At 66.0% G+C, this 177,423-nt stretch carries 184 protein-coding genes and 2 pseudogenes (1 of these 186 only partly in view); 83 read left to right on the forward strand and 103 right to left on the reverse strand.

The genetic code is table 11. The features are described from left to right. A protein-coding gene (locus tag J7I79_RS07095; RefSeq protein WP_214951748.1) for a CdaR family transcriptional regulator crosses the window boundary here: on the forward strand, positions 1–949 show its 3' portion. 254 nt of this gene lie to the left of the window's left edge; only the last 949 of its 1,203 coding nucleotides appear in the window; its start codon lies beyond the left edge, outside the window; the stop codon is at positions 947–949. Positions 950–957: 8 nt separating this feature from the next. Here J7I79_RS07095 and J7I79_RS07100 read toward each other — a convergent pair whose 3' ends face one another. From J7I79_RS07100 to J7I79_RS24575, 3 genes are all read right to left on the reverse strand, one after another. Beyond that, a complete protein-coding gene (locus J7I79_RS07100; RefSeq protein WP_251042484.1) occupies positions 958–2,379 on the reverse strand; it encodes a GAF domain-containing serine/threonine-protein kinase in 1,422 nt (473 codons plus the stop codon). A gap of 98 nt (positions 2,380–2,477) precedes the next feature. Beyond that, on the reverse strand, positions 2,478–4,091 hold the full coding sequence (locus tag J7I79_RS07105) for a peptide chain release factor 3 (RefSeq protein WP_214951750.1): 1,614 nt from the start codon (positions 4,089–4,091) through the stop codon (positions 2,478–2,480). Positions 4,092–4,577: 486 nt separating this feature from the next. Then, complete coding sequence (locus J7I79_RS24575; protein WP_214951752.1) at positions 4,578–5,141, reverse strand: response regulator transcription factor; 564 nt, start codon at positions 5,139–5,141, stop codon at positions 4,578–4,580. Positions 5,142–5,155: 14 nt separating this feature from the next. Between J7I79_RS24575 and J7I79_RS07115 the strand changes: the two genes are divergently transcribed. The 4 genes from J7I79_RS07115 to disA all read left to right on the forward strand — a co-directional run bounded on the left by J7I79_RS07115 (position 5,156) and on the right by disA (position 8,810). Beyond that, positions 5,156–5,791 (forward strand): hypothetical protein, encoded by a 636-nt coding sequence (locus J7I79_RS07115; RefSeq protein ID WP_214951754.1) that lies wholly within the window; start codon positions 5,156–5,158, stop codon positions 5,789–5,791. Next, positions 5,706–6,689 carry an ABC transporter ATP-binding protein gene (locus J7I79_RS07120; protein WP_251042487.1) on the forward strand — a complete coding sequence of 328 codons (984 nt, stop codon included), beginning with the start codon at positions 5,706–5,708 and terminating at the stop codon, positions 6,687–6,689. Before J7I79_RS07115 ends, J7I79_RS07120 begins: the two co-directional genes overlap by 86 nt. 137 nt (positions 6,690–6,826) lie before the next feature. Next, positions 6,827–7,513, forward strand: coding sequence for a hypothetical protein (locus J7I79_RS07125; RefSeq protein WP_214951758.1), 687 nt, complete (start codon positions 6,827–6,829; stop codon positions 7,511–7,513). A gap of 220 nt (positions 7,514–7,733) precedes the next feature. Continuing rightward, on the forward strand, positions 7,734–8,810 hold the full coding sequence (disA, locus tag J7I79_RS07130) for a DNA integrity scanning diadenylate cyclase DisA (protein ID WP_214951760.1): 1,077 nt from the start codon (positions 7,734–7,736) through the stop codon (positions 8,808–8,810). Between the two features lie 80 nt (positions 8,811–8,890). Here disA and J7I79_RS07135 read toward each other — a convergent pair whose 3' ends face one another. After that, positions 8,891–9,559 (reverse strand): hypothetical protein, encoded by a 669-nt coding sequence (locus J7I79_RS07135; RefSeq protein ID WP_214951762.1) that lies wholly within the window; start codon positions 9,557–9,559, stop codon positions 8,891–8,893. Between the two features lie 113 nt (positions 9,560–9,672). Between J7I79_RS07135 and J7I79_RS07140 the strand changes: the two genes are divergently transcribed. Then, positions 9,673–10,632 (forward strand): A/G-specific adenine glycosylase, encoded by a 960-nt coding sequence (locus J7I79_RS07140; RefSeq protein WP_214951764.1) that lies wholly within the window; start codon positions 9,673–9,675, stop codon positions 10,630–10,632. Between the two features lie 77 nt (positions 10,633–10,709). After that, the gene (locus J7I79_RS07145; protein WP_214951766.1) at positions 10,710–11,207 is read left to right on the forward strand and encodes a hypothetical protein; all 498 of its coding nucleotides are present in this window, start codon (positions 10,710–10,712) and stop codon (positions 11,205–11,207) included. A 5-nt stretch (positions 11,208–11,212) separates the two neighbouring features. On the opposite strand, the gene dhaM is transcribed toward J7I79_RS07145, so the two are convergent. From dhaM to lysS, 9 genes are all read right to left on the reverse strand, one after another. Beyond that, positions 11,213–11,896, reverse strand: coding sequence for a dihydroxyacetone kinase phosphoryl donor subunit DhaM (gene dhaM, locus J7I79_RS07150; RefSeq protein ID WP_214951768.1), 684 nt, complete (start codon positions 11,894–11,896; stop codon positions 11,213–11,215). After that, entirely contained in the window at positions 11,893–12,525 is a 633-nt protein-coding gene (gene dhaL / locus J7I79_RS07155) for a dihydroxyacetone kinase subunit DhaL (protein WP_214951770.1), read from the reverse strand. Before dhaL ends, dhaM begins: the two co-directional genes overlap by 4 nt. Positions 12,526–12,527: 2 nt before the next feature. Continuing rightward, entirely contained in the window at positions 12,528–13,529 is a 1,002-nt protein-coding gene (gene dhaK / locus J7I79_RS07160) for a dihydroxyacetone kinase subunit DhaK (protein WP_214951772.1), read from the reverse strand. Between the two features lie 464 nt (positions 13,530–13,993). Next, positions 13,994–14,503 (reverse strand): amino-acid N-acetyltransferase, encoded by a 510-nt coding sequence (locus J7I79_RS07165; RefSeq protein ID WP_104176141.1) that lies wholly within the window; start codon positions 14,501–14,503, stop codon positions 13,994–13,996. A gap of 28 nt (positions 14,504–14,531) precedes the next feature. Further along, positions 14,532–16,661: a prolyl oligopeptidase family serine peptidase gene (locus tag J7I79_RS07170; RefSeq protein WP_214951774.1), complete on the reverse strand. Its 2,130-nt coding sequence runs from the start codon at positions 16,659–16,661 to the stop codon at positions 14,532–14,534. Positions 16,662–16,824: 163 nt separating this feature from the next. After that, complete coding sequence (locus J7I79_RS07175; RefSeq protein ID WP_214951776.1) at positions 16,825–19,317, reverse strand: ATP-dependent Clp protease ATP-binding subunit; 2,493 nt, start codon at positions 19,315–19,317, stop codon at positions 16,825–16,827. A gap of 427 nt (positions 19,318–19,744) precedes the next feature. Further along, positions 19,745–20,071, reverse strand: coding sequence for an Lsr2 family protein (locus J7I79_RS07180; protein ID WP_104175619.1), 327 nt, complete (start codon positions 20,069–20,071; stop codon positions 19,745–19,747). A 135-nt stretch (positions 20,072–20,206) separates the two neighbouring features. Beyond that, on the reverse strand, positions 20,207–20,425 hold the full coding sequence (locus tag J7I79_RS07185; protein ID WP_214951778.1) for a hypothetical protein: 219 nt from the start codon (positions 20,423–20,425) through the stop codon (positions 20,207–20,209). A gap of 2 nt (positions 20,426–20,427) precedes the next feature. After that, positions 20,428–21,957, reverse strand: a complete 1,530-nt coding sequence (gene lysS / locus J7I79_RS07190) for a lysine--tRNA ligase (protein ID WP_214951780.1) — start codon at positions 21,955–21,957, stop codon at positions 20,428–20,430. 180 nt (positions 21,958–22,137) lie between these two features. Between lysS and J7I79_RS07195 the strand changes: the two genes are divergently transcribed. The 3 genes from J7I79_RS07195 to J7I79_RS07205 are packed head-to-tail and all read left to right on the forward strand — an operon-like array spanning position 22,138 to position 24,881. After that, on the forward strand, positions 22,138–23,103 hold the full coding sequence (locus J7I79_RS07195; RefSeq protein ID WP_214951782.1) for an alpha/beta fold hydrolase: 966 nt from the start codon (positions 22,138–22,140) through the stop codon (positions 23,101–23,103). 26 nt (positions 23,104–23,129) lie between these two features. Beyond that, on the forward strand, positions 23,130–23,984 hold the full coding sequence (locus J7I79_RS07200) for an alpha/beta fold hydrolase (RefSeq protein ID WP_214952067.1): 855 nt from the start codon (positions 23,130–23,132) through the stop codon (positions 23,982–23,984). A gap of 60 nt (positions 23,985–24,044) precedes the next feature. Continuing rightward, positions 24,045–24,881: an alpha/beta fold hydrolase gene (locus J7I79_RS07205; protein WP_214951784.1), complete on the forward strand. Its 837-nt coding sequence runs from the start codon at positions 24,045–24,047 to the stop codon at positions 24,879–24,881. A gap of 127 nt (positions 24,882–25,008) precedes the next feature. Here the strand turns inward: J7I79_RS07205 and J7I79_RS07210 are convergent, their stop codons facing one another. The 14 genes from J7I79_RS07210 to J7I79_RS07275 form a co-directional block, all read right to left on the reverse strand. Beyond that, positions 25,009–26,493 (reverse strand): DHA2 family efflux MFS transporter permease subunit, encoded by a 1,485-nt coding sequence (locus tag J7I79_RS07210; protein WP_214951786.1) that lies wholly within the window; start codon positions 26,491–26,493, stop codon positions 25,009–25,011. A 128-nt stretch (positions 26,494–26,621) separates the two neighbouring features. After that, a complete protein-coding gene (locus J7I79_RS07215) occupies positions 26,622–27,551 on the reverse strand; it encodes a pantoate--beta-alanine ligase (protein ID WP_214951788.1) in 930 nt (309 codons plus the stop codon). 1 nt (position 27,552) lies between these two features. Then, positions 27,553–28,473 carry a Rossmann-like and DUF2520 domain-containing protein gene (locus J7I79_RS07220; protein ID WP_214951790.1) on the reverse strand — a complete coding sequence of 307 codons (921 nt, stop codon included), beginning with the start codon at positions 28,471–28,473 and terminating at the stop codon, positions 27,553–27,555. After that, the gene (locus J7I79_RS07225) at positions 28,466–30,043 is read right to left on the reverse strand and encodes a PH domain-containing protein (RefSeq protein WP_214951792.1); all 1,578 of its coding nucleotides are present in this window, start codon (positions 30,041–30,043) and stop codon (positions 28,466–28,468) included. Before J7I79_RS07225 ends, J7I79_RS07220 begins: the two co-directional genes overlap by 8 nt. 50 nt (positions 30,044–30,093) lie before the next feature. Beyond that, entirely contained in the window at positions 30,094–30,606 is a 513-nt protein-coding gene (locus tag J7I79_RS07230) for a PH domain-containing protein (RefSeq protein WP_214951794.1), read from the reverse strand. Further along, positions 30,587–31,114 (reverse strand): DUF3180 domain-containing protein, encoded by a 528-nt coding sequence (locus tag J7I79_RS07235; RefSeq protein WP_214951795.1) that lies wholly within the window; start codon positions 31,112–31,114, stop codon positions 30,587–30,589. The genes J7I79_RS07230 and J7I79_RS07235 overlap by 20 nt, the downstream gene beginning before the upstream one ends. A 3-nt stretch (positions 31,115–31,117) precedes the next feature. Beyond that, the gene (folK, locus tag J7I79_RS07240) at positions 31,118–31,672 is read right to left on the reverse strand and encodes a 2-amino-4-hydroxy-6-hydroxymethyldihydropteridine diphosphokinase (RefSeq protein ID WP_214951797.1); all 555 of its coding nucleotides are present in this window, start codon (positions 31,670–31,672) and stop codon (positions 31,118–31,120) included. Then, positions 31,669–32,028 (reverse strand): dihydroneopterin aldolase, encoded by a 360-nt coding sequence (gene folB / locus J7I79_RS07245; RefSeq protein WP_214951799.1) that lies wholly within the window; start codon positions 32,026–32,028, stop codon positions 31,669–31,671. Before folB ends, folK begins: the two co-directional genes overlap by 4 nt. Before the next feature lie 13 nt (positions 32,029–32,041). Further along, a complete protein-coding gene (gene folP / locus J7I79_RS07250; protein WP_214951801.1) occupies positions 32,042–32,977 on the reverse strand; it encodes a dihydropteroate synthase in 936 nt (311 codons plus the stop codon). Positions 32,978–32,988: 11 nt separating this feature from the next. Further along, positions 32,989–33,642 (reverse strand): GTP cyclohydrolase I FolE, encoded by a 654-nt coding sequence (folE, locus tag J7I79_RS07255; protein ID WP_214951803.1) that lies wholly within the window; start codon positions 33,640–33,642, stop codon positions 32,989–32,991. Positions 33,643–33,651: 9 nt separating this feature from the next. Then, positions 33,652–35,721 carry an ATP-dependent zinc metalloprotease FtsH gene (ftsH, locus tag J7I79_RS07260; protein WP_214951805.1) on the reverse strand — a complete coding sequence of 690 codons (2,070 nt, stop codon included), beginning with the start codon at positions 35,719–35,721 and terminating at the stop codon, positions 33,652–33,654. Between the two features lie 206 nt (positions 35,722–35,927). Next, on the reverse strand, positions 35,928–36,479 hold the full coding sequence (gene hpt / locus J7I79_RS07265) for a hypoxanthine phosphoribosyltransferase (RefSeq protein ID WP_011690021.1): 552 nt from the start codon (positions 36,477–36,479) through the stop codon (positions 35,928–35,930). Positions 36,480–36,508: 29 nt separating this feature from the next. Next, positions 36,509–37,570, reverse strand: coding sequence for a tRNA lysidine(34) synthetase TilS (gene tilS, locus J7I79_RS07270; RefSeq protein WP_214951807.1), 1,062 nt, complete (start codon positions 37,568–37,570; stop codon positions 36,509–36,511). A gap of 69 nt (positions 37,571–37,639) precedes the next feature. Beyond that, complete coding sequence (locus J7I79_RS07275) at positions 37,640–38,755, reverse strand: zinc-dependent metalloprotease (protein WP_214952069.1); 1,116 nt, start codon at positions 38,753–38,755, stop codon at positions 37,640–37,642. A 117-nt stretch (positions 38,756–38,872) separates the two neighbouring features. Between J7I79_RS07275 and J7I79_RS07280 the strand changes: the two genes are divergently transcribed. Then, positions 38,873–39,154, forward strand: coding sequence for a hypothetical protein (locus J7I79_RS07280; RefSeq protein ID WP_214951809.1), 282 nt, complete (start codon positions 38,873–38,875; stop codon positions 39,152–39,154). On the opposite strand, the gene dacB is transcribed toward J7I79_RS07280, so the two are convergent. Beyond that, positions 39,151–40,728: a D-alanyl-D-alanine carboxypeptidase/D-alanyl-D-alanine-endopeptidase gene (gene dacB, locus J7I79_RS07285; RefSeq protein ID WP_214951812.1), complete on the reverse strand. Its 1,578-nt coding sequence runs from the start codon at positions 40,726–40,728 to the stop codon at positions 39,151–39,153. The two genes, J7I79_RS07280 and dacB, sit on opposite strands and share 4 nt — an antisense overlap. 150 nt (positions 40,729–40,878) lie before the next feature. Here dacB and J7I79_RS07290 point away from each other — a divergent pair, with 150 nt between their 5' ends. The 3 genes from J7I79_RS07290 (at position 40,879) to J7I79_RS07300 (ending at position 43,681) form a co-directional block, all read left to right on the forward strand. After that, on the forward strand, positions 40,879–41,367 hold the full coding sequence (locus J7I79_RS07290; RefSeq protein WP_104175602.1) for an inorganic diphosphatase: 489 nt from the start codon (positions 40,879–40,881) through the stop codon (positions 41,365–41,367). Between the two features lie 122 nt (positions 41,368–41,489). After that, positions 41,490–42,815, forward strand: coding sequence for a carboxylesterase family protein (locus J7I79_RS07295; RefSeq protein WP_214951813.1), 1,326 nt, complete (start codon positions 41,490–41,492; stop codon positions 42,813–42,815). A gap of 77 nt (positions 42,816–42,892) precedes the next feature. Beyond that, entirely contained in the window at positions 42,893–43,681 is a 789-nt protein-coding gene (locus tag J7I79_RS07300; RefSeq protein ID WP_214951815.1) for a DUF429 domain-containing protein, read from the forward strand. On the opposite strand, the gene J7I79_RS07305 is transcribed toward J7I79_RS07300, so the two are convergent. Next, entirely contained in the window at positions 43,678–46,113 is a 2,436-nt protein-coding gene (locus J7I79_RS07305) for a phosphoketolase (RefSeq protein ID WP_214951817.1), read from the reverse strand. The two genes, J7I79_RS07300 and J7I79_RS07305, sit on opposite strands and share 4 nt — an antisense overlap. A gap of 216 nt (positions 46,114–46,329) precedes the next feature. Here J7I79_RS07305 and J7I79_RS07310 point away from each other — a divergent pair, with 216 nt between their 5' ends. After that, entirely contained in the window at positions 46,330–46,890 is a 561-nt protein-coding gene (locus tag J7I79_RS07310; protein WP_396020177.1) for a hypothetical protein, read from the forward strand. Between the two features lie 138 nt (positions 46,891–47,028). Beyond that, positions 47,029–47,628 carry a hypothetical protein gene (locus J7I79_RS07315; protein ID WP_214951821.1) on the forward strand — a complete coding sequence of 200 codons (600 nt, stop codon included), beginning with the start codon at positions 47,029–47,031 and terminating at the stop codon, positions 47,626–47,628. Positions 47,629–47,674: 46 nt separating this feature from the next. Here J7I79_RS07315 and J7I79_RS07320 read toward each other — a convergent pair whose 3' ends face one another. From J7I79_RS07320 to serS, 3 genes are all read right to left on the reverse strand, one after another. Then, entirely contained in the window at positions 47,675–48,535 is an 861-nt protein-coding gene (locus tag J7I79_RS07320; protein ID WP_214951823.1) for an HAD family hydrolase, read from the reverse strand. A gap of 211 nt (positions 48,536–48,746) precedes the next feature. Next, complete coding sequence (locus J7I79_RS07325) at positions 48,747–49,760, reverse strand: hypothetical protein (RefSeq protein WP_214951825.1); 1,014 nt, start codon at positions 49,758–49,760, stop codon at positions 48,747–48,749. A gap of 171 nt (positions 49,761–49,931) precedes the next feature. Then, complete coding sequence (gene serS, locus J7I79_RS07330) at positions 49,932–51,212, reverse strand: serine--tRNA ligase (protein WP_214951827.1); 1,281 nt, start codon at positions 51,210–51,212, stop codon at positions 49,932–49,934. Between the two features lie 77 nt (positions 51,213–51,289). On the opposite strand from serS, the gene J7I79_RS07335 reads away from it, so the two are divergent. Further along, on the forward strand, positions 51,290–52,381 hold the full coding sequence (locus J7I79_RS07335; protein WP_214951829.1) for a diacylglycerol kinase family protein: 1,092 nt from the start codon (positions 51,290–51,292) through the stop codon (positions 52,379–52,381). A 36-nt stretch (positions 52,382–52,417) separates the two neighbouring features. Here J7I79_RS07335 and J7I79_RS07340 read toward each other — a convergent pair whose 3' ends face one another. From J7I79_RS07340 to J7I79_RS07350, 3 genes are all read right to left on the reverse strand, one after another. Next, the gene (locus tag J7I79_RS07340) at positions 52,418–52,627 is read right to left on the reverse strand and encodes a hypothetical protein (protein WP_214951831.1); all 210 of its coding nucleotides are present in this window, start codon (positions 52,625–52,627) and stop codon (positions 52,418–52,420) included. A gap of 92 nt (positions 52,628–52,719) precedes the next feature. Then, entirely contained in the window at positions 52,720–53,703 is a 984-nt protein-coding gene (pheA, locus tag J7I79_RS07345; protein ID WP_214951833.1) for a prephenate dehydratase, read from the reverse strand. 90 nt (positions 53,704–53,793) lie between these two features. Continuing rightward, positions 53,794–54,120 (reverse strand): rhodanese-like domain-containing protein, encoded by a 327-nt coding sequence (locus J7I79_RS07350; RefSeq protein WP_214951835.1) that lies wholly within the window; start codon positions 54,118–54,120, stop codon positions 53,794–53,796. 115 nt (positions 54,121–54,235) lie between these two features. On the opposite strand from J7I79_RS07350, the gene J7I79_RS07355 reads away from it, so the two are divergent. The 4 genes from J7I79_RS07355 to J7I79_RS24185 all read left to right on the forward strand — a co-directional run bounded on the left by J7I79_RS07355 (position 54,236) and on the right by J7I79_RS24185 (position 58,942). Next, the gene (locus J7I79_RS07355) at positions 54,236–54,970 is read left to right on the forward strand and encodes a peptidase E (protein ID WP_214951837.1); all 735 of its coding nucleotides are present in this window, start codon (positions 54,236–54,238) and stop codon (positions 54,968–54,970) included. Further along, entirely contained in the window at positions 54,963–56,468 is a 1,506-nt protein-coding gene (locus tag J7I79_RS07360) for an amidase (protein WP_214951838.1), read from the forward strand. Before J7I79_RS07355 ends, J7I79_RS07360 begins: the two co-directional genes overlap by 8 nt. 127 nt (positions 56,469–56,595) lie before the next feature. Then, positions 56,596–58,065 carry a peptide MFS transporter gene (locus tag J7I79_RS07365; protein WP_214951840.1) on the forward strand — a complete coding sequence of 490 codons (1,470 nt, stop codon included), beginning with the start codon at positions 56,596–56,598 and terminating at the stop codon, positions 58,063–58,065. A 4-nt stretch (positions 58,066–58,069) separates the two neighbouring features. Continuing rightward, positions 58,070–58,942: a phosphotransferase gene (locus tag J7I79_RS24185; RefSeq protein WP_311380534.1), complete on the forward strand. Its 873-nt coding sequence runs from the start codon at positions 58,070–58,072 to the stop codon at positions 58,940–58,942. 7 nt (positions 58,943–58,949) lie between these two features. Here the strand turns inward: J7I79_RS24185 and J7I79_RS07375 are convergent, their stop codons facing one another. After that, positions 58,950–59,372: a DUF4190 domain-containing protein gene (locus tag J7I79_RS07375; RefSeq protein WP_214951844.1), complete on the reverse strand. Its 423-nt coding sequence runs from the start codon at positions 59,370–59,372 to the stop codon at positions 58,950–58,952. A gap of 122 nt (positions 59,373–59,494) precedes the next feature. Further along, complete coding sequence (locus J7I79_RS07380) at positions 59,495–60,388, reverse strand: nuclease-related domain-containing protein (protein WP_214951846.1); 894 nt, start codon at positions 60,386–60,388, stop codon at positions 59,495–59,497. Positions 60,389–60,648: 260 nt separating this feature from the next. Here J7I79_RS07380 and pgm point away from each other — a divergent pair, with 260 nt between their 5' ends. Beyond that, on the forward strand, positions 60,649–62,298 hold the full coding sequence (gene pgm / locus J7I79_RS07385; RefSeq protein WP_214951848.1) for a phosphoglucomutase (alpha-D-glucose-1,6-bisphosphate-dependent): 1,650 nt from the start codon (positions 60,649–60,651) through the stop codon (positions 62,296–62,298). On the opposite strand, the gene J7I79_RS07390 is transcribed toward pgm, so the two are convergent. Both J7I79_RS07390 and J7I79_RS07395 read right to left on the reverse strand, forming a co-directional pair. Continuing rightward, positions 62,288–62,812: a 2'-5' RNA ligase family protein gene (locus J7I79_RS07390; RefSeq protein ID WP_214951851.1), complete on the reverse strand. Its 525-nt coding sequence runs from the start codon at positions 62,810–62,812 to the stop codon at positions 62,288–62,290. The two genes, pgm and J7I79_RS07390, sit on opposite strands and share 11 nt — an antisense overlap. Before the next feature lie 191 nt (positions 62,813–63,003). Continuing rightward, a complete protein-coding gene (locus J7I79_RS07395) occupies positions 63,004–63,609 on the reverse strand; it encodes a malonic semialdehyde reductase (RefSeq protein ID WP_214951853.1) in 606 nt (201 codons plus the stop codon). Between the two features lie 202 nt (positions 63,610–63,811). On the opposite strand from J7I79_RS07395, the gene J7I79_RS07400 reads away from it, so the two are divergent. Beyond that, complete coding sequence (locus J7I79_RS07400) at positions 63,812–65,167, forward strand: uracil-xanthine permease family protein (RefSeq protein ID WP_214951855.1); 1,356 nt, start codon at positions 63,812–63,814, stop codon at positions 65,165–65,167. Positions 65,168–65,351: 184 nt separating this feature from the next. Here J7I79_RS07400 and J7I79_RS07405 read toward each other — a convergent pair whose 3' ends face one another. Then, positions 65,352–65,867: a hypothetical protein gene (locus J7I79_RS07405; RefSeq protein ID WP_214951857.1), complete on the reverse strand. Its 516-nt coding sequence runs from the start codon at positions 65,865–65,867 to the stop codon at positions 65,352–65,354. Positions 65,868–65,946: 79 nt separating this feature from the next. After that, positions 65,947–66,846, reverse strand: a complete 900-nt coding sequence (locus J7I79_RS07410) for an SDR family oxidoreductase (RefSeq protein WP_214951859.1) — start codon at positions 66,844–66,846, stop codon at positions 65,947–65,949. Positions 66,847–67,046: 200 nt separating this feature from the next. Between J7I79_RS07410 and J7I79_RS07415 the strand changes: the two genes are divergently transcribed. Together J7I79_RS07415 and J7I79_RS07420 are read left to right on the forward strand one after the other, a co-directional pair. After that, positions 67,047–67,538, forward strand: a complete 492-nt coding sequence (locus tag J7I79_RS07415) for a DUF6328 family protein (RefSeq protein ID WP_214951861.1) — start codon at positions 67,047–67,049, stop codon at positions 67,536–67,538. Between the two features lie 55 nt (positions 67,539–67,593). Then, positions 67,594–68,256 carry a DUF6766 family protein gene (locus tag J7I79_RS07420; protein WP_214951863.1) on the forward strand — a complete coding sequence of 221 codons (663 nt, stop codon included), beginning with the start codon at positions 67,594–67,596 and terminating at the stop codon, positions 68,254–68,256. 13 nt (positions 68,257–68,269) lie between these two features. On the opposite strand, the gene J7I79_RS07425 is transcribed toward J7I79_RS07420, so the two are convergent. From J7I79_RS07425 to J7I79_RS07435, 3 genes are all read right to left on the reverse strand, one after another. Beyond that, positions 68,270–69,394 (reverse strand): glycerate kinase, encoded by a 1,125-nt coding sequence (locus tag J7I79_RS07425; RefSeq protein ID WP_214951865.1) that lies wholly within the window; start codon positions 69,392–69,394, stop codon positions 68,270–68,272. An 80-nt stretch (positions 69,395–69,474) separates the two neighbouring features. After that, complete coding sequence (locus J7I79_RS07430) at positions 69,475–70,287, reverse strand: alpha/beta fold hydrolase (RefSeq protein WP_214951867.1); 813 nt, start codon at positions 70,285–70,287, stop codon at positions 69,475–69,477. Positions 70,288–70,321: 34 nt separating this feature from the next. After that, complete coding sequence (locus J7I79_RS07435) at positions 70,322–70,543, reverse strand: DUF6480 family protein (protein WP_214951869.1); 222 nt, start codon at positions 70,541–70,543, stop codon at positions 70,322–70,324. Between the two features lie 183 nt (positions 70,544–70,726). Here J7I79_RS07435 and J7I79_RS07440 point away from each other — a divergent pair, with 183 nt between their 5' ends. The 3 genes from J7I79_RS07440 (at position 70,727) to J7I79_RS07450 (ending at position 73,049) form a co-directional block, all read left to right on the forward strand. Further along, the gene (locus J7I79_RS07440) at positions 70,727–71,500 is read left to right on the forward strand and encodes a histidine phosphatase family protein (RefSeq protein ID WP_214951871.1); all 774 of its coding nucleotides are present in this window, start codon (positions 70,727–70,729) and stop codon (positions 71,498–71,500) included. Continuing rightward, on the forward strand, positions 71,484–72,479 hold the full coding sequence (locus J7I79_RS07445; RefSeq protein ID WP_214951873.1) for an NAD(P)H-hydrate dehydratase: 996 nt from the start codon (positions 71,484–71,486) through the stop codon (positions 72,477–72,479). The genes J7I79_RS07440 and J7I79_RS07445 overlap by 17 nt, the downstream gene beginning before the upstream one ends. Positions 72,480–72,617: 138 nt before the next feature. After that, positions 72,618–73,049 carry a hypothetical protein gene (locus J7I79_RS07450; RefSeq protein ID WP_214951875.1) on the forward strand — a complete coding sequence of 144 codons (432 nt, stop codon included), beginning with the start codon at positions 72,618–72,620 and terminating at the stop codon, positions 73,047–73,049. Between the two features lie 31 nt (positions 73,050–73,080). On the opposite strand, the gene J7I79_RS07455 is transcribed toward J7I79_RS07450, so the two are convergent. Together J7I79_RS07455 and J7I79_RS07460 are read right to left on the reverse strand one after the other, a co-directional pair. Continuing rightward, positions 73,081–73,890 (reverse strand): class I SAM-dependent methyltransferase, encoded by an 810-nt coding sequence (locus tag J7I79_RS07455; protein ID WP_214951877.1) that lies wholly within the window; start codon positions 73,888–73,890, stop codon positions 73,081–73,083. A gap of 71 nt (positions 73,891–73,961) precedes the next feature. Then, a complete protein-coding gene (locus J7I79_RS07460) occupies positions 73,962–74,333 on the reverse strand; it encodes an STAS/SEC14 domain-containing protein (protein WP_214951879.1) in 372 nt (123 codons plus the stop codon). Between the two features lie 93 nt (positions 74,334–74,426). On the opposite strand from J7I79_RS07460, the gene J7I79_RS07465 reads away from it, so the two are divergent. Beyond that, on the forward strand, positions 74,427–76,070 hold the full coding sequence (locus tag J7I79_RS07465; protein WP_311380535.1) for an ATP-binding protein: 1,644 nt from the start codon (positions 74,427–74,429) through the stop codon (positions 76,068–76,070). 48 nt (positions 76,071–76,118) lie between these two features. Here the strand turns inward: J7I79_RS07465 and J7I79_RS07470 are convergent, their stop codons facing one another. After that, positions 76,119–76,274, reverse strand: coding sequence for a hypothetical protein (locus tag J7I79_RS07470; RefSeq protein WP_181038961.1), 156 nt, complete (start codon positions 76,272–76,274; stop codon positions 76,119–76,121). A gap of 146 nt (positions 76,275–76,420) precedes the next feature. On the opposite strand from J7I79_RS07470, the gene J7I79_RS07475 reads away from it, so the two are divergent. The 3 genes from J7I79_RS07475 (at position 76,421) to J7I79_RS07485 (ending at position 79,451) form a co-directional block, all read left to right on the forward strand. After that, on the forward strand, positions 76,421–77,449 hold the full coding sequence (locus tag J7I79_RS07475; RefSeq protein WP_214951883.1) for a hypothetical protein: 1,029 nt from the start codon (positions 76,421–76,423) through the stop codon (positions 77,447–77,449). A gap of 126 nt (positions 77,450–77,575) precedes the next feature. Then, positions 77,576–77,914, forward strand: a complete 339-nt coding sequence (locus J7I79_RS07480) for an STAS/SEC14 domain-containing protein (protein WP_214951884.1) — start codon at positions 77,576–77,578, stop codon at positions 77,912–77,914. Next, positions 77,904–79,451 (forward strand): bifunctional diguanylate cyclase/phosphodiesterase, encoded by a 1,548-nt coding sequence (locus J7I79_RS07485; RefSeq protein WP_214952071.1) that lies wholly within the window; start codon positions 77,904–77,906, stop codon positions 79,449–79,451. Before J7I79_RS07480 ends, J7I79_RS07485 begins: the two co-directional genes overlap by 11 nt. Here the strand turns inward: J7I79_RS07485 and J7I79_RS07490 are convergent. From J7I79_RS07490 to J7I79_RS07520, 7 genes are all read right to left on the reverse strand, one after another. Next, positions 79,448–80,176, reverse strand: a complete 729-nt coding sequence (locus J7I79_RS07490) for a glycerophosphodiester phosphodiesterase (RefSeq protein WP_214952073.1) — start codon at positions 80,174–80,176, stop codon at positions 79,448–79,450. The two genes, J7I79_RS07485 and J7I79_RS07490, sit on opposite strands and share 4 nt — an antisense overlap. Positions 80,177–80,244: 68 nt before the next feature. Then, on the reverse strand, positions 80,245–81,063 hold the full coding sequence (locus J7I79_RS07495; RefSeq protein WP_214951886.1) for an HAD family hydrolase: 819 nt from the start codon (positions 81,061–81,063) through the stop codon (positions 80,245–80,247). A 73-nt stretch (positions 81,064–81,136) separates the two neighbouring features. Continuing rightward, complete coding sequence (locus J7I79_RS07500) at positions 81,137–81,646, reverse strand: YbhB/YbcL family Raf kinase inhibitor-like protein (RefSeq protein ID WP_214951888.1); 510 nt, start codon at positions 81,644–81,646, stop codon at positions 81,137–81,139. Between the two features lie 10 nt (positions 81,647–81,656). Next, a complete protein-coding gene (locus J7I79_RS07505; RefSeq protein ID WP_251042491.1) occupies positions 81,657–82,676 on the reverse strand; it encodes a carbohydrate kinase in 1,020 nt (339 codons plus the stop codon). Between the two features lie 2 nt (positions 82,677–82,678). Continuing rightward, positions 82,679–84,103 carry a rhodanese-like domain-containing protein gene (locus tag J7I79_RS07510; protein WP_214951893.1) on the reverse strand — a complete coding sequence of 475 codons (1,425 nt, stop codon included), beginning with the start codon at positions 84,101–84,103 and terminating at the stop codon, positions 82,679–82,681. Positions 84,104–84,192: 89 nt separating this feature from the next. After that, positions 84,193–85,548: a Na+/H+ antiporter NhaA gene (gene nhaA / locus J7I79_RS07515; RefSeq protein WP_214951895.1), complete on the reverse strand. Its 1,356-nt coding sequence runs from the start codon at positions 85,546–85,548 to the stop codon at positions 84,193–84,195. Positions 85,549–85,630: 82 nt separating this feature from the next. Continuing rightward, the gene (locus J7I79_RS07520) at positions 85,631–86,428 is read right to left on the reverse strand and encodes an alpha/beta hydrolase (RefSeq protein ID WP_214951897.1); all 798 of its coding nucleotides are present in this window, start codon (positions 86,426–86,428) and stop codon (positions 85,631–85,633) included. A gap of 258 nt (positions 86,429–86,686) precedes the next feature. Here J7I79_RS07520 and J7I79_RS07525 point away from each other — a divergent pair, with 258 nt between their 5' ends. From J7I79_RS07525 to J7I79_RS07540, 4 genes are all read left to right on the forward strand, one after another. Further along, entirely contained in the window at positions 86,687–87,793 is a 1,107-nt protein-coding gene (locus J7I79_RS07525; protein ID WP_214951899.1) for a GTP pyrophosphokinase family protein, read from the forward strand. 6 nt (positions 87,794–87,799) lie between these two features. Then, complete coding sequence (locus J7I79_RS07530) at positions 87,800–89,302, forward strand: SulP family inorganic anion transporter (protein ID WP_214951901.1); 1,503 nt, start codon at positions 87,800–87,802, stop codon at positions 89,300–89,302. A 147-nt stretch (positions 89,303–89,449) separates the two neighbouring features. After that, positions 89,450–89,644: a YegP family protein gene (locus tag J7I79_RS07535; protein WP_214951903.1), complete on the forward strand. Its 195-nt coding sequence runs from the start codon at positions 89,450–89,452 to the stop codon at positions 89,642–89,644. Positions 89,645–89,747: 103 nt separating this feature from the next. After that, positions 89,748–90,788 carry a bile acid:sodium symporter family protein gene (locus J7I79_RS07540; protein WP_214951905.1) on the forward strand — a complete coding sequence of 347 codons (1,041 nt, stop codon included), beginning with the start codon at positions 89,748–89,750 and terminating at the stop codon, positions 90,786–90,788. A 77-nt stretch (positions 90,789–90,865) separates the two neighbouring features. On the opposite strand, the gene J7I79_RS07545 is transcribed toward J7I79_RS07540, so the two are convergent. The 3 genes from J7I79_RS07545 to J7I79_RS24755 form a co-directional block, all read right to left on the reverse strand. Then, positions 90,866–91,480: a TetR/AcrR family transcriptional regulator gene (locus J7I79_RS07545; protein ID WP_396020173.1), complete on the reverse strand. Its 615-nt coding sequence runs from the start codon at positions 91,478–91,480 to the stop codon at positions 90,866–90,868. 91 nt (positions 91,481–91,571) lie between these two features. Beyond that, a complete protein-coding gene (locus J7I79_RS07550) occupies positions 91,572–92,291 on the reverse strand; it encodes a PAS and ANTAR domain-containing protein (RefSeq protein WP_311380536.1) in 720 nt (239 codons plus the stop codon). Then, positions 92,285–92,731 carry a DUF1508 domain-containing protein gene (locus J7I79_RS24755; RefSeq protein ID WP_311380537.1) on the reverse strand — a complete coding sequence of 149 codons (447 nt, stop codon included), beginning with the start codon at positions 92,729–92,731 and terminating at the stop codon, positions 92,285–92,287. The genes J7I79_RS07550 and J7I79_RS24755 overlap by 7 nt, the downstream gene beginning before the upstream one ends. Before the next feature lie 329 nt (positions 92,732–93,060). On the opposite strand from J7I79_RS24755, the gene J7I79_RS07560 reads away from it, so the two are divergent. Together J7I79_RS07560 and J7I79_RS07565 are read left to right on the forward strand one after the other, a co-directional pair. Next, on the forward strand, positions 93,061–93,426 hold the full coding sequence (locus tag J7I79_RS07560) for a helix-turn-helix transcriptional regulator (protein ID WP_214951907.1): 366 nt from the start codon (positions 93,061–93,063) through the stop codon (positions 93,424–93,426). 135 nt (positions 93,427–93,561) lie between these two features. Further along, positions 93,562–94,596: a LacI family DNA-binding transcriptional regulator gene (locus J7I79_RS07565; RefSeq protein ID WP_214951910.1), complete on the forward strand. Its 1,035-nt coding sequence runs from the start codon at positions 93,562–93,564 to the stop codon at positions 94,594–94,596. Between the two features lie 91 nt (positions 94,597–94,687). Here the strand turns inward: J7I79_RS07565 and J7I79_RS07570 are convergent, their stop codons facing one another. The 6 genes from J7I79_RS07570 to J7I79_RS07595 form a co-directional block, all read right to left on the reverse strand. Further along, positions 94,688–96,202 carry an alpha-N-arabinofuranosidase gene (locus J7I79_RS07570; RefSeq protein ID WP_214952078.1) on the reverse strand — a complete coding sequence of 505 codons (1,515 nt, stop codon included), beginning with the start codon at positions 96,200–96,202 and terminating at the stop codon, positions 94,688–94,690. An 87-nt stretch (positions 96,203–96,289) separates the two neighbouring features. Continuing rightward, positions 96,290–96,928, reverse strand: coding sequence for a YesL family protein (locus J7I79_RS07575; RefSeq protein WP_251042531.1), 639 nt, complete (start codon positions 96,926–96,928; stop codon positions 96,290–96,292). Positions 96,929–96,930: 2 nt separating this feature from the next. Next, positions 96,931–98,289, reverse strand: coding sequence for an arabinan endo-1,5-alpha-L-arabinosidase (locus J7I79_RS07580; protein ID WP_311380538.1), 1,359 nt, complete (start codon positions 98,287–98,289; stop codon positions 96,931–96,933). 3 nt (positions 98,290–98,292) lie between these two features. After that, positions 98,293–99,240 carry a carbohydrate ABC transporter permease gene (locus tag J7I79_RS07585; RefSeq protein ID WP_214951914.1) on the reverse strand — a complete coding sequence of 316 codons (948 nt, stop codon included), beginning with the start codon at positions 99,238–99,240 and terminating at the stop codon, positions 98,293–98,295. Between the two features lie 11 nt (positions 99,241–99,251). After that, complete coding sequence (locus J7I79_RS07590; protein WP_214951916.1) at positions 99,252–100,151, reverse strand: carbohydrate ABC transporter permease; 900 nt, start codon at positions 100,149–100,151, stop codon at positions 99,252–99,254. Positions 100,152–100,296: 145 nt separating this feature from the next. Next, a complete protein-coding gene (locus tag J7I79_RS07595) occupies positions 100,297–101,631 on the reverse strand; it encodes a sugar ABC transporter substrate-binding protein (RefSeq protein ID WP_214951918.1) in 1,335 nt (444 codons plus the stop codon). 335 nt (positions 101,632–101,966) lie between these two features. Here J7I79_RS07595 and J7I79_RS07600 point away from each other — a divergent pair, with 335 nt between their 5' ends. Further along, positions 101,967–103,412, forward strand: coding sequence for a glycoside hydrolase family 43 protein (locus J7I79_RS07600; RefSeq protein WP_251042493.1), 1,446 nt, complete (start codon positions 101,967–101,969; stop codon positions 103,410–103,412). A 127-nt stretch (positions 103,413–103,539) separates the two neighbouring features. On the opposite strand, the gene J7I79_RS07605 is transcribed toward J7I79_RS07600, so the two are convergent. Next, complete coding sequence (locus J7I79_RS07605) at positions 103,540–105,588, reverse strand: beta-galactosidase (protein WP_214951920.1); 2,049 nt, start codon at positions 105,586–105,588, stop codon at positions 103,540–103,542. Positions 105,589–105,782: 194 nt separating this feature from the next. Between J7I79_RS07605 and J7I79_RS07610 the strand changes: the two genes are divergently transcribed. The 5 genes from J7I79_RS07610 (at position 105,783) to J7I79_RS07630 (ending at position 110,625) form a co-directional block, all read left to right on the forward strand. Continuing rightward, a complete protein-coding gene (locus tag J7I79_RS07610; protein WP_214951922.1) occupies positions 105,783–107,111 on the forward strand; it encodes an ABC transporter substrate-binding protein in 1,329 nt (442 codons plus the stop codon). Positions 107,112–107,221: 110 nt separating this feature from the next. Continuing rightward, a complete protein-coding gene (locus J7I79_RS07615) occupies positions 107,222–108,196 on the forward strand; it encodes a carbohydrate ABC transporter permease (protein WP_214952086.1) in 975 nt (324 codons plus the stop codon). Then, positions 108,193–109,086 (forward strand): carbohydrate ABC transporter permease, encoded by an 894-nt coding sequence (locus J7I79_RS07620; protein WP_214951924.1) that lies wholly within the window; start codon positions 108,193–108,195, stop codon positions 109,084–109,086. The genes J7I79_RS07615 and J7I79_RS07620 overlap by 4 nt, the downstream gene beginning before the upstream one ends. 19 nt (positions 109,087–109,105) lie before the next feature. Further along, a complete protein-coding gene (locus tag J7I79_RS07625; protein WP_104175551.1) occupies positions 109,106–110,122 on the forward strand; it encodes a LacI family DNA-binding transcriptional regulator in 1,017 nt (338 codons plus the stop codon). Further along, complete coding sequence (locus tag J7I79_RS07630) at positions 110,122–110,625, forward strand: hypothetical protein (RefSeq protein ID WP_214951926.1); 504 nt, start codon at positions 110,122–110,124, stop codon at positions 110,623–110,625. The genes J7I79_RS07625 and J7I79_RS07630 overlap by 1 nt, the downstream gene beginning before the upstream one ends. 59 nt (positions 110,626–110,684) lie before the next feature. Here the strand turns inward: J7I79_RS07630 and J7I79_RS07635 are convergent, their stop codons facing one another. From J7I79_RS07635 to J7I79_RS07655, 5 genes are all read right to left on the reverse strand, one after another. Further along, entirely contained in the window at positions 110,685–111,065 is a 381-nt protein-coding gene (locus J7I79_RS07635; RefSeq protein ID WP_311380539.1) for a nuclear transport factor 2 family protein, read from the reverse strand. A 101-nt stretch (positions 111,066–111,166) separates the two neighbouring features. After that, positions 111,167–112,930 (reverse strand): biotin carboxylase N-terminal domain-containing protein, encoded by a 1,764-nt coding sequence (locus J7I79_RS07640; RefSeq protein WP_214951929.1) that lies wholly within the window; start codon positions 112,928–112,930, stop codon positions 111,167–111,169. Between the two features lie 7 nt (positions 112,931–112,937). Then, positions 112,938–114,623 carry a 5-oxoprolinase/urea amidolyase family protein gene (locus tag J7I79_RS07645; RefSeq protein ID WP_214951931.1) on the reverse strand — a complete coding sequence of 562 codons (1,686 nt, stop codon included), beginning with the start codon at positions 114,621–114,623 and terminating at the stop codon, positions 112,938–112,940. A gap of 49 nt (positions 114,624–114,672) precedes the next feature. After that, on the reverse strand, positions 114,673–116,004 hold the full coding sequence (locus J7I79_RS07650) for an MFS transporter (RefSeq protein ID WP_214951933.1): 1,332 nt from the start codon (positions 116,002–116,004) through the stop codon (positions 114,673–114,675). 135 nt (positions 116,005–116,139) lie between these two features. Continuing rightward, positions 116,140–116,898, reverse strand: a complete 759-nt coding sequence (locus tag J7I79_RS07655) for a LamB/YcsF family protein (protein WP_214951935.1) — start codon at positions 116,896–116,898, stop codon at positions 116,140–116,142. 106 nt (positions 116,899–117,004) lie between these two features. Between J7I79_RS07655 and J7I79_RS07660 the strand changes: the two genes are divergently transcribed. The 5 genes from J7I79_RS07660 (at position 117,005) to J7I79_RS07680 (ending at position 121,816) form a co-directional block, all read left to right on the forward strand. Next, the gene (locus J7I79_RS07660; protein WP_214951937.1) at positions 117,005–117,694 is read left to right on the forward strand and encodes a GntR family transcriptional regulator; all 690 of its coding nucleotides are present in this window, start codon (positions 117,005–117,007) and stop codon (positions 117,692–117,694) included. Between the two features lie 145 nt (positions 117,695–117,839). Then, on the forward strand, positions 117,840–118,865 hold the full coding sequence (locus tag J7I79_RS07665) for a LacI family DNA-binding transcriptional regulator (RefSeq protein WP_214951939.1): 1,026 nt from the start codon (positions 117,840–117,842) through the stop codon (positions 118,863–118,865). Positions 118,866–118,941: 76 nt separating this feature from the next. Continuing rightward, the gene (locus tag J7I79_RS07670) at positions 118,942–119,886 is read left to right on the forward strand and encodes a ribokinase (protein ID WP_214951941.1); all 945 of its coding nucleotides are present in this window, start codon (positions 118,942–118,944) and stop codon (positions 119,884–119,886) included. Between the two features lie 8 nt (positions 119,887–119,894). Further along, positions 119,895–120,365 carry an RpiB/LacA/LacB family sugar-phosphate isomerase gene (locus tag J7I79_RS07675; protein ID WP_214951943.1) on the forward strand — a complete coding sequence of 157 codons (471 nt, stop codon included), beginning with the start codon at positions 119,895–119,897 and terminating at the stop codon, positions 120,363–120,365. 83 nt (positions 120,366–120,448) lie between these two features. After that, a complete protein-coding gene (locus J7I79_RS07680; protein ID WP_214951946.1) occupies positions 120,449–121,816 on the forward strand; it encodes an MFS transporter in 1,368 nt (455 codons plus the stop codon). Positions 121,817–121,893: 77 nt separating this feature from the next. Here the strand turns inward: J7I79_RS07680 and J7I79_RS07685 are convergent, their stop codons facing one another. The 4 genes from J7I79_RS07685 to J7I79_RS07700 all read right to left on the reverse strand — a co-directional run bounded on the left by J7I79_RS07685 (position 121,894) and on the right by J7I79_RS07700 (position 124,927). Then, the gene (locus J7I79_RS07685) at positions 121,894–122,547 is read right to left on the reverse strand and encodes a DedA family protein (protein WP_214951948.1); all 654 of its coding nucleotides are present in this window, start codon (positions 122,545–122,547) and stop codon (positions 121,894–121,896) included. Beyond that, on the reverse strand, positions 122,544–122,966 hold the full coding sequence (locus J7I79_RS07690; RefSeq protein ID WP_214951950.1) for a hypothetical protein: 423 nt from the start codon (positions 122,964–122,966) through the stop codon (positions 122,544–122,546). Before J7I79_RS07690 ends, J7I79_RS07685 begins: the two co-directional genes overlap by 4 nt. Positions 122,967–123,160: 194 nt before the next feature. Beyond that, positions 123,161–124,264, reverse strand: coding sequence for an FAD-dependent oxidoreductase (locus J7I79_RS07695; protein WP_214951952.1), 1,104 nt, complete (start codon positions 124,262–124,264; stop codon positions 123,161–123,163). Between the two features lie 108 nt (positions 124,265–124,372). Next, positions 124,373–124,927 (reverse strand): cysteine hydrolase family protein, encoded by a 555-nt coding sequence (locus J7I79_RS07700; protein ID WP_214951954.1) that lies wholly within the window; start codon positions 124,925–124,927, stop codon positions 124,373–124,375. 241 nt (positions 124,928–125,168) lie between these two features. Here J7I79_RS07700 and J7I79_RS07705 point away from each other — a divergent pair, with 241 nt between their 5' ends. The 4 genes from J7I79_RS07705 (at position 125,169) to J7I79_RS07720 (ending at position 127,019) form a co-directional block, all read left to right on the forward strand. Next, the gene (locus J7I79_RS07705) at positions 125,169–125,516 is read left to right on the forward strand and encodes a DUF1508 domain-containing protein (protein WP_214951956.1); all 348 of its coding nucleotides are present in this window, start codon (positions 125,169–125,171) and stop codon (positions 125,514–125,516) included. 67 nt (positions 125,517–125,583) lie between these two features. Beyond that, positions 125,584–126,219, forward strand: a complete 636-nt coding sequence (locus tag J7I79_RS07710; protein WP_214951958.1) for a hypothetical protein — start codon at positions 125,584–125,586, stop codon at positions 126,217–126,219. Positions 126,220–126,267: 48 nt separating this feature from the next. Further along, entirely contained in the window at positions 126,268–126,669 is a 402-nt protein-coding gene (locus tag J7I79_RS07715) for a YidH family protein (RefSeq protein ID WP_214951960.1), read from the forward strand. A 2-nt stretch (positions 126,670–126,671) separates the two neighbouring features. Beyond that, positions 126,672–127,019 carry a DUF202 domain-containing protein gene (locus J7I79_RS07720; protein ID WP_214951962.1) on the forward strand — a complete coding sequence of 116 codons (348 nt, stop codon included), beginning with the start codon at positions 126,672–126,674 and terminating at the stop codon, positions 127,017–127,019. A gap of 50 nt (positions 127,020–127,069) precedes the next feature. Here the strand turns inward: J7I79_RS07720 and J7I79_RS07725 are convergent, their stop codons facing one another. Continuing rightward, positions 127,070–127,246, reverse strand: a complete 177-nt coding sequence (locus tag J7I79_RS07725) for a hypothetical protein (protein ID WP_214951964.1) — start codon at positions 127,244–127,246, stop codon at positions 127,070–127,072. A gap of 218 nt (positions 127,247–127,464) precedes the next feature. On the opposite strand from J7I79_RS07725, the gene J7I79_RS07730 reads away from it, so the two are divergent. Then, positions 127,465–127,932, forward strand: a complete 468-nt coding sequence (locus J7I79_RS07730) for an ATP-binding protein (protein WP_311380540.1) — start codon at positions 127,465–127,467, stop codon at positions 127,930–127,932. A gap of 81 nt (positions 127,933–128,013) precedes the next feature. Here J7I79_RS07730 and J7I79_RS07735 read toward each other — a convergent pair whose 3' ends face one another. Further along, positions 128,014–129,492, reverse strand: a complete 1,479-nt coding sequence (locus J7I79_RS07735) for an MFS transporter (RefSeq protein WP_214951968.1) — start codon at positions 129,490–129,492, stop codon at positions 128,014–128,016. A gap of 84 nt (positions 129,493–129,576) precedes the next feature. Between J7I79_RS07735 and J7I79_RS07740 the strand changes: the two genes are divergently transcribed. Continuing rightward, positions 129,577–129,954: a MarR family winged helix-turn-helix transcriptional regulator gene (locus tag J7I79_RS07740; protein WP_214951970.1), complete on the forward strand. Its 378-nt coding sequence runs from the start codon at positions 129,577–129,579 to the stop codon at positions 129,952–129,954. A 50-nt stretch (positions 129,955–130,004) separates the two neighbouring features. On the opposite strand, the gene J7I79_RS07745 is transcribed toward J7I79_RS07740, so the two are convergent. Together J7I79_RS07745 and J7I79_RS07750 are read right to left on the reverse strand one after the other, a co-directional pair. Then, positions 130,005–131,261: an FAD-dependent oxidoreductase gene (locus J7I79_RS07745; protein ID WP_214951972.1), complete on the reverse strand. Its 1,257-nt coding sequence runs from the start codon at positions 131,259–131,261 to the stop codon at positions 130,005–130,007. Then, positions 131,254–132,573 (reverse strand): aromatic acid/H+ symport family MFS transporter, encoded by a 1,320-nt coding sequence (locus J7I79_RS07750; RefSeq protein ID WP_214951974.1) that lies wholly within the window; start codon positions 132,571–132,573, stop codon positions 131,254–131,256. Before J7I79_RS07750 ends, J7I79_RS07745 begins: the two co-directional genes overlap by 8 nt. A 48-nt stretch (positions 132,574–132,621) precedes the next feature. Between J7I79_RS07750 and J7I79_RS24760 the strand changes: the two genes are divergently transcribed. From J7I79_RS24760 to J7I79_RS07770, 4 genes are all read left to right on the forward strand, one after another. Further along, complete coding sequence (locus tag J7I79_RS24760) at positions 132,622–133,443, forward strand: IclR family transcriptional regulator (protein ID WP_214951976.1); 822 nt, start codon at positions 132,622–132,624, stop codon at positions 133,441–133,443. Between the two features lie 132 nt (positions 133,444–133,575). Next, positions 133,576–134,706 (forward strand): cupin domain-containing protein, encoded by a 1,131-nt coding sequence (locus J7I79_RS07760; protein WP_214951978.1) that lies wholly within the window; start codon positions 133,576–133,578, stop codon positions 134,704–134,706. Continuing rightward, positions 134,706–135,527, forward strand: coding sequence for a fumarylacetoacetate hydrolase family protein (locus tag J7I79_RS07765; protein ID WP_214951980.1), 822 nt, complete (start codon positions 134,706–134,708; stop codon positions 135,525–135,527). The genes J7I79_RS07760 and J7I79_RS07765 overlap by 1 nt, the downstream gene beginning before the upstream one ends. Next, on the forward strand, positions 135,527–136,285 hold the full coding sequence (locus tag J7I79_RS07770; protein WP_214951982.1) for a maleylpyruvate isomerase family mycothiol-dependent enzyme: 759 nt from the start codon (positions 135,527–135,529) through the stop codon (positions 136,283–136,285). The genes J7I79_RS07765 and J7I79_RS07770 overlap by 1 nt, the downstream gene beginning before the upstream one ends. A gap of 94 nt (positions 136,286–136,379) precedes the next feature. Here J7I79_RS07770 and J7I79_RS07775 read toward each other — a convergent pair whose 3' ends face one another. After that, positions 136,380–136,748 carry a VOC family protein gene (locus J7I79_RS07775; RefSeq protein ID WP_214951984.1) on the reverse strand — a complete coding sequence of 123 codons (369 nt, stop codon included), beginning with the start codon at positions 136,746–136,748 and terminating at the stop codon, positions 136,380–136,382. A gap of 61 nt (positions 136,749–136,809) precedes the next feature. Here J7I79_RS07775 and J7I79_RS07780 point away from each other — a divergent pair, with 61 nt between their 5' ends. Then, entirely contained in the window at positions 136,810–137,256 is a 447-nt protein-coding gene (locus J7I79_RS07780) for a MarR family winged helix-turn-helix transcriptional regulator (RefSeq protein ID WP_214951986.1), read from the forward strand. Between the two features lie 169 nt (positions 137,257–137,425). On the opposite strand, the gene J7I79_RS07785 is transcribed toward J7I79_RS07780, so the two are convergent. Together J7I79_RS07785 and J7I79_RS07790 are read right to left on the reverse strand one after the other, a co-directional pair. Further along, complete coding sequence (locus J7I79_RS07785) at positions 137,426–137,746, reverse strand: GYD domain-containing protein (RefSeq protein WP_214951989.1); 321 nt, start codon at positions 137,744–137,746, stop codon at positions 137,426–137,428. A 260-nt stretch (positions 137,747–138,006) separates the two neighbouring features. Continuing rightward, positions 138,007–139,035 (reverse strand): NRAMP family divalent metal transporter, encoded by a 1,029-nt coding sequence (locus tag J7I79_RS07790; RefSeq protein WP_396020174.1) that lies wholly within the window; start codon positions 139,033–139,035, stop codon positions 138,007–138,009. On the opposite strand from J7I79_RS07790, the pseudogene J7I79_RS07795 reads away from it, so the two are divergent. Further along, positions 138,980–139,720 (forward strand): annotated as a pseudogene (locus J7I79_RS07795) (substrate-binding domain-containing protein); the annotation flags it as partial. The gene J7I79_RS07790 and the pseudogene J7I79_RS07795 overlap by 56 nt on opposite strands. A gap of 88 nt (positions 139,721–139,808) precedes the next feature. Here the strand turns inward: J7I79_RS07795 and J7I79_RS07800 are convergent. Next, the gene (locus tag J7I79_RS07800; protein WP_311380542.1) at positions 139,809–140,594 is read right to left on the reverse strand and encodes a TM2 domain-containing protein; all 786 of its coding nucleotides are present in this window, start codon (positions 140,592–140,594) and stop codon (positions 139,809–139,811) included. 1,083 nt (positions 140,595–141,677) lie between these two features. Here J7I79_RS07800 and J7I79_RS07805 point away from each other — a divergent pair. After that, complete coding sequence (locus J7I79_RS07805; protein ID WP_214951993.1) at positions 141,678–142,382, forward strand: GAF and ANTAR domain-containing protein; 705 nt, start codon at positions 141,678–141,680, stop codon at positions 142,380–142,382. A 9-nt stretch (positions 142,383–142,391) separates the two neighbouring features. Further along, positions 142,392–143,105: a GAF and ANTAR domain-containing protein gene (locus tag J7I79_RS07810; RefSeq protein ID WP_214951995.1), complete on the forward strand. Its 714-nt coding sequence runs from the start codon at positions 142,392–142,394 to the stop codon at positions 143,103–143,105. Positions 143,106–143,221: 116 nt separating this feature from the next. Here the strand turns inward: J7I79_RS07810 and J7I79_RS07815 are convergent, their stop codons facing one another. From J7I79_RS07815 to J7I79_RS07835, 5 genes are all read right to left on the reverse strand, one after another. After that, entirely contained in the window at positions 143,222–143,446 is a 225-nt protein-coding gene (locus J7I79_RS07815; protein ID WP_251042494.1) for a hypothetical protein, read from the reverse strand. After that, on the reverse strand, positions 143,443–143,961 hold the full coding sequence (locus tag J7I79_RS07820; protein WP_214951997.1) for a hypothetical protein: 519 nt from the start codon (positions 143,959–143,961) through the stop codon (positions 143,443–143,445). The genes J7I79_RS07815 and J7I79_RS07820 overlap by 4 nt, the downstream gene beginning before the upstream one ends. A 356-nt stretch (positions 143,962–144,317) precedes the next feature. Continuing rightward, a complete protein-coding gene (locus J7I79_RS07825; protein ID WP_214951999.1) occupies positions 144,318–144,728 on the reverse strand; it encodes a nuclear transport factor 2 family protein in 411 nt (136 codons plus the stop codon). A gap of 112 nt (positions 144,729–144,840) precedes the next feature. Further along, positions 144,841–145,254, reverse strand: coding sequence for a DUF3592 domain-containing protein (locus J7I79_RS07830; RefSeq protein WP_214952001.1), 414 nt, complete (start codon positions 145,252–145,254; stop codon positions 144,841–144,843). A gap of 12 nt (positions 145,255–145,266) precedes the next feature. After that, entirely contained in the window at positions 145,267–145,698 is a 432-nt protein-coding gene (locus J7I79_RS07835; RefSeq protein ID WP_214952003.1) for a DUF3592 domain-containing protein, read from the reverse strand. Between the two features lie 194 nt (positions 145,699–145,892). On the opposite strand from J7I79_RS07835, the gene J7I79_RS07840 reads away from it, so the two are divergent. Both J7I79_RS07840 and ykgO read left to right on the forward strand, forming a co-directional pair. After that, a complete protein-coding gene (locus tag J7I79_RS07840; RefSeq protein WP_214952005.1) occupies positions 145,893–147,005 on the forward strand; it encodes a GTP-binding protein in 1,113 nt (370 codons plus the stop codon). A 53-nt stretch (positions 147,006–147,058) separates the two neighbouring features. Continuing rightward, positions 147,059–147,181 carry a type B 50S ribosomal protein L36 gene (gene ykgO / locus J7I79_RS07845; RefSeq protein ID WP_011693081.1) on the forward strand — a complete coding sequence of 41 codons (123 nt, stop codon included), beginning with the start codon at positions 147,059–147,061 and terminating at the stop codon, positions 147,179–147,181. Positions 147,182–147,188: 7 nt separating this feature from the next. Here the strand turns inward: ykgO and J7I79_RS07850 are convergent, their stop codons facing one another. Then, entirely contained in the window at positions 147,189–147,884 is a 696-nt protein-coding gene (locus J7I79_RS07850; protein WP_214952006.1) for a GntR family transcriptional regulator, read from the reverse strand. A 170-nt stretch (positions 147,885–148,054) separates the two neighbouring features. Here J7I79_RS07850 and J7I79_RS07855 point away from each other — a divergent pair, with 170 nt between their 5' ends. Beyond that, a complete protein-coding gene (locus J7I79_RS07855) occupies positions 148,055–149,275 on the forward strand; it encodes a glycerate kinase (protein ID WP_214952008.1) in 1,221 nt (406 codons plus the stop codon). A 4-nt stretch (positions 149,276–149,279) separates the two neighbouring features. On the opposite strand, the pseudogene J7I79_RS07860 reads toward J7I79_RS07855, so the two are convergent. Further along, positions 149,280–149,902: pseudogene (locus J7I79_RS07860) on the reverse strand (sugar phosphate isomerase/epimerase family protein); the annotation flags it as partial. Here J7I79_RS07860 and J7I79_RS07865 point away from each other — a divergent pair. Together J7I79_RS07865 and J7I79_RS07870 are read left to right on the forward strand one after the other, a co-directional pair. Continuing rightward, positions 149,901–150,359, forward strand: coding sequence for a substrate-binding domain-containing protein (locus J7I79_RS07865; protein ID WP_251042540.1), 459 nt, complete (start codon positions 149,901–149,903; stop codon positions 150,357–150,359). The pseudogene J7I79_RS07860 and the gene J7I79_RS07865 overlap by 2 nt on opposite strands. A 90-nt stretch (positions 150,360–150,449) precedes the next feature. After that, a complete protein-coding gene (locus tag J7I79_RS07870) occupies positions 150,450–150,785 on the forward strand; it encodes a hypothetical protein (RefSeq protein ID WP_214952010.1) in 336 nt (111 codons plus the stop codon). A 41-nt stretch (positions 150,786–150,826) separates the two neighbouring features. On the opposite strand, the gene J7I79_RS07875 is transcribed toward J7I79_RS07870, so the two are convergent. Further along, entirely contained in the window at positions 150,827–151,576 is a 750-nt protein-coding gene (locus tag J7I79_RS07875) for a LysR substrate-binding domain-containing protein (RefSeq protein WP_214952012.1), read from the reverse strand. A gap of 154 nt (positions 151,577–151,730) precedes the next feature. Between J7I79_RS07875 and J7I79_RS07880 the strand changes: the two genes are divergently transcribed. Then, on the forward strand, positions 151,731–152,135 hold the full coding sequence (locus J7I79_RS07880) for a DUF5997 family protein (RefSeq protein WP_104174676.1): 405 nt from the start codon (positions 151,731–151,733) through the stop codon (positions 152,133–152,135). Positions 152,136–152,183: 48 nt separating this feature from the next. Here J7I79_RS07880 and J7I79_RS24190 read toward each other — a convergent pair whose 3' ends face one another. Continuing rightward, entirely contained in the window at positions 152,184–152,660 is a 477-nt protein-coding gene (locus tag J7I79_RS24190) for a hypothetical protein (RefSeq protein ID WP_251042496.1), read from the reverse strand. Positions 152,661–152,975: 315 nt separating this feature from the next. Here J7I79_RS24190 and J7I79_RS07890 point away from each other — a divergent pair, with 315 nt between their 5' ends. Next, positions 152,976–153,590, forward strand: a complete 615-nt coding sequence (locus tag J7I79_RS07890; protein WP_214952089.1) for a thymidylate kinase — start codon at positions 152,976–152,978, stop codon at positions 153,588–153,590. Here the strand turns inward: J7I79_RS07890 and J7I79_RS07895 are convergent. Next, positions 153,559–154,362 (reverse strand): hypothetical protein, encoded by an 804-nt coding sequence (locus J7I79_RS07895; RefSeq protein ID WP_214952014.1) that lies wholly within the window; start codon positions 154,360–154,362, stop codon positions 153,559–153,561. The two genes, J7I79_RS07890 and J7I79_RS07895, sit on opposite strands and share 32 nt — an antisense overlap. Before the next feature lie 379 nt (positions 154,363–154,741). Between J7I79_RS07895 and J7I79_RS07900 the strand changes: the two genes are divergently transcribed. The 6 genes from J7I79_RS07900 to J7I79_RS07925 all read left to right on the forward strand — a co-directional run bounded on the left by J7I79_RS07900 (position 154,742) and on the right by J7I79_RS07925 (position 162,203). Continuing rightward, positions 154,742–156,019, forward strand: coding sequence for an ABC transporter substrate-binding protein (locus J7I79_RS07900; protein WP_214952016.1), 1,278 nt, complete (start codon positions 154,742–154,744; stop codon positions 156,017–156,019). Positions 156,020–156,085: 66 nt separating this feature from the next. Continuing rightward, on the forward strand, positions 156,086–156,973 hold the full coding sequence (locus J7I79_RS07905; RefSeq protein ID WP_214952018.1) for a carbohydrate ABC transporter permease: 888 nt from the start codon (positions 156,086–156,088) through the stop codon (positions 156,971–156,973). Next, entirely contained in the window at positions 156,973–157,980 is a 1,008-nt protein-coding gene (locus J7I79_RS07910) for a carbohydrate ABC transporter permease (protein ID WP_251042497.1), read from the forward strand. Before J7I79_RS07905 ends, J7I79_RS07910 begins: the two co-directional genes overlap by 1 nt. 27 nt (positions 157,981–158,007) lie before the next feature. Further along, the gene (locus tag J7I79_RS07915; protein ID WP_214952020.1) at positions 158,008–159,378 is read left to right on the forward strand and encodes a right-handed parallel beta-helix repeat-containing protein; all 1,371 of its coding nucleotides are present in this window, start codon (positions 158,008–158,010) and stop codon (positions 159,376–159,378) included. A gap of 33 nt (positions 159,379–159,411) precedes the next feature. Continuing rightward, the gene (locus J7I79_RS07920; RefSeq protein ID WP_214952022.1) at positions 159,412–160,452 is read left to right on the forward strand and encodes a LacI family DNA-binding transcriptional regulator; all 1,041 of its coding nucleotides are present in this window, start codon (positions 159,412–159,414) and stop codon (positions 160,450–160,452) included. Positions 160,453–160,544: 92 nt separating this feature from the next. Then, positions 160,545–162,203, forward strand: a complete 1,659-nt coding sequence (locus J7I79_RS07925) for a glycoside hydrolase family 32 protein (protein WP_214952024.1) — start codon at positions 160,545–160,547, stop codon at positions 162,201–162,203. Between the two features lie 75 nt (positions 162,204–162,278). On the opposite strand, the gene J7I79_RS24195 is transcribed toward J7I79_RS07925, so the two are convergent. From J7I79_RS24195 to J7I79_RS07940, 4 genes are all read right to left on the reverse strand, one after another. After that, a complete protein-coding gene (locus tag J7I79_RS24195; RefSeq protein ID WP_251042543.1) occupies positions 162,279–162,515 on the reverse strand; it encodes an aldo/keto reductase in 237 nt (78 codons plus the stop codon). Then, entirely contained in the window at positions 162,512–162,892 is a 381-nt protein-coding gene (locus J7I79_RS24200; protein WP_251042498.1) for an aldo/keto reductase, read from the reverse strand. The genes J7I79_RS24195 and J7I79_RS24200 overlap by 4 nt, the downstream gene beginning before the upstream one ends. 64 nt (positions 162,893–162,956) lie before the next feature. After that, positions 162,957–163,136 (reverse strand): PspC domain-containing protein, encoded by a 180-nt coding sequence (locus J7I79_RS07935; RefSeq protein ID WP_214952027.1) that lies wholly within the window; start codon positions 163,134–163,136, stop codon positions 162,957–162,959. A gap of 60 nt (positions 163,137–163,196) precedes the next feature. Next, positions 163,197–163,586, reverse strand: a complete 390-nt coding sequence (locus tag J7I79_RS07940; RefSeq protein WP_214952029.1) for a VOC family protein — start codon at positions 163,584–163,586, stop codon at positions 163,197–163,199. 195 nt (positions 163,587–163,781) lie between these two features. Between J7I79_RS07940 and J7I79_RS07945 the strand changes: the two genes are divergently transcribed. After that, a complete protein-coding gene (locus J7I79_RS07945) occupies positions 163,782–164,336 on the forward strand; it encodes a hypothetical protein (RefSeq protein ID WP_214952031.1) in 555 nt (184 codons plus the stop codon). A 103-nt stretch (positions 164,337–164,439) separates the two neighbouring features. Further along, positions 164,440–165,045: a DUF6919 domain-containing protein gene (locus J7I79_RS07950; protein ID WP_214952033.1), complete on the forward strand. Its 606-nt coding sequence runs from the start codon at positions 164,440–164,442 to the stop codon at positions 165,043–165,045. 3 nt (positions 165,046–165,048) lie between these two features. Here J7I79_RS07950 and J7I79_RS07955 read toward each other — a convergent pair whose 3' ends face one another. Continuing rightward, complete coding sequence (locus tag J7I79_RS07955; protein WP_214952035.1) at positions 165,049–165,531, reverse strand: pyridoxamine 5'-phosphate oxidase family protein; 483 nt, start codon at positions 165,529–165,531, stop codon at positions 165,049–165,051. Positions 165,532–165,656: 125 nt separating this feature from the next. Between J7I79_RS07955 and J7I79_RS07960 the strand changes: the two genes are divergently transcribed. After that, complete coding sequence (locus J7I79_RS07960; protein WP_214952038.1) at positions 165,657–165,863, forward strand: hypothetical protein; 207 nt, start codon at positions 165,657–165,659, stop codon at positions 165,861–165,863. Positions 165,864–165,883: 20 nt separating this feature from the next. On the opposite strand, the gene J7I79_RS07965 is transcribed toward J7I79_RS07960, so the two are convergent. Beyond that, positions 165,884–167,398: an APC family permease gene (locus J7I79_RS07965; protein ID WP_214952040.1), complete on the reverse strand. Its 1,515-nt coding sequence runs from the start codon at positions 167,396–167,398 to the stop codon at positions 165,884–165,886. An 84-nt stretch (positions 167,399–167,482) separates the two neighbouring features. Beyond that, positions 167,483–168,868 (reverse strand): NAD(P)/FAD-dependent oxidoreductase, encoded by a 1,386-nt coding sequence (locus tag J7I79_RS07970; protein WP_214952042.1) that lies wholly within the window; start codon positions 168,866–168,868, stop codon positions 167,483–167,485. Positions 168,869–169,009: 141 nt separating this feature from the next. Between J7I79_RS07970 and J7I79_RS07975 the strand changes: the two genes are divergently transcribed. Next, complete coding sequence (locus J7I79_RS07975) at positions 169,010–169,699, forward strand: TetR/AcrR family transcriptional regulator (protein WP_251042499.1); 690 nt, start codon at positions 169,010–169,012, stop codon at positions 169,697–169,699. 74 nt (positions 169,700–169,773) lie between these two features. Here J7I79_RS07975 and J7I79_RS07980 read toward each other — a convergent pair whose 3' ends face one another. The 5 genes from J7I79_RS07980 to J7I79_RS08000 form a co-directional block, all read right to left on the reverse strand. Continuing rightward, on the reverse strand, positions 169,774–170,079 hold the full coding sequence (locus J7I79_RS07980) for a hypothetical protein (RefSeq protein WP_214952044.1): 306 nt from the start codon (positions 170,077–170,079) through the stop codon (positions 169,774–169,776). Positions 170,080–170,234: 155 nt separating this feature from the next. After that, on the reverse strand, positions 170,235–170,639 hold the full coding sequence (locus tag J7I79_RS07985; RefSeq protein ID WP_104174654.1) for a universal stress protein: 405 nt from the start codon (positions 170,637–170,639) through the stop codon (positions 170,235–170,237). Beyond that, positions 170,636–172,168 (reverse strand): tripartite tricarboxylate transporter permease, encoded by a 1,533-nt coding sequence (locus J7I79_RS07990; protein ID WP_214952046.1) that lies wholly within the window; start codon positions 172,166–172,168, stop codon positions 170,636–170,638. The genes J7I79_RS07985 and J7I79_RS07990 overlap by 4 nt, the downstream gene beginning before the upstream one ends. A gap of 9 nt (positions 172,169–172,177) precedes the next feature. After that, a complete protein-coding gene (locus J7I79_RS07995; protein ID WP_396020175.1) occupies positions 172,178–172,768 on the reverse strand; it encodes a tripartite tricarboxylate transporter TctB family protein in 591 nt (196 codons plus the stop codon). A 5-nt stretch (positions 172,769–172,773) separates the two neighbouring features. Further along, entirely contained in the window at positions 172,774–173,775 is a 1,002-nt protein-coding gene (locus J7I79_RS08000) for a tripartite tricarboxylate transporter substrate binding protein (protein WP_214952050.1), read from the reverse strand. A gap of 143 nt (positions 173,776–173,918) precedes the next feature. Here J7I79_RS08000 and J7I79_RS08005 point away from each other — a divergent pair, with 143 nt between their 5' ends. From J7I79_RS08005 to J7I79_RS08015, 3 genes are all read left to right on the forward strand, one after another. Next, positions 173,919–174,803: a LysR family transcriptional regulator gene (locus tag J7I79_RS08005; RefSeq protein ID WP_214952052.1), complete on the forward strand. Its 885-nt coding sequence runs from the start codon at positions 173,919–173,921 to the stop codon at positions 174,801–174,803. 133 nt (positions 174,804–174,936) lie between these two features. Continuing rightward, the gene (gene kdgD / locus J7I79_RS08010) at positions 174,937–175,851 is read left to right on the forward strand and encodes a 5-dehydro-4-deoxyglucarate dehydratase (protein ID WP_104174650.1); all 915 of its coding nucleotides are present in this window, start codon (positions 174,937–174,939) and stop codon (positions 175,849–175,851) included. Between the two features lie 26 nt (positions 175,852–175,877). Next, positions 175,878–177,423 (forward strand): aldehyde dehydrogenase (NADP(+)) (locus J7I79_RS08015; protein ID WP_214952054.1); only part of this gene is annotated, 1,546 nt, incomplete at its 3' end.

The following is a 177,423-nucleotide window of genomic DNA, read 5'->3' on the forward strand; positions in this document are numbered from 1 at the left end:
GTCTGAGGAGAGCAGGGAGCTCGTGGCCGGCTTGGGCAGCGGCGAATTCCGCCAGGGGCGCAGCATGGATGCGCTGCTGAGCGCCTATCGCATGGGTGCACGGGTGACGTTCCGGGAAATGTCGCGGATCTCCATGGACAAGGACCTGGGCCAGGGCGTGGTAGTGGATCTGGGCGAATCGATCCTGGCCTACATCGACGAGCTCTCCGCTGTGAGCGCAGAAGCTTACGCTTTTGAACAGTCCGAGCGCGCGGGGGCGGTTGACCGGCGGCGGACCGAACTCCTGGAGCTGCTGCTGATGGGCCAGGCGGACGAGGCCGCCCTGCGGCAGGCGGCGTCCATGGCCGACTGGTCCCTCCCGGCAAGGATGGTTGTGGTGACACTCCCGCTGGACCGGGCCGCGGGGCTCCGGCTGCAGCTGGGGCCGGGAACGCTGGTGGTTGAACGCGAAACCGATGCCGTGGCCCTCGTGCCGGCACGGGAGTCCGAGGCCGGCCGGGCGGCCCTGGAGAAAGCATTGAAGGGCAGGTCCGCCGCAGTGGGCCCGGCCGGCAGCTGGGAAAAGGTGCCCGATTCCCTGCGGCTCGCGGTAGTGGCGGCGTCCGTCCTGCCGCCGCGGGAAGACCCCCGAGACCCGCCTATTTGGGCCGATGACCACCTGGCGCAGATTATCCTCGGCTCCGAACCGTCGGCCATCGCGGAGCTGGCGGAACAGAGGCTTGCACCTTTGGAAGGGCTGCGTCCGGCGCAGCGCGAAAGGCTGGCGGAGACCCTCCTCTCGTGGCTGCGGCACTGGGGCCAGCGGGCCCCGGTGGCCGCCGAGCTCGGCATCCATCCGCAGACCGTGGGATACCGGGCGGCGCAGCTGCGCGAGCTCTTCGGCGATGCGCTGGAAGACCCCCGGGCCCGGTTCGAACTCGAACTCGCACTGCACGCCGGGCGGCGCTAGGAGACCGGTCATCTGCCCGCTGCCATCACGCTCCGGCTTTGCAGCCGCAGCTCAAGGTCGTTCATCACGATGGCGGCCAGATCTTCCAGCGCGCGGGTGTCTTCCGCGGTGAACTCCCGCGACTCCCGGTCCAGGATGCAGAATGTCCCCAGGTTGTAGCCGTCGGGCGTGCGCAGCGGCACACCGGCGTAGAACTGCAGTCCGAACTCACCCGCAACCAGCGGGTTCGCCAGGGTACGCGGGTCCGTGACAGCGTCCCGGACCACCCAGGCGTCATCCTGCAGGATGGCGGATGCACACAGCCCGGGGTCCCGTCCGATCTCGCCTACCTCGGTCCCGTGATGGGCTTTGAACCAGATCCGGTCATGGTCCACCACGCTGACGATGGCCACGGGCACGGAAAACATGCGGGCGGCCAGGCCCACGATCCGGTCGAACGTACCATCCGGGGGCGTGTCCAGGATCCGGTAGCGCTCGACGGCGCGCATCCGCGCCTCTTCGTTCGCGGCAGAAACGTCCGACGGCGGCGCTTCCGCGGGAGCCCTGATGCTCCGGCGGCGCCCGGCCGCGCTGATGACCTCCTGCCGGAGGGCAAGGGAAACTTCCCTGGCACCGGGCCGGGCCGCCGGATCACGGGACAGCATGGAAGAGAGCAGGTCCGCCCATTTGGGGGCCATACCCTCGGGAATGTGCGGATCCCGCAGGAGCCGCGCCATAGCCGAGGCGATCGGCGCACCTGGGTACGCGGGCTTCCCGGTCAGTCCCTCAAGCAGGACCAGGCCTAGGGAGTACACATCACTCGGCGGCCCAACTGGCTCGCTGGCGGCCTGTTCGGGGCTGAGGTACTGCGGGGTGCCGGAGCTTTCCGCGGGACCGCTCCGCTGGCCGTCGCCGAGGATCATGGCCACGCCGAAGTCGCTGAGCTTGGCGCGTGGCCGGCGGTCATCGTTGTTGTAGTCCACCAGGAGGATATTGGCGGGCTTGACGTCTCGGTGGACGATGCCGTGGTGGTGGATGTAGGCGAGTCCATCCGCAAGGTCGTGGCCGATCAGGGCCAGATGCGCCTCGGAAAGGGGGCCCTGGGCCCCGCGTTCGCGCAGGTCCGGGCCGCGGACCAGTTCCATGACCAGATACGTGCGCCGGCGCTGGGGATCACTGAGGTCCGCGCCCGCGTCCAGCAGGGTGACCAGCGCGTGATGGCTCATTCCGGCCAGGATGCGCACTTCCTCCCCCTGGCGGCGCGTGTGGTGCAGGTTCCCGGGGTCGTCGCGGAATAGCTTCACCGCGACCTCGCGCTGCAGGAGTTCATCGAAGGCCCGGTAGACGCCGGACTGGCTCCCCCGGCCAATGAGGGCCTCAATCCGGTACCGGCCGCTAAGGAGGTAACCGGGTTCCATGCTCGCAGCCACGATCGCCCTCTCAGCAGTCAACTTAATAAGCATGCTTATGATATCCCGCCGGTCACTGTGACGGCTACAAGGTGCCAGTGACGAAAATCAAGTGACCGGGGGCGAGTGGCGAAGGGCCGCTACTTCGCGGGGTTGTGCGTTCCGATCGGCACCAAGGTCAGGTCCGGGTGGTTCTTCTCGATCCGGCGCAGCGCCCAGACGTCGTTGAAGAGGGCCAGGTATTCGCCGTCGGAGCGGAGCAGCACCTCAGCGCCCTGTACATTGGCCAGCGCAGGCATGGCATCCGCCGTCGAAATTCGTGCAATGGAATAGGGGAGCCGCTCCAGGCGCATGGGCGCGCTGAAGTCATGCGCCATGCGGTCCTCCACCACTTCGAACTGCATGGGGCCGACGGCGGCGAGCACCGGCGCCTGGTCTCCGCGGATGTCGGAGCGGAGCACCTGGATGACGCCCTCGTGCTCGAGCTGCTCGATGCCGCGGCGGAACTGCTTGAAGCGGCTGGGGTCCTTGGCGCGGGCCACCTGGAAGTGTTCCGGCGCGAACAGCGGGATCGCGGGGAATTCCACCGGATCCTCCAGGAACAGGCTGTCGCCCACGCGGAGCGAAGAGGCATTGACCAGGCCGACGACGTCGCCCGGGAACGCTTCGTCAATGACCTCGCGCTCACGGCCGAACACCTGCTGGGCGTACTTGGTGGCGAACGACTTGCCGGTGCGGGTCTGAGTAACCACCATGCCGCGCTCGAACATGCCGGAGCAGACCCGGATGAAGGCAACGTGGTCACGGTGGGCCTTGTTCATGCCGGCCTGGACCTTGAAGACGAAGCCGGCGAACGGGGCGTCCACCGGGCGGGGCTCACCCTCGACATCGGGCCGGGGAGCAGCGGGCGGGGCGAAGTCCACCAGGGCGTCCAGGATTTCCTTGACGCCGAAGTTGAGGGCGGCGGAACTGAAGAGGATGGGGGTTGCTTTGCCTGCGTGGAAGGCGTCGACGTCGAACTCAAGGTTGGATTCGATCACGAGTCCGGCTTCGTCCACGGCGTTGGACCAGTCGTCGCCCTGGTTGGCGGCGGCTTCCTCCGGGGTGAAGTACTCGGTGAGGGCGATGTTGGCGCCGGCGTTATTGCGCTGGAACCGGGCAAAGCGGTCGTTGCGGAGGTCCCACACGCCGCGGAAGTCGCCCGAAATGCCCACGGCCCAGGTCAGCGGCATGGGCTGGAGGCCGGTGCGCTCGGTGATCTCGTCCATGAGCGCCAGGGCATCCAGGCCCGGCCGGTCCCACTTGTTGATCACGGTGATGATGGGCAGATTGCGCTGCTTGCAGACCTCGAAGAGCTTCATGGTCTGCGTTTCCAGGCCCTTCGCGGCGTCCACGAGCATCACGGCGCAGTCGACGGCGGCGAGGACGCGGTAGGTGTCCTCGGAGAAGTCCGCGTGGCCCGGTGTGTCCAGCAGGTTGATCACGGTGTCCCGGTACGCGAACTGCAGCGCGGCGGAGCTGATGGAGATGCCGCGGTCCTTCTCCATCTGCATCCAGTCCGAGACCGTTTCCTTGCGGTTGGCCTTGCCGCTGGAGGCGCCGGCGGTGCCGATCACCTTCGCGTGCAGGGCCAGGGCCTCAGTGAGCGTGGACTTGCCGGCGTCAGGGTGGGAAATGACCGCGAAAGTCCGACGCCGGGCCGCCTGTTTGTGAATCTCATGGACCCGGGCGGGGCTAAGGACATCTTGGGACACGGTGCTACTTTCGCTGCGGTTTGGGCTGCCCGGGCGCTGACGGCGCCGTTCCGGGCACTGCGCACCGGGACATTGAAGCCCTGGTGCCGGGAAACAGGCTGGCGGACAGCCAGATTCCCAGTTTATCGCAAGGCCGCAACCTCGCGGCCGCCCGCCTAACGCCCGCGAATGACCCGACTCAAGGCCGCGCCCCGGGTACCCGCTGCCATCACCGCCCGGCAATCCGTGCCGTGATGACGTGCGAGAGGGCAGCGGCGGCGATTCCAGAGCCGACGGCTATCACCCCCCGCAGCACTGCCCCCATGTCCGTAGCGGCTGCCAGGACGATGCTGACGGCAAGACTAGGAGAACGATGTTGGATACAACCTTGGGAAGTTTGCTTTTCTGTTCCGCAGACACTCTATTCACCTTACGTACGTTGAACGAACCAATAATCTGATGGGCGGGGTAAGCCGCGCACCGCCGCCGGATGCAGCCGTCACCCCGCTAATGTGCGTGGACGACAGCCATGCCGGACTCCAGTGCCCTGATGACAACCTGGGTCCTGTCCCTGGCGCCCCATTTGGTCATCACACTGCTCAGGTGCGCTTTCACGGTTGCCTCCGACACGAAGAGCGCCCGGGACATCTCTGCGTTGGACATGCCCTGCGTCAGCATTTTGACCACGGATTCCTCACGGGGAGACAACGCGGCACCTCCGGTTTCACAAAACACCGAGTAGATAGTCGGAATGCTGCGCACGAAGTTGATGACGTCACGCGAGGCCAGGGGCGACAACACATACTGGCCGCTGTGCACTTTTCGGATTGCCCTCGTGAAGTCCTGCGGATTATCGCTCTTGAACAAGAGCCCGCTGGCACCTGCGCGGACCGCAGCCACGGCCGCTCCACGGGAGGACGACCTGGCGACAGCCAGCAACATGGCAGCTGGGTCAAAGTCCAGGATTGCAGCTATTGCCTGCGAACCGTCCGTGCACAGCAGCCGGATGTCCATCATCTTGGCTTCGTGCTCACGTTCCTGCGCTATGCCGGATTCGAAGCCCGGACGCACCTCCAGCGGGAGTTGTGCTGCAGAGGAATCTCGCGGAAATGCTTTTGGGGCGGATCCGACTATCGCTCCTGACTGCTGATTCGACGGCCCAGCTCGGTTCCAATCTCGTGTTGCCGTCATTGCCGCTGAGGGTGGTGGCACATATTTCTTCCGCAGCATTCGGCGACCGCACCCCCTCAGCTGCGGAAGCCGGCTCCCGGTTTCCAGTCGTCCTGTCAAGCATTCTTTGGATAGCGGCAACCTTTGGCATGCCGGCGATAGTGATGCTGGCAGTGGCCGGGACAGCTGATTATCCGGCATATGTAGTGCTCGCGTGCGGTGCACTCATGCTGGCGGCGGTTTACGGGTTGGGCCGCACTCTCATGTCCCGTCTCGCGGTGCATGACCGGCCCGAACTGGTCACTGTCGCAGCCACCCATATCTCGGAGCGTCGGACCAGTATCAGCATGCCTGCAATCCACCTGGTTACCACGTTAAGCATCCCGGGCATTGCCAGGATGGTCAGGGTCTATTTCTATGCGGGCATGTCGCGCCGGCTGACCTGCGTATTTTTCACCACTGAAGATGTGCTCAAGATACAGCGGCGACTGGTGGAGTTGTCTCCGTCAGTCGCCCTCACGAACCGTGAAAGGACCAGACGACGTGATTGAAGCCTCCAACCTGTGTAAGGAATATGGCGGCAAGAGGGTGGTATCGGATGTTTCCCTCGTCGCCAACGCCGGAGAAGTTACCGGCTTTGTCGGTCCCAACGGGGCGGGAAAATCAACTGTGTTGCGAATCATCGCAGGCATAACGGCGCCGTCTTCCGGCTCTGTGAGGGTGGGCGGGGCGACCCATCAGTTGGCAACCCATCCAGCTGCAAACCTGGGAGTATTCCTGTCGGCCGAGTGGATTCCCGGCTCCATGACAGCGGCATCGTTCCTGTCCTATGTATGTGAAACGCAGGGACTTCGGCGGCAGCGGGTGCCTGAGCTGCTGGACCTCGTCGGCCTGTCCGATGTTGCACACCGTAAAGTCAAGAACTTTTCCCTGGGTACGAGGCAGCGGTTGGGGATCGCCGCAGCGTTCGCGGGGAACCCCCGGAACGTAGTGCTGGATGAACCAATCAACGGCCTGGATCCGGACGCCATCCAGTGGATCAGGCGGCTCCTCCGGCAAGCGGCTGACGACGGGAAGGCTGTGCTTCTTTCATCCCATCACATGGGTGAACCGGCAAAAGTTGCGGACCACATAGTCCTGATTGATCACGGGGTCGTGGCGCGGCAGGGTCCGCTTGCGTCCTTTGTGGCACCAACCGAATCCAACGTCTACATCGAGTCCGGCACGCTGGCTGACGTTGCCGCTCTGCTGAGAAGCGCGGGCTACGCAGTGGAGCCCCACAGGAATGGCTTGCTGGTTCAGAACGCGGAACCGGCTGAGACAGGGCGTGCCGTGTACGGGGCAGGTTACGGGCTTACGCATCTGAGCCTTGTGACGCGCTCCCTTGAGGAAACCTATTTCGACACCGTCTCGCCCAGGGACATCTTCTCCGAAGGGAACACCCGATGATCTCAGCAATCCGTCCAACCCGGACACTGCCCCAGTCTTTCCGCGTTGTTCTCATGGCAGAACTTCGGCGGGGGTTCCGAGCTGGCGGGTTCCGGCCGGGGGTTGCGGTTGCACTGTGCTGCAGCATAGTCGCGGGTGTGGGCTCGGGGCTCCTGATCCGATACCTCGAAGAGGGCGCGACCACCGGCGTTTCGGCTGACAGCGCCCTCCCAGTGACGCTCCCGGTGGAAACGTCTGCCGGCGTAGTTGGCATCCTGCTGGCCATACTCGTTGCCAGCTACGTGGCAAGGGACGCCCCCTCCGGCCTTGTATCCACCGCCCTCACGTTGGTGCCCCGAAGGTCGCGTCTGCTGGCCGCGCGGGGAGCAGCGGTGGCGTTGATGGGGCTATGCGCCGCACTGCTGAGCACAGTGTTGACTGCGGTAGCTGGCATCGCCGGCAACCAGTCAACCGGCGTTCTGGCTTCCGCTTCAGTGGGTATTGCGGCCTCGGCTCTCGCGGTGGGACTCCTCATGTCCATTTCGTTCTTCGTAGCCGCCCTCGCAAACCGCCCTGTTCCTACAGTGCTCATAGTGCTTGGACTGCTAGTGGTGGCACCGCTGGCCCTTTCGGCTGCCCAGCTGAGCCTTCCCCCGAGCGTGGGCCACGTGGTTGGGACCGCAGTCGATTGTTCACCGGCCCCACTGTTCTTTCGCGCCATTGGCGTCACGGCTACTGCTCAACTGGGATTCCAACCTATGATCACCGCTCAACTTGGCCTCCTGGCCTGGGCAATGGTGCTGGGCACGCTGTCACTGGCTGTCTTCAAGCGCCGCGACGGCTAGACCTCCTAAATACCCCTCCCGACACCAGCCGCTGAGGGGCTTTGCCTGCCGTCGCGCGGCGCCCCCTAGCGGGGCACTTTAGGGCTTGTCCGTGCGGTTAATGCCCATCTTTGCCTCTAGGATGGAGCCAGCGGGAAATTGAGTACTTTTGATCCTGCCGGCGGAATCGTAAAACCGGCATACCTGCGGGCTGCAGCCTGCACCTTTGAAGGGAAAACCTATGGCTCGGAGCCCTGAAGATTCGCTTAAGGCGACTCTGGGCAGAGTGGCACCAGGCACCGCTCTGCGCGATGGCCTGGAACGCATCCTCCGCGGGCGCACCGGCGCATTGATCGTTCTGGGCTCGGACCGCACCATCGAGTCCATCTGCTCCGGCGGATTCGATATCGGGATCGACTTCTCCCCCACACGGCTCCGCGAACTCGCCAAGATGGACGGCGCCATCATTTGCGACAAGGACGCCGGCAACATCCTCCGGGCCGCCGTGCAGCTGGTTCCGGACTCGAGCATCGAAACCCAGGAATCCGGCACCAGGCACCGCACCGCCGAACGCGTCGCCATCCAGACCGGCGTCCCGGTGATCTCGGTCAGCCAGTCCATGCAGATCATCGCCCTCTACGTGAACGGCCTGCGGCACGTCCTGGAGGGCTCCGAAAAGGTCCTGGCCCGGGCCAACCAGGCGCTGGCCACCCTCGAACGCTACCGTTCCCGCCTGGACCAGGTCACCAGCTCGCTCTCCGCCCTGGAGATCGAAGCCATGGTCACGGTCCGCGACGTCGCCGTCACGCTGCAGCGCCAGGAAATGGTGCGCCGGATCTCCGAGGAAATCTCCCAGTACGTCCTTGAACTCGGCGAGGACGGGCGCCTTCTTTCGCTGCAGCTGGACGAGCTCACGGTGGGCCGCGGTCCCGGCAGTGATGTGATCATCCGCGATTACGCCGGCCCCAACGCGTCCCCGGAAGATATCGACGGCGCCGTCAGCGCCCTGCTCAACCTGGGCCCCACCGAGCTGATCGACCTCAGCAGGATCGCCGGCATCATCGGCTTCGCAGGTGGCGTGGACACGCTCGACGCCGTGGTGCAGCCGCGCGGGTACCGCCTCCTGTCCGGCCTGAAGGCAGTGCCCAAGGCAGTGGCGGACAGGCTCGTTGACCACTTCGGCGGCCTCCAGTACCTGATGGCGGCCACCATCGATGACCTCATGACCGTGGACGGCATCGGCGACCAGCGAGCACGCACAGTCCGGGAGGGCCTGAGCCGGATGGCCGAGGCGAGTCTCCTGGACCGGTTCCTCTAAAGCACCCGTCGATTGCTCCGTAAGTGCCGGTCCGAGCACCCATTAGGGCTGTTGCGGAGCAATCGATTCAGAAGAGAGGCTCAGTTGAGCTGGAAGACGGCCTTCGAGCTGGACTTGGTGCCCAGCCGGGCGACGAACATGTAGTAGGCCCCGCCGGCACCGGGTTTGGCGGACACCGCCCCACAGCCGGGCACGGTCCGGTTGCGCTGCCACGGGAAATTCGCGGTTTCGCTCTGGCCCGGCTCGAGCGTCTTCACGAGGTCGCCGCTCTCGGCCTGGCAGTCAACGGAGGAGAAAATCCGGTCGGAACCGCTGGTCACCGTGTACTCCATTTGGGACGTGCCAAGGTTAACCTCGCACGCCACTTTGCCCCCGTTGGTGACCTTCAGGGTGAGCAACGGATTCTCGCCGGCGGCGTAGGCTCCCTTGTCGGTCGATGCGGAGACGGTCACCAGGCCCTGGTCGCAGGTGGGTGTCGCCGGAATGCTGGGGGTTACCGACGGCGTGGCCTGGGCGGCCTGCCCGTCCGGTCCGTTCCGGTCCGTGGAGGAGGCCTGTTCGGAGGCGCGCATGGCGCCGGACACGGCAGCAAAACCGCCCAGTGCCACTGAGACGATGAGAAGCAGCACCAGGCCAACGAACAGCCTGCGACGGCGGTACACGGCTTTCAGCGGCGGCCGCCCCGCCTGCCGGCCGGCGGTGCCCTTCGGTTTCGAACCGCTCTTTCCTGAAGTGCCTTGCCTGACCATCCTTCTAGGCTAGAGAACCCCGGGCACATTGACGCACCACCACGCCGGGAAGGCGGACCCAGGCCAGTATCCACTACAGTATTTGCATCGAAGCCTTAGCCCTGCCCACTGCTATGCCCCCGGCGAGTCGCCCCGCGCCGCCGCCGCTGGCCACCCTGCACGAAGTAATTGACGACTGGTTCGCGACCACTGCCAGGGAGCTGCCATGGCGGGAACCCCAGTGCACTGCCTGGGGTGTCCTGGTCAGCGAGATTATGCTGCAGCAGACACCTGTGGTCCGGGTCCTGCCCGTCTGGGAAGACTGGCTCCGCCGCTGGCCCACGCCTGCACATTTGGCCGCCGAAGCCTCCGGCGAGGCTGTCCGGCACTGGGGCAGGCTCGGCTACCCGCGCCGGGCACTGCGCCTCCACGCCGCCGCCGTCGCCATTGTGGAACGGCACGGCGGCGAGGTCCCCGGAAACCATGCCGAACTGCTGGAACTTCCCGGCGTGGGCAGCTACACGGCGGCAGCGGTCGCGGCGTTCGCCTTCGGCCGCCGCGAGACAGTGGTGGACACCAACATCCGCCGCGTCCATGCGCGGCTCTTTTCGGGCACGGCGTTGCCGTCGCAGTCGCTGACCGCCGCGGAAATGCGGCTCGCCGCTGAACTGCTGCCGGCCGACGTCGGACTCTCCGTCCGCTGGAACGCGGCAGTCATGGAGCTTGGCGCGCTGGTGTGCACGGCGAGGGCGCCGAAGTGCGCTGATTGCCCGGTCCGCGGGGCGTGCGCGTGGCTGGCGGCGGGCGAGCCGCCGCCGTCGTACACCCCGAAGGGGCAGTCCTGGCACGGCACTGACCGGCAGGTCCGGGGCGCCGTGATGGCCGTCCTCCGTCTGGCGGACTCCCCGGTGGCGCCGGAAATGTTCCACCAGCCCCCTGCGGACCTTGGCTTCGAAGCGCACGGCATCGGCATTCCGCTTGCAGCCCTGCACCGCCTGAATTCCGCGCCCGAGCAGCTCGAGCGCGCCCTGGCCGGGCTGGTCAGCGACGGCCTGGCGGAGCTGCACCTGGGCGGCCTCCGGCTCCCCGCCTAAGGCCCGTTACCCATTCGTTCCGGGACTGAAACCACCCTGTGCTGGCGCCGCCACACCTGGCGGATCTACTCTGAAGCATGCGCAGCTTCGGCATACTTCTGGCAGTGGTCACGACGTCGCTGCTCCCGTCTGCGTGCCTGCCCGAGGCAGTGCCGTGCCCGGCTATCGCGCAGGCTCCGGTGGTGTCCCTGACGGTGGCGGCCAGCTATGCACCCGCTGTCAAAGCCATCCACCTTAAAGCCTGCCAGGACGGCACGTGCCAGGAAGCAGACCTGGAGCTGAGGCCAGGCAGCACCGCAGTCGACATGGGCTGCGAACCCTCGGCCGGCCCTGACGGCACATGCTCCGCGACGTCCTCGCCTGACGGCACCCTTACGGGCATGCTGATGATGGATGTCCTGACCGAATCGCGCATTGACGCGACCGCCACGGGCACCTCCACGGCGCGGGCACCGTTGCCCGTGCGGAAACTGAGCTTCACGCCAAAGGCGGACTACCCGTACGGCGAGCAGTGCGGAAAGTTCATCACAGCCAGCCTGGTGTTGGACGCCGACAGCCTCAGGCAGGCCGGCTGAGCCCGTCAGGGCTCCCCGAACCCTGCTTCCACCAGGCCTCCGACATACTTGACCGCCCTGGCTGCGTCCGGCCCCCAGGCCTCGACGTGGAGGACCGATCCCTGGCCCGCCCCCAGCGTCATCAGGCCGGTCATGGAGGCCCCGTCCACGCCATTGACTGTCACGTCCGCGTCCAGGCCGGCAAGTCCCCCGGCGACCTTCGCGGCGGGCCGGGCGTGCATGCCGGCCTGGTTGACCAGCTCAAAGTCACCCGTGGCTTCCGGCGGCCCAAGCGTCGGCTCCTCGGCAGGAGCCTCCGGCGCCTGGGGTGCCGGAGCACGGCGGACCGCCTCCGCCGCCTGCTTTACGCCCGCTGCATCCGCCCCCGCCTGCGCCGCTACTGCCGCCGCCACGAGCCCCTCCACCAGCGGCGCATCAGCCAACAGGACCGAGTCGGGATCCGGGAGGAATTCCACAGCAGCCTCGGCCGTCATCACGGCAGAGCCGAGGTCCGTGAGCACCACGGTGCCGTCTTCGCCGGCGGCCTGTTCCAGCGCGGCCATGACCTTTTCCAGGCTGGTGCCGATCCGGCCGTCGTCGGTGCCGCCGGCAGGGAGGATCACGACGTCGGGCGCCATCTGGGCGGCCAGCTCCACCGCGCCGTCGGCGATCTTTTCGCTATGGGACACCACCACCAGTCGGACGGTCATTCGGCCGCCTCGGCCGCGGCGCGCAGGATGAGGGCGGTGGAGACCGCCCCGGGGTCGCGATGGCCGGCGCTGCGCTCCCCCAAGTAGCTGGCGCGCCCCTTGCGGGCGATGAGCGGATCGGTGGCAACGGCACCGGCCTCCGCAGCCTCAGCCGCCGCGAGGAGGACCTTGAGGACATCGCCGTCCCCTGCAGCGGCGGCCGCGGCGGCCGCCTCGACGGCGGGGGTCCACGCGTCAACCATGGTTTTGTCGCCGGGCTCGGCCTTGCCGCGGGCCACCACGCCGTCCCGGGCAGCCTGGATGGCAGCAGCCAGGGCCGCCGGATCGATGTCCGGCGCGTCGCCCAGGGACGTGGAGGCGCGCAGGAAGGCCGTGCCGTAGAGGGGGCCGGCCGCTCCGCCCACCTTGGACATCAATGCCATGGCCGTGAGCTTCAGGGCCGCTCCCGGCGTGGCCGGCGGCGACTCAGCGAGCTTGTCCATCACGGCTTTGAAGCCGCGGTCCATGTTTTCGCCATGATCGGAATCCCCGATGGCGCGGTCAAGGTCAATCAGCTCCACCCGGTGGTCCGCCATGGCCTCCGCAGACAGGGTAAGCCAGCGTACGGCCCAGTCAACGTCAAGCCCCACGGTCAGATGCCCCATCGCAGCGCGGCGGTGTGGACCGGGGCGTCCCAGAGGCCGGTGAGTTCGTCGTCGAGGCGCAAAACGGTGACGGAGCATCCCTGCATCTCGAGTGACGTGATGTAGTTGCCCACCAGGGAACGTTCCACCGTGACGCCCTTGTCCGCGAGCACCTGCGCTGCACGGCGGTACACGATGTACAGCTCGCTCTGCGGCGTCCCGCCCATGCCGTTGACGAACAACAGCACTTTGTCACCGGAGGCGATGCCGAGGTCGCTCAGGATGGGCTCAAGGAGGCGGTCGGTAATGGCGTCGGCATTTTCCATCGGGATCCGGTGCCGCCCGGGCTCACCGTGGATCCCGATGCCGATCTCGATTTCGTTCTCTTCCAGGTCAAAGCTGGGCACGCCCGCATGCGGGACCGTGCAGGCCGACAAGGCCACGCCCATGCTGCGGACGTTCTGGTTCACGCGGTCTCCGATGGCAGCGACAGCGTCCAGGTCATCACCACGCTCCGCCGCGGCACCGGCGATCTTCTCCACGAGGACAGTGCCGCCCACACCCCTCCGGCCGGCCGTGTAGAGGGAGTCTTCCACGGCGACGTCGTCGTTGACCAGGACGGTCCGGACCTGGACGCCTTCGGCCTCCGCCATTTCCGCGGCCGTTTCGAAGTTGAGGACGTCCCCTGTGTAGTTCTTCACGATGTGCACGACGCCGGCGCCGGAGTTCACGGCGAGCGTCGCCGGAATGATCTGGTCAGGCGTGGGCGAGGTGAAGACGGCACCGGGCACCGCGGCGTCGAGCATTCCCAGTCCCACGAAGCCGCCGTGAAGCGGCTCGTGTCCGCTGCCGCCGCCGCTGACCAGGCCGACTTTCCCGGCCACCGGGGCGTCCTTGCGGGTGATGAATTTCGGCTCGGAACTGACGGTCACGAGGTCCGCATGGGCAAGGCCGAAGCCTTCCACGGACTCGTCCACTACAGCGCGGGGATCATTGATCAGCTTCTTCATTGGAGTACTCCCTGGAGTGTCCTGGCGGCTTTGTCTTGACCCTACTACCGCCGCCCCGGCAACGGTAGCGCCCTGTCGAATCCGCCGGTAACCGTCCGGCTAGCGAGGGCAAAGAAAAAGGGACAGCCCCCAATTGACTGTCCCTTTCCCTTCCCAGCTTGTATCTCCCCGCCGGCCTCAGCGTTTCCCCCAAGAGTCCGGGAGGAAATCCGGCCACGCCGCGGCGCCTATGTGGAACGCCGACGCCTCGCGAGGCCGGCTCAGTGGATCACTTCGGCTCATCACCGAAGGCAGATCCATTTGAAACGCCGAAAAATCCGGAAAAATTGCGTGCTCGCGCATTTCTGTCCTTTGATGTGGTTCGGGATTCGGGTGCCATAAGCAAGCTCTAGTAATTTTATACATCGATTCGATATATGGGAAGAGGTAGAAGTCAGACATTATCCGGACGCGCCGGAAGGCGTCTAGAGGAACTTGATCATGCGGGTATTTCCCAGGGTGTTCGGCTTGACCCGGGCGAGGTCCAGGAACTCCGCCACGCCTTCGTCATGGGAACGCAGCAGCTCGGAATAGACCACAGGGTCCACTGCGGTCTGGTCGGCCATAACGTCGAAGCCGTGCTTCTTGAAAAAGTCCACCTCGAAGGTCAGGCAGAACACGCGCGAGACGCCCAGCGCCCGGGCCTCCTCGAGGAGGCTTTCCACCAGTACGTGGCCCACGCCCTTGCCGCGCCACGCGTCCGAGGCAGCCAGGGTCCGCACCTCGGCCAGGTCCTCCCACATCACATGCAGGGCGCCGCAGCCGATCACCTCGCCGTCGGCCGCCTCAGCGATCCTGAATTCCTGCAGGCTTTCGTAGTAGGCCACCGTCTCCTTGGCCATCAGGATCCTCTTGTCCGCCAGCGGAGCCACAAGCCCCTTGATGGCAGCTACGTCGCTGGTGCGGGCAGGGCGGATGCGGAAGGTCTCAGTCACAGCCCCAATCTTACGGCCGCCCTGCCGCCTAGAGCCCCAGGTCAGCGGGCAGTGGCACGTCCTGGTCCAGCACGTTCTTCGCCAGGAAGTGCTCCACGACGCCGTACCAGACCTTGGCGTGCTGCGGCTGCAGGATCCAGTGATTCTCGTCCGGGTAATAGAGGAAGCGGTGTGGAGTCTGGCCATTGCCATCGGCTGCCAGTTGGGATTTGGACAGCAGTTCGTACCAGAGCCGCAGGCCTTCGCCGATGGGCACGCGGTAGTCCTTGTCGCCGTGGATCACCAGCATGGGCGTGCTGATTTTCTCGACGTGCAGGTGGGGCGAGTTCGCCAGGGCCATCTCAGCCGTCATTTCCTTCAGCCAGTACTGTGACGCGTCGGTGGTGGGGCCGAACTGGTCAAGGGCCCACAGGCTGGCGTGCGTGACGATCGCGTCAAAGCGGTCCGTCTGGCCGGCCACCCAGTTGGCCATGTAGCCGCCGAAGGAGCCGCCCATGGCAGCAGTCCGGGACGGATCGATGTCCGGGCGTTCCATCACGGCATCCGTGATCTCCATGAGGTCCGTGTACGGCGCGCTGCCCCAGCCGCCCCAGCCGCGCTGGATGTAGGACTGGCCGTAACCGGTGGACAGCGCCGGATCCGGCAGGAGCACGGCGTAGCCCTTGGCCGCCAGCAGCCACGGGTTCCAGCGCCACGTCCAGGCGTTCCACGAGCCGAGGGGCCCGCCGTGGATCCACAACAGCAGTGGCGCCGGATGCTGCGCGGAGGCTCCATCCGGCAGGGCCAGGTATGCGGGAACCCGGGAGCCGTCGGCAGCGGCGGTCCCGATGCGCTCCAGTGATCCCTGGATTCGGGGGCGTTCGGCCGGAGCAGGAAGCCTGGTCACTTCTCCGCTCGCCAGGTCGACCCGGACCGCTTCGGGCGGAAATTCGTAGGAGCTCCGCAGCGCGTAGGCGCTCAGCCCGTCCGGTGAAACCACGACGTCGGTGTAGGCCGCCGCGTCGCGCGTCACCCGGGTGACGTCCCCGCTGCCGGCCCCAAACCCAATCCCCGCGGGACTGATCCGGAAAACCGGGGAGGCGCCGTCGTCGTCGGCGGTCACCAGGAGGGCGGAACCGTCCGGCAACCACGCCGCTTTGATGGCCCAGCGGTCCCAGCCGTGGGCCAGCGGCCGGAGCCCGGATTCCGGCACCATCTGGGAACTGACGTCGAGCAGGTGCAGCTTGACCTGCGGAGCCTGCTGGGGAGTGGAGTCGGATTCGCTCAACACCACAAGCGTGCGGTTGTCAGGGCTCACCGGGCCCGCGAAGTAGCTCATGCCTTCATGGTCCAGCAGGACCTTGTGCGTTGCTGTGGCGACGTCGATTGCCACCAGGACGGACCGCGAGTCCGCCTTGGCGAGGGGCTTGTTGAAGCTTGTGTAGATGGTCTTGCCGTCGGGGCTGACCACGGAATCGGAGTCGCGCAAAAGACCTGCCGCGTCCGGCGTCAGGTTGCGGAGCTTGAGCGGGGCGGCGGCGTCAACCGTTGCCGGCTTGCCGGGTTCCTTCTCCTCCCCCGGCTCCACAGCGAAAATTCGCGGCTGATCCGGGCCCAGGTTCGCATCCCAGTAACGCACGGGGTAGCCACTGTGGAGGATGGCGGATACCTTGTGGTCCTTCCGGCTCTTGCGCCGCTCGTCGTCCGCTTCCTCATCGGGTGAACCGGCCAGGATGGACGCCGTGACGAAGGTGGCGCCGGTATCCCTGGCCGACATCACGTGGCTGATCCCGCCGGCACGCGAAAGGACCACACGGGCTTCGCCGCCGTCGGCGGGCAACTGCCAGAGCGCGTTGACGGGGTCGCCCTCCGGGCTTTCGGGATCAGGGCGGGCCGACGTGAAGTAGAGGTCCCCGTTGGAGGAAAATGCCGCACCGGCCTCGCCCTTGGCACTGCGCGTGATCCGGCGTGCATGCTTCTCCCCCGCAGGGTCCAGCTCCCACAGGGCCGTCACGTATTCGGTCCCCTTGGCGTTGAGCGTGGAGACGGTGGTCACCAGGCGCTTTCCGTCAGGGCTCAGCGCAAGGCCGCTCACCCGCGGGATGGCGAGGTAGTGCTCCACGTCGTGGAAAGGGGTCGTAGGTTGTTCGCTCAGGATCGCTGAGTCTTCAATTGCCATGAAGAGATTCAACACCGGCTGTGCGCTGGATCACAGTAAGTTCACTACGGGTGAAAGGGCGCTTTCACACTATGGCAAGTGTCGCTGGTGCCGGGCTGGAGGCGGGAGGCAACGCAACGGCCCCGCCTTCCCTTGCGGGATGGCGGGGCCGTTGACGTGGTGCTTAGACGCTCGGGGCGATCTCCGGGATGCGCGGCTTGGCGTTGCCGGCGAAGGTGAACTTGGCGTCGTCGCCTTCGCCGTCCACATCCACCACCACGATGTCGCCCGCGTGGATCTCTCCGAAGAGGATCTTCTCGGACAGCTGGTCCTCGATCTCGCGCTGGATGGTGCGGCGCAGCGGCCGTGCACCCATTGCGGGATCGTAACCACGCGTCGCCAGGAGCACCTTGGCCGCGGTGGTGAGCTCGATGCCCATGTCCTTGTCCTTGAGGCGCTTCTCCAGGCGGGCCACGAACATGTCCACGATCTCGATGATCTCGTCCTGGGTCAGCTGCGGGAACACCACAACGTCATCAACACGGTTCAGGAACTCGGGGCGGAAGTGCTGCTTGAGCTCCTCTGTGACCCGGGCGCGCATCCGGTTGTAGCCGGTCTGCGTGTCCGTGCCGGACTGGAAGCCCGTGGCAACGCTCTTGGAGATGTCCCGTGTTCCAAGGTTGGTGGTCATGATGATCACGGTGTTCTTGAAGTCCACCACCCGGCCCTGGGAGTCGGTCAGGCGGCCGTCTTCCAGGATCTGCAGCAGCGAGTTGAAGAGGTCCGCGTGGGCCTTCTCCACTTCGTCGAACAGGACCACGGAGAACGGACGGCGGCGGACCTTTTCAGTCAGCTGGCCGCCTTCCTCGTAACCGACGTAGCCCGGAGGGGCACCGAAGAGGCGCGAAACCGTGTGCTTCTCGGAGTACTCGGACATGTCCAGCGTGATGAGGGCGTCCTCTTCACCGAACAGGAATTCCGCGAGGGCCTTGGCGAGCTCGGTCTTGCCGACGCCGGTGGGGCCGGCGAAGATGAACGAGCCACCCGGACGCTTGGGGTCCTTCAGGCCTGCACGGGTGCGGCGGATGGCCTGGGACAGGGACCTGATGGCCTCGTTCTGGCCGACGACGCGCTTGTGCAGTTCGTCTTCCATCTTCAGCAGGCGCGAGGACTCTTCCTCGGTCAGCTTGAAGACCGGAATGCCGGTGGAGTTCGCCAGCACCTCGGCGATGAGATCCTCATCCACCTCGGAGATGTCGTCCATGCCGCCGGTCTTCCAGTGGCGTTCCTTCTCTGCCCGCTCGGCAATGAGCTTCTGCTCCTTGTCGCGCAGCGAGGCGGCGCCTTCGAAGTCCTGCGCATCAATCGCGGACTCCTTCTCCATCTTGAGTTCGGCGATGCGCTCGTCCATGGCCTTCAGCTCCGGCGGAGCGGTCATGCGGCGGATGCGCAGGCGTGCGCCGGCTTCGTCGATGAGGTCGATGGCCTTGTCCGGCAGGAAGCGGTCCGAGATGTAGCGTTCGGACAGGTTGGCTGCCGAGGCGAGGGCGCCGTCGGTGATGGTGACGCGGTGGTGCGCCTCGTAGCGGTCACGCAGGCCCTTGAGGATCTCGATCGCGTGCGCAACCGAAGGCTCCTTCACCTGGATAGGCTGGAAGCGGCGCTCCAGCGCGGCATCCTTCTCGATGTGCTTGCGGTATTCGTCCAGCGTGGTGGCACCGATGGTCTGGAGCTCACCGCGGGCCAGCATGGGCTTCAGGATGGAAGCTGCATCGATGGCGCCTTCGGCTGCACCGGCACCGACGAGGGTGTGGATTTCGTCGATGAACAGGATGATGTCGCCGCGGGTGCGGATTTCCTTGAGGACCTTCTTCAGGCGCTCTTCGAAGTCACCGCGGTAGCGGGAGCCTGCCACCAGGGAACCAAGGTCCAGCGTGTAGAGCTGCTTGTCCTTGATGGTTTCCGGGACGTCCCCGCGGACGATCGCCTGGGCGAGGCCTTCGACGACGGCGGTCTTGCCGACGCCGGGTTCGCCGATGAGGACGGGGTTGTTCTTGGTGCGCCGGGAAAGGACCTGCATAACGCGTTCCATTTCCTGTTCGCGCCCGATGACCGGGTCCAGCTTGTTCTCGCGCGCAGCCTGGGTGAGGTTGCGGCCGAACTGGTCCAGGACCACGGAGCCGGCAGGGGTTCCCTCCGGCTGGCCGGGTCCGACGCCTGCGCCGGTGGTCTCCTTGCCCTGGTAGCCAGAGAGGAGCTGGATCACCTGCTGGCGGACGCGGTTGAGGTCAGCTCCGAGCTTCACCAGCACCTGGGCAGCCACGCCTTCACCCTCACGGATGAGTCCCAGCAGGATGTGCTCCGTGCCGATGTAATTGTGGCCCAGCTGCAGCGCTTCGCGAAGCGACAGCTCCAGCACCTTCTTGGCGCGGGGAGTAAAGGGGATGTGGCCGGACGGCGCCTGCTGGCCCTGCCCGATGATCTCCTGTACCTGCTCGCGTACGCCGTCGAGCGAAATGCTCAAGGACTCCAGAGCTTTGGCGGCAACGCCCTCACCCTCATGGATCAGACCCAAGAGGATGTGTTCGGTACCGATGTAATTGTGGTTCAGCATGCGTGCCTCTTCTTGGGCAAGCACAACTACGCGACGGGCACGGTCCGTAAATCGCTCAAACATTTCGCCACACTCCTAGCTACGACGTACTTTGATGCTACGTGGCAGACCCGGACTTGTGGAGCGTGTTCGCCACAGGGGAAACCCGGGATCCGATTCCCGGGTTGACACCACCGGCTGATGACGCCTTCCGGAACTGCCGCCGCGTGCCCGATGACCGGCAATACGGCCCCAATACCGCAGTCCGGCGAAGGCGCAACGGCGCACCGGAAACCCGACAAACAATGGCTTTGTTGTCCACGCGGAATCCGTTCACTGGAGGGACCCCATTTGCGCTGCACTCGTCCGGAACCTGCTCCGGGCCGCAATAACCCTGGAATAACCAGGGCGCTTTACCACGACGGCCTCCGGCGGCCTGCCGGGTATTCAAATGGCAATGCCCCCGCCGTTTGGCAGGGGCATTGCTTTTCCACGCAAACCTGCGGCAGTGCTAGGAATTTGCCTTCTGGTAGGCTTCCTGAATTTCAGCCTGGATACGGCCGCGGCTGTTAACCGCATAGCCATTCTCCCTGGCCCACTGACGAATCTGTGCAGAGTCCTGGTTCCGACCGCTTGAGACCTTTGTGCGGGTGGCGCGGCCGGTGGACGTCTTGCGGGCGCTTGAAACAAACCGCTCCACGGAGGAGCGTAGTTCTGCAGCATTGGCAGCAGACAGATCAATTTCGTAACTGACGCCGTCAAGGCCAAATCGGACAGTTTCGTCCGCGGTTCCCCCATCCAGATCATCGACAAGGATGATTTTTACTTTCTGTGCCATAAAAATTCTCTCTTTTGGAAAGGACGGGTATGCAGAAAAGCAGGATGTATCAGATAAAGTATCTCTCGCTTTATGGCAACGCGTCAAAGCGGCAAAAGGTTCCTGTGAATGGTGGGCAGGAATAAGCCGGGAGTATTAGTTTGTGCTGTTGCCGATGCCGTCGCCGGGATTGGTTCCCGTATTCGGGGCACCATTCGTCTCCGGCTTTGATTCAGCGTCGCGGGCTTTTGCCTCAGCCTGGGCCTGTGCTTCAGCCTGGCGCTCCGATTTGTCCGCGTTGAAGATCGACTTCATGGCAAACCAGAACAGCAACCCGACCACAAGGGAGGGCAGAAGGACGGCAACGTACTCCACGGTCAGTGCCCTTCAGGCTTCAGGAGCGGGAAGAGGATGGTTTCGCGGATGCCGGCGCCAGTGAACAGCATCACCAGGCGGTCAATGCCCAGCCCGATGCCGCCCATGGGCGGCGCGCCGTACTCGAGCGCGCGGAGGAAGTCCTCGTCCAGCTGCATGGCCTCCACGTCACCGGCAGCAGCGTGCCTTGACTGCTCGGTGAGGCGTTCACGCTGGATCACGGGGTCGATGAGCTCGGAGAAGGCCGTGCCGCGTTCCATGCCACCGATGATCAGGTCCCAGGCCTCGATCAGGCGGTCGTCGTCACGGTGCTGGCGCGCAAGGGGCTGCGCGGACGGCGGGTAGTTGTAGACGAACGTGGGGTTCAGCAGCGTTGGTTCCACGATTTCACCGAACAGTTCAACTGCCACCTTCTCGGCATCCCATTTGGGATCGACCTTGACGTCGTGCTTGGCCGCCACGGCCCGCAGTTCCTCCACGGTGGTGTCCGGCGTGATTTCCTGGCCCACAGCGTCGGACAGTCCGGGGTATACAGCCAGCCAGGCCCATTCGCCGTCGAGGTTGATCTCCCCGGCTTCGGTCTGGATGGTGCGCCCCACACCAGCGGCGTCGGCGGCGTCAAGGATGATCTCCTTGATGCGGTCCGCCATGACGAACTGGTCTGCCCAGGCCTCGTAGCATTCCAGCGTGGTGAATTCCGGGCTGTGCGTGGAGTCCACGCCCTCGTTGCGGAACACCCGTCCCATGTCGTAGACACGGTCGATGCCGCCCACCACTGCGCGCTTGAGGTACAGCTCGGTAGCGATGCGCAGGGTCATCTTCTGGTCGAAGGCGTTCATGTGGGTTTCGAACGGCCGGGCCAGGGCACCGCCGTGGACCAGCTGGAGCATCGGGGTTTCCACCTCGACGTAGTTGCGGCGGTGCAGGCTTTCCCGGATTGAGCGGGTGATCGCGGCGCGGGTGTAAACCATCTCGCGGGCCTCGTCACGGACCATCAGGTCAACGTAACGCTGGCGGACGCGGGTTTCCTCGTTCAGGCCGGCGTGCAGCACAGGCAGCGGGCGGAGCGCCTTCGACGCCATGGACCAGGAATCGGCCATTACGGACAGCTCACCGCGGCGGGAGGAAATGACCTCACCCTTGATGAAGACGTGGTCGCCCAGGTCCACCAGGGCCTTCCATTCGGCCAGGGATTCCTCACCCACGTTGGCCAGGCTCAGCATGGCCTGGAGGCGGGTGCCCTTGCCGTCCGTGCCGCCTTCCTGGAGGGTGGCGAAGCAGAGCTTGCCGGTGTTGCGGATGAACACGATGCGGCCGCTGACGCCAACAGTGTCGCCGGTGGTCTCGTCGGCCTCGAGGTGGGCGTACTTTTCGCGGATCTCGCTCAGGGAATGCGTGCGCTCAACACCCACCGGGTACGCCTCGCCGCGTTCAATCAGCTTGGCGCGCTTCTCCATGCGGATGCGCATCTGCTCGCTGGCGTCCGCCGGTTCGGCAGCATTGGTCGGGGTGGGGGTGTTTTGGGAAGTCACAATCCCTAAGTTTACCGGGAGTTCCGCGGCATGTTTTTTCCTGCCGGCCATGATTCCCCTCACCGGGGGTTTTTTGCGCGCTAATGCCCCGACGGCAGTTCCTGAGGGACGCTGTCCGAACAAACCGTCCTGAAGTAAATGGGCGGAGGCTGCTGCGGTGAGGGGAATAGACTCGGGGCTGTGGAGACTCGGACGATCAGGACGGACGACGGCGACGGTCACCTTGAGGTGCACTCGTTCCGGCCCGTGGCGTCCCCCGCCTTGCCGGCAACCGGCGGCCCGGACGGCAGCCTCGACGGTCACCCGGACGACGCGGGGCAACCCGGCGTCGTCGTAATTCACGGAACCCTGGTGACCGACGCGCTCTACCGCCCTTTCGCCATGAAGATTGCCCGCCTCCTGGGGCGGCCCGTCCATACCTACAACCGCCGCGGCCGCGGCGGTTCCGCCGGCCAGCGCGAGGACTACTCAGCGGCGACGGAGATCAGCGACCTCGCGGCCGTCATGCGGGCCACCGGTTCCGCGGATGTGGTGGCCCACAGCTACGGCGGTTTTGTGGCCCTGCAGGCAGCCCGGACCGAGCCCATCCGGCGGCTCGTGACCTACGACGCCGCGGTGTCCCTCTCCGGCAGCCTCGAACGCCGGTGGCGTCCGGAACTGGAGCATTCCATGGCCGCCGGCCAGCTCGATCATGCCTGGGCTCATCTGGTCCAGGGGCTGGAAACAGCAGGCCCGGTCTCCAAGCTCCCGCTCGGCGCCCTGCGCATGCTGAGCATCCTGTCCGCCCGGACGCGGCTCGGGGCGGAGATGCGGCAGCTGCTGCCCACCGCCGTCGCCGAGATGCGGGCCGTGCTGAAAGCCGACGCAGAGCTCGCCGACTTCGCCGGCGTCACCACACCCACCCTGATGCTCAGCGGCGGCTGGAGCCCGGCGTACTTCGCCGAAACGGGCCGCCAGCTCGCCGCGGCGGTGCCGGCCATCGACTTCGCACTGGTCCCCGGGCAGCTCCACGAGGGACCGCTCCGGCCGGGGCACCGCCTGGCCCTCACCACCGCACGGTTCCTGGCCAACGACGTCGGCCTGCGGCTCCAGCGGATCCGCGCCGCCAGGCACCCGCTGGGCAGCCGCTTTAGGATTGGTCAGTGAAGGAAGCCTTCAAAGACAAGGGATCAGTGGAGCAGCAGTTCATCACCACGCACGACGGCGGCCGGCTGGCTTTGTACAGCTACGGCACCGCGGGTGCCCCTGGCGAGCGCCGGGTCGTGGTGATCGGCGGAGCGTTCCTGACGGCACTGATCTATCGGCCATTTTCCGAGGCACTGTCCAAGGGCCTCGGCGAGGGCTGGGCCGTGGACGTCTATGACCGGCGCGGCCGCGGCGACTCCACACCGCAGCCGGCAGACTATTCGATGGCCACCGAAACTGCCGATGTCCGGGCCGTCATGGACGCCACCGGCGCGCGCAACCTCTTCGGTCACAGCCTGGGCGGTTCCGTGGCGCTGAATGCGGTCCAGGAATTCGCCGGGACCGGGCACCAACCGGACAAGCTCGCTGTCTATGACGCCGCGGTGAATATCGACGGCAAGATGGACATGTCCTGGCTGGACAGTTTCGAACGCTCAGTCAACGCCGGAAACGTCCCGCACGCCCTGGCCAAGCTCAAGAAGGGCATGCAGCCCGGCTCGCCCCTGGCCAGGATTCCGGAACCGCTCCTGGCCGGCCTGATGGCGCTCGTGTCCCGGACCAAGGTGAACCGGGTGTTCAAGGAGCTCATGCCCAGCGGCGTGGGCGAGCTCAAAGCGGTGTTCGATGAAAACGACCACGTCCGGGACTTTTCCGTCCTGCCGCCGAACACCAGGTTCATGGTGGGCGCCAAAAGCCCCGGTTACTACAAGGCGACGGCCGAACAGCTGCACCGGGCCGTGCCCGGCAGCGAGCTCCAGGTCTCGCCCAAGTGCGTCCACGCCTCCATCCCCGCGGCCGTCAAAGAGCTGGTGGAGGACATCTCCGCGTACTTCAAGGGCTGACATGGTGATGCCGGTCCCAAGCTGCTGTGCGGTTCCTGCCGCCCCGGGTAGGCTCGGAACATGACGCGCGAGAACATCAAGACACCCGACGGCGGAACGCTGGAGCTCTACACCACGGGAGCCGAGCTGGCCTCGGCAGGCTCGGGCGTCGTCGTCGTGCAGGCCTCCATGGTTACCGCCGCCGACTACACGCGCTTTGCCCAGAAGCTGAGTGCGTCGCTCGGCCGGCCGGTGCACACATTCAACCGGCGCGGACGCGGCGAATCCTCGGCGCAGCCGGACGACTACACGCTGGATGTGGACATCCGCGACCTGGATACCGTGATGAAGCACACGGCCAGCACGGACGTGTTCGGCCACAGCTTCGGCGGCGCCGTGGCGCTCCACGCGGCCCGCACCCTGCCGGTGGAACGGCTGGCGGTCTACGATCCCGCCGTGTCCGTGAACCACAGCGTCAAGGCGGACTGGATCTCCGAATACGAACGCGCGACGGCGGCCGGCGACGACGACCGTGCCCTCGCCGTCCTGGTCAGGGGGCTCGAGACGGGCGGGGCCTTATCCTCGCGGATGCCGCTTTCGATGCTCACCCTCGCCAACAAGCTCATCGCCGGGACACCCATCGGCAAGCAGCATCGCGACCTGATGAAGACCGGTGTCCGGGAGATCAAGGCGATCATCGCCGCGGACATGCCGGCCGAGCCGTTCCTGGCACTGCCCCTCGAGACCCTCATCATCGTCGGCGAAAAGAGCCCCTCCTACTTCGGCATCGCGTGCGGCCAGATCCACGACGTGCTGTCCGGTTCCAGCTACACCATCCTGCCCGGCTCGGGCCACGACGGCGTCAACCGGGCGCCGGACAAGCTGATCACCGAACTCAGCGATTTCTTCGCCGGCTGACCCCGATTGGGCACGTCCACGCCGCCCACCCAAGCGCGAACGTGCAGATAATGCCCTCAGAATGTGGATTTGAGGGCATTACCTGCTCGTTCGCGCTTCGTAGTTGGGCTTAAGTGTCCGTTCGCGCTTAGTGGGCTGCCGGCGCCGGGTGCTCCGCGCCGGCCGTCTTGCGCATCATGGCGGAAAGCACGACGGCGGCGACAGCTATGACGGCTGCCGTCAGGAAAGCCGCGTGCATGCCGGCGACGATGCCCGATCCTGCGGCCACCACCGCGTAGATCGACACCAGCAGCGCCGTCCCGGCGGCACCTGCCACCTGCTGCAGCGTGCTCATGATCGCCGACCCGTGCGAGTACAGGTGCGGCGGAAGCGGGTTGAGCCCTGTGGTGAAGGCCGGGGTGAACAGGAGCGCCAGGCCGAGGCTCAGCACCACGTGCAGGGACACGATCCACCAGACGGCTGTTCCGGCATCCAGCATGGAGAACTGCCAGAGGGAGAGCACCATCATGACGGAACCGGTGACGGTCAGCGGCAGCGGGCCCACCTTGTCGAACCAGCGGCCGATGACCGGTCCCAGCAGACCCATCGCCAGGCCGCCCGGGAGGAGCGCCAGGCCGGTTTCGAGGGACTTCAGGCCGCGGATTTCCTGCAGGTAAAGCGGCAGCAGGATGACGGCGCCGAACAGGGCGATCATCGCCACCACCATCAGCAGCACGGACACCGTGAACATGCGGAAGTTGAACGCCCGCAGGTCCAGCAGCGGCGCGTCCTTTTTCTGCAGTTTCAGCTGGCGCAACACGAAGGCAAGCATGGCCACCACGCCCACGGCCAGTGCCGCGATCGCGGTGGCGCCGGGTCCGCTCTGGCCGCCATGGCCGCCGCCGATCTGGCTGAGGCCATAGACAACTCCGCCAAATGCCGGAACGGTCAGCAGCACTGACAGGAAGTCCAGCCTGGTTTTCTCGGACTCGCCGACATTGGTGAGGAAGCGGGCGCCGATGGCGAAGGCCGCGAGGGCAACCGGCAGGACGAAGACGAACATGAACCGCCAGGTGAAGTGCTCAAGGATCAGCCCGGAGACAGTGGGCCCCATCGCCGGCGCCACCGAGATGGCGATGCTCACGTTGCCCATGACGGCGCCACGGCGTTCGATCGGCACCAGGGTGAGGATCGTGGTCATCAGGAGCGGAAGCATGATGGCTGTACCGCCGGCCTGGACAATGCGGGCCAGCAGCAACACTTCGAATCCTGGAGCCAGCGCGGCCAGGAGCGTGCCGCCGGAGAACAGGCCCATGGCCAGCATGAACACGGCCCGGGTGGACAGGGTCTGCAGGATGAACCCCGTGGTGGGGATGACTACGGCCATGGTGAGCATAAAGCCCGTGGAGAGCCACTGCACCGTGGGTGCGTCAACCCCGAGATCCACCATGAGCCTTTGGAGGGCGACGTTCATGATGGTTTCGTTGAGGATGACCACGAAGGTGGCAACCAGCAGGGTGACGATGATGGTGACGGACTCACGGGACATCTTCACCGGGCCCGCGGCCTGCGCTGCCGCAGTGGCAGGGGCCACGGGATCGCCGTGGGCGTTGGACGAGACGTCTGTGGACATGGGGATTCCCTCAGGGAGATGCGAAGTGGTTTCCGGCGAGCGTCGTCGCTGCAGATTCCAACAGTGTAGCCCCCGGGGTAATTCCCGTCATTAGAAAAAATCGGATCAGGACCGGGAAATGCGGCGGGTCATGAGTTCAGCGGCACGTTGTCGATCAGCCGGACCGGCCCCACCTTCGCCGCAATGATTGCCAGGCCTTCGCCACGGAACGGCGTCTCCTTGCAGTTCTCGGCCAAGGGATCCAAGGTGTCCGGGTCCACCACGTCGAAGTAGTCCAGTCCCACCAGCGGCTGGGATTCCACCAGCGCCTCGGCGGACTCAAGGTCGAGCGGTTCGTGGGCGTTGGCCCGCTCTTCGAGGAGCCGCAGGGCTCGGGACAGCACCAGGGCGGCCTCGCGCTCCTCCCCGGAAAGGAACCTGTTCCGGCTGCTCAGGGCCAGGCCGTCCGCGGACCGCACCGTGGGAACCGCAACGATCTCCACGGGGAAATTTAGGTCAGCCACCATCCGGCGCACCAGCGTTAGCTGCTGGGCGTCCTTCTGGCCGAAGTAGGCGCGGTACGCGGGCAGGCCCGCGCCGGCGCCGGTCACGAAGGCGCCGCCGCCTGACAGTCCGGCACCCGGAAACCCGTAATGCAGAAGCTTGGCCACGACAGTCAGGGCTCCGTCGAAGTGGCCGGGGCGGGAGGCGCCTTCCCATTTCTCGGCCAGGCGGCCCGCAGTGACACGGACCAGGGGCTCGCCGCCCGGATAGACCTCCTCCACCGACGGCGCGAACACCAGGTCCACCCCCTCCGCGTCAAGGAGCTCCATGTCCGCTTCGAGGGTCCGGGGGTACCGGTCCAGGTCCACGGCCTCGCCGAACTGCAGCGGATTGACGAAGATACTGGCCACCACAACGTCGTTTTCTTCGACGGCTGTGCGCGCCAGGCTGGCGTGGCCTTCGTGCAGGGCGCCCATGGTGGGAACGAGGCCTTGCGACGAACCCTGTTTTTCCGTCAGCAGCCGTGCGCTTTCGGCCCGCAGCTGCGCCGCGGTGGTCACGAGTTTGATCGTCAAGTCAGTTTCCTCCAGGGGCCAGCGGCCCGTCGTTGTCCGTGCCGTCCAAGGCCGCGCGGATCGCATCCAGCTGCTCCGGCTTCAACAGCCCCCGGTTCACGGCGCGGCGCGCGGTGGCCCGCGCCATGGCCAGGTAAGCCTCCAGAATATCGCCGCCGGCACCGGCGTCGTGTTCCCGCAGCGCTTCGGCGTGCGCGGCAACCGTGCCAACATCGCCGCGGGCCACGGGCCCGGTCAGGGCTGTCTCGCCGGAGGCAAGCGCGTTCTCCAGCGTGGCCCGGAGGAGCGGCCCCAGCATGCGCTCAGGGGCTTCGACGCCTACTTCGCGGAGCAGCTGCGAGGCCTGGGCGACGAGGGTGACCAAATGGTTCGAGCTGTGGGCCAGGGCCGCGTGGTACTGGGTGCGGTCGCCTTCGGCGATGGCCACCGGCTCGGCGCCCATCTCCACCACCAGGGCCTGGGCGATCGGCAGCATGGCGGCATCTGCCGTGACGCCGAACGTGCAGTCCAGCAGGCGCGTGAGGTCCAGGCTCATGCCGGTGAAGGTCATCGCCGGGTGCAGGGCGAGCGGGACCGCGCCTGCGGCCCGCACCGGGTGCAGGATCCCCACGCCGAAGCGGCCCGACGTGTGGGCCACGAGCTGCCCCGGCTGCCAGGCCCCCAGCTTTGCGAGGCCTTGCACGAGTCCGCCGAGGGCGTCGTCCGGCACCGCCAGCAGCACCAGCTCGGACCGTTCCACGATGTCCTGCACGTCGAGCACCGGAACGCCGGGCAACAGGGTTTCGGCGCGTTCCCGGCTTGCGTCCGAGACCGCAGAAACCCCGACGACGGCGTGCTCGGCAGCGCGGAGCGCCGCACCGAGGACTGCGCCCACCTTGCCGGCACCGATGATTCCGACGCCGAGGCGTCCCGGCTTAGCCATGCTGCGGGCCCTCCTGGTGGTTCTGTGGGTGATCGGGTTCGGCCGCCGGGGCGACCTGCGCCAGCCATTGCTCGCTGGTCTGCCGTTTGCGGGCTTCCCTGGCGCGGGCGGCCTGCGCGTCGAACAGCGCACGGGCTTCGTCCAGTCCGGCCTGGATGACCCGGGGCGACACCGGGCCGGCTGTGGTGTGCAGGACCAGGTCCGCGACGCGGAAGCGGCGAGCCAGCGGACCCTGGTGCAGGGCCATCGACTGCGTGCGCTGATGGGGAACCACTACCAGCTCGCGCCACAGGCGGCCGGAGCGGATCAGCAGCGCCGTGTCAGTGGCCGTGAAGCCGTTGCGGCGCCAGCCCAGCGGAGCCAGCAGCCGCACACGGCGCGGACTGGTGACGAACCCGCTGTCCGGTTCCCCTGCTTCGGCTGCCTCCGCGGCGGCCGGCTGGCCTGCGGGACCGGACCGGTCGGCCGGAACAATGCCGGTCAGGCCGGCCGCAAAGACGCGTGCCGGATCCTGCGTCCCCGGGTCCGGGAGCACCAGCGACAGCATCCGCATGACGTCGGCCAGGACGCCCACCGGGAGAAGCGTGGTGCGTGAGGCGCCCTCGCCATTGCTACCGGGACCCCCGTAACCGGCCACGTTCACCTGCATCCGGTACCAGCCGAAGATCCGCCACAGCGGCGGCTGCGTGACCTTCAGGGCCTGGATCCGGCCGGGCGGGAGGGTCTGCGCCTGCGTATCCAGCAGCCCGTAGCGGAGCCGGATGCCGTCCGGCGAAATGGCGGCAGTGAAGTTGTAGCCCTTGTTGAACGATCCCCAGTAAGCGGCGGCCAGGCCGAGGGCGGCCGGGATCAGGTAGAAGTAGAACCCGCGGTTGTCCGTGACGGTTGACAGCACCACGGACGCCACCGCGCCGACCACCACGAAGAAACTCTGCTCACTCAGCAGCAACGATCCGATGAGGCGCGACGGCGGGACGGACAGGACGGGAAATTCCGGAGCCTCAGGCAGGGCTTCGTCGGGGCGCTCCGGATCGGGTTCCAGCCCGGCCGCCCGGGCCAGGATGGTGGCCCGCAGCTGGCGGGCGTCGTCGATCCGGAGGTAGGCGAGGCGCACGGCTGATTCGCCGGCGTCGGCCACCTCGAACTTGAGTTCGGCAAGGCCGAAGATCCTGGCCAGCAGCGGCTGCACGATGTCGATGGCCTGAACGCGGTCAAGCCGCGCCTGGCGCTGCTGCTTGAACAGGCAGCCGGTGTTCACCCGGACGTAGCCCTCGGCAACCTGGTAGCGGGTGAAGTACCACGTCAGGATGAACCCCAGCACGGACAGGACGAGGACCAGCCCGCCGCCGGCGATCAGGAACGGCACCCGCCCGGAATACATCTCGTCCATGAGGGGCCGGCCCTGCAGCATCCGTTCGAAGGTGTCGCGGCCGAAGAAGAAGCCGATGGCGGCCAGCGCCACCCAGCCTCGGATGAACGGTGACGCGGGATGCACGCGCAGCCACTCGCCCTCGGGCTTAGTGGAAGCCTGCCCGGCGGGTCCATCGCCGGCGGGAGCACTTCCTCCCATGGGCCTGCCGGCCGTTCCGGCTCCGTCAGAGGTCACAGCGCGGTCAGAGGTCACAGCCCGGCCAGCCGTGCCGCGCCCCGGGCGGAAAGCTGCTCGCGGAGCCGTGCCCCCTCGTCAGACGGCAGGCCGGGGATCTCCGCGTTGGTGCCGGCCGAGGCGGTGTGCAGCTTCAACGTGCACAGGCCGAGGCCGCGTTCCACCGGCCCGACGCCGATGTCCACGTACTGCATCCGGCCGTAGGGAACCACCAGCGTGCGCTGGAAGAAGATGCCGCTGCGGATCAGGAGGTCGTCGTCGCGCTCGGCATAACCGATGGCCCGCACCTGCCGCGGAATAAGCAGCAGCCGCCAGACAGCCAAAAGCAGCATGAACGCCGGGACGGTGATGGCCAGCCAGCGCGGAACCCAGTCCCACCAGCCCACCAGCGTGAACACCAGCGGCAGCGAGAGCAGCGCCACGGCGATCAGGTTCCCGATCGCCCACTCGACCAGCCGGACCGTCACGTATTTGGGCGACACCCGGAGCCAGGAAATTCCGGGCGGATCAATCGCCTCTGTAGGCATATTCGCCTTCCCCCTTGGGTTTGCGGGCGCCCCTGCCGGGCATTCCCGGTGCACCGTCGGCGTCGCCGTCTTCCGGCGGAATCCGGCAGAAGCGTTCCACGACAAGCCCCACGATGATCATGGCCAGTCCCCCGCCGGCCATGGACAGGGCCAGCCAAGTGATTCCCTGGTCGCTGCGCAGGTTCCAGAGCCGCAGCAGGTCCAGGAAAATCCCTGCATGCCAGCCCAGCAGCACACTTCCGGTGTAGGCGCAGGCCTGGGCGAGGACGAGGGTCCATGCGGCCAGGATGGGGTTCAGCATTTTCTTTTTCTTGCCGTTCCGCCAGCGCAGGACGCGGATCCCCAGGATCAGCGTGAGCGCCGCGATCACTCCCATGGTCACCAGGCCGGTCTGGGGCAGCACCGGGGTGGCCAGGCCGTAGCGGGTGGTCATGACCGCCGCGAACCAGCCGGCAATGGCCAGGATCAGCCCCACAACGATCAGCAGGAAGGGATTGACTGGTTTCACGGGCTACTCCACCGCTCCGGCAGTGGGCAGTCCGTCGAAGTCCCCGAAGCCGTCAAACGGCGCCAGGTCCGGGAAATCAGCGGCCTTGGCCGCCAGCTCGGCCACCCGCACGCCGTTGAGTTCGGCGGCGGGGTCGATGAGCGACCAGGGGTACAGCACAAAGGCCCGCTCGGCCGCGCGCGGATGCGGCAGGGTCAGGGTGGGATCGGAGCTCTCCACATCGGCGTAGGTGATGATGTCCACGTCCAGGGTCCGCGGTCCCCAGCGGACCTCGCGCACCCTGTGGTGCTTGTTTTCGACGGCCTGGCAATGGCGCAGCAGTTCCATTGGCGGCAGCGACGTCTCCACCGTGATCACCATGTTCAGGAAGTCGGGCTGGCCCTCGGGGCCGCCCACGGCCTTGGTCTGGACCACCGGGGACACCGCGGTCAGCCGCACTTCCGGCCGGTCCACGAGGTCGGCGACGGCGGTGGACAGCGTGTCGTTCCGCTCCCCCAGATTGCTGCCGAGCGCCAGGACGGCACGGACATACGGGTTGTTCGAATACGGGGGGTTCATGACCGCCGCCGATGCACGCTGACGGACACGTCGCCGAACTCAACCTCGATGGGCGCCTTGGGTTTGTGCACAGTGATGTCCACAGCGGCCAGCGGGAACTCCTTCAGGAGGTCGTCGGCGATGCGCACGGCAAGGGCCTCGATCAGGTTCAGTGGCTCGCCGGTGATCCAGTGCTTGATGCGTTCGGCCACCTCGCCATAATGCGCGGTGTCCAGTACGTCATCCGACGCGGCGGCCTTGGTGAAATCCAGGTGCAGCACGGCATCAACGATGAACGGCTGGCCGTTGCGGCGTTCGAAATCGAACACCCCGTGATGGCCGACGGCGGTAACACCGCTCAGCGTGATTGTGTCCATCGTGGCTGCCTGCCTAGTTGGTGGGGCTGGTGTCGCCGAGCGGTCCGGGAGACATCCGTGCGGCAACCTTGACGGCGTCAAGGCTGGGTCCGACGTCGTGCACCCGGACGGCCCATGCGCCGCGTGCGGCGCTGATGGACGTGATGGCGGCAGTCGCGTGGTCCCGTTCCTCCGGGGCCGCAGCTTTGCCTGCAACGGACAGGAGCGTGCCGAGGAAGCGCTTGCGGGAAGCCCCCACCAAAATCCTGTGGCCGAGGGCCTCCAGCGGTCCCATATTCCGCAGGAGTTCCCAGTTCTGCCCGTCGTTCTTGGAGAAGCCCAGGCCGGGGTCCACGATGATCTGCTCCGGTGCCACCCCGGCCGCGTACAGCTTGTCCCGCACGCCCACCAGTTCGGCGGCGACTTCTTCCGCCACGTTGCCGTAGTCAGTGAGCGAGTTCATGGTCTTGGCGTCGCCGCGGCGGTGGGTCAGGACGTACGGCGCGCCGGTGCGCGCCACCAGTTCGGCCATCTCGGGCTCAACCGTCAGCCCGGAGACGTCGTTGATGATGGTTGCGCCGGCCTTGAGGGCAGCAGCCGCGGTTGCAGCGTGGGTGGTGTCGATGCTGACCAGGGCGCCGGCTTTGACCATGGCCTCGACGACCGGCAGCACGCGCCGCAGTTCCTCTTCGGGGCTGACTTCCTCCGCACCGGGCCGCGTGGATTCACCGCCGACGTCGATGATGTCGGCGCCGGCGTAGAACATCCGGAGGCCGGCCGCGATGGCGGTGTCCGGCGTCGGGTGCTTGCCGCCATCGCTGAAGGAATCGGGGGTGACGTTCAGGATGCCCATCACCAGCGTGCGGTCCTTGGGGAGATCTTCAAACTTGGCTGCCGGCCGCGGTTTACGCAGGACTGGCAAGGGGTTTGTTGCGGGTCCGGTTCCAGGAGCTGCAGCGAGGGAGTCCATAGTCTGTTTTATTACCTTCCGAGAATGAGGCTCATGGCTTCGGCGCGGGTGGCCGGGTCATGCAGTTGACCGCGCACGGCACTCGTGACGGTCTTGGCGCCGGGCTTGCGGATACCGCGCATGGACATGCACAGGTGTTCGCATTCGATGACCACGATCGCACCGCGCGGCTTGAGGTGCGTTACGAGTGCTTCGACGATCTGGGTGGTGAGACGCTCCTGCACCTGCGGCCGCTTGGCGAACATGTCCACCAGCCTGGCCAGTTTGCTCAGCCCGGTGACCTTGCCGTCATGCGACGGGATGTAGCCAACGTGCGCCACTCCGTGGAACGGCACCAGGTGATGCTCGCAGGTGGAGTAGAACGGAATGTCCTTGACCAGGACCAGCTCTTCGTGGTCCAGGTCAAAGGTGGTGGACAGGATTTCCGCGGGGTCGTGGTGCAGGCCCGCGAAGACCTCCGCGTAGGCCTTGGCCACCCTTTTGGGGGTGTCCAAGAGCCCGCCGCGGTCCGGGTCCTCACCAATGGCCAGCAGGATTTCCCGCACGGCCGCCTCGATCCGCCGGCGGTCAACCTTGTTATCCGAACGCCGCGAGGAGCTGCGGGATGAACTGCCAGTTGAGGGATCGGCGGTGGCGGAAACGTCGTCGTCGTCGAAATGATTCACAGCAGAAGCTTATCCGTGATGCGGTCCGTCGGCGCCGACGTCCGTAACACCGCCCCCGAAGGTCTCATGACTTGCAACGCCCTGCGGGTGCGGCGGCTGCGCGTCCAGCGGTTCCTCCAGCCGGGCTTCCTTGGCCTCTTCCTGGGCTTCACGTTCGGCCTTTTCGAGGCGGGACTCCACGGGACCTGCGCTCTGCACCGGACGGGTTTCCTTGGACAGCCACACTTCGCGGAAGTCGCGCTTGCGGATGTCCCGGAAGACGTGCGCAATCTCAGCCTGGTTCAGGGTTTCACGCTCAAGGAGCTCGAGGGCCAGCGAATCCAGGATGTCGCGGTTTTCGGTGAGGATCGCGTACGCCTCGTCATGGGCCTGGTCGATCAGGCGGCGCACTTCCTCGTCCACGATGTAGGCGATCTGGTCCGAGTAGTTGCGCTCGTGGCCGGCGTCGCGGCCCAGGAACGGCTCGCCGCCGCCCTGGCCGAGGCGGACGGCACCGACGCGTTCGCTCATGCCGAATTCCGTGACCATCTTGCGGGCGGTCGAGGTGGCCTTCTCGATGTCGTTGGAGGCGCCGGTGGACGGATCGTGGAAGACGATCTCCTCCGCCACCCGGCCGCCCATGGCGTACGCCATCTGGTCCAGCAGTTCGTTGCGGGTAATGGAATACTTGTCGTTCTCCGGAACCACCATGGTGTAGCCCAGGGCACGGCCGCGGGGCAGGATGGTGATCTTGGTGACCGGGGCGGAATTCCGCAGGGCGGCCGCCACCAGGGCGTGTCCGCCTTCGTGGTAAGCCGTGATCTTGCGCTCGTGTTCCTTCATGACCCGGCTGCGCTTCTGCGGACCCGCCATCACGCGGTCGATGGCTTCATCGAGGGCGCGGTCGTCAATCAGGTTGGCGTTGGACCGGGCCGTCAGCAGCGCGGCTTCGTTGAGGACGTTCGCCAGGTCCGCGCCGGTGTAGCCGGGAGTCTTCTTGGCAACGGCCTTCAGGTCTACGCCGGGAGCCATCGGCTTGCCCTTGGCGTGGACCTGCAGGATCTGGTCGCGGCCCACGAGGTCCGGGGCTTCAACTGTGATCTGGCGGTCGAAGCGGCCCGGACGCAGGAGTGCCGGGTCCAGGACGTCGGGACGGTTGGTGGCGGCGATCAGGATGACGTTGGTCTTGACGTCGAAGCCGTCCATCTCAACCAGCAGCTGGTTGAGGGTCTGCTCGCGTTCGTCGTTGCCGCCGCCGATGCCGGCACCGCGGTGACGGCCGACGGCGTCGATCTCGTCCACGAAGATGATGGCCGGAGAGCTGGCCTTGGCCTGCTCGAAGAGGTCGCGGACACGGGATGCACCCACGCCGACGAACATTTCGACGAAGTCGGAACCCGAGATGGAGAAGAAAGGCACTCCCGCTTCACCGGCGACAGCGCGGGCCAGCAGGGTCTTGCCGGTGCCGGGAGGGCCGTAGAGCAGCACGCCCTTGGGAATCTTGGCGCCCACGGCCTGGAACTTGGCCGGTTCCTGGAGGAATTCCTTGATTTCCTGGAGTTCCTCCACGGCCTCGTCCGCGCCGGCGACATCGTTGAACGTCACCTGGGGCATGTCCTTGTTGACCAGCTTGGCCTTGGACTTGCCGAACTGCATGATCTTGGATCCGCCGCCCTGCATGCGTGAGAGCAGGAACCAGAAGAGGACGCCCAGCAGGAGCACGGGGACCAGCAGGGAGAACAGCCCGGAGAACCAGTTGTTTTCGATTGGCTGGTCGGTGAAGCCGCTGGAGGGGTTGGCGTCCGTGACTGCCTTGACCACGTCCGCGGCGCGGGCATTGACGAAGAAGAACTGGACGTTCTTGCCCTTGTCCTGCCCGTCGATGACCAGGTTGTCCTTGAGGACCAGGTCAACGCGGTTCTCCGCGTCGAAGATCTTGGCCTGTTCCACCTTGCCGCTGTCCGCGAGGAGCTCGAGGCCCGGTTTCGTGTCAATCCGGGTTGACCCGCCGGGAGCGAGCGTGGCAAAGGCCAGCAGGAGCATTCCGACCACAACTACGATCCAGATGCCCGGGCCCTTGAAGAAACTCTTAGCTTTCATCTGATCGGGGGCTGGCCCCGTCCCTCCTGGTAGTGCTGCACGGCGACTGGTCTGCGCGCGTGTGGTGCTGCGTCAGCTTCTAGCTATACACCGTTCGGAGTGATTCACGCACGATGCAGTGCAAAAGTTCCCTCTAGGCGTAGCGGGGCGGGGCCGCGGCCCGTTGCGGGGCCCGGCCGGGCCGGGAGGGAGCCCGGTAAATGCGCCTATTCGTAGACGTGGGGCGCCAGCGTGCCCACGAAGTCCAGGTTGCGGTATTTCTCGGCGTAGTCCAGGCCGTAGCCGACGACGAATTCGTTCGGGATGTCGTAGCCGACGTACTTGACGTCGATCTGGACCTTGGCGGCCGTGGGCTTGCGGAAGGCGGTGCAGATTTCCACCGAGGCGGTGCCGCGGGATTCTAGGTTGGTCTTGAGCCAGGACAGCGTCAGGCCGGAATCGATGATGTCCTCGACGATCAGCACGTCCTTGCCCATGAGGTCCGTGTCGAGGTCCTTGAGGATGCGCACAACGCCGGAGGACTGGGTCCCGGAACCGTAGGAGGACACTGCCATCCAGTCCATGGAAACGTGGCTGTGAAGTGCCCGTGCCAGGTCTGCCATGACCATGACTGCGCCCTTCAAAACGCCGACGATGAGGAGCTCCCGGCCCTCGTAGTCCTTGTCAATCTGTGCAGCGAGCTCGGTAATCCGCTGCTGGATCTGATCCTTGGTGTAGAGAACGTGCTTGAGGTCTGCCTGGACGTCGTTTGAATCCACCAATGGCTCCTGTGTAGATGCGGGTGGGACTATTTTTGGGGCGGCTGTTGAGGCCGGAATACTAGCTTCCCACAGCGTGCGGCTCCGCGGGGACCGCCGGTGGCAGCATCCCGCGCAGGGTCCGGCTGATTCTGCCCTTCGCCGGCGAGGATCTGCGCCAGCGAAAGCCGGTAGGCGTTCACTCCGCCGGGAAGTTCAACGGGGCCGGCGGAACCCTGCCGGCGCAGGAGCGCCTCCGCGGCGAGCAGCCGCTGATAGCTGGGTTGCTGGCCTCCGACGGCGGCGGCTGCCTTGGCGATGACCCGGAACCGGATGGCGGGGGCCAGTTCGCCCAGCGCTGTTTCGGGCAGGCTGATTTCGGTGTCCGACTGCTCCGCCAGCTGCTCGTACGTGCTGTTCGCCACGTCGTCGAGGTAGTCGGCGTCCAGCTGCAGGATGGCGGCCGTCCTGGCGAGGGATTCAGCGACGCCGGGACCGAGCTTTTCCTCCAGCATGGGCAGGACCTCCACGCGCGTGCGGGAGCGGGCGAAGGACGGGTCGGAGTTGCTGGGGTCGTGCCACGGATCCAGTCCCTCGACGTCGCAGATCTCGAGGGTGTCGGCACGGCGGAGGCCCAGGAACGGCCGCAGCAGGAGCCCGCGGACCGGCCGCATTCCTGCCAGCGAGCGTGTTCCGGAGCCGCGGGCGAGGCCGAGCAGCACTTGTTCCGCCTGGTCGTCCAGGGTGTGGCCGAGGAGGATCACGCCGGCACCGGCGTGGGCGGCAGCCTCCTCCAGGGCAGCGTGCCGCGCATCCCGTGCCGCGGCTTCGGGGCCAATCCCGGTGGACGCGACATCAACCCGCCGCACTTCCACCGGGGAGAGCCCCAGGTCCCGGAGGACGGCGGCGGTCTGGGCGGCGACGCCGGCGGAGCCGGGCTGCAGCTGGTGGTCGACGACGACGGCCCCCACCGAGACGGGGTGGCCGTCCACGTGGCCGCGGCGGCCGAAGTAGGACGCGATGGCCGCGAGGGCAAGGGAATCCGGGCCGCCGCTGCAGGCGACCAGCACCCGTTCGGGATAGCCGGCGTCGGCCAGGGCGTTCTGCAGCATTTTGCGCGCCTTGCCGACGACGGGCGACAGCCGGCCGGGCCGCCGTCGTCCGGTTGCAGGCTGGGACAACTAGAGCCCCATCCGCTCGAGCCAGAGCTTGGCGTCATGGATTTCCGGTTCCGTGGGGAGGTTCCCGGCGGATTCCCAGACCCGGTTGAAGCCTTCCATGCCGGCCACGTCCACCACGGCCCGGACAAACTTGGCGCCGTCCGTGTACTGGCGCATCTTGGCGTCGAGGCCCAGCAGGCTGCGGATGAATTTCTCCACGACGCCGCGGTCCTTGCCGCGGGCGTTGAAGCGCTGCCGGATGGTCTTGACGGACGGAACAATGCTGGCGTCCACCGCGTCCATGACCACGTTGGCGTGGCCTTCGAGCAGGCTCATCACGGCCGTCAGGTGCGAAAGCGAGGCCTTTTCCTCCGGGTCCTGGAGCAGGTCCAGGATGGCGCCGCGCCCCGGAGCTGTTCCGGCGGCCGTGCGGTCCTTGAGCGACCGTGCGGCGGCCGATGCCCGCGCGAGGAGGGTGTCGACGTTGCCCAGCAGGTGTTCGCTGAGGTTGTCGATTTCGTTCAGCATGTGGTGGCGCAGCCAGGGTGCGGCGGCGAACTGCACCCGGTGGGTCTGTTCGTGCAGGCAGACCCACAGCCGGAAGTCCTCGGGGGCAACGTTGAGTTCGCGCTCCACATGGACGATGTTCGGTGCCACCAGCAGGAGGCGTCCCGCAGCGGGGGCGGTGGAGTCTTCGGCGAGCGCCGAGAAGGGATCGTACTGGCCTAGGACCTTGCTGGACAGGAAGGCGAGCACGGCGCCCAGCTGGCTTCCGGTGATGGCTCCGCTCACGGCCAGCGCGCCGGGACTCATGGCCCCGCGCCGGCTTTCCAGCATCTTTTCCATGGCCGGTTTCAGCATGACGGCGAAGCTTTGGGTGTTGGCCCTGGCCCAGGAGGCGCGGTCCACCACCAGCACCGAGGAATCGCGGAGGTCGCGCGCCGCCTCAAGCCCGGTGATGTCGTGGACGTGCGGCACGGAAATGTCCGCCATGAGGCGCAGGTTCTCCACGGCCGCCCCGATTTCGGAGGACCCCAGCGAGGGGCCCGCCGGAGCCAGGCGGGCGGCTGTTGACGCTGCGAGCTCCCAGTTGATCAGTGCCTGGGCCTGTGCTGATGAATCGCCAGTTGACTCCATAGCGTCCATCAGATCACAGCACCCTGCGGTTGCGCCTTAAGTTCGCTGTCCGGCGAACCAGCGGCAGCCCGGACGCAACGCACAGGCACTGCACAGGATCGGAACAGAAGAACGCAAATGTCCCGGGCCAGAGTTGGTGCAGAAGTCCACACCACCGAGAAGAGTCCGATGATTGCGTACCGCCCGATCCCGCCGCTGAACCTGGGTAAGAGCAACAGCTGGAGGTCCGTCCTGTCCGCCGTCTTTATGGCGGCGCTGCTGGGTACCGCCGCGTTTGGCACTGCCGCGGAGGCAGCACCGGGGGCCGGGGTGCAGCTGAGTTCCGCTGCCGGTTCCGGTTCGGGTGATGCCGGCCTGGGTGATGCCGCGAGCGCCGGCGACGCAACGGCTCGCAGCTAGCGGCAGCCGCAGGAAGCCAGGACCGTCGCCGTGCGGTCCAGCGCCGGCTTGTTCCCCGCGGCGCCCGGCGCCAGTCCGTTCCCTATAAAGGAGAACACCAGAAGGCGGCCGTCGGCGTCCACAACATAGCCGCTCAGGGCAATCACGGAGTTCAGCGTCCCGGTCTTGGCCCGCACCAGTCCCGCGCCCCCCTCTGTGGACGCGTCCGTGTACCTGCTGCCGAGCGTGCCGGTGAGCCCTGCCACCGGAAAGCCGCCGATTGCGGCCCGCAGGCTGGGCTCGGAGCCGGAGGTAATGTCCCGGACAATTTCGGACAGCTGCCCAGCCGAGACCTGGTTGCCAAGGGACAGGCCCGAGACGTCCGCCACGCGGAGGCCGGCGGTGGGGATTCCCAGGTCCTTGACCTGCTGGTACACGGTGGCGGTGGCGCCGTCGTTACTGCCGGGCTGTCCCCCGGCGACGGCGGCCATCCGGCCCAGTACTTCGGCCAGATAGTTGTCCGAGGTCTGCAGCATAAGGTCCACCTGCTGGCGCAGTGTGGCGGACTGGACTTCGGCCAGCACCTGGCCCGGGCTGGTTACCGCAGCACCGCCGCCTCCAGCTGCCGCGCCGCCGTCGGCAGCATCACCGTCAGCAGCACCGCCGTCGGCCGCTTCTGCGGCGTCCGGTTCCGCGGCATCCGGCGCCTTGCCGCGCACGACGCCGGGAGTGACCGTCAGTCCGGCGGCGGCGCCCGCCGCTGTGAGGTGCGCGGAGAACGCCTCGGCGGCACTCATCGCGGCGTCCTGCGGGCGCGGCCCGGTGGTGACAGCGGGATCGTACCTGGCCGAGTTGAGGGCCAGCGGGAACAGCGGGGCCGTCTCGCCGGCAGCCACGTCTTCCGGGCTCCAGGTCGGGTTCAGGGCCGGACCGGTGAACAGGGAGTCGTCCAGCCGCATCTGCACCGGACCCTTGATGCCTTTTTCCTGCAGGGACTTAACCGTGAGCCGGGCAAGGGTTGCGAGCCCGGCGTGGCCCATCACATCGTCCTGGGATGACTCCCCTGCGCCGAGCAGCACGTCGCCGCCGCCGGCCAAGACCACCGATCCGGTTTCGGCGCCGGCCACCACCTTGGTATTGAAGCGATGGTCGGGTCCGAGGGCGCGGACAGCGGCGGCGGCGGTCAGGAGCTTCATGTTGGAGGCAGGGACCCTGCTCTCGGCCCCGCCACGGTCAAAGAGCACCTGGCCGGTGGCGGCGTCCTGCACCACACCGGTGAACGTTCCGCCGCCGTCGGTTTTCAGCGTGGCGTTGAGCTGGGCGGCGAGGGTGTCCGGCCAGGGAACTGGCGCCGAGTCTTTGAGGGGCGAGATGCCCTGGGGAAGGGAGAGGTCGCGCGGGACCTGCTGCCAGGCGGGAACAGCGGACTCCGTGGTTTCCGGTTCCGTGCCCCGGCCGGTGAAGGCGGGCACAACGAGTATGGCTGCCGGGACGGCGAGCGCGACGATCAGGACGGTCAGAAGTGCCAGAGGCAGGTGCCGCCTGATGATGGCGAACCAGGGATGGCTGGCCGCGCGGTTCATCATGCGTTTCATGCTGCTGTTGGTCCTTTAGTCCTGAAATGTCCCCGCTAGTTCATGAAACCTGGGCCTATCGCTATATCCTCAATAGTAGTCGGCGGCACCGACACTCCTTCAGTTGATGGTCCTGTGTGCCGCGAACACCCTGAAGTCGAGGAGCATTCCATGAAGCATGACGTGACAATCGAGATCCCCAAGGGATCACGCGTCAAGTACGAAGTCGACCACGAGACCGGCCGCGTCCGCCTGGACCGCGTCCTGTTCACCTCCATGCAGTACCCCACTCACTACGGTTTCTTCGAGAACACCCTCGGCGAAGACGGCGACCCGCTGGACGCACTGGTGCTCCTGCAGGACTTCGATCTGCACCCGGGCGTCATCGTTGAAGCGCGCCCCATCGGCGTATTCAACATGACGGACGACGGCGGCGGGGACGCCAAGGTCCTCTGCGTGCCCACCGACGCCCGCTTCGACCACATCAAAGAGGTCAGCGACGTCAGCGAATTCCTGATCAAGGAAATCGAGCACTTCTTCACGCGCTACAAGGACCTGGAGCCGGGCAAGTGGGTCAAGGCCGAAGGTTGGGGCGACCGCGCCGCTGCCGAAGCCGAGCTGGAGGCATCCATCAAGCGCTACGTTCCGACAGCGCACTAGTCCCCACCGCGCCAAGCGCGAACGGACACTTGAGGCCTCGAATCCGCCAGGATTTCGGGGCCTCAAGTGTCCGTTGGGCCGTTTCCAGGGGTGTGTCAGGAATTTGTGAAATTGTTGGGCTTGTGACTTCCAAGCCTTCCTTCAATCCTCCGTGCGGTCCCGTCTCCGGCTGGCGCGACGGCGACGTGCTGCGCGCCACCGGAGTCCCCTACGCCACGGCGGGCCGCTTCCAGCCGCCGGCCAGCGCACCCGACCGTACCGCGGCTTTTGACGCGACGTCGCCCGCCCCTGCCTGCCCACAGGGTCCGGTGCCGTTCCTGGACGACATCCTGGGCACCCGTTACGGCGAGCTCCCCGGCAGCGAGGACTGCCAGCGTCTCTCGATCACTATTCCGGCCGACCTCGCCGACGGTGAGCAGGTGCCCGTTATGGTCTGGCTCCACGGCGGGTCCTACACCTCCGGCTCCGGGGACCTGGCGATCTTCGACCCCAAGGCCCTGGTAGCCGAGAACCGGCTCATCGTCGTCTCCGTAACGTACCGGTTGGGACTGTTCGGGTATTTGGCAGCCGGAACAGGCCGGCCCGCGAATTTAGGCCTGTTGGACCAGCTTGAGGCGTTCCGGTGGGTGCAGCGCAATATCGGCGCCTTCGGCGGCGATCCGGAACGCGTCACCGCCTTCGGCCAGTCAGCGGGGGGCGACGCCGTCGCCCACCTCATGGCGACGCCGGAGGCGCCGTCACTGTTCCAGCGCGCCATCATCCAAAGCGCGCCCCTGGGAATCGCCAGGGGCCGGGCGAAAATGAACGCCGCCATGGGCGTCGCAGCGGAAGCCGTCACCGAGGACACCCCGGCCATGGATGTCGTCGCCATCGAGGACCATGTCTCCCAAGTGGCCCGGAAGTACGGGCTGATGGCCGCCATGCCGTTCGGCACCCAGTACGGGCACGCCCCGCTGCCGCCGGAACACGGCATCGAGGCAGCGTGGAACACCACCGCGCCGCACATCGAGGTGCTGATCGGCCACACCTCGGACGAGGCGCGCCTGTTCCTGCCGAGCAGTCCCCTGGCCAGCCGGCTGGCGAAGATCCCGGTCCTGGGCAAGGCGGTGGTTAACGGCATCAGCTGCGCCGTAACCGAAGCGGTCTATGGCCGGCCGGCCCGGAGGTTCGCCCGCCGACATGCCCGGGCGGGCGGCAAGGCGTACAGCTACGTGTTGTCCTGGGCGGCCCCGGGGAACTTCTACGGCGCCGCCCACACCGTTGATCTGCCCCTGCTGTTCGGAAACCAGCGGACCTGGGAGGGTGCCGGGTTGCTCGACGGCGCAACCTGGGACGAAATCAATGCCCAGGGCCGGGCCCTCCGCGCCACCTGGGCCCGGTTCGCCTACGGCAAAGGCCTCGAAAGCCGGGGAGAGCTTCCCTGCGCGCTCCGGTTCCGCGCCGTCTGAGCAGGTGTACCAATGCCCGGCGTCCAATAGATTGTTCGCATGCAACTGAGCCAGCGGACCTCCGCCCCGGCACGCCCATGAGGACGCTGGGTGTGGACCTTGCCGCCGCCACGAGGAAAACGGCGGCGGCGGTGATCGACTGGACCGGCGGCGGTGCACAGCTGGTTCACCTCTCCCTGGATGTCACCGACGAGGAGATCGTGGACCTGTTCGGCAGCGCAGCCATGACCGGCATCGACTGCCCGGTGGGCTGGCCGGACGCCTTCCTTCCCTTCCTGGCCGGGCACCTGAAATTCGACGCGCATCCGGTGCTGGACTACGACGGGATCGAAGGCCGCCGGCTCCTGGCCTACCGGGACACCGACCGGTTCGTTACCGGCAAAACCGGGCTGATTCCGCTCAGCGTCTCCGCGGACCGGCTGGCACACCCCGCGATGCGCTGCGCCGTGATCCAAGCGAAGATCGCCCGGGACCACGGGCAGCAGCCCAGGGACGGCTCGGGCCGGCTGGCAGAGGTCTACCCCGCAGCCTCCCTGAAGCTCTGGGGGATCCACGCCCGCGGGTACAAAGGGCGGGGCGCCCCGGAGTCGGAACGGCTGCGCCTTATCCTGGACAACCTGGAGACTGCGGCGCCCTGGCTGGACCTTGCCGGGCACCGGGATGACCTGGAGGCATCGGACGACATGTTCGACGCCGTCATCGCCTCCCTCACGGCCCGGGCCGTCAGCCTCGGCCAAACGCTGCAGCCCGCAGAGGATCACGCCGCGGCAGCCCTCAGCGAAGGGTGGATCCACGTCCCTTCCGGCAGGCTCGCCAACCTCACAGAGTCGCCGGGGCAGCCGGAGTCGCCGGATGAGCCGGATTAGCCGCCAAGCGTCCAGTCGCGGATCTCCTCCATGTCTTCGCCGTGGCTGCGCGTGTGGTTGTGCGCCCGGATACGGCTGTCCTGGAGCGCCTGCCGCAGCAGGGAGTGCCGCTCCGCCAGTCCCGGAACCCGGTCGATGGCGTCGATGGCCAGCTGGAAACGGTCGATGCCGTTGAGCATGGCCATGTCGAACGGCGTGGTGGTGGTCCCCTCTTCCTTGTAGCCGCGGACGTGCAGGCCTTTCTGGTTGGTGCGACGGTAGGCCAGCCGGTGAATCAGGGACGGGTACCCGTGGTAGGCGAAAATGATCGGCTTGTCCGCCGTGAATATGCCGTCGAAGTCCCGTGATGTCAGCCCGTGGGGGTGCTCGCTGGCGTCCTGGAGCCGCATCAGATCCACCACGTTGACCACGCGGATCTTCAGCCCTGGCGCGCCTTCCTTGAGCAGTTCAGCGGCAGCAATCGTCTCCACGGTGGGAACGTCGCCGGCGCAGGCCAGCACCACATCCGGTTCCTCACCGGGCACCTCGGATCCCGCGAATTCCCAGATCCCCAGCCCGCGCTGGCAGTGGTGGGCGGCATCGGCCGGCCCCAGCCATGTGGGTGAGGGCTGCTTGCCGCTGACCACGATATTGACGTAATCCCGGGAATCCAGGCAGTGCTCCATCACGGCCAGCAGCGTGTTGGCATCCGGCGGCAGGTACACGCGGATGACCTCCGCCTTCTTGTTCACCGCGTGGTCGACGAAACCCGGATCCTGGTGCGAGAAACCGTTGTGGTCCTGCTGCCAGACATGCGAGGACAGCACGTAGTTCAGCGACGCCACGGGCTGGCGCCAGGCGAGCCCGCGGTGGACCTTGAGCCACTTGGCATGCTGGTTGAACATGGAGTCGACAATGTGGATGAAGGCCTCGTAGCAGCTGAACACGCCGTGCCGACCGGTCAGGAGGTAGCCTTCCAGCCAGCCCTGGCACAGGTGCTCGCTGAGCACCTCCATCACCCGGCCGGCCCGCGCGAGGTGCTCGTCGACGTCGTCGATCCGGTATTGCCAGACCTTGTCGGTGACGTCATAGACGTCCTGCAGGCGGTTGGAGGCAGTCTCATCGGGGCCGAAAAGCCGGAAAGTCTCGGAATTTTGGGAAATAACGTCCCGCATCCAGCCGCCGAGGGTGATCATGGCGCTGACCCGGTCCACACCGGGCCTGGGCACCTCGACGGCGTGCTTGCGGTAGTCCGGCAGTTTCAGGTCGCGCAGCAGGGTGCCGCCGTTGGCATGGGGCGTGGCGCTCATCCTCAGCTCCCCTGCCGGAGCGTTTTCCGCGACGTCGGGCCGGAGGCGGCCGTGGTCGTCGAAGAGGTCGCCCGGCCGGTAGGATTCCAGCCATTGTTCCAGCTGGGCTAGGTGCTCCGGATTCGTGCGGACCTCCGACAGCGGCACCTGATGGCTCCGCCACGTCCCCTCCACCTGCTTGCCATCAACCCGCTTGGGGCCGGTCCAGCCCTTGGGCGAACGCAGCACAATCATGGGCCACTGGGCGGCACCGGCGTCATCAGCCGACGGGGTGCCGGCGCCGCGGCGCACCGCCTGGATGGCACGGATCTCGGCAAGGCAGGCCTCCAGGACCGCGGCGAAATCGCGGTGCGCGGCCGCCGTATCATCAGGATCGGCCACGGTGACGAAATGGGGTTTGTGGCCGTACCCGCGGAGCAACTGTTCCAGCTGGGCTTCCGGCATCCGGGCGAGGACCGTGGGGTTGGCGATCTTGTAGCCGTTCAGGTGCAGGATGGGCAGCACCGCGCCGTCGGCCACCGGGTCCAGGAAGTTGTGGGAATGCCAGCTGGCCGCCAACGGCCCGGTTTCCGCCTCGCCGTCACCGATCACGACGGCGGTGATCAGCTTCGGATTGTCGAAGACGGATCCGTAGGCGTGGGCCAGCGAGTACCCGAGTTCGCCACCCTCGCTGATGGAGCCGGGAGTCTCGGGGGCTGCGTGGCTGGGGATGCCGCCGGGATAGGAGAACTGGCGGAAGAGTTCTGCCAGCCCGGGCTCGTCGTCGCCCACGTTGCTGTAGATCTCCGAGTAGGTGCCCTCGAGCCAGGCGTTCGCCACCACTGCGGGGCCGCCGTGGCCGGGACCCGCGATGAACAGCATCTGCTGCCGGTCCCTGCGGATGACCCGGTTGAGGTGGGCGTAGACGAAGTTCAGCCCTGGCGTGGTGCCCCAATGGCCCAGGAGCCGGGCCTTGGTGTCTTCAGCGCGGAGAGGTTCACGCAGCAACGGGTTAGAGCGCAGGTAAATCTGGCCCACGGAGAGGTAGTTGGCAGCCCGCCACCAGCGGTCCACGAGTTCCAGTTCGGCCCCATCCGCGGTCCCCGTCCCGGAATTGCCGGCCCCCGGCTTATTGGCAGTGTCCCTACCCGGCGTGTTCGCCATGGATTTTCTCCGCTTCCGTCAATGCCACCGTCGGCAGCGTCCTTCCCCATGGCAACACCTTCAGGCCATGGGCACAACCTCCGGGCAGCGTGTCGACCGTGGTCCGGTTCATCAGTGGGGGCGTGGGTTGTACTGCCCATCGCCGTGCACCACGCAACAAGGTAAATTCATGCTGTTTGATTCGGCACTGGGATAAGGGGAACCACCGTGGCACGGATGGATGGAGCGGACATCGCAGGACTGATCGACCCCGTCAACCGACGCCGCGTCCGCCGGCATACTGCCTCGGGTGCCTGTTACGTGGAAGTTGCGGGCTGGCCGCACTTTTGGGGTCGTAGCCTCGATGCGCTGGTGATAATCCTGGTTGCCGTCTCCCTAATGGCCGTGCTGAACTCCCTGGTCCGGAACCTGGCCTTGGGCCCGCTCTCCCTGGCCCTGTTTTCCAACGACGGGCTGTTCGTCGCCACCCTGACCGCAATCTGGTTCCTGGTCCTTTTTGCCTACGGCATGATTATGGGCACCGCAGGCAGCCTGGGCGACGTCGCCGCCGGGATGCGTTCCGTCAGAATCGCGGACGGCACGACGTCGGGAGCCTGGCTCGGCGGCTGGCGCGCCGTTTGCTGGTCCTTCGCTCCCTTGTACCTCCTGTTGGCGTTCGCCTCCGCTCTCGGTGGGGGCAGCGGCGACACGTTTGACGCGAAATTCACCGCGGTAGACCTCCGCTCCGGTGTCGCCCACGGGGCTGCCCCCATGCACGATCCCCGCGTATCTGATTAAGGGCAGGCTGACGAAGACCGGCGCGATCAGGTGCCCGGGCTCTACGACAACGGCACCCGAGGTTGAACGCGCGATGACCTGAAAGGCTCATCGCTTTCCCTCAACGGCGCCCTGCCACCGGGTAGTCTGTCATGCAGAATGTTCACGCTGACCATCAACCAAACGGACAGCCGGCGCGACGGTGACCGGGTACCGCAGTTGCTCAAGGACCTGCGGCACATACCCGCGCGCCTCGATTTCGACCGGTCCGTGGAGGACGAAGTCCAGGGCATCGTGGACTGTCCGCACCAGGCCGTGGACGCCGCCCTGGTGGCGCTGCGCTCAGGGAGCTGGTTTGTCGGGATCGGTGTGGGGCCGATAAATGAGCCGCTACCCAACCAGATCAAGGACGCCACCGGACACGGCCTGATCTACGCGCGCCGGGCTGTGGACCGCCTGCGCAACGGCAAGGAACGCATTCCCGTCGCGGTTGACGGCCCGTTCGCCGACCTCGCCGCGGAATCAGAGTCAGTGCTGAAGCTGCTCGGCCACATTGTGCACGGGCGAAGCGCGGCCGAGTGGCGTGTCCTGGATCTGCTGACACCCGGCGTCCGCGGCCAGCAAAAGGCAGTTGCCCATGAGCTCGGCATCACCACCCAGGCAGTCAGCAAGGCCGTGGCCAGGGCGCAATGGAACGAGGAGCACGCGGCCCGTCCGGCTGCGGCCCGGCTGCTCCAGCTGATCCTCGAGGTCCGCTAGGCAGTTGACCCGCCCCCTGCGAATGCGGACCCGAAGCAGCCCCGCCCTAGAGCAGGCTGCGGAGAACGTGCGCCGCGCCGTCGTCGTGAACGGACAAGGTGACTTCATTCGCGGCGGCGACCACTTCGTCAGGAGCCTGGCCCATGGCAACCCCCCGGCGGGCCCAGGTGAGCATCTCGATGTCGTTGCGGCCGTCACCGATGGCCACCGTGAGGTGCGACTCGATGCTCAGGTGGCCGCGGAGGTGTTCCAGGGCGCTGGCCTTGGTGACCCCTTCGGCGGCGATGTCCAGCCAGGCAGTCCAGCCCACTGAATACGTGACACCGGCGAGGCCGATGTGCTTGATGGCCTCGTTGAACTCCTCCGACGTATTTTCGGAGCTGAACACCACCACCCGCACGGCTGTGGCGTCAAGCATGGTCTGGAAGTCGACGCCGATTGCTTCCACGCCGAAACTGGCATCCTGAAAACGTTCGGTGGACAGGAAATTGCCGTCCTCGTCCTCCAGCGCGTACTTGGCGAGCGGGAGCCGCTTGCGGAGGGCACGGAGCGCGGGCCCCGGATCGAACGTGGCCTTGCGGATGACTTCGTAGCCGTCGGGGTGCGCCGGGTCGAGGCGGAGCGTCACGCCGCCGTTGCAGCAGACTGCGTAGCCGGTTTCGATCCCGATCTGCTCAATGATGGGCAGGGTGGCATTCAGGGAACGTCCGGTGGCGATCATGACCTCGTGGCCCGCTGCGACCACCGCCTGGGCGGCCTCACGGACGGGGGCCGACATGTGGCCGTCATGGTTGACCAGGGTGCCGTCGACATCCAGGGCAACCATGAGCTTCTGTGTTGAGTTGTTCTTACCGTTGTTTCGCTGGTCGTCGTTGCCAGCGACTGAGGTTTCAGTCAATGTTGTCATTCACCTAGTACAGCAGACACCCCCGACAGCCGCTAGGACGCACGCCACAGCGCCTTGTGAACTTCCGGTAAACACCCACAGGGCTGTCCACACTGTGAGTGTTTACCGCCGCTTCACGTTGCCGATTGGGCGCCGGCCGGTGGCAGCGGCCGACCCCTCGAAATCCGAGGCTTGTTCGCGGTTCCTGCCCTTGAGGGTTCGGACGCGCGGGCTAGTGCGGGTTCCGTGGGCGCAGGCCCGCGGCCAGGAGCTTCCGCCTCAGTCGGTCGGGGTTATCCACATCCGCCCAGTTCCAGCGAACGAAGCCATACCCGAGGCAACGGATTCGGTCTTCGCGAAGTTTCTCCCGGTACACGGCTTCCTCCGCCGTGATGGCGCCACGGAGCGCCGCGTCCACGTACTTCGCCTTGCCGTCGAACTCCCCCACAACTCCTTGCTCTGGCCACCAGCAGTCGCTCCTGCCGATGAAGCCGTCATGGTCGCTGAAGACGTGCTGAAGCACTGGTTGCTCGAAGCCAAGATACTCAAAGGCCGAACGGCTGTAGGACTCACCCACGGATTCAGCCAAGGGGCTGGCGAGGGTGGCCGCCAGTTCAGCGCGGCGCCGGGCGGCTGCAAACGGGTGGGCCGCGATGCGGTCGGCAATTCCGGGCACGCCGAGGAGGCCGGAGTCCGCGGCCGGCGCGCCGTCACGTACTAGTCTTCGGGCCACGCCATCAGCAACCACCAATGCATTGCTCACCCTGCCGGACACCATTACGTCTACCGCGGTCTGCATCAGCCCGGTGCACCGAAACTCCCCGTGCTGCACGGGCTCAACCGCTGCCTTGAGGCAATACCGGAGAGGGTAGGATCGCTTGTCCCGAACCTGTTGGGCTGTGCTGTCCTCCCCCAGCACCAGAAGCGCCGATCGCCTTGTCCCACTGCGTCCGGGCAGGGTTGTTGCCAGCTCAACACAGCCAGGCGTCTTCAGCGTAGGGAGGCCGCTAGCGAGGGCTGCCGTCTCCCCGCACAGCACGGCACCTTTAACCGACCTCGCAACAGCCGCCGTCGTCCACGCGAAGCGGTCCGACGGACGGGCTCGGATCCACTCTGTGGTGCGCACATAGAAACCGCGACGGATCCGCACCAGCTTTCCCGCCCGGAACTCGCGATGGATGAAATCGGTGCCGGCCCGGCTGCGAAGAATGGCGGCGGAGTCGATCAGTCCGGGCGGGATTTCCATGCCAACAGGATGAACCTCCGGACCCCATGAGTCGGCGGGCCGGGTGCGCTATGTGGACAAGGCACCGTGTGGAGGAACGGTCACGCTGCCGCGAACCGGCCATTCCTAGGCTTGTCCGCGCATCAGGCGGGTGAAGGGCAGGAACCGCGGACAAGCCTGGGAAACCCCAAACTAGAGGACCGGGAAGACCTCCAGGCCGCCGAGGTACTTCTGGAGCGCCCGGGGGACGTTCACCGAGCCGTCCTCGTTCTGGTGGTGCTCAAGGATGGCCACGATCCAGCGGGTGGTGGCCAGCGTTCCGTTCAGGGTGGCGACGGCGCGGGTCCCCTTGGGTGCGCCGTCCTCGTTCAGCACGCGCTCACGGATGTTCAGGCGGCGCGCCTGGAACGTGGTGCAGTTCGAGGTGGACGTCAGTTCGCGGTACGCACCCTGCGTGGGCACCCAGGCCTCGCAGTCGAACTTGCGGGCGGCGGAGTTGCCGAGGTCGCCGGCGGCGGTATCAATCACCCGGTAGGGAAGCTCGCACTTGGCCAGCATCTCCTCTTCCCAGGCCAGCAGCCTCTCGTGCTCGGCTGCTGCCTCCTCCACCGTGGTGTAGATGAACATTTCCACCTTGTTGAACTGGTGGACGCGGATGATCCCGCGGGTGTCCTTGCCGTGCGAGCCTGCCTCGCGTCGGTAGCAGGAACTCTGGCCCGCATAGCGGATGGGGCCGGCAGAAAGGTCCAGGATCTCGTCCGCGTGGTACCCGGCCAGGGCCACCTCCGAGGTGCCCACCAAGTAAAGGTCGTCTTCGGCGAGACGGTAGATTTCGGCGTCGTGCTTGACGTCGAAGCCGGTGCCCTGCATCGTTTCGGGGCGGACCAGCGTGGGGGTGATCATGGGAACGAAGCCGGCGTCGATGGCCTGCTCCATGGCCATCTGCAGGAGCGCCATTTCCAGCCGGGCGCCCACGCCGCGGAGGAAGTAGAAGCGTGAACCGGACACCTTGGCGCCGCGCTCCATGTCGATGGCACCGATCAGCTCACCGATTTCCAGGTGGTCTTTCGGCTCAAAATCAGGGAACTCGCGGGGTTCGCCGACGGTCTTGACCACGATGAAGTCGTCCTCGCCGCCTTCCGGAACCCCGTCCACGATCAGGTTGGGGATGGCGCGCAGCAGATCTTCCTGCTGCGCCTGCGCGACGTCCGCTTCGGCGGAGGCCGCCTTGACCGACGCGGCCAGGACCTTGACCTCGGCCAGCAGCGCCTGCTTTTCCTCGCCCTTGGCCTGCGCCACCTTCTTGCCGAAGACATTCTGTTCGGCGCGCAGGTTTTCGAAGCGGATGAGTGCGGCACGCCTCGCCGCATCTGCCGAGATGATCGCATCCACTACGGACTCGTCGGCGCCGCGGGCGCGCTGGCTGGCACGGAACTTGTCCGGATTTTCGCTGAGGTCTTTTACGTCGATCACCAGACAAGAGTATCGAATCCGCCCGCCATGACGCGGTGGGCCGTGCGGGCTCCTGCGCGGGATAGTGTTGGAGCACCATGAACGATTGGCTGCTTTACCTCATCATCACTGCGGCCCTGGCTTTCGCGGTCTCCAGCTGGTGGGGTGTGCGGAGCCTCAAGGCACTCCATACGCGCAGCGCTGTCCAAGAGGACACGTACCACCCGGGCCTGTCCCGTCAGACAGTGGCCGTGGTGATGAACCCGGTCAAGGCGAAGTCCGCGGAAGCCACCGCCCTGATCCAGCGCGCTTGCCTCTCCGCAGGGTGGGACGCCCCGGTCTTTTTCGAAACAACCGCCGAGGACCCCGGATATTCGCAGGCCGAAGCAGCACTCGCGACCGGGGCCGACGTCGTCCTCGTGGGCGGCGGGGACGGAACGGTACGCGTTGTGGCTGAGAAGCTGGCGCGTACGAACGTGCCCATGGGCCTGATTCCGCTGGGCACGGGAAACCTGCTGGCAAGGAACATCGACCTCGACGTCTACGATCTCCACGGCAACGTCCAGACAGCATTGTTCGGACACCAGCGGCACATTGACATGGCCCGCATGGCCATCCGGAACTCGCGGACGGGTACCTCGTCGGAGCATGCGTTCCTGGTAATTGCCGGCATGGGCATGGACGCCGAGGTAGTGGGCGACACCAATGACGGGCTGAAGAAGGCAGTGGGCTGGCTCGCCTATACCGAGGCTGGGGTCAGGCACCTGCCCGGACGGCGCAAGAAGGTGTCCATCGCCCTGGACGACCAGCCCGAACAGTCACGGAAGATCCGCAGCGTGCTGTTCGCCAATTGCGGCCTGATCCCGGGCGGCATCGACTTCATCCCGCAGGCAATGATCGACGACGGCATGCTGGACGTCGTGGTGATGAGCCCGCGCAGTGCCATCGGGTGGATCGCGATGTACGCAAAGATCATGTTCAAGCACAAAAGGAACCTGCCGGTCATGAGCTACTACCGTTCCGGCAAGATCGTCATCAAGTGCGCAGAGCCGGTAGCCACCCAGGTCGACGGCGACCCCTCAGGAATGGCCACCGACGTGACCGTCCGGGTGGAGCCGAGATCGCTGTTGGTTCGGGTTACGGAAAGCAAGGGCGGCGAAACGGCCGCAGGGGAATCCACCCCGCAGTAGGCCTCCGGGAAGGCAGCCTGCCCGGAGACCCCGGAGTCAGGCGCTGGCCTTCTTCTGCTCCGCCTCAGCTGCGGCCTTCGCCGCCGCGCGGGCTTCGGACTGTTCCCGGATCATGGCCTGTTCCTCTTCGAAGCGCAGGCGATCCGCACGGTCCGCATCGTCGCCGTCCCAGTCCTGGTTATCGGCAGTCGGCTTGGGATTGACGATCATTCCCTGGCCGTCGTTGTCGGTACTGGATCCTGACATGACCCGCTCCTTCCGGTAGAGGTCGTCCCCAATGGATCAGGCAAGCATACGCACTGCGGTGCACGCGGGGAAGTACCCGGAAGGGCATCTGTCTAAGCTGTTGGCGAACCGTGCGGAGCTTGGACCGGCTCGATGGATGCCGCTTTGAGTATCCCTGCGACCCATTCATGTGCGGCCTGGAATGCTTCGTCGGACGTGTGCGCTTCCACTTCGGGGCTCTGCGCGTCAGCCCTTGGGTAGGAACCAAGAAAGCGCGTGGCGGGGCTGATCCGGTGCAACCCGGCCAGGGCGTCCGCCACACGGGCGTCCTCCACGTGGCCGTCGGCGTCGATGCTGAAGAAGTAGTGGCCCAGGTACTGCCCGGTGGGCCGCGATTCGATCCGGCTGAGGTTCACTCCGCGGGTGGCGAACTGGTCCAGGATCTCCATCAGCGCACCCGGACGGTCCTCCGGCAGCGGGACCACCACCGTGGTCTTGTCCGCTCCGGTACGGTGCGGCAGCGCTCCGGGCCGGCTGACCAGGACAAAACGCGTCACCGCACCCGGGTTGTCCCCGATGTTCTCCGCGAGCACATGCAGCCCAGGCTGCTCAGTGGCCACGATCGGGGCGCAGATGGCGGCGTCATAGTGCACGCCGTCCTCGCTCAGCAGCCTCATGGCTCCCGCCGCGGTGGAGGAGGCCGGAATGTATTCCACATCAGGCATGTTCGCTTCGACCCAGAGCCGGCACTGCGCCCAGGCGTGGCCATGGGTGGAGATTTTTCGGATATCCGCGATTTCCACCCCGGGGCGGGCAACCAGGACGAAGCTGATGGGTACGAGCGCCTCGCGGATGATCCTCAGCTCCTGGCCGGATGCGATGGCATCCAGGGTCGCCGTCACGCCGCCCTCGACCGAGTTCTCGATGGGCACCATGGCGGCATCGGCGGATCCGTCACGGACCTTGTCCAGCGCGGTGTTCACATTGGAGGAGGGGATGCGGACAGCCCCCACGGCGCCGGGCACCTGCATCAGCGCAGCCTCGGTAAACGTGCCTTCCGGGCCGAGGAACGTGTAGGTGACGGGCGAAGCAGGCATGGACGGTCCTTGTCGTTTTATGTCAGGGCCGCCCGGCGGGCGGCAGCGCCGGCGGCAACCCGGCACTGAGGGGCGGCAGCTGCCGCGTTGCTAGAGGATGACCGGCTTGAGGCCGTTGTCCGAGACGAGCGGCAGTCCCGACTCGAGCCATTGGTCCATTCCGCCGGCCACATTGAAAGCGGAATAGCCCTGACCCTCAAGCCACTTGGCTGCACGGAAGGACCGTCCGCCCGTCCGGCAGATAACGTACACGTCCTCGTCCGGGTCCAGTTCGCTGAGCCGGGCCGGCACCTGGTCCAGCGGAATGTGCAGGGCACCTTCGGCATGCCCGGCCGCCCATTCGTAGTCCTCGCGCACGTCAAGGATCTTGGCGTCGGCGGGAACGTCGGTCACGGTCACGGTTTCGAAGTCACTCATGGAAGTCCTCTCCGGGGGAATGAAGGTCTGTCTCCAGCGTATCCCCCGCCGGAGGCGGCGGCTCCGAATCCGGAGGCACGTTACGCTTCAAGTGGACCGCAAAGGAGAATCTTCGATGGCAGCCCAACAGCCCACCATTCTGGCCACGTCCGGCGGACTTAAGGCCGGCCGGCGTTCACGGCTGGAGTTTGACGCACTGCTGCATCACGCCGTCGAGCTTTCCGGCGTTACCGGGCGCGCCCCGCGCGTCACCCATATCGGCACCGCCGCGGGCGACCAGCGCTGGTTCAACGCGGAAATGGACCAGGCCGCGAGGATCGCCGGCTTCGATTTTAGCCACCTGAACCTGTTCACCATGCCCAGCATCGACGATCCGGAAGCCCACCTCATAGAGCAGGACGTGGTGTGGGTCAACGGCGGTTCGGTGGTGAACCTGCTGGCCGTCTGGCGGGCGCACGGCCTCGACGGAATCCTGCGGCGAGTGTGGGAAGGCGGCGTGGTCCTGGCCGGCGTCTCGGCAGGGTCCATCTGCTGGTATCAGGGTGGCACCACGGATTCGTTCGGCCCGCAGCTGCGTCCGGTGACGAACGCCCTGGGATTCCTGCCCTATGCCAACAGCGTGCACTACGACTCGGAGGACCAGCGCCGACCGTTGGTGCACCGGCTGGTGGCTGAGGGCACGCTCAGCGAAACCCACTGCACGGACGACGGCGTGGGACTGGTTTACTTCGGCACGGACCTCGTTGATATGGTCAGCGAGGTGCGCGGCAAGGCGGCGTACCGCGTCACGCGGCAGCCCGGCGCAGCAGCTGCCGCGGAAGAGCGGCTGGAGCCGCGTTTCCTTGGGTGAAATCCACGAATTGTCCGCGGTTGGGCTACGTGACGCCCTGAGCTCGGGAAAGCTCTCCGCCAAGGAGGCGACGGAGCATTTCCTGGCCCGGATCGAGGCGCAGAATCCGGGCCTCGGGGCCTTCATCACGGTGACGGCGGAGCAAGCCCTGGCCGACGCCGGACGCGCGGATGCACTGTACGCCCGATCCCAGCATTCCCGTTCACCGGGGGAGCTTCCGCTGCTGCACGGCATGCCGGTGGCGTTCAAGGACCTGACCGACGTTGCCGGTGTGGTGACGACCCACGGCAGTGCGGCCCTGGACCATAAGCCTGCACCCGTGGACGGTGCGCTGGCGGCGGTGTTGAAGCGGGCAGGCGTCGTTTCCCTGGGCAAGACCCAGGTTCCGGAATTCGGCCTAACTGCCTACAGCGAGAACCTCATCGCCCCGCCGTCGCGCAATCCCCATGCGCTGAGCCGAAGCTCGGGGGGATCCTCGGGCGGCAGCGCCGCCGCCGTTGCCGCAGGCCTTGTACCGTTCGCACCCGGGTCCGACGGGGGCGGCTCCATCCGGATTCCTGCGGCGGCCTGCGGGCTGGTGGGCCTGAAGCCGGGGCGCGGACTCGTCCCGGCCGGTGAAAGCACCGGGGACCCGGCCAGGCTGGTGGTGGCCGGCCCGTTGGCCCGGTCCGCCGAGGATGCGGCCCTGATGCTCGACGCCCTGGTGTCCGCACCGGAATCAGCGGAACCGGCGCAAGAGGCAGCATCAGCGGCAACGGACCCGGGAACGTCCGGGCACAAAGCTGTTCCAGGCGGCGGGGGACGGTACCTCGCGGCCCTGTCCCGGCCGCCGCGCCAACTCCGGATCGGTGTGAGCCTGGACAGCCCCTGGCAGGCCATTTTCCCGTTTACTCCGGACGCGGAAGCCATGGACGCCCTCGACGCGGGTATCCGGCTGCTCGAGACGGCAGGCCACTTCACGGCGGAAGCCGCCGTCCGGTATGACAACCGGTACCCGGACGCCTTCACCACGGCGTGGACTGCCGGCGTGGGAAATGCCAGGATTGCCCCGCAGCGCGAGGCGCTCCTGACCCCGCTCACCCGCACTTTCCGGCGGCGGGCGCAGCAGCGGAGTGTGTCCAAGCTGAACGAGGCGCTCGGTTTCCTGCGGCAGTTCGAGCGCGACACCATTGCGCAGTACGCCCACTGGGACCTCGTCCTGATGCCGGCACTGGCCCAGACGCCGCGGCCCGTGGGCTGGTTTACGGGTTCCTCGCACGGGGACGGCTACTGGCCTGCGTCGGAATGGGCCGGCGACGCCGACGGCGATTACCGGAAGCAGTGCGAATATGCGCCCTGGTCCTCAATGGTCAACGTGTGCGGCCTGCCCGCCATCAGCATTCCCGTGCACTGGACCGGAGGGGCGCCGGGCGCCGGCCTGCCGATGGGGATCCAGCTGGTGGGACCCATGGGATCCGAGGCCCTGCTGCTTCAAGTGGCTGCCCAGATCGGCTACTAGGGCTGGCGGCGCACCCGGCAACAAGACGCGGCAACGCCGCCCCAATGGCCCGTGGCGCCGCGTGTCTGCCTTGCTTCCTGCCCGCTGGAATGTGACAATCGCGCGATCCGGTGCCACCCTTAAGTAAATGAGCACAACTCATTTATCCGATCGCCCCGCTACAACGCCGGGCGATACTTCCTTTTTTGGCCACCCAAAGATGCTGGCCAGCCTCTTCTCCGTGGAAATGTGGGAGCGCTTCTCCTTCTACGGCATGCAGGGCATCCTCCTCTACTACATGTACTTCACCACTGCGCAGGGCGGCCTCGAAATCGAGCAGGGCCTGGCCGCAGGGCTGGTGGGCGCCTACGGCGGCGGAGTCTACCTCTCCACCATTCTTGGCGCCTGGCTGGCTGACCGGCTCTTCGGTTCGGAACGGGTCCTGTTCGGCTCGGCCGTCCTGATCATGGCCGGCCACATTGCGTTGGCGCTCCTGCCGGGCATTCCCGGCCTCATCGCCGGCCTGGTGCTGGTGGGCGTCGGCTCCGGCGGGCTCAAGGCCAACGCCACCGCGCTGGTGGGCAGCCTGTACGGAGAGAAGGACGAACGCCGCGACGCCGGCTTCTCCATCTTCTATATGGGCATCAACGCGGGTGGGCTGATAGGCCCGCTGGTCACCGGCTGGCTGCAGGAAAGCCAGGGGTTCCACTGGGGCTTCGGCGCGGCCGCCGTCGGCATGGCCCTGGGCCTGGGCATCTACGCAATGGGACGCAAGAATCTCCCCGAAGCGGCACACCACGTGCCCAATCCGTTGCCCGCCGCGGAGCGGACCCGGTACGGGCTGATCTTCGTTGGTATTGCCGCCGCAGTGGCCGTGCTCCTGGCCACCGGTGCCGTAAACGCCGAAAACCTGGCCATGTCCATGGCTTACGCGGCCATCGGCGCGTCCGTGCTGTACTTCGGCCTGATCTTCCGCAGCAAAAAGGTGACAGGGACGGAGCGCAAGCGCGTGGTCGCGTTCATCCCGCTGTACATCGCCTCTGCAGCGTTCTGGGCGCTCTTCCAGCAGCAATTCACGTTCATTGCCGTCTACTCGGAGGAGAAACTGGACCGGAACCTGTTTGGATGGGAAATGCCGGCGGCCTGGGTGCAGTCCATCAACCCGGTGTTCATCATCATCTTCGCCGGCGTTATGGCGGCCCTGTGGACCCGCCTCGGCCACAAGCAACCAGGATCGGCCCTGAAGTTCTCCATCGGCCTGTTCGTGATGGGCCTGGCCTTCCTGGCCTTCATCCCGTTGTCCGGCGGCGGCAAGACACCGCTCCTGGCCCTCGTGGGCATCCTGCTCCTGTTCACGCTCGCGGAGCTCTTCCTCTCCCCCATCGGGCTCTCCGTCACCACCAAACTGGCGCCGCAGGCGTTCCACACGCAGATGGTGGCTTTGTTCTTCCTGTCCGTTTCGCTCGGCACCACCCTGGCCGGCATCCTCGCCGGCCTGTACAACCCCGCCGATGAGCTGCCGTACTTCACGGGCATCGGCGGCACGGCCATGGTCCTCGCCGTCGGCCTGGCTGTGGCTTCGCCGGGGATCAAGAAGCTCATGGGCGGCGTACGCTGACCCGGTGAGCAACCACCGCCCGTCGGCTGCGCAGGGGCCGGTCGAGTCCCGCTTCTACCGGCCCGCCGCCGGCGAGGCGTCCGACGTCGAACCCATGCCCGCGGGCGACGTCACCGAAGGCGTGGTGCGGGTCGGCGGAACGATCCGCCGCCCGCACCAGCCGCAGAGTTTCGCGGTGGCCGACTATCTCGACTGGCTGGAGAACGCCGGTTTCGAGGGCTCGCCGCGGTTCCTGGGACGCGACCCGCAAGGCCGGGATGCCCTCACATTCATGCCCGGGGACTGTGCCGGAGCGGTGCCGGAACCGTGGGTGCAGTCGGAGGACCTCCTCGCGTCCGTGGGCAGCCTGGTCCGCCGGCTGCACCACGCTTCGGAGGGGTTCGTGCCGGTGGCACATCCGTTCCCGCTCCGGCCCGTCCGGCAGGACACCGTGAAAGGCGATCCCGCAGCGCTGGTCTGCCACCTGGATGTGACCCCGCAGAATGTGGTGGTCCGGGGCGGGCTGGCCGCCGGCCTGGTGGACTTCGACCTCGCGGGGCCAAGCACCGCCCTCAAGGACTCCCTTAACACGGCAATGCACTGGGTGCCGCTCAGGGACCCGGCCGATGCCTGGCCCGGCTGGGAGCAGCTCGATCCGTTCCGGCGGCTCCGGATCTTCGCGGACGCCTATGGCTGGACCGGAGACGAACGACGGCGGCTGCCGGGCTTCGGCGTGGACGCCGTCCGCTTGTCGTACGAACGGATGGAACACAATGCCCGGACGGTGGGCGGCGGCTGGGCGCGGATGTGGTCAGAAGGCGTGGGCGGAGTCATTGAGCGACGGGCCGCCTGGCTGGAGGCGAATGCCACCCGCCTGGTGCGGGCGCTGACGGACTGACAGGGCGTTAGAAGCCGTATCCGGCGTTGGCTGCGGCGAAGATTGCCACCACGATGAACGTCAGCACGATGGCCGTGAGCGCAAGCCCGAGGTAGCCAAGGACCAACCCGGCAGTGGCCAGTCCCCTGCCTGCGGGTTCCCGCAGGTATGCCAGGTGGCCCAGGACGACGGCCGCAATCTGCGGCAGGATGAAAATTCCCAGCCCCAGGAACACCGCGATCCCGCAGCACAGACTGGCAATACTCAGGCTCTTGGGCTCCGGCGGCATCCCGTAGTAGGACGGCTGGCCATACACAATGCCGTATGGCCCGGACGGCTGGCCATAGGGATTGCTGGGCGGCGTGGGCTGCGCCCCCTGCGGCGGAATGTACGACGGCGGCTGGTAGCCCTGTGGCGTCCCCTCGTCGCCGGGGGCAGGCTGGTTGGTCATGGGAAAATCCCCTTTTGAGTGGTTTTAACCAGCCTACCAACGCGCCGCCCGGACGTGCCGTCCCCGTACGCACCCGTAATGCACCTGTGATGCAGCCGTGATGCGGCCGCCTGAAAATATGGCTACCGGACCCAGAGCGGCGCCGAGAGTGCCAAGGCCACGATCCCCAGGATCAGCAGGCTCCACACGGCGCCGGCTGCCCGGCTTTTGCGGAATCGGCGTTCACCGTACAGGCTTTTGAGGTACTGCGGGGGCAGCGGGGAGTCCGCCGGGGACAACCGGCCAGCGGCGTTGCCGGCCACGGGTCCGTGATAGCGGCTGGGCAGGGGCGACGGATACCTGGTCCCCTGGTGCACGCCCTGGCCCGGGTTCTGCCCCGGCCACCGCGCCGGGCCCTGAATGGGCATGCCCCGGTAGTTAAGGGCTGCGGACGACTGGGGCCGCGTCAGCTGTTGTCCCAGGCTGGAGTAGACGCCGACTACCGTCTGCTGATCCAGCACGGCCGGGAGCGCAGCTATCCGGGCAACAACACGGTTGATGCCCAACACCTCGACGCCGGAATCCGTCACCTCGCCGAGGTCGGGCTGGCCGGTCAGGCAGATGATGGAACGGACCAGGTGCCGGTGGGGAGCACTGAGCAGTGCAGCCACTGCGGCCGCCTGCCCCAGGGCGCCGTCCACGGCGGGATTCCTCGTGTAGCCGTTCTGCCTGAGCACCCCGTCCCGGACCTCGACGTTCCCGGACCAGTTCTTGGTATCCACCACTACAACGCCGCCCGGCCCCACCAGGACGTGGTCCAGGTTGGCCAGCGGGCGGCCGGGCCAATGGACGTCGTGCAGCAGGAACCAGCCGTGCGGAGCCAGCTCGCTGAGCTTGTTGGCGGTGCGGCGCTCCCCGTCGGCACCGGCGCCCCACGTATCGGCCGCGCGTTCGGCGTGGTCCAGCTGGCGCTTCAGCCGGGCAATCCGCTCGGCTGCGAGCCGTGACTGTTCTGCCGCTCCGTCCCCTGCCGCCATTGAGTGTCCTCTTGGATTCGCCGCAACGCTCACGGCGGAGGAGGATCCGCCGTCGTAATTTCTTTAGAAATTAGCAGCCCTGCGACGGCGGGTATATAGGTACTTTTGGCGCCACCACTCGCTTTTTCGCGTCCAAATACTGCCCGAATTAAATGGGAATAGGAATGAATTGGTAAATGCCCGGTGAAATTCGACGTCATAGGGGCCGGATTCCGGTTCAAACCGTGCTGTGTCCCGCCGACGTCTGGCATGCTGGTGCCATGGCTAGCCGCGCGGGCACAGTTGCCCAACCCCAAGACCTTGTTGACCTCACTGCGCTCCTGGACGCGTACTACGATGTTTCTCCCGACCTGAGCGATCCGGGCCAGCGCGTTGCGTTCGGCACGTCCGGGCACCGGGGGTCCAGCCTGAAGGCTTCGTTCAATGAGCCCCACATCGTGGCCATCACCCAGGCCATCGTGGAATACCGTGCCGGCCAGGGCATCACCGGCCCGCTGTACATGGCCAAGGACACGCACGCCCTCAGCGAACCGGCGCAGAACTCCGCACTGGAGGTGCTGGCAGCCAACGGCGTGAACGTCCTCATCGACGCCCGCCACGGTTACACGCCCACCCCGGCCCTGAGCCACGCCATCCTCACGCACAACAACAATGCCCCGGCCGGCGCCCCGCAGGCTGACGGCATTGTGGTCACGCCCAGCCACAATCCGCCCGGCGACGGCGGCTTCAAGTACAACCCTCCGCACGGCGGACCCGCAGACACCGACGCCACCGGATGGATCGCCAACCGCGCCAACGAGCTCCTCGAGAACGGGCTCCGCGGCGTCAAGCGCATCCCGGTGGCGGACGCCCTGGCGGCGGACACCACCGGCAAATTCGACTTCCTCAGCAGCTACGTGGACGACCTCCCGTCCGTTCTGGACCTGAACGCCATCCGTGAAGCCGGCGTCCGGATCGGCGCCGACCCCATGGGCGGCGCGTCCGTCGACTACTGGGGCGAGATCGGCGAACGGCACCACCTGAACCTCACCGTGGTCAACCCCACCGTGGACCCGCAGTGGGCCTTCATGACGCTGGACTGGGACGAGAAGATCCGGATGGACTGCTCCTCGCCGTCCGCCATGGCCTCGCTGATCAACAGGATGTCCAGCGGTGCCAGCTATGACGTCGCCACGGGCAACGACGCTGACGCCGACCGCCACGGCATCGTCACCCCGGACGGCGGGCTGATGAACCCGAACCACTACCTCGCCGTGGCCATCGACTACCTCTACCGCCACCGCACCGGCTGGAACCCGGAGTCCGTGATCGGCAAGACGCTCGTCTCCTCCTCGATCATCGACCGGGTGGCCGGAAGCCTGGGCCGCAAGCTGGTGGAGGTCCCCGTGGGCTTCAAATGGTTTGTCCCCGGACTGCTGTCCGGCGAAGGCGCATTCGGCGGCGAGGAATCCGCAGGCGCTTCGTTCAACAAGATGGACGGCAGCGTTTGGACCACCGACAAGGACGGCATCCTGCTGGCGCTGCTGGCCTCGGAAATCACGGCCGTCACGGGCAAGTCGCCGTCGCAGCTGTACAAGGGCCTCACGGACCAGTTCGGCGATCCCGTCTACGCCCGCATCGACGCCGCAGCCACCCGGGACCAGAAAGCCGCCCTCGGCAAGCTTTCGTCGTCCGACGTCACGGCCACTGAGCTCGCCGGGGAAACCATCACGGCCAAGCTCACCGAGGCTCCGGGCAACGGCGCCTCGATCGGCGGCCTGAAGGTGGTCACCGAGAACGCCTGGTTCGCTGCCCGCCCGTCGGGCACCGAGGACGTCTACAAGATCTACGCCGAGTCGTTCAAGGGCGCCGATCACCTCAAGCAGGTCCAGGCAGAAGCCAAGGCCCTGGTTGACGGGGTTATTTCGTAAGTTCCCACAGACGGAGGATGCGCCGGACGGAATGGTTTCCGTCCGGCGCCATATCCACCAGGGCCACGCGGTCCAGCACGACGACGTCGCCCGGCAGGGTGCGCTTGTCGCGATGGTGCGACACATGGGGACGGTAGTTGTCCAGGGTGTAATGCGGCGTGGGCACGCGTCCCGGCAGCCCCGCAACGGTTCCCATCAGTGACTCGTGAAGGTCCTGCAGGGGCTGGCTCGGCTCGACCAGGCTGACCGGAACGGATCCCAGCCGGCCGAAGCCGGCGTCGTCACCGATGGTGAGAGCGGTGCCGAGAGCCGCCCGCACGGGCAGGTCGATGAGTCCCGCAATGCGCTCGGTGAGTCCGGACGCCTGGCCGCCGTCGTCGGTCTTAACCCCGTCGCCGGACTTCGCGTCCACATCGAATCTCACGAGGGTGATGTGCAGGGGCCAGCCGTCGCGGGGGAACACGAGCCCGTCGGTGACGGGCTCGATAAAGGCCACCAGAATCAGGTTCCGCATAGGGCCAGTGTGCCACTGTGCCCGTCCGCGCGGGCGGCCGGCCGGGCACAGTAGCCAGAGTGGCAATTTCGACTAAAATGGGAAGTGGCCCCGGACACATGCCGTGCGGATACCTGCAGAAATGTTGCCCAGAGTGCCTCCGGCGTGTCCCCCATCGTGCCGGGGGCCTCTCTGTGTAACCGCGCGGGCTACTAGACGGTGCGGACCACGTCATCGTAGGCGAACTTCGGCTTTGCTTCGCCCCAGGCGTCAGGGCCGGGCTGGCCGATGTTCACTACCAGGAAGCTCTTCTGGTCCCCCGCGGGGAAGAACGCCGCATCGATTGCGGAGAAGTCCGCACCGGTCATGGGACCGGCTGCGAAGCCGAGCGAGCGGACTGCCAGGATGAAGTACCCGGCCTGCAGGTGGGCGTTGTTGTTACCCGTGGTTGCCGCGAGCTCGGGCGCGGAATCGTACATGGCCTTGGGTGCGTTGTAGCCGGGCAGGAAGTTGTCCCATTGCTCCTGCCAGGCGGTGTCGTAGCTGAGCACGGCAACCAGCGGGGCTGATGCCGTCTTTGCCCGGTTGCCCGCCGAGAGGGTCTCCACGAGCTGGCCGCGCGCCTGTTCGGAGCGGACGTAGGTCACGCGCAGCGGCTGGGAGTTGAACGCTGTGGGGCCGAACTTGGTGAGTTCGTAAATGGCGCGGGCCTGCTCATCCGTGACCTCGCCGGTAAAGGCGTTGGCCGTACGGGCTTCGGCGAAAATCGCGTCCACTGCGGCCGCGTCGATCACTGCTTCTTCATGTGCAATTGTCATCTGCATACCTTTCGCTGGACCCGCCCACCCGGGGTGGCGGCGGTTCTGCTATCCATAGTTGCAACTTCAAGCGAAGCTTTCCTCTTCCCGTGACTGCGCGTGACCTTCGGCACAGCGGTGTCCGGCGCGTCCTGCGCGGTAATGTTGCTCCGGAAGATTCCTTCCCCCTCCCGCGATACCTTCTCTTGAAAGGCTCCCGGCCATGAGCATGCTCGGCACCAAATGGAAGCTCCACGGCAATGGAAAGTCGGTTCGCCCCGGCGAGGTGGTGGCCCCCGGCGAACGGCTCACCTGGCCGCTCACCATCGGAGTGGGAATGCAGCACGTGGTGGCCATGTTCGGTGCCACGTTCCTGGTGCCCATCATCACCGGCATGCCCCCGGCCACCACGCTGTTCTTCTCCGGCATCGGAACCCTGCTGTTCCTGGTCATTACGCAGGGCAGGGTGCCCAGCTACCTCGGCTCAAGTTTTGCGTTCATAGCCCCGATCATGGCGTCCCAACAGCAGTTCGGGGTTCCCGGCGCCTTGGGCGGAGTGGTGCTCGCCGGCGTCGGGCTGGCCATCATCGGCGCCGTGGTGCAGAAGTTCGGAGCCGGCTGGATCAACCGGCTCATGCCACCCATCGTCACCGGCGCCATCGTGGCCCTGATCGGGCTGAACCTGGCGCCGGCCGCAAAGAACAACTTCGACGCAGCTCCCGTTACTGCGGTGATCACCCTGGCCACCATCATCCTGGTCAGTGTGCTGTTCAAGGGCATCCTGGGCCGTTTGAGCATTCTGGTGGGCGTGGTGGTGGGCTACCTCGTTGCCATGGTCCGCAGTGAGGTGGATTACGCAAAGATGGACGCGGCCGCGTGGGTGGGCCTGCCGCACTTCCAGAACCCGGAGTTCCACCTCGGCGTGGTTGGCCTCTTTGTTCCCGTGGTGCTGGTGCTGGTTGCCGAGAACATCGGCCACGTGAAATCCGTGTCCGCGATGACCGGCCAGAACCTCGACGGCGTGTCCGGCCGGGCCCTGATGGCCGACGGCGCCGCAACCGTGCTGGCCGGCTTCGGCGGCGGTTCGGGAACCACCACCTATGCCGAAAACATTGGCGTCATGGCGGCCACCAAGGTGTACTCCACGGCGGCCTACTGGGTGGCCGGCGTCTTCGCGATCATCCTAAGCTTCTCCCCGAAGTTCGGCGAACTGATAGCCACGGTTCCCGCAGGGGTGCTGGGCGGTGCCGCCACCATGCTGTACGGCATGATCGGCATCCTGGGCGTGAAGATCTGGGTCCAGAACAAGGTGAACTTCTCCAACCCGGTCAACCTGACCACGGCCGCGGTTGCCCTGATCATCGGCATCGCCGACTACACCTGGACCATCGGCGAACTGACCTTCACCGGCATCGCCCTGGGATCCGCCGCCGCACTGGTGATCTACCACGGCATGAAAGCGATCGCCAAGGCCCGCGGCAGCGTTGCTGAACCGGAGACCGAGCAGGCCGGACTGCCGCCCGCCGTCAAGGCCGCGATCAACGCTGCCGCCAAGCGGACCCCGAAGAAGCGTCCGTAGTAATAATCACCGGAACAGTGACTGTTCGCGGCCAAGCCGGGGCACTTCGACGCGGACACGCCGCCGGGTGAACCCGTTTCCGCGGCACACCCCGGTCATAGTGCCCCACGACGGCGGCGCTGCAGCGTCGGCTGCAGCTGCGTCGCGGGGCACGCCCATTGGACGGGCGGACGACGGCGGCCGTTTAGCCGGCGTCGAACGTGTCCTCGTCGCGGTCCCTGGGGGCCTTGCTGTCCGGCAAATCAGTGCCACTGCCGTCGGGGATTCCTGCCGCGTCCTGGTTGGGTTCTGAGGAGAACGGACGCCCCGCCTCCGGATCCTCGGTGTTGGACTCATCCATTTCTGCCTCCGCGGAGGGCACTGCCGCGTCTCCCGCATCTGCTGCCGCACTGTCCTCGAAGCCGGGGTCGGTGCTTTCGTTCTCTGCCTTCAACTGATCCTCCGTACCTCCGAAGCGTCCTGCTCCGGGTTCGCCTGCACTGTCCTGGTCCTCCGCGCCGAACTGGCTGAGGTCCGGCGCTCCTGCCGGATAGGTTTCGCCGTCGGGGCTGTCCTGGCTCAGGCCGGCCGCGTCGAAGGCCTCTTCCTCGCGGGGCTGGGCGAACTTCCTGGTGTCCGCGCCGCCCGTTTCCTGCTCAACTGTTGGCGTGCCGTAACCGCCTTCCTCCTCGATGGGGGTTCCCTGGCTATCGTTCGTCATCTCATTCCTCCTGGCTGGTCGGGTCTGAATGGAAAAGTCAGCAGCGCGTGGCGCGGGTGCCCCGACGCGCCGCAAAGGGTCAGAGGCCTTTGCCGCCCGTCACCGGAAGGACCGCCCCGGAAATGTAGGAGCCGCGGTCCGAGGCGAGAAGAACGTAGGCAGCCGCGAGCTCGGCGGGCTGTCCCGCCCGGCCCAAAGGAGTGTCCTGACCGAACTTCGGCAGCTTCTCCGGCCATTCCGTGGCGGGAATCAGCGGCGTCCAGATGGGGCCGGGGGCAACGGCGTTGACCCGGATGCCCTTGGGCCCCAGTTCCTGGGCCAAGGCCTTGGTGAAGGCAACCTGGGCGCCCTTGGTCATGGCGTAGTCGATGAGTCCGGGTGACGGGTTGAAAGCCTGGATGGAGGCGGTGGTGATGATCGACGCGCCCGCCTTCAGGTGCGGCACCGCAGCCCTGGCTGTCCACAGCAAGGAGTACAGGTTGGTCTTGAAAACCCGGTCGAATTCCTCGGTGGGAAGCGTCTCGAAGCTGTCACGGTTCTTCTGGTAGGCCGCATTGAGCACCACAACGTCCAGCCGGCCAAACTCCCGCAGCGTGTCCTCCACAATTTTGGTGCTGAACTCCTCGGAGCGGCCGTCACCCGCGAGCAGCAACGCCCGCTGTCCGGCTTTGCGGATCCACGCGGCAGTGTCCTGGGCGTCGTCTTCCTCTTCGGGGAGGTAGGAGATTGCGACGTCGGCGCCTTCACGCGCGAAGGCGATGGCCACGGCCTTTCCGATGCCGGAGTCTCCGCCGGTTATCAGCGCCGCCTTGCCTTCGAGGGCCTTGCTCCCCTCATAGCTTTCTTCGCCATGGTCCGGCTGGGGTTCCATGGGCGCCGTGAGCCCCGGCTGCTCCTGCACTTGCTCGGGGAACGGGCCGGAGTGGTATCCGCCCCGGGGGTCCGTGGGCTGGTCTTGCTTCTTACCGGGATCAGTCATAGTCCACCTCGCTTGCGTGTCGGTTTTCCATCGGCTCCGGTGCGCAACCGGCCCTTCGAAACTATCCCAGCGAAATGGGCAAGTCCACCGTTTTGGACAAATTAGTCAGCAAACTTAGCATTGCTTGTAATTGTCAGGCTTCAAGCCTAGGTTGAGAGTTAGTTTGCGCGCTGTGGCGTGCGAGGCCCGGAGGTGAGCCCATGTCGGACGGTGACGCAGTAGCTGGGGACGGCAGGAACGAGTCCGTCAACCAGCAGATGGACCGCAACTGGGGGGACCTGCTGCAGGAACTGCGCGTACTGCAGACGGGCGTGCAGATCCTTGCGGGTTTCCTCCTGACGATTCCTTTCCAGGAGCGGTTCGAGACACTGGACGACTACCAGGTGGGGCTGTACCTGAGCAACGTGCTGCTCGCCGCGCTCGTCACCGCCGTCATCCTCCTCCCGGTCAGCGTGCACCGCAGGCTCTTCCGGAAACAGCTGAAATCAACGCTCGTTGCGAGCGCGGACCGGATTGCGAAGGTGGCACTGGCCGGTGTCGCGCTCCTCAGCGCGGGGACGGCGTCGCTCGTCTTCGATGTAACCGCCGGACGGAATGCCGGGCTCCTCGCAGGCGGTGGACTCCTCGCGGTCATGATCCTGCTGCTCGTTTTCGTTCCGATCTGGCTCCACAAACGGGCAACGAAGAAGTAGCCGGTATGCCGAAGCCCGAACTCCACCCAAGTTATTCATCCCAACGGGAGGCATCATGAAGAAGTGGGTTAAGGAACATGGGCTGCTGCTGGCCAACATCGGCCTTTTCGCCGTGTTTTTCGGCGGCATGATTATCAGCGGTGCCAGCGACTACAGCGAAGACCAGATGGCCCACGGCCAGCCTGCGGTGGGAATCGCGGGCTACCTGGCCACCGGAGCCTTCCTCGAAGCCACGTTCGAGAACTGGGAATCGGAATTCCTGCAGATGGGCATGTATGTCGTTTTGACTGTGTTCCTGTTTCAAAAGGGCTCCTCCGAATCCAAACCGATGGGCCGCACGGCGCCGCAGGACCAGGATCCGCGGGACGCCACGGTGAAAGCCGCCACTCCCTGGCCCGTGCGCCGCGGGGGCATGGTGCTCAAGCTCTACGAGCACTCGCTATCCATCCTGTTCCTGCTGCTGTTCCTCGCTTCCTTCGCCCTCCACGCCGTTGGCGGCAGTGAGGAGTACAGCGAGGAACAGCAAAGCCACGGCCAGCCCGGGGTCACGCTGCTCGGATACCTCGCGACCAGCCGCTTCTGGTTCGAGTCGTTCCAGAACTGGCAGAGCGAATTCCTGGCCGTTGCCGTCCTGGTTGGCGCGTCCGTCTATCTGCGCGAACGAGGTTCGCCCGAGTCCAAGCCCGTGGCTGAACCGCACTACGAAACCGGGGCTTAGCGGCCTCGCACCGTCAGGCGCCTTCGAGGACCTGGCTGGTAGCCCGGGCGAGGTATTTGGCGGCATTGGCGATGGCGTCCTCGGGGCTGGCTGCGACGTCCAGCAGCTGCGCAGCGGCCACCACTCCGTGCCTGGCGAGGTCCTCCGGGGTGACCAGGATCCGCCCCGCCACCACAATCACCGGGATACCCCGTTCGCGTGCCGCATCCGCAAGGGCAATCGGAGCCTTCCCCGTCAGCGACTGCGAATCCATGGAACCCTCGCCCGTGATCACCAGATCAGCCTGGGCCAACTGACCGGCCAGACCCGTCAGGTCCGCCACCAGGGCAAAGCCGCCTTCCAGCATGGCGCCGCTGAAAGCAAGGAACGACGCCGGGAACCCGCCGGCCGCGCCGGCTCCGGGAACGTTGACGTCGCGTCCCGTGGCCTGTCGGAGCACGGAGGCCCAGTTGCGGAGACCCGCGTCCAGAAGTTCCGCGGCGTCCCCATCAGCCCCTTTCTGGGGGCCAAAGACGTGCGCTGCGCCGTCGTTGCCGAACAGCGGGTTCTGAACGTCCACGGCGATCCGGATCTTTACCCCGGCGAGCCGGGGATCAACTCCCGAAACGTCAATGCGCACAACGTCCGCCAGGGAGCCGCCGCCCAGGGGAACCACGTTTCCGGCGGCGTCCAACGGTTTCAGGCCCAGTGCACGCAAGGCGCCGCTGCCGCCGTCGGTCATTGCCGATCCGCCGACGCCCAGCACGATCTCCGTAGCCCCGGCGTCCAAGGCGGCGGCGATCAGCTGGCCGCAGCCGTAACTGTGGGCACGCAGCGCGTTAGCGGGGGTCGGCTCCATGTGCGCCAGACCGGAGGCCTGGGCAGTTTCAATGATGGCGGTTGCACCGCCGAAGGCATCCTTGCGGATGGCCCAGGCTGCACCGATTGGGGCCAGGATGGGACCGACGACGGCGTTCAGCCGCTCCTCGTATCCGGCGGCAACGGCGGCTTCGAGGGTGCCTTTCCCGCCGTCGGCCACGGGAAACTGGGTGGCGACGGCGTCCGGATAGACGCGCAGCGCCCCCTCTGCGATGGCGCTTGCGGCCTGGGCCGCGGTCAGTGACCCTTTGAACTTGTCCGGAGCGATAAGAATGCGCATGGGTCCATCCTGCCAGCATCCACCGGAAAGCGCTTGCCTGCATGACGGCCTGGTGACGAAGCGGCCCGGACAGGCCACGACTAGTGACGGTTCAGGGCCTGCTGCGCGGTACCGGAACCGGGCAGCCCCGTGAAAGCGCTGATTGCGTCGGCCACCTGCGATGTTCCGGTGTACTGGACCACGTGCCCGCAGCCTGGGACCTCCACCAGCTTGCCTGCCGGTGCCCGGCGGGCAAGGATCCGGCACCACTCACCTGATGCGATGGGGTCCGAAGCGCCGCGGAGGATCATCACGGGAGTGTTCAGACTGCGGATCCGGTCCTCGGTCCGGTAATTCATCATGACCCGTAACTGCTTGAGGTACCAGCGCGGGCCGCAGCGCAGGTAATCGCTGAACACCACCGCGTTGGACCGTGGCGTTTCGTGCAGCAGTGCATCCCTGGTCAGCGCAAGCATCTGGCGGAGCAGGGTCCGGCGTCGGACGTCCACGACGGGTCCCATCAGCACCACGTGCGGCACCTGGTGCGGCCGCTGCAGAGCTGCCTCGAGGACAAATTGCGCCCCCATGGAATGCCCAACCAGGACACGCAGCCCCACCCCGGCCCGGTCCAGTACGTCATGGATAAACGCCGCATGGTCGGCCACAGTGAGCTGGTGCTCGGGATGCGGGGTGGCTCCAAAGCCGGGCAGATCGAGCGAAATCGTATCCGCGGTCCCGGCCAGGACCTGGTGCAGCCGGACAAGGTACCGGTGGGAGACGCCAATCCCGTGGATGAGGACAATCGTAGGTGTCTCTGCCAGGCCCTCCGGTTGGACAGCTGCGCCGCCACGCGAGGCATACATTCGTCCACGGAGGCCTCCGGCCTCGACGTCTGTTGCTGCGGCACCCTTCATCCGTCGAGGATAGCCCTCCCCGACGGCGATTCAGCTATTCCTCGTGGCCCTGGTCCCCGCTCATCGAATCTTCAGCCGGAGGCGTTTCGCCAGGCGGAACACCGCCGCCGGGCTCCAACCCGGTGACGTTGCCTTCCAACGGGTCAGGATTCGCGGTGGCTGCAGGATCCTTGGAGGTTCGGTCTTTTTCGTCCGTTTCGTCCTCGCCGGGCTTGTCCGGATTTGAGGGGTCGCTCTCCGGGTGGTAGCTGCTCATGGTTTAGTCCGTTTCATCGGGGGTACAGGGAGACGTAGAAGCCGGTGGGTGGCCAGCCTAGCCTTCCGCGATTGCCGCGACAAGGACGCACGGGCAGTAGTAACGTGGCCTTCCCGAGCTATCGGCAGCCGATGAGTGCGCGACGAAGGCACGGGGGTACGGACCCGGACCAAGGGGGTAGCAATGCCGCAATCCAATGACCGAAGTCCTGTAAGTACGGGATGGACCGAGCTTCTGCTGGTGCGCCATGGCGAGAGCCAGGGCAACGTGGCCGCCACACAGGCCAGAGAGGCCGGAGCACACATCATCGAGGTCCCGGCCCGGGATGCCGATGTGGAGCTTTCCGCCACCGGACGCGAACAGGCCCTGGCCCTCGGCCGGCTGTTCGCTGACTTCCCCGAGGAGCGGCGGCCCTCGGCAGTTTGGTCGTCGCCGTACGTCCGCGCCCGCCAGACGGCCGAGCTCGCCGTGAAAACCGGAGGCTGGCCCACAGGTATCCTCATCGACGAACGGCTCCGGGACAGGGAACTGGGCATCCTGGACATGCTGACCTCCGCGGGCGTGGAAGCCCGGCTTCCGGAGGAAGCGGCGCGGCGGCGCTGGCTCGGGAAGTTCTACTACCGGCCGCCGGGCGGCGAGTCCTGGGCCGACGTCGTGCTTCGGCTTCGCTCTTTGCTGGCCGACCTCGAACGGCAACCGAGCGGCGGCCGGATCATGCTGGTGTGCCACGACGCCCTGATCCTGCTGTTCCGCTACATCCTGGAAGGCCTCACTGAACCGGAAATCCTCGATATCGCCGCGACGTCCACCATTCTCAACGCCTCACTTACCCAGTTCGTGCGGCCGGACGGAGCCGGGCCGTGGATCCTAGAGAGCTTCAACATGGCCGACCACCTGGTCAGCGAAGGCGTTCCGGTGACTGAACACGCGGGAGACGCCAATGTCCACCCGAGGTAGGCCGGATGCAGCCATACCCGTCACTCCCACGCTACTGCGGGACTGGCCCCTTCCGGGCGGCGGGTCCGGCAAGGACGACCGCGGATCGGTGCTGGTGATCGGGGGCGCCCGGAAGACGCCGGGAGCCGCGCTCCTGGCCGGCACGGCGGCGCTGCGTGCGGGGGCGGGCCGCCTGACGCTGGCAGTGGCGGGCTCGACGGCGGTACAGGTTGCGGTAGCGCTGCCGGAAGCGGGCGTGGTGGGCCTCGCTGAAACGGAAGGCGGCGCCGTCCGGGGCTCCGGGGTGTCCGCCCTGGCTGAAGAGCTGGAGAACGCAGCGGCAGTGCTGGTGGGGCCGGGCCTGGACGACATGGACGAAGCTGAGTCCCTCCTCAGGGAGTTGCTAAAACTGGACTCCGGGAGCGGCATCGGCGGCGGAAAAGGAGGCGGCGAAAAAGGAAAAGACGGCGGCGGCGGCGGCTCCGGCGACAGGCCGGCTGTTGTGCTCGATGCCTACGCTTTAGGCTGCCTCCCAGAGCTCCTCGGAGAGCTCGGCGCGTGGGCCGGACGGCTCATCCTGACCCCGAACGTCACCGAGTCCGGAATCCTGCTGGGGCGGGACGTCAACGACCTGCACCAGGACGTCACGGAAATAGCCGAAAGTTACGGCGCAGTGGTGAGTTGCCAGGGTGTCATCGCCGTCCCCGCCGGGCACACCACCGTCAACCGGGGGGATGAGGGCGGCCAGGCGAACGGCGGCCTGTGGGAAATTACCACCGGGTACGGCGGCCTGGGCACGTCCGGCAGCGGGGACATCCTGGCCGGTGCCATCGCAGGACTGCGCGCCAGGGGCACCTCGGATGCGCAGGCCACCTGCTGGGGCACCCACCTCCATGCGGCCGCCGGTGACCGGCTGGCGAGCCGCCTGGGGAGCCTGGGGTACCTGGCCCGGGAACTCGCCGACGAGCTCCCCGGCCTGATGATGGAACTGGGGACCTGAGGGGTGCCCGCGGCCAGGCGCGCAATGCCGCCCCGACTCGCCGTCGGACTCTGGACTAATCGTAAGCATACTGATAAATCTGGATGCACAACTGGCGCCCTTAGGCGTGCGCCGGAGGCGAAAGGGAGGTGTACGTCGATGGGAATCGGAGACAGCATCGAAGAAGCTGCCAAGAATGCCATGGAGGACTTGGCGGGCACGGCCGACAGGACCGACGACGGCCACGCGCCGGATCCCGGCGATCCGAATGAGGACATCCGGGTTCATTCCTCCATCAGCGAGGGTTCCAACGCCGCGGACTCAGTCGATCCGACGGAAAACCCACCGGGCGCGCCACCGGAGCAGCCACCGGCCCGGCCGGACGACGTTCCGCCGCTCGATGACCCGCACGGGACCCCATCGCCGGGCGCAAACCCGGAACCCGGTGAAAATCCGGGCCTGGGCACAACCGCCGCCGCCCAGCAGGACGTACCGGGTCCCGGAGGCCTTCCCACCGCGGACCCCGGCGAGCTGCGGGCCGATCCCTCCGAGGCGGACAGCGACCCTTCGACGAGCATGGGCCGCGGCTAGCCCTCACGGGCGGGCCTGGGCCCCGTGCTCCTTAGCCTCTGGCCTTCAGGACCGCAAAGTAGCCGGGGATGAGGTCTGCCCGTGTGGGGCTGGACAAGGGCACGGTCTCGATCGTCGTGGGACCGTCCTCAATCAGTTCCCAGCGGTCGGCCGGGAAGGCCAGGCTCCGCTCCTTCGGGCCAAAGTGCCCGGGCATCGGCAGCCCGCGGATGGCGCCTTCGAGCGGCGCGGGGATGGACCGGAGCGTGGCGCCAAGATGCGACACGTAGTCGACGGCGTTTCCCCGGAAGTCTGTTTCGGCAAGGAACACCCGGCCGGCGGCTCCGGTGATGGCACGAACGTTTTCGGCCAAGGCGTACCGGTCCCGTCCGCGCAGGACGTGGAGGACGCCGCGGATGAAGACATTAGCCCCGCCATCCGCACTAAGAACGCGCAACTCCCCGCCGAGTCCGCTTCCGGCGCCGGGAGCCGTCATGTCACGGACGGCGTAGGAGACGTTCGGCAGTCCGGCAGACTCCGCACGGGCACGCCGGACGGCATGGGCGGAAACGTCCACGCCCACGGCGTGCGGGAAGTGCCCGGCCAGCCGGCGGGTGAAGCTTCCGTTGCCGCAGCCGATGTCCACCACAGGCAAGTTTGTGTCCAGGTGGAGGCGCAGCATGTCCACGTAGCCCAGCATCTCGTGGTCGGTGCCGGCGTCCCAAAGCACATCGCCCGCCGCGCCGGTGGCCTTCACGTTGGACCAAAACTGATCCCAAGCCACGTGATGATCCCGGGGCGCACCCGCGGACAACCGCACGAGCTTGGGAATCATCAAATATCTTTTTAGGGCGGACAGCATGGCACCAATATAGGTGCACCGGCGTTGGCGCCAGGAAAATCAGGCTCCGGCGACGTAATCAATCCGGGGAATTAGGTCAAAGCGAGCCAGGCGAGGGCGTCCTGCTCGGATGTGAAGAACTTGGTGGGGCACGGCACAGCGTTGATGCCCAGGAAAAAATTGGCCAGCACCCGGTCAACCGGCGAGGACCCCAGTAAAGCGATCCGGGATGCCCGGCACGGGCGGCCGAACACCGCGCGGGCGCCGCGGCTCACCTCCGCTGTTGTGGCCATGTCCACCAGCATGGGATGCCTGTTGTCGCCGCACAGCCGGTTCACCCGGAGCATGGCGCGCTCCGCATCCGTCGTCGTTATCACCGCGCCCCTGGGCCACTTCAGCCGGAGCATTCCATCGGCTCCCAGCGTCAAACCCGCCTCTGCGCCTTCCTCGCGATATCCGGACATATTCACCCTTCCTCCCGCCAGGGTTCGCCCGCATGGGATGCGTGCGACTGATGTCACCCTACAATGTACTCAACCGGGACCGAAGGGGGCAGTGTGGTAATACTGGCGGCGGAGAAATCACTCGTACCACGCACGGCAATCGTGGCGGACCCGGACAGCGGGCGCTTGTCCGCGACGGCGGCCGTCCTGTCCGCCGCGGGCTTCGAGGTCGCCAAGGCCTCCAGCCAGGAAAGTCTTGCCGGGCTGCTGGAACGGAACAACCCCAGCATCATCGTCGCGGATCATTCCTTTGCGGGCCTGCCAGTGACTGCCCCGCTGCTTCTTTTGATCGACCTGGACGACGAAACCGAGGCTGAAAGCGTCCGGACGCTGGGGATGGCGGACTACATTGCGAAGCCTGCTGCACCGGCCGAACTGGTCCACCGGGCGGATGTCCTGATCAGCCGTGCCGCGCTGCGCTCCGAGGCGCGGGAGAGTGCCGAACGACTGCGCGAGAAACTCCGGAAAGTGTCCTCCGCCGTGCGGGCGACGCAGGATCCGCACGTGATTTCGGACCTCCTGGTGAAGGGATTCGGGCAGACGTTCGGCGCCGACCGCGTTCTGTTTACGACGTTCGACGACGACCGTGTGCCCCGCATAGCTGCGCAGTGGCACCGTCCCGGCCTGGCCCCGATCGTGGACGGACTGGGAATCCACGAATCCTCCGCACACCGCGTTGCGGACCGGCTCTGGTCGGAGGCCGAGGTGCTCGCTGTGGCCGACCACCACATCCATGAGTGGTCCCCCGAGGACCAGGGCCTGGAGGCCTGGACTGAACACATGCGCCCGTGGGCCTCCGCATTCGTTCCCGTGGGCGAAGGAAAATCGTCGCTAGGCGCCATCTGGATTGCGCAGCTCGACGAACCCCGTGTTTGGACGCGCACCGAGATCTCCCTGATCCAGCACGTCGCCGGCAACGTGGCCTACGGGCTCATCCAGAGCCACCTTATGAGCGCCCAACAGCAGGTGGTCAGGCAGTTGCGCCAGCTTGACCAGGCGAAGACCGATTTCCTGGCCACCGTCAACCATGAACTGCGGACGCCGCTGACCTCCATCTCGGCCTACCTGGACATGATCCAGGACGGCGTGGGAGGGCCGGTGCCCCCTGAAGTGGACCGGATGCTGGACATCATTGTCAGGAACTCCGAGCGGCTCCGCCGGCTGATCGAGGACATGCTCACTGTTTCCCGGCAGGATTACGAGGGCGCCAACCTTCATCTGGCACCTGTCCAGCTGGGGCACACCCTCCAGATCGTGACGGTGGCGCTGCGTCCGCTGGCGGAACTGGGGGACGTCTCCATCTCGCTGGAGCTCGACGACGGCGACCCCGCGATCATCGCCGATGAAGTTCAACTGGAGCAGGTCTTCACGAACCTGGTTTCAAATGCCATCAAATTCACCCCGAGCGGGGGCCGGATTGTTGTCAGCTGCCGCGTTGAGCCAATGACGGACGGAGAACCCGGCGTAAATGTCCATGTACGCGACACGGGTGTGGGAATCCCGAACGAAGAAATCCCGCATCTCTTTACGCGCTTTTTCCGAGCATCCAACGCTACGTCCACTGCCGTCCCCGGCAGCGGACTGGGACTCGCCATTGCTTACGACATCGTAAAGGCGCATCGGGGGTATTTGGCGGTCAGTTCGGAACTCGGCACTGGCACCACGATCACCGTTCAGCTGCCTATTTCCGGCCCTTAAAAGGAACTGCCCCCGGATATGAAATCCAGGGGCAGCGTGCTCGCCGAACTAGTTAGGCCACCAACCGATGGAGGACTGGGTAGTCACGGTCTTGCTGGAGGTGCTGACAGTTGTGTCCGACTTCGGAGCGGCGTTGGCGGGTGCAGCGAATCCTGCAACAGCCAGAACACCGGTGAGCAAGAATGTTGCGGCAATCTTCTTCATCCGTTGGTCCTTTCAATCAATTGGGCTTGAACTTGGATTACGTGCGTCATTATACGGTCAAATCATCAATATTAAAGCGAAGTAATACGAAGAGAATAGTAGGCTTCCGGGCTGCCCGAGACGCGACCCGGGTGGATAATTGGAAAATGCCGACTCCCCGGAAATTGACTCCCTACGTATTGGCCGAGCTGCAGGCACGCGAAAGCGCAAGAAATCGCGATTACGCCGGCGCAAAAGCCCAGGCCGCCGCAGCCGCGGCGCTGGCCCTCGAAACCGGAGACCATTCCGGCTGGTGGAATATGATCTACCTCAAAGCCGAATGCCTCCGCGACGAGGGATCGATCGCCGAGTGCCTGGAAGTCGCCAAGTCCCTTGCCGAGTCTCCCCTTTCCTCGGACCATCCCTTGTTGGCCGCCCGCGCCTACACGCTGCTGGCGGTCGCGCAGCAGGGACTCGGGAGGCTCCCGGATGCTGTTTCGGCAGCGGCCACCGCCGCGAACCTCGTGGCCGGCAACGCCGAATACGTCTACCTCCACGTGGAAGCGCAAAGGGCCCTCATTGCCGCCCTCGCCGAAAGCCGCAGGCTCGATGAAGCGTGGGACCAGTGCCTGTTGCTTGAGGGCCTGCTGACGGAGCTCGTTGACGAGGACACCGCCGGCAAAGCCTACTGGGTGATCGGCAACGTCGCGTTCCTCAGCGGCCGGCTCGCGGACGGCGGCCGCTACCACGATATGGCCGCCGAGAGCCTCTCGCCGTCGAAGGACGTGGACCTCTGGGCGAGGTTCAACCGCGCCTCAGCGGTGATGCGGCTGGAGGCGGAGCTCACCGAACCTGCCACGCTCCGGTGCATCGAGCGGGCCGAACTGGCCACCGAGGTGGTGGGCGGCAGCGACCGCGACCTACTGGAAATGTCCTTCGCCCGGGCGCACTGGCACTTCCTTACCGGCGACATGGCCACGGCAATCAACATGCTCAGGCCGCTCTGCACCGAATCCGGTATTTTGGCCACCCAAACGGCCGGCGAGGCCTCATTCCTCCTGGGAAAGGCCCTCCTTGCCAACGGTGAAAACGGCGAGGGCCTGCAGCGGCTGGAGGACGCGGCGGCGCTCTTTGACGATGCGGCGGCCTCGGAACGGAGCGCCCAGGTTCGGGCATTTGCGGCCGGCGTCGGCTAGGGGACTCCGGACGCGGGTTGACAGTGTATTTTTAGTCACACGGCATCATCGAAGTCCTGGTGGTGCTAGAGAGGCCAAAAGCCTCCTCACATAGTCGGGGGAAGAATGTCTCAGCCGCTTGGATTGATGCACGATCACATCATCAAGATCGTGCTCCCCCGGCACGAACACCTGGATGAGCCGTCAGCCCGCTTGCTGGCCGCGAAACTCCAAGTCCCGTCGGCCGGTTCCCGGGTGGCTGTACTGATGGACGTGACGGATGTGGCGTCCGTCAGCAGGGCGGCCAGGGCTGTTTTCGGCAGCCTGACCACCGTGGCGGCCTGGGCTTTGCTCGGCCAGACACCGGTGGACCGGATCCTGGCCCATTTCATCCTCGGTGGCGGCTTCACGTCGCGGCCTGCCGGCTATTTCACGTCCGAAGCCGAGGCGATCTATTGGTTGAAGGAACATGCCTATGTTCACTGACGGCGATCCGCGCCTGGGCAAGCTGCTGGACGGAATAGTCCGCCTCGCCGCAGGCGAACTCCACTCCAGAATCGAAGTATCCCCCGCCAGGGACGAACTGGATGCCGTCATCATGGGCACCAACCTCCTCGCCGAGGATCTGCAGATCATGTACCAGGAGCTTGAACAGCGAGTGGAACTGCGCACCCGGCTCCTCAATGAAGCCCATCTGGAAATGCGGAAGATGGCCCTCACCGACTCCCTGACGGGCCTCTCGAACCGAGCGGCCCTCGTCGGCGCCCTCAACGAGGCGCTGACCGAGACTGAGGAGGGCGGCCTGCCGCCCGCCGTCCTCCTGCTGGACCTTGACGCCTTCAAGGGCATCAACGACACCCTCGGCCACGCGGCAGGGGACCAGGTGCTGGCCGCAGTCGGCGAGCGCATCAAAGAATCCGTCCGCGACACAGACACGGTGGCCCGTCTGGGCGGTGATGAATTTGCCGTGCTGATGCCGGCCACCACACTGGCGCGGGCAGCGAGCGTGGGCAACCGCATCCTCGCGGCCCTGGAGGACCCGGTGGAGCTCGAGAACGACGCCGTCCATTGCGGCGCCAGCATGGGGCTATGCATCGGCGGGGCCGGCCAGAGCGCGGAACAGCTGCTGATGGAAGCCGACGTGGCGATGTACGCGTCCAAAGCCGGCGGCCGGAACCGGCTCAAGGTCTTCGCACCGGCCATGCTGCACGCCCGCCAGTTGCGAAGCCAGCTGATTGAGGACCTGCGAACGGCAATTACGGAATCCCAGCTGGTGCTTTACTACCAGCCCGTGGTTGAGCTCGCCACGGGCAGGATCGAGGGCGCGGAGGCCCTGGTCCGCTGGAACCACCCGTCCCGTGGAATGGTGATGCCGGATGAATTCATTCCGCTTGCGGAGGACGCCGGACTCATTTCCGAGCTAGGCGGCTGGGTGCTCCGCGCCGCCGTCGGACAGCTCCGGGACTGGCGCGCAGCGTCCTACGCGGGTGACGACTTCTCCATGCGCATCAACATCTCGCCCACGGACCTTCAGCGCCTCGAGTTCATCGAAGAGGTCCGCGATGCCCTCATCGGGGCGGAACTCAGCCCGGAACTGCTTGTGCTCGAGCTGACGGAGGGCGCCATTGTCAGCGGCAACGAACTGGACCGGTACTCCCTGAACAGCCTGCGGAAGCTCGGCGTGGGGCTGGAAATCGATGACTTCGGCACGGGCTATTCCTCCATCAGCTACCTGCGCAGGCTGCCCGTGGACAAGGTCAAGGTGGACCGCTCCCTGCTGAAGGACCTCGGCACTGACCCGGCCCAGCCGGCCCTGATTGCCGCGATCCTCCAGCTGATCCGGGCCTGCGGCCTGGAGGCCGTCTGGGAAGGGGTGGAGACCGCGGAACAGGCACAGCACCTGGCCGGCATCGGCTGCGTCAGCGCCCAAGGTTATTACTTCGGGCGGCCGGTCCCTGCGGACGAGTTCGCACGGGTGCTGGATGCACAGCGGGCATCACACCACGGCGGCCAGTCCCGCTAGTCCCACTGCCCCCGGCCCTGGAGCACCTGCTTGAGGAGATCCGCGCGGTCCGTGACGATTCCGTCCACGCCAAGGTCCAGGAGCCGGCGCATTTCCGCCGGATCGTTGATGGTCCATACGTGGACCTGCAGTCCGTACCGGTGGGCCCGGCGGACGAAGCCCGGTGTCACCACCCGGACTGCACCGTATCTGACCGGCACCTGAAGCGCGTGCACGCCCCGCAGTGCCCGCCGTATGACCCGGGCCGGGAGCACCGGCCCCAGCACCGTGAAGAGCGCGTTGGATACGATCCCCGCCGACCCGGCGACCGGCCGGCTCAGGAGCCTGATAACGGCCCGCCGCCGGCGGTCGGAGAAGCTGGCGATCAGCACCTGGTCGTGGACGCCGTACTGTTCAATGGCCGCGGCGAGGCTGGCAACGGAGCTCCAGTCCTTGACGTCGAGGTTCAGCCGCACGCCGGGGAAAGCTGACACCAGCTCCTTGAAGAGCGGGATGGGCTCCACTCCCCCGATCCTTGCCTGGGCAATCGTCCCGGCCGGGAGCCGGGAGATGCGTCCCGCCCCGTCCGTGACCCGGTCCAGCGACGGGTCATGGAACACCAGCAGCACCCCGTCGGCGGTGGTGTGGACATCCGTTTCCAGATAGCGGTAGCCAAGTTCGACGGCGGAGCGGAACGCTGCCATCGAGTTTTCCAGTCCGTCCGGCGAGTATCCGCGGTGTGCCATGGCAATCCGTGCCGAAGGGCTTCCGGCCGCAAAGAAGGGTTGGGACTCAGCCACTGCCGGACGCCCGCCTAGAGGGGCCTGACACCAAGTTCGGCGAGTTTGGCTTCGAGGATCTGGGCCACGCCGTCGTCGTCGAAATGGGGTGCCTGCTGCCCCGCGGCGCGGATGGCCTCCGGGTGGCCGCTGGCCATCGCGTAGCCGTCGCCTGCCCAGCGCAGCATCTCGATATCGTTGGGCATGTCCCCGAATGCCACCACGTCAGCGGCGGCAATCCCCAGGGTGGCGGCGTATTCGGCCAGGGTCACGGCCTTGTTGACGCCCGGCACGGCCAGCTCCAGCATTGCTACGGTGGGCGCCGAGTGGGTGGCCGACGCGAGGTGGGCGACAGCAGGTGAGACCTCGGCGAGGAATTCGTCGGCGGTGCCTTCGCGGACAATTGCCAGGAACTTGACCACGGCGTCGTCCGCTGTAAGCGTGCTGGCCAGGGGAGCCGGGGTGAACTCGGACAGCAGTTCGCTGGAGTCATTTTCGATGAAACCCGGTTCGAGGTGGAATCCGGTGAGCGTTTCCGCGGCAAACAGCGCGGAGGGCCGCAGCTGCTTGATGATGCGGCGCGTTTCGAAGACCGCATCCAAGGCAAGGGCGCGGGCCGAGACCAGGCGGCCTTCCTCAAGGTCCCACACCACGGCGCCGTTGGAGCAGATCACCGTTCCGGTGTGCCCCAGCTGGTCCTCCAGGGGGTGCAGCCAGCGGGGCGGCCGTCCGGTCACGAATACCAGTTCGACGCCGGCATCACGGCAGGCGTGGAAGGCGCGGATGGTACGGTCGCTAATCTTGCCGTCATGCCCGAGGATCGTTCCGTCAATGTCACTTGCTACCAGCCGCATAGTGCCAGTCTACGTGGGGCCGGCGGCGGGTCCGCCCTGGATCCAAGTCCGGCCCTGACGCGCGAGATCGGGCTCAGCGTTCGAAGATGCCCGTGATCGTCCCGCGGCCCAGCACGTGCGGCGCCAGCTTCGGCTCGAGCTTGGCCGGGCTGACACCTGCGTCCAGCCCGAGGTGCTCCACGTCCAAAGCGTAGACCGTGACGACGTAGCGGTGCGGCCCGTGGCCCGGCGGCGCCGCGGCCCCCAGGTAGCCATGGAAACCGCCGTCGTTCTTCAGCTGCAGTGCACCGGCTGGGAGCAGCCGGCCGCCCTCCGCCCCGGCTCCGGCGGGAAGCGAGGTTACGCCGGCGGGGACGTCCAGCACGGCCCAGTGCCAGAATCCGCCGCGGCCCGGGGCATCGGGGTCGAACATGGTGACCGCGTAGCCCTTGGTGCCCTCCGGAGCGCCGCTCCAGCTCAGTTGCGGTGATTCGTCCTTGCCGCCGGCGCGCATCTTGCCGCTGCGCTGGGCGGGCGGCAGCGTTTGGCCGTCGTGAAAGGACTCGCTGCTGACGCGCAGGGAAGGGGAATCGTGGGGATACATCTGCTGCCTTTCAGTTGCTGGTGGAGTCGGCATTCCTCAGGTCGTCTCCGGCGAGCTCCGCGGCATCGCGTTCCAAGCCGTCGCGTTCCAGGTTCTCGAGCTCGAAGTGGTTGAGCTCGGCCCTGGTGGGCGGGTTGGCCCCGGGCCGGGACACCGTTACGGCCGCTGCCCAGGCGGCATGGGCCAGGAGTTCGCGGAGCGATTCGGCGGGGAATTCACGCAGCTCCTTCCGGTTCTGGGCACCGTCCAGGCCCCGGTCCACCAGCCCGGAAATCAACGCGGCCATGAAGGAGTCTCCCGCACCGACGGTGTCTGCCACATCAACCTTGGGGGCAGGGAACTCGGCTTCACCGGCTGCGGTGATGCCCCATGGGCCGGCCGCGCCGCGTGTGACCACCACCAGCGCAGGCCCTTCGGAACCGCCCAGGGAGAGCCACCGGCGGGCCGAATCAAGGACGTCCACGCCGGGGTACAGCCATTCGAGGTCCTCGTCGGAGGCCTTCACCACGTCGGCCAGCGACACGAACTTTTCCGCCTGTCGGCGGGCATAGTCCACGTCGGTGATGATGCTGGGGCGGCAGTTGGGGTCGAAGCTGACGGTGGCGGACGGGTGGGCGTGCTCGACGGCGGCAAGCACCTCGGCGGCGCCCGGCGCCAGCATGGTTGCTATGGAACCGGTGTGCACCAGGGTTGTGCCCTGCAGCATGAACGGCAGCCGGCCGCTGAGCCCGGGGAGTTCCCAGGCGAGGTCGAACGTATAGGTGGCGGCGCCGTCGTCGTCGATCAGGGCGGTGGCCACGCTGGTTGGCAGGGCATCCGGGCCCTGCGGCACCATGACCGAACTGGATTTCAGGTGGGCGGCCACGGACTCGCCGTAGGCGTCGCGTCCGAACCTGCCAATGAACTGCACGGGATGGTCCAGCCGGGCCAGTCCCACCGCCACGTTGAGCGGGCTGCCGCCGACGTGGGCTTCGATTCCCGAGGAGCGTTGGACAACGTCGACCAGGCCTTCGCCAATAACTGTGAGCATGCTCATACTCTGCCAGAGAACGGGGCCGCGCGCGCTCCCGTTTGGGCCTTCTCCGGCTTGGCCTTCTCCCGCTGGACACCGGCCAGCTGGACTCCGGCTGCGTCTGCGTCGCCGAACCTCGCGTCCAGGTGCACTACGTCCCTGCCCGCACGCTGCAGCAGGCTGGCCGCGACTCCGGCCCGGTAACCGGAACCGCAGTGCACCCACAGCCTTCCGGCAGGCACTTCGTCCATCCGGGCCAGGAGCTGGTGCACGGGGACGTTGACTGCTCCGGCCACGTGCGACGCCGTAAACTCGTCCGCGCGCCGAACATCCAGGACCGTGTCGCTCTCGCCGCGGCCCGCCAGCAGGCCGTCCCAGCCCACGCGCGGATAGGAGGCGACGGCGGCATCCGACGCCAACGCCTGCGGTTCGGTTCCGACGGCGGCATCCGGCGAATCGATGCCGATCCGGGAAAGGTCGCGGATGGCTTTTTCGACGTCGTCATGCGATCCCACCAGGGTGAGCTTCCTTTCCCAGGGCAGGACCCAGCCCACGTACGTGGTGAAGTTGGAGCCGCGCCCGTATTCGAAGCTGACGCTGCCTTTGAGGTGGTTGCTGGCGAAGGCCACGCGGCGGCGGAGGTCAACCACCCATTCGCCGTCGTGAAGGCGGCGGGTGAGCTCGGCAGGGTCCACGGACTCCGGGACGGTGAGGTCGGCGGGCCCGGGTCCCTTGGCGTTGCGGGCGCCCATGTGGGCGTAGTAGGACGGATACGCGGAGAGGTTGGCGATGAGTTCCTGGACGAAGTGGTCCTCGTCCGGGTCGGTCAGGGCATGGTTGGCCGTAACTTGCTCGCCCACCGTGGAGGAGGCGGCGCCGGTGGCCGGGCCTGATGAACAGAAGGACCCGAAACCGTGCGTCGGGAAGAGCGCCGCGTCCTGCCGGGCCTCGGCCACGAGCCTGCGCACGGAAGCGTACTGGTCATGGGTCAGGCCCACCGTGTCCGCCTCGGCTACGAGGTCCGTCCGGCCCACCGAGCCGTAGAGCAGGCTGCCGCCCGAGAAGACCGCCTGCTGTTCGCCGTCGTCCACAATGAACGAGAGGTGCGTGTGGGTGTGCCCGGGCGTGGCAACGGCCTTTACCGTCAGGGATCCCACCCGGACAGCCTGGCCGTCGGTGATGGCCTCGCGCTCGAACTGCACCGCATCGGCGGCGTTCACCAGGTACTTCGCAGCATGGGCCTTGGCGAGCTCCGGCCCGCCGGTGATGTAGTCGTTGTGCAGGTGGGTTTCAGCGACATGGGTGATGGTCACGCCCGCTTCCCGGGCGGCAGCCTCCACGCGGTCCGTGTCCCGCTGCGGATCGATGACAAGGCCCACGGTGCCGTCGTGCACCAGGTAGCTCCGGTCCCCCAGCTGCGGGGTATCGATGACAATGACGTCCATGGCATCCTCCTCGGCGGGGCGCGGCGGCTTTCCGGCCACACCCAACAGCATACCCCTAGGGGTATGTTGTTTCAAGGGATCCGGGATGGTCAGCCGCGGGTTTCCTGCTGATAGACGTCCGGGATGCCGTCCTGGTCCGAGTCGATTTTTTCCAGTTCCTCGGCCCGGCGGTACTGGCGGTTCCGGGTCCGCAGCACCACGGTAGCCAGAACAGCGGCGACAAGTGACGCCGCCAGGATGCCCACCTTCGCGTGGTCGTCATGCAGGCTGCCGTGGCCGAAGCTGAGTTCGGCGACCAGCAGGGACACGGTGAAGCCGATTCCGGCCAGGAGCGAGACTCCAAAGACATCGATCCACTTGAAGGATCCGTCCAGCCGGGCCCTGGTGGCTTTGGTCAGGATCCACGTGGTGCCCATAATGCCGACGGGCTTGCCCAAAACGAGGGCCATGATGATGCCGATGGCCACGGGGTCGGCCAAGGCGGAGCCAAGCCCTTCCCAGCCTCCGACGGCCACGCCGGCGGAGAAGAAGGCAAAGATGGGAACGGCGACTCCGGCGGAGATGGGCCGGAAGCGGTGCTCGAAGATTTCGGCAAGGCCCGGCCCGGCCTCGGTGCCGCCGCTGGCCTTGGACCGAATCACCGGCACGGCGAATCCCAGCAGCACGCCGGCCACGGTGGCATGGATGCCGGATGCGTGCACCAGTGCCCAGGTGGCAATGCCGAGCGGCAGGAGGATGGCCCAGGCAGCCATGAAGTGGGTGCCGAAAAAGCGGCGGTACTTCTGCGCCAGGAAGGTGTAGAGCGCCAGCGGGATGAGGGCGAGCAGCAACGGGGCGGGCTGGATGTCGGTGGAGTAGAAGAACGCGATGATGCTGATGGCAATCAGATCGTCCACCACGGCCAGGGTGAGCAGGAAGATGCGCAGGGCACTGGGCAGGTGCGAGCCGATGATTGCCAGCACAGCCACGGCAAACGCGATGTCCGTGGCCGTGGGGATGGCCCAGCCGCGCAGGGTTTCGGGGCTGTATATGTTCACTGCGGCATAGATCAGGGCCGGGACCAGCACACCGCCGGCGGCGGCCGCCACGGGCACCACCGATTTGCTGAGCTGCCGCAGGTCGCCCGCCACGAATTCGCGCTTGAGTTCCAGGCCCACCAGGAAGAAGAAGATGGCCAGCAGGCCGTCGGCGGCCCAGGCACCCAGGCTGAGGTCGAGGTGCCAGGGTTCGTAGCCGATCCGGAAGTCCCGCAAGGCGAAGTAGCTGCCGGAGAGAGGTGAATTCGCCCAGACCAGGGCGATCACGGCAGCCGCAACCAGTAACGCGCCGCCCACCGTTTCCTTGCGCAGGATCTCGCCGATGCGCAGCGATTCCGCGTAGCTGCCGTAGCCGAGGACGGTGAACCGGGGTTTTGCGGCGGGCGTGGGCGGTGGCGTGTGGCTCATGAGTGTCCTAAACGTTGAGTCGACAAAGTCATGCCGACCAGACTTCCCGGCGCACCTTCGTCCAGTCTAAGGGAACGCCGGCTCAGCCCAGGAGTTCCTGGACCAAATCCCGGCACTTCCGGTAGGCCGGCGCCTTGGGGTCGATCAGGGAGAAGTGGTCGCCCGGCACCTTCAGCAGCTGGACGGGTCCGCCCGCGGCCCTGGCCGCCCGGGCGTAGGATTCGGACTGGCTCGGGGGCACATCTTCGTCGTCGCTGCCGTGGACGGCGTAGACGGGGACCCGCAGCGGGATGGCGCTCATGGGGTCGGAAAATTTGTGGCGCTTCGGGTACTTTCCCGACGACCCGCCCAGCAGGTTGCTGACGGCACCGTTGCTGAGGTTGAGTTTTTCGGCGGCGGCCAGGTTCAGCAGGCCGGCCTGGCTGACCACACCGGTGAGCTGCACAGCGCCGTCATCGTCGTTCTTCCGCTGCAGCTGGCGGTCCGCGTCGGGCGCGCCGAGCTGGCCGAGCCTGGTCCGGCCGGCCGCCCAGACGGCGAGATGCCCGCCGGCCGAGTGGCCCAGGGCCACCACTTTGTCCAGACCGAGCCCGTGGGTCCCGGCGACGTCCCTGAGCTTGTCGATCCCCGCCAGTACGTCCTCGAAGGTGTGCGGCCAGCCGCCGCCGTTGCCGGCGCGCCGGTACTCCAGGTTCCAGGCCGGCATTCCGTGCATGGCAAGGTCCCGGGCCAGCGGCTCGCCCAGCTCGGCGCCGTACTGCGAGCGCCAGTACCCGCCGTGGATCACCACCACCACGCCCCGGGTTCCCAGGGCCTCCGGCAGGAAGAGCTCACCCCACTGGCTGGGGTCACCGCCGTACTGGTACTTGTGCCGCTTCACTGCGTCCTCCTTCGGGCCCGACGGACAGGAAGCGGACAGTGCCCCCGGTGTCACCGCTGCTGCGGCGGGCAACCCCCGTAAAAGCACGGTCCGACGCCGCAGATCAGCCATGTGCCGAGCCTACCTTGGGCGGCTGTCAGCTTGCGCCCGCCACCGTCGCGACGGCGCCTTGCAATCGTTCAAGGGCGCGCCGTTCGACGGCGGTCCGCAGGAGTGTCACCTCGCATGGCTGTCACACGCCACCCGTAAGCTGGAAACATGGCTACCAACTGGGACCGCCTGGACGCAGGCCTGCGCGAGTCCGTGCAGCAAAACGTGGAGCTCTACGAGCGGGTCCGGCCTGCCCTCAAGCTGGTCACGCGCGAAGTACTGCTCACGCTGCGGAGCATGCTCAAGGACACCGAGGTGACACCCCTGTTCGTCACCGGCCGCACCAAATCCGTGGAGTCGTTCAAGGAAAAGATCTCCCGGACGGAAGAGCCGCTGGAACCGGGCGGACCGCCCGTCCTGAAGTTCCCGGACCCGTTCCGGACCCTCAATGACATGGTGGGCGTCCGCGTCATCACCAAGCTTCCGGCGGAGAACGCGGTGGTGGCCAACCTGATCAAGCGCCAGCGCCAGCTGTTTGACTGCCGCGGCGACCGCGAAAAGGACATCGGCTCCATCGAGTCCGGTACCTACGGCTACTCCAGCCGCCACCTGATCCTGCGGACCATCCAGAACGAGGCGGTCAAGGAGTACCAGCAGGTGTTCAACCCGGAGATCCAGCCCAACGGCAGCTACTTTTTTGAGTGCCAGATCCGTACCGTTTTTGCCCACGCCTGGAGCGAGATCGAGCACGATATCCGTTTCAAGGCCGAGGACCCCCGCGCCTGGACTCCCCATTTCGACCGGCAGTTCACCGCCACCGCCGCCATGCTGGAAACCGTGGAGGGCGCGTTCGCGGACCTGCACGAGCGCTACGAGGAAGTCCGCGGCTACTGGGACATGGACGGAGAGGGCGCCGCGCAGCTGACGCCGAACCGGATCCGCGACGTCTGGCGCACGCTCCTGCCGCACGTGGACCGTAAAGTGGATGATGACTGGGGCTGGGCAGCCGAGCTGATGGCGGCCCACGGCCTCAACCAGACCGTACAGCTTGCCGGGCTGCTCAGTGCCAACCGGATCACCGAAGTCCGCAAGGCGCTGGACCACAGGTACTCCCCCGGCCCGGACCGGCTATTGGATGACCTGCTGCTGTGGCAGTACGGCACCAAACACATTGACCTCACCGCGGAGGCGCCCGACGTCGTTCCGCACCCCCGGCGCGACAGCCTCCTCCGGCGGCTGAAGCAGCTCGAGCGCTACCGCCAGACCAAGCCATAGGAACAGATGAAGCCCGAACAACTCCAATCCGTCCGGGCTACGCTCCGTTCCCCGCGCCGCCTGAAGACTGAGGCCCTGGCCGGGCTGGTGGTGGCGCTGGCCCTGATCCCCGAGGCCATTGCGTTCTCCGTCATTGCCGGCGTGGATCCCCGGATTGGGCTGTTCGCGTCCTTCACCATGGCCGTCACCATCTCCTTCGTGGGCGGCCGGCCCGCCATGATCTCCGCCGCCACCGGCGCGGTTGCCCTGGTGATCGCGCCGCTGATGCGGAGCCACGGCCTGGACTACCTAATCGCCGCGGTGATCCTGGCGGGGGTCTTCCAGATCCTGCTGGCGCTCCTGGGCGTCACCAGGCTGATGCGCTTCATTCCGCGCTCGGTGATGGTGGGGTTCGTGAACGCGCTGGCCCTCCTGGTGTTCATGGCGCAGCTGCCGGAGCTGATCAACGTTCCGTGGCTGGTGTATCCGCTCGTGGCGGTCGGCCTGGTGATCGTCGTTGCGCTCCCGCGGCTGACGTCGGCCGTGCCGTCCCCGCTCGTCGCGATCGTCGCTCTCACGCTGTTCGCGGTGCTGGCCAACATCGACGTTCCGGCCGTCCAGGACAAGGGCGAACTCCCCGAAAGCCTGCCCACCTTCTTCATTCCCAATGTGCCCCTGACGTTGGAAACGCTGCAGACCATCGCCCCGTTCGCACTGTCCATGGCACTGGTGGGCCTGCTTGAATCGCTCATGACGGCCAAGCTCGTTGACGACATCACGGACACCCGCTCCAACAAGACCCGCGAATCCTTGGGTCAGGGCGTGGCGAACATCGTCACCGGCTTCCTGGGCGGCATGGGCGGCTGCGCAGTGATCGGCCAGACCATGATCAACGTCAAGGGATCCGGCGCCCGCAGCCGGGTCTCCACGTTCCTCGCCGGCGTCTTCCTGCTGGTCCTGGTGGTGACGCTGGGTGACATTGTGGGCCTGATCCCTATGGCAGCGCTGGTTGCCGTGATGATTTTCGTCTCCGCCATCACCTTCGACTGGCACTCCGTCGCCCCGAAGACGCTCAAGCGGATGCCCAAGTCGGAGACCGCCGTCATGGTCATCACCGTGGGCACCGTGGTGGCCACCCACAACCTGGCGATCGGGGTGGGAGTCGGCGTGCTGGCGGCCATGGCCATGTTCGCCCGGCGGGTTGCCCATTTCGCAACTGTGGAGCGTACGGAGATTGAGCTCAGCGGCGAGACAGTCGCGACCTACACGGTGGACGGGGAGCTGTTCTTCGCCTCCTCCAACGACCTCTACACCCAGTTCGAATATGCCCGCGATTCCGCGCCCACAGTGGACCGCGTCATCGTCGATCTCCACGCCTCGCACCTGTGGGACGCCTCCACCATCGCCGTCCTGGACGCCGTCACCGAGAAATACCGCAGGCACGGCCGCGAAGTGGAGCTGATCGGCCTGAACTCCGCCAGTGTCCAGATGCGCGAAAAACTGGCAGGGAAGCTCAACGCCGGCCACTAGCTGCAGCATTGGCGGCATGCTCCATCCCCCTCCCAAACGACACAATGCGTCTGGTAACTCATGTGACAGGTTTTGTCATCTAGAATTGTTGCGGGAGCAGTTCTGCGGCCTTCTAGCAGGCGCACCACCCTGGGGGAGTGAAACAGCATGGCAGGAAAATTCGAACTTGTCGCCGCTGAAAAAGGCGGCGTACGCATCCGGCTACTCAACGGCGCAGGCAACATCCTGGCCGAATCCGGCGTCTACCGTGACAGCGCAGCAGCCGCGTCCGGCGTCACCGAGATTCGCGAGCACGCGGCCACGGCACATATAGCCGATCACAGCAAAGCTCCGCGGGAATAGCCCAAGGAGTAGTGACTGGGATCCGACAGCAAGGTCCGACATAAATGTCAGACGTCTGTTCATGAATTGGCCGGACTAGCCGCCCGGGTGTGAGCATTATTGGATGCTCGAGGCAACAAAAACCCATGAAAACACGGCGGCCGGCACCGATGCTGATGCCGCGCCGCTCAATCCTGCGCTGGCTGCGGAGGCGAAGATCGCCCGCATTGCGGTGACCGTCTTCCCGATCCTGGTGGTGGTGGCGGGCGTTGCCGGCTTCCTAATGCCCGGCGCCTTCCAACCCATGGGCCCCAGCGTCCCCTACCTGCTCGGCATCATCATGTTCTGCATGGGCCTGACGCTCACCCCTCCGGATTTCGCGTCCGTGGTCAAACGGCCCTGGGCAGTGGTGCTGGGCATCGTGGCCCACTACGTAATCATGCCGGGCGCGGGTTGGCTGATCGCCGTGGCGCTCAACCTGCCGCCGGAACTGGCCGTCGGCCTCATCCTCGTGGGCTGCGCACCGTCCGGAACGGCCTCCAATGTGATGGCGTTCCTGGCCAAGGGGGACGTAGCGCTCTCCGTGGCGGTGGCGTCCGTCTCCACGCTGATCGCTCCCATCGTCACGCCCCTGCTGGTCCTTTTCCTGGCAGGGTCCTTCCTCCAGATCGACGCCGGCGCCATGGTCCTGGATATCGTCAAGACCGTGCTCCTGCCGGTGGTTGCCGGCCTTTTTGCCCGGCTCTTCCTCAAGAAGCTGGTCGCGAAGGTCCTTCCGGCGCTCCCCTGGGCGTCCGCCGTCGTCATCTCCCTGATCGTGGCGATCGTGGTGGCCGGCAGCGCCGGCAAGATTGTGGCTGCCGGCGGCATCGTCTTCCTCGCCGTTGTGCTGCACAACGGCTTTGGCCTCGGCCTCGGCTACCTGGCCGGGAAGGTGGGCCGCCTGGACGACAAAGCGCGCCGGGCGCTGGCCTTCGAAGTGGGCATGCAAAACTCCGGACTGGCCGCCACGTTGGCAACCGCGCACTTCAGCCCGCTGGCCGCGCTGCCCTCGGCGGTATTCTCGCTGTGGCACAACATCTCAGGCGCAATCGTTGCCGCCTGGCTGGCCCGGCGGCCGCTGCGCGACAGTGAAGTTCGCAGCGCCGCAGTCCAGGACTCCTAGCCGCGCAGGACAACGACACCGCCAACGGGCGCCGGGACCTCCCGGCGCTCGTTGGTGTTCCTCAGTAGCGGTATTCGTCAGCCGCGGTGGTGCTCGATGAGCCAGCCGGCCATCTGCTGCGCCCGCTTTGACGCGAGGAAATCCCCCTCGGTGGCCGAGATGATGGAACCCTTCATCAGGATGTGCCAGGAGCGCGCGAATTCCTCGGTGCGGTTCAGCCCGGCCTCCTCCGCAAGCGCCTCGATGTGGCCGCGGATCCTGCTCAGGTAGCCGATGCTCGCCTTTCCCAGCGGATGTTCGGGACCCATTTCGAGCAGGACGTTGATGAACGTGCAGGCCTCGAAGTCGTCACGGTGGAACCAGTCGCCAAACACATCGAAGACAGCCAGCAACCGTTCTTCGGGGGTGTTACCGCGCCGGCGGGCTTCCGAGACGATGAGGTCCACGGTCCATACCTGGTCGCGGAGCGCCAGGAAGGCCAGGACAAGGGCATCTTTGGACGGGAAGTGCCGGTAGAACGTTGCTTTGGCCACGCCGGAACGACTGATGAGTTCATTGGTCCCAACATCGCGGATGCCGCGTCGGGAGAACAGCTCATAAGCGGTCGCGAGAATGCGGTCCACTGGGTCGTCACGGCCCGCCATTGCCTGGGCGGGCAACAACGTCGAGCGGTTGGCATCTTCGGCAGTCATCGTAGAAGGAATTTTACATGCGGCGGGAGGGACGCATGATGTTCCTGCACCCTAAACGAAACCCCTGTTCGCCGTGCGGCTTTCCGCAGGGCTACATGGAGCGCTGCGGGCGCCGCCCGTGATGGCGGTTCGTGCCGATAACCCTGGACCGGTGCCGGACAGGGCCGCGGTGGAGGGCCTGAATGAAACCGTCCAGCACGGCGGGGTCCTTGGAGTTGTTGGCCAGGTCCACCAGGTCGGCAGCCGTCCGCGCCAGCTTGACATTGCAGTGCTGGCTGTTGCTGACGAGCAGTTTGAAGGCCTCGTCCGAACCGATGTGCAGGGCGCCCATTAGGATGCCTTTGGCCTGCTCTATAGTGCTGCGGCTGGCGTTGGCCGCCGCAACGGCCGCCCGGGCAAACAGTTCCGACTCGCGCTGCAGGGTCCTCGTGAGGTCAATGACGAAGGCATCAATGTGGCTGGGCCTTCCGCAGTCGTCCAGCACGCCCTCCCCTGTGGTCAGGATCCTGTGCTCCCGCAGGCGGGCGTCGATGAGCCTGTCGTACGTGAAGAAACTGCCTCCGGTGCTGCTCACTTGGGTGAAAGTCTCACGGCTGCGTGTCCGGTCATCCGGATGCTTGTGTGAGAGGAACAGATCGAGGGTTGGCACAATCTCCCCGCGGCTGTAGCCGTGGATCAGGTAGAGCTCCTCGGACCAGTCCAGCTTTCCGCTGGCCACGTCGAAACGGAGCTTCCCGACGATGCAGTCAGACGCAGCAAGGGCACTGGGGTACGCCTGCGGGGCTCTCGGCGCGTCCACGGAAGTCAACACGCACGGAGATCGGCGACGGCGGCTCCCGACCGTATCGTTTGCCGCCACCGAACGAGAATCTGCTGTTTCCGGCTGGCTGCCCGCCCGCCGAGGGCGCGCGCCGCAGAGGAGACGCGGGCCCGCGGGAGCCTGGCGGGATTGAACGATCCGGCCGGAATGGCTTTCCGCTTTTCCGCGAAGTCGCCTCCCGCCGGCGGGTCAGCTGCTAATTCGGCGGACGTTGCGTCCGCGATGCCTTCAGACGTGTCTTCCGTGTCCGGTGCCGGGATTTCGGTGACAAAGCCCATCCCCGCGTACTCGCGAACCTCAGCAATCCCTGCAACGGCGGCGCGCTTGTCCGGGAAGGGCTTGGAGAGCGCCATGACCGTTCCGTCCGGAGCTGTCAGTTGAAATCTGAAGGAAGAATCCGAGTCGGCGAATAGTTCGAACATGCCTGCCATTGAGCCCTCCTGAAACTTGGGATCATGCCACCCCCGGTGACGCCGTTGTCAGCGGAAGCAGCCTGAATCCATCCAAGTGTTGCCGGCCGCCTGTGGACGGCCGGTGCGATTTGATGAATTCATGAAAGTCTGAACTACTACACTCGTCCGCGCAAGGGGTGGCCACTGATTGAAAACACCCCGCTGTCCGGAGACGTCCGGGGGCTACGATGTACATGGACATCGAGCTAAAAGGCGAGAATGCAAGACAGACCTTTCTGTCTGTCCTAGTCTTAAATCGTTGAAACGCCGGCCTGGTGCCGCGCATTGGAGGTAAGGAGGGAGGCCCGATGAAGGACGATCTGCCCGTAGGTCTGGTCCTGAGTGATGTGAAGGCCGAACTTTTTAAGTCCATAGGTCACCCTGCCCGGATCCAGCTCCTGGAGATGCTCGCCGACGGCCCCGTGGCTGTCAGCCGCTTGCGCGACGGCACCGGCCTGGAACCGTCAAATCTGTCCCAGCACCTTGGTGTTCTCCGCCGCCAGCGTCTGGTCATCCCCTCGCGCCAGGACGGCAGGCTGTTCTATGAACTGTCCTGCCCCGAGGTGAGCGGCCTGCTGCTGGCGGCCCGGTCATTGCTGGGCACTGTCCAGCAATCGACACGCCTGACGATGATGCCGCTGGATGAGCCCGCCGCGGAAGCCGCAGTCCGCTAAACCGGACGGATCGCGCTGCGTTATGATGCGAGCAGGCTACTTCCCGGATTGTCGCAGGAACAAGGGGATGCAACGTTGTAAAATTGGAGCAGGCACAACCGTCGCCTCAGGAATTCAGTAAACGGGGGATGCGGCATGGCAGCCACGCTTCACGACGTCGCGCGCGTTGCGGGAGTGTCGTTCAAGACCGTCTCAAACGTCATCAACAACCATCCCCACGTCCGGGACACCACGCGCGCCCGGGTGGAGGAAGCCATCGCCGCGCTGGGCTACCGCCCCAACCTCACGGCGCGCAGCCTGCGCTCCGGACACACCGGGGCGATCACCCTGGCACTCCCCCAGCTGAGCCTGCCGTACTTCGCCGAACTGGCTGATTCGGTCATTGAGGCCGCGGCCAAGCACGGCCTGGTGGTGCTCATCGAACAGACCGGAGCGGACCGTGGCCGCGAGCTTGAAGTGATGGCCAGCCCGCGCCTCAAAATGTCCGACGGACTCATCTTCAGTCCGCTGGAACTGGGCCAGGAGGATGTCGACCTCATCAAGGCCGAGGTCCCCATTGTCCTGCTCGGCGAGCGTGTCTTCAACAGCAAATCGGACCACGTCACCATGCAGAACGTTGCCGCCGCCCGGGCGGCCACGGAGCACCTGCTCAGCCTTGGCCGGACGCGCATCGCGGTGGTGGGCGCGCACCAGGGAGAGGTGATCGGTTCCGCCGGCCTGCGCCTGAGCGGTTACCGCGAGGCGCTGGCGGCCCGGAACATCCCCTACGACGACGGCATTGTGGCCTATGTCCGCGACTGGCACCGTTCCAACGGTGCGGCCGCCATGCATGACCTCCTGGACCGCGGGGCCACGTTCGACGCCGTGTTCGGCCTCAACGACACGCTGGCGCAGGGCGCGGTGCGCGTTCTGCAGGAAGCAGGCTACCGCGTTCCCGACGACGTCGCGGTGATCGGTTTCGATGACCTCGACGAGACCCGGTACTCCCTGCCGACGCTCAGCACCGTGGACCCGGGGCGTGCTGAAATTGCCGAGACGGCCATCAAGCTGCTGATGGAACGTATCAAGAACCCCGACGCCGGGCCGCCCCGGGAAGTCGAATCGGCGTTCCGCATTGTGCCGCGCGAGTCCACGGTGGGCGGCCAGGCACCGCCACGCGTTAGGGATTAGTCCCGGATTAGGGCTTAGTCGCGGAAAGCGCGCAACCGGCCACCCCACGGGGCGGCCGGCCGCGGATGATTCCTGCCAGGGCGGCCAGCCTTTATCCGAGGGCGACGGCGGACCAGGACACGGGCGGAAGCGTCACCGTAAGGACACCCTCCTCCAGGACGGCGCCGGTCAACGCCTTGAGGCCAACCCGGTTCTGGTCGTGGAGCGTGTTCTTCGCGTAGACGTCCTCATCGTGCAGGGTCACAGCCTCGCTGACCGCCGTGGCGTGGAGGTCGGCCACGTTGATGGAGACATCGATCGGGTCGGTCTGGCTGCGGTTCACCAGGAACACCGCCGACAGGCCGGTCTCAGCGTCCGCTGTGGCGACAGCATCCACCAGCGGCGCCTCGCCGTACACCGCGGTCGTATAGGTGCCGGCCTCGATGCGGGGGCGCAGCACTTCGCCGCGGGCCAGACGCGACGTGACGGAGAACGGGAAGAACGTGGTCTGGCGCCAGGCGTCGCCACCGGGTTCGGTCATGATCGGCGCGATCACGTTGACCAGCTGGGCCAGCGAAGCAGACGCCACGCGGTCGTGGTTCTTCAGCAGCGTGATGAGCAGGTTGCCGAACACCACGGCGTCGGCCACGGAGTAGACGTCCTCCAGCTGGCGCGGCGCGTGCACCCATTCCTCATTGACCTCATCGGAGGCCTGGTGCTCGTCCAGGTACCAGATGTTCCATTCATCGAAGGAGAGCTGAATGGTCTTCTTGCTCTTGAGCTTGTGCTTGACGTGGTCGGCAGTGGCCACCACGGTTTCGATGAAGTACTGCATGTCCAGCGAGGAGGCGAGGAAGGAGCCCAGGTCCCCGTTGCGCTCCTGGTAGTAGGCGTGGCAGGAGATGTAGTCCACGTGCTCGTAGCTGTGCTCCAGGACCACACGTTCCCATTCGCCGAAGGTCGGCATGGCGGAGCTGGACGAGCCGCACACCACCAGTTCCAGGTTCTTGTCCGCCGTCTTCATGGCCGACGCCGTGCGGGCGGCGAGCTTGCCGTAGCTGTCCGCGGACATGTGGCCGATCTGCCAGGGCCCGTCCATTTCGTTGCCGAGGCACCACATGCGGATGTTGTAGGGATCCTTGGCGCCGTTGGCGATCCGCAGGTCGCTGAGGGTGGTTCCGGACGGATGATTGGCGTACTCGAGCAGGTCCAGGGCGGCGTCGATTCCCCGGGTGCCGAGGTTCACGGCCATCATCAGTTCGGAGTCCGTGAGCGTGCACCAGCGCGCGAATTCATCGACGCCCACCTGGTTCGTTTCGAGGGAGTGCCAGGCGAGGTCGCGGCGGACCGGCCGCTGGGCGCGGGGGCCCACGCCGTCTTCCCAGCGGTAGCCGGAGACGAAGTTTCCGCCGGGGTAGCGGATGGTGCTGGAGCCCAGCTCCTTGACGAGGTCCACGACGTCCAGCCGGAATCCGTCCTCGTTGGCAGTGGGGTGGCCCGGTTCGTAGATGCCGTCGTACACGCAGCGGCCAAGGTGTTCCACGAAGGAGCCGAAAATGCGGCGGCTGACCGGTGCGACCACGGCCGAGCGGTCGATAGTGATGACGGTGGGCGCCTCGACGGCCATCTCGTCGTTGGAAGAGGTTGCGGTGGGGGTAGTCAAGGGATTCTTTCCTGTTCTGTCTGACGTTTTGTGGGAGTGGAAGTGTGTGGCTTAAGCAGCGGTTTCGAGGGTTCCCAGCCGCCTTCCCACGAGCCAGCCGGAGAGCAGCAGCGGGACGGAGGCGCCAAAGAGCGGCACCAGCACGTTCATCCCGGAGAAGACCACCGTGAGCGCAACGAGGCTGGCCAGCAGGGAGATGCTCATGAGGGGTGAGACGAGCGGCAGCAGAAAGGCCAGCCGCCACGTCCGGTAAACCGTGTCCCGGTACCGGCTGCAGATGGCCACGGCAGTCGCGGCGGCGGCCAGGGTCCCTGCACCCGCAACGGCGGACAGGACAAGCAGCACAGCCTCCACCGCGGGCACGGAACCGCCTGCGGGCCGGCCAAGAACGGAATGCGCATTGACGAAAAGGACGACGCCGGCGAGCCAGAAGACGCTGCCCACGCGGTTGACGTGCAAGAACTGGGCGCGGTAGGCAGTGATGAAATCCCGCACCAGATGGTCACCGGCCGCTCCCGCCCGGAGCCGGGCCAGGACCGTCGTGGCGGCCACGGCGGCCGGAAACAGCCCGAACAGGACGAGCCCGGCAAGCGCTCCGGCCACAAAAAGGATGTTGACCAGCACCAGGCGCGTGCCGAACTGCAGCCACTCCATAAGCCGGCCGGCCCAGCCAATGGGGTTGTCGTTCATGGTCACGCCCTCTTGGTGCCGCACCAGGCGACGCCATGCCGGTCGATCCCGCTAAATGACAGGGCTGCTGCACCGCGGGACCAGTCCCACGAACCGAAAACTACTGCATCCAGGTCCAGATCGTCCGCCAGGAGGCGGACGGCGGCCGGGCCGCCGTCGAACGGTTCATTGCTGTCACTTTCCAGGTCCAGCGGCACTGACTCCACGAGGTCCGTGGAGTCCGGGGCGAACCGGACGACCTGCCACCGGCCGGAAAGCGGCTGCGGTGCGCCCAGGACCTCCCACTCCCGCCCGGCGTACGGCTGGGGCGATACCACCGGCCAGCCCGCGGCGTTGAAGAACAGCCGCCTGAGCTGGAAGATGTGCTGCGAGGGATCCGCCGCGAAGCGGGCGTGGTGGACCAGGAAGTGCTCGTCGCCACCGTCCGGACCGTCCTGGCTAAGGACTGAACTGTGCCCCGGCGCCAGCCAGCCGGCAGCGCCGTCGAACCCGTGGCTTCCCAGGATTTTCGTGCCGATCGAGGCCGGCGGCGCCTCGAGGTCCGTCATGGAGAGTCGGCGGATATCCCGGTAGGGCCCGGTGATGTGATCCGCCACAGCAACGCGCACGTTGTAGCTGCTGAACAGGGAATCGTAAGAGGCGAAGAGCACATACCGGCCCTCCTGTGGCCGGTACATGATGAATGCCCCTTCGAGGGCGCCCTCCACGGACGGGTGCCGGCGGGCGGTGAGCGATCCGAGGTCGCCTTCCAGCAGCGGACGACCCGAGGCCGGGTCCAGCGGCAGAGTGTAGATGCCGGAGAAGAAGGAGCCGTAGGTCAGCCAGGGCGCGCCGTCGGCGTCGAAGGTGACGGCGGCGTCGATCGCGTTCTGCGTGTCCACGCCGGCGCGCGTTGCCACCACGAGCCCGCGGTCCTGCCAGGGGCCGGACGGATGCGGCGCCGTGGCCAGGCCGATGGCCGAGGTGTTGGAACCGAAGGTGGATGCCGAGTAGTACATATGCCATGCGCCGGTTGCCCAGCGGACCACTTCCGGGGCCCACAGGCCACTCGCTCCCGACCAGTCACGGGCGGGGCGGGGAACGCCGTCGAACGCGGTGCCGGCAAAGTGCCAGGTGACCAGGTCCCGGGAGGTGCGGATATGTACGCCGGCTGGAATATCTTCCGAGTTGGCCACGGCGTCGGTGGAAAACATGTAGTAGGTGGCGTCGTCGGCACGCACCACGGTGGGGTCGTGGGCGTGCCGGGCGCCCCAAGTGGACGGCTCGCCGGTGGGGGCCGGTGCCGGCTCTGCAGGCGACGGCGCGACGTACGGCTGTGCGTCCGTCGGCGCTTCCGTCAGGCGGGGGTAGTGGACTGACACGGGTTAACCCTTCGACCCCGAGAGCGCGATGGATTCGATGATCTGGCGCTGAAAGACGATGAAGACGATCAGGACCGGCAGGAGCGCCACGAACGACGCCGCCATGATGAGGGGGTAGTCCGTCTGGATGGCGTACTGGGCGTTGAAATTGGCAATCACCAGCTGGAGCGTCTGCTTCCCCGGCGAGTTCAGGTAGATTATCGGCGCGAGGTAGTCGTTCCACATGGCCATGAACCAGAGGATGAACTGTGCCGCCAGTGCGGGCCGGATGGCTGGCAGGATGAGCGTCCAGAAGATCTGCAGATATGAGGCGCCGTCAATCCTGGCCGCTTCCACGATGGAGTCCGGCACGTTGTTCAGGAACTGGCGCAGGAAGAAGATCATGATGATGTTGCCGAACAGCCCGGGCACGATCAGCGGCAGCAGGGTGTCCACCCAGCCGATGCTGGCGAAGATGGTGAACTGCGGAATCATCAGAGTAGGGAACGGAATCATCAGGCCGGAGAGCAGCCCCAGGAACAGCACGTTCTTGAAGGGCATCCGGAGCTTGGCGAAGGCAAACGCCGCCAGCGCGGAGGTGAGGGAGCCGATGACGGTGACGGAGCACGCGACGACCAGGCTGTTCTGGATGCCACTCAGCAGCGGGCCGGCCGTCCAGATGCGGGCGTAGTTTTCCCACACGAAGGGATCCGGGATCCACTGCGGCGGCAGTTCGAAAACGCCGTCGCGGGTTTTCAGCGATGTGGAGAAGGTCCAGGCGAGCGGGGCGACCATCAGGATTGCCCCGGCCATCAGGATCAGGGTGACCAGGACGTTGCCCAGCTGGAGGCGCCCCTTGACGGAGCGTTGCTTCCCGCCGGGGGCGGCCGCCGTCGGACTGTTTCCGGGACCCGCGGTAATGGCGGCTGAGGGTTCCAGCGGCGGAGTGGTGATGACGTGCTGTGCGGACATGGCTGCCTGCCTCAATCGATCGAAAACTGGTTGCGGCGGTTGAGCCGGAACTGGATGAAGGTGATGATGAATACCAGCAGTCCCAGGACCACGGACATGGCGGAGGCGTAGCCCATCTGGAGGTTGTCGAAGGCCTTTTGCCAGATGTACCAAACGATGGATGCCGACTCGAACTCGGGACCGCCGGTGGGGGTCATGATGTTGATTTCCACAAAGATCTGCGATCCGCCGATGATGCTGGTGACGATGAGGAAGAACGTGACGGGCCGGACCATGGGAATGGTGATGTGCCGGAACTGCTGCCAGGCTGTGGCACCGTCCAGCGCCGCGGCTTCATAGAGGTAGCGCGGCACGGACTGCAGGGCAGCCAGGTAGAGCAGCATGGAATAGCCCAGGCCCTTCCAGACGGCCATGATGATCAGCGCGGGTTTCACCGTTGCCGTGTCCTGGAGCCAGTTGGGGCCGTCGATGCCGATCAGCGACAGGCCCTGGTTGATCAGGCCGAAGTCACCGTTGAAGGCCCACTGCCAGAGGATGGCCACCGCGGCGATGGAGGAAATGACCGGCAGGTAGTACACCGTGCGGAAGAACGTGGTGCCGCGCATCTTGCGGTTCATGGCCAGTGCGAGCGCCAGGGAGATCACCAGGCCCACCGGGATCCCGATCATCATGTAGAGGGTGTTCCACAGTGACTTCAGGAAATAGCGGTCCCCGAACATTTTGGTGTAGTTGTCCAGGCCCTTGAAGACCGGGGCGGAGATGCCGTTCCAGTTGGTGAAGGACGCGTAGACGGAAAAGATCAGCGGGAAGAGCGTGAAGAGGAGGAACCCGATCACCGGTATGGCAACGAAGACAAGCGCGGCCTGGTGTTCCTTCCGGTGGAGCCGCGAACGGCGCATGGTGGTGGTCATCGGGGGATCCTCTGTGATTCGAAATGGGTGGAGAAGTGCCGCGGCGGCACTCCGGCGCAGCCGCGGCACCAGTCTTGGGAACAGGTCCTGGCGACGTGCCCGGGGACGCGCCCTGGGGGCGTGTCCCGCGGACGGCAGGGCGCGGTTAGTTGCCGGCCTGCTGGTTGGCGGAGTCCAGGAATTCCTGCATCCGGGGCTGCGCTTCCTTCAGGTAGTCCTTGGCGGACTGCTTGCCGTCCAGGACAGGCTGGATGTTGGTGAACAGCTCGTCGTACCACTCGGCATTGAACGTGTTGCCGGCCGGCAGTTCCCGGCCGTAGTCCTTGACGATCTCCAGGAACTCCGCCTTGTTGGCCGGCTTGGTGCTGGTGTCCGCGGCCCACGCCTCGGCCATGTCCTTCAGGTTGGGGATCTGGATTCCGGCGTCCACCAGGCTCTGCTGCGCTTCCTTGTTCGCCGTCAGGTACTCCACGAGCTTGGCCGCGTCCTCCGGGAACTTGGAGCTTTCCGCTACCGCGATGCCCAGGGTGCCGGTCCACGTTGCCGACTTGCCGGTCTCACCGGCCGGGTAGGGAATGACGTCCCAGTCGAAGCCGAGCTTCTGGTAGGTGGAGAGGTCCCAGGGGGCAATGGGGAAGAAGCCGATTTCGCCCTTCATCCAGCGCTGGTAGGTGTCCAGGGTCTGGGCCTCCGCCACCGACGGTGTCACGCCGTGGACGTTCTGGAGGTCGGCGAACCATTGCAGGGATTCGGCAAACTCGGGGGTGTCCACGGTGACTTTGGTGCGGTCCTCATTGAGCCAGTCGCCACCGTTGGACCAGACGAACGGCTGCAGGTTCCACTGGACATTGAGGCCGGTCCCCCACTGGTCCAGGGCGCCGTCGCCGTTGGTGTCCGCGGTGAGCTTCTTGGCTGCCGCCACGAACTCGTCAAAGGTGTAGGGCTTGTCCTTGTCCGGCAGCGGGATGCCCGCCTTCTCCAGCATGGTCTTGTTGTAGCCGAACGAGAACGGCCCCACGTCCTTGGGCAGGGCGTAGATGGCACCTTCGCCGACACGCTTGCCGTCATAGCGGTAGCTGTCGACGCCGTACTCCCAGATGTTGTCCAGGTCGATGGTGTCCGAGTTCTCCACGTATTCCGTGATGTCCTTGACGATCCCGTTCTGGACGTACGCCTGCACGTCGCCGGGGCTGATGTAGAACACATCGGGGACCTGCTTGCCGGCAATGGCAGCCTTCAGCTTGGTGGCGTACTGGTCCGCGGTGGTGACGATGATGTCGACGTCGACGCCGTTGTCCTTTTCGAACTGTTCCACCGCCTTCTCGTAGGCCTTCTTTTCATCTTCACCGCCGCGGAACATGAACGTGAGTTTCTTCTCGCCGCCGGCCTCTGGCCCGGCTGGGGCGGAGCATCCGCTGAGCAGGAGGCCGGCCGCGGCGACAAGCGCCAAGGTCGCGGCAATGGGACGTGACTTCATCATCACGTAGTCCTTCCGGGTTGGTGTAACAGGTGGGGCCACGGGAACCCGCTGTAGCGGATCGGCATCCAGGCCGGTTTGATTTGCAACGTTGTAAGAAATATCACACAGCCCGATCGGAAGCGTCAAGGCAGGAGTGAAAATACTTTCGTCCGGACTTTCGTCAGCCATCCGCGCCGGAGGGACCGCTCCGATAGTGATCCCTTGACGCCGTTCCCGGGCCATGCCATATTCATCTTTACAACGTTGCAATTACTGCTGTGCCGGGTGCATCCCCCGCTGCTGCGAAGCACCACGCCAAATATTTCCCTGCAATCGCACTTCGGAAGGAACACGTGATGATGAAGTCACGTCCATGGATAGCACGGGCAGCGGGACTGGTCGCCGCCGTCGGCCTCGCCCTGACAGCCGCCGCCCTGCCGCCCGCCGCCACGGACCACCCGGGCAAGGACTCCGTCCGGCCTGCTGCCGCGGTGGCCGCCACCCAGAAACTGCCGGAAGACCTGCCCGGCGGCAAGACCGTGGTGGGCGAAACCTCGCCGGTCCACGATCCGGCGCTCATCATTGATGACGACGGCACCTGGTACGTCTACTCCACTGGCCTGGTAAACCGCGAAAACGGCGGAACAATCCAAATCTGGTCATCGCACGATGCCGGCACCATGTGGAACTACAGCGGCACGGTCTGGGACAGGATTCCCGCCTGGATCGATGAACACTTTTCGGATGGCGAGCTGCCCGGCAACCTCTGGGCACCTGAGATCCACGAAAATGACGGCACCTACTATCTCTACTACTCGGCATCGCGCTTCGGTGGAAACAATTCGCTGACCGCCCTGGCAACCAACACCACCCTTGACCCGAACGACCCCGATTACGAATGGGTGGATCAGGGGCTCGTGGTGTCCTCGCCGGCCAGCGGCCTGGACCCGAACAATCCCGGCAAGACCTTCAACGCGATCGACGCCGGCATCATCGAGGACGCCGACGGCACCCCGTACATGGCGATCGGATCATTCTGGTACGGAATCTTCCTGGTCCCCATCGAATGGCCCAGCGGCAAGCCGGCGGCGGACTGGCAGTCCAAAACCGTGAACATCGCGGACCGGTTCATGCCCGGCAATCCCGTTGAGGCGCCGTACATCACCAAACACGATGACTACTACTACCTCTTCGTATCCTTTGACTCCTGCTGCCGCGGCGGTGATTCAACGTACAAAGTGGCCGTGGGCCGGTCCAAGTCCGTCAAGGGCCCGTACCTGGACAAGGACGGCCGCGACATGTTCGGCGGCGGCGGATCGGTGGTGCTCGATGCCCACGGTGCGATCACCGGACCGGGCGGCCAGTCGGTCTTTGGCGATTACCTGGCATTCCATTACTACGACGGCTCCAATGAGGCCGTTCCGTACTTCCCCACCCTGGGTGTGCAGAAAATTGACTGGACGGGCGGCTGGCCGGCGTTCAACCAGGGCGTGGAACTGCCCAAAGCAACCAAGCAGCCCAAGGACACGGCGGCCGGAACCGGCAGGAAGGCCAGCTTCAGCGCCACGGCCACCGGCACTCCCGGCCCCGTTGCCGTCTGGGAATCCTCAGCAGACGGCGGAGCCACGTGGCAGCGCGTCGCCCACCAGCCGGTCACCAAGCGGACCGACGATGGCGCCTACAAGTCCACGTTGGAATTCGGCGCGGTGGCATCGGGGCAGGACGGGCAGCTGGTCCGGACCGTCTTCCAAAACGCCCACGGAAAGGTAACGACCGAAACGGCGAGGCTCAGCGTCAGGTAGGCCCACACAACGGGCGGAGGGCGGGCTGCCGTCCCTCCGCCCGTTGATGTGACCCCTTCCGGCTAGCGGCTCTGTTCGCGGGCCACTCCGAACGGCACGGAGTCAAGCACGTCAGCGGTGGTGGTGTTCACGCGGCGGGCCCTCCTTCCTGCGAGTGGATGACGCGCACGGTGCCGCCGGGAATGACGGATACGGGCACGGACGGTTCTCCGGCGAGCAGGTCGTGTCCCCTTGCCGGGTATGCGGCGTCTGCCTCGGAGTGGTTGATGAGGAACGTGAACTTGTCCGTGGAATTACGCCGGGTGATCACTTCCAGTCCCTCGGGCAGCTTGGAGGCAGCTTCCAGCCCCGCGGTCCGGACAGCGTCGAGGACGACGGCGGTGAGGTCGCCGCCGTCGAGCTTCGTGGAGACGTACCAGGCGGTGCCGCCGCCAAAGGCGTTGCGGGTGATGGCCGGGCCCGAGGCGGCCGGGCCGTCAAGGTAGCTGGCCACCACGGTTGCCGTGCCGGGGTGGATGTCTTCCGCCCAGACGGCGCCCGCATTCCCGTTGCTGAGGTTCGTTGTTTCCCCGGCGCGGAGGGGCAGGAATTCGTGAATTTCGAGGCCAAGGACTTCCCGGAGCCCGCCGGGCGAGGCGCCGGCGGGAACGGTGTCGTTGGAGTCGACGATGCCGGAGAAGTAGGAGACCAGCAGGTACCCGCCGCCGTCGACGTATCCCCGCAGGTTCGCCGCCGCTGCGTCTCCGACCAGATAGAGGGCCGGGGCGAGAACCAGGTCATAGCCGGAGAGGTCGGCTTCGGGGTGGGCGAAATCGGTGGTGATTCCGTGCTCCCACAGCACCGAGTAGTAGGCCTCAATGCGTTCGCGGTGGTTCAGGTCGCTGCTGGGGCGCCACTCCAGGTCCTGCGCCCAGAACGACTCCACGTCCCAGAGGATCGCGACGCGAGCCTGGACGGTGGACCCTTTCACGGCCGAAAGCTTCTTCAGGTCATCGCCGAGATCCAGGACTTCGCGCCAGATCCGGGTGCCGGTTCCTGCATGGGGAAGCATGGCGGAATGGAACTTCTCGGCTCCGAACCGGGAGGCCCGGAACTGGAAGAACATCACGGCGTCCGCGCCGCGGGCCAGGTGGGAAATACTGTTGCGGGCAAGTTCGCCGGGGCGCTTGGCAATGTTGCGGCCCTGCCAGTTCACGGCTCCGGTGGAGTGTTCCATAAGCATCCAGGGCCGGTTGCCGGCCAGCGAGCGCGTGAGGTCGGCGTCCATGGACAGCAGGATGTGGTTGTCGGTACGTTCGGCCACCAGGTAGTGGTCGTTGGAGACGATGTCCACCTCGCGGCTCCACTTCCAGTAGTCCGCGGCGAGGCAGTTGGTGGCCATGAAGTTGGTGGTCACCGGCAGCTCCGGCGTGTATTTGCGGATCACGTCCCGTTCGGCGACGAAGCACTTCAGCAGCGCGTCCGAGGTGAACCGGCGGAAATCCAGCCGCTGGGCCTGGTTGCTGACACTGGCGGCGAGCCGGGGTGCGTCGATTTCGTCCCATTCGCCGTATTTCTGGCCCCAGAAAAGGGTTCCCCAGGCCTGGTTGAGGGCGTCCAGGCTGCCGTAGCGTACCTGCAGCCATTCACGGAAGGCCGCCACGGAGTAGTCGTCGTAGGAGTCGCTGACCGGGGCGCCGTATTCGTTGTGCACGTGCCACAGGACCAAGGCAGGGTGGGATCCGTACCGCCGGGCGAGCTGCTCGGTGATGTTGGTGGCCGCGCGCAGGTATTCGGGCGAGCTGGGGCTGGCCATGCCGCGGGATCCACTGCCCAGCGGGACACCCTCGCGGGTGACGGGGCGTGCCTGCGGGTATTTCTTCCAGAACCAGGCCGGCGGTGCCGCTGTGGGCGTGCCCAGGTCCACGCTGATTCCGGCGTCGGCGAGCAGGTCCATCAGATGATCGAGCCATTCGAAGTCATACTCGCCCTCGCGGGGCTCGAGCAGGACCCACGAGAAGATGCCGACGCTGACCAGGTTGATCCCGGCCTCCTTCATCAGCGCGATGTCTTCGGCCCAGACCTCCCGCGGCCACTGTTCGGGGTTGTAGTCCCCGCCGTAGCAGAGCCCGGCCGGGCGCTGCAGCCACGGGGCCGGCGCGCTCCGGGGAGCGGTGCGCTGAAGGACGTCTGTCATTTCCTGGTCTCCTTAGAACTGTGTGCGGTCCCAGTTGTATCACAGCCGAAAGTTTCGATGCTAGAGCTGATTCGGCATTGACACACGTCACAGTTGTATGGATTACTGGAACCGCTCACAGTCATGCGGCCTCGGTTCGGATGAGCGGTGATAATTCAGACAGACCCATCAAGCTTTTCGACAAGGAGGACGGAATGCGCAAGTCATTTCGTGCAGGCGCCGTGGCCATGCTCGCCGCGGCCGCCATGCTCACCGCAGGATGTTCGGGCGGAGCGGGAACAGGTTCCGCGGCAGAGTCAGCAGCAAGCGATCCCAACCAGAAAGTGGAACTCACTTACTGGGCCTGGGCGCCGAACCTGGACAAGGTGGTGGACCTTTGGAACCAGAAGAACCCGAACATCCATGTCACTGTCAACAAGCAGGACGGTGGCGACCCCGCTGTCACCAAGCTGCTCACCGCAGTGAAGGCCGGCAGCGGCGCCCCCGACCTGATCCAGGCCGAATACCAGAAGATCCCCACCCTGGTGGCGGCAGATGCCCTGGCGGACCTGTCCAAGACCTCTGCGAACGACACAAAGAGCCACTTCCCCGAGGGCGTGTGGAACTCCGTAACCCTGGGCGGCGAGGCGCTGTACTCCGTACCGCAGGACACCGGCCCCATGGTGTTCTACTACCGCGCTGACGTGTTCGAAAAGCTCGGCCTCTCCGTTCCTAAGACCTGGGACGAATATGCGGAAGCAGCCAAGGCTGTCCACGCCGCCGACCCCGGAGCGTACCTGGGGACGTTCTCCTCCAACGACGCTGGCTGGTTCACCGGCATGGCCCAGCAGGCCGGAGCCTCCTGGTGGGGCATCGACGGTGACGCTTGGAGCGTCAAGGTGGACGAAGATCCCACCCAAAAGGTCGCCGGGTACTGGGGCGGCCTGGTCCAGGACGGCGTCATCGACAACAAGCCGATGTACACGCCCGAGTGGAACACCGCACTGAACACCGGCAAGCAGGTGGGCTGGCTCAGCGCCGCCTGGGGTCCGGGCGTACAAGCCGGCAACGCCGGGGCCACGGCTGGCCAGTGGAAGGCCGCACCCATGCCGCAGTGGGATGCCGCCAACCCCGCCACGGGCAACTGGGGCGGTTCCTCAACCGCCGTGACCTCGCAGTCCAAGAACGTGGACGCCGCAGCGAAGTTCGCGACCTGGCTGAACACGGACGCGGAGGCCGTCAAGGCCCTCGTGACCGAGACAGGGATCTACCCGGCAGACTCCGCAGGCGCGGAATCCGCCCTGACCACGGCCCCGGAGTTCTTCAGTAACCAGCCTGACTTCTACAAGTTAATCGGCGAGGCAGCACAGAACGTTGGCTCCTTCACCTACGGCCCCAACGTAAACGTCACCTTCAACGCGTATAACGACCAGTTCGCCAAGGCAGCCCAGTCGAAGCAGAAGAGCGCCTTCCTGGATGCCGTGAAGAGCATGCAGCAGGTGACGGTCGATGACCTGAAGAAGACCGGCTTCACGGTCAAGTAGTCAGTCAGGCAGTGACTCTTTTGGGAGGGCGCCCCCGGCGCCCTCCCAAAATCCTCCCAGAGCTCCAACCAGCCCCACCGAAAACTACGCAAGGAAGTGCACCCGTGGCAATGACCGTGACCAGGACCGGCCCGGCGGCGAAGACCGCAGCGCCCGGATCCCCCCGGCGGGCGAAAAACTTCAAGTCCCGGGTGCTCGTCCCCTACGCGATGCTTGCCCCGGGCATCATCCTTTTCCTCGTCTTCATGGCGGCACCGATCGTCTACACGCTGTTCCTGAGCTTCCAGAAGAAGAAGGTCAGCGGGCTGGGCCTGGGCAAAAACTCGCAGAGCCAGGTCTTCGCCGGCCTGGACAACTACCTCAGCGCCCTCACCGACCCCGAATTCACCGCCAGCGTCCTGCGCGTGCTGCTGTACGGCGTCATCCTCATCCCCCTCATGCTCGGCTTCGCCCTGCTGTTCGCCTTGCTGCTGGACTCCCGGCGCACCCGGGCCGGGAACTTCTCCCGGACCGCCATCTTCCTGCCCTACGCAGTGCCCGCTGTGATCAGCTCACTGCTCTGGGGCTTCCTGTACCTGCCAGGCGTCAGCCCGTTCCACTTCGTGGCACGCCAGCTGGGCGTGGAGCTCCCGTCCCTGCTGGACCCCAACCTGGTGACCTTCGCCATCGGCAACATCGCGCTCTGGGGCGGCGTCGGCTTCAACATGATCGTGATGTACACGTCGCTCAAGGCCGTTCCCACCGAGATCTATGAGGCGGCCAAGCTGGACGGCTGCTCCGAGGTGCAGACGGCCCTGCGGATCAAGATCCCGATCATCGCCCCGGCCCTCGTGATGACCGCCCTGTTCTCGATGATCGCCACCCTCCAGGTCTTCGCCGAACCCACCACGCTGCGCCCGCTGGCGAACAGCCTCTCCACGAGCTGGTCACCGCTCATGCTCGTGTACCGTGACGCGTTCACCCGCAACGACGTCTTCTCGGCAGCCGCCACCAGCATCGTGATCGCCGCCGCCACCTTCATCATTTCCTTCCTGTTCCTGCGCGTGGTGCAGAAGCGGGCCTTCGGACAGGAGAACAGACCGTGACCACCACCGCCATTCGCACCGAGCCCACCCCCACGACGGCCGCCCGCGCCACCGAGCTCCGTGAAAAGCCCAGCTTCCTCTCCACCGGCATCCTTATTCTCGGCGCCCTGTACTGCCTGTTCCCTGTGCTGTGGGTCCTTGCCGCGGCCAGCAAGAGTGGCACGGAACTGTTCTCCACGTTCACCCTCGCGCCCAGCACGCACCTGTGGGACAACATCGTGGAACTCACCGCGTACCGTGACGGCCTGTTCTGGCGCTGGATGCTCAACACGGCCCTCTACGCCGGCGTCGGCGCCGTCGTCTCCACCTGGATCTCGGCCCTGTCCGGCTACGTGCTGGCCAAGTTCGACTTCCCCGGCAAGGCCGGAATCTTCAAAGTCCTGCTCATGGGCGTGCTGGTGCCGGGCGTCATCCTGGCCATCCCGCAGTACCTGATGCTCGCCCAGGCCGGGCTGACCAACACCTACTGGTCCGTGCTGCTCCCGCAGATCATCAGCCCGTACGGCATCTACCTGGCCCGGATCTACGCCGCCGCCTCGGTGCCGGGCGATGTCATTGAGGCGGCCCGCACCGAGGGCGCCAAGGAAATGTACATCTTCAACCGCATCGCGATGCCCATGATGCTGCCGGGCCTGGTCACCATCTTCCTGTTCCAGTTCGTGGCCATCTGGAACAACTTCATGCTGCCGTACATCATGCTCGGCGACGACCACCTGTTCCCCATCACGGTGGGCCTGAACGGCCTGCTCAACCAGGGTGCCTCCGCCCCCGCCCTATACACGCTGGTCCTGGCGGGTGCGCTGCTGTCCATCGTCCCTCTCGTCATCATGTTCCTTCTCCTTCAGCGCTACTGGCGGGTCGACCTGGCCGCCGGTGCGGTGAAGGCTTAGCCCCGGATAGGCTTTAGCCATGTCTCAGCCTCCCTCGAAGAACCGCCCCAAGATCGACGACGTCGCCAGGGAAGCGGGCGTCTCACGTGGCACGGTTTCCCGGGTTCTCAACGGCGGGCACTGGGTCAGTCCACCGGCTTTGGCAGCCGTGAATGCCGCCATCAAAAAAACCGGGTACCGGGTCAACCCGCACGCCAGGAGCCTCGCCACCAACCGGGCAAACTCGGTGGCGTTCCTGCTCACCGAGTCGCACGACCGCCTGTTCGAGGACCCGAACTTCGCGGTCCTGATGCGCGGAGCCGCCGATGCCCTGGCCGTTCACGACATCCCGCTGGTGCTGATCATGGCCGGGACGGACGACGAACAGCGCCGGGCCACCGAGTTCCTCACCGCCGGGCACGTGGACGGCGTCCTGCTGGTGTCCGCCCACGCCACCCGGAAAGGCATCATCTCCGAGATCGTCGCGGCCAACATTCCCGCGATTGCGTGTGGTGTGCCGCTCGGTTTCGAAAAGAAGATGGGTTATGTCGCCGCCGACGATTACGAAGGCGCCTTGGACGTTCTCCGCCATCTGGGCGACGGCGGCCGCAAGCGGATCGCCACTATCGCCGGCCCGCAGGACACTTCCGGCGGCATCCGCCGCCTGGAGGCGTACCGTAACCACCAGGGCGCCGACGCCGACGAAAACCTGATTGCCTTCGGCGACTACAGCAGGGAAAGCGGCGCGAAAGGCATGCGGGACATCCTCAACCGCGCCCCCGACGTCGACGCCGTCTTCGCGGCGAACGACCTCATGGCGCTCGGCGCGCTCGAAGTGCTCAAGGAATCAGGCCGCCGCGTTCCGGAAGACGTGGCCGTTGCCGGGTTCGACGACATCAAGGTTTCCGCTTCCACGGTGCCGACGCTGACCACGGTCCGGCAGCCGTTCGAACGGATCAGCGCGGAGATGGTGCGGCTGCTCCTGGCCGTCATCGACGGTGAGCGGCCGGCAGCCATCACCATCCCCACCGAACTGGTGATCCGCGAATCGGCCTGATGAGGACGAGCTCGGGGGACCCGGTCATCCTGTTCGATTCCGGCAGGATGTTCTACGGCCGCCTGCCGCGCGCAATCATCGGCGGCGCCGTCGTCCTGCTGATCGGAATCCTGTCCGCAGCCGTTACAACCGACGCTTTGCGTACGGACCCGCCGGTCGCGGTCCTGCTGGCCGGTGCCGCAGTTGCAGTTGGGCTTCTCGCCTTTGGTTTCGCCAGGATCCAGGTCCTGGAGAACGAGGTCCGGCTGCGCTGGTTCCCCTTCTATCGCCGCAGGATTCCCATGGCGGCCGTCCGCTCGGCCGCTCCGGCAGCAATCCACGGCCTGCGCTACGGATTCGGGCTGCGGTTCGGCGGCTTCGGGCTGGGAATCATCCAGGACACGGGACCGGCCGTCCAGCTCGATTTGGGGCGCGGATACCTTCTGAGCCTGGGCACCGCCGAACGGCAGGAACGGTTCCTCGCTGCCCTGGCGGCTGCCGGCGTCGACGTCCACCGGGCGTGATCCGAACAATCCTGCCGTGACGGCAGGAAGCGTTACTGTACGGCGCGGCGGAGTTTACGCTAGGTTTTTTCAACCCACTGGGCGCGCCACCCCGGTGCGTCGAACGGCTCACTCCAGTAGGCCGTTTCCCTGGCGATCCTGCCGTCCCGGAATTCGAAGATGAACACCGTTTCATACTGCGGTCCGCCGTAATCCAGCAGGGCCTCGGCAACCACCAGGTTCCCGCCACTGGTCAGCCGGCGCGGCGTGATGGTGGGCAGCTGAGGGAAGGCGTTGTAGATTCCCCGGCGGTTTTCGGCGCCGCGCACAAGCTCTCCGGATTGCGGCCAGTGCATCACCGCGTCGTCATGAAAGAGCTCGTCCATGATTTCAACGTGCCGGTCATTGATGCAGGCGATCAGCCGGTTGACTACGTTCTCGTTTGCACTTGGTTCATCCACGGTTCGGACCTGATTCCTGGAGCGCTCGACGTTTTGGCTAACGTTTCGCATTTTCCTCCCGAACTTTGGCCGGCGCCACGGTATTTGGTCCCCTGGTGCGCCTATCCGATCAGCGCCAGCACCGCTCCGGCAGCCACCACGCCGCCGGCTTTGGTGCGGATACCGCTCACCGTGCCGTCGCGGTGCGCCGCGACCTGGGTTTCCATCTTCATCGCTTCAAGCACGACGACGGCGTCCCCCGCCGACACTTCGGCGCCCGGCTCCACGAGCCACTTCACCACGGTTCCGGCCATGTCGGCGCGCAGCTCCCCCGGATCAACAGCGGCAGCGTCGCCCTCGGAATCCACTGAGACCCCGGCGGGCAGGGCCCCTCCGGACAGAGTCCGAGTAGACAGTGCCCAGCCGTCCAGCAGGTCCGCGGGAAGGCCGACGGCCAGGCGGCGGCCGTCCACGTCAACGGTGATGGTGCGGCGTTCGCCGTCGGGTACGTCTGTGCTGTAGCCGGGATCCGCCGGGATCCGGTCCGCGAAGTCGGTTTCGATCCAGCGCGTGTGGATGCCCAGCCCGGTCTCGGAGGTGAAGTCCGGGGATTCGAGCACGGCGCGGTGGAACGGCAGCACGGTGGCCACCCCGGTGATCTCGATTTCCGCCAGGGCGCGGCGTGCCCGGCGCAGGGCCTGCTGGCGGTCCGCGCCGGTAACGATCAGCTTGGCGAGGAGGGAATCGAACTGCGGCGCCACGAAGGAGCCGGAGCGGACGCCGGTGTCCAGGCGGATGCCCGGGCCGGTGGGGCCGCGGAATTCTGCGATGGTGCCGGGTGAGGGCAGGAAGCCGCGCCCCACATCCTCGGCGTTCAGCCGGAACTCGAAGGAGTGGCCGCGGGGTTCGGGGTCCGCCGTGATGCGCAGGCGTTCCCCGGCGGCGATCCGGAACTGCTCCTGGACCAGGTCGATCCCGGTGGTTTCCTCGGTGATGGGGTGCTCCACCTGCAGCCGGGTGTTCACCTCGAGGAACGCCACGGTACCGTCGGCAGCCACCAGGAATTCCACGGTGCCGGCGCCGGAATACCCGGCTTCCCGGCAGACTGCCTTCGCGGCGTCGTAGATCTGGTGCCGCTGGTCGTCGCTGAGGAACGGTGCGGGTGCCTCCTCGACGAGCTTCTGGTGCCGGCGCTGGAGGGAGCAGTCGCGGGTTCCGACGACGACGACGTTGCCGTGCGTGTCCGCCAGGACCTGCGCCTCGACGTGGCGCGGACGGTCCAGGTAGCGCTCCACGAAGCATTCGCCGCGGCCGAAGGCCGCCACGGCCTCCCGGACGGCGGAGTCGAAGGCTTCCTCGATCTCGTCCATGTTCCGGACCACCTTCAGCCCGCGGCCGCCCCCGCCGAAGGCAGCCTTGATGGCGATGGGGAGTCCGTGCTGTTCGGCGAAGGCGCGGGCCTCCGCGGCGGTATCCACGGGCCCGTCGCTGCCGGCCACAAGCGGGGCTCCGGCGCGGACGGCGATCTCGCGGGCGGTGATCTTGTTGCCGAGCTGCCGGATGGCTTCCGGAGTGGGGCCGATCCAGGCGAGTCCCGCATCGAGTACCGCTTGGGCGAAATCGGCGTTCTCGGACAGGAAGCCGTAGCCGGGATGGACGGCGTCCGCTCCGGCCCTTGCCGCGACGTCCAGCAGTTTGGGGATGTTCAGGTAGGTGTCAGCCGGGGAGTTCCCGTCCAGGCTGAAGGCTTCGCTGGCGGCACCGACGTGCATGGCATCGGCGTCGATGTCCGCATAGACGGCGACGGATTCCAGCTGGGCGTCCTCGCAGGCTCGGGCAATCCGGACGGCGATTTCACCACGGTTGGCGATCAGGACCTTGCGCATCAGTTACTCACTTTTCTTGGGAAGTCTGTTCGGGGGCAGTCTGTTCAGGGGAGGTCTGTTCGGGAGCACGGCGGAAGCGGATGCTGCCGCCGATCGGCACCTGGGCGGCCAGATCGAGCTGGTGGTCCACCACCACGCCGATCACCGGGTAGCCGCCCGTGATCGGATGGTCGGCAAGGAAGAGCACAGGCAGGCCTTCGGGCGGGACCTGGATGGCTCCGGCCACGGTTCCTTCGCTGGGCAGTTCGCCTTGCCGGCTGCGTTCCAGGGGCGTGCCGTCCAGCCGCATGCCGACACGGTTGGACTGGGGCTTCACCACCCAGTCCTGCCCGCAGAGGGACTCAAGGGCGGCCTCGTCGAACCAGTCGGCACGCGGACCCAGCACAATGTCCAGCACCGTGACGCCGTCCCCGGGAAGGTCCGGCTGGAGTTCGGGATGGCCCACAACGCCGGATTCGGTGACGTCGCCGGATGCCAGAACCTGGCCGGCGGCAAGCGGCGCCGGCCCGATGCCGGACATGGTGTCCGTGGAACGGCTGCCCAGTACCGGGGCGGCGTCCACGCCGCCGCGGACCGCAAGGTAGCTGCGGAAGCCGGCCTCCGGCGCGCCAAGGGTCAGGATTTCTCCGTCGAGCAGGGCGAACGGGGTGGCCATGGGAACTGTGCGCTGGCGTGCGGGCTCGTCCGGGTCTGAGTCTGATCCAGCGTCCGACGGCGAGCCGACGTTCAGCGCCGACGGCGCCCCTGCAACGGCCACCACCTGGTCGCCGACGGCCTGGACCCTGAGTCCGCCGGCGACGCTTTCGATGGCTGCGGCCGAGGCGGCGTTGCCCACCAGCCGGTTGGCCCGCCGCAGCGAGGCCCGGTCCAGCGCACCGGCCGCGGAGACACCCAGCGCGGAGTGGCCGTGCCGGCCGAGGTCCTCGATGAGGCTCTGCAGTCCGGGTGAAACAATCCGCAGCCCGGAGGCAGGTTCCTGGGCCGGCACCGTGGAGGCAGGCGCCGCCCCGGACGCTGCGGGCTCCGGCGCCATGGTCACAACATCGCGGACGGCACGGAACTGGACCCGGTGGCCAGGACTTGCCAGCGCCGGCTCGGCCCGATCGAGATCCCACATGCGGGCCCCGGTCCGGCCGATCAGCTGCCAGCCGCCAGGGGACTTGCGCGGGTACACCGCCGAATAGTTGCCCGCCAGCGCCACCGATCCGGCGGGCACAGCGGTCCGCGGTGAGCTGCGGCGCGGCACTTCCAGCACCTGGTTCTCCCCCACCATGTAGCCGAACCCCGGCGCGAACCCGGCGAAAGCCACCGTCCAGACCTGGCCGGTATGGGCTTCAATGACACCGTCAGTTCCCAAGCCGGTGAGCCGTCCCACTTCGGCGAGATCCTCGCCGTCGTACACGGTATCGATGTACACCAGGCCGCCGTCCTGCCGGACCGGAGCCGTGAGGTCCAGCTCCATCAGGAGTGCGCCCATGCGGCGGGCCGCCGCCGGCGAATCCGCACGGACCATAACGGTCTGCGCGGCGGCGAGCACGTCCTGCTGGCCCGGCAGCGGCGATTCGAGGAGCAGGGTCTGCAGGGCGAGGACGTCCTGGGTTCCGGAAAGCTCCGCGAGCACCGCCCGCGTTCCCACGGGCCGCACCGAGAGGACCTTGTGCACGGTCAGGGTTTCCATTGCTACCGCTTCCATCGTTGGCAGTGCTTGAACTGGGTTTGCGCCGAACAGGTTTCCGCGCCGTTTAGGCGTGGGTATCCGCCAGGAGGCGCTCTTCTTCAGCGGTCTGCGGGTTCCGGCCGAGGGCCAGGCCCACAACCGTCACGGCGGAGGCCACCAGGAGGTACGCCGCGATCAGGTACCAGTCACCCGAGGCTGCGTAGAGCGCGGTGAAGATGAGCGGTGCCACGGCGCCGCCGATCACGCCGGCCAGGGTGTAGGCCAGCGAGCTGCCGGCGTAGCGCAGCCGGGCCGGGAACTGCTCGGTGATGTAGGCGGCCTGGGGGCCGTACATGAAGGCGTGGAAGGCCAGGCCGATCACAACGCCGATGGTCAGCATCAGCACCGACTTGCCCTCGATCATGAGGAAGAACAGCGGGATGTAGAGGGCGGTACCCACAGCCGCGATGCCGTAAACGAGGCGGCGGTTGAAGCGGTCCGTGAGGGCGCCGGCCAGCGGGATCAGGAACAGCTGGAACGACGAGCCGATGAGGATGGCCGTGAGGACGTTGCCCGTGGTCATGCCGAGTTCCTTGGTGGCGTAGACGGCCACGAAGACGGTGAACAGGGCGTAGAGGATGTCGGGGCAGACTCGGGAGAGGGCGGCGGCCACAAGGGCGCGGGGTTCCTTGCGGAACACCTCCGTGATGGGGGCCTTGGGCTGTTCGCCGTGGGCCTGGATCGCCTTGAACACCGGGGTTTCCTCAAGCTTGAGGCGGATGATCAGGCCGAAGACGACCAGCAGTGCGGAGGCGAGGAAGGCCACGCGCCAGCCCCAGGAGAGAAAGGCCTCGGTGCTTAGCGTTGCGGCCAGGAGAGCCAGGACGCCGTTGGCCATCAGGTTGCCGGCGGGTGGGCCGATCTGGGCGGCGGAGGACCAGAAGCCGCGCTTGTTGGCGTCACCGAATTCGCTGGAAAGCAGGACGGCACCGCCCCATTCGCCGCCGACGCCGATGCCCTGGGCCAGGCGCAGTAGCACCAGGATGGTGGGGGCCGCGACGCCGATCACCGAGTAGTCGGGAAGCAGTCCGATGAGCACGGTAGCGACGCCGATCAGCATGAGGGTGACCACCAGGACATGCTTGCGGCCGATCTTGTCGCCCAGGCGGCCGAAGATCACGCCGCCGATGGGACGTGCCAGGTAACCCACCGCGAAGGCGGAGAAGGAGAGCAGGAGGCCGACGAATTCGTCATTGCCCGGAAAGAAGATCTTGGGGAAGACCAGGGCCGAAGCCACGGAGTAGATGGCGAAATCGTAGTACTCCAGCGAGGTGCCGGTGAGGCTGGCGACGTACGCCTTCAGGGCTCCGGGTGGGATTTTCCGGCCGGTGCGGGCGGCCGTGTGGTGTGTAGTCATGGTCTTCCTTCAGGTGTGCGGTGGTGCTGCCTGCGTGCTGAGTGGGGTGCCGTTGCTGGAGCGGCTATTCGGCGGAGCTGTTTACTCCGCGGAGCGCTGACGGGGTTGGACGAACGCGGTTCAGACGAACACGGTTTAGGTGAACGACTTGATACTGATGCCGGCGTCGGAAAGCGCAGCCTTGACTGCCACAGCCATGGCAACGGCCCCGGGGGAATCGCCATGGACGCAGATGCTGTCTGCATTGACTTTCAGGATGGAGCCGTCCACGGCGCGGATGGCGGAGTCGGTGGCCATGCGCAGGACGTGTTCGGCCACTTCAGCCGGGTCATGCAGGACGGCTCCGGGGAGCGAGCGGGAGACGAGCGTGCCGTCGGGGTTGTAGGCGCGGTCCGCGAAGGCTTCTGACACGCCGCGGAGTCCCGCGGCCTCGGCGAGGCGCAGCACCTCAGAGCCGGGCAGGCCAAGGATGGGCAGTCCGGGATCGACCGACTTAACGGCGTCGACGACGGCGCGCGCCTGGGCGGTGTGGGAGACGATCGCGTTGTACAGGCCGCCATGCGGCTTGACGTACCGGACGCAGCCGCCTTCGGTGGCGGCCAGCGCCTGCAGCGCGCCGATCTGGTAGACCACCTCGTCCGCCAGTTCGTTCGGGTCCACGTCCATGAAGCGGCGGCCGAAGCCGGCGAGGTCGCGGTAGCCCACGTGGGCACCGATCGTCACACCGGCCTGCACAGCTTCGCGGCAGGTGCGGCGGATGACGGTGGGGTCGCCTGCGTGGAAACCGCAGGCCACGTTGGCGCTGGACACCGACTTGAACATCGCCGTGTCATCGCCCAGACTCCAGCGGCCGAAGGATTCGCCTACGTCGCTATTTAGGTCCATGCCAACCATTGTGATCCTCGTCTCATTGATTTACTCCTACTAGGATGCACCAAATTTATCGATTGTTCAACAATCCTTCGATTCAACGATGTGACGATCGTGTAAATTCTGGAGTATGGCCACTTCAGCAGCTCCCATCCGAGGCACGTCCCCCGCAGCAGCGAGGCTGCGCGTAGCCGTGCCGTCAGTGGCCGACCGGGTGGCTGATGAGCTCCGGCTGCAGCTGGCTGAAGGGGTCCTGCTGCCGGGCGCGCGACTGACCGAATCCACGATCGCCGAGGATCTGGGTGTTTCGCGCAACACGGTCCGCGAGGCTTTTGCCGAGCTCGCCAGTGAACGGCTGGTGGTCCGGCACCCGAACCGCGGGGTATTTGTGGCCAGCCTGGAAGCCGGCGATATCCACGATGTCTACACCGTTCGCCGGGTGATCGAAGTCAGCGCCATCCGCGGCGGGGGCAGCCCCGAGGCTGTGGCCGCCGTCCGGGCGGCGGTGGAAGAAGGCAAGGTTGCGGCCGCCGGCAACGACGACGAAGGGCTGGGCACGGCAAACCAGCACTTCCACAAGGCGATCGTTGCCCTGGCGGGGAGCCGCCGGCTGAACACCATCATGTCCCAGGTCCTGGCCGAGATGCGGCTGTTCTTCCACAAGGCCACAATGGACGCACACTTTTACGGCGGCTACCTCAAGGACAACGAGGAGATCTGCGCGGCCCTGGAAGCCGGCGAGCTGGAGCGCGCCGCCGGGCTGCTGCTGGCATACCTGGACCGCTCCGAGGAAAAGCAGGCCGAAGTCCACGGGGAGTAGGGCGGCAGGAGTGGCCGGGCCTCATTTTAGGGCGTGCCGCGTCACGCGAACCGCGCACAGTTGACACCCTGTAATTCCCGTCACATAATCGTGGAACCGATTCCATGGAATCGGTTCCACGAGATCGAGTGAGCGAGGCGGAGAATTGACTGGACCATCCATCACCATCAAGGACGTGGCGGCACTTGCCGGCGTATCCCCCGCCACAGCGTCCAGGGTGTTGTCCGGAAACCCAGCCACTTCGGCGGAATCCCGCCAGAAGGTGGCGGCCGCCGTGACCCAGTTGGACTTTCACCCCAACGCCCAGGCGCGGGCACTCCGATCAACAAGAACCAACGTCATCGGGCTCCTCGTTTCTGACGTCCGCAACCCGTTCTTTGCCGATCTGGCGCACGCCGCCGAGCAGGCCGCCTTGGCGGAGGGGCTTGTCACCCTGCTGGGTAATGCCAACGAGAGCATTCCGCAACAAGACCGCTATTTGGAAACCTTTATCTCGCAGCGTGTGGACGGCGTGATCGCCGCACCGCAGGGCGAAGGGAGCTCTAGCCTCCACGCTTTGCTGGAACGGGGCATCCCCACGGTCTTCGTCGACCGGACGGTTAACGGCATCGACGTCCCGAGCGTAACGACAGACAGCGACTCCGGCATTCGCCAGGCTGTTGAGCATCTCGCTCGCCAGGGCCACGAACGTGTCGGCTACATCGCCGGACCCCAAACTACGTCCACAGGACGGGACCGGCTCAAATCCTTCTCGCGCGCAGCCCGGGACTTCGGACTCAGCAGCGACCCCGCCCTGACATATTTCGGGGACTTCCAGTCCGCCAGCGGCTCGGCCGGGGCGCATCACCTGCTGGGTCTCGCGCAGCCGCCCACAGCGCTGCTGGCAGCTGACAGCCCGATGGCCGTCGGAGCGCTGGCGACTTTGAACCGGAAGGGACTGCGCATTGGCCGGGACATTGCCCTGATAGCGTTCGACGACATCGAGTGGTTTTCCCTGCTTGATGCACCGCTTACCGTCATCTCGCACGATGTGGAGGCCATGGGCCGCGCCGCGGTCGGATTGCTCCTCAAGGTCATCGACGGGCAAAAACCGGAATCGGTTGTCCTCCCGAGCGAACTGATTGTCCGCGCATCATCGGGCACGCCGGATCCCAGCATGGGGCAGCCGTGACAGCAGCACCCCTCCAGTCCGCCCCTCTGTTTTGCGGCTTGGGGCACCGTTCCACACCACCGAAGGAGCAGGTCCAATGAGCACGGTTTTTGTGGTCGGAAGCCTCAACATCGACCAGAATATCCGCGTCCACTCCCTGCCCCGCGCAGGCGAGACCGTCCGGGGCTCGGACGCAACATACAGCCCCGGCGGTAAGGGCGGCAACCAGGCTGTCGCGGCCGCCCGGGCTGGCGCCGCAGTGAGATTTACCGGCGCTGTCGGCGACGACGCCCATGGCCGGCGGATTCTTGAGGTCCTGTCCGGGGCCAACATCGATGCCCGCCACGTGCGGATCGTTGGCACCGCCGCCACGGGAACGGCGCTCATCGCAATCGACGACCAGGGCGAAAACCAAATCATCGTCAGTCCGGGCGCGAACTCCTGCCTCACCGCCGTCGACGTCGAGGGGGGACTCGCCGCCATGCAGGTCGGTGATGTGCTGATCCTGCAGTTGGAGATTTCGACGGCACTGGTCCGGCAGGCCGCACGGACCGCGAAGAGCCGCGGGGCGTTCGTCATCCTCAACGCTGCCCCAGCCCCCCGGCAGCTCGACGGCCTGCTCGACGACGTCGATCTCCTCGTAGTGAACGAACAGGAAATCCAGGTCCTGGCCGGCCTCGCGGGGATGCCCGGGAGCCACCGGGAACTGGTCCGGACGCTCCCGCCTGTCCTCGGGCCCGACATCGTCTGCACCGCCGGCGCGGAAGGTTCCTTCACCGCCCTAGACGGCAATCTTGCGCACGTGCCGGCCGCGAACGTGGCCGCCAAGGACACAACCGGTGCCGGCGACACGTTCGTGGGCTACCTCGCCTCGTCCTTGGCCGGCAGCCCTGGCGAGCTGCCTGCCGCCATGATTCACGCTACTCGCGCTTCGGCTCTCGCCGTCACGCGCCTCGGCGCCATGGAATCGATTCCATGGCGGCGGGAACTACCGGCGTTCGCGCCCTCCCCCGCATTGCCCAGCCTCGTTGTTCCGAACTAAGGAGACCCATGAAAATCGCACTCGGAAACGATCACGCCGGCTTCCCCCTGAAGGCGTTTGTCCAGTCCGTTCTGGAGGACCTCGGCCATGAGGTCATCGACTGCGGCGCGCCCAGCGAGGCGCCGGTCGATTTCCCGGACATTACCCGCGCCACCTGCGATCTCGTCAGGTCCGGCGAGGCTGAGCGGGCGGTGCTGGTCTGCGGGACCGGCGTCGGCGCCGTTATGGCCGCCAACAAGATCCCAGGCATCCGCTGCGCCCTGGGCCACGACATCTACTCCGCGCACCAGAGCGTGGAACACGACGACGCGAACACAATAGCCATGGGTGCCTGGCTGATCGGCAGGGCCACGGCGAAGGAAGTCCTCGAATCATTCCTCAGCGCCAAATTCGACAACGACGAGGACACCATTCGGCGGGTCCGGAAGCTGCGCGAAATGGAGCTCCAAGGGGCCAGGGAACTGTCCGCCGAAATCTGACTCGGCCGGCGTTGCACAAAAAATACAACCGGCTTTCAGCATACCGACCGGGCTATCCAGCAATATCAAAGGAGATATAGAACATGACGGCACACATCACGGACCGGCCGCGCCAGGCCGCCCACGGGTCACCCGGAAAAATCAAGACCGCCATGGCTTCGGCCGCCGGCACCTGCGTGGAAAACTACGACTTCGTTGCCTACGGCACGGCCGCAGCCCTGTACTTCGGCAAGGTCTTCTTCCCCAACACCGACCCCGTGGTCGGTACGCTTCTGGCCTTCGCCACCCTGGCGGTGGGCTTCCTGATGCGGCCCATCGGCGGAGCCGTCGGCGGCTATCTCGGCGACAAGTACGGCCGCAAGCCGGTGCTCGTCGGTGCGCTGCTGACCATGGGCATCGCCACCGTCCTGATCGGCTGCCTCCCCACGTACGCGCAGGTCGGCATCGCCGCACCCATCTTGCTGGTTATCATCCGGATGATCCAGGGCCTCGCCTTCGGTGCTGAATGGGGCGGCGCCGTCATGATGACGTTCGAGCACGCACCGTGGAAGAAGCGCGGCCGCTTCGCCGCCATCCCGCAGGCGGGCAACCCGCTGGGCATCACCCTGGCCAACGCCGCGTTCCTGCTCTCCGCTTCCCTGCAGACCGACTGGGCCTGGCGCCTGCCGTTCCTCGCCAGCTCCATCCTGATTGTCGTCGGCCTGGTTGTCCGGATGAAGCTTGAGGAATCCCCCGAGTTCGAACACACCAAGGCCATGGGCGCGATCGTCAAGAACCCGCTGACCACCGTGATCAAGAATGACTGGCGGAACATCCTTCGGGTGATCTCACTGCGGATCGTGGAGAGCTGCGCGTACTACGTCACGGCCACTTACCTGCTGTCCTACATCACGAAGAACAACCCCGACGACCGGGCCATCGGCCTTACCGGTATTGTGATCGCCAGCCTTCTCGCCATCCCGGTCACACTGATCGCCGGTGCGCTCACCGACCGCATCGGCCGCCGCAAGCTCTACCTCGGCGGAACCATCGCCGTCATTGTCTTCGGCTTCCCGATGTTCCTTCTCAGCAACACGGGCAACCCGTTCCTGATCGTCCTGGCGTTCGTGATCGGCATCGGCGTCATCCACGCCACGTTTACCGGCACGCAGGGTGCCTGGTTCGCGGAGTTGTTCCGGACGAACACCAGGACGTCCGGTGCCTCCATCGGGTACCAGGTTGCAGCCTCCATCTCCGGATTCGCGCCCTTCCTGGCGGTACTCCTCGCCTCAGCCTTCGGGTGGGCAGGCGGAGCCTCGCTGTACGTCCTGGTGGGTGTCATCGGCCTGATCGGCGTGCTGAACACCCGCGAAACCTGGGGCGCCAAGGAAAAGGCTGAAGTGGATGCCATCATCGCGGGCGAACCGGCCGCAGGCGCCGAAGGCCAGCCGGCACGTTCAGCCGCCCACTAGCAGTCCAGCGAATACGCGCGCAGTATCGTGCGACCCGGGTTGGCCTATTGGTCCAACCCGGGCCGCAGCCGTCTGTCCTAGCGCCCGTTCTGGCCGACGCGCTCCCGCTGCCGCCGGTACGCCCTGACCGACAACCACGCGACGGTGGCCGCAATCGCGGCATAGACGGCGTAGTTGAAATATTTGGAGTACTCCTCAATCAGCCTGTACTGGGCCCCGAGGAGAACGCCGAGACCGATGAGCACGCCGTTCCACAGCCCGCTGCCGGCAATCGTGAACACGCTGAAGGTGGCCAGGTTCATCCTCCCCGCACCGGCGGGGACGGAAATCAGGCTGCGCACCCCCGGGAAGAACCTGCCGAAGAACACCGCCGACTTGCCGTGGCGCTGAAACCAGTCCGCAGCCTTTTCGAAGTCCTCGCGGTCCATCAAGGGAAGCCTGGACAGTCCACTGATTGCGCGTTCCAGGCCCAGCCTGGCACCGAGCCAGTACAGCAGCAATGCACCGGCGTACGCGCCGAGCGTGCTCGCGACAAACACGAGGCCCAGGCTCATGGTCCCCTGCTTGGTGAGAAACCCGGCCAGCGGCAGGATCACCTCGCTCGGGATGGGCGGAATGATGGTTTCGGCAAGCGTAAGGAGTCCCACACCCCACTCGCCCATTGCGTCGATGCCGCGCGCAGCGAAGCCGGCGATCCCCGTCAGGTCGTCCACGGCACTTGCGGACATCATGACCGGGCCTGGGCACCGGGGCGGATCCTCATGAAACCGAAAACTGAGGAGAGCAGCAGCATCCCGCCGCCGATGGCAATCAGGTATCCGGCCACGGGGACGGTCCCCTGCTCAGCCCTGCTGGAACCCGGAGGTGCCGCTGCCAACGTCCGGGCGGACCGGGACAGCGGCGAAGGCGTCATCGCCGGCGGGGTAGCCAGGGCTGCGGTTGGCTGCGCTCCGGCGGATGTTGCTAGTGTCGGCGACGATCCCTGGCCGGTCACGGCTCCCTGGGACGGCACGCTTTCCACGTCGGAACCGGTGACAACGGGCCTGGTTTCGGCGGGACGTGCTCCGCCCTGCCCGGGTCCGGGGCTGTCCGGTTCAGCCGGGGAAGACGCCGAAGATGTGGGCGCCGGGGAAGGCGGGCCGCCTTTCACGCAGAACCCTCCAGCGGCAGCCGGAACCTGTTTGTCAGGACACGGCTCAGCGCTTGCGGGCACCGCCAAGGCCATAATACCGGCGGCGACGACGGACAGCACCGCGAGGACGCAGAGAACCAGTCGACCGTTGCACATGTCATCCAACGGTACCCTCTGCAGCGGATTCCGGCCTGCTGACCGGTGGCCAGGCCTTAACGGCGGGCTGTGAAGCGGGCCGGTGCAGCACCGCCGTCGGCCAGGTCCGCAAGCACCCGGCCCACTGCCGGAGTGAACTTGAAACCGTGCCCGGAGAAGCCGGCGCCGACGACAACCGGGCCAAAGCGGTCCAGCACAAAGTCCTCGTTGGCGGTGCTGGTGTACGTGCAGCTGATCGGAACGGCCGATGCGGGATCAACGCCCGGGAGCCACTCGCGGACGTACCGCGCCAGCGCCTCCAGCTGGACTGGTTCGGGCGTGAAGCTGCGGGCGTCGGGGTCGGTCACCGGCCCCACGCCGTGCCAGCCGGCCTTGATCCCCTCGCCCGGAGTGAGCATTCCGTAAACCGGGCTGTACCAGTAGGAGTCCCGGGGATCGTCCGGGTCGGGGTTGTGGTTGAAGCTCGGCCAGACCAGCGAGTCGTCCAGCGGCGTGAAATGCGCGGGTTGCTCCTGGGTCACCACGAGCTGTGGAAGACTGACCAGGTTTCCTACAAGCTTGCCGGTCCAGGCACCGGCGGTGACCACAACGCGGCGCGCGGTGATCTCGGCTGCGTCCGTCACGACGACGGCACGGTCGTCGCCGGCGACGCGGATGTCACGGACCGGCGTCGAATACTCGAAGCGCGCGCCGTCTGCCTCCGCGGCCTGGCGCAGCGCCACCAGGGCCTCGGCGGCGCGGACACGCCCCGAGCCGGGAACCACCAGGACGTCGCCCCGGAAGTTCATGCCCTGCCAGCGGTTGGCCGCCTCCGACGCCGGAATGAAATGGCTTTCGATGCCCCGCTCGGCGTGCGCCGAGCGGACGTCCTGCAGCCGGCTAACGTTGCCGTGATTCACCAGGCCCACGAGGTCCAGGAGTTGCCTGCCCGATTCGACGGCGAGCTCGTCCCAGAGATCCTTGGCCTCGGCAACCAGGTCGAGGTAGTCGGCCTCCGCGTACGCCATGTTGAAATTGCGGGTCGCACCATGGGAAGCGCCGATGTGGTGCCCTTGCTCGAACTGCTCCAGAAGGACAACAGACCGGCCGCGGCGGGAAAGCTGCCACGCGGCAGCAGATCCCATCGCCCCTCCGCCGACCACAACGACGTCAACTTCCACCACAGCTCCACCCAACCCAGTCCCGAAGCCCCCTCTTGAGGCCTGTTTCCGGTTCCTATTCTGCCAATCCGGCCGGTGGCCCGCGTCCGTGGGGCCAGGTTGCCCGCCTCAGCCCGCGAAAGTCACGTCCTTTGTGTCCTCAACCGCAGCAGTCCGCCCCGGAGCCGTGTGGTACTTCCAATAGAGGTTCGTATGCGCGATGACCTTGTCCGGCGGCGGAGCGCCCCACTCACTCTGGTCCTCGGTGGTATGCGCGTCACCAACGAGCGTCACGTCGTAGCCGCGGACAAAGGCCCCGTGGATCGTGGACCGGATGCATTCGTCCGTCTGCGCGCCGGCCACAACCAGGCGTCCGATTCCGGCGCCTGCCAGCACCTCTTCGAGGTCGGTGTCCTCGAAGGAGTCCGCGAACGACTTGTGCACCAGCGGTTCCGGTTCACGGCGTTTCAGTTCCGGGACGTATTCCCAGGCTTCGCTCCCCTTCTTCAGCTGCTCGTCCGAGTGCTGGACCCAGACGATCGGCACTCCTTCATCGCGGGCCTTTTCCACGAGCCTGGCGATGTTGGCCACCACCTCATCGCGCTGGTGCACGTCGGCCACAACGCCGTTCTGCACGTCGATCACCATCAAGGCGGTGTTGGATCGATCTGACAGTTTGGTCATGACGAGCTCCTCTGCGCATTGGACGGATCCCGGTATGGCATTCCGTCGCATGCATTTTACGTGGGCTTAACTTGATCGGTCTTGTGAGGGTACAAGGGACCACGACAGACTTGAAGCACTTGATGAACCGATCAATTCTGATCGTTCGACCAGACCAGCGGAAGATGTTCGCAGAGATGCGTTCGGCCTGTGCGCGGCGAAGCCGCCGGGGGACAGGCTCCGCCGACCGGAAGGATTAGTTATGGCCGGCAAGTTTGAAGTTTACGTTGACGCAGAGGCCCAGTACCGGTTCCGGCTCACCGCCCCTGACGGAACAGAACTGGCTGTGTCGGCTGCGTTTCGCGAGAAGGCGGCGGCAGTGGCGGGCATCGAGGCGGTCCGCGAATGTGCGGGCATGGGGCTGATTAACGACCTTTGCTCGGCCGGCGGGTCGGCTCCGGCCGGCATTCCGGTACCGGTACCAGCAGCCGCGCTGGCAGTCCCTGTCCTTCCGGCCTGCGAACCGCAGCGTACAACAGTGGATGCCTTCCGCATCCATGCGACGGCACGGCGGGCCGCGGCTGCGCTGCACTGGTCCGGCGCAGCCTAGGACGCCCGCAGCCTAACAAGCTCCGGGGCGCTGCCGCAGTATTCCGACGCCCGATGACGTCAGGAGCATGACCCCGCCGAACGCCAGCAGGTATCCGGCCATCGTCATCGTTCTCCCGGGCGACGCTTGTTGCCGTGCGGCCATGCCCGCCGCCGGGCCGCCCGGGGAGGCGCCAGCTGATGAGCCGGGGACCCGCGACGCCGTCACCGCAGGAGATGCGGACGACGACGGCGCGGCTCCCCCGGCGCCCGCGGTTCCCGGATCGCTGTCACTGTTTTCAGGCGTTTGGGTTCCGGGCGCCGTTGGCATGACCTCCACGGCAGTATCGCTCGGGCCGGGCTGGCCCGGGGCGGGGGCCGGCGTCGAGGTTTCCGTGAGCGAGGGCGCCGCCGTCGGCGCCTTTGTGGGCGACGGTGCCGGCGTCGTCGGGCGAGGGAGCAACGGGCTCAGCGGGACGCAAACACCGCCTCCGCCAACCGGAACCTGGCCGGCGGGGCACGGCTCCGCCGCTGCCGCCGTCGCGATCGTCAACACGCTGACGACGACGGCGGACCACAAAGCCACAATGCCCAAAACTTTCCGTCCGGTGCCCACGCCGCACAACGCTACCCAACTGTCGGAGGAAACCCGGGACCCCTTAGCCGTGGCTTCCTGGGGAAGCGCCGGCCGGGTCCCACCTGACCGGAGCGCGGAAACGTGGTAGGCAATAGGGGGCAGCACCGGCAAACTAGCTGTGCACGGAAGGACTACGTTGACAGAAGATTCGAACAGCGGCGAGCCGGAAGCGAGGAACCGTTTCACGTCCCGGATCCTCCGCGGCGGCACCGAGCCCGATCCGAGGTTCACCCTGGCGAACGAACGCACCTTCCTTGCGTGGATCCGCACGTCGCTGGCCTTGCTTGCCGGCGGCGTCGCCGTCGAGGCGTTTATGGCCGACCTCCTCGGACCCGAACTGCGCAAGACTATTGCAGTGCTGCTGCTGGTCCTGGCGCTCGTGATCGGCGGCGGCTCCTTCTTCCGGTGGCTCAACGTGGAACGTGCCATGCGGTCAAAAACACCGCTGCCGTTGCCCCTTATCGCCCCGGTCCTGGCCATCGGCGGTGCCCTCGTCGCCGCCATCATGGTGGTGTTCGTCATCGCCCGGCCCGCCTGAGCATGACTGCCCGGCACGACGCCGACCGGCACGGCGATTCCGGCCTTCAGCCGGAACGCACGGATCTGGCCTGGAGGCGCACCACCATGGCGCTGCTCGTGGCTGCGGCAGTCTTCCTGCGGTGGCTGCCGCATCACGGCTGGTTCGTCGGAACTCTCGTCGGTGGCGCCATAATTGCTGCCCTGGCCATCAACCTCACCCAAAAGCGGCGGTTCCACCGGGCCGTCCGGGGAATCACCCGGGAAGCCATGCCGCCGAACATCAGGGCGACGGCGGCCGTCGCCGCCAGCGTGGTCATCCTCGCGGCGCTGGGAATCTACACCGTCCTGTTCCTGCCGCTGCAGCCTTGACGGCGCAGCCGTGTTGGCGCAGGGGTACGGCCCAGCCGTGATTAGTGCGCTCAGAAAAGGCGCAGCTGGCCGGCGGCGGAGCCGTCGGCGTCAGGCGGGCCCCACTCGCGCGGGGTCATTCCCAACACGTCATTGAAGTCCAGAAGCAGCTCGCCAATGCAGGTCTGACCTTCCAAAACCGGGATCACCACCGTGTCTGCACTGCCGACGATGCTTGAATCTGCCACCGGGCGAGTTTACGGCAGGGCCCCGACAGTGGCGGGGTTCGACACTCTGCCGGACCTGGGCGCTGTTGGCCTTAATTCTGCCGGAAGTCTGCACGAGAACTGCGGATAACTGCCGGAACTCCTTGATGCTTGGATCTCAGACTTGATCCAGTCGCACCGATCCAGCCAGACCAAGTGTGCGGATGCTCAGCAAGGGATGCAAGGAAGCAGGGAAAGCCGTGAGTCAAGCAGCAGCTCTGGACGAACGTACCGCCGCCGGCGTCATTACGGGTGACATAGCCAGTGACTTCCACACCTTGGGACTCGCCGGCTGCATGGACAGGCTGACCATTCCCCTGCGCCAGAACGGGGTATTTGTGCGCTGGGAGACCCCGCACCATGGCGTCGAGATACCGGCAGCCTGCGCTCTGCTGCTCTATCAGGCCGCGCAGGAAACACTCACCAACGCATACAAATACTCCCAGGCCACCGAACTGACCCTCCGGCTGTCCGCCGTGTACCACGGTGTCCGGCTCACCATCACGGACAACGGCGTCGGCTTCCAAAGCCAACTCCTTGGGGGCAGGAATCATGGGTACGGCGTGTGCCTCATGACCATGGCGGTCCACGAAGCCGGCGGTACCATCTCGATTGATTCCGCCCCCGGCAAAGGCACCATGGTGTCCATCACCTTTCCCCTGGACTAGCGGCCCAGAGGAATCCGAAGCACCGGCCGCGAATCAGCCCGCGCCAGCCAGGACTCGTGTGGGTCCTGGCTGGCCGGCAGCTCAACTGCCTGTTGGCGCCGGCTTCCGCCGGCGTGACGGTGCCGCGGCAATCACGAGGGCGGTCACCGCCACCGCTGCGCTCAGGATCAAACCCGGGCGGTACTGTTCCAGCATCGCTGCCGCATCCACGGCGGCACCCGGGTCCGACGCATTGCCGTGACCGCTGACCATCGCCGTCGTGACGGCCAGCACCAGGGCGGCACCCACTTGCGTACTGGTCTGGATCAGGCCTGCCGCCAGTCCTTGCTCGGCGTTCCGGATGCCTGCCGTGGCCTGGACGTTGATGGACGGGAAGGCCAGGGCGAAACCGACGCCCAGCAGCAGGACGGACGGCAGAATGTCCGTCACGTAACTGGGCGAGGTGCCCACGCGAAGGAACAGCACGTAGCCGAGCGTCAACGACGCCAGTCCCGTCAGGATCAGCCGCGGAGCACCAAACCTGTCGATGAGCCGGTCCGCGAAGGGTGCGCTCGAGGCCACCAGCAGGCCAGTCGGGAGCAGCGCCAGGGCCATGCCGAGCGGGCTCCATCCCAGGACGGACTGCAGGTAGAGCGTCAGGATGAATTGGAAGCTCAGATACGAGCCGAACAGCCCCACGGCACTGAGGTTGGCCCGGGCCACCCAGCCTTCCTTGAGGATGCTGAACCGGATCAGCGGGTGTTTGACACGGTTTTCGATCACGGCGAACGCTGCCAGCACCGCTGCGGAGGCCACGAATCCGGCGATAGTTGCCACAGATCCCCAGCCGTTCCCAGGTGCCGAAACCAGCGTGTAGACCAGCCCCAGCATGCCGGCCGCGAGGGTGACGGCGCCCCAGACGTCGTGTCCGCTGTCCTGTTCCCCGCCTGCGGCCTTGCCGGCAGCAGCGTCCCTGGGGATGTACTTCAGGCCAAGGATCACGACGGCGACTGCCACAGGCACCGAGACCAGGAAGGTCCAGCGCCAGCTCAGGGCAGTCATGAGGCCTCCCACGACCAGGCCGAGGGAGAAGCCGCTGGCGCCAAACGTCGTAAAGATGGACACGGCCCGGTTGCGTTCGCGGCCTTCCGCGAAGTTGGTAGTAATGATCGAGAAGCCGGCGGGAGCCGTGAACGCGGCGGCCAGCCCCTTGACGAAACGGGTGGCAATGAGGAGGGCGGGGTCGTCCACCAGACCGCCAAGCAGGGAGGCTGCAGCGAAGACGCTGAGCGCGATAAGGAAGATCCGCCGCCGGCCGAGCAGGTCAGCCATCCGCCCGCCCAGCAGCAGCAGGCTGCCGTAGCCGAGCACGTAGGCGGAGACGATCCATTGGAGGGATTCGGTTCCGAGGTGGAGTTCGGCGCCGATCGAGGGCAGCGCCACACCGACCATTGATACGTCCAGTGCGTCGAGTGCCAGAACGGTGCACAGAACCAGGAGGAGCATCCATTGCGCACGGGTCCATTGCACAGGTGCAAGCCGGTCTCCGGCAGCTCTTTCAAGGGTGGAAGTTGAAGTCATGGCAACAACTTATATGACGCGTCATTGAATGACAAGGAATATTATGACGTGGACTTTTAATTCGTCATGAACTAGAATCGCTGCATGGCAACACCGCAGGACCAGCAGCTGGTTGAGCAATGGCGCAGCATCCAGAACACGTATTTCCGCACCGCAGGCGCAATCGACCGTGCCCTGGAGGCGCGGTTCAGCATTGGCCTGACCGAGTTTGAAATTCTGGACCTGGTGGCCGACAGCACGGACGCGGCATGCCGGATGAAGCAGCTCGGTGAGCGCACCCCCATGACCCAGAGCGCCATGTCCAAGGTGGTGGACAGGCTTGAGAAAGCCGGCCTCATCGCCCGCCGCTCCTGCGAAGATGACCGGCGCTCACTGTTCCTGGAGCTTACCGACGCCGGCCGCGCCCTTCACGACGAGGCCGCCGTCGAACACCGCGCCCTGCTCAAGGAAAACCTGGACTAGGGTGCAGGCGCCCCCGAGGGCCTCTGTGCGAGGTCGCCGGGGCCGCAGGATCAGGCAGAAATCCGGTCCGCCAGCCTGACGGAAGCCGGATCAATGGCGGGCACGCCGTCGCCCTCCTGGCCGTACAGCCAGTCGTTGTACTGGAAGTCGTTGTCCTTCCGGCTCTTGAAGAGCACGTTGCGCAGCGTCCGTGCCAGGCCCGAGACGTGCCAGGACTCTCCCCAGACCCGCGCGGTGCGCTGCACCCGGGCGGTGCGGCCGGCGCGGAGGATGTTGAATTCCCGGATGGCGTCGTCCCATCCCTCCGGTTTGACGCCGTCGGGGGTGAACACGGTGCCGTTACTGGCGTCCTGCAGCACGGCTGCGTCCTCGAGGGCCTGGCAGGCGCCCTGGGCGAGGTACTGGAGCATCGGATGCGCAGCGTCGCCCATCAGCACCATCCGGCCGGCGATCCAGTTTTCGATCGGGTCGCGGTCGTACATGGGCCAGCGCATGCCGGTGCCCAGGTTTTTCAGCGCTTCCTGGACGGCCGGGACACAGTCTTTGTACGCAGCCTCGAGCTCGTCCACTCCCCCGTACTGCTCTTCGCCGCGCGCGAAGGAAGGGGACTTGAAGACGGCCACAGTGTTGAGCAGTTCGCCCTTGCGCAGCGGATACTGCACCAGGTGGCAGTCCGGTCCGAGGTAGACGATGACGTCCTCCAGATCGGCCTTCGGCGTATTTTCGGTGATCGGCACGGTGCCGCGGTAGGCAACGTAGGCCGACGAGACCGGCTCGTCACTGGCCACGAGCGGACGCAGGGTGGACTTGAGTCCGTCGGCACCGATCACGACGTCGGCCTCATAGTCCACGCCGGCGGCGGTGTGGGCCACGCCGCGTCCGTTCACGGTTTCAACGCTCTCGACCATGACGTCGTTGACAAGCTTGACCCCCGCCGCTTCACAGCCTTCGAGGAGGACCCGGTGCAGGTCGCTGCGGTGGATCACGACGTACGGCGCACCGTAGCGTCCGGCGAATTCCCCCCCAAGGGACTGCCGGGTGAGTTCCTCGCCGGTGACGGCATCGCGGAACACCAGGTGCTTGGGCTGGACACCGATTTCCAGCGCCTTTTCCAGCAGGCCCCATCGACGCAGGACGCGGGACGCGTTCGGGGCCATCTGCAGCCCCGCGCCGACCTCGCCGAATTCGGGGGCCCGTTCCACGAGGGTGACGTTGGCGCCGTTTTCGCGCAGCGCGAGGGCTCCGGCCAGTCCGGCCATTCCCCCTCCGATGACGAGGACATCGGTGGACGTGGCGTGCTCAGACATTGCTTGCTCCTGTTGGTGAGGATGAGGGTGGGGTTGAGAGTTTCGACTTGAGTTTGAGGCCGACGGCGGCCAGCAGGACAGCGGCGATGGCGGCTGCACCGGCGAAGGCCAGGAAATTGGAACTGACGCCCAGTCCGGCGGCCAGCAGGAGGCCGCCTACCTGGGGTGCGGCGACGGCGCCGATGCGGCCCGTCCCCAAGGCCCAGCCCAGCGCGGTTCCGCGCAGGTGGCCGGGATAGTGGCTCGCGACGGCGGCGATGATGAGGCACTGCGTGCCGTGCGTTCCCACGCCGGCGAGGACCAGCATGAAGTAGACGACGCCGACGGGCGGCCCGGTCACGAGGACCACGAGCGCTCCGGCGGCGACGGCGGCGGCGGCGATCGCCGTCGGAATCGGACCGAAGCGGGTGCCCGCCCAGGCCGTGATGACCGAGCCGGCCACCGCCCCGAGGTTGAGGGCCAGGGCGAAGGTCAGGGCGGAGCCCAGGTTGTAGCCGGCCAGCTGCATGAGGTTGGGCAGCCAGGTGCCCAGCCCGTACCAGGCGAAGAGGGTGGCAATCGTCGCCACGGCGAACAGCACGCTGACCCCCAGGTACGGGGCGCGGAGCAGCGAACTGAAGCCGGACGGTTCCCTGACCGGGCGGCCGCCGCTGACTGGGGCCAGCGTCTCCGGAAGGTATCTCAGTCCGAGCGGCACCACGACCACCAGGGCAAGTACGGCCACCAGGAACATTGACTCCCAGCCGAAGGCGGGGATCATCTGAATGCCGACGAGCGCAGCGATGGATCCGCCGATCGGGACGCCGGACATCATCAGGGTGGCAACGGTGGACCGCCATTTGGCGGGCACCAGCTCGGCAACGAGGGCGTTAGCTGACGGCACCAGACCGCCGAGCCCGATGCCGGCGAGGAGCCGCAGGGCGCCGAAGACGGCGGCGTTGGGAGCGAAGGCGCAAAGGATGGTGAAGATCGAGAAAATGACGGCGCAGCCCAGGATGATGCGGCGGCGGCCCCAGGAGTCGGCCATCCGGCCGGCAAAGATCGCCCCGATCATCATGCCGGCGAAGGCCATGGATCCGATGGTTCCGGCAGTGGCCTTGCTCAGCCCCCAGCCGGTCTCGGAGATCAGGGAGGACTGGACGGTGCCGTAGACGATGAGGTCGTAGCCGTCGAAGACCACCAGCAGCCAGCAGACGAGGACAGCCGCCGCCGAGCCTTTGGAGAACCTCGATGCGGGCCCGTTAGCGGCAGTGGGGGCGGGAGCCCCCTGCAAGGACCCGTGCGGCGCTGCAGCGGGAAGTGTGTGATTCATCCCACTACTGTCAGTGCGGTGGCGGCTGAAGCGCCATAGAATTCTGATGTGCAGAACATCCCGTCGTCCAAGTCGTCCCGGAAGCCCGTGCAGAAGCGGCCCACCTATTCCATTGAGGCAGTGGATAACGCGCTGCAGCTCCTGCAGCTGCTCCGGGACGATGGTGCGCTGCGGCTCAAGGACGCCGCCGGGGAGCTGGGCGTGGCCCCGTCCACCGCCCACCGACTCCTGGCGATGCTGGTCTACCGGGGCTTCGCCGTGCAGGATGAAAACCGCCGCTATGTGCCCGGTCCGGCGATGGGGGTGGGGCCGGCCGGGCTGAGCTGGACCAGGCTGCTCCGCTCACTCGCCCAGCCGCACATGGAGCTGCTGTCGGCGCAGCTCAACGAGACCGTCAACCTCATGGTCCGGGTGGGCACGAAGGTGCGGTTCCTGGCCACCGTGGAAGGTGGCAACGTGTTGCGCGTTGGTGACAGGCAGGGAACCGTTATGCCAGCCAACAAGACCTCCGGAGGCAAGGCCATGCTCGCCGAACTGGAACCCCCAATGATCGAGCAGCTCTTCCGCAGCAACAATGCCGAAATTGGCGGTGACACCATTCCCGCGGCGGAGTACCCGGCGTTCCTGCGCGAGCTTGAGTCCATCCGCTCCAACGGTTTCGCGGCCAACTTTGAAGGCACGGAGGAGGGCGTGAGCGCCCTCGGCATCGCCCTGCACAACCGGCACGGGCACGTCGTCGGCGCGCTCAGCGTAGCCACTCCCGCGACCCGGTTCCGCAGGGTGTTCGACGCCGGACTCGTCGGCGCCCTGCGCGAAACCTGCCGGCAGCTGGAGATCGATATCGCGGCCAACCCGGCGGAGCCGGACTGAACCTCCTTCGGTCCCGATATTTCAGGCTCGAACAAACAATTCTGACCAGCAGAATATGCTGGGGGTCACACTGCTGCATCCGTAGGGTCGAACTACGCCAAAGAACTGTTCTGACCTACCGAGGAGGCCCACGTGTCCATCAGCGCCGAGAACACGACCCATGAATCAGTGGCTGCGGGGCATGCTGCTCCGGAGCCGACGCCGGAGGAAGCTGCCCAGCTGGAGGAGCTGTACCGGGATTTTGACCGGGAGAACCTGATCCCCTTGTGGACCGAGATCGCGGATCTGATGCCGATGGTCCCGTCTCCGAAGGCCGTCCCGCATGTGTGGCGGTGGAGCGATCTGTACCCGCTGGCCGCGCGTGCCGGTGACCTGGTTCCGGTGGGCCGTGGCGGGGAACGCCGCGCGATCGCTCTGGCGAACCCGGGCCTGGCCGGTACGCCGTATGCCACGCCGACGTTGTGGGCGGCGATCCAGTACCTGGGTGCCCGTGAGACCGCCCCGGAACACCGCCACTCGCAGAACGCGTTCCGTTTCGTTGTTGAGGGCGAGGGCGTCTGGACGGTGGTGAACGGGGACCCGGTGCGGATGTCCCGCGGGGACTTCCTGCTGACGCCGGGCTGGAACTTCCACGGCCACCACAACGACACCGATGAGCCGATGGCCTGGATCGACGGACTGGACATCCCGTTCGTGCATTACGCCGACGCCGGCTTCTTCGAGTTCGGCACCGAACGCGTCACGGACGAGGCCACCCCGGACATCTCCCGCTCCGAGCGGCTCTGGGCCCACCCGGGCCTGCGCCCGCTCTCGGGCATGGATGACACCACCAGCTCCCCGATCGCCGCGTACCGCTGGGAACACACCAACCTGGCCCTGGCCGAGCAGCTGCTGCTCGAGGACGAGGGCCACCCGGCCACCGTGTCCCAGGGCCACGCCGCGGTCCGGTACACGAACCCGACCACGGGCGGGGACGTGATGCCCACCATCCGCGCCGAATTCCACCGGCTCCGGCCCGGTGCCGCCACCGAAGCGGTCCGGGAGGTCGGCTCCAGCGTCTGGCAGGTCTTCGAAGGCTCCGGCACGGTGGTCCTGAACGGCGAGACCAGGACCCTGGCCAAGGGCGACCTCTTCGTCGTCCCCTCCTGGCAGGAATGGTCCCTGCAGGCAGAGTCCGAATTCGATCTCTTCCGCTTCAGTGACGCCCCCATTTTCGAACGGCTGAACTTCAGCCGCACCTACACCGAAGGACGCAACAAGTAATGAAACTCCTCACCCTCCGCACTGAAAACCGCACCAAGGCTGTCCGTCAGGACGGGACCACCCTGACCGAAATCGACGGCTTCGCCGACGTCGGCGAACTCCTGCGCACCCCGGACTGGGAGGGAACCGCGAAGGCCGCGAACGGCGCCACGCACCCGCTCGACGGCGCGGACCTCGCCGCCGTCGTGCCCTTCCCGGGGAAGATCATCTGCGTGGGCCACAACTACCGCAACCACATCAAGGAAATGGGCCGGGAAGTCCCGGAGCACCCCACCCTGTTCGCCAAGTACCAGGAATCCCTGATCGGCCCGAACGATGACCTGGCCCTGCCGCAGGAATCCGATACGGTCGACTGGGAGTCCGAACTCGCCGTCGTGATCGGCAAGAAGGGCCGCCGGATCAGCGAAGCGGACGCCGCCGGGCACATCGCCGGGTACGCCGTCCTCAACGACGTGTCCATGCGCGACTACCAGTTCCGCACCGTCCAGTGGCTCCAGGGCAAGACCTGGGAGAAGTCCACCCCGTTCGGGCCCGCCCTGGTCACCAGGGACGAGTTCAGCGGCGGCCTCATGACCACCGCGGTGGACGGTGAGATCCAGCAGCAGACGCCCACCAATGACGTCGTCTTCACGCCCGAGTTCCTGGTCTCCTACATTTCCACCATCATCACGCTGAACCCGGGCGACGTCATCGCCACCGGCACCCCGGGAGGGGTGGGCCACGCCCAGGACCCCAAGCGCTACCTGCAGGAAGGCCAGCTCCTGGTCACCACCATCGAGGGCCTGGGCCAGCTGAAGAACCGCGTCATCAAGGAAGCCTGATGGTCGCCCGCACCGACCGGACCACGGACCCGGCGCTCCTGGAGGCCCTGCTGCAGGCGCGCCGGGGCACGGCGTTCTTCGCCCGCAAGCTCAACGAACTCACCGATGCCCAGCTCGACGGCGATTCGCTGCTGCCGGGCTGGACCCGCCGCCACCTCACGGCACACATCGGCTACAACGCCCGCGCCATCGCGCGGCTGGTTGAGTGGGCGGCCACCGGGGTGGAGACACCCATGTACGCCTCCACCGAGGCCCGGGATCACGAAATCAACTTCGGCGCCACGCTGTCTCCGATCGCGCTGCGGCACCTGTTCGACCACTCCGCGGTGCACCTGAACGTCGAATGGCGCGACCTCCCGGCCGAGGCCTGGCACCACCAGGTCAAAACGGCCCAGGGCCGGGCCGTCCCGGCCGAGGAAACCGTCTGGATGCGCACCCGCGAAGTCTGGATCCACGCCGTCGACCTCGCCAACGGCGCCACCTTCAGCGACATCCCCGCACCCGTACTGGAACGGCTCCTGAACGACATCACCGGCGCCTGGCACACTCGCGGCACCGATAAGGGACTTCTCATCAAGGTGACGGGCACCGACCTCACGTTCGGGGACCCGACGTCGGACTCCCCCACCGTGGTAACCGGCCCGCTGGCCGCCGTCGTCGAATGGGCCGCAGGCCGCGGCACCCGAGGCGTCGCCGCCACCGGGCCCAGCGCAGCAGTCCAAAATGGTGCGGTTCCCGCCGCACCAAAGTGGATCTGAGCCCGCCTTCGGCAAGATTCCGGCAACGGACGAGAAACGCCCCCTCAGCGAGGGGGCCTTTCTGGTCGTCCACAAGCCATCGGGACGGTTACATCTAGACGGCGTCATGGATCGTGATCCTGTACCCGTCCGGATCGGCGAAGGTGAATGTGCGCCCGAAGGGCCCGTCGAACGGCGCCGAGGTGATAGGCGTACCGATCGCGGCAAGAGCATCATGAAGCTGCTGGGCGTCCGTCGCACGGAGCCAGAGCGCAACGCCTTCTCCCGGCTGGGGGACTGTGTCGAAGCTGGTTCCCGGTACCGGTTCGCGCACCGCGAACGAAACAGGGTGCGTGTCGAAGACGACAGCGTGCGGCGGGCCGGCCTTGGATCGCGCAAGCCCTAAGTGCCGTTCGTAGAATGCCGCCGAGCGCTCCAAATCGCGCACCTGCAGGGAAATGAAATCGGGACCAATAGCAGCCATGGAAGTGCCTCCTCGTTATGTCAGTACATTGACATGCATCAACGTATGTCAGAATATTGACATGAGTCAAGATGGCGTTGGAGTGGACCTGGATACGTCCCTGGGCTACCTCCTCAAACAGGCGCACAATGTGCTGCGGGCCGAGATGGATGCTGCGCTGCGTCCGCTGGGGATGACGGTGCCGCAGTACGCATGCCTTGAGCTCCTCGCCCAGCGACCCGGTCTCTCCAACTCCGACCTGGCCCGCGGCGCCTTCGTATCCCGACAGTCGATGAACGTCCTCCTGCAGTCACTCGAACGGGATCGACTCGTCTCCCGGCCTGATAAGCCCTCCACCGGCCGGACCCTTCCCGTCCAGCTCACGCCCCTGGGCCGGGAGCGACTGCAGGCCGCCAGTGCCGCTGCCAGGTCCGTGGAGGCTCAAATGGGTCGGGGGCTCAACTTCACTCAACAACAGCAATTGCGGGACCTTCTCGCATCGTGCGTCAGGTCCCTATCCGAATCCTGACCGACTCAGCCCAGGTGGACGAATGGCGCGTCGCCGCCGGTTCCGGTGAACTTCCTGCGGTCGATGTCGACGACGACGGCGTCTTATCCCCGAACCAGCCGGGGCACCCACTCCTCTAGACCGTATGAGACCGGTGCGCCAGCAGCCGGTTCGAATTCGTCCTGCCCCGCTACTGGCCGGGCGCGCGGTAGGAGGGTGTCTTGCCCACTGCTGCGTCAATATCCTCAGGCGTCATGAGCGGCGTGAGGTGCAGGTTCACGGCGCCGGTGGAATTGATCATCAGGGAAAGTGCCACAGCACTGGGCTGATCTGGAATCTCGAAGACCCCCAGAACGTCCGTCTCGCCGAACGCGTAGTAGAAGCATTCCAGTGAACCGCCAACGGAATCCAGGGCTTTAACGACCGCGTCCCGACGCTTGGACCCGCCCTCTTGCATCAGGCCTTTGATTCCCTGGCCCACATAGTTTGCTTGGAAAAAGTACTTGGTCATGGCTGACTCCCGTTCTGCTTGTGCCCAGAACACGAACCATTCCGCACGCCCAGAACATCGGATGATTGAAGGGTTCTGGAGTTCTCCCCGATAGGGGTTGTGGGCTGAGTCTAGGCCTCTCCACTGCGACTGACAACGGTCGGCTGCCCGGCTTCGGGTCTCTGCCCATGCACTATGTGCGGCCGGTCGGAACGCCAGGGCAGCGCCCTCGCCTGTTGGGCGAGGGCGCTGCCTGATTTTTGGCTGGTGGTCTCCAGTCCTCAGCCGAGGAGGGTGCTGATGAGCCGGAGGGATGAGGCGATGATCGCGATGAGGCCGATGGCGGCGAAGAGGTTGTGCCACCACTTGTTGCGGAGGCCTCCCATAACTGCCGCCTTGTTGCTCATGATGAACATCAGGACGCCCAGGAGGGGTGCGATGAGCACGGTGAGGGATTGGGCGATGACGATGAGTCCCACGGGTGAGGCCTGGAAGGAGATGGTGATGACCAGTCCGAAGGCCAGGATGACTCCTGTGAAAATGCGGGCGGTGGGTGATCCTGCCTTGGCACCGCGGCCAAGGGCGTCGGAAAGCATGGTGCCGCCGGCGGTGGCGTTGGCGATCATGGACGAAAATGCCGCGCCCGAGAGACCCAGAGCGAACAGCATCGAGCCGACAGGTCCTGCCAGCGGCGCGAAGATCGAGGCGAGGGCGCCGATGGAGGTGGCTTCCCCTCCTGCCTGGCCGAGGACGGCGGCGGACACCATAATGACCAGTGCTGTCATGATGCCGGGGATGGTGTCGACAAGAATGATGTCGCGGTAGTCGGCGCGGGTGCGGCGGTTTTCCTTGATGCCGTAGGACGTGTAGAAGGCGGCGTTGATGGAGAAGTTGGTTCCGACGAGTGCCACGATGAGGATCTCGCTCCCGGGCGGAAGCGTCGGGACGATGCCTTCCATGGACCGGTACCAGTCGGGTTGGGCAACGACGGTACTGGCGATGAAGGCGATGCCCATGAGGACGACGATGGCCAGCAGGGCTTTCTCCACGATGCCGTAGACGTTGCGGAAGGTCAGGACGAACCCGACGGCGGCCGTGCAGACCACGGTCCACAGAACGGGGGAACTGCCGAAGACCAGGGACAGGCCCAGGCCGGAGCCGACGGCGTTGCCGACGGAGAACATCAGCGTGATGCCAAAGACGAAGAATCCGGCCAGGACGCCCACCCATTTGCCCAGGTGGTCCTTGATGGACCTGCGCAGGGGCGAAACGCGCACGCTCGGAGTGCTCGTGCCACGCCTGAGCGACACGGTGATGGCATTGATGTTCGAGGAACTTGAGCGCGCCGCAGCAGCGCGCGGCTACTTCGCCATGGTCGCCACCAGCGGCGACGACCCCGGCGACGAACGCCGGGCCGCGGAAACACTCCTCGACCGAAATGTCGACGGCCTCATCTTGGCCACGGCCCGGCTCGACGACGAACTCCCCCGGCTGCTGCGGAAACGCGGCGTGGCCCACGCCCTCGTGCTGCGCACCGACGGCGAGAGCCCATCGGCGCTCGGGGACGATGAAATTGGCGGCTACCTGGCCGTCCACCACCTCATTGACCTGGGCCACCTCGACATCGCGGTCGTCACCGGCCCCGCCTTCACTTCTACGGGCATCGCCCGCCTCGCCGGCGCCCGCCGGGCAATGGAAGAAGCAAGTATCCACGACCGCCGCGTTCGCCGCCAATGACAACATTGCCATGGGGATCATGGCAGCCGCTCACCGAGGCCGCATTACCGTCGGAGCAGACCTTGCGCTGGTCGGCTACAACGACATACCGCTCTCGGCGAGGCTCCCCACCCCCTGTCCTCCGTTCGTGTCCCCCTCGACCAGATCGCCGGCACCGCCATCGATCTCATCGTCAACCCAGGCAAGGAACCCCACATACGCCCGGCCATGCCAACACTCATTCCCCGCGAATCCAGCGGCTCTCCCAGACACACCTGACGGAACCCCAACCACACCCGCATTGCACAAACAAAAACCCACCGCCCCACAACGGGGCCGCGGGTTGTTGCCGGGCGAGGATCGACTACTAACCGACCGGAGCCGTCAGGGTGAAGGTCGATGCCTTGTCGCCGAAGTCATCGATGATCGCGATAGTGGTCGGACCGTTTTTGATGTCAAACGCAATCACCCCGCTGTGGACCTGCCCAACTTGGCTGTCCGTTTCGGTCGGCAGGCTCCCCTCCTCCAGGTAGATACGTTCGCCTTCCTTGCCGTCTGCATCGTATGCCTCGAAGTTTGCAGGATTGGAGCTGCTGGTTCCGGTCAGTGTCTCCCAGGAGACCTCCACCAGGAGGAATCCTCCGTTGTTCGGCTTCATGTAGGACTGGGTGGGAATCTCAGTGACATAGACGGAGTCAGCGACGCTGACCTTCACCGTGTTGCCCTCGGACACGGTAACCACGAAAGAGTACGCATCAGTACCGGTTCCCGAGGACGGGGCGGGCGCCGCTTCGGTAGCTGCGGGGTCTTCTGCAGCGGCAGACTGTGTTGCCGGGGACTTCTGAAGCTCCTCCACCATGGCTGCGGCGGACGCAAAGGATGCGAGCGTGACCACGGTTCCCACGATCATGCCGACGACCCAGACGACGCCGGTGACGATCCATGCCATCTTCTTGTTCTCCGGGTACCCTTCCAGCGGACGGCCGTCCCTGTCCCTGGCGCTTCCGGTCAGAGTGATGATCAGGTCCACGATGGACCAGATGCCGAATCCGCCGGCGGTCAGCAGCTTGGCGATGCCGGTGCCGATCTTGCCCAGGTAAAAGCGGTCCACACCCAGACCGCCCAGGAGAAGGGACAGAATCCAGGTGGTCACGAAGGACTTTCCCGGACCATTGGCGTAGGGAACGTGGCCATAGGGCCCCGGACCGGGTCCTGGCTGGTAGCCGCCCTGCTGTCCACCCGGGTACGGCCCGCCGAAGCTGGATGGCGGGATCGGGGGAGCTCCTGCTCCGGCGTCATTCTGGGGCGAATGAGGGTAACTGGGGTGACTCATAGTTCTTACGTTCCCGTTTCTGTTGGCCGATGGCGCTCATAGCACGGGGAATCCATGATCGGCTGCCCCCATTACCGATGATGCTTCGAAAAGTTTAGACGACGGTTCGGGGGCCCGTGCTCTTGGCGTACCCACAACACCTTTGGAGCTGAAATTCGACACACCCGAACGCATGCTGCCCGGGTCCGGCGTCGAACTTCACGCAAGGAATTCGAATTCCGCGATCCGGAAACTATCCCCGCATGTTAACCCGTTCGCGTGGACGGGCGGCGAACCTGCACCACAGCTGTGACTGTTAGCGTGCCCGCAGGGGGATCGGAGTTAGGGGCGCATTCGTCAGTTGGGACGTGTTGCCGAACCGCACTCCGCGACAGCACTTCCGCGAACTTCTTTGCGGACATACACTGCATTAGTGAGCCCCGGACCTTGGCTTCGCAAATGTTCGCGCGCGCCGTCCGGAAGCAAAAAATGCCACTCACATCAAACTCCGCATCTCCCGACGGCCCTGTTCCATTGCCTGCTGAGTCCGGGGAATCGCGCTTAGCGGTGCAGTCACAGGAAATAATCGATTGGCTTCTCGCCGATCCTGATCCAGCCCTCGCCGAAGTCAAGCAACGGCTGCGTCAGTGTGTGGCCTACCACGGCGCTCCGGAAAGGGCCCTGCTGGCCCATATGGTCGAAACATGCCGAAGGTCCAACAGCCGCAGGTAGAAGGCAAGCGCCTTGTGCACCTGTCAGGGGCTGGCCTGCGGGCTCGGAGTGAGGGGACTATTCTTAGCGGTAAACCAGTTGTTCCGGTTCAGCGTGCAATCGGGCTCTACCGCGGCGGGGGAAGTGATCTGAGGCTCAAAATGGACGCTGGACACGCCAGCAGGACCGCACTCGTCGAGCGGGGACGGACTGATGCCTGATTTCGCCCCTTCGGTCCCGGATGGCACTGATGGCGTGGACCTCTGCGCCCCGTTTCTGCTTCACTTGCCGGTCAACGGGGCCGCCGTGACCATGTTCGGCGGGGCCAGCGCGGAGACCCTTGTATGTTCAAGCGGCGCGATCGCAACCCGTCTTGACGAGCTGCAGTTTGACCTTGGCGAAGGTCCTCGATGGGAGGCCGCGCGGACACGGCAGCCGGTGCTGGTCCCCGATGTTCATTCCCCGCTTCCATACTCGTGGCCCGTCCTCAGCAAGGCGCTCGAAAAGACGGGGGTGGCAGCGATCTTTGTTTACCCCCTTACCGTGGGGGCCCTGGACCTGGGTGTGGTCGAACTTCACCGTACGACGCCGGGGAGTCTGAGCACCTCCGATCAGTCAACGGCAGCGGTAATCGCCGACGAGACAGCATGGCATCTTCTTCGTCGGGTTCTGTCCGTGAACTCACCCGACACAGATCCCACGGTCGACACAGCCCTTATGTCCCGGCGGGAGATTCACCAGGCGACCGGGATGGTTCTGGCCCAGGCAGGAACTACGGCGACAGAGGCATTGTTGCTGCTCCGCGCGCATGCTTTCGCCAAGGCCCTGACGTTGCGCGAAACCGCGGATGAAGTCTTGCAGGGCCGGCTTAGTTTCGCTCCGCATCGTGAGGCACCCGGCCGCCCCGGGCTGCAGTAAAATGAGCCCATGGTGAGCATAAGCCGCGCGGAGCGTGTCAGCGCGGCCTTCGTCAGAATCACGGACACGCTGGTTGCCGACTACGACATGCTCGAGCTGTTGCACGCACTCGTCGAGTCGTCTGTTGAACTGCTCGACGCTTCGGCTGCGGGCTTGTTGCTGGCCGATCCGCACGGACATCTGCAGGTGGTCGCGTCCACGAGCGAACGAAGCCAACTTGTGGAAATACTCCAGCTGCGGGCCGGCGACGGCCCATGCGTCGAGTGCTACCAGACCGGAAGGGTCGTTGTCGTGGAGGACATAGAGACCATGGGCGGGAAATGGCCCGAGTTCCGGACCGCAGCTCTTTCCCAAGGATTCCGGTCAGTCCAGGCCGTGCCCATGCGCGTCCGGGGCACCACGATAGGAGCCATGGGCCTTTTCGGTGATAACCCCGGCGCACTCACGCAGGAGGATTCGTCCATCGGCCAGGCACTGGCAGATGTGGCGACCATAACCATCCTGCAGGAACGCACCATCAGGGAGTCAGCTCTGGTCAACGAACAGTTACAGAGCGCGCTGAACAGCCGCGTACTCATTGAACAGGCCAAAGGTGTCATAGCCCACACGGCGGGCGTAGACATGGAAGAGGCGTTCAAACGGTTGCGCAGCCATGCACGCTCCAACAACCGGAGCCTGCCAGAAACGGCGACCGCGGTAATCAACGGAGTCCTACGGCTCTAACAGGTTAACAGGGCCCCATCAAATGCCCTGACCCAGAGCCCCGGAGGTGGCCATGATCCCCCGGGGCCATTGTGGGTTTCGGGAGGAGACATTTGACGACGAGGGCGCCTGTTGGGTCACCGCGGGCTGCTTTCTTCCCAGGTCTGCCCGTACGGGACTTTTCCGCTGACAGCCACGGTGAAAGTAGTGTGGCCGTGGCGTGTGACCAAGATGCCGCGCCTGACCTCTTTCGTCGCGTATTGGAGCGCTGCTTCGACTGCGGCGTTCAGGTACTCGTCACGGCGATGTGCGTCATTGGTTTCGATGAGAAATTCGAGTCCGCCGTCGATGGTGCTGATCATTCTGCTTTTCCTAACTCGGATTCCTGATTGAATTCGCCTGCCCAGGCCGACTCCTCGCTCGGCCACTGCCTCCGGAGAAATGCATGCCGGGACACTATCTGGATGTCCAGGGCTTTCGCGGCCATTCTCTCCAGGGTTTGGTCCAGATCGACCGCTCGGGCCGTGGCACTGATTGAAGGGGCGGACCGGAGCGAGACGTAGAGGGCGGCCAGTCCCTTCAGCTCTGCCGTGAGACGCTCGATCTCTTCCAGCAGCAGTTCGTCGAGGTCAGCTGCTGCCACGACGCCGTCGGGACGCTGGTCGGGTGGGCGGCGCCGGTTCATGCCAGGCTGCATCGGGAGGCTGTCGTTGGGTCCAGTCGACGGTGGCGCCGGGGGCGCGCCGCCGGTGTCATCGGCAGCGCCGCCGGACCGGAAGGTTCCCGCACCGTCTCTAAGCGGGGCCGCAGGAACGAGTGGCCTGGACTGGTGGTGCGGGTGCACGGACGCGCACCCAAACACTTGATTGCCTCGCATCGGTAATTCCTCCTGTGACGTCCGCCATTACGGGGAGTCACCGGGGTCCGGGGCAACACGCAGAGTCTATACGAACTCAGCCCGCGTAAGCTGCGATCCATGCGGGTTACTGAAGGCACCGCAGCCAATCAAGGCTCCGCCCAGCGTGACGAGCCCGGTCAGCAGGCCAAAGTGTCCGCGTCTGCGGAAACTGAGATCCTTGATTAGGTCTTGTTTCCGGGTTCTGTCCGTTCCAGCGCCGCGGTCAGATGTTCGGCGTCGGGGAGTTCATGGGCACAGGTTGGGTCATGAGTTCCATCCTAAAGAGCCGCCCGGACAGGCGCGTATAGCCCAAGATCAAGAACCAGCCGGGCTCCCTATGACGCTTCCGGCTGCACCACCGTGTCGGCATGGCGGTGAGCCACCTTCCACTCCCCGTCTTCGCGGCGGTACACCTGGGTTACGCGGAGGGTGTATGTCCTCGGCTCTCCGTTCACCGAGGCACTTGTGTGCTCGTAGCCCACGGTGTAAGCCATGTCCCCGATCACGTCGGCCGCGATGACTTCGTGCGAGTACGACGTGCAATCCGAGAAGGAGCCTTCCAGCTGGCGGAAAATGTTCCCCACCTCCTCGGCCCCGCTGCCCGACATCCAAGCGCCCAGAACGGTGACCGGCTCCCTACGCGCCCAGATCGCAAACCGCGGAGCGGCATCCCCATTGTGCAAAGCGATCTCGGCGTCCTTGAGGCGGGAGCCAACCCAAGTGATGAAGTCGTCTCGATCGCTCACACAGAACCTCCAAGGACTCGTGTTCGTCGGCACCCGAAGGGACAGCGGATAGCAGCGGCGCCCGTTCTTCACACCAGTAAAACACCAAGCACAGCCGGCTTCCAGCCTGCACCTAGCGGAGTTGCCACCCGAACATCGCTGCAGCCCCGAAGCCGGCCACGAGGATGCCTGTCGCAAACCGGCCTTTGGCGAAATGTGCCGGGCGCGTAGATTCAGCGGGGTTGGCCGGGTTGTAGATCACTGGAATGGTAGTGCAGATGATCTCCTGGTCCGGGCCGTAGATATCCGCCTGGCCCAGCCACCGCTGGCCGTGGGCGTCTTGGAACTCGTAGGACGGGGCAAAGCGGTGCATGCCGCTGCTGGCTGGACCGTCTGTGCCGTGCAGGTTTCCGGTGACGGTGGCCTGCGCCGGCACCCAGCCGCGGAACAAACGCCGCCGTCGGAATGACGCGACCAGGGACAGACCCGCCGGGACCAGGCCCAGCACCATCAGCAATCCGGGCAGCAGCACGAACGGCGATGTCATGGGATGCACGCCTCAGCCCCGCCCGAAGAGAGTGATAAACACGAACGAAACAACCGCGAACACCGCGAAGAACGCCATCAGGCAGCCGATCGCGATTCGGTTCTGGGACGACACCTGGAATGACTGGTTCGGGTTGAGGGGGTTGTACGTCACCTCTACGAACGTTCCCGGGACAGGCTGGCCGGCGGAAGAGACCTCGGATTCGCCGGCAAACAGTGTCCCGTAGGAGTCCGCGAACTGGTAGGTGGGGAAGTAGCGACGGCGATTGCTCGTGCCACCGGCCCCGTTGCTCCATCCAGCCACACTTCCGGTAACAATGGCCTGGACCCTTGGCCAGCCGGCAGTCAACCGTTCATGGCGCCTGGCTTTCCGCACAACGCGGACAAATGAAAAGGTGGCGCCGCCAACGAACAGCGCCCAGATCAGGTACGGCTCGATCGTCATGTGTCCCCCAGATTCCAGTCACCAAGAAGTATGCCATCCTACGGACGCCGCCGCGGACCGAACCGATCGGACCGAAGAACGGAGCTAGGCCACGAGGCGCCGGCCCTTGATAAGGAGCCAGAAGATGACGGCACCTTAATGGGGCGTCGAAGGATCAGTTGTAAATGCGAACGATTCTCATTTAGAGTGAAGGCATGCTTCTTACTGTTGTCAGTTCCCTCGACGTCCTGTGCCGCCAGCGTGCCTGCGAAATGCTGGCCGCTGCCCATCCTGAGGCCATGCTCGTTGTGCATGACCTGCTGGACGACGGCGTCGTCGTTCGCCGCGTCTTTGGCCCCAACGCCCCCGTGGACCGTGAGGAGACCCGCCTGGAGCACGGATGCCTGAGCTGCACGGTGCGCCTGGATGTGATCCCGACCGTCGAACGCCTGCTCGCCCGCGGCGAGGAGCACGTCATCATTGCTTTGCCGCCCGCGGTCCCCGCCGCTGCAGCGGTCAGCGCCCTCAAACAGGGTTTGACCAGCCAGTTCACTGTCCGTTCTGTGATGCTGGCGTGCGCACCGGATTCCCTCGAGGACCATATTTGGGACCACCACACCCTGTTTGAATCCGGGTTCACCCCGACGCCGGAGGACCAGCGCACGCCCGGAGAGTTCCTGATCGGTGAACTCGCCTTCAGCGACACTGTCCTGCTGGCCGATCCACTACTCGTTCCGGTGAACCCGGACCAGCGCGCCCGTGGCGTGCAATTGCTCGACGAGCTAGCACCGCACGCGCGCATCGCTGACGGCGCGGATGCCGAACGACGCGGCAGTCACAACTATGCAGAGGCCATGGGCAGGACCATCGCCGGGTCCGTGCGGACTCCGGCCCAAGCACCCGCCTCACCTTTCGTCACCGTCACGCAAAGAGTCCAGCGCCCACTCCACGCCGAACGCTTCCGGGACGCCCTGGCAAGGCTGGCCGAGGGGTGCTGCTGGCTGCGCGGCCGGCTGTGGATCGCGACAGCCCCGGACTGCAGGATCGCCATCCAGGGAATCGGACCCCGCGTCTGGCTCGAAAACACCGGCCCATGGCTGGCCGATCAAACGGCGCAGCCCCAGTCCAGTGGGGCAACGGACCGCGACACCTCCCTGGATTTGCACTCCGGCCATGGCGATCGCGGAACCGTCATCGCAGCAACCGGTGAACACCTCGACCCGGCGGAATTCGCCCGGCTGCTTGAGGACTGCCAGCTCACCGACGCCGAAATGGACGCGCGCCCCGCAGACCTGCCCGACCCGTTCGAGTTCACCCTGACCTCCTAACCGAGGCAGGCCACAACCCTCACTCCCCCACCCAAGTAAAAGGAGAAATACCCATGAAAGTACGGAACTCACTGCGGGCACTGAAGAAGATACCGGGGGCGCAGATCGTGCGGCGCCGCGGCAGGACCTTCGTCATCAACAAGAAGAATCCACGGATGAAGGCCCGTCAGGGCTAGGGCCTGCTTAGCCCTGCGCGTCCAGCGACGACCCGAGGTCGGCCTCAGGACCGGGCAGGCCGCCCACGGCTGCGACCAGGCGTTCCCGGGGCCGGCTTAGGTGCTCATCCAGGAATGCGGTGGCAGCCGGCCCGTCGCCGGCCGCGATAAGGTCGAGCAGGTGCTGGTGCTCCCTGACAATTCGCTCGGGCTGGACCAGTTCCAAACCTTGTACCTGTGCCATGCAGAGCCTCACCTGCGAAACGAGCGATTCGTACATCCGGCTGGTCCGCGGGCTGCCGATGCTGTCCACGAGCGCCATGTGGAACCGCATGTCCGGGTCGACCGTGTCCAGGCCGGAACCCGAGTCAATCCTCTCCAGGTCGCGCTGAGCGGCGACGGCGGCCGGTGGCACCGTGCGGGACTCCGCCAGCTCCAGCAACACGGCCTTCTCCAGCCGTGCCCGGGTGAGGTAGATGTCCCTGACGTCATCCGGTCCCAGCGTCATGACTTTTGCTGTCTTGTTCGTGCGGCGTTCCAGGAGCGACTCGGAAACAAGTTTTTCTATCGCGGCCTTCGCTGTGGGCCTGGCGACTTCGTACCGGGCGGCCACATCCGTCTCCGTGAAGGACGTGTCCGATGGGTACTCCCCGCGCAGGATCCGCGAGCGGATGTCGTCGGCGATCGCCTGAACGACGGATACGGTCATCAGCTGCGTGGCCACGGCACTCTCCTCAGTCTCGGGACAACATTACGTGAGTCCGAAAGACAAGACTACCTGCTATCCATGTGCACTTGCTAGACAATTCGCGTTCAAGAGTGTGTACTTGTTAGACAATCCACGGCTGCCGATAGCCACAAGCCCATCCAACGACCCCACCGGAGACCACCAGCATGCTGCAATCCGCCAATACCACCCACGGAACCGACGATTCCCGCGCCGAGGCCCTGCCGGAGGCAGCGCGCCCGGTCCGCATCCTGATTGCACCGGACAAATTCAAGGGCTGCCTGAACGCGATCGGCGTCGCTGACGCCATCCGCTCAGGCATCGAGTCGACCGCAAACGGCACCCGCCTTGAGGTCACCGTCCTGCCACTGGCCGACGGCGGGGACGGCAGCGTCGAGGCGGCGGTCTTCGCCGGCTCACAGCCGCGAACAATCGAGGTGACAGGCGCTGACGGAGAAATGACAGAGGCGCAGATCGCGTTTGACGGGACCACGGCCGTCGTCGAGGTGGCCGGGACATGCGGCCTGGCCACGCTGCGGGGAGCGCTTCGTCCGTTGTCGGCTTCCAGCCGCGGCCTGGGTGAGGCGATTCTGGCAGCGGCGCAGCTCAAACCCGAGCGCATTGTGGTGGCCCTGGGCGGCAGCGCCAGCACCGACGGCGGCGCCGGAATGCTGGCCGCCCTGGGCGCGGAATTCCGGGATGCCGACGGGAACGCCGTGGAACCGGACGGCGGGTCGCTGGACCGGATCGTCCAGGTGGGCCTGGGCGGCGTTTTCAATTTCGGCGGAACAGCAATCGTCGGCGCCAGCGACGTCACCAACCCGCTCCGGGGACTGCAGGGTGCCGCACACGTTTTCGGGCCGCAGAAAGGGGCGGATACCGCCCAGATCTCCCTGTTGGACCGGGGATTGGACGGCCTGGTCAACGCCTGCCGACCGCTTCCGGGGATCGACGCCGAGGCCCTCGCCGGCACTCCGGGTGCGGGCAGCGCAGGAGGCATTGGCTTCGGACTGCTGCTTCTGGGCGGATCACTCGTCTCTGGAGCGGACTACTTCCTCGACCTCCTGCGCTTTGATGAGCACGCGCAGCAGGCCGACCTGGTGGTGACGGGGGAAGGCCGCCTCGACGCCCAGACATCGGACGGCAAACTCATCTCCGCCGTCTGCACGCGCGCCGCAGACACGCCGGTGTGGGCGGCAGTCGGCACCTCGGTGCTCGACGGGGAAGCAGCCAGCGATCTGGGCCTGTCCGGAGTTGTGGCCCTTACCGACATCACTGCACACGACACGTCCCGCGACCCCGGCTTGGCAGCCGAAGCCCTGAAACAGGCTGGCCGGAACATCGTGCAGCACGTCAGTGCACACGGCCAGGCATTTGCAACCGAATAGCCATTTAAAAGACGAATGCCACCTGGAGGCCTTCGATCCGGCCCAGGGAGGTGTCCTCGTAGGCGGTGTCGTGCCCGCGGCCGAGTGCCACGAAGTCCCAAGCGGATCCTGGGGCCATTCGTTGGGCCACTCGTCGCCGCCGAGGTTGGTGCGGTTTTCCTCCGGCGAGAGCCGGCGGAAGCTGTTGTCCAGGACACCGTAGAGCGCGGCGTTCCCGGTGTTGACGCGGACGTCCTTCGCGGCGGCCCGGGCGGTTTCCTTCCAGAAATCGGCGGCGATGCCCCACCGGTAGTCGAGCACGTCCAGGGCGGCCGAGTTCCAGGCGTTGACCACCCAGTTGACCGTGGTGGCCCCGGGCTCGCCGCCGGGCAGGCCGGACATGGTCACCACGCGGTCCTGTCCCAGCCGGTGCGCCAGCCGGATGGAGCGGCGGATGTCCTCGGCATGCTTCTCGCCGATCTCACGCATTGGGTGCAGCGGGTTGCCGTTGCAGTTCAGGCCGGCGATCGCGACACCGGTCCCTTCGAAGATCGCCAGGTAGTCGTCGCGGGCCGCGTCGCTTTCCAGGATCTGATCCATGTTGGGGACGTGGACGGCGGGGAGGAATCCGCCCGTGTTGATTTCGATGCACCTTTCCGGTTCGGACGGAGCGGCCGCGCACCGGCGTGAGGGCTTCCGCAAACGCATCGTCGAAGCCGGGCTCAAGGTCCGGATCGCGGGCGAATCGCAGGGAACGTCAGAGGAGGACGGCTACACGGCTGCGTGCTGGGTGCTTGACCACCAACCCGACACCACTACTTTGTTCGCCGCAAACGACACCATGGCCCTCGGTGCCCTCGCGGCCGCGAAGGCCAGGGGCCTGTCCGTACCGGAAGACCTTTCGGTGATCGGCTACGACAACTCCCAGCTGGCCAAATCCCGGTACCTGGACCTCACGTCCGTGGACAACCGGAGCGACCTGGTGGGTGTCGACGTCGCAGACACCCTGCTGGCACGGATCCAGGACCCCGCCCTCGGACCCGGCCGCAAGCTGATCGAGCCCGCCCTGATCGTGCGCGGCACCACGGGTCGCGTCTCCGTCTGACGCAGGCGGCACAGGCGGCCCGGCGCCGTAGGTTCGGTCCGCCGGCACCCGGTTCAGTCGACGCACAGGCGCCCTTGCTAGGGTGGGAGGATGAAATCCAGCCTCGCCGCCCTGTCCTTTGCCGCCCTCATCGTTGTGCTGACCGGTTGCGGCCAGGTTCAGGAAACAGCCGAAAAAGCCGTGAACGACGGAGCATCCCAGGTTGCCACCGCAGCCGCCGACCAGGTCAAGGGCCAGATCTGTGCACTCGTGGAAGACGGGCTCGTCAGCGTCAAGGACAAGGAAGTGCTGGGTGGCCTTGTGGCCGGCGCGGAGACCGCAGGCGTGCCGGCGGAGATCACCACTCCCCTGCGGCAGATCGCCGAAGCCGGCGACCAGGTCCCCGCTGAGTCCGTCACAGCCCTGAAGGACGCCTGCACCGCCTAAGGGCCGCGGCGTCCAAAACTGCGCAGCCTACGGCAGGAGCCTTAGCGCTTTCCCTTCTTGCGTGAACCCTTCCCGCGGCCTTTGTCCGGATTGGGGGCGTAGCGCTGTGCAACCTTGGGCTTCTTGACACCGGTCCCCCGCCGGTCCGGCTTCGGTTCCTTCTTCGGCTTCTCAACCTGCGCCGACGGCTGGCGGGAGCTCTGGGCGGTCCGCCCGCGGACGATCCCGATGAACTCCTCAATCACCTCGTCCGGTGCATGGTCGTTGGGCTCGCTGGACCAGGCAAGCGCAATTTGCGTGGTCGGGGCGCCGGTGAGCTTCCGCGCCACCGTGTCTTTCACGTTGAAGTGGCGCGCAACCGACATCGGCAGGATGGCGAGCCCCGCGCCGGAGGCAACCACCTGCAACGCCATTTCCGGGCCACCAAGCCCGGTCACGTCCAGGAACGTTTCCGTGGCAAGGTCGGCCAGTGCCACCTCCTCGAACACCGAAATTTCGTGGCCCTTGGGGGCAACCACCACGGGCTGCTCTTCATACAAGGGAATCAGGTTCAGGCCCTCGCGCTCCACCGGGAGGCGGACGAAACTGAGGTCCGCGGCGCCGTCGCGCAGGACTGACAGCTGCGCGCCGTCGTCGGACATAAAGGAGCTCAGCGGAACGTCCGGCATCCGCTCTTCCCAGCGCCGGATCCATTTCCCCGGCGTCACGCCGGCAACGTACGCGAAGCGCAGCCCCCGTCCTTCCGGTTCCGAAGGTGCGGGTGCTTGCGGGATTTCTTCTTCAGCGGACACACGTTCACAGTACCGCCAGAGCTCGAGGATGGCCCCGCGGCGAGGGCTGCACAGCGTCGGCTTAGTTCCTATTGGCGCGCTATTGGTACTGCTTTGGTGCTGTTATGGTGCTGCTTTGGTGCCCTACGGGCCACCCGCCGGATACCCTTGAAGTATGACCTCTGCAAACTCCCAGTCCATGAAGCCGGCCACCGTTGCCAAGAAGCTTGGCATCTACCTGCCCGCAACACCCCAGGAGTTCCAGGATTCGGTTATCACCCGCGCCGATTTCGCCGAGCTCCAGGCCAACCCGCCGGAGTGGCTGGCCGAACTTCGCCGCAACGGCCCGCACCCCCGCCCGGTGGTGGCACAGAAACTGAACGTATCCATCAGCGGCCTGGCACGCGGCGGCGTCGAGGAAGCCCTCACGTCGGCGGAAATCACCGCGCTGCTCCAGGCGCCCCCCGCCTGGTTGGTCACCGAGCGCTCCACGCACGCCGCAGTCCGCGCCGAAGCCCAGCGTGTGAAGGACGAGGCCGCCAAGAAGGACGCCAAGAAAGCCCGCGCCAAGGCCGAGTAGGTCCAACTGCTGCGGTGTGGGAACAGCCCAACCCCGCTGACAGGGAAACTAGCGCACGGGGCGCAGTTCGTCCGGGTCGCCCCGGTGGAACATGCGCCGCGGTGCAACACCGTCGAAGAGCACCCACACCGTGGAGGCATCCTCAGTCATGGTGTCCACTATGCCCGACGCCGTAACGCGGTTGCCGCGCACGATGGACACCCTGTCGCCGGGTCGCAGCTCGGACCAGTCGGTTCCTGTCGGCAACGTCCCGGCTGCGGCGTCCGCAGCTTGTCCGTGCGGAATCTGCGGGGCTGCTCCGAACAGCCAGGCGGAGACGTCGCTGCGCAGCACAAGATGCGGTCCGCCCGTTGCGCTCACGCTCCCGGTAGGCACGTAATACCCTCGGCCCGCACCCGACCCGCCGGCTGCCCTGTCCAGGGCATCGATGAGTTGCCTGGTCAGATGCCCTTGGGGACCAAGGGCCCGGAGCTCGTCGAGCTCTTCCGGGGTGAGCCGTCCCAGCACAGCGGCAATATCGGCCATGGTGGATCCCTTCTAGCGGATGGTGCCTGAGGAACCACACTAGAAGGCCGCCATTAACGGCGGATGAAATCCGGACGTCGAACAGCGAACATGATTCGCCGCCGCCCTTGAACCGGCACAGCCCGGCCCCCCCAGGGCCCCCGCCAGGCGCAAACCCGACAACCGCTGGCATCCGTCGGGGACAACGGGGGCCGGTCCCTCGTTGGAGTAATGACACCCTGGCGCAGCCCCCGCTCCCGACACACAACCTCCGAGACCCGACCGTGACACCCGACCTGCGGCGCACGAGCTGCCGCCCGACGAAACGAGCCACCCCTGTTGATTGTCCTGACCGGAATTGACGGTGCCGGGAAAACCACTGCCGCCCGCGGAGCCGTGGAAGCCGCTCGTCTGGCCGGCAGCAAGGCGCTGCTCCTGCGCAATCATGCCGGACGCCGGAACCTAACGCAGTGGTCGGCCCGCTCCGGAATCCCCCTTAGCCCCCGGCTGGCGGATGCCCTGGAAACCATGATCCGGACCTTCAACGTGGTGGTTTCACATACCCGCGCCAGCAGGTTTACCGGCCTGGTGGTCATGGACCGCCACGTCTACTGCCAGCTTGGGCTGCGCAGCGTCCGCGGGATTCCGCGCGGCCGGTTCCTCCCCTGGCTCCTGCGGCGCCTGCCCAAACCGGACCTCGTGATCCACTTCGATCTGGCTCCGGAACAGGCACTGGAACGCATCCTGCTGCGCGGGACCGACACCGAAACACTCGACGAACTGACAGCGCTCAGCGAGGGCTACCGTGCACTTCCGGAGTTCCCCGGATTCCTCCGGATCGATGCCGGCGGCGCCCAAAACGAGGTGTTGGAAGCACTCACTGACGCAATCAACGGTGCCGCCGCCGGGGCAGGGCCGATCAGCGAGAGACAATCGACGTCACTGCAGTGACGAAGAGAGGCAAGGCCGTCACCGCTGCCACGCCGAGAATCCCGCGCCCTGCCCAGTCAACGGTCCCTCCGCGGCGGGCGACATCTGGCGGCCTGACCACACGCGTCCCGCGGTCGGCACGCAGCCGCCTTGCCCGTAGAACTGCAGCCAGCTGGGCCCACACCATGACCACCAGTGCACCGATGCCGAGCACCACGCCCGCGGGCACGAACAGGACGGCCGCCAGCAGCGGCAGGTAGTACTTCCAGTTCTGTCGGGACGGCAGCGGAAGGCGCCCGCTGAACGCGCCCGCCACTGCGGCCACGACGGCACCGTGCAGGACGGCCAGCGCGGAAAAGAGCGCCACGGACAGCCAGCCCGGCCCCACAATCGCAAAGTCGATGTTGTCGGCCCGGAACGGTTCCACGGAGGCGCCGAAGACCAGGAGAAGCAGCACTCCAAGCACCGGTCCCGCCCACCTTCCGGCGGGGAGCCAACGGCGGAGCAGCACATAGATGAACGCGGCGGCGAAGCCGGCAGGGAGTCCCCCGAAGAACAGCAGGGCAACGCTGCCCTCAATCGTGGGAAATCCCACGTTGGCCTCGGCCTCGGTCAGCCGCCCCTGGGCCGACGCCGGCGAGGTGGCGGCCAGGATGCGCATCGCCAGCCTGCCGCCGGCCCACGCCACCAGGATCCCGGATGCGAGGGCAGCCACCGTTGCCACGTTGGCCCACCAGAGGTAGCGGCGCAGTGCGGAAACCTGGGCCGCCACGACAACGTCCTGTGCGGGCACTGATGAAGGCAGGGGAAGATCCGCCGTCGACGCGGGCCCCCCGGGCGCCCTTACGGAGCGTCCTCCCCAAGCGATGACCATTGCCACGGCAACGAGCAGCAAGAACGTACAAACAACCACGACTGCCAGCGCCACGCGTCATCACCACCAAGGTAAAGGTGTACTCATTGTGCTCCCACGGAGAACAGATGGACAGATCCCATTCCTGCTGGCGGGGCAATACCTCCGCGGCAAGACAATGTGACCCTTGACACATTCAAAACAACTCCGCTAAGGTCGTGCCAAGTCGATTTGGCAAAACGGTTTTTCACAAGAGACTTAGTGTTCCCCGTCCCACCCCAACCGCACTTCCAGACCAATAGAAAGGGAGTCGACAGCAATGTCCTCTCGAATCAAGATCTCCAGGCTCGCCGCCGTCGGCGGACTGTCCACCGCGGTGCTTCTGGCATCCACCGCCTGCGGCGCTGGGGGGCCGGCTACGTCCGGAAGCGCTGCCAGCTCCATCAACGTTCTGGTTGAAGCCGGCGGTCACGCCGAGCTGACCGGCGTTGCCGAACAATGCAAGAAGGACACCGGGATCGACGTCAACTTCGTCGAACTCCCCTACGACGGCCTGTTCAACAGGCTCTCCAGCGAATTCTCCTCCGGCACCGTGTCGTTCGATGTCGCCGCCCTGGACTCGGTCTGGCTGCCCAGTTTCAAGGATGCCGTCCAGCCCATCGACGAACTGTTCACCGACGAAGCCAAGAAGGACATCTTCCCCGCCCTGGTGAAGGAAGCCGAGGTGGACGGACACTTCATCGGCATGCCGGCCTGGACCAACGCCGAAATCATCCTCTACCGCAAGGACCTCTTCGAGGACGCTAAAAACAAGGCCGAATTCCAGGCCAAGTACGGCTACGCCCTTGCCGCGCCCACCACGTGGAAGCAGTACCAGGACATTTCCGAGTTCTTCACCAAGGACGGCATGTACGGCACCGATGTCAAGGGCGCGGTGGAAACCGAATGGCTCGCCCACGTGCTGCAGGCGGGATCCGCCATGGTCCTGGACGAAAACAACAACGTGATCATCGACAACGCCGCCCACAAGGAAGCGCTCGACTTCTACGTCAGCATGACCAGGTCGGCTCCCCCGGGCGCGGCGCAGGTGGACTGGGCCGCTGCCCAGAACCTCTTCAACCAGGGCAAGACTGCCATGACCCGGTTCTGGGCCCACGCCTACCGGCAGATCCCCAAGGACGCCCCCATTGCAGGCAAGGTGGGCACGGCGGCCATGATCGGCGGCTCCGCCGGCGTGGCAGGCGTCCCCGGACCCTGGTACCTGAGCGTCCCGAAAGCCACCAAGAACACGGACAACGCCAAGAAGTTCGTGAAGTGCGCCTATGAGCACAACAGCATGGGCATCGAGTCCAGCCTGGGCCTCGCCTCCAGGATCTCGGCCTTCGAAAAGTACCAGGACAAGGCCGGCTACGAGAGCTTCAAGCCGCTCATTCAGACCCTCAACGGGGACGCTACGGCCACCCGGCCCGCCACCGAGAAGTGGCAGCAGATCGTGGACACCGTACTGGTTCCCATGCTGCAAAAGGCAGTGGCCGGCGGGGACTCCGCAACCCTCCTGGCTGATGCCAAGAAGCAGATCCAGGCCCTCCTCAAGTAAGACTCCGTGGCCGGCACCTGATGCCATCGGTGCCGGCCACGGCCCCAACCAACAGAAGAGAAAACCGTGCGTATCTCCGATCGCCGCTTCGCCCTGTACCTCATGACTCCGGCGGCCCTGTTCCTCGCAGTATTCGTTGCCTACCCGCTGTTCCGGCTCGTCGCGGACAGCTTCTTCAAGATCTCTCCGATGGCCGGCGGCCCTCGCGACTTCGTGGGCCTGGACAACTACGTCCGGGCATTCACCTCCGAGGCTTTCATGGGAGCAGGCTGGCGCACGCTGGCCTACACCCTGGTGGTGGTCACTCTCGAATTCGCCCTCGGCCTGGGAATGGCCCTGCTGTTCACCACCCTGGGACGCAAATCCGAGGTCTGGCGAACCGTGTTCCTCTACCCGCTGATGATCGCCCCGATCGTGGCAGGGCTCCTGTGGAAGTTCCTGATGATCGACAACTTCGGCCTGATCGGCACCCTCCTGCACCAAGCCGGCATCCTGCAGAACCCCAACCAGATCGGCTGGCTCTCCAACCCGGACATTGTGCTGTTCTCTGTGGCCGTCCCCGATATCTGGCTCACCACGTCCTTTATGTGCCTGGTGCTGTTCGCCGGTCTCCAGAACATTCCTGGAGACCTGATCGAGGCCGCCCGCCTCGACGGCGCCAAGGCCCCCACGCTGCTGTTCCGGATCATCCTGCCCCTGCTGCGGCCGGTCATCGCCGTGGCGCTGGTGGTCCGCGGGATCGATGCCGCCCGGGCCTTCGACACCATCCTGATCCAGACCAACGGCGGACCCCAGTCCGCCTCCGAAACCATGAGCCTACTGATCTACCGCACCATGATCCGCTTCGGCGATCCGGGCCTGGCCAGTGCCATGGGAACCATCTACCTGCTGGCGATGCTCGGCGTCGCGTTCTTCGCGGTGGCCACCATCTGGCGGCCAGGAAAGGACAACTGATGAGCATCGCCGAAACGCGCCCCACGGGAGGCGGAACCACCGGCGGAAACGCCGCCGGGGAATTGCCCCACCGTCCCCGGCACGGCGGCGTCGTGCCTCCCGGCCCGAACAACAGCCAGGAGGCCCCGACGACGACGGCCGGCAACAACCGCCGCCGCCGGCACCACGCCGAAGGCCTCGAGGCCGGAAAGCGCAGCACCCGGACGCTGCTCTGGATCCTGCTGGCAGCCGCCATGGTGCTCTACGCCTTCCCCTTCCTCTACTTGCTGTTCACCTCCTTCAAGACGCCGATCGACACCATCGCGGTGCCGCCAACGATCCTGCCCCGGGAATGGACGCTGGAGAACTACACCAACGCCCTCGGCCGGAGCGGGGTGCTGGCCTCGTTCATCAACAGCACGCAGACGGCCATCATCAGCACGGTCCTGTCACTGGTCCTCGCCGTCCCCGCTGCCTACGGCATCACCCGGTACAAGACACCCAGCGGCAGGGTCTTCATCATGGCGGCCCTGGTCACCCGGATGGTGCCGCCGGTGGCCATCGGCATCCCGCTCGCCTCCATGATGGCGGCGGCGGGACTTGCAGACACGCCGATCGCCCTCTCCATCGCCCACACGACCATCTCGCTGCCGCTTTCCATCTGGCTGATGTCCAGCTTCTTCGAAGCCGTGCCTCAGGACCTGGAGGAAGCGGCCACCGTGGATGGCTGCAGCAGGCTCGGCGCTCTGTGGCGGGTGGTCATCCCGGTGGTCTCGGGTGGCATCGCGGTCACCGCGATCTTCGCCTTCCTGGCCTCCTGGAACGAGTTCCTTTTCGCCCTCCTCATGACGGCGATCCGCTCCCAGACCACCCCCGTGGTCATCGCGAATTTCCAGACCCAGTTCGGCCTCGACTGGGGATCCATGACGGCACTGGCCGCCGTCTACTCGATCCCGGTCATCCTCCTCACACTTCTCTTGCAGCGCAAGATCGTCGCAGGCATGACGCTCGGCGCGGTCAAGGGCTGAGAAACCACAGCACAAAGGGGAGAACCTATGTCAAGCAACAACTACTACGACGTGACTACGTGGCCCGTCGGCAATCCGTCCGAGGACGTCGGTGAAGTAATCAACAGCATCATCGCTGACATCAAGGACCGGCAGACGGTCGCCGATGCGAACAATGGAGGAAAGCCAGGCGCGGTGATCTACATTCCGCCCGGGGACTACCACCTTCGTACGCAGGTGGTGATCGACGTCAGCTTCCTCAGTATCCATGGCTCGGGACACGGCTTTACGTCGTCGAGCATCCGGTTCAACGTTCCCGAAGACGAATGGCCCGACTTGCATGAGCTCTGGCCCGGAGGGAGTCGCATTCTCGTCGACATTCCCCTCGGCGGAGACGGGGAGGAATCCAAGGGAGCCGCCTTCTACGTCGAGCGAAGCGGGAGCCCGCGGATCAGCTCGGTCGAATTCTCCAACTTCTGCATCGACGGGTTGCACTTCAACTCGGATGGTTCGGGGATGCATCCGGAGAACACCTACGTCAACGGGAAAACCGGTATCTACGTCGCGAACGCCAATGACTCATTCCGCGTGACCGGCATGGGGTTCGTCTACCTTGAGAACGCTCTCACTATCTACAACGCGGACGCGCTTTCCGTTCACGACAACTTCATCGCTGAATGCGGAAGCTGCATCGAGCTGCGCGGGTGGGGACAGGCATCAAAGATTACCGACAACTTGGTCGGAGCAGGCTTCAAGGGTCACTCGATCTACGCCGAGAACCATGGCGGGCTCCTGATAACCGCGAACAACGTCTTCCCCCGTGGTGCGAGCAGCGTCCATCTCGAGGGCGTCACGCGTTCAAGCGTCACCAACAACCGTTTGCATTCGTTCTACCCCGGGATCCTGATTCTCGCAGCGAATAGTTCAGAGAACCTCGTGGCCACGAATCACTTCTTGCGTGACCACGAGCCCTGGACGCCCTTCCTGGGAGTCGACAACGGACTGAACGACCTCTACGGACTTCTGTGTGTCAGCGGGAGCAACAACTCTGTCGTCGGCAACCACTTCTCCGAGATCATCGACTCACCGAGCATCCGGCCAACGGGTGCGACACCTGTCATCATCCGGCTGATGGCGGGGGTTGGCAACTTCGTCTCCAACAACCACGTGGTGGCGATGGACGTTCGCTCCAAGGCAAGTGACTCCTGCTTCTCGGCTCAGGTGGACGCTCTGTTGACGACCAAGGCTTCTGACGGCCTCGCCGTTACGGCCGTCATGGTCGATTCCGAATCAGCCCGGAACACGATCCTTGATTCCGGAAGTGACGCCCAAGTTATCGCAGATAGGGCTGTTAACGCCTTCAGGGCCACACCAACAGTCGGTTTCCAGGCCGCACATGCACTTGTGGCCCGCACGTAGAATCAGCAACAACATACAGGACGTGGGAGACGCATGAACAAGTCAGTGGGAATCAAGGACGTAGCAGCCGCGGCAGGCGTGTCCGTGACCACCGTCTCCCACGTCCTCAACGATGTTGCCTACGCCCGGGTGGGGGCCGAAACCCGGGAACGGGTCCAGGAGGCCGCCCATCGGCTCGGCTACGGCCCGAACCGGCTGGCCCAGGCCCTGCGGACCCAGCGCTCCGGGATGATCGGCTTCATCAGCGAGGAAATCGCCACCACTCCCCACGCAGGCAGGATCATCCTCGGCGCCGAGGAAACAGCGCGGGCCCGCGGGTACCGCATCATGATCATCAACTCCACCAGCACCAGCTCCCAGAATTCCAAGGAAAGCCAAGTGGCGGATCTGCTGGACCGCCAGGTGGACGGCATCCTGTATGCCACGATGTATCACCGGAAGCTGGCTGTCCCCAAGAATCTGGCCGGACTGCCGGCAGTCCTGGTGGACTCCGAAGACATCAGCCACACTGTTTCGGCCGTCATCCCCGACGAAGTGCGCGGTGCAAGGTCGGCCGTGCAAACCCTGATCGACGCCGGGCACACCCGGATCGGCATGCTCAACAACACCGACGACGTGCCGGCAACCCACTCACGGCTCAAGGCCTTCAAGGAAACGCTGGCAGATGCCGGGCTGCCGTTCCACGCAGAACTGGTCCAGTCCGAGCCCTCCGAAGTCCCCGGCGGTTACCAGGCGGCGCTGCGTCTCCTGAAACCTCAGAGCCGGCCCACGGCCGTGTTCTGCTACAACGACCGCATGGCCATGGGCGCGTACAGGGCCGCCAGCGAACTGGGCCTCAGGATTCCGGACGAGCTCTCGGTGGTCGGCTTCGACAACCAGGAACTCATCGCCGAAAACCTCCACCCGGCCCTCACCACCGTGGCACTGCCCCACTATGAAATGGGTGCCTGGGCCACGGAAAACCTGATCGACGCCATCGAGGGCAAAACCGACCTGGCGCTGTTCGCAGCCCACCCCACCGTCCTGGAATGCCCGCTGGTTGTGCGGGACTCGGTTGCAGCGCCAGCCGCCTAACCCCTCCAGCCGGACCCTCCACCGACGCCCTTCCTACACCCGAGGACGAACATGACGCACACCTGCCCGGCTCCCGGCTGCCCGGAGCTCCCATGACTGAGATCCGCACGCTTCCGTCCGCGGGCGCCACTGACGGCACAACGGACTGCCGCCCGGTCCTGCACTACACCGCCGCTGATACGTGGCTCAACGATCCCAACGGACTGGTTTACGACGACGGAACGTACCACCTCTTCTACCAGAACAACCCCTTCGCGAACGTCTGGGGAAATATGTCCTGGGGCCACGCCGCATCAACGGACCTTCTCGCCTGGACCGAGCACCCGGTAGCCATACCCTGCGACGACCTCGAGGATGTCTACTCGGGAAGCATCGTGGTGGATCACCGGAACACCTCCGGCCTGGGATCGCCGGACTCCCCGCCCTGGGTGGCCGTCTACACCAGCGCCTTCAAGGATGCGTCGCCGCACAGCGGAAGGCAGGCACAGTCGCTCGCCTACAGCACCGACTCGGGGATGACCTGGACCAAGTTCGGGGCCAACCCCGTGCTGACAAGGGACTCAGCCAACTTCCGCGACCCGAAAGTCTTTTGGTACTCCGGCCCTGGTGATTCCCGCCTTGGTGTTTCCAACCCGGACGGCGGCTACTGGGTGATGGTGGCGGTGGAGGCCCTCGCCCGCCAGGTCCTGTTCTACCGTTCCCCCAACCTGCGCGAATGGGAACTGCTCAGCGAATTCGGGCCCGCCAACGCGATCGGCGGCGAATGGGAGTGCCCGGACCTGTTTCCGCTTCCCCTTGACAGCGACCCGAAGAAGACCAGGTGGGTCCTGACCGTGAACATCAACCCCGGCGCGGTGGCCGGCGGCTCCGGCGGCCAGTACTTCATTGGCGACTTCGACGGCGTCCGCTTCACTCCGGATGTATCCCCGGTCATAAACGCGGCCCAGTCACAGTCCGGCACAGCGGGCGAAGCGCCGGCTTTCGAAGCCCGCCAGTCCGCAGAGCTACTGAAGACCTTCCAATGGCTTGACTGGGGGCGGGACTACTACGCGGCCGTGTCCTTCACCAACGCCCCGGAAAACCGCAGGATCATGATCGGCTGGATGAACAACTGGGACTACGCCAACCAGATTCCCACGTGGCCGTGGCGTTCACCCATGTCCCTGGCCAGGGTGGTCAGCCTGGCCACTGTTGAGGGACGGCCGGCGCTGATCCAGAATCCTGTTCTTCCGGACATGGTGCCCGCGCCGTTTTTTGTGATTTCCGAACCGGTAGGAATCAACAACAGCTCCCTCGACATTCCTGCAGTGCGGAGCGGGGCTGCCCTCATCATCCGGGCCGAATTCGAGTCGATTACCGCCCAGCGCTTCGGCTTCGTCCTCGGCGCAGGAGCGGCCGGTCACGACGGGGGAACGGAAATCTACTACGAGGCCGCAAGTAGCGAACTGGTGGTGGACCGAACACGCTCCGGGAACACGGACTTCCATCCGCTCTTCGCTTCGGTGGACAGGTGCCCCGTCGCACTGCAGGACGGCGTCCTCAAACTGGAGATCGTGGTTGACCTCTGCTCCGTTGAGGTGTTTGCCCAGGGCGGCCAGGCCTGCATCACGGACCTGGTCTTCCCGGCGGCACGTAACGGTTCGCCGGCCGCGTTCGGTCAGCTATCCGTGTTCGCGCAAGGGGGGACCGCGACCGTGCGGAAGTTGGCCGTCACGGCTGTTACCGCCGCTGCAGCAGGGGGCGGTCTCTAGGCGCGGTCGCAACAACCCGGGCTGCGATACGCCCTGATAACCGAGCGCCGTCGTCGACCCTATGCAGGGGACCGGTCAGTCAACGCGGCGCTGGCCGAGGAAGCTGACCATCTGGGGGTCGCGGTGGTCGAAGAACAACGACGCTTCAGTGTCCATGGCCGCAATGAGCGCCAATTCTTCGGAGCTGAGCTCGAAGTTGAAGACGTCCAGGTTCTCGTCCATCCGCTCGGGCCGCACCGACTTGCGCTGGATCAGCCAGCGCAGCATCACCTGCGCGACGGACTTGCCGTGGGCTGTGGCGATGGAGGTCAGGGTCGGATCGGAGAAGAGGTTGTTCTTTCCCTGTGCGTAATCAGGTCCATTAGCCGGTCCGGATGGAAGTTCGACACCACGATCGCGCGGGACAGCCCGTCCTTGTGGAGATCCTGCATGGCGCGCCACTGGGTGTAGTAGTCGCCGTAGGGCTGGTGCATCAGGTACAGGTCGACGTAGTCCAGACCGAGGCGCTTCAGGGAGCTCTCGAATGCGCGCGTGGTGTTGTCCTCGCCGGGGTCCTGGATCCACAGCTTCGTGGTCATGAACAGCTCGTCGCGGGCGATGCCGCTGTTCCTGATGGCACGGCCGACGGCTTCCTCGTTCTGGTAGGCGGCGGCGGTGTCGATGGAGCGGTAGCCGGCGCGCAGGATCAACTCGACTTCCTCACCAGTTGGAGCCTCACCCAGCGGCCGTCCGAGGCTGCCTCAGGACAGGAAGTCACTCCTTCGGCATAACGATCCACAACGCGATGTAGACCAACTCACCCACGCCGAACAGGCCGAACAGCACAAAGCCAATTCGGACGAGGGCTTTTGAAATACCGAACCTTGCCGCTAGGCCGGCGCAGACGCCGGCGATCATCTTGCCATTCCTGGGCCGAACCAAAGCTGCAGTCATGCGGCCACAGTACCAGCCCTGGTGCGGGTCCGGTCCAGACCCCGAGCCGTTGGTCCTGCCCTAGTCCTGGTGCAGCTGAACGAAGTTCCCGCAGCCGTCGTCCAGCACCGCTGAGATGCCGGTGGGGTCCTCGGTCGGTTCGGCCTGGAAGTTGACGCCCTGGGCAGTGAGCCGCTTGTACTCGGCCCGGACGTCGGGAACGCCGAAGACGATCGCCGGAATCCCGGCGTCGTGCAGGCCGTTCATGTAGTCCGCCCCAATGGGATTGTCGCTGGGCTCCAGCAGCACCCCCACAGACGCGGAACTGCCACCGTGGGAGCCGGGATCCTTCACGATGTACAGGTTGTATTCGGGCATGACCATGAGGGTCTCAAAGCCCAGGGTCTCCGTGTAGAACTGGTGGGCCGCGGCCGGATCCTTGACGTGGATGCTGCACATTTTTAGTCGCATGGTGCCTAGGCTACCCGTGCGCCGCCCGCGCCGGAACGGGCCCGGGCCGCAAAAAGTTCGCGGCGAGACACGTCCGTAGTCCTGCCCATTGACGGCCGGGGCTGCCGGGATTCCAATGGAATTAGCGGAACCGAGCCACCCCGGTCAGGTTCCGTCGGAGGTGGAGCGGTGTCTGTCATCACGGAGTCGGTCCCAATGGGGCCCCTGCAGCTGGCCGTCTGCGGCGTCGTTGTGGTGTGCGGCGTGGCCGGTGCGGTCTTTTCGGCGCGGTACCACGCCAGGCGCGACGCCGGGCAGCTCGACGCCGTCTTCTGGGACGCCTTCGCCGGACTGGTGATCGTATTCCCGGCTGTCCTGATCCCCTCACTCGCTTCACCGTGGCTGGGCCTGGCAACGGGTTCCCTAGCCGCATTCACGGCGGCGGCATCGTTTGTGTGGAGTCCCCGCGTGCTGGCCTGGCAGGAAGAGCGGCTGCACCGGGCCGCCACACACCAGGACCTGGAGGCTGCGGCCGCACGCCACCGCACGGTGCTGGCCCGGTGGCAGCGCTACGAGCTCGATCCCGCGTGCTGCATCGACTTCCCGGATATGACAGACGTGCGCCGGCCCGAAACGGCGGCCCTGATCAAGGCCATGAAGGAAGCCGAACGCCTCCGCGCCGTCGAAGCCGCGGGCTACCTTCCCGCCGTCGCCCGGCTGGAACATGCCCTGGGGCGGGCGGAAGCTGCAGCAGGCGTGCCTTCCACGTGAGACGCCCGAGCCGCCGTAAGCCGCGGGAAATTGGCCGCCCGGACGTTAACCGGTGTGTCGGTGACATTGGGCCCACCTGAGCCGGCGGCGGTAGCATCCCATAATGGAGCCTTTAGTCACGGACACACGAGACCAGCACGGCAGGTTGCGATCGGACCGGGGAGTCTGGCGGCAGGCCACCACGCTCGCAGCGGCCGGTGAACTCACCGCCCGGTGGCTTGAGTCCCGGAGCGAATACCAGCCCGGCACCTTTGCGCCCAGCTTCGACGAGGAGACCCGGCCCATCGCCGCCGACCTCGCGGAAATCAACCGAAACGGGCTCTTCACGAAGGAATCCCAGCCGGGCGTGCGCTCCGACGACGGCCATGCACAGCGCCAGTACGTGACCGGTTTCTGCAGCGCAGCGGCGGCGGCCGAACTTATGGCCCTGTCCACCCGGTCCGAGCTCATCACCATCGGCCATGCCCCTGGTGAAACGAGCGCTGCGGCAGTACCGGTCACGTTCGACGGAGCCGACGTGGTTACGGTCCTCGGGTCCAGCGAAATCCCCGTGGACGAAGACCAGCTCCGCGACTGGTCGGATGAAACCAACGAATCACTGGCCCTGGTCCTGGCCGATTCCTGGTACGTGGAGGTCCTGGACCCGGTGTGGGGACGGAACGACGTGTTGCTGCCGGAGGTGCTGTCAGCACTCCGGCAACAGCAGTGAGGACTACAGGTCCACGGTTCCGCTCTCGCCGACGCTCATGCCGCTGTGCGTCACCTTGGACTTGATCCACTGAAGCACCGTTGCCGCCCTGCCGCCGGGGCTGGTCCAGTACTCCGCCGAATCCGAGTCGACCCGCAGCAGGACCACTTCCGGTGTGTCCGGTCCGTCCGGGAACCATGCTTCAACCACCTGGTTCCACATCTCGTGGATCTTTTGCCTGTCCGTGACCACTTCAGCCGTGCCGGCCACTGACACCCAATCGGTGTTCTTCCCGAAGGACACATTCACCCGCGGATTGGCGCGGACGTGCGCCACCTGGGAAGTTTCCGATGACGTGAAGAACCACATGTCGCCGTCGTCCTTTACTTCCTGGACGGCAAGCGGGCGGCTGACGAGGGCGCCTTCTTCGTTGATGGAGGTCAGCATCCCGATGTAGGACCCGTTGATGATCTCCGTGACTTTGCTGATGCTCTCAGTGTCAGACATGCTTTTCACCCCGTTCTGGTCCAAGCTGGGGAAGTTCCCCACCCGATTCAGCATATTAGTAAGCGTGCTTACTTTCAATGACCCGCAAGCACTAAACACAAGCCACCCAAGCCCAGGAGCAACTCATGACCACGCCGGACACCACACCCCAATCAGTGCGACCGGATTGGCTGATCCCGGTCATCGTCACCGTCGTAACCGGCCTGATTGCCATCGTCCTGGTCGCCTTGAACGGCCTCTACTGGATGTGCGCTGCCATTGCCGTGGTGGAAGCGATCAGCATTTCGATGATGATCAGGGCCTCGCGGGCGCGTGCCAGGAACAGCGCCTGAACCCCAGATCCCGCGTGACCTCAGATCCCGCGTGACAGGACCTGCCCCTTGAAGAATTCCGGGCGGAGCCTGGCCATCACCAGCATGAGCGCCGCGCCCAGCAGGATCACTCCCATGCCGAGGATGAACACCAGCCCCACGCCGCCCACGGAGGACCCGGAACCGTAGTCGGGATCCATGGAGTCATAGGCCGTTTTGACGAACATGACCAGCAGGATGACGCCGCCCAGCAGCGGCGCCAGGAACTTGAACAGGAAAGCGCGGATGCCACTGAAGGCCTGGGCGCGGAAGAACCAGACGCAGGCCAGGGCCGTGACGCCGTAGTAGAAGCAGATCATCATGCCCAGCGCGGTGATGGTGTCCCAGAGCGCATTCTCAGACGTGGTCCGGGTGATCACATAGAAGGCGGCGGCCGCCACGGCCGCGGCCACCGTGGCGTAGCCCGGGGATTTGTAGCGGGGGCTGACCTTGCCGAACTTAAGCGGCAGCGCCTTGTAGTGGCCCATGGCTAGCAGGGTCCGGGCCGGTGACACGAACGTGGACTGCAGGGACGCCGCCGAGCTGCTCAGGATTGCCAGGGACATGAGGATGGCGAACGGGCCCATCACCGGACCGGCGAGCACGGCGAAGATGCTGGACTGGTTCTCGGGGTTTCCGGCGCCCAGTCCTTCCTCGCCGATTCCCGCGAAGGACAGCGTGGCCAGCGCCACGGTCATGTAAATGACCACGATCACCAGGACAGTAACGGTCGCGGCCCTGCCCGGCGTCTTTTCCGGGTTACGGGTTTCCTCGTTCATGGTCAGCGTGACGTCCCAGCCCCAGTAGATGAAGATCGACAGCGACACACCGGCGGCGAAGGACGAGAAGGAGTCTACGGCGAACGGGCTGAACCAGTCCGGCGAGATGGCTGTGGCATCGAAGGCCGAGCCGTTGGCAACGTGGCTGAAAGCCGCCACGGCGAACCAGCCGAGCACCAGGAGCTGGAACGCCACCAGCACGTACTGGACGCCCTTGGTGGCCTCCATGCCGCGGTAGGAAACCCAGCAGGCCAGCGCGATGAACACCACGGTGGTGGCGATATTGAGGGGCAGGTTCCCGCTCAGCTCGCCCAGTTCAGGGTTGCTGAAGAGCTGGGCCAGCATGAGGTAGAAGAAGTCCACGGCCACGGCGGCGAGGTTGGACAGCACAATGATGGTGGCGGCGATCAGGCCCCAGCCGCCCATCCAGCCGATCCACGGCCCAAAGGCGCGCGTTGCCCACGTGAAGGAGGTTCCGGCGTCGGGCATTGCATTATTGAGTTCGCGGTACCCCAGCGCAACGAGCAGCATGGGGATGAAGCCCACCAGGAAGATTGCCGGAAGGTGGACGCCCACCTCGGAGACGGTGGGGCCGAGGGCTGCAGTGAGGGTGTACGCCGGGGCAATGCAGGACACCCCGATGACGACGGCGCCGATCAGCCCCACGGATCCGGCCTTCAGTCCCTTTTCGCTCAGGGTTTTGTGTGCAGCCTTGCCTGGCTGGGTTGCGGTTGACATGGGAGTTCCCTCTCCGGAGGAATCATTCGACGTTGAATGGCGGGGCGCCCGGTTCCGGCGGCAGGCGCCGCCGGAACCCACTCCCTAGGCCGGGGCGGTGACCCTGGCGACGGCGGCCACGCGGGCGGCAGTCAGCTGCCCCATCCGGATGGCTCCGTCCACGTGCTGGTACCCCTCGGCCGCGAGGTCGGAGGAGCTCCAGTAGATGGGCCCCACCGGCTGGTGCTGGTCCTTGCCGTAGCGGTGCAGGCCGCCGAGGTCGTAGCTGGAGGCGTAGGCCCCGCGCGTCCATTCCTCGGAACCCCAGTCGGATTCGTAGTACACCTCCGGCTCGAGCGCCTTGTCCCCCAGGAAGGCCGCGATGGATTCGAGGACGGTGCGGCGGCGGTCCTCGGCACTGAGCTCGAAGACGGCGTCGGCCTTCTCATCGGAAATAAAGCCGACCAGGGTGCCGCGGGAATCCCCGTGGTTGGTGTTGTCGTAGACCTCCTGCACCAGCGAGCCGGCACCGAAGCAGGTTCCGGACAGCCCGTCTTCGCGCCAGAAGGGCGTCTTGTAGACGGCGTGCACCTTGATGACCAGGCCCAGGGACTGGTGCTGGTGCATCTGGTGCTGGCGGCGCGGCAGCGGCGGGTTGAAGGAGACGCGCGAATACAGGTTCGGCGGCACCGCCATGATCACATAGCGGGCGTTGACGGTGGCCCGTTCCGACACCACGGTGACGCGCGGGCCGCCGTCGCGCTCTTCCGTCCAGTTGATGGTGCGCACCGGGCTGTTAAGCACGACGTCGTCACCCAGTTCCCGTGCCTGCAGCAGCGAGACCTGCTGCATTCCGCCCACCACCCGCTTGTCGAGGATGAAATCCTCATCCGTCAGGTGCGTGAACGATCCCGCGGAGGCTGCCATCAGCACGGCCTGCAGCGCGGAAAATGCGTGCGCGGGCTTGGTCAGCATCCCGCCGGCGATGAACAGGCCGATGTTGTTGCAGGCCTCCTCATCCGGGGAGTTCTGGCGGAGCCAGTGGTGAAAGGAAATGGTGTCCAGTTCGCGCGCCTTGGGGTGGGCCCAGGGTTCGGTGGGGCCGATTTCCGCCGCCAGCCCATCCAGCAGGCCAATCAACTTGTCCATTTCGGCGGCTGTGGTTTCGCTGACCGGGAAGGAGTCCCCGGTGTAGCGGGTCTTCTTCCCGTCGGCGCCCATGTAGATGGATTCACCGGCGCGGTAGCGGGAGTACGTTTCCAGGCCGAGTTCGTCCAGGAGTTCCAGGAGTACCGTCTGGTCCGGCGAGACCCACTGGCCGCCGATTTCCAGCATGGCGCCGTCGATGGTGTCGGTCCAGGTGCGGCCGCCCACGCGGTCCCGCGCTTCCAGCACGGCGACGCTGAGGCCGGCCTTCATCAGTTCGCGGGCTGCCGTGAGGCCCGAGGGGCCGGCTCCTACGACAACGACGTCGCGGTCAAGTTCCAGCATGATGTCCTCTCTGTGGCCGCCAGTGTGATGCGAACCACTAAATGAATGCCATTCATTTACGAAAACTATAGCGGGTTCCGGGACGTCACGGAAGGGGTCAATGGAATAATGCTGGGGACCCCGCCAGCAGAAAGGCCGACGATGCCGGCAGCCGCACGACCAGCCACGGACTCCCGCCACCCCGAAATCCCGGCAAAGCGCCGCGCGGGAAGGCCGTCCTCGGCGGTGCTGGACCAGGCGGGCATTACGTCTGCCGCGCTGCGGCTGATCGGCAAGAACGGCTACGACGGCCTGACGATGGCCGCACTGGCACGCTCACTGCAGGTGGCGCCGTCGGCCCTTTACAACCACGTGACGTCCAAACGGGACGTCCTGGTCCTGGTGGAGGACCACCTCGCATCGCTGGTGGATGTGTCCGCCTTCGGCACGGAGCCGTGGGACGAGGCCGTGCGGCAGTGGGCGTGGAGCTACCGGGACGTCTTTTCCAAGCACACCCCGCTGATCCCGGTCATCGCGGTCCTGCCGGTTACGGATGCGCCGCAGACCCTGGCCATGTACGAGACCGTCAGCCAGGGACTGCGCGAGGCCGGGTTCCCCCAGGAGCGCATCGTCTCCTCGATCGTGGCATTGGAGTCGTTTATCTTCGGTTCGGCCTACGACGTCACGGCCCCGGCGGACATCTTCGATCCGGGCAGCATGGCGGAATCCACGCCCAACTTCACGGCAGCGGTGCGGAGCCTGGCGGAACAGGGCCACGAAAGGCCTGCCAACGTCGCTTTCAGCCTGGGCCTGGAAGCGCTGATTTCCGGGCTGGGGGCGCTGCGGAAGTAGGCGGGCCTGCAGCGGGCGCGGAGGCGGGCTTGCTGCGGCCCGGAGGCGGGCTGGGAGCCGCCGGAGGTTGGCGGTCAGTCGACGGGGCGGGCGCGGGGCAGGCGGAGGACAGTAAATCCGTCGCTGTGCAGGAACATGGCACGGCCCTGTCCGTCATTCCGGACAACCCAGAACACGCTGCCGTCGAGGGCAAGCATGTCCACCCGGCCGGACGCGACGAGCTCACCGCCGCGGTAGATCTCCACGTCATCCTTACGCGAAAGCTTCGTCCAGTTGGGCATCGGCTCCAGGGCGCGGGCTCCAGGGCGGGCAGGGTGCCGCGGGCTGTTCGATGCCCGGGGCGGAGCCTTCACAACAGGTGCGTTCGAAACAATGGTCATGGTGTCCTCGGGAAGACTTTTGTAGTGGGTGCGGAAAGGGGCGGCCGCGCACCTGTGAAGGCCGCGTACCGCCCCTGGGGTGCGGATCGACTGCTGTCCAGCCGCGTGGCGGCGGGTCCGCGCCGGAAGTGCCTGCGTTAGAGGAAGTGCCTGCGTTAGAAGTGCGCGCCGTCGGCTTTCACTGCCAGAACCGGGCGGTCAGCCTGCATCAGGATGCGCTGGGCATGGCTGCCCAGGATGAATTTGCCAACCTGCGAACGGTGCCGCAGGCCGATGACGATCAGCGACGCGTTCGCTTCGCGGGCAACGTCCAGGAATTCGTCGGCCAGGTCGTGATGGTAGGGCGGCTGGATGACCTTCGCCGTGACACCGGCCTCCGCCGCACGCTGGGCCGCCCGGGCCAGCACGTCCTCGCCCGCCACGGACTTGTCCACGAGCGCACCCTCCCGGGCTGAGTTGACGATCACCAAGTCCTCGTTGCGGAGGGTAGCTTCGGCGATGCCCGCCGTGAGTGCGGCCTCGCCCGCAGGGGTGGGAACAAATCCAACGATGATGCTCATACCTTCTCCTTGATTTTGGCCGGTGCAGGCTCTGCTGATGCGGAGGCCTTGCGCTTTGCCAGCATGGCCCTGACACCCGGCAGCACAGCGACCAGGACGAATACCACAATCAGCGTTGCGGAGATCGGACGGCCGAAGAAGCCCATCGGGTCGCCGCCGAACACGAGAAGTGAGCGCCGCATGGAGCTTTCCAGCAGTTCGCCGAGCACGAACGCGAGCACCAGCGGCCCCGGTTCGAAGCCGAACTTCTTCATCAGGTAGCCAACGATGCCGAAGACGACCACCAGCGAGACCTCGAACATGCTGTTGTTGATGGTGTAGGCGCCCATCAGCGTGATGAGGGCCGTGACGGGAGCCAGGATGGCGGCCCGGACGCGGAGGATCTTCACAAAGATGCCCACCAGCGGAAGGCTCATGATCAGCAGCAGGATGTTGCCGATGTACATGGAGTTCACCACGCCCCAGAAAAGCTCCGGATCCTGTTCCACAAGCTGCGGACCCGGGGTCACGCCCTGGATCAGCAGGGCGCCGAACATCAGTGCCATGGTGGCGTTGGCCGGAATGCCCAGGGTGAGCAGCGGGATGAAGGACGAGGTTGCCGCGGCGTTGTTGGCCGTTTCCGGTCCCGCGACACCCTCCGGGGCGCCCTTGCCGAAACGTTCAGGCTGCTTGGCCCGCTTCTTCTCCATGGCGTAGGACGCCATCGACGCGATGGTGGCCCCGCCACCGGGGAGGATCCCCAGGAAGAATCCCAGGACAGAGCCGCGCCCGATCGCACCGGACGCCTGCTTCAGGTCCTTCCGTGACGGCCAGACATTGGCCACCTTGGAGGGCGCTTTCGCAGCCCGGTGGCGCTCCTCGAGGTTGTAGAGGATTTCGCCGAGGCCAAAGATCCCCATCGCGATCGGCACGAAGTCGATGCCGTCAGCAAGGTCCAGGCTGCCGAAGGTGAACCGGCTTTCACCGGTGAAGATGTCCCGGCCCACCGTCGCAAGAAGCAGTCCGAGGGCAGCGGCGACGAGCGCCTTGGCCTTGGACCCGCTGCTGATGGTGGCCACGAGCAGGATGCCCAGCATCGCCAGGGCGGTGTACTCCGGCGGGCCGAAATCCAGTGCGAAGCTTGCCACCACCGGCGCAAGGAATGTCAGGCCGATGATGGACGCCGTGCCGCCGACGAATGAGCCGATGGAGGCCAGTCCCAGTGCGGTCCCGGCCTTGCCCTGCTTGGCCATCTGGTAGCCGTCGAAGACGGTAACCACGGAGGACGCTTCACCGGGCAGCCGGAGGAGCACGGACGTGATGGTGCCGCCGTACTGGGCGCCGTAGAAGATGCCGGCCAGCATGATGATGGCGGTGACAGGCTCCACGTTGTAGGTGAGCGGAAGAAGGATGGCGATGGTTGCCGCGGGCCCCAGTCCGGGCAGCACGCCGATCAGCATGCCGATCACGACGCCGATCAGGCAGTACAGGAGGTTGGTCGGCTCCAGGACAACCGCAAATCCGTTGATAACGGGATTGAGAAAATCCACGGGGGTCTCCTAGAAGAGGTGGGGAATGGATGTGCCGAGCGCCAGGACAAAGATGGCGTAGAACGCCGCAACGACGATGGTGCTGATGAGCAGCGTGGACCGCCAGGTCTCGCCGCCCAGGAAACGCATCCAGATGATGCAGAGAACCAGTGCGGGCAGTTCAAAGCCGATCAGCGGCATCAGGGCCACCATGGCGGCCAGCGTGACCAGGCCGGTCAGCGGGGCCGTAGACATCCGGGTGAACTTCTCCGCGTCCCGGTTGTGGCGCCCCACGATGAGCTGGAAAAGACCCAGGGCCACCATGACGCAGCTGATGATGAAGGGCCACAGCCCGGGCTGCGGTGCTGACGGAGTACCCAGGCCCATCGCGACGGACAGGACCAGCGCACCGATGCCGACGCCGAGCACCGCCAGGGATGACGCGGCGTTGGCAAGGGGGCCGGCAGCCGGCGGCTTCTCCTCTTCCCACTGCGCCGCAAGCTGTTCGGGCGTGAGGTCGTCCGGCGGGTCAGCCGGCAGCTCCGCCGGCGGCCCGGCCGGCAGCCCTTCGGGCAGCTCCCCCGGCCGGGGGCCGGCTCCCCCTGCAGGTGTTTCCTTCACTGGCATCACTTCGTTCCACTGAGGCTGATGTCGTACTTTTCAACCAGGGACTTGTACTTGGCGGCGTAGTCCTTCCACTGCGTCACCACTTCCTCGCCGGAGATTTCCTTCGGGGTCAGCATGTTCTTCTTGTTGAACTCCTTGTAGGCATCCGACTTGAAGGTCTCCTTGAAGGCAGCGAGCAGTTTGTCCTTCACGTCCTGCGGGGTCCCCTTGGGGGCTGCGACTGCGCGGTACTGGGCCACCGGCACGTCATAGCCGGATTCCTTGGCCGTGGGGACCTCGGGGAGGAAGCTGTTCCGTTCCTCGGAGAAGACCAGCAGCGGCGCCACTTTCCCGGCCTGGATCTGCGGCATTGCTTCGCCAAGCTGGATGGTCGCGAGCTCTACCTGGTTGCCCAGGACAGCCGTCAGCGCGGGCTTGCCGCTGTCGAAGGGAACGTCGGTGCCCTGCACGTTGGCCTGCTTGAAGAGCACGGTCTGGGCCAGCTGGCTGCCGGTGCCCACGCCCGTGGTGCCGAAGGTGATGTTGCGGCCGGCCGCGGTCACGTCCTTGATGCTCTTGAACCCGGACTGGGTGCTGGCAACCAGAACGTAGTCGTCCTGGGACAGGCCGGTGATGATGTCGAGGTCGTCGATGTTGACTGCTTCGTCCGCCGTGACCGCCAGCGGCGTGATGGTGACGAGCGATGCTGTCACCAGGAGCAGGTTCTGGCCGTCGGCCGGCTTGCCCGCCACTTCCTTGGTGGCGAGGGCGCCGTTGGCGCCAGGCTTGTTGACTACGGGCATCGGGGTGCCGAGGGTCTTGGAGGCACCCTCGGCGACGGCCCGGGCAATCAGGTCCGTGCTGCCGCCTGCGGCCTGCCCCACGGTCACGTTGATGGGTCCGCTGGGGAATTTCGACGAATCGGCACTGCCGCCGGCAACGTTGCCGCATGCAGTCAGGGCCAGGAGCGTTATGGCCGAAGCCGTCCCAAGTACGGCTCGGCGGGTGGGGAAGTGCATCATTGGAACTCCTCGTTGGCACTGTGGGGCAACTGCCCCGGGCGTTTGTGAACCGGATCACGGCCGGTTAGCTGTATCGAGTGTAAGAAGCCACTATGATGCATGTCTAAGCCCGAATATGCATCGAGTGATACCCGGAAGGCATCATGTTTACCTTTGACCAGCTTGCAGGATTCATTGCGGTGGCGGAGGAACTCCACTTTGGCCGGGCTGCCGAACGCCTCAACATGACCCAGCCGCCCCTGAGCCGCCAAATCCAGAAGCTGGAAAAGGCGGTGGGGGCAGAACTGCTGGAACGCGACAACCGCAAGGTAGAGCTCACCGCCGCAGGCCGCGCCCTTTTGGACGAAGCCCGCCGGTTGATGGCACTGGCGGACCGGGCGCCCATAACGGCCAGGCGGATCGCCTCGGGGCGGTCGGGCCTGCTGCGGATCGGCTTCACGGCAGCCAGCGGCTTCAGCATCCTGGGCCCGCTGCTGGAGGAGATCGCAGCCACGCTCCCCGACGTCGACATCGACCTGCAGGAACTGGTTACCGGTGAGCAGATCGCCGGGCTGCAGTCCGGTGAACTCGACCTCGGCCTTGCCCGGCCGCCCTTTGACAATGAGGTCTTCAATTCCCACCTGCTGTACCGCGAAGCCATGGTGCTGGCGGTGCCGTCCGGCCACGCGCTGGCCGGCCTCACCAGGGACATCACCGAAGAGGACCTCCGGGACGAGCCGCTCATCATGCACTCATCGACCCAAGCCCGGTATTTCTACGACCTCGTGGTCCGGATGATCTCCATCCAGCACGCAAACGTGGTCCACACCGTCAGCCAGATCCTGACCATGGTGTCCCTGGTCGCCGCCAAACGGGGCGTGGCCTTCGTGCCGCACTCGGCGACCCTGCTGGGCGTCCACGGCGTCGAATTCCTGCCGCTGCAAAGCAGTGTCAACGATCCCGTGGAGCTCCACGCCATCTGGAACCGCAGCATCACCAACCCTGCCCTCGCCCGGGCCCTGCGGTCCCTCGAGTTCCAGGAGAACTGACCCAACGAGAGTGATGCGCGGATGGTATCAATGCATACAAAAATGAACTTAGACATGCATCATCAGGCTCCCTAGGCTGAAGGAGAAGACATCAACTGCCGCACCGACGCGGCGCCGACATGGAGGACTCATCGTGGCCAAACATTCACCCCAGGAACTTGCCAGCGTTCTCAAAGACGGGCTGCTCTCCTTCCCGGTGACCTCGTTCGACTCGCAGCTCCAGTTCGACGAGGAGAACTACCGCAAGCACCTGGCCTGGCAGGCCAGCTTCCCGGTGGCAGGCCTCTTCGCCGCCGGCGGCACCGGCGAGGGATTCTCCCTCACGCCGGCCGAATCGGCCCGCGTGGTCCGCGCCGCCGTCGAAGAGGTGGGAAACATTGTTCCCGTTCTTGCCTCCGCCGGAGGCTCCACCGCCCAGGCCATTGAAAATGCCCAGGCCGCCGAAGCAGCCGGCGCCGACGGCATCCTGCTCCTGCCGCCGTACCTGACGGAAGCTGATCAGGGCGGCCTGATTGACCACGTCAGCGCGGTCTGCAGCTCCACCTCGCTCGGCGTCATCATCTACAACCGCGCCAACGCGATCTACAAGGACACCACCGTAGCCACCCTGGCCGACCGCCACGAGAACCTGATCGGCTTCAAGGACGGTGTGGGCGATCTCGAACATGACGCCCGCGTCTACGCCAAGCTCGGTGACCGCCTGTTCTACCTCGGCGGACTGCCCACGGCGGAAACCTTCGCCCTCCCGCTGCTGCAGCTGGGCATGAGCACCTACTCCAGCGCCATGTACAACTTCGTCCCGCAGTTCGCCCTGGACTTCTACCAGGACGTGCGCAACCAGGACCGCGTCGCTGTCAACAAGAAGCTCAACGACTTCGTGATCCCTTACCTGGATATCCGCGACCGGGTCAAGGGTTACTCCGTGTCCATCGTCAAGGGCGGCCTGGACGCCATCGGCCGCTCGGCCGGCGGAGTCCGCCCGCCGCTGCAGAACCTGGCACCGCAGGACCTGGCCGACCTCAAAGCCCTCATCGCCACCGTCTCCTGATCCACCACCTCCTAGGAGTAATCACAGTGACACTCACCGGACATTCCCTCATCGCAGGGCAGGCCGTCGCAGGCGAAGGCAGGACCGCCTTTGGCTTCAACCCCGCCAGCAACGAACAGCTGGAACCCACCTACACCCTGCTCACCGAAGAGCAGCTCAAGGCAGCCACCGCCGCGGCCGCTGAGGCGTATGCGTCTTTCAGCGCCCTCGATCCCGAGACGCACGCCGCATTCCTCGATGCCATCGCGGACAACATCGAAGCCATCGGTGACGAACTGATCATCCGCGCGGGACAGGAGACCGGCTTGCCCGCGGCCCGGCTGCAGGGCGAACGTGCCCGTACCACCGGCCAGCTCCGCCTGTTCGCCTCCGTGGTCCGGCAGGGCGACTTCCGCGGCGTCCGCATCGATCCCGCCCTGCCGGAGCGCACGCCGCTCCCCCGGGCGGACATCCGCCAGCGCCAGATACCGCTGGGACCGGTGGCCGTCTTCGGCGCCAGCAATTTCCCGCTGGCCTTCTCGACGGCGGGAGGAGACACCGCCTCCGCCCTCGCCGCCGGGTGCCCGGTGGTCTTCAAGGCCCATAACGCCCACCCGGGCACCAGCGAACTCGTCGGCCAGGCCATCGTCAAGGCCGTCCGCGACTCCGGGCTCCACCCGGGCGTCTTTTCCCTGATCTACGGCCCCGGGGCCAGCATCGGCCAGGCCCTCGTGGCGGACCCTGCCATCAAGGCCGTGGGCTTCACCGGTTCCCAGAGCGCCGGGATCGCGCTGATGCGCACGGCGGCGGCACGCCCCGAGCCCATCCCGGTCTACGCGGAAATGTCCTCGCTCAACCCGGTCTTCGTCTTCCCCGGCGCCCTGAACGGTTCCGCCGAACAAATTGACGCACTGGCGCAGCAGTATGTCACCGCCGTCACCGGCAGCTCCGGACAGCTCTGTACCTCCCCCGGGCTGCTGTTCGCCCCGGCCGGCGAGGCAGGCGACAAACTCGCTGCCGCCGTCGGCCGCGCAGTAACCGCCTGTGCCGGCCAGACGATGCTGACCGAAGGCATCGCCTCGTCCTGGAACGCCGGCGCCACAGCGCTTGGTTCCGCCGAAAACGTGACTGTCGTCGGGCAGGGCACGGCCGGTCCCACCGAAAACGCACCGGCACCGACCATCTTCGGCACCGACATCGCCGACTTTGTCAGCAACCACGTGCTGCACGCTGAAATCTTCGGCGCCGCCAGCCTGGTGATCCGCTACTCCAACGCCGGGGAACTGGTAGAGGCCACCAACCGGCTCGAGGGGCAGCTCACCGCCTCCCTGCAGCTCGCGGAAGAGGACTATCCGACGGCGGCCCAGCTCATCCCCGCGCTCGAGCAGAAGGTGGGGCGGATCATCGTCAACGGCTGGCCCACCGGCGTCGAAGTGGGCCACGCCATGGTCCACGGCGGCCCCTTCCCCGCGACCTCCGACACCAAGACCACGTCCGTGGGCACGCTGGCAATCAACCGCTTCCTGCGGCCGGTTGCATACCAGAACCTGCCCCAGGAACTGCTTCCGGCATCGCTGCAGGATGCCAACCCCT

The sequence above is a fragment of the Arthrobacter sp. ISL-69 genome (genome assembly GCF_018613775.1).
Classification (GTDB): Bacteria; Actinomycetota; Actinomycetes; order Actinomycetales; family Micrococcaceae; genus Arthrobacter.

Bases quoted from the DNA above. Each gene is read 5' to 3' on its own strand.
- J7I79_RS07120 (WP_251042487.1), top strand. From the start codon at position 5,706: ATGTGCTCAAGATACAGCGGCGACTGGTGGAGTTGTCTCCGTCAGTCG.
- disA (WP_214951760.1), top strand. From the start codon at position 7,734: ATGGCTCGGAGCCCTGAAGATTCGCTTAAGGCGACTCTGGGCAGAGTG.
- J7I79_RS07135 (WP_214951762.1), bottom strand. From the start codon at position 9,559: ATGGTCAGGCAAGGCACTTCAGGAAAGAGCGGTTCGAAACCGAAGGGC.
- J7I79_RS07140 (WP_214951764.1), top strand. From the start codon at position 9,673: ATGCCCCCGGCGAGTCGCCCCGCGCCGCCGCCGCTGGCCACCCTGCAC.
- J7I79_RS07145 (WP_214951766.1), top strand. From the start codon at position 10,710: ATGCGCAGCTTCGGCATACTTCTGGCAGTGGTCACGACGTCGCTGCTC.
- dhaM (WP_214951768.1), bottom strand. From the start codon at position 11,896: ATGACCGTCCGACTGGTGGTGGTGTCCCATAGCGAAAAGATCGCCGAC.
- dhaK (WP_214951772.1), bottom strand. From the start codon at position 13,529: ATGAAGAAGCTGATCAATGATCCCCGCGCTGTAGTGGACGAGTCCGTG.
- J7I79_RS07170 (WP_214951774.1), bottom strand. From the start codon at position 16,661: ATGGCAATTGAAGACTCAGCGATCCTGAGCGAACAACCTACGACCCCT.
- J7I79_RS07175 (WP_214951776.1), bottom strand. From the start codon at position 19,317: ATGTTTGAGCGATTTACGGACCGTGCCCGTCGCGTAGTTGTGCTTGCC.
- J7I79_RS07180 (WP_104175619.1), bottom strand. From the start codon at position 20,071: ATGGCACAGAAAGTAAAAATCATCCTTGTCGATGATCTGGATGGGGGA.
- J7I79_RS07205 (WP_214951784.1), top strand. From the start codon at position 24,045: ATGACGCGCGAGAACATCAAGACACCCGACGGCGGAACGCTGGAGCTC.
- J7I79_RS07210 (WP_214951786.1), bottom strand. From the start codon at position 26,493: ATGTCCACAGACGTCTCGTCCAACGCCCACGGCGATCCCGTGGCCCCT.
- J7I79_RS07220 (WP_214951790.1), bottom strand. From the start codon at position 28,473: ATGGCTAAGCCGGGACGCCTCGGCGTCGGAATCATCGGTGCCGGCAAG.
- J7I79_RS07225 (WP_214951792.1), bottom strand. From the start codon at position 30,043: ATGGGAGGAAGTGCTCCCGCCGGCGATGGACCCGCCGGGCAGGCTTCC.
- J7I79_RS07230 (WP_214951794.1), bottom strand. From the start codon at position 30,606: ATGCCTACAGAGGCGATTGATCCGCCCGGAATTTCCTGGCTCCGGGTG.
- folK (WP_214951797.1), bottom strand. From the start codon at position 31,672: ATGAACCCCCCGTATTCGAACAACCCGTATGTCCGTGCCGTCCTGGCG.
- folB (WP_214951799.1), bottom strand. From the start codon at position 32,028: ATGGACACAATCACGCTGAGCGGTGTTACCGCCGTCGGCCATCACGGG.
- folP (WP_214951801.1), bottom strand. From the start codon at position 32,977: ATGGACTCCCTCGCTGCAGCTCCTGGAACCGGACCCGCAACAAACCCC.
- ftsH (WP_214951805.1), bottom strand. From the start codon at position 35,721: ATGAAAGCTAAGAGTTTCTTCAAGGGCCCGGGCATCTGGATCGTAGTT.
- tilS (WP_214951807.1), bottom strand. From the start codon at position 37,570: ATGCTGCAGAACGCCCTGGCCGACGCCGGCTATCCCGAACGGGTGCTG.
- J7I79_RS07275 (WP_214952069.1), bottom strand. From the start codon at position 38,755: ATGGAGTCAACTGGCGATTCATCAGCACAGGCCCAGGCACTGATCAAC.
- J7I79_RS07280 (WP_214951809.1), top strand. From the start codon at position 38,873: ATGTCCCGGGCCAGAGTTGGTGCAGAAGTCCACACCACCGAGAAGAGT.
- dacB (WP_214951812.1), bottom strand. From the start codon at position 40,728: ATGAAACGCATGATGAACCGCGCGGCCAGCCATCCCTGGTTCGCCATC.
- J7I79_RS07290 (WP_104175602.1), top strand. From the start codon at position 40,879: ATGAAGCATGACGTGACAATCGAGATCCCCAAGGGATCACGCGTCAAG.
- J7I79_RS07300 (WP_214951815.1), top strand. From the start codon at position 42,893: ATGAGGACGCTGGGTGTGGACCTTGCCGCCGCCACGAGGAAAACGGCG.
- J7I79_RS07305 (WP_214951817.1), bottom strand. From the start codon at position 46,113: ATGGCGAACACGCCGGGTAGGGACACTGCCAATAAGCCGGGGGCCGGC.
- J7I79_RS07310 (WP_396020177.1), top strand. From the start codon at position 46,330: ATGGATGGAGCGGACATCGCAGGACTGATCGACCCCGTCAACCGACGC.
- J7I79_RS07315 (WP_214951821.1), top strand. From the start codon at position 47,029: ATGTTCACGCTGACCATCAACCAAACGGACAGCCGGCGCGACGGTGAC.
- J7I79_RS07320 (WP_214951823.1), bottom strand. From the start codon at position 48,535: ATGACAACATTGACTGAAACCTCAGTCGCTGGCAACGACGACCAGCGA.
- J7I79_RS07325 (WP_214951825.1), bottom strand. From the start codon at position 49,760: ATGGAAATCCCGCCCGGACTGATCGACTCCGCCGCCATTCTTCGCAGC.
- J7I79_RS07335 (WP_214951829.1), top strand. From the start codon at position 51,290: ATGAACGATTGGCTGCTTTACCTCATCATCACTGCGGCCCTGGCTTTC.
- J7I79_RS07340 (WP_214951831.1), bottom strand. From the start codon at position 52,627: ATGTCAGGATCCAGTACCGACAACGACGGCCAGGGAATGATCGTCAAT.
- pheA (WP_214951833.1), bottom strand. From the start codon at position 53,703: ATGCCTGCTTCGCCCGTCACCTACACGTTCCTCGGCCCGGAAGGCACG.
- J7I79_RS07350 (WP_214951835.1), bottom strand. From the start codon at position 54,120: ATGAGTGACTTCGAAACCGTGACCGTGACCGACGTTCCCGCCGACGCC.
- J7I79_RS07355 (WP_214951837.1), top strand. From the start codon at position 54,236: ATGGCAGCCCAACAGCCCACCATTCTGGCCACGTCCGGCGGACTTAAG.
- J7I79_RS07365 (WP_214951840.1), top strand. From the start codon at position 56,596: ATGAGCACAACTCATTTATCCGATCGCCCCGCTACAACGCCGGGCGAT.
- J7I79_RS07375 (WP_214951844.1), bottom strand. From the start codon at position 59,372: ATGACCAACCAGCCTGCCCCCGGCGACGAGGGGACGCCACAGGGCTAC.
- J7I79_RS07380 (WP_214951846.1), bottom strand. From the start codon at position 60,388: ATGGCGGCAGGGGACGGAGCGGCAGAACAGTCACGGCTCGCAGCCGAG.
- pgm (WP_214951848.1), top strand. From the start codon at position 60,649: ATGGCTAGCCGCGCGGGCACAGTTGCCCAACCCCAAGACCTTGTTGAC.
- J7I79_RS07390 (WP_214951851.1), bottom strand. From the start codon at position 62,812: ATGCGGAACCTGATTCTGGTGGCCTTTATCGAGCCCGTCACCGACGGG.
- J7I79_RS07395 (WP_214951853.1), bottom strand. From the start codon at position 63,609: ATGACAATTGCACATGAAGAAGCAGTGATCGACGCGGCCGCAGTGGAC.
- J7I79_RS07400 (WP_214951855.1), top strand. From the start codon at position 63,812: ATGAGCATGCTCGGCACCAAATGGAAGCTCCACGGCAATGGAAAGTCG.
- J7I79_RS07405 (WP_214951857.1), bottom strand. From the start codon at position 65,867: ATGACGAACGATAGCCAGGGAACCCCCATCGAGGAGGAAGGCGGTTAC.
- J7I79_RS07410 (WP_214951859.1), bottom strand. From the start codon at position 66,846: ATGACTGATCCCGGTAAGAAGCAAGACCAGCCCACGGACCCCCGGGGC.
- J7I79_RS07415 (WP_214951861.1), top strand. From the start codon at position 67,047: ATGTCGGACGGTGACGCAGTAGCTGGGGACGGCAGGAACGAGTCCGTC.
- J7I79_RS07420 (WP_214951863.1), top strand. From the start codon at position 67,594: ATGAAGAAGTGGGTTAAGGAACATGGGCTGCTGCTGGCCAACATCGGC.
- J7I79_RS07425 (WP_214951865.1), bottom strand. From the start codon at position 69,394: ATGCGCATTCTTATCGCTCCGGACAAGTTCAAAGGGTCACTGACCGCG.
- J7I79_RS07430 (WP_214951867.1), bottom strand. From the start codon at position 70,287: ATGAAGGGTGCCGCAGCAACAGACGTCGAGGCCGGAGGCCTCCGTGGA.
- J7I79_RS07435 (WP_214951869.1), bottom strand. From the start codon at position 70,543: ATGAGCAGCTACCACCCGGAGAGCGACCCCTCAAATCCGGACAAGCCC.
- J7I79_RS07440 (WP_214951871.1), top strand. From the start codon at position 70,727: ATGCCGCAATCCAATGACCGAAGTCCTGTAAGTACGGGATGGACCGAG.
- J7I79_RS07445 (WP_214951873.1), top strand. From the start codon at position 71,484: ATGTCCACCCGAGGTAGGCCGGATGCAGCCATACCCGTCACTCCCACG.
- J7I79_RS07450 (WP_214951875.1), top strand. From the start codon at position 72,618: ATGGGAATCGGAGACAGCATCGAAGAAGCTGCCAAGAATGCCATGGAG.
- J7I79_RS07455 (WP_214951877.1), bottom strand. From the start codon at position 73,890: ATGCTGTCCGCCCTAAAAAGATATTTGATGATTCCCAAGCTCGTGCGG.
- J7I79_RS07460 (WP_214951879.1), bottom strand. From the start codon at position 74,333: ATGTCCGGATATCGCGAGGAAGGCGCAGAGGCGGGTTTGACGCTGGGA.
- J7I79_RS07470 (WP_181038961.1), bottom strand. From the start codon at position 76,274: ATGAAGAAGATTGCCGCAACATTCTTGCTCACCGGTGTTCTGGCTGTT.
- J7I79_RS07475 (WP_214951883.1), top strand. From the start codon at position 76,421: ATGCCGACTCCCCGGAAATTGACTCCCTACGTATTGGCCGAGCTGCAG.
- J7I79_RS07480 (WP_214951884.1), top strand. From the start codon at position 77,576: ATGCACGATCACATCATCAAGATCGTGCTCCCCCGGCACGAACACCTG.
- J7I79_RS07485 (WP_214952071.1), top strand. From the start codon at position 77,904: ATGTTCACTGACGGCGATCCGCGCCTGGGCAAGCTGCTGGACGGAATA.
- J7I79_RS07490 (WP_214952073.1), bottom strand. From the start codon at position 80,176: ATGGCACACCGCGGATACTCGCCGGACGGACTGGAAAACTCGATGGCA.
- J7I79_RS07495 (WP_214951886.1), bottom strand. From the start codon at position 81,063: ATGCGGCTGGTAGCAAGTGACATTGACGGAACGATCCTCGGGCATGAC.
- J7I79_RS07500 (WP_214951888.1), bottom strand. From the start codon at position 81,646: ATGTATCCCCACGATTCCCCTTCCCTGCGCGTCAGCAGCGAGTCCTTT.
- J7I79_RS07505 (WP_251042491.1), bottom strand. From the start codon at position 82,676: ATGCTCACAGTTATTGGCGAAGGCCTGGTCGACGTTGTCCAACGCTCC.
- J7I79_RS07510 (WP_214951893.1), bottom strand. From the start codon at position 84,103: ATGGACGTCATTGTCATCGATACCCCGCAGCTGGGGGACCGGAGCTAC.
- nhaA (WP_214951895.1), bottom strand. From the start codon at position 85,548: ATGAGCCACACGCCACCGCCCACGCCCGCCGCAAAACCCCGGTTCACC.
- J7I79_RS07525 (WP_214951899.1), top strand. From the start codon at position 86,687: ATGGCTACCAACTGGGACCGCCTGGACGCAGGCCTGCGCGAGTCCGTG.
- J7I79_RS07530 (WP_214951901.1), top strand. From the start codon at position 87,800: ATGAAGCCCGAACAACTCCAATCCGTCCGGGCTACGCTCCGTTCCCCG.
- J7I79_RS07535 (WP_214951903.1), top strand. From the start codon at position 89,450: ATGGCAGGAAAATTCGAACTTGTCGCCGCTGAAAAAGGCGGCGTACGC.
- J7I79_RS07540 (WP_214951905.1), top strand. From the start codon at position 89,748: ATGCTCGAGGCAACAAAAACCCATGAAAACACGGCGGCCGGCACCGAT.
- J7I79_RS07545 (WP_396020173.1), bottom strand. From the start codon at position 91,480: ATGACTGCCGAAGATGCCAACCGCTCGACGTTGTTGCCCGCCCAGGCA.
- J7I79_RS24755 (WP_311380537.1), bottom strand. From the start codon at position 92,731: ATGGCAGGCATGTTCGAACTATTCGCCGACTCGGATTCTTCCTTCAGA.
- J7I79_RS07560 (WP_214951907.1), top strand. From the start codon at position 93,061: ATGAAGGACGATCTGCCCGTAGGTCTGGTCCTGAGTGATGTGAAGGCC.
- J7I79_RS07565 (WP_214951910.1), top strand. From the start codon at position 93,562: ATGGCAGCCACGCTTCACGACGTCGCGCGCGTTGCGGGAGTGTCGTTC.
- J7I79_RS07570 (WP_214952078.1), bottom strand. From the start codon at position 96,202: ATGGCCGTCGAGGCGCCCACCGTCATCACTATCGACCGCTCGGCCGTG.
- J7I79_RS07575 (WP_251042531.1), bottom strand. From the start codon at position 96,928: ATGAACGACAACCCCATTGGCTGGGCCGGCCGGCTTATGGAGTGGCTG.
- J7I79_RS07585 (WP_214951914.1), bottom strand. From the start codon at position 99,240: ATGTCCGCACAGCACGTCATCACCACTCCGCCGCTGGAACCCTCAGCC.
- J7I79_RS07590 (WP_214951916.1), bottom strand. From the start codon at position 100,151: ATGACCACCACCATGCGCCGTTCGCGGCTCCACCGGAAGGAACACCAG.
- J7I79_RS07595 (WP_214951918.1), bottom strand. From the start codon at position 101,631: ATGATGAAGTCACGTCCCATTGCCGCGACCTTGGCGCTTGTCGCCGCG.
- J7I79_RS07600 (WP_251042493.1), top strand. From the start codon at position 101,967: ATGATGAAGTCACGTCCATGGATAGCACGGGCAGCGGGACTGGTCGCC.
- J7I79_RS07605 (WP_214951920.1), bottom strand. From the start codon at position 105,588: ATGACAGACGTCCTTCAGCGCACCGCTCCCCGGAGCGCGCCGGCCCCG.
- J7I79_RS07610 (WP_214951922.1), top strand. From the start codon at position 105,783: ATGCGCAAGTCATTTCGTGCAGGCGCCGTGGCCATGCTCGCCGCGGCC.
- J7I79_RS07615 (WP_214952086.1), top strand. From the start codon at position 107,222: ATGACCGTGACCAGGACCGGCCCGGCGGCGAAGACCGCAGCGCCCGGA.
- J7I79_RS07625 (WP_104175551.1), top strand. From the start codon at position 109,106: ATGTCTCAGCCTCCCTCGAAGAACCGCCCCAAGATCGACGACGTCGCC.
- J7I79_RS07630 (WP_214951926.1), top strand. From the start codon at position 110,122: ATGAGGACGAGCTCGGGGGACCCGGTCATCCTGTTCGATTCCGGCAGG.
- J7I79_RS07640 (WP_214951929.1), bottom strand. From the start codon at position 112,930: ATGCGCAAGGTCCTGATCGCCAACCGTGGTGAAATCGCCGTCCGGATT.
- J7I79_RS07645 (WP_214951931.1), bottom strand. From the start codon at position 114,623: ATGGAAGCGGTAGCAATGGAAACCCTGACCGTGCACAAGGTCCTCTCG.
- J7I79_RS07650 (WP_214951933.1), bottom strand. From the start codon at position 116,004: ATGACTACACACCACACGGCCGCCCGCACCGGCCGGAAAATCCCACCC.
- J7I79_RS07655 (WP_214951935.1), bottom strand. From the start codon at position 116,898: ATGGTTGGCATGGACCTAAATAGCGACGTAGGCGAATCCTTCGGCCGC.
- J7I79_RS07660 (WP_214951937.1), top strand. From the start codon at position 117,005: ATGGCCACTTCAGCAGCTCCCATCCGAGGCACGTCCCCCGCAGCAGCG.
- J7I79_RS07670 (WP_214951941.1), top strand. From the start codon at position 118,942: ATGAGCACGGTTTTTGTGGTCGGAAGCCTCAACATCGACCAGAATATC.
- J7I79_RS07675 (WP_214951943.1), top strand. From the start codon at position 119,895: ATGAAAATCGCACTCGGAAACGATCACGCCGGCTTCCCCCTGAAGGCG.
- J7I79_RS07680 (WP_214951946.1), top strand. From the start codon at position 120,449: ATGACGGCACACATCACGGACCGGCCGCGCCAGGCCGCCCACGGGTCA.
- J7I79_RS07685 (WP_214951948.1), bottom strand. From the start codon at position 122,547: ATGATGTCCGCAAGTGCCGTGGACGACCTGACGGGGATCGCCGGCTTC.
- J7I79_RS07700 (WP_214951954.1), bottom strand. From the start codon at position 124,927: ATGACCAAACTGTCAGATCGATCCAACACCGCCTTGATGGTGATCGAC.
- J7I79_RS07705 (WP_214951956.1), top strand. From the start codon at position 125,169: ATGGCCGGCAAGTTTGAAGTTTACGTTGACGCAGAGGCCCAGTACCGG.
- J7I79_RS07710 (WP_214951958.1), top strand. From the start codon at position 125,584: ATGACCCCGCCGAACGCCAGCAGGTATCCGGCCATCGTCATCGTTCTC.
- J7I79_RS07720 (WP_214951962.1), top strand. From the start codon at position 126,672: ATGACTGCCCGGCACGACGCCGACCGGCACGGCGATTCCGGCCTTCAG.
- J7I79_RS07735 (WP_214951968.1), bottom strand. From the start codon at position 129,492: ATGACTTCAACTTCCACCCTTGAAAGAGCTGCCGGAGACCGGCTTGCA.
- J7I79_RS07740 (WP_214951970.1), top strand. From the start codon at position 129,577: ATGGCAACACCGCAGGACCAGCAGCTGGTTGAGCAATGGCGCAGCATC.
- J7I79_RS07745 (WP_214951972.1), bottom strand. From the start codon at position 131,261: ATGTCTGAGCACGCCACGTCCACCGATGTCCTCGTCATCGGAGGGGGA.
- J7I79_RS07750 (WP_214951974.1), bottom strand. From the start codon at position 132,573: ATGAATCACACACTTCCCGCTGCAGCGCCGCACGGGTCCTTGCAGGGG.
- J7I79_RS07765 (WP_214951980.1), top strand. From the start codon at position 134,706: ATGAAACTCCTCACCCTCCGCACTGAAAACCGCACCAAGGCTGTCCGT.
- J7I79_RS07770 (WP_214951982.1), top strand. From the start codon at position 135,527: ATGGTCGCCCGCACCGACCGGACCACGGACCCGGCGCTCCTGGAGGCC.
- J7I79_RS07775 (WP_214951984.1), bottom strand. From the start codon at position 136,748: ATGGCTGCTATTGGTCCCGATTTCATTTCCCTGCAGGTGCGCGATTTG.
- J7I79_RS07780 (WP_214951986.1), top strand. From the start codon at position 136,810: ATGAGTCAAGATGGCGTTGGAGTGGACCTGGATACGTCCCTGGGCTAC.
- J7I79_RS07785 (WP_214951989.1), bottom strand. From the start codon at position 137,746: ATGACCAAGTACTTTTTCCAAGCAAACTATGTGGGCCAGGGAATCAAA.
- J7I79_RS07805 (WP_214951993.1), top strand. From the start codon at position 141,678: ATGCCTGATTTCGCCCCTTCGGTCCCGGATGGCACTGATGGCGTGGAC.
- J7I79_RS07810 (WP_214951995.1), top strand. From the start codon at position 142,392: ATGGTGAGCATAAGCCGCGCGGAGCGTGTCAGCGCGGCCTTCGTCAGA.
- J7I79_RS07815 (WP_251042494.1), bottom strand. From the start codon at position 143,446: ATGATCAGCACCATCGACGGCGGACTCGAATTTCTCATCGAAACCAAT.
- J7I79_RS07820 (WP_214951997.1), bottom strand. From the start codon at position 143,961: ATGCGAGGCAATCAAGTGTTTGGGTGCGCGTCCGTGCACCCGCACCAC.
- J7I79_RS07830 (WP_214952001.1), bottom strand. From the start codon at position 145,254: ATGACATCGCCGTTCGTGCTGCTGCCCGGATTGCTGATGGTGCTGGGC.
- J7I79_RS07835 (WP_214952003.1), bottom strand. From the start codon at position 145,698: ATGACGATCGAGCCGTACCTGATCTGGGCGCTGTTCGTTGGCGGCGCC.
- J7I79_RS07840 (WP_214952005.1), top strand. From the start codon at position 145,893: ATGCTTCTTACTGTTGTCAGTTCCCTCGACGTCCTGTGCCGCCAGCGT.
- ykgO (WP_011693081.1), top strand. From the start codon at position 147,059: ATGAAAGTACGGAACTCACTGCGGGCACTGAAGAAGATACCGGGGGCG.
- J7I79_RS07855 (WP_214952008.1), top strand. From the start codon at position 148,055: ATGCTGCAATCCGCCAATACCACCCACGGAACCGACGATTCCCGCGCC.
- J7I79_RS07865 (WP_251042540.1), top strand. From the start codon at position 149,901: ATGCACCTTTCCGGTTCGGACGGAGCGGCCGCGCACCGGCGTGAGGGC.
- J7I79_RS07870 (WP_214952010.1), top strand. From the start codon at position 150,450: ATGAAATCCAGCCTCGCCGCCCTGTCCTTTGCCGCCCTCATCGTTGTG.
- J7I79_RS07880 (WP_104174676.1), top strand. From the start codon at position 151,731: ATGACCTCTGCAAACTCCCAGTCCATGAAGCCGGCCACCGTTGCCAAG.
- J7I79_RS24190 (WP_251042496.1), bottom strand. From the start codon at position 152,660: ATGGCCGATATTGCCGCTGTGCTGGGACGGCTCACCCCGGAAGAGCTC.
- J7I79_RS07900 (WP_214952016.1), top strand. From the start codon at position 154,742: ATGTCCTCTCGAATCAAGATCTCCAGGCTCGCCGCCGTCGGCGGACTG.
- J7I79_RS07910 (WP_251042497.1), top strand. From the start codon at position 156,973: ATGAGCATCGCCGAAACGCGCCCCACGGGAGGCGGAACCACCGGCGGA.
- J7I79_RS07915 (WP_214952020.1), top strand. From the start codon at position 158,008: ATGTCAAGCAACAACTACTACGACGTGACTACGTGGCCCGTCGGCAAT.
- J7I79_RS07920 (WP_214952022.1), top strand. From the start codon at position 159,412: ATGAACAAGTCAGTGGGAATCAAGGACGTAGCAGCCGCGGCAGGCGTG.
- J7I79_RS07925 (WP_214952024.1), top strand. From the start codon at position 160,545: ATGACTGAGATCCGCACGCTTCCGTCCGCGGGCGCCACTGACGGCACA.
- J7I79_RS07935 (WP_214952027.1), bottom strand. From the start codon at position 163,136: ATGACTGCAGCTTTGGTTCGGCCCAGGAATGGCAAGATGATCGCCGGC.
- J7I79_RS07940 (WP_214952029.1), bottom strand. From the start codon at position 163,586: ATGCGACTAAAAATGTGCAGCATCCACGTCAAGGATCCGGCCGCGGCC.
- J7I79_RS07945 (WP_214952031.1), top strand. From the start codon at position 163,782: ATGGGGCCCCTGCAGCTGGCCGTCTGCGGCGTCGTTGTGGTGTGCGGC.
- J7I79_RS07950 (WP_214952033.1), top strand. From the start codon at position 164,440: ATGGAGCCTTTAGTCACGGACACACGAGACCAGCACGGCAGGTTGCGA.
- J7I79_RS07955 (WP_214952035.1), bottom strand. From the start codon at position 165,531: ATGTCTGACACTGAGAGCATCAGCAAAGTCACGGAGATCATCAACGGG.
- J7I79_RS07960 (WP_214952038.1), top strand. From the start codon at position 165,657: ATGACCACGCCGGACACCACACCCCAATCAGTGCGACCGGATTGGCTG.
- J7I79_RS07965 (WP_214952040.1), bottom strand. From the start codon at position 167,398: ATGTCAACCGCAACCCAGCCAGGCAAGGCTGCACACAAAACCCTGAGC.
- J7I79_RS07970 (WP_214952042.1), bottom strand. From the start codon at position 168,868: ATGCTGGAACTTGACCGCGACGTCGTTGTCGTAGGAGCCGGCCCCTCG.
- J7I79_RS07975 (WP_251042499.1), top strand. From the start codon at position 169,010: ATGCCGGCAGCCGCACGACCAGCCACGGACTCCCGCCACCCCGAAATC.
- J7I79_RS07980 (WP_214952044.1), bottom strand. From the start codon at position 170,079: ATGACCATTGTTTCGAACGCACCTGTTGTGAAGGCTCCGCCCCGGGCA.
- J7I79_RS07985 (WP_104174654.1), bottom strand. From the start codon at position 170,639: ATGAGCATCATCGTTGGATTTGTTCCCACCCCTGCGGGCGAGGCCGCA.
- J7I79_RS08000 (WP_214952050.1), bottom strand. From the start codon at position 173,775: ATGATGCACTTCCCCACCCGCCGAGCCGTACTTGGGACGGCTTCGGCC.
- J7I79_RS08005 (WP_214952052.1), top strand. From the start codon at position 173,919: ATGTTTACCTTTGACCAGCTTGCAGGATTCATTGCGGTGGCGGAGGAA.